Source organism: Rhizobium sp. BK661, from assembly GCF_024808825.1.
GTDB lineage: Bacteria > Pseudomonadota > Alphaproteobacteria > Rhizobiales > Rhizobiaceae > Rhizobium.
The window spans coordinates 1,012,754-1,236,376 of the sequence record NZ_JANTYT010000001.1; the positions used below are offsets into that span (position 1 = coordinate 1,012,754).

The following is a 223,623-nucleotide window of genomic DNA, read 5'->3' on the forward strand; positions in this document are numbered from 1 at the left end:
GCGTCAGTATTTCCGCTTGCCGATCTCAAGGCCTCCGCAAAGCCGGGCTCCTGGATCGACACGATCATCAAGGGCGATTGCGTTGCTGCCCTTGAAGCCCTGCCGAACCACTCCGTAGACGTTATTTTCGCCGATCCGCCATACAATCTGCAGTTGGGCGGTACGCTGCATCGCCCCGACCAGTCGCTGGTCGACGCCGTCGATGACGAGTGGGATCAGTTCGCCTCCTTCGAAGCCTACGATGCCTTCACCCGCGCCTGGCTGCTCGCCTGCCGCCGCGTTCTGAAGCCGACCGGCACGATCTGGGTCATCGGCTCCTATCACAACATCTTCCGCGTTGGTGCGACGCTGCAGGATCTCAATTTCTGGATCCTCAACGACATCGTCTGGCGCAAGACCAACCCGATGCCGAACTTCAAGGGCCGCCGCTTCCAGAACGCGCATGAGACGATGATCTGGGCGAGCCCGAACGCCAAGGCCAAGGGCTATACCTTCAACTACGATGCCATGAAGGCGGCAAACGACGACGTGCAGATGCGGTCCGACTGGCTGTTCCCGATCTGCAGCGGCGGCGAACGCCTGAAGGGCGACGACGGCAAGAAGGTGCATCCGACGCAGAAGCCGGAAGCGTTGCTTGCCCGTGTCATCATGGCGTCCTCGAAGCCAGGCGACATCATCCTCGATCCATTCTTCGGCTCCGGCACGACGGGTGCCGTCGCCAAGCGCCTCGGCCGCCACTTCGTCGGCATCGAGCGCGAGCAGGACTACATCGATGCGGCCTCCGCTCGCATCGAAGCGGTCGAGCCGCTCGGCAAGGCTGAACTCACCGTCATGACCGGCAAGAAGCAGGAAGTCCGCGTGGCTTTCAACGTGCTGGTCGAAAGCGGTCTGATCAAGCCCGGCCAGGTGCTTACCGATGCCCGCCGCCGCTACAGCGCGATCGTTCGCGCCGACGGCACGGTGGCTTCCGGTGGCGAGGCCGGTTCCATTCATCGCCTTGGGGCAAAGGTCCAGGGCCTTGATGCATGCAACGGATGGACATTCTGGCATTTCGACGACGGGCAGTCCCTGCGCCCGATCGACGAATTGCGGTCCGTGATCCGCAGTGATCTGGCAAAGGCGGAATGACGCGCGCCTCGACCTGATCGAGACTTCCTTCTTCCGGTGTTTTGTACCTCCAGTTACGGAAGAAGGCCTGGCGCCCGGGGATCAACACCCCGGGCGCTCTTCATTTTGGCTCGCGCGGCCGTGCAATTCCGTGTCATGTATCGGCTGCTGATGATCCGAAACAGGCAAGGAATGCCATGTATCTTGCGGTCATATTGTTGCTGATGCTTGTTTTGCCGTTGGGCTCGGTTGTCGCCGAAGTGCATTGGAATGCGGATGCCAATCTCGTCTTCCTTATCGGAAAATGGTTCGTCTTTTGGGGCGTCGGCTTGCGATTGCTTATGGCCAGTCTGAAACAGATCATCAATCCGGCGTTCACGGCGGAAACGATCTTTGGTGTGACCGATCATAAGGCCCAGTCGTTGGTGCAGGAGATCGGCTTCGGCAACCTGTCAATCGGTATGCTTGGCGTGCTCAGCCTTTTCGCGCCGCAGTGGATCGTCCCTGCCGCGATCATCGGTTCCCTGTTCTTCGGTCTTGCCGGTCTCAAGCATCTGCTGGAGCGAGCAAGAAACAGGTCGAGAACCATCGCGATGGTTTCCGACCTGTGGCTCTTTTTCGTGCTCGCCTTTTATCTCTCGGCGACGTTCTTTCAGAATGCTCGGTAATCCGTCACTTCGACGTGGGTGACGCGACCGTCTTCGTTGAAGGTGATCGTCTCTTCGCCTTCCCGCACTAAGGGCTTGCCCGTCTTGCTGTGCGTCGCGCGAACCGACCAAACGGCACGGCCGGCATAGGGGCTGACCTTCTCGACCAGCGTGTTGATTGCTGTCTGGTCTGGGTAGTCGTCAAAATACTTGCGGAAGGCGACCATGATCTCGGCTCGCCCGGACAAGCTGCCCACGCCATTCGAGACATAGGTCGCGTCATCCGCGAAATAGTCCTCGATCATATCGAAATCGAGCGCGTTGATCGCGCCATGGAAGCGTTTGATTTCCTCAACCGGATCGAATGCCATGGTCAGAGCCTCACGCCGCGCGCTGTAAGATCGGCGCGCAGCTTGTCGGCGCCGGTGAAGAGAACCGCATCCCAGCCGGCCGCTTTCGCGCCTTCGACGTTGGGGGCGGAGTCGTCAATGAAGATCGTCGCCGCCGGATTGAGGCCGAAGCTCCTGGCGTGTGTTTCGTAGATCGCAATATCGGGCTTGATGAGACCGACGTCGCCGGAGACCGTTACCCCGCGCGGCTTGGTCAGGAACGGGAAGCGGACTTGCGCCTCGCGGAAGGTGTCGGACGCGAAGTTCGTCAGCATCGTCACGTCCTGGCCATCGTCAATCAGGCCTTCCATGATGGCGACGCTGTCATCGTAGGCGTGCGAGACCATTTCGTGCCAGTGCTTGCGGAAGGCGCGGATGTGCTCCTCGCGGTCCGGATGAACCTCGATCAGCAAGGCTTCGGCATCGGTCCAGGTGCGGCCACGGTCCTGCTCGACGTTCCAGTCGTGGGTGCAGACATTGTCGAAAAACCACTTGCGTTCAGTCTCGTCGGGGATGAGGCGGCTGAACGGGATACTCGGATCGTAATGGATGAGTACTTTTCCAATGTCGAAAACAATATGCTCGATGGCCATCGATTAATCCTTGGCATGTTTGAACGCGAGCGGAATAGCCGCGGTGATTGCTTTTTTCATGACGGTCGGCAGCGCCTGCGAGTCAAGATTTGTAACCGGCTCCCACCAACCGTTATCCGTTTGAATTCGCGAAGGGATCGCGACGCGGTAGATGGAAAGCCTGAGCTCGAAATGGGTGAAGACGTGGGTCACGGTCCCGCAAGGCTCCCACGCCGCCGGAAACGGTGCCGCGTCAGCCGATGTCTCGCCGTCCTGCCGCGCCGTCCAGTGGGTCGTCGGCACCTCGGTCATGCCGCCAAGAAGGCCGCTCTCGATGCGACGCCGCAGCAGAATTTCGCCATCCCCCGTGACCGCGATAAAGGCCGCGCCCTGGCGGATCGGCTTTTCCTTCTTGGCTGCCTTGACTGGAAACTGTTCGGGATCGTGCAGGCGCAGCGCCTCGCAGGATCCCCTGAAGGGACAGAGCGAACAGGCCGGTCGCTTCGGCGTGCAGATCGTCGCGCCGAGATCCATCATCGCCTGCGCGAAGTCGCCCGGCCGATCATTTGGGGTGAGAAGAGCCACCTTCTGCTTCATGTCAGGTTTGGCTGCGGGCAGAGGCGTGGCGATGGCGTAGAGCCGCGAGATCACCCGTTCGACGTTGCCGTCCATCACGGCCGCCTGCCGGTTGAAGGCGATCGCCGCCACCGCTGCAGCCGTATAGTCGCCGATGCCGGGAAGCGATTTCAGTCCGTCCTCGCTGTCAGGAAAGATGCCGCCGTGGTCGCGCGTTACTGCCTCGGCGCATTTCTTCAGGTTGCGGGCGCGCGCGTAGTAGCCAAGCCCTGCCCAGGCAGCCATGACGTCTTCGCTGGGAGCATCGGCAAGGTCGCGCACGGTCGGCCAGCGCGCCAGGAAATTGGCGAAGTAGGGCTTCACCGCCGGCACCGTGGTTTGCTGCAGCATCACCTCGGAGAGCCAGACATGGTAGGGATCGGCCTTGATGCCGCGCGCCGCCATCGGCGGCGAGATGCGCCATGGCAGGTCTCGATGGTGCCGGTCATACCAGTCGAGAAGGGGCTTGGCGGCGGGCGCGTCCAGTGTCGTCGATGTCATCATTTGCCGTCGTGAGGGGAAGTGCCCTATACTTGGCGAAGCAATGCCGCGCGATCAAGGCAGTGGTGCCCGAACGCAGCGCGATCTGAAGGTTTCAATGAGTTATCCACGCAAAGGTGAAAAGCAGATCTCCGAATTGACCAATGGGTTGATCGATCCGGTGCTCGCAAAGCGCGCCGGCATCAACACCGCGCTGCTCGGCTCGTGGGACGAGATCGCCGGCGAGGAGTTCGCCGATTGCACGCGGCCGGAAAAGATCGCCTGGGCGAGGGGTAACGATGACGGCGGTTTCCGCCCCGGCGTGCTCACCATCGCCTGCGAGGGCGCTCGCGCCCTGTTTCTGACGCATGCGCAGGGCGAACTGATCCAGCGGGTCAACAGCTTCTTCGGCTTCGCCGCCGTTCACCAGATCCGCATCGTCCAGAAACCTGTCTATCAAGCGATCAAGCGCTCCCGTACGCCACCGCCGCTAAAGGGTGCGGCAGCCGCAAAACTGGACGAGATGATGGAAGGGATCGAAGGCGACAAGCTGCGCGAAGCGGTAAAGCGTCTTGGAACGGCCGTGTTGGGAAAGCGCGGGCGCTAGCGCTTCCAAGTATTGCTCCTGCAATTCTGTCCGCAATTTAATCTGGCGGTCCAACCAAGGTCACAATTCTTTGAAGAAAGTTGGCGAAGCGTGCCTTGTTCGGGGCATCGAGCCGTTATATCGCACTGTCAGCCACTACTCTCATTTATGGGGAACTTCATGCCGATTTCCGAAATGCAACTGACGAAACGCCAGCTTCTGGGCGGCGTGGCTGCCGCGACTGCGACGCTTGCGGTTTTCAGCACCGCACAGGCCGCTGTCGAAGTGCCTAAGCCCGATGGCGACGTCGACATGGCTGCCGTGCTGAAGCCAGGCGAACTGCCGGAAATGGCGCTCGGCAAGGAAGACGCCCCGGTCACGATCGTCGAATATATGTCGATGACCTGCCCGCACTGCGCCCACTTCCACACGACGACCTTCGACGAAATCAAGAAGAAGTACGTCGATACCGGCAAGGTGCGTTTCATCATCCGCGAATTCCCGTTCGATCCGCGTGCGGCTGCCGCCTTCATGCTGGCGCGCTGCAATCCTTCCAAGCCGGAAGAATTGAGCACGGCCGAACAGTATTTCCCGATGGTTGCCATGCTGTTCAAGCAGCAGCAGACCTGGGCGGCTGCAGATGATGGCCGCGGTGCACTGCTTCAGATGTCCAAACTTGCTGGATTTACTGAGGATAGCTTCACGAAGTGCTTGACGAACCAGAAGCTGTTGGATCAAGTGAACGCAACGCGGGAAAGGGGTTCCAAGGAGTTTGGCGTCAATGCCACGCCGACGTTCCTCATCAACGGCAAGCGCTATTCTGGAGACATGACGGTTGACACCATGTCGGCCCTTATCGACAGCCTGCTCTAATCTGAACCGTATCCGATCGACGGGCGACGGCCGAAGCCGTGCGCCCGTCTTTTGCTATATCAGGCGCGGGGATACGGCATGAAGTTCAACAAGCTTCGTGTCGTCGGCTTCAAGTCCTTCGTCGAACCCACCGAATTCATCATCGAGCGCGGCTTGACCGGTATCGTCGGCCCGAACGGCTGCGGCAAGTCGAACCTCGTCGAAGCACTTCGCTGGGTGATGGGTGAAAACTCGTACAAGAACATGCGGGCGTCCGGCATGGACGACGTCATCTTCTCCGGCTCCGGCAACCGTCCCGCTCGCAACACCGCCGAAGTCGCGCTTTATCTCGACAATGCCGCGCGCACCGCGCCTGCCGCCTTCAACGACAGCGACGAGATCCAGGTTACGCGCCGCATCGAGCGTGAGCAGGGATCGATCTATCGCATCAACGGCAAGGAAAGCCGTGCCAAGGACGTGCAGCTTCTCTTTGCCGACGCCTCCACCGGTGCCCGTTCGCCGTCCATGGTCGGGCAGGGGCGGATCGGCGAGTTGATTTCGGCCAAGCCGCAGGCCCGCCGCCAATTGCTCGAAGAGGCAGCCGGCATATCAGGCCTGCATTCGCGCCGCCACGAAGCCGAGCTTCGCCTGCGTGCTGCCGAAAGCAATCTCGAACGCCTTGACGACGTAACCTCTCAACTCGAGAGCCAGATCGAGAGCCTGAAGCGTCAGGCCCGTCAGGCAAGCCGCTTCAAGTCACTGTCGGCGGATATCCGCGCCCGCGAGGCGCTGCTCCTGCATATCCGCTGGGTGCAGGCCAAGGAGGCGGAAGCCGATGCCGACAGCGCGCTCAATCAGGCCACCGTGGTCGTCGCCGAAAAGGCGCAGATGCAGATGGAGGCCGCCAAGGTTCAGGGCATTGCAAGCCTCAAGCTGCCTGAGTTGCGCGATGGCGAAGCGCGCGCCGCCGCCGCATTGCAGCGCCTGCAGATCGCCAAGACGCAGTTGGAGGAGGACGCCAATCGCATCCTGCGCCGCCGCGACGAACTGACCCGCCGCCTTGCGCAGCTCGGCGAGGACATCCGCCGCGAGGAGCGGCTGGTTGCCGACAACGCCGAGATCCTGGCGCGGCTGGACGCCGAAGAGGGCGAGATAACCGAGATCCTTGCCGATTCCGACCGTTTTGCCGAGGAAACCCGCGAGGCCTTCGAAGAGGCTTCGGCCAAGCTCGCAGACAGCGAGCGCGTCTTCGCGAGCCTGACCGCCGAGCGCGCCGAGGCCGCTGCCGGGCGCAACCAGCTCGAGCGTGCCATTCGCGATCTGGCCGATCGCAAGATGCGTCTTGAACGGCAGATGGACGAGGCCAACCGCGAGCTGTCGGCCATCGGCGAGAAGATTTCCGGCCTGCCCGATCCGGACGAGAAGCGGGCCGTGGTCGAGGCGGGCGAGCAGGCGCTTGCCGAGGTGGAGGCCGCGATCCAGGGCGTCGAGCAGGCCTTGGCCGCTGCTCGCCAGACCGAGGCTCTTTCCCGATCGCCGGTCGATGAGGCACGCGCAAAGCTGAATGCCATCGAAACGGAAGCCCGGACGATTTCGCGTATGCTGGCGGCCGGCGCCGCCGCAGGCGAATTTGCGCCGGTTGCCGATGAGCTTCGCGTCGATCGCGGCTTCGAAACGGCGCTCGGTGCGGCGCTTGGCGACGACATCGAATCGCCGCTTGATCCCAAGGCGCCGGTTCATTGGTCCGGCAATGGTGACGGCGCTGCGGATCCGGCATTGCCATCAGGGGCGACGCCGCTGACCAACCATGTTCGTGCGCCGGCGGTACTGATGCGCCGCCTGAAGCAGATCGGCCTGGTCTCCGGTTCGGATGCTGCGGCGCTGATGAAGGATCTAAAGCCTGGCCAGCGTTTGGTGACCAGAGAGGGCGCCGTCTATCGCTGGGACGGCCATGTCACCGGTGCGGATGCGCCGAGTGCGGCTGCACTCCGGCTGGCGCAGAAGAACCGGCTCGCCGAACTCGAAAGCGAAACGGCACTTGCCCGCGACATGCTTGATGAAGCAGAGGAACGGCTGGCGGGTGCCGCTGATGCCATTCGCCTTCAGGAGCAGCGCCTGGCGGAGGCTCGCGAGAAGAGCCGGATCTCGGCGCGGCAACTCGCTGAGGCGCGCGAAGCGCTGGCAGCAGCCGAGCGGGCCTCTGGCGATCTCATTCGACGTCGCGATGTCATTGCAGAAGCCGTCAGCCAGCTTCAGATCCAGCTCGAGGATCTCTCGATTCAGGAAGAAAACGTCAGGATCGAGCTGGAAGATGCACCTGATCTGACGGCGATCGACGAACGGCTTCGAGCGCAGCAGGCAGAAGTCGGGACCGATCGTGGCGCACTCGCCGAAGCACGGGCGCGCCATGAAAGCCTGAACCGCGAAAACGAAGCCCGCCAACGCCGCATCATTGCCATTGGGCAGGAGCGCGTGACCTGGCGCCAGCGTGCTGCCAGCGCCGAGGACCATATCGCAACCCTTCGCGATCGCGAGGAGGAAGCGCGGGAGGAAGCGGCCGAGCTCGAAATGGCGCCCGATGAGTTCGACGACAAGCGCCGTGCGCTGTTGACCGAACTCCAGAAGGCCGAGGAAGCGCGTCGCCATGCGGCCGATGCGCTTGCTGAAGCGGAGGTCGTGCAGCGTGACGCCGACCACAAGGCCGCGACGGCGCTATCCGAACTCGCCGAAAGCCGCGAGCGCCGCGGCCGCGCCGAAGAGCGGCTGGTCTCGGCGCGGGAAAAGCGGCAGGAAACCGAGGCGCGAATTCGCGAGGCACTGAATGTCGCGCCACACGAGGCCCTTCGACTTGCCGGACTAGAGTCGCTGCAAGCGGCACCCGACCTTCGCGAGGTCGAGCGCGAACTCGAACGCCTGAAGATGGAGCGCGAGCGCCTTGGCGCGGTCAACCTCCGTGCCGAGGAAGAGCAGAAGGAATTGAGCGGCAAGCTCGCGGCGCTGATCAAGGAACGCGACGACGTGATCGATGCGATTCGCAAGTTGCGTGGCGCGATCCAGAGCCTCAATCGCGAGGGTCGCGAGCGCCTGCTCGCCGCCTTCGACGTTGTCAACGGCCAGTTCCAGCGTCTCTTCACCCATCTTTTCGGTGGAGGCACGGCCGAACTGCAACTGATCGAGTCCGATGATCCGCTCGAAGCCGGCCTGGAAATTCTCGCCCGCCCGCCCGGCAAGAAGCCGCAGACGATGACGCTCCTTTCGGGCGGGGAGCAGGCGCTGACGGCAATGGCACTGATCTTTGCCGTCTTCCTGACCAATCCGGCGCCGATCTGCGTGCTGGACGAAGTGGACGCCCCGCTCGACGACCACAATGTCGAGCGCTATTGCAACCTGATGGACGAAATGGCCGCCTCCACCGAAACGCGTTTCGTCATCATCACCCACAATCCGATCACCATGGCGCGCATGAACAGGCTGTTCGGCGTGACGATGGCGGAGCAGGGCGTATCGCAGCTCGTGTCGGTCGATCTGCAGACGGCTGAACAACTGCGTGAGATCGCCTAAACAAGCCGCTGACAAAAAGCCCAAAAAAAGTCGAGCCGAATTGGCACATCTTCACCGTTGGGTGATGTTTTTCTACTGATCTTGTATTAGAGATTGCTTCATGTCGCTGCCGAATTGCCGCGAAGCGGTATCGGCTGCAGAGTTTTCTGTGCGACGCGATCGGAGCAGGCCTTTGGCGCTCTGACTGTCCGCATGGACGAGACCCCCCGTCCGGTTTTTCCTGGCTGGACGGACAGAAGGCTTTGCGGGACTTTGTTGCAGTCCCGCAAAGCTTTTTCTCCCTTCAATCGCTTCAGTCTGCCGCAGTTGTTGTGCGACGCAACATTTCGGCCGCATTTGTCGATTTTCATTTCAACACCAACGGATTAAGTTGATCCGGATATGGTGTTGGGGGGAATATGACCAAGTGGGTCTATACATTTGGCAACGGTCAAGCAGAGGGCAGTGCCCTCGACGTTGAGCGTTTGGGCGGCAAAGGCGCAAACCTCGCGGAGATGTGCAATCTTGGCCTTCCCGTTCCTCCGGGTCTGACGATCATCGCTGACGCTTGTTCCGCCTACTACAAGAACGGGCGACAGGTTGCCGAGGATCTGAAAGCGCAGGTCCGGACCGGCATCGAACGCATCGAGGAAGCGACCGGCCGGCGGTTTGGCGCGGGTGATCGACCGCTGCTGCTGTCGGTGCGCTCTGGTGCGCGTGTTTCGATGCCGGGAATGATGGACACTGTCCTCAATCTCGGCCTCAACGATGAAACCGTGCAGGCGCTCGGCCACGATGCCGGCGACGCCCGTTTCGCCTGGGACAGCTACCGCCGCTTCATCCAGATGTATGCCGACGTCGTCATGCGCCTGGACCATGAAGTGTTCGAGGAAATCCTCGAGGATGAGAAGGCCAGGCTCGGCTATGAATTCGACACGGAACTGACCGCCAGCGAATGGCAGCATGTGGTCTCGCTCTACAAGGGCATTATCGAGGAGGAACTGGGCGAGGAGTTTCCCCAGGATCCGGAAGTGCAGCTATGGGGCGCTGTCGGCGCCGTTTTCTCGAGCTGGATGAGCGCCCGCGCCGTCACCTATCGCCAGCTTCACAATATTCCTGAAGTCTGGGGAACGGCCGTCAATATCCAGGCGATGGTCTTCGGCAACCACGGCAATTCGTCTGCGACCGGCGTCGCCTTCACGCGCAATCCGTCCACGGGTGACAAGTCGCTCTACGGCGAATTTCTCGTCAATGCACAGGGCGAGGACGTCGTCGCCGGTATCCGCACGCCGCAGAGCATCACCGAGGAGGGTCGTATCAGCTCCGGTTCCGAACGACCGTCGATGGAAAAGTTGATGCCTGATGCCTTCAAAGAGTTGTCGCGCATCTGCGCCGAACTCGAGGCGCACTATCGCGACATGCAGGACATCGAATTCACCATCGAGCGCGGAAAGCTGTGGATGCTGCAGACCCGCTCAGGCAAGCGTTCGACGCGCGCGGCGATGAAAATCGCCGTCGACATGGTCGATGAGAAAGTAATTACCGAAGAGGAAGCGGTACTTCGCATAGAACCCTCATCACTGGACCAGCTTCTGCATCCGACGATCGACCCGCGTGTGTCGCGCGAGATCATCGGCACTGGCCTTCCGGCATCGCCGGGTGCCGCGACCGGCGAGATCGTGTTTACGGCCGAAGAGGCGGTCATAGCCTCGGAGGAGGGGCGCAAAGTCATCCTGCTGCGCGTCGAGACAAGCCCGGAAGACATTCACGGGATGCACGCGGCCGAGGGCATTCTGACGACACGTGGCGGCATGACCAGCCATGCCGCCGTTGTCGCCCGCGGCATGGGCATCCCCTGCGTGGTCGGCGCCGGGAGCATGCGCATCGACGTACGCAACGAGCGGCTGATCGGCGTCGGCGTCACACTGAAGAAGGGCGACGTCATCACCATCGACGGCTCGGCGGGACAGGTGCTGAAGGGCGACGTGCAAATGATCCAGCCGGAGCTTTCGGGCGATTTCGGGCGCATCATGCAATGGGCCGACCGGGCACGGCGGATGACGGTGCGCACTAACGCCGATACGCCGGCGGATGCGCGCGCGGCTCGTTCCTTCGGCGCTGAAGGCATCGGCCTTTGCCGCACCGAGCACATGTTCTTCGAGGGCGATCGCATTCAGCTAATGCGCGAGATGATCCTGGCGGAGGATGAAACCGGCCGGCGCACCGCGTTGGACAGCTTGTTGCCGGTGCAACGGCACGATTTCACCAGCCTCTTCAATGTCATGCATGGGCTGCCGGTGACGATTCGTCTGCTCGACCCGCCGCTGCACGAGTTCCTGCCGAAGACGGACGAGGAGATCGCCGACGTTGCCGCCGCCATGGGCATGGATCCGGCGTTGCTGCGTCAGCGCGTTGATGCCCTACACGAATTCAATCCGATGCTCGGGCATCGTGGCTGCCGGCTGGCGATTTCCTATCCCGAGATCGTCGAGATGCAGGCACGCGCGATTTTCGAGGCGGCGGTCGCGGCGGCCCATGAAACCGGCGCTGCCGTCGTGCCTGAGATCATGGTGCCGCTCGTCGGGTTGCGCGCGGAACTGGATTACGTCAAGGAGCGCATCGACGCCATTGCCGGCGACGTTATGGCGGAGGCCGGCATGCGGATCGACTATCTGGTCGGCACGATGATCGAGCTGCCGCGCGCAGCCCTCAGGGCCCATATTATTGCGGAAGCGGCGGAGTTCTTCTCTTTCGGTACCAACGACTTGACGCAGACGACCTTCGGCATCTCGCGCGACGATGCGTCCGCTTTCATACCGACCTATCAGCGCAAGGGGATCATCGAGCACGATCCCTTCATTTCACTGGACTTCGATGGTGTCGGCGAGTTGATCCGCATCGCCGCAGAACGCGGTCGACGTACGCGTAACGATATGAAGCTTGGAATCTGCGGCGAACACGGCGGCGATCCCGCATCCATCCATTTCTGCGAGGAAATCGGATTGGACTACGTGTCCTGTTCACCCTTCCGCGTGCCGATCGCCCGCCTCGCCGCCGCGCAGGCCGTCATTAGTAGCGATACTGCCGCCAGTATGGGCGCCCGTAGTAGGACGGGTCCAGCTCGAACGCCATCCCCATCATGAGCCTGTCGCTATCATAGCGATACTGCGCGCGGCGGTAGAGATCGATGCGCTGCAGGCAGGCGGCAAAACCGTTGGTCCTAGGTTTGAAGCCATAGCGTAGGCACTGGTCTTCGTCAGCGGCGCGCTGCTGCTCAGGCGACAGCGACTGGCACGCTGACAGGCTTGCGGCGGCTGCGATGAGCGCGAGGGATAAAGCGAGGATACGCATCGGTGTTTCTTTGCAACGAAAATTTCCCGCAATGAGATGACGCCAATCACGGGTTACAGTCAACTAAAAGAATGGCTTAGGGTTACGAGCCGGTTCTGCGATCGCTGCGTGTCGACCGATCCGGGCGCGCGAACGGCTTTCGCCCGCCCGGGATCGCCTGTAAGAAGGCGGCTTGCACGATACTGGAAGGCAAGCATGGCACTGCGCGATCGATTCTCGAAGAAACTGACCTGCCCGCAATGCGGCAATACGGGTTTTGCCGAAGCCTCCGAAATCGATGATCCGAAGCGCAAGCATCCGGGTTTCAGCGTCGACCACTTGCCGCGCGGCTTCTTCATCCAGCGCCCCTCCAATCATCAGGAAACCTGCATGATCATATGCGAATGCGGCCGCAAATTCCCGTTTCGCAGTGTGGCCGAGGCAGCCGTGGCGCGCGATTAGCCCTGAAAGAGCTCGAGGTCAGAACCGTTCGAGGACCTTGATGAAGGCATCGGCGAATCGGACGAGGTGGGCTGTCGCGGGGTCCGGTGCTTCCATCCGGATTTCGGTGCCGCTGTGATCGAGTACAGCGAGAACGACACGCATCTTCTCGTTGGAGGAGGGGATGCGGAGCACGGCGATCCGTTTGCAGTCGTCCATCAATCCCTCGGCGGGAAGGTCGAAAAGGAATTCGCCGCCGGCCTTGGCCGAAGCCACGCGCACCGTCTCGCAGAAGTCGGATTTGCCGTCATATCCATCGAGGGACAATTCCAGTTCCAGAAGCTCTATCGGCAGAAGCGGATCTGCATGATCGGTTGTCGCCCCCAGCGTCGGCGCCTGGGTTCCCGATGCGAGCTCCGGTGCAATCATTGCCCTTCTCCTGTTGGTCGGTTGCAGCGCGAACCACACAACTGCAAATCAACGAATATCAGAAAATGCTCACGCACGCCATTGTCGTCTTCTCCGTGGATTGCGTGCCTCGGATCGACACAACAGTTTCAATTTAGGCGAATCTTGCACTAAACAAGTCGAGGGCGATTTTGCGCGTTCATGCGGGACGCGCCGCTTGCGAGTAACCGGTAAGTTTGATGGCAATCCGTTTCGACCGCCCCGTTTCAAGTGCCGCCCGCTTCTCGCGGCGCTTCGGGGCATTTGCGCTGGTTCTTTGCCTTGCCGCTCTGGTCGGTCACCGCTTCGCCGGCCTTGCCACGCCATACCTGGTGCTGGTGCTGATTGTCTCTGCGGGCTTCGCACTGCTGGCAGCGCTGCTTGCCTTCGCCGGCCTCCGCAGCCTTTGGCTGACAGGGGCCGAAGGTGGGCTGGATGCCTTGAAAGCCTTGATTTTTGTTGCTCTTCCGCTGGCGCTCGGCGCAATTGCTGCCGAACGATATTTCATGCTGCCGGCAATCTACGACGTCTCGACCGATCTCGTCTCCGCCCCGGATTGGCTGAAGACGCCGAATGCCGACCAGATCTGGCTGAAGCGCCCGCCAGCTGCGACGCCGGAAGACCGTGAAAAGCAACTCGAGGCCTATCCGGAGCTGACCGGCCGTCGCTACGACGGTGCGATAGACCGCGTGCTCCAGGCCGTGAAGAAGGTCGCCAAGCAGAGCGGCATTCGGATCACTCGCGCCGATGGCGACGACGAGCCAAGCGATATCGACGATCGGCCGGTCAAGCCGCAGCCGGATGATGGCGCGGTTGCCGAGGCACCGGAAGCCGTGCCGATCCCGACGCCGCGGCCTTATGATGACGATGTCGCGCAGCTGATTCGCCGGGCCAATGGCGTCACGCTCCAGGGCGAAACCCGCACCTTGGTCCTCGGCTTGCGTTTCGACATCGTCATCCGTTTGCGCGAAGAAGCCGAAACCACCCTTGTCGATGTCAGGGTCGCCTCACGCTACGGCCCTCACGACCTTGGCCTCAGCGCCGATGTTGCCGAGGACTACCTGAAGGCTCTGGATTCCGAATTGCTCGGCATCGCCGGCAGCTAGTCGCGTTTCGGTTTAGCCGTCGGAACCAGTCGTCCCCGATTGATTACCCTAGGAATCGGCGCCTCTGATCCGGGCTAGGCACGAAGCAGGTGGTTCGCCTGCCGGCAATGCGCAGACGGTTTCGCGCCACGAATTCGTAGAGCCTGTCGGCAAGCCCCCGCGGGAGCAGTCGAAGGACGCCTACAAGTGACCAGGGAAAGCCAAGCGCTTCGATCATACGGATCGTCCCTCTCGACTTGAAGTGCGCGCGTCCGTCTTCGATCAGGATATTGGTTTCGTAGTCGCGTCCATCGAGCCCGTAGTGGCGATAGAGCGCTTCCCCGAGTGGCGATTGCGCCGCAAGAAAGCGATAGCGCTCAGCCTTGTCGCGCCTCAGCACGAACTGGACCCACGCCGAGCAGAACACGCATTCTCCATCGAAGACGATGAGAGGCTTGTCATCCGCGAATTCGGGCACGCCGGCATCGGCGCGATAGCTGTAGGCCTCGCGCACGGACTATCTCCGCTTTGCCGGCCGGTATGACCCGAGCAGGGCAGGCGGCCCGTCGGTTTCGATCTCACCGCGCTCCAGCAGATCCTCGATATGGGCAAGCACCGAGAGGGCGGCGGCGCCGTGCAGGCGTGGATCCGTTTCGCGATAGATGACCTTTACCATTTCGGGAATGTTGCGATCGCCGGCTCGGATGCGGCCGAGCACAGCCCGTTCGCGCATTCGTCGATGGGTTTTCAGCGCCCGCATGAACGAGATCGGCTTGTGCACGGGGCCCCCATGTCCCGGAAGCAGAATGCGGTCATGCCGCGCAATCAGCTTGTCGAGGGAGGCCAGGTAATCCGACATGGAGCCGTCTGGCGGTGCGACGATGGAAGTTGCCCACGCCATGACATGATCGGCGGAAAACAGGATCCCCGTCCCCTCGAGCGCGAAGGCCGCATGGTTGGCGGTGTGTCCCGGCGTCAGGACGCCGGTCAGGCTCCAACCGTCGCCCGCGATCGTTTCACCATCGCGAATTGTGATGTCGGGTCTGAAATCCAGGTCCGAGCTCTCGGCAAAAGGGTTGATCTCGCCTTGGTACAGCGGGCGGGCGGCGCGGTGCGGTCCCTCGGCCACGATCCGTGCCCCGGTCGCCGCCTGCAGGCGCCGCGACAGCGGCGAGTGGTCGCGATGTGTGTGGCTGACGAAGATGTGGGTGACCTCGCGTCCGTCGAGCGCTGCCAACAAGGCATGGAAATGTGCCTCGTCTTCAGGGCCGGGATCGATGACGGCCGTGGATTGATCCCCAATGATGTAACTGTTGGTACCGTAGAAGGTGAAGGCGCTCGGGTTGTTGACCGTGATGCGCTGTACGCCCGAGGCAACTGGCACGGCTTGGCCATATGCGGGCTCGAAAGCCAGATTGAATTCGGGACTTGCCATTTATTTGTATTCGATCTCGATGAAGGACATCGGCTGATCGCCGGCATTGACGACATTGTGCTCGGTGCCGGCATCGCGCCGGTAGGCGGCGCCCTTGGCAATGTCGACCCTGCGGCTGCCGTCCTTCTCCTCCAGCAGGAACTGGCAATCGGTCATCGGCACGACGACGTAGCCCATTCCATGCGTATGGACGCCCGTATCGGCGCCCGGCTCGAAGTCCCAGCGCGTGATCCGAACCACGGCGTCGTCGAGCAGCAGCGTTGCGAGGGCAGGCGGTCGGGCACGGTATTGGCTCATCGTCACTCCATCGTCCGGGACGGCTGAGGCGAGACCTAGCATGGTGACGCAGAAAGCGCACAGAAATATGCCACGGCCCGAAACTTAATGATTGTGACGGCAGGCGAGCTTTGCTAAGCAGGCGTCGATTTGGCAAGCGGTCTCCGCTTTCAAGCTCTGGTGGGGCGTCGCCAAGCGGTAAGGCACCGGTTTTTGGTACCGGCATTCCCAGGTTCGAATCCTGGCGCCCCAGCCACTGAACTCCAGCAATGATAAACACTCGCTTGCGCAGATGTCAGCTGCGACCGAAGCCGCGTGGCGACACGCGATGAGTGGCACCCACTCGATACAAAAAAAGGCGACCCGTCGTAGGGCCGCCTTCCAAAGCCACTTGCTGTGCCGGTTCTTACTACGCGGGCTGTGCCGGTGCCAGGAACTCGGCACAATAGGACGGGCCGCTGACGCCCGGGATGTCGCCGACGACGCGGATGCTGCGGATCGTGTAGTCGGAGCTGGTGACGATTTCGGCCTGGCAGCGCAGGTACTGCGTGCGGGCCGCCGCGATCTGCTTGCCGCGCTTGCCGTCCGCACCGTCCGCATATTTTGCCGGAACGCGCACGGTCTTGTAGCCACCCTTCCAGGTGTAGGTGACGCCAGAGCCGTTTTCGACGTCGTTGATCGGCGGGCCGAAGGCGGCGAAGAACTTTCCGGCGGACTGGCCAACCCAGCGGCTGGAAATCGGATCGGCAGAGGTCTGAATCGTCGTGCAGCCGGCAAGCGCAATGGCAAGCCCAGCCGCGGCAAAGGTGCGGAGTTTCATTCTTTCGTCCCTGAAATGTTGTCGCGCATTCGACGGCGGGAACTGCTGGTCTGCAGCGGTTTCCGCTTGTCCCGCCGAGCGCTTTAGCGCGGAACCCGGCAAAAGAAAATCGGCCGACCTTCGCAATCGCAAAATTTGCCGCAAGTGTGTCTTTTTGTTCCACTTACGCGGCCGAGATGGGGGCTGGCCGCGTCTGTAAAAAATGCGCCGGCTTTTGAATTTTGGTGCTTGCGCAACAGGATGGGCCGGTCTATAGAGGCGCCGCTGGTCACGGAGTGTAGCGCAGTCTGGTAGCGCACCACGTTCGGGACGTGGGGGTCGAGTGTTCGAATCACTCCACTCCGACCAGCCGAAAAGCCCGCGAAAGCGGGCTTTTTTCTTTGCTTGCCGCCCAGGTCATGGCGCGGCAGCACCGGCCCTTTGTTCTCACCGCTTTGCCGAAAGGCCTGCTTCGTCGGCGTCGCAAACAGACGCCTAATTGTCGCTTTTCGGTATTCATAAATATAAGCGAGGACTAAAGTACCGTCCTTCACACAAAATATATCAGACAAGCGCGCGTCGAGCGGGCGAGGAACAGTGCATGAAGGCCTCGGAGTACAGAGCTGCGGTTGCCGTCACGGGACTGGGCGCCGCGGGTGTCGAAAGGCTGTTTGCTGTCGACCAGATCACGTCGCGTCGCTGGGCTTCAGGCGAAGCCGAAGTGCCGCGCGCGGTCGGCCTATGCCTGCTGTTGATGGCGTCGGCGAACGTTTCGGTGGCGCAGGCTGAGATACTGGCCGACGACACCGATACTGGACTTGCCAAGATCGCCTGAGTGTCCGTCCGCTCATCGCGAAATCGGAGTGCAAGACCGGTCTGGCTCGACGTATCCGCGTCGCCCTACCTTGCGGACAGGCGGCGAGATTGTCCGGTTTTGACGTATATCCTTACACCCCAAGAATGGCATCGATCTCGGCAATCAGGGCGGCATAGCTCTCGATATGTCGATAATACTCGTTGCGGATCTGTTCGGTGATGTCGGAGAGCGGGCCGGATCCCTCGGCACGGAAGTGCTTCACATCATTCTCCGTCATGGATTTGAGGTTGCCCTCGTACTCCTTGACCTTCTCAGCATAGTCTTCCCGAAGTTTTTCCAGACTCATGGCATCTCTCCTCAGGCGGCCAGGCGCTGTGGACATTCTGCCGCGTGGTGGCGGCAATCTAAAGGTTGCCTAGAATAGATGCGGCGCTTAAAGCAGATTGACAATCCCGGCCCGTGAAAAGTGAATCAATGAGCAAAGCAAACTTTTATTCCAACATGGGCGGCCTGCCGCCGCAGACCGAACTCCTGTCCAGCAAGGCCGTGTTCACGACAGCCTATGCGGTCATCCCCCGCAGCGTGATGACGGACATCGTCACCAGCTATTTCCCGCACTGGGAAGGCACGCGCGCCTGGGTGATTTCCCGCCCGCTGACCGGTTTTTCCGAGACGTTTTCGCAGTACATCATGGAAGTGCAGCCGGGTGGCGGCAGCGACCGGCCAGAACCTGAGAAGCGCGCCGAAGGCGTGCTCTTCGTGGTCGACGGCGAGATGACCGTCGAGTTCGAGGGCGCCTCGCATGCAATGCGCCCTGGTTCCTTCGCCTTCCTGCCTGCCGGCTCCCGCTGGACGCTGTGGAACAAGAGCGCGGCGCCCGTGAAGTTCCACTGGATCCGCAAGGCGTTCCAGGAGGTCGAAGGGCAGGATCCGCCGCCGGCGATCTTCACGCATGAGGAAAATCATCCGCCGCAGCCGATGCCCGACACCGACGATGCCTGGGCAACGACCCGCTTCATCGATCCGGCCGATCTTCGTTACGACATGCACGTCACCATCGTCACGTTCGAGCCGGGCGGCGTCATTCCGTTCATGGAAACGCATGTGATGGAGCACGGCCTCTACGTCCTCGAGGGCAGGGCGGTCTATCGCCTCAACAGGGATTGGGTAGAGGTGGAAGCCGGCGACTTCATGTGGCTGCGCGCCTTCTGCCCGCAGGCCTGCTATGCCGGCGGTCCGGGCCGCTTCCGCTACCTGCTCTATAAGGATGTCAACCGCCACATGCCGCTGTGGTAGGCGCGCTGGCGAGGCCGACAAGCCGGGACCGTCAGGCAGGACGCCGGCATATGATCTGACATACCCGGTGCTGGTTTTGCATTCTGGCGACGCCAGCGCCGACTGTTGCGCGCAGATGACATCTCGCGCCTTTCGCCAGCTGCGATATTGAGAAGACCGCTCTTGTCTGCGATGCTTGGGTCTCAATTCCTGCAGCTTCGGGAGACCAACATGAAAACGATCCTGTCCAACCAGAAAGGAAACATCGACCACAAGGACATGACGCTTCATGATTTCTCGGTTCTCGCGCGCAAGGAAAAGCACGCCACGCCATAAATCCTCTCTTTGGGTCTTCCGGACCCGGCAGATCGATGCCGACCGTGAACGCCGGCCTTCGCGCTGGCGCAAATTTCTCTCCTACTATCGGCCGCATCTGCCTTTGCTGCTGGCGGACCTGTTTTGTGCAATCCTCGTTGCCGGCACGGCGATCGCGCTGCCGCTCTGCGCCAACTACGTCACGCGCTATCTTCTGACGCTGAGCGATACGCCGCAGGCCTTCGGGGAGATTCTGGTTATCGGGGCCGCCATGCTCGCGATCCTCGTGCTCCAGAGCGTCGCCATCTTCTTTGTCGACTATCAGGGCCATGTGATGGGTGCCCGGATCGAGGCGGCGGTTCGCCAAGAGCTCTTCGAGCACTGCCAGAAGCTCTCGTTCAGCTTCCACGACACGCAGCGCACCGGTCAGCTGATGAGCCGCATCACCAATGATTCACTGTGGTTGGGTGAGCTTTTCCACCATGGTCCCGAAGACCTCTCCATCGCCGTGCTCAAATATGGCGGGGCAATGGTTGTCCTGTTCTACATCGATCCGCCGTTGGCCGGCATCATCCTTCTGCTTACACCGCTGGCCATCGCCTATGCGTTGCATTTCAATCGACGCATGAACCGCGCGCTCGACGCCAGCAAGCAACAGATCGCCGCCGTCAACGAGCGCGTCGAAGATGCCTTGGCGGGCATTCGTGTCGTCCAGTCCTTCGCCAACGAGGCCAGGGAGAAGGAGCGCTTCGCCGATCTCAATCAGGGCTTTCTCCGCAGCCGTGCTGACGGCTACCGCAGCGAGGCCTGGTTCTCCGTTGGGACGGAGACCTTCGCGCAGCTCATCACCATCCTTGTCATCATCGTCGGGGCTATCCGCATCCTGACGGCGGAGCTCACCGTCGCCGATCTCCTGACGTTCCTGCTTTGCGTGGCGGTGCTGGTCGACCCAGTCAGGCGGTTGGCCAACTTCGTACGGCTTTGGCAGGAGGGCTACACCGGTTTCGTCAGGGCCATGGAGATACTGGAGATCGCACCTGACATCACGGACCAGCCCGGAGCCCGGCCTTTGTCGGTTCCTCACGGGGAAATCACCTTCTCCGAGGTCACGTTCGGCTATGCTGACGAGGGCGCCAGCGTGCTCGACAACGTTTCCCTGACCATCGCGCCGGGCGAGTTCGTGGCTTTGGTGGGGCCTTCAGGCGTGGGCAAGAGTACGCTTTGCGCACTCATCCCACGCTTCTACGACATCCAGTCCGGGGCAATCCGCATTGATGGTGCCGACCTTCGCGACGTGACGTTGGCGTCGCTGCGCCGCCATATCGGCATCGTACAGCAGGATGTGTATCTGTTCGCCGGCACGATAGCGGAAAACCTGCGCTACGGACGGCCGGACGCGACGGATGCCGAAGTGGTGGCCGCCGCTCGTGCCGCGAACGCGCATGATTTCATCATGGCGTTACCCGACGGCTACGACACAGATATCGGGCAACGCGGGGTCAAGCTCTCGGGCGGCCAGCGCCAGCGTCTCACGATCGCTCGCGTTTTCCTCAAGGACCCGGCGATCCTGATCTTCGATGAGGCGACGAGCGCGTTGGACAACGAGAGTGAACGCGCGGTGCAGCGTGCGCTGCTGAGTTTGGCGAAGGGGAGAACAACGCTGGTGATCGCCCACCGTCTGTCGACCGTTCGCCACGCCGACCGCATTCTGGTTCTCACGGGCGATGGCATCGTCGAGCATGGAACCCATGAGGATCTCATGGCCCATGACGGGGTCTATGCCAACTTGCATCGGGTGCAGGCGAGCATGTAGAATTCGTGGCCCGCTCGATTGGAGCGGGCCACGGCAAACATTCGTCAGATGTCGCTGGCCGCGTTCGACCAGAGGTCGGATGCTTCAGCGGCCGTCATGCGCCGCACCTCCGCCTCGTGGCGGCGGTTGGCGAAAAGCTCGCTGGCCATGATCTGGTCGGCGAGATCGGCCGGCAGAGACAGGATCACGCGGGCGTCGCCGCCGTGGATGCCGCCGAGTTCGCTCCGCTTTCCTGATATCATGCCGCCGGCCACCGTGTTGTTGGTGTCGGGATCGATCAGGATGAAGGAGCCGGATGCGCGGTTTTGTTCGTAGGGATCGAAGATCGCCTGTTCGTCGAAGGCGAGGCGTACCTTGCCGATCGCATTCATGTAGAGCGTGTCCACTGGAGCCCAGGCACCCGTCTTCAGCTCAAGCTGTGCCACCGGCTGTACCTGAACGCGCTGGCGACGGCTACCGCTCTTCAGCCAGTAGCGCTTGCCGGCTTCTATGCCCTCAGGCTGCAACGCCACGATCTGCGCATCGAAAGAGAGGCCTACCTGCGGCTGGCTGTCGATCGAGACGATCATATCGCCGCGGGCAACGTCCACCTGTCGGTCGAGGACTAGCGTGATCGCGTCGCCGGCAACGGCGGCGTTGCGCACCAGATCGAAGGTGACGATCTTGGTGACGTTGGCGACCATGCCCGACGGCAGGATCATGACGCTGTCGCCCGGCTTGACGGAACCGCCAGCAACCGTGCCCTGGTAGCCACGGAAGCTTTCGCCCGGGCGCGATACGCGCTGCACCGAGAAGCGGAAGCCGGTCGCCTGCGACGAGCGGACGGTGGCAAGCTCGAGCGTCTCGACCAGCGTCGGGCCGGCATACCACGGCATCGCTGCTTCGCCGGAGTAGACGACGTTCTCGCCCTTCAAGGCCGACATCGGGATCGCGGTGATCTGCTTCACGCCGAGCGACAGGGCGAATTCGCGGAACTCGTGCGTGATCTTGTCGAAGCCGGCGCGGTCGTAGTTCGTCAGGTCGATCTTGTTGACTGCAAGTACGAACTGCTTGATGCCGAGCAGCGAAGCAATCGTCGCGTGACGGCGCGTCTGCTCGAGAATGCCGGCGCGTGCATCGACCAGCAGAACGGCGAGATCGGCGGTGGATGCGCCGGTCGCCATGTTGCGGGTGTACTGCTCGTGGCCGGGCGTATCGGCGACGATGAAGGAGCGCTTGTCGGTCGAGAAATAGCGATAGGCGACATCGATGGTGATGCCCTGTTCGCGCTCGGCCTGCAGGCCGTCGAGCAGGAGTGCAAAGTCTGGCAGGCCGAGATCGTTCTGCTTGCCGGTGGAATCGCGCTGCAGCGTGGCGGCCTGGTCTTCCTTGACTGCCTTGGTGTCCCAAAGCAGGCGGCCGATCAGGGTGGACTTGCCATCATCGACGCTCCCGCAGGTGATGAGGCGCAGCGGTCGCGAGTCGCGGGTCGCCGTCGCGGGTTCTGCGGCGGGCACGGCGAGGGCGTGTGCGGCGGTTACGGCTGCGGTCATCTCAGAAATATCCTTCACGCTTCTTCTTTTCCATGGAGCCGGACTGGTCGCGGTCGATGGCGCGGCCCTGTCGTTCGGAAACCGTGGCGATTTCCAGCTCCGCGATGATGTCTTCAAGGGTGGTGGCGGTAGAGCGGATCGCGCCCGTCAGCGGGAAGCAGCCGAGCGTACGGAAGCGGATGGAATCTTCCTGCTTGGTTTCGCCGGGCAGCAGTTCAAGCCGCGGATCGGAGGCAGCGATCATCATGCCGTCGCGCTCCACATAGGGGCGCTTTGCCGCGAAATAGAGCGGCACGATCGGAATGTTTTCCGCCTGGATGTAGCGCCAGATGTCGACTTCGGTCCAGTTCGACAGCGGGAAGACGCGAACGCTTTCGCCCTTGCGGATCTGGCCGTTGTAGACGTTCCAGAGTTCCGGGCGCTGGTTGCGCGGATCCCAGCGATGGTCAGGCGTGCGGAAGGAGTAGATACGCTCCTTGGCGCGGCTCGCTTCCTCGTCGCGGCGGGCGCCGCCAAAGGCTGCGTCGAACTTTCCGGCGTCGAGCGCATTGCGCAGCGCTTCGGTCTTCATGATGTCGGTGTAGCGCGCCGAACCGTAGGTGAACGGCGTGATGTTTTCGGCGGCACCGCGCGGATTGATGTGCTCGATCAGGTCGAGATCGTACTTCTTTACGATCTCGTCGCGGAAGGTAATCATCTCCGCGAACTTCCAGCCGGTGTTCACGTGCAGCAGCGGGAAGGGGACGCGGCCGGGGTAGAAGGCCTTGCGTGCAAGATGCAGCAGGACCGACGAGTCCTTGCCGATCGAGTACAGCATCACCGGCTTTTCGAATTCGGCGGCGACTTCGCGGAAGATATGGATCGCTTCGTTTTCAAGCGCCTTCAAATGCGGGTCGAGCGGCGGCTTGGCGCTCTGGGGATTGCTGAGTTCCGTATCCGGACGGCTATCGGGCATTTCTAACTCCAGACTTCGATCATTCCAGAAAGGGAGGCATCCGGAACGAGGTGCATTTCAGACTTCGAGGAGCGCAGGCGGGAAGCCGCGCTCCGATCCCGAAGTCGACGGGTTACTGTTGCGCGGCAATCGCCGAGGCTTCTTCAGCCACGTGCAGGCCGCATTCGCGCTTTTCGTCCTGCTCCCACCACCAGCGGCCGGCACGCTCCGGCTCGCCGGGCTTGATCGCCCGCGTGCAGGGTTCGCATCCGATCGAGGGGTAGCCACGGGCATGCAGTGGATTGACCGGCACACCGTTGTCGGCGACGTACGCCTTGATGACGTCGATGTCCCAATCGGCGAGCGGGTTGACCTTCAACAGGTGGCGCTCGGCGTCATACTCGGCAAACGGCGTTTCCGCGCGGTTGGCCGACTGGCCGCGGCGCAGACCGGTGATCCAGATGGTTGCCCCATCGAGTGCGCGCGCAAGCGGCTTCAGCTTGCGCACGCCACAACAGGCATGTCTGGCTTCGACGCTTTCGTAGAAGCCGTTCAGGCCGTATTTTGCGGCATAGGCGTCGATATCGGCCTGCTCCGGTTCGTAGCGGCTGATGTGGATGTCGTATTGCTTCTCGGTCTCGTCGATCAGCGCCAGCGTTTCCGGAAACAGACGTCCCGTCTGCAGCGTCGCGACGTCGATCGGCAGGCGGTGATTGCCGATTTCGGCAGTGATGACCTGGTCTTCGATGCCGAGGGACGTAGTAAAGACGACGCGGCCACCGAGACCGGCGACGAACGACAGACGCCCGGCAAGGTCAAGGCCTGAGAGTTTCGCGTTCAGCGTTTCCGCTTCAGCGTTTGGATTGGCAGCAACAGTCATGGGGATCCTGTCCTTGATGTTGGCCGGAGTATCGCAGGTCAGGCTTGGATCGGACAGAAAAACGGATTTCGAAAGCGGCGGCGATAGGAGCAAATATCTCTCCCCGGCCGCTGCAATGCGGAAAAGCAGCCGCGCCAGCAATGGTTCGCAGCGGTCAAACTAATTGTCTATTGATTTAGTAGGGTAACACATTGCCTGTCAATCGGAAATGTGAAGTGATGACATCTAGGGTGCATTTTGGCGTAAATTTCGACTATTGGCCGAGGGTGAAAAAACAAGGCCAAAAACCTTGTCTCTCAAGGGTTTCGCCGGCTTGTTCAAATTCCGTTCATGCGGCGCATGCCATAGAGGCAGGACAGAGCTTGCGGTGGGTTCCTGATTCCGCCCGCCATGTGTGTGTCGACGGTCAAAGATGATTACGCAGAAGGCAAAATATGCGCTAAGGGCGCTGACAGTATTGGCGGCAGCCGATGACGGCGAGCCGGTGATGATTTCCGACATTGCGGCGCAGCAGAAGATACCGAAGAAATTCCTCGAACAGATTTTGCTCGACCTGAAACATCAAGGTATCGTCGTCAGCCGTCGTGGCAAGCAGGGCGGCTATCTCCTGCTGAAGCCGGCCGACATGATCACCTTCGGCGAGGTATTACGCATCATCGATGGCCCGATCGCACCGCTTCCATGCCTGTCGATCACTGCCTATCGCAAGTGCGACGACTGCGATGGTGAGCAGAACTGCGAGATCCGCCACGTTTTCGCCAAGGTGGCCGACGCGACCCGCAAGGTCCTGTTCTCAACCACGATTGCTGATGCCGTTGCTCCGGCAAAGGTCGCGCAAGTGACCCGCATGCTCGCCTAGGGCTAGGTCCCATCGACCGTTGGCCGCTCCACTTGGCATTGTGCTCCTGCCTCAAGATTCGGTGAGATAGCTTTCCGTCGCCCGACGCTGCGCCAATTCGCTCCTTTGCAGAGGTAGGGAGAAACGAACATGCACGTCATGGACACGAAACGAATGATAGTCGGTGCAATCCTCGTAGTCACCTTGGCGACGGGAGCCGCCGCGCATCACGGCTGGTCGTGGGCCGAGGGTGAGCAGACGGAATTGCGGGGTACCATCGAGAAGATAACGATGGGAGGCCCGCATCCGACCCTCGATGTTGCGACCGCCGACGACGGCGTCTGGCTTGTCGAACTTGGCAACCCCAGGCAGACCGAACGCTCGGGCTTTGTCGAAGGATCGGCCAAGAAAGGCGATTCGATCGTCGTGCTTGGAAACCGCTCGCAGAAGCCCGACGAAAAGCGGATGAAGGCGGTACGGATCACGGTCGCCGACAAGCGTTTCGACATCTATCCGGAACGGATTCAGACGAACTGAGCGATGGCGATCGAGCTCCTGGAATGGCTCGCCGCAACCCCGTTGTCGTCAGGGCTGCGGCGCTCGGCGCTTGTCTACATGGCAGTCAATGCCGCCCATATCCTTTCGATCGGGCTGCTGATCGGGGCGATCCTGCCACTGGATCTGCGGCTGATGGGCTTGTTCGGCTCGCTGCCGCTGGCGGTGCTTGGCCCGTTCCTGTCACGGGCCGCGGCCGTCGGGCTTGTGGGAGCTGTTCTCACTGGCTTTGCTCTTTTCAGCGTCAAGCCGATCGAATACGCCGAAAATCCGGCCTTCCTGGCGAAGCTGGGGGTGTTGGTCCTCGGCATTTTGAACGCGGCCGTCGTCCATGCGCAAGCAGCCTGGCGACGGGCCGTGTCGGGCTCTTCGCCCGCCTTCAGCTTGCGCCTTCAGGCGGGCCTCTCCGCAGCGGTGTGGACGTCCGCGTTGCTTGCCGGTCGCTGGATCGGCTTCGTCTGATAGCGGTCGGCAGTTCTACCGATCGCTCGTTTCCCAGCGCGGGTTGATCCAGGGCTCCTGGTTGGAGCGCGGCAGAGGCTGCTTGCCGAGGATGTGGTCGGCTGCCTTCTCCCCCGTCATGATCGACGGGCCGTTCAGGTTGCCGTAGGTCACATGCGGGAAGATCGACGAGTCGGCGACGCACAGACCGTCGACGCCGATGACGCGCGTCTCAGGATCGACGACGGCCATCGGATCGGTCTTCGCGCCCATCTTGCAGGTGCCGCAGGGGTGATAGGCGCTTTCGAGATGCTCGCGCAGGAAGGCGTCGATCTCCTCGTCGGTCTGCACTTTCTCGCCCGGCTGGATCTCCGGTCCGCGATACTGGTCGAAAGCCTTCTGGCCGAAGAGCTCGCGGGTGAGCCGCACGCAATGGCGGAATTTCTCCCAGTCCTCAGGATGGCTCATATAGTTAAACCGAATGACGGGGTCCGCCTTCGGGTCCGACGAAGCCAGCGTGACGTTGCCGCGCGACTTCGACAGATTGTAGCCGACATGCACCTGGAAACCGTGGCTCTTGGCTGCCGCCTTGCCGTCATAGCTGATCGCCACCGGCAGGAAATGGTATTGGATGTCGGGCTGCTTGACGCCGGGCGCCGAGCGCAGGAAGGCGCACGCCTCAAACTGGTTCGAGGTGCCAAGGCCAGATTTGGTGAACATCCATTGCGCGCCGGCGACCCCCTGCCAGAACCACGGCAGCCATGAATAGAGCGAAACCGGCTTGGTGCTGACCTGCTGGAAATAGAATTCCATGTGGTCCTGCAGGTTTGCGCCGACGCCTGGCCGGTTGGCTTTTACCTCGATCCCCATGTCCTGCAGGTGCGCCCCGGGCCCGATACCCGACAGCATCAAGAGCTTCGGCGAATTGAACGACGAAGCCGAGACGATCACTTCGCGGGTGGCCTTGATGACCTCGATCTTACCGCCGCGCTCGATCTCGACACCGACTGCCCGGCCGTTCTCGATCACCACCTTCTGGGCGTGGCCATAGACGACCTCGACGTTCGGGCGTTTCAGCGCTGGCTTCAGATAGGCTGAGGCCGCCGACCAGCGACGGCCGCCGAAGATCGTCTGCTCCATCAGCCCGAAGCCTTCCTGCTTCGAGCCGTTGTAATCCTCTGTCGTCTCGAAGCCTGCCTGCTTGCCGGCTTCGACGAAGGCGCGGAACAGTGGGTTGCGGAAGACGCCGCGCTGGACGTGCAGCGGCCCATTGGTGCCGCGCCAGCCTTCCTCGCCGCCGTGGCTGTGCTCCATCCGCTTGAAGTAGGGGAGAACGTCGGCATAGGCCCAGCCCTGCGCGCCGAGTTCTTCCCAGCGATTGTAGTCCTCGGCGTGGCCGCGCACATAGACCATGCCATTGATCGAGGAGGAGCCGCCGATCACCTTGCCGCGCGGCGCAGTGATGCGCCGGTTGTTTAGGTTCGGTTCGGGCTCTGAGAGATAGCCCCAGTTGTAGCGCTTCATGCTCATCGGCCAGGCAAGCGCCGCCGGCATCTGGATGAACGGCCCGAAATCCGAACCGCCCGCCTCGATGACGATGACGGTATTCTTGCCGTCTTCCGAAAGCCGGTAGGCCAGTGCGGAGCCCGCCGATCCGGAGCCGATGATGACGAAATCTGCCTGCTGCATGATGTGCTTCTTTTCCGATTCCCCGCCTCATCCTCGGATTGGCCGCAGAGCCGATCGGGACGAGGCGAAATTGAATGCTACCTGCCCGGATGGGGCGCTTGCCGCCTCAATACGGCGCCTGCACCGGCCCCATGCCGACATAAACCGTCTTCAGTTCCGAATAGTATTCCAGCGCGGCCAGCGAATTCTCGCGTCCGAAGCCTGACTGTTTGGAGCCGCCGAACGGGATTTCGACAGGGCAGAGATTGTAGGTGTTGATCCACAGCGTGCCGGCCTCGAGCTGGTCGACGACGCGATGGCCGCGCGCCAGGTCTGATGTGAAGACGCCGGCGGAGAGGCCGAATTCGGTCGCGTTGCCGCGGGCGACCACCTCGGCCTCGTCGTCGAAATCAAGCACGCACATGACAGGTCCGAAGATCTCCTCGCGAGCAATCGTCATCTCGTCGGTGACGTCGGCAAACACGGTCGGCTGCACGTAGTAGCCTTCGCCGGAGACGTTGTTCGGGATGCCGCCGCCGGTCACGAGCGTCGCACCCTCGGCCTTGCCCTTCGCGATGTAGGAGAGAACCTTGTCGCGCTGCGCCCAAGATACCATTGGCCCGAGTTGCGTCGCCTCGTCCATCGGATCGCCGATCAGGATGGCTTCGGTGCGGGCCTTCAGCCGCTTCAGGAACTCAGCCTTGATCTTGCGCTGCACGAAGACGCGCGTGCCGTTCGAGCAGACCTGGCCGGTCGAATAGAAGTTGCCGAGCATGGCGCCGCCGACGGCGCTGTCGATATCCGCGTCGTCGAAAATGATCAGCGGCGACTTGCCGCCGAGCTCCATGGTGACGTGCTTGAGGCTGCCGGCAGCCGCCGCCGCGACCTTGCGGCCGGTCGGCACCGAGCCCGTCAGCGACACCTTCGCGACATCAGGGTGGTTGACCAACAGCGGTCCCGTTTCGCGGTCGCCCTGGATGACGTTGTAAAGTCCCTTCGGGAGGCCCGCTTCGTGCAGGATTTCGGCAATGGCAAGCGCGCCGAGCGGCGTGTTTTCCGATGGCTTGAAGACCATGGCGTTGCCGGCGGCAAGCGCCGGTGCGCCCTTCCAGCAGGCAATCTGCTGCGGATAGTTCCAGGCGCCGATGCCGACGCAGACACCAAGCGGCACGCGCTTGGTGTAAGCGAAATCGCCGCCGAGCGGGATGTAGGAGCCGTTGAGGCCGGCAGCTGCGATGCCGCCGAAGAACTCGAAGCTGTCGGCCCCCGATGTCGGGTCGGCGACGATCGTTTCCTGGATCGGTTTGCCGGTATCGAGCGTTTCCAGTTCCGACAGCTCGCGGTTGCGCTCGCGAATGAGGTCGGCGGCTCGCTTCAGGATGCGGCCGCGCGCCGTGGGGCTCATCGCCGCCCATTCCGGCTGGGCGCGCTTGGCCGATGCGATTGCCTTTTCGACGATGGCGGGCGTTGCCGCGTGCAGCCGGGCGATGACCTCGCCGGTCGCCGGATAGATGCTTTCGATGACGCTGCCGACTTCATCCTCGACGTATTCGCCGTCGATGAAATGGGAGGCTTTCGGCTGGGCTCTGAGGGTCACTGGATCTGTCCTTTCGCAAGGGCGGCAAGCTGTGAATTGATGTAGTCTTCGGTAAGCGAGATCGATGCCTCGATGCTGACAGGCGCAGACCTCAGACTTTGGCGGATATAGAGCCCGTCGATCATCGCAGCCGCGCCTTCGGCAATGCGTTCTGCGGCATCGCCGGGGCAGAGCGCTTTCAGGTTGGCGACGAGGTTCGACCGCAGACGGCGAGCGTAAATGACGAGGAAGCGCCGCGTCTCTTCGGAGCGCTGAGCCTCGGCATAAAAGGCGAGCCAGGCGGCAATCGTTGCCGGCGCGAACTGGTCGGCCTGGAAGCTGACACGGATGACAGCGGAAATCTTCGCACGCGGCGCATCCGCCGCTTTCAATGCCGTCACCGCGTCGTCGCGCAGTTGCTTTAGGAGAGAGCGGACGGTTTCGATCAGCAGCTGTTCCTTGCTGCCGAAGTAATGATGCGCCAGTGCCGGCGATACACCGGCCTGTCGGGCAATTTCCGACATGGTGACGGTCAGCGAGCCGTGATCGCCGATCACGCGCAGCGCGGCGTCGACGAGCGCCTTTCGGCGAACCGGCTCCATTCCGACCTTGGGCATCGCATCACTCCATGAAGATGCCTCATCATAATTTTGATTGACTGATCAATCAATAAAAATCTGAAAGGGCTTGAAAAGGCTAACCCCTTCCAATTCCGTGTTTTTGCGGCATACTCGGTTACCAACCAGGAGGTGTGCCATGGCAGATATGTCTGATCGACTGAGCTTTTCGTCGCTGCAATCGAAGTGGGGCTGGTTCGTCGCGCTGGGCGTGCTTCTGATCGCCTGCGGCATCATCGCATTGGCAAATGTCATGCTCGCGACCGTTGTGTCCGTCTATTATGTCGGCGTGCTGATGCTGATCGGTGGGATCGTCTATCTGGTCCATGCGTTTCAGGTGAGGACCTGGGGACAGGTGCTGGTTTGGGCGCTGAGCGGCGTTCTCTATGTACTGGCCGGGTTTTTTGCCTTCGAGAATCCCCTTCTGGCATCGGCGGTGTTGACGCTGTTTCTTGCGATCGCCTTGCTGATCGCCGGGGTGTTCCGTACCTGGGTCGGCTTGCGCATGCGTCCGGTCAAGGGTTGGGGCTGGGTTCTTGTCAGCGGGATCATTACTGCGCTGGCCGGGGTTGTGATTGCCACCGGATGGCCCGTCAACAGCCTCTGGATCCTGGGCCTTTTCCTCGCCTGCGACCTTCTCATTCAGGGCTGGTCCATGCTTGCTTTCGGTCTTGCCGTCCGCAGCTGAATTATGCCCGCAATTCACAGGCTCCCATCACGGACTGTTTCTTTTTTTGACAAGTATGTGAGGGAGGACTAAAATTTCCCCATCAAGAGGCGGCCCGAGGCGGCGGCGCGCGTCGGTAATGCCGTGGACGGGACAACCGTCCCCCGACCGGGCATACGTGCCCACGAGGTAAAGGGAGGAATCTCATGCCGATGGTCACCGTATCCATCTCACCGTTGCAGGCTGCCGATATCCGGGCCGCCGTTGACGACGGCAGCTACGCATCGAGCAGCGAAGTCGTGCGCGAGGCCCTTCGCATGTGGGACGCCGCTCGCAAACTCGGCGGATACCACGAAGAGATGTTCGATCAGAGTAGGGCTCCCCGTGGCGGCCGGTGTGTGGCCGACATGTTTGCCGATCACGAGGCCGAGCACCGGCGCACTGCCTGAGCAAGTCGTTGATTGATCGATAAAATTCGATCTAAGACGGCCGGCTTTCACAAAAGTTTCACATTCGGGAAAGGGTTCGTTGATCCTTCTCCGCCAGTGTCCCTGCGCAAAACAATAAGACACAGTGGAGATTGGCATGTCTTTGGCTGCCACCGTCGATCCGGCGCTTGTTCGTCGTTACGCCAGCGATCAGATCGTGACCCTTGCGAAACTCGTTATCGAGAATGCATTCCAGCCCATCGTGGAGGCAGGGACGGGTGTCGTATTTGGCTATGAATCCCTGATGCGAGGACAGGAGCGCATTGGTTTCAACTCTCCGGTCGAAATCCTCGACGAGGCGCATAAGAACCAGCAGCTTCTGCAACTCGAGCAGATGGTGGCCAGTCGTGCGCTTGCGAAGTTCGCCACGCTCCCGCACTTCTCCAGTTCGACGCTGTTCCTCAATCTCGATGTCCGGCTGATCCCGCATGGCGAGCGGTTGGTGGAAGGCTTGCTGCAGCATCTGAAGCTCGCCAATATTCCGCCGTCCTCGATCTGTTTCGAGTTCTCCGAGCGCTTCGACAATACCAGCGTGCCCGAGTTTGCAGCGCTCGTATCGCTGTTGCGCAGGGCCGGCTTCAAGCTCGCGATCGACGATTTCGGCGTCGGCCACGGCGAGATGAAGCTGCTCTGCGACCATCCGGTCGACTACTTGAAGATCGACCGGCATTTCATCGCCGACATCGACAGCAGCCCGCGCAAGCGCCACCTTCTGAAGAACATCGTCCACATTGCCCACGTCCTTGGCACCCGGGTCATCGCCGAGGGTATCGAGACCGAGGCGGAGTTCGTCGCATGCCGCGAGTTCGGCGTTGACCTTGTCCAGGGCTGGTTCGTCTCCCGCCCGACCACCCATGTCACTGAATTGCAGCCCGCGTTTCCGCACCTTCTGGAGCTCGGCAAGAGCAAGCGAAATCCGCAATCGCTCGACGAGATCCTGATCCGCAAGCAGATCGAGATGCTGCCGACGGTCTACGAGAACGACACGATCGACAGCGTCTTCGAGCTTTTCCGTCGCAATCCCCAACAGGCGTTTTTCCCGGTGCTGAACGCGAACGGCGAGCCGCGCGGCATCCTGCACGAACGTCATTTGAAGGAATACATCTACCAGCCTTTCGGGCGTGACCTCCTGAAGAACAAGGTCTACGAGCGGACCATCTCTCACTTCGTCGAGATGGCGCCGATCGTCGGCCTTGATTCCGATACCGAGCAGCTGATGGCGATCTTCGCCAACATGGAGGGCACGAACTGCCTGCTCTTGACCGACAACATGCGCTATGCGGGCGTCGTCTCGGCCGCCTCGCTCATCAAGGTCATGAACGAGAAGAAGCTGAAGACCGCTCAGGACCAGAACCCGCTGACCGGGTTGCCGGGCAACAGGGCGATCCGCGACTTCATGCGCGAAGCGAGCCTCGACGGCGACGAGAAGCGTCACTTCTGCTATTGCGACTTCGACAATTTCAAGCCGTTCAACGATGCCTATGGCTTCCACCTCGGCGACCACGCGATTTCGCTCTTTGCAGCGCTGATGCGCCGCTATTTCTTCGCCGAGCGTCATTTCCTCGGGCATGTCGGCGGTGACGATTTCTTCATCGGCGTCCGCGGCTGGACCAAGGACGAGCTGACCGAGATTCTCGACCGGCTGATCAGCGATTTTCACGACGATGTGCTCGGCCTCTACTCCGACACCGATCGCGCCGCTGGCCGCATTCGCGGCCATGACCGCGCCGGTGTTGAGGCGCTGTTCCCGCTGATGCGTTGCTCGATCGGTGTGCTCGAATTGCCGGAAGGTCTGGTCATCGACGACATCAATCGCGTCAGCGCCGAAATCGCCCACATCAAGGCCGAGGCGAAGGAAAGCGACGAGGGGCTCGTCTTCCATCTTCTGGGCGAGACGAATTGACGCCACCCGCTCTTCCTGCCTTCTCAAGTCCGAAGCGCTGAACTATCTCACTGCTTTCGGAACGAGGAGACCGGACCATGTCTTTGCCCACGCAGATGCGCTTCATCGACCTGCCGAGCTTCGGCGCGCCTGAAGTGATGCGGATTGCCTCCGGACCATTGCCGATCCCGTCGGAGGGGCAGCTTCTTGTCCGCACCGCGGCGATCGGCGTCAACCGGCCCGACGTCGCTCAGCGTCAGGGCATTTATCCGCCGCCAAAGGATGCCAGCCCCATTCTGGGACTTGAGTTGGCAGGCGAGATCGTCGCCATCGGTGCTGGTGTCAGGGATTTTGCCGTCGGCGACAAAGTCTGCGGCCTGGCCAACGGCGGCGCCTATGCCGAATATTGCCTGCTGCCCGCCGGCCAGGCGCTGCGCTTCCCGAAAGGTTACGATGCCATCAAGGCGGCCGCTCTTCCGGAAAACTACTTCACGGTCTGGGCCAATATGTTCCAGATGGCCGGGCTCACGGAAGGAGAAAAGGTTCTCGTGCATGGCGGCTCGAGCGGTATCGGGACGACCGCCATCCAGCTCGCGCGGGCCTTCGGCGCCGAGGTCTACGCAACGGCCGGTTCGCAGGAAAAATGCGATGCCTGCGTCAAGCTCGGCGCAAAGCGGGCCATCAACTACAAGACCGAGGATTTTGCGGAGGTCATCAAGGCCGAGACCGGTCATGGGGTCGATATCATCCTCGACATGATCGGCGCTGCCTACTTTGAACGGAACGTGGCGTCGCTTGCGAAGGACGGCTGCCTCTCGATCATCGCCTTTCTCGGTGGCGCTGTCGCGGAAAAGGTCAATCTGGCGCCGATCATGGTCAAACGGCTGACGATCACCGGCTCGACGCTGCGCCCGCGCACGCCTGAGGAAAAGCGCGCGATCCGCGACGATCTCCTTTCCCAGGTCTGGCCGCTTCTCGATCAAGGCAAGCTTGCGCCCGTTATCGATACCGTCCTTGCTTTCGAAGACGTCGCCGACGCGCATAGGCTGATGGAAACGAGCGGTCACATCGGCAAGATCATGCTGCGTTTGTGACCGCTCGCACGTTGCTCACCGGGCCTGCCGTTCGGTGGGCGACGAGAGGGTTAAAGACGTGGCGACGGCGATCAGGCCGGGGAGGGCCATCAGGACATAGAGCCAATGGGCAGCCGAGACGCTGCCGGCGACCCCGCCGGGGTTCACCAGTCCGGTGCTGTTGACGATCACGCCGGCAACCGCAGCGCCGAAGGCGCTGCCGAGAGACTGCACTGTCGAAATCGCGGCTGAGGCCTTGTCCTGTTCGGAGTTGTCGACAAGACTCAGGATCTTGGTCACCAGGTGCGCCCAGCCAAGGCCTACACCAAAGCCCATCAGGAACATGCCGATGACGGCAGGGCCGAGAATGGCAAGGTTGCCGGATTGGTTGTCCGCAGCGAGGAAAAGGGTCAGGGACGCGACCGCAACCATCTCGATCACGCAACCGGCGACGATGGCGGTGTTGGCCCGGCGTCCCGAGAGTGTTCCGCTGAAGAAGGCCGCAAAGGTCCAACCGAGGGCGACAAGCGCAGTCAAATAGCCCGACACCAGCGGCGTTACGGCGTGCAGCACCTGCAGGAAATACGGAATATAGATGTCGCTTGTCAGCACCAGCAGCAGCACGAACATCGTCAGATAGACGCGCGCCACCGGCTTTGCGAGCGTTACGGCGCCTGTCGGCAGCAGACGGTTCCTGCCGCGCCGCTCGACAGTCAGCATCGAAACGATCATGACGATTGACGCTGCAATCAGCAACGCCTTGAAGTTGGTTTCGTCGATCGTTCCGGCGATGCTGACCACCAGTACGGCCGCAAGCAGCAAGGCAATCTGTAGGATCGGCGTCTTGCCGTGGGCGCGATCGTCCTCTGCGCGCGGCAGCAACCACGGTGCAAGCGACGCCATCAGCACGCAGAGCGGAACGAGCAGCATGAAGGCGTGGCGCCACGCGCTGCCCTCGGAAAACAGGCCTCCCAGACTGGGACCGAGCAAGGTCGAAACGCCCCAGATGGCGGCATAGAGCGTCGACGCCTTCTGCCACAGCGGCTCGGGGTAGGCGTAGCGAATGAATGCATAGGCAAGCCCGGCAAGAATGCCGGCCGCGAAACCCTGTACTGTGCGCCCGACCAGCACCAATGGCATCGCTGGAGCGAGCGCGCAGACTAGGCTGCCGACGCCGAATATGAGTGCGCCTGAGACGTAGACGCTGCACAGCCCGATGCCTCGCGGGCGCGTTGCGACGAAGATCGATCCAAGGACCGCAGCGGCAACAAAGAGCGTCGTCATCCACGACAGCAGTTCGAGCCCGCCGATGTCGCGAACGATCGACGGCGCAATTGTCGCGGTGATGTAGGTCTCTACGGCGTAGAGGGTGACACCACCACCGAGCATCAGCGTCGCCGGCAGCAGCGGCGCGGAAAACAGATGGAAGACGGAGGGCTTGTCTGCAGAAATCTCTTCAATGTCGGTCATCAGCGTTCATGCCTTGCATGCTTCCGGGGATATGCATTATTTTTTTACAAGTTATTCTTTGGAAAAATACACCGGCATGTTATTAAAGCAAGTGTCAACTTGGAAAAATAGATGAAGCAATCGCCGGCTAACCGAATCCTGCTGCTGATCAAGACGGAAGGGCCGCAACTTGCCGCGACGGTTGGGACCAAGCTCGGCATTTCCTCGGAGGCTGCCCGCCAGCAATTGACGAAGATGGCGGAGGAGGGGTTGGTCGAAGCGGTCAGCGAAGCCACGGTCGGCAGGGGCAGGCCGCGGCAACTATGGAGCCTCACGCCCGCCGGCAACCAGACCTTTCCCGATGGTCATGCAGAACTCACCGCCACGATCCTGACCACGCTGGTTGCGCAGCTGGGGACGCCGGCCCTGGATGCCGTCATTTCCGCTCGGGAGGCCGACACCCTCAAGCGATATCGCGAGCAGGTGGATGCACCCGACATTCAATCCCGCGTGCGGCAGCTCGCTGCCATACGTACCAGCGAAGGATATATGGCCGATAGCTGGCAGGAAGCGGACGGCTCGCTGCTGCTGGTCGAAAACCATTGCCCGATCTGCGCCGCCGCAAGCGTTTGCGCCGGCTTCTGTCGCTCTGAACTGGATACGTTTAGAGCCGTGCTCGGCGCCAAGGTCGAACGCGAGGAGCACATCCTGCTTGGCGCCCGCCGCTGTGCCTATCGCATCACGCCACTCTAACCGCAGTAGCGAGCCGCAGGAGCGCCGAAAGGCAATTGCATTATCGACGCGACTCGTTATGCGTGACGCATTCGCGCTAATGATCAGGACTATGCCATGACCAATCCCGTCACAGTCGAAGTCACCCGAGGCTCGCTCGTCGAAAGCCGGCATCGCGGCGCCATCGTCGCTGTGGATGGCGATGGAAAGATCGTGTTCTCGATCGGCGACGTCGACGCGCCAACCTTCCCGCGTTCGGCCTGCAAGGCGATGCAGGCGCTGCCGCTGATGGAAAGTGGTGCGGCGGATGCCTATGGCTTCGGCGACAAGGAATTGGCGCTCGCCTGCTCCTCGCACAATGGCGAGGACGAGCATGTCGCGCTTGCCGCCTCCATGCTGGCAAAAGCCGGTCGCGATGTCGAAACGCTGGAATGCGGCGCGCATTGGTCCTCGAGCCAAAAGGTGCTGATCCACCAGGCGCGTGCCATGGAGAGACCGACGGCATTGCATAACAACTGCTCCGGCAAGCATGCCGGCTTCATCTGCGCCTGCTGCCATCAGGACATCGATCCGAAGGGATATGTCGGCTACGACCATCCGCTGCAGGCCGAAATTCGAGGTGTCATGGAAAGCCTGACGGGTGCAGCGCTCGGCCATGACAACTGCGGCACGGATGGTTGCTCCATCCCGACTTATGCGGTTCCCTTGCGCGGCCTGGCGCATGGCTTTGCCAAGATGGCAACCGGCAATGGCCTCGAGCCGCTTCGCGCCAAGGCCTCCCGGCGGCTGTTTGATGCCTGCATGGCCGAGCCCTTCTATGTGGCCGGCACCGGCCGTGCCTGCACTGCGCTGATGGAGGCCGCACCGGGCCGCATCTTCGCCAAGACGGGGGCTGAAGGTGTCTTCTGCGCAGCGATCCCCGAGCAGGGGATCGCGATCGCCATCAAGTGCGACGATGGCCATTCGCGTGCCTCAGAAGCGATGGTCGCGGCAGCGCTCAGCCGCTTCTTCGGCAAGGACGATTCGATTCGCGCGAATTTGGCCGCGATGGCGACGGTCCAGATGCACAATTGGAACGGTATTCACGTTGGCGACATTCGCGCGGCGGCTGCGCTGACCGCTTAAGCCGTTCCGGAACGGAACAGTCGCGCCGCAAGAATAGAATTCGCTAATGTATGTGAAACTACAGCCCACGAGAACGGATGCGGTTTTTGAGGGGTGAGTTACCCTTTGCCCAGTACATCGAACGCCATGAGGGCAGGATATGTTTGCGGGCCGCTATCTTTGGTGGATGTTGATCGCCATCGCGATCTTCCTCTTTTTCACAATGTGTTTCGACTACGTCACCTGGCTGACGGTCGTTTCCTCGGGCTGCGCCCATGTCGCTGGCTCCTGTGGCCCGATCATCGTCACAATGACCGGATCGATGAAGCCGTCGGGCGTCTATCTCGCGGGTGCCATCATCCTCGTCGTTACGCTTGCCCGCGTCCACTATCTGTCGATGAACTGGGCCTGGGGCGTCGTCGTCGCAATCTGGTTCGTGGCATCGGCGCCGTTCCCGCTGCTGCTCGCCAGTGGCTGGACTGGCCAGTTGAAACCGGAGACCGTGTTGGACGGGCTGCCCGTGGCGTTCCTGTTCCTCGTCGTCTTCTGCGCCTATATCGGCTGGGCGTTCGAAGACAGCGGCGCGCGGCCGCTCGGAGCATGGCGGGCGCTGCGAATGATCATTCGCTTCTCGGCGGTCTACGGCGCCTTGCTTGCGCTGTCGGAGGCGCCAGCCTTTGCCACCATCCCCGACCGACTCTTGGGCGACATGCGGCTCTCGGCATCGATTGCGGCGCTGCAGCCCGGACTGAACGATCTCCTGACACTCGGACGCGGGCGCGATACCTTCGCCTATGTCGTCTTTGCAGTCTTCGTCGTCGGTCTTGCCGCTAGCCTGTTGCCGCAGAACCTGGCGGAACTGAAGGCGCGTTTTGCCCAACCGTTCACGCTTCGAGGATCTCGGCAGTGAGGTTGCGATAGGGCTCGATGGCAGCCGCGGCGCTGTCGGCTGTAACGATCAGCCCCGAGACGCCGGCGATCGGCAGGATGAGGCAAGGCGAGACGCGGTCCAATTTCTCGTCCGTCAGTGGCACGTACGTCGCTGCGGCACAGGAGGCGATGTGACGCTTGATGGCCGCTTCTTCAAAATCACCGGTCGATAGCCCCTGCACCGGATGGGCTGCCGTCACCCCGAGAAAGAAGATGTCCGGCCGAAGCTGCGAAATCGCGGTCATGGCAGCGGACCCGACGGATACCATCGAGTGCTTGTAGAGCTTGCCGCCGATGAGGATCACACTCGCCGTCGGGTGATGTTCCAGTTCGGCGGCGATGGTCGGGCTGTGCGTTGCTACCGTAAAGGCAAATTCGCGCGGCAGCTGCCGGGCGATTTCCGCCGTCGTCGTGCCACCATCGAGAAAGATCAACTGGCCGGATCGCACGAGCGAGGCCGACTTTTTCCCGAGCCTCTCCTTGATCTCAGATGAAACGCCCTTGCGCGTCGAGAAGTCGGGAAGTTGCGGTGCAACAGGCATTGCCCCGCCGTGCACCCGTTTTAGCAAACCTTCCGCCGCCATCTCCCGGAGGTCGCGGCGGATCGTGTCCTCCGACAGCGAAAAGTCTTCGGCGACGCGCTTGGCGACAACCTGGCCGTCCCGCCGAAGAACGTCGAGGATCAATGATTTGCGCTGACTGGTGAACATGGCCTCGATCCTACAGTTGCACGAATTAGCATGAAATTGCACGAAATGATTCGACATTCAAGAAGTATCGTGCAGTTGTCTGCCGTCTCGTGCATGAGGCCGAGGAAAATGGAGCTTGATCATGTTGATTTTGATTGCTGGGCCCTACAGGTCCGGAACCGGCGACGACCCTGTGAAAATGGCCGCCAATTTGCAGCGCCTGGAGCAGCCATCGCATAGGCTGTTCAAGGCCGGTCACGTACCGATGATCGGAGAATGGGTGGCGCTCCCAGTATGGAACGCCGCCGGCGGCAAAGCTGTCGGCGATGATCTCTACGAAGAGATCTTTCACCCCGTCGCTGGCCGTCTGCTGCAGCTTTGCGACGGCGTGCTTCGGCTCGAAGGAGAATCGAAGGGCGCCGACAACGATGTCCGCATTGCGCGCGAACGCGGCATTCCTGTCTGGTACCGGCTCGAGGATGTGCCGGGTTGCGCTTAAGGCGGGTTGGTTTAAGGGGCCGGCTTGCCGGCCTCGATCTGTGCGTTTGCAGGCGGCCGCGCTATAAGGTCAGGATCGAAGGGAGTCGATCATGCTGACACTGTACTTTGCCCCGCACACCTGCGCGCTCGCAAGCCTGATTGCGCTGGAAGAGTCCGGCCTGCCGTTCAAGACGAAAAAGCTGAATTTTGCAGAAGCGGAGCAGCGCTCGCCTGAGTACCTTGAGATCAATCCGAAGGGGCGCGTTCCGGCACTTGTGACCGATCATGGCATTCTCACCGAAACGCCGGCAATCCTCGCATTTATCGCGCAGGTCGCACCGGCAGCCCAGTTGGCGCCGCTTGATCCGTTTGAGTTCGCGCGCATGCAGGCCTTTAACAACTACATTTGCTCGACGGTGCATGTGAACCACGCACACGCCCGACGCGGTAGTCGATGGGCGGATGATCCGACTGCTCATGAGGCGATGAAGGCAAAGGTCCCGCAGACCATGACCGAATGCTTTGACCTCATCGACGCGCGGATGCTGGAAGGGCCGTGGGTGATGGGTGAATATTACTCGGTCGCGGATCCCTACCTCTTCGTCATGACCGGCTGGCTGCGATCCGATGGCGTCGATCCGGCCCGCTTCCGGAAAGCGACGGCGCATTATGCTCAGATGATGGAGCGGCCGGCCGTTCAGCGGGCACTGGAGCGCGAGCAGGCCTAACAGGCGTCCGGATCGCGGAGCAGCGCCGGAGGCAATCAGCAGACGGTGCGCTCAGCCCTGAAAGCTCGCGGCAAGCTTCTTTGGCGCACGGAACCGCCATGCGCCGATCAGCCGTTCCTTCAGTTCGGCATCGCTGATCATGGCTGCGTGCAAGGGCATATAGGGCCAGCCGATATAGTGAGGTGTTTGATAATAGATCTCGGGCGCCATCTCGATCAGCCGTTCCTTGTCGTCGATCGAGATGCAGAGCACAATGGTCTCGTTGTTCTTGACCGCAGCAAAGGATTTGCCGCCAACCTTCAGTGCCGGGTTGCCATAGGACGTGCTCTCCTCGACGCCAGGAAGGTTGGCCTCATCAGAGAGACGCTTGAGGCGCGCAAAAATCGTGTCGACACTGTCGGTCATTGGGCTTGCTCGGACTGAAGCTCCCACAGACTAACAGATCTCTCATTCTTAAGCGCACCTTGCAAGCTGCGGCCTTTGGGGTTGCGGCTTACGGGGTTCCGGACCGAGCGGCAGATCGGCGAGCGCCCTCAACGACATGCGCGTGAGATCCGGGTGGTTCAACGGATCTTGTCTGGTATCCGCGCTGTAGGGAGGATCGAGCGTTTCGACGCTCAAGAAAAACTTCAGGAATTGCATGGCGTGCCTCGCTTCCTTGTACGGAGCTGAACGGAGCATCTCATCAACACGGAGGGATTATCGCGGTCGGTCAGGCAGGTTTCAATTGAGATTACCAATGTCTGAGTATAGAAAAACTATATGAGAAACCTGAACTCGGTTCACTTGAATGGATTACGCGCGCTCGAGGCTGTGGGGCGGCTTGGCTCGTTGCAGGCAGCTGCAGAGGAACTGGGCGTTTCGATCGGCGCGGTCAGCCAGCAGGTCATCAAGGCAGAGGCGCAGCTCGATCACCTGATCTTCGAGCGCACGCCCAAGGGCATGGTCGCGACGGAGGCCGGCGCGCGCCTGCTGGCCGGCCTGACCGAGGGGTTCAACGCGCTGTCACAGGCCGTCGCGGCGACACGGCAACGCGACGAAAGCATACTGACGATCTCGGTGGCGCCGGTCTTCGCCGCGCGCTGGCTCGTCTATCGGCTGGATCGTTTTGCCGAAAGGCACCCTGAAATCAGCCTGCGAATGGATGCGACGACGCGGCTCGTCAATCCGGCGCTCTGCGATGTCGATGTCGGCATCCGGGTCGGCAACGGTCAGTGGCCGGACGTGAAGGCAGAACTGCTGCTGCAGCAGGAGGTCTTCCCGGTCTGTTCACCTGCGATGGCGGCGCGTCTGCACGAGCTCGCCGACATCCTGTCGGTGCCGGCGGTGATCGATGGCCGCGCCATGTTCAGCTGGAAAGTATGGATGCATGAGGCCGGGTTGTCGGGCGCAACGCTTGAGACGCGGCACGTCTTCAACGACGCGTCGCTCTGCCTCGATGCGGCTATCGCAGGGCAGGGCGTCATGCTCGCCTGGCAGACGCTTGCGGGCTTTGCCCTGCAGCAGGGGCAGTTGGTCGCGCCCTTCGGCATTCGCGCGAAAACCGGTTTCGGTCACTATTTCGTAACCGCCACAGGCTCGCGAGAACCCAAGAAGGTGAAGGATTTCAAGGCCTGGATCCGTGAGGAAATGGCCGAGACCCTCAAGCTCTTTCCCTGATCAGATAGGTTCCTGCGATCGCGTCGCCTGCATCGCGATATAGGCCGGCCGCGACTGGCAGCGCTTGATCCAGGCGCTGATATGGGGATGGGCCTCGAACAGCGCCTGTTCCGTCTGGGCGTAGCGAAGCACTTCCGCAATATTGAGATCTGCTGCCGTGAAGCGGTTGCCGACGACGTATTCGTTGGTTGCCAGATGCTTCTCCAGCGTCGCGAACGCCTTCTTCAGCGAACGCACAGCAACACTGATCGTCGCCTTGCCCTCGTCGCTGTTCTGCTTCTCGTCGTCGTAGACATAGACGATCTTCACCGTATGCGGCTCAACCTCGGTTGCCGCCCAGATGGTCCACATCGTCATCAAACCGTCTTCCGCGACGGTTTGAGCGGCCAGTGGTCCGCCGTGCTTGCGCGCAAGGTAAAGGGTAATGGCAAGCGACTCATGCATCACAAGGTCGCCATCCCTGATGCTCGGGATCAGCGCCATTGGATTGACCGCCAGGAAATCCGGCGACAGCGTATTGATAGGTGCATCGGCGGCAAGCGGGTTGGCAAGGCGCCGCGCCTGAATGACACGCACGGACTCGAATTCCAGCCCTAGCTCCCCGGCCATCCAGTAAACGCGCGAGGCGCGCGAGCGATAAACCCCATAGATCGTCAGCATGTCGATGTTCCCCATGTTCTGTTGCTGCAGGGTAGGAGCCGAAGCGTCCCAGCGGAAGCGGCCAAGCCTTATGAATCGATGAAAGCTTTTGATGCTTCTCAGGAGATGCGGTTGCGCTCGACGGTCAGTTGCGCAAAGCGCGAGGACCCGGTGGTCGCCAGTTCTCCCGACACCTTCCTGTCCCATTCGAAACCGAGGACGGCGCCGCCGGGTGTTTGCTGAAACACGTTGTCGGTGATAACGGCGGTTCCGGCGCCCTCCGCTACCGAGACAGCACAACCGACCGGCGCATTGCGGGTAATGTTTCCGGTCACGACGAGGTTGCGAAGATACGGTCCCCAGCCGAGCTGCATCCCCCAGCGTGGAGCACCTTCTATGATGTTACCGGAGACCAGTGTGTCTGCCTCGGCCGCAATGCCGATGCCGAACCCGACCTCGTGCTGATAGGGGCCTTTGAGCGTCAGGTTGCGCACGACGTTGCCGGTCACGCTCGCCAGCCTGCCGCCATGGTCGAAATTGGCAATCGAGATGCCGTTTGCCGCGCCGTCCACCATGTTGTTGGACACCACAGCGCCGACAAACTCGAATTCGACATAGATCGCCGTCTCACCGGAACGCTGGCACTGGTTGCCGGTGATCTGGATGTCGGAGGCCGAGTTGGCGCGGATGGCTGTAAAGGCGCAGTCGGACACGTGGTTGTTTGCAACCATCACGTTGTCGGCGCGGAAGATATTGATGCCGTTGCCGTTCTGGCCGGTGCCGCCGTCATTGGCCCTGATCCGGTAGATGCGGTTGCCGTTGACGACGCTGTTGTCAGCCGCCTTCGTCCAGCGATGCACCAGAATGCCGCCATTGCCGCAGTCGAAAACCTCGTTCCCGGTGATCGAAAGCCCGTCGGATTCGACGGCGTAGATGCCGGATTGACCGGCGCCCTGTACGCGGCTGCGCTCGATCCGGCCGCCACATCGCTCCAGCCGAACGGCATGTTTGCGGCTGCCGGTGATCTCGCAATTGTCGATCGCTACCTCGGCGACGCCGGTGAATTGCAGCAGCCCTCCGGCATCGTCGCCGAGCGAGCGATTCTGCCCGTCGAAAATGATGTTCGAGAGTTCGACGTGCTTGACGTTGTCGGCGCTGAAGAGCTTGCCACCGCCGGTGTAGACGATGCGCGATGCGCCGGGAACACCGGTGATGCGCGTATTGTCGCGCAGCACCAGATTCGAAGCTGCGTAGGTGCCGGGTGGCAGGAAAACCGGCACATTCTCCGCCGCGGCCTGATCGATCATCTTCTGCAGGCTGGCGCTCTTGCGGTCAGCGGCATCAGGTATCGTCTTGTAACGGACTGCGTCGATCGCGCCGCGCAGGTCGCCGTCGCGCGTCGTCGCGAAGCTGCGCGATGCCACCAGCGCAAAGGCGGATGCTCCGGCAAGGCGGAACAGGTCACGACGGGAGGTTAACGGACTTTGCTTCATTTCCGCCGTGCTGCAGGAAACGTGCCAGCGCGCCTGTTTCATTTTGGTACGGATCCGCATCTTCCTGTCGCCCACTGGCCCTTCCGTTCTTTCCCGCTATCTTTGCAGGCATGAGATCTGATGCCTTGCTCTATCCCGCCCCCGAAGGGCTCTATTGTCCCGAGGGAGGATTCTATGTGGATCCCGTGCGGCCGGTCGAGCGAGCCCTGATCACCCACGGCCATTCCGATCACGCGCGGCCCGGCCACGTAAACGTACTGGCGACACGCCAGACGCTCGACATCATGCAGATCCGCTATGGCGACGGCTTTTGCGCAAGCGAGCAGGCTGCGGCCTTCGGCGAGGAGATCCTGATCAACGGCGTGAAGGTCAGCTTTCATCCGGCCGGGCATGTGCTCGGCTCGGCCCAGATCGCCATCGAGAAGAACGGCACCCGCATTGTCGTCTCGGGCGACTACAAGCGGCGGGCGGACCCCACCTGCGCTGCCTACGTGCCGGTCCCCTGCGATGTCTTCATCACCGAGGCGACCTTCGGACTGCCGGTTTTCCATCATCCCGATCCCGTCGATGAAATGGGCAAACTGTACGCCTCGCTGCGGCAATTTCCGGAGCGGACGCATCTGATCGGCGCCTATGCACTCGGCAAGGCGCAGCGCGTCATCCGCCTGCTGCGCGATACCGGCTACGACCAGCCGATCTATATCCACGGCGCGATGGAAAGGCTCTGCGACTACTACATGGAGCAGGGCATCGAGCTTGGTGAGCTGCGCCCGGCGACCATTGAGAGCCGCGACAAGTCTGCCTTCAAGGGAGCCATTGTCGTCGGCCCGTCCTCCGCCTTTGCCGACCGTTGGGCGCGACGCTTCAATGAGCCTTTGCCGGCATTTGCGTCGGGCTGGATGATGGTGCGGCAGCGCGCCAAGCAGCAGGGCGTCGAACTGCCACTGGTCATCTCCGATCATTGCGACTGGCCGGAGCTGACCGAGACGATCAGCGACCTGCGGCCCGAGGAAGTGTGGGTGACGCATGGCCGCGAAGAGGCGCTGGTTCGCTGGTGCCAGTTGCAGGGCATCAAGGCCCGACCGCTCCACCTCGTCGGCTACGAAGACGAGGCTGATTGATGAAAGCGTTCGCCGATCTGCTTGACCGCCTCGTGCTCACCCCCAGCCGTAACGGCAAGCTGAAACTGCTCTCCGACTACTTCCGAAACACCCCGGATCCGGATCGCGGCTACGGCCTTGCCGCCATCGCCGGCACCCTTGAAGTGCGCAACGTGAAGCCGGCCATGCTGCGCGAGCTGGTGCTGGAGCGGATGGACGAGGTGCTCTTCCGCTATTCCTACGATTATGTCGGCGACCTCGCGGAAACGATCTCGCTCGTCTGGGACGCCGAGAAGGACATCGAGCGGTCGGCACTTGCCCAGCCGCGACTTGGAGATGTCGTCAGGCAAATGAACGCGCTCGGGCGCACCGAAGTCCGCAGTTTCGTGCGCGACCTGCTCGATCAGCTGGACACGTCAGGGCGCTTCGCCTTCATCAAGCTCGCGACCGGGGCGCTTCGCATCGGTGTGTCCTCGCGATTGGCGAAACAGGCGCTTGCCGACATGGGCGGCCAAGACGTGACCGAAATCGAGACGCTGTGGCATGGCCTGCAGCCGCCCTACGAGCCGTTGTTTCGCTGGCTGGAAGGGCATGGCGACAAGCCGGTGCTGGCAACGCCGGCAATCTTCCATTCCGTGATGCTCGCCAATCCGGTCGAGGAGGGGGATCTCGATCAGCTCGATCCCGCCGACTATGCCGCCGAGTGGAAGTGGGACGGCATTCGCGTGCAGCTGTCGCGCTCCGGCGATACGCGCAAGATCTATTCGCGTTCCGGCGACGATATATCGGGCGCGTTCCCGGATATCGTCGAATCGATCAGCTTTGACGGTGTGATGGACGGCGAGCTGCTAGTTGGTGGGACCACCCGTTCGAACAGTCCGACGCGCACCTTCTCCGATCTGCAGCAGCGGCTAAACCGCAAGACGGTGACGACGAAGATGCTCGACGAATATCCGGCCTTCATCCGTGCCTACGATCTCTTGTTCGATCGGGAGGAGGACGTGCGCGGCCAATCCTATGTCGATCGCCGTGCGCGTCTTGCGGAGGTCATCGACCGAGCCCCACACGACCGCTTCGATCTCTCCCCGCTGGTCGAGTTCTCTTCGTGGGACGAATTGGATGGCTTGCGGTCGTCACCGCCGGATCCTGTCATCGAAGGGGTGATGATCAAGCGGCGCGACAGCGTCTATCAGGCCGGGCGGTTGAAGGGACCGTGGTTCAAATGGAAGCGCAATCCCTACAATGTCGATGCCGTGCTGATGTATGCGCAGCGCGGCCACGGCAAGCGCTCGAGCTATTATTCGGATTTCACCTTCGGCGTCTGGACCGAGACGCCGGAGGGAGAACAGCTGGTGCCAGTCGGCAAGGCCTATTTCGGCTTCACCGATGCCGAGCTGGAACTGCTGGACAAGTTCGTGCGCAACAACACGACCGAGCGCTTCGGTCCGGTGCGCGCCGTCAGGGCGGACAGGGATTTCGGCTTCGTCGTGGAAGTCGCCTTCGAAGGCATCAATCGCTCCACCCGCCACAAGTCGGGGGTGGCGATGCGCTTTCCGCGGATTTCCCGGCTGCGCCCCGACAAACCGTCCTATGAGGCGGATCGCCTCCAGACGCTGGTCGCCATGATCGATGCGAAGGGAGAACGGTAGGTTTTTCTGGCGCAAAACGCCGCAGGGCCACCGTTTTCAACACAACGTGTGTTGGCGGCCGCACGCTTCCGGTGCAATTCTCGAATCGCCGGGTACCATGGAAGTGTGAAATGACGTCAGACGAAGGTAATTCTTTTCTCCGCCAGCGCCGCACGGTTCTTGCAGGCCTGGCCGGGGCCCTCCTGCTCCCGCGCATGGCAAGCGCATTCGAGGTTCCGGAGGTGCCGCGGCTGATCGATCACGATTATGCCAAGGCCCGCAAGCGCTTCCATACCAGGCTCCTGCAGAAGGGACCGGCTCCCGACAAGTATGAACCGCTCGACGCTCCGCCGGAAGGGGACAAGATTTTTTATCGCTCGGGTTACGGCGGCGAATTGGAGCTGGTCGCCTGGGTTTCCAAGTACAAGCGTGGCAGCAAGCCGAAGCCGGGCGTTCTGTTTTTGCACGGCGGAAACGCCATGGGGCTTGGCCACTGGGTTCTGCTCAAGGCCTATGTCGACGCTGGCTTCGTGGTCATGATGCCGTCTTTGCGCGGCGAGAACGGCCAGATGGGCAACTTCTCGGGCTTTTACGACGAGGTCGACGATGTACTTTCGGCCGCCGACCGGCTGCAGCATCTTCCGGGCGTCGATGGCGACCGCCTGTTCGTCGCCGGCCACAGCATCGGTGGTACGCTGACGATGCTGGCGGCAATGAGCACCCACAAGTTCCGCGCTGCAGCGCCGATATCAGGCAATCCGGACGCATTCCGTTTCTTCAATCGCTACCCGCAGGACATTCGTTTCGACGACAGCAATGCCCACGAATTCGAGGTCCGTAGCGCGCTCTGCTATGCCAAGAGCTTCAAATGCCCCGTCCGCGTCGTCCACGGCACCGAAGAGGCGCATTTCAACGACCGCGCCGGGCTGCTTGCAAGCCGCGCACGCTCAGGCGGAGTCCGCATCGAAACGGATACGGTGACCGGCAACCACACCTCGGCGCTGCCGGCGGAGATCGAGCAGAGCATAAAGTTCTTCCACGGCGTCGCGGCCTGATCGCGGTCCGGCGTCCGGTAAATATTAGGCTGGCTCGGTGACCAGCCTCGCGCCAGCCGCAAGTGCCATCCTTGCCGCAGCTATACGTCTCGCTGTTGTCGATGAGGGTGTTTTATGACTGTTCTCAGCCGGGTGTCGCCATTTGCCGGGCTTGCGGCCGCTGCTCTTTGCCTGAGCGGCTGCAATATCCTCATCCCGGATACCGGTGCCACCGATCCCGCCCGCTTCGTGCAGGAAACATCGCCCGTCTTCTATAACCCGCCCGGTGTCGATCCCATGCGGGTCAAGCCGATCGATACGCCGGTCCCGCAGCGGCCGGGTGTGCCGCCGACGATCTATAACCAGACCTATGGTATTCCGGGCGCGAACTTTAGCCGGACCTACGGCCTGCCGGTCACCAATCCGGTGAACAGCGCCATGTACGGCCAGGTCCGCGACACGGATTTCACTTTGCCGGCCATACCGGTCAGCCGCATCGACCCGCAATATCTGCGGCAGGAGGTCGATTATCCGAGCAACGAAAAGCCCGGTACGATCGTCGTCGATACGAAGACCAAGCACCTCTACTTCATTGAACCGGGCGGCAAGGCAATGCGCTACGGTGTCGGCATCGGCCGTGAAGGCTATGCATGGTCTGGCCGCGGCGTCATTCAGTGGAAGCAGAAGTGGCCGCGCTGGACGCCGCCCGACGAAATGGTCGCGCGCCAGCCGGATGTTCGGGCCTTCTCCGCGGAAAACGGCGGCATGAATCCCGGCCTCGGAAACCCGCTCGGCGCGCGTGCGCTTTATATCTTCAAGGACGGGCAGGATACGCTCTACCGCATCCACGGAACGCCGGACTGGCAGTCGGTCGGAAAGTCCACATCGTCGGGCTGCGTCCGCATGCTGAATCAGGATGTGGTCGACCTTTATGACCGCGTTCCGGCAAAGACCGAAATCGTCGTGATGTAGTCGCGCAACAGCACTGGTGATATCGTCGCGCGGTAGGCGGACACGACTTCGTGAGGTGGTGGTTTATTTAACGTATGGCGATAGATTTCTTGTCTTGTCACCGGCGTTGAGCCACCTTCCGCGAAGGGCGTTCGTCCTTCCAGCGCAACAGGAAACCAGACCCGCGTATGAGCTTCGAAAAACCCCTTTCCCGCCGCAGCTTCCTTTCCTTTTCGGCAATGACCGCAGCTTCGGCGCTGACCGGGTGTGCATCCACGGCTGGACCGCCGCCTTATTCCACGGCTCAGCCGGTCGTCATGCGCAGTCCAGTCCAGGCGCCGCAGACGCCGGGTGACGCCGAATTGGCGGTCATGTACGGCCCGATCGAGGATGGTGGCTTCCTCATTCCCGCAGTGCCGTATCAGCAGATCGATCCGCGCTTCTATCGTCAGCAGGTCGTCGATCCGACCGGCCAGGCGCCCGGCACGATCGTCGTCGATACGCCCTCGCGTTTCCTCTATCTCGTCCAGCCCGGCGGCACGGCGATGCGCTACGGCGTTGGTATCGGCCGCGAAGGCTTCGCTTGGCAGGGCTCCGGCGTTATCCAATGGCGTCAAAGGTGGCCGCGCTGGAAGCCGCCGAACGAGATGGTCGCGCGCCAGCCCGAACTCGCCAAGTATTCGATCGAAAACGGCGGCATGGAGCCGGGTCTGAAGAACCCACTCGGCGCACGTGCGCTCTACATTTTCTCGAATGGCGAAGATACGCTCTACCGGCTGCACGGCAATCCGGATTGGCGTTCGATCGGCAAGGCAGTGTCGTCAGGCTGCGTGCGCCTGCTGAACCAGGACATCATCGACCTCTATGACCGTGTGCCGAACAAGGCGCCGGTCGTCGTTCTGCAGTGATCGATTTGCGTTTCGCTGTCTCCCTTCACTGGGAGACAGCATCTTTCCACGGGAATAGCGTCGCCCCGGGGGAGACAGCGCTGTCTCTCCGCCCCATATTTGGCCGGCCGAAATTTAACGCCATGAATAGCTGTGGGACACGATCGGGTCAGGATCGGAGCCTCTCGCGGACTCATGCCAACCGGCAAACTCGTCGTGTCTGACGATGCCGATATCGGCCAACTGCTCGTCGTCAAGCTGATCCAGCGCCCGGCACGCAGCGTGATCTGTTGGCGAATGGTGTTCCCCATGCGGGATCAGATGCGCGAGCGCGTGCCATGTTCCCGAAAACGCGGCTGTCGGCGAAAAACTGCGCACGCCATGTAGGTGCAGGAACGTCATGGTGGCCCCCCAAGTTGCAGTTGCACCGGCAAAGCCTCCCATTTACCCGTGTGGTTGTCGTGAAGTCCCGCTGAAGCGCTTTTGAAATTTCTCTGAAATTCTTTCGTTTCGATGTCGCGTTTGGATACGGTTCGTTGTCGTGGTGGGAAGCGTTTGCTAGATTGCGCGCCAACATTCGGAGCATCCAATGTCGATGTTCGAATTCGCGGGACACCAACTCGATATGCAACAGGGCCGGCTGCGCAAGGGCGGGCAGGATGTCCGTTTGCGCCCCAAATCATTGGCGTTGCTGACTTATCTGCTTGAAAATTCGGGACGCGTCGTCACTAAGGATGAATTGGTTTCAGCCGTCTGGCCCAATGTGGCCGTCACGGACGGCTCGCTCAGCCAGTGCGTGACGGACATCCGCCGGACCTTGGGTGAGGGCGCAGCAAAGCTCATCCGCACTGTTCCATGCCGCGGCTATGCGTTGGACGAGAAGCTGGTGCGGCGCAGCGAGGCTCTGCTGGCGCCAGCAGCGTTTGGTCCGTCGGGGCGGCTCTCGATCGCGGTGCTTCCGTTCACCGTCGCGGTGCCTGGGGGGCGGCACACATGGATCGCCGACGGCATTGTCGAAGACATCATCACTGCCTTGGCGAAGATTCCCGCTCTCTTTGTCACGTCGAAGAGTTTGAGCTTCGCCTATCGCGACAAGGCCGGCCGCCTGCCGGATGTGGTCAGGGCGCTGGGTGTGCACTACGTCCTCAGCGGAAGTGTTCGCGTGAGCGGCCATGAATTGCGTCTGACGACCGAGCTTGTCGATGCGCAAACCGGTGGGATTGTCTGGGCGGACCGCTTCGATCGTCATTTCGGGCAGATCTTCGCGGTTCAGGACGAAATAACAGCGGCGGTTGTCGAGCGGCTGAAGAGCGAGCTTCTGCCGCAAAACCGCGCCGCTGCCGTCATCGAAAACCAAAGAGAATTCGACCTGCCGCGCAACCACGCCGACCAAGCTGCGCTATGGGATCGGTAAGGTGCTGGCGATCCCATTGCCGGGCCGCAACCGCTATACCGCGGCCGTAAGGTTTGAGCGCAGGCCTCGCAACAGGCCCCGGATCGTCTTCATTTCTTCGAGTGTGCAGCCCGCCGCCTGGCCGATCGCGGTCATGATCGTGTCGATCTCGCTCCGCATCGCCAGACCTTTGTCGGTCAGTGAAACGATGACCTGGCGTTCGTCGCGGGAATCTCGGGTGCGTTTGATCAGGCCATTTTGTTCGAGCCGTTTGAGCAACGGCGACAATGTGCCCGAATCGAGATCGAGCTGTTCGCCGATCGCCTTGACCGCCTGCTCGGATTTTTCCCACAGCGCCAGCATGACGAGATATTGCGGGTAGGTGAGGCCGACCTTGTCGAGAATCGGCTTGTAGGCGCGGGTGAAGGCGTGGGCTGTCGAGTACACCGCAAAACAAAGCTGGTTCTCCAGCCGCTTTTCCTCTTCCGGAATTTCCATCGTCTTTGCCAGATGCGCTTTCATCGTCTTCCTTTCCAAGGGGCAATTCTCCTCTTTTCGAATTCTAAATGCAATTTGCAAAATTCACTTGCGTACAATTTAATTGCGCGATATACAAAATCCAACCCCAACGCAAAGGAGACTGACATGCCCATCCTCTACACGACCAAGGCTTCCGCCACCGGTGGCCGCGCAGGCCGCGCCGTTTCCGACAACGGCGTCCTCGATGTGACGCTGACCGTTCCGAAGGAACTCGGCGGCGACGGCGCGACCGGCACCAACCCTGAGCAGCTGTTTGCTGCGGGCTATTCGGCCTGCTTCCTCGGCGCTTTGAAATTTGTCGCCGGCAAGGAAAACGTCAAGATTCCGGAAGACACCACGGTCAGCGCCAAGGTCGGCATCGGCCCGCGCGAGGATGGCACCGGCTTCGGCATCGAAGTCGCCCTGACGGTCAGCATACCTGGCCTCGACAAGCCGACCGCTGAGAAGCTGGCTGCTGCGGCCCATATCGTGTGCCCCTATAGCCACGCGATGCGCACGTCGACCGAAGTTCCGGTTACCGTTGCCTGATCAAGGACGAAAAAGAGCGCCGTGCCTTGCGGCGCTCTTTTCATGTGAAAATAAAATGCTATATTCTTTCCAGTGAAAGGAATATGGCATGGCTATAGCACAGACCATCCCCGGTATTAGGTCTCCGGAGGCTGCCGTCATCACCAAAGCGGCCGTCAACGCAGCCAACCATCTCGGCCTCAACGCCCGAACCCTTTCGGCGGTGCTTGGTGTGTCCGAGGCGACCATCTCGCGCATGAAACGGCAGGACTATCTGCTCGAGCGCGGCTCAAAGTCTTTTGAACTCGCTATCCTGCTCGTTCGTTTGTTTCGCTCGCTCGACGCGATTGTTGGCGGCGATGAAGTCGTTGCCCGGCAATGGCTGCGCAACGCCAACGCGGCGCTCGGCGCGACGCCACTCGAAAAGATCGTCAGCATTTCCGGATTGACCGATGTCATTGCTTACCTGGACGCCCGCCGCGCTCTCGTCTGAGGCGCAGCCGATCTCGGGCAGGTTCTGGCGCCTGGTCGAGGCGCAGCACCAGATTTCGACGCTGAAGCTCGTCGACACGCTCGACGAGCAGGCGTTGCTCGAAACCTTGCTCGAGGAAAGCAAACCGGCGCTGCCGCCGGAATGCATCGGCCTCGACTACCTACTTGCAACGCCCTTCCGTTATGGTGCCGTCTACCCGCATGGATCGCGTTTCCGCCGGGCAGGGCGCACGGCTGGTGTCTTCTATGCGTCCGAGCGGGTGGAAACCGCGCTTGCGGAAATGGCCTTCTATCGGCTGCTGTTCTATTCTGAATCGCCGGCGACGCAGTTTCCCGCCAATGCCGCCGAATACACTGCCTTTGCCGCCGCGATAGCCACGCCATCCGCCATCGACCTCATGCGGCCGCCGCTCGACGCCGATCGTTCGATATGGACGGATCCTCATAATTATGGCCCGTGCCAGGCTCTCGCCGACGCTGCGCGCGAGGCCGGTTGCCAGGCAATTCTCTATGAATCCGTGCGCGACCCGCAGCGCGGCCGCAACATCGCGCTTCTGACGGCAGCGGCATTTGTCGCTCGCGAGCCGGTCGAGCGCCAGACATGGAGGATCCGGCTTTCGGGTATTGGCGTCCAGGCGCTTTGTGATTTCCCGAAAGTCAGAGTTGGATTCTCGGTGGAGGATTTCGCCGGCGATCCGCGAATGGCGCGCGACTGACGCCAACTATTTCTTCAAGCCAGCGCCTGCAAGTCGCGTCGCAGCCGCCCCATGTCGCCATCCGGGAGCGCATCTTCAAGGCTCGCATGAGTGCTTTCCCAGATCGGCACTGCGGCCGCAAGCACCGCCTTTCCCTCCGGCGTCAGGCTTAACAGGCGTCGGCGCTTGTCTTTCGCATTCTGGGTTACATTTACCCAACCACGGCGCTGCAATGGCTTGAGTGCCGCCGTCAATGTCGTCTGATCCATTGCGAGCAGGGTCGCGACCGCTCCCATCGGCGGTGGCTCCGGGCGGTTCAGCGACATCATCAGCGAGAACTGGCCGTTGGTGAGCCCGACAGGGCGAAGGGCATCGTCGAATAGCCGCGCCAGTGCGCGCGCTGCCCGTTGCACATGCAGGCAGAGGCACGTGTCGCGCACCAGAAGCGTCGTTGAAAAAGGAATCTCTACCGCGTTTGACATGCCTAATGTCTATTGATATCAATGTATTTAGTCAAGGAAAAGGAGCATAGAACGCAACTTCCGATCGCGCCGGAGGAGGGCGCACGTGATGCAGAACCAAGTCGTTTCCCGTGAAGAATGGCTGGAAGCCCGCCGCTCGCTGCTTCTCAAGGAGAAGGAAGCGACGCATCTGAGGGATAAGGTCAATGCCGAACGCATGGCCTTGCCCTGGGTCAAGGTTGATAAAAATTACGTCTTCGATACGCTGCAGGGTAAGAAAAGCCTTGCCGAACTCTTCGATGGCCGCAGCCAGCTTTTAATCTATCATTTCATGCTTGGCCCGGATTGGCAGGCCGGCTGCCCTGGATGCTCGTTCCTATCCGATCATGTCGATGGAACACTGCCGCATCTGAACAACCACGATGTCACTTGGGTCGCGGTTTCGCGGGCGCCGCTTGCCAAGATAGAGGCTTACAAGAAGCGCATGGGGTGGAAATTCCCCTGGGTTTCATCTTTCGAAAACAGCTTCAACTTTGACTACCACGTCTCCTTCAGCCCGGAAGATCTGGCGAAGGACAAGGTTTTCTACAATTTCGAGGCAATCGATCCGGCCAACGCCCATGACGAGCTGCCCGGTCTCAGCGCGTTCTACAAAAGCGAAAGCGGTGAGATCTTCCATACGTATTCCACCTATGCCCGTGGTCTCGAAGAAGCAGTCGGCACCTTGATGATCCTCGATCGCGCGCCGAAAGGCCGCAACGAAGACAGCACGATGGATTTCGTCAAGCGTCACGACGAATACGAACCGGCGAAGACCGCGCCATCCAGCTGTCACTGAGATCTGCAACCATCCTCCAAGGGAGAAGGACGATGCAGCAAGCGAAAGTTCTGAAGGAGCACGAGCTCCTGGAAGACCTCGTCGGTGTCTGGGAGGTGACGGCGCCCGAGATGACGGGGCAGGAGCCGTGGACCGAGATCGTGCGCTCGCTTCACGGCATTTGGTTCGTCGCCGAGGGCGCCGGCCAGATGCCCGGCGGTGGCGCGGCAACGACGGTGCTCACCCTGGGCTATAGCGCCGAGAAGGGAAAATACGTTGGCACCTGGATCGGCACTATGATGGACCACATGTGGGTTTACGAGGGTGAGGTCTCCGACGACGGCAAGATCCTGAACCTCTACACGACGGGTCCCGATTTCACGGACGCAAACAAGCTCGCCGATTACCGCGAGCAGATCATCTTCCATGATCGCGACCACCGCACGTTCAACTCCGCCGCTAGGCAGCCAGACGGCTCCTGGAAGCAATTCATGGAAGCGCACTATACCCGCAAGCCTTAGTTGCGGGTGGATCGAACGGCATGGTTTGATACGAGGCCGTTCGCAACCGAACGGAAGCATCGCAAATGGAGAACCCGATGTCCGACACCCATGGAAAATTCATCTGGTGCGAATTGATGACGCCGGATCCCAAGGCGGCCGCCGACTTCTACGGCAAGGTCGTCGGCTGGACGACAAACGACATGAAGATCGAGAACCTGCCGCCTTATACAGTCTTCGAAGCCAACGGCGCTGGCGTTGCCGGCCTCATGGATTTTCCGGCAGAGTTGGAAGGCAAGGGTATTCCGCCGAATTGGACAGGCTATGTCGCGGTCGACGACGTCGACAAGTCCGCCAAGGACTTTGCCGCCAATGGTGGCTCGATCCGTCGTGAACCGGAGGATATTCCGACGGTCGGACGGTTTGCGGTCGTCGCCGATCCGCATGGCGCGGTGATCTGCATCATGACGCCGCTGCCGATGGACAATCAGCCTCCACCGGCACCGATGGGCACACCCGGCCATATCGGCTGGCACGAACTCTATGCCGGCAACGGTGCGGAAGCCTTCGCCTTCTATTCGAAGCTGTTCGGCTGGACGAAAGACCACGACATGGATATGGGCGAAATGGGCGCCTACACCATCTTCGCTGAACGCGGCACGCCGATCGGCGGAATGATGACCAAGCCGCCGAATGTCCCCATGCCGGCATGGGCGTATTACTTTAACGTGCCGGCCATCGATGCGGCCATAGAGCGCGTCAAGGCAGGTGGGGGAACGGTGGTGAACGGCCCGATGGAAGTACCCGGCGACAGCTGGATCATCCAGGCGATTGATCCGCAGGGCGCATTCTTCTGCCTCGTTGCGCCCGCCCGATAGGCGCGTTCAATGCCGCTTTTGATCTCAGGGCGAGCCGACCGACATCGGCTCGCCCTGAGCCGCATTTGGTGTCTCCAAGTACGCTGCCGGAAGGTGACGGAGGCAGATAAGGCGTCGAATCGAAGGCTGGAACATTCTGCGTTAGCGCCGACCGGGCGTTTGTATTTCATTAATTTTATTAGAATTTTAGCGGTTCCAGCGATATTCGGGGCTCGACCGTTAACTCTTCCTAAAACATTTTTGGGTGGATGCATAACCGGCTATGTCTTAAGCGGCTGCAAGTATTGATTTTGGCTCTTCTGCGTAATTGATTGGCCCCAGTTTCTCATTGGGGTTGTTTTGTTATGTCTATCGAAGATCCGCGCATTTCCGCTACTGCAAGCGAAAACGTCTCGCACGACTTCCGTCAGGACATTCATGAAGACGCAAGTATTGACGTTTCTGCTGCACAGGGTGTCGAAGTTGCACAGGTCGACAATAGCCAACAGCCCGAGAAGACCGACCGCGTGCCGGCGGCTCCGCAGACGATAGCCGCCAACGCTCATCCAGCCGAAATCGTCCCGGATCAGAACAACGTCGCTCACCTGCCGGCCGATGTGTCGATCGACGACATCCGCGTCGAAGGCAACAACCTGGTGCTTGTCCAGGCCGATGGCACGGAGATTGTGATCGTCAACGGCGCCCTGCATGTGCCGACCTTCCTGCTCGGCGAAGTCGAGCTGCCGCAGCAGGCCGTGATTGCCGCTCTCGAGCAGAACAACATCAACGTCGCCGCGGGTCCCGACGGCTCCTATTCGGCAAGTGCCTCCGCACCAAGCTCCGGCGCCGATTTCCAGGACACCATCCAGCAGGATCCGAACGATCCGACCCAGCTCGCGCAGTTGCTGGCGGACACGCAGCAGCCCGATCCGGGTCTCGGCGACCGCCGGGAACTGTTCGACGACCAGCCAACCATTTCCGCTGACCGGACGACAAACCTCAGCCTGACGGAAACAGAAGGCACAGAAGGCGGCTTCGAGACGCAAACCGTCAACGGCATATTCGGCTTCGATGGTGGCGCGGACGTCGGGGAGATCACCGAGGTCAGGCTTGCCGATTCGCTCAACATGGTCGAGGGCACGCAGAACGGGACGCACATTGACCTGATGTCCGACGGCAAGCCGGTCGTCATTACCGTCGATGGCCTGACGATCACCGGCAGCGTCGATGGCCAGCCGGTCTTCGTCCTGACCGTTACGAACGCGGCAAGCGGTGCCTTCACCTTTACGCAATTCGCTCCGCTCGATCACCCGGACAGGGGCGAGGCAGGCGTCAATGATATCCTGCGCCTTCAGTTCAGCTACACCGTCACCGACAAGGACGGCGACCAGGCCACCGGCGTCGCTTCGATCGACATCAACGACGATGGTCCGAGCACCGGCGACGGTGTTGGCCCGAGCGCGATCAACGAGTCCGATCTGCTGTCCGGCGAAGGAAACAACGCAGGCGTTCACGACGTCTCGCTCGGCATTCACTGGGGCGCCGACGCCGGCGCGCATCGCGATCTGACGTTCTCGACAGCGCAGGACCAGCTCGGCGGTCTGAAGTCCGATGGCCAGACGATTCAGTTCGCGATCTCCTCCGACGGCCACACGCTGACCGGCTTCATCGGCGAAGGCGAGGGCCGCACCGAAGTCTTCGTCGTCAAGCTTGATCCGACGGCGCCGAACGGCGCCTACAGCTTCACGCTGCTGCAGCCCCTCGATCATCCGCAGAACTCTGAGATCGGCAACACGCAGCTCGACCTGCATTTCAATTTCGTGGCGAGCGACGCCGACGGCGACACCGCGAGCGGTTCCTTCGTCGTCGATATCCACGACGACGTGCCGACGATCAATGGAGCCGTCCAGGCGGTCAACCTGCTCGCCAACGGCAATTTTGCGGCCGGCACTTGGGAGCAGCACAGCGATTGGGGTGGTCCTCTTGGCGGAGCGGCCAACGCCGATATCGGCTGGAAGGTCGACGGTACCGGCAGCGTGCAGCTTGAACGCGTTGGCAGCGGCTATCTGGGCATGACGACATCCAACGGCGCGCCGATGGTGGACATGGGATCGTCGCCGGGCAACACAACGATTTCCCAGGATATATCGGGGCTTGCCGAGGGGCAGACCTACAAGCTGAGCTTCCAGGCAGGATCGCCGAGTCCTGTATCCTCGGGGCTGGAAGTCTATTGGAACAACAAGCTGGTCTACACCTACTCGCCGACCTCCTCGATGAAGTCGATCGATCTCGACCTTACGGCGATCGGCGGTACCAATACGCTGACATTCAAGGAAGTCGGCAATAGCTCGGACAACACCGGCACCTACCTCGCAAATGTCAGCCTGACAGGGAGCACGACCGCTGCCGTCTTCACAGGTGCGGCAGGCGAAGACGACGTGATGTCCTTCAAGCTGGCGGCCGGCGAGCAGTTCAACTTCGGCGCGGACGGCGCTGGCAAGGTGGTGCTGGGAACCGCAACCGTTGCGTCGGCGGCAGGCATCGCCCTGACGCTCCATGCCGAGGACTACTTCTATCAGAATGGCGCAATCGTCATCAAAGCTGGTGTCTTCGATTCGCTGAATGGCGGCGAAGTCGCCACCGTCACCGTTCCCTTCACCGTGACTGACTCCGATGGTGACAGCAAGACCGGCGTCTATCAGATCCAGATTACCGGTGTGAACGATACGGCGTCCATCTCGGGCGTTGCTGCCGGTGCCGTTGTCGAGGACGGTCAGCTTCAAGCCAACGGCTTGCTCTCGGTCAAGGATGTCGACCACGGCGAAAATCATTTCCAGACGCCTTCGTCGCTTGCCGGCCAGTACGGCATTTTCAGCTTCAACCCGGCAACGGGGGCATGGAACTACACGCTCAACAATGGGCTCGCTCAGTCGCTTGGTCAGGGAGCGCATTTCAACGAGACGCTGACGGTGACCTCCGCTGACGGCACCGCGACGCAGACGATTACGGTGACCGTCAACGGCACCAACGACGCGCCGCAGCTCTCCGCGATTACCGGCTGGACCTTTAAGGATACGGCCGGCGACGACACGTTTGCGCCCGTGGTCGGTCAGCTGCAGTCCTCCGACGTCGATGTTGGCGATTCCGCCACCTATGGCATCAGCGGTACCGGTGTGGTCACGGGAACTTTTGCAGGTGACTATAACATCGAAAAGGTGGGGACCTACGGCACGCTCTACCTCAACAGCGCGACGGGCGCCTATTCCTACGTGCCGAATGATGGCGCGATCGAAGCACTGAAGAATGGCGCAACGGAAAGCTTCACGCTGACGGTGACCGATGGTGCTGGCGCCAGCGACAGCAAGACGCTGACGATCACGCTCGACGGCACCAACGACACTCCCGTCGCGGTCGCCGACACCAACATGGTGAAGGAAGCCGGCGTCGGGACGTTGGGCGACTGGAAGGCCGAAGGCAATGTCCTGAGCAACGACTCGGACCGTGATGCCGGCGACACAAAGGTCGTCTCGGACCTCAAGGACGCAGACATCCATGCCTTTGGCGTCTTCGTCAAGAACGGCGACTACGGCGTCCTGGAGCTCAACAGGAACGGCTCATATACCTACATCCTCAACAACTTCGACAAGGATACGAATCGTCTTGCTCAGGGTGAAACCGCCCACGAGACCTTCACTTACACGGTAAGGGACGCGTCCGGCGCCATCTCGACGACCACCCTGACGATCGAGATCAAGGGAACCAACGACGCGCCGAGCGTCGACTTCCAGTACAATACGGTCAAGGAGGGGATTTCGACCGCGGATAGCTCCGTCGCGACCGGCAACCTGCTTAACGGCGCGTCGGACGTTGATCACGGTGCGGTCCTGACGGTTGCGGGCGTCGATGGAAAGAGCAATGGTTCGACGGGCGTTGCCGGCGACTATGGCAAGCTCACCTGGGATGCGTCTACCGGCACATACAGCTACGCGCTCGACAACACGAAAGCGTCCGTACAGGCGCTGGCGGCGGGCGAAGTGCGCTATGAGATATTCTCCTTCACGATCAAGGACGAATGGGGTGCGACTGATACCAAGACGCTGACGATCAAGATCACCGGCACGAACGACGCGCCTGTGATCGCCGACAGTCATGCGACGGGCGCTGTGATCGAAATGGGCATGGACGCGACGGGAACCGCCCGCGGCGTAAACTCCGTTTCCGATACGCTTGTAAAGACCGACGTCGACTCGGACGATAAGCCCTCGAACGACAATTGGTCGGTTGTCGCCGGCAACGGACAGACATCTTCCGGTCAGATGGGCGTTGTTACCGCCTACGGCAGCTTCAAGGTCGATCAGGCGGGCAAGTGGACCTACACGCTGAACGATTCCAGTGCGGCAACGCAGGGTCTCGCGCTTGGCGAGACGCGGACCGAGACATTCACGGTCAAGGTGACCGACAGCCACAACGCGAGCGATACGCAGACCGTCACGGTAACGATTACCGGATCGAACGACGCGCCCGTGCTCACGACGGCGAACGCCGGTGCAACCCTCACCGAAGCGCCCAACACCACTGGCTCGAATTCCGAGCAGAAGGCGTCCGGTAGCCTGACGTTTACCGATGTCGACCTCAACGATGTCGGCCACACAGCCACTGTCACCGGCGTTGACGCTGCCGACACGAAGAGCGGTCTGCCCTCCAACCTGATGTCGTTCTTCAAGATCGACTCAGTGACGAAGGCACCGGGCAGCACGGCCGGCGAGATCAAGTGGACGTTCTCTGCTCCGGACAAGACATTCGACTATCTCGGCGCGAACGATCACGTCACGCTGAAATACACCGTCCTCCTCAACGACGGCGACGGCGGCAAGGTTAGCCAGGTCGTCACGATCGTCATCAACGGCACGAACGACGCGCCAGTCATTACCGGCGGCTCGACGAGCGAGTGGGTGGTCGAGCACGGTTACAACTGGCTCGGCTTGCCGCGCGGCGAGAGCACTGCCAGCGGCACTCTCACAAAGACCGACGCTGACCTCGACGACAACAGCTCGAACGACTCCTGGTCGATCACGCCTCGCGCCGGCCAGGTCGTTGACGGAGGCTCCGTCAAGGGTCTCTACGGATCGATATCGGTCGATGCCAATGGCAAATGGACCTACACGCTCGACAATACGCTGGCCTCGACGCAAGGCCTCGCCCTCGACGCGACGGCCAGCGAGAAATTCGATGTGGCGGTCACGGACACCCACGGTGCGACCGCCACCAAGACGATCACCGTCAATATCCTCGGATCGAACGACGCGCCTGTCATCGCGGATTCCCATACAACTGGCAGCGTCATCGAGGGGGGTGTCGGCACGAACGGCATTGCGACGATTTCCGATACCCTGGTGAAGTCGGATGTCGACTCCGACGACAATGCGACCAACGATTTCTGGGGTGTCGGCAACCCTTGGCTGACCACAGACAACGGCAAGTATGGTTCGCTTTCGATAGACCAGGCCGGCAAGTGGACCTACACGCTCGACAACAGCCGTTCGGATACGCAGGGCCTGTCCGCTGGCAAGGTTGTCACCGAGACCTTCCAGGTGTGGGTCACCGACAGCCATGGCGAAAGGGATGTGCAGAACGTTGTCATCACCATTACCGGCACGAACGATGCGCCAGTCATTACCGGCGGCACGACGAGCGCAACGGTCGTTGAGGCCGGCGCCGGCACCAATGGTGATGCGATCGAGAGCGGCACGCTGACCAAGACGGACGTCGACAGTGACGACAACAGCGGCAACGACAGCTGGTCGGTGGTGGCCTCCGGCAACCAGACTCAAGACGGCTCCTCGGTGAAAGGTGTCTACGGCAAGCTTTCCGTCGACCAGGCCGGCAAGTGGACCTACACGCTCGACAACGGCCTGCCGGCAACCCAGGCTCTGAAGAACGGCGACAATAAGCTTGAAACTTTCACGGTTCAGGTCACCGATAGCCACGGCGCGACCGACACCCAAACCGTCACCATCACGGTGCGCGGAACGAACGATGCTCCGGTCGCCAACGACGATACCTTCACGGCAAGCGAAGACGGCGTTTCCTCTCATGCTTCGTCGGCGAACCCGCTCGTTGTCGGCAACGTTCTCGCTAACGACACGGATGTCGACAGCGCCAGCCTGAACGTCACCGGCATTTCGAACGTGACGGTCAATACCGCGAGCGGCACTGGCCTGACGCTTTCTGTGGCGAGCGAAGGAAACGGCGTCTACAAGATCGCCACGAACTTCGGCGACGCCCACATGTCCGTCGGCTCGAATGGCGACGTCAAGATCTGGTCCGACAACGGTGAGGATCCGTTCAAGGCGCTGGGTGTCAACGAAACCGCGACCATCAAGTTCAACTATACCGTTTCCGACGGCAGCAGCAGCGATACGGCGAGCGCGACCATCACGGTCCAGGGCTCCAACGACAACCCGGTGGCTGTCGACGACACGACCCTGGGCGGCGTTGCGGCCACCTACAGCGACAACTTCAACAATTCCGGCACCGACGGCTGGACCTTCGTCAAGCTCTCGGGCAATCCCAGCTGGTCGATGAGTGGAGGCAGCCTCGTCGAGCGGACCGACTCGTCCTCCAATGACGGCAACGGCATCGCGCTCGCACCGGCAAACAGCCTGCCGGCCGGCAGCAAGTATTACACCATCGAGGTCGATGGCGATCCGAACACCGGCAATGGCAACCCCAAGTCCAACCAGGCGCTTGGCGTGGTCTTCGGCTATCAGGACTCGACCCACTACTACCGCGTCTACTGGAAGGATTTCGGCACCGACTACGCCAACCAGGGCACCCACCGCGATCTCGTTCTCGAGCGCGTGGATGGCAACCAGGTCACGGTTCTGGACATGGTCGACAAGGCCAACCTTGGTCCCAACACGATCCACTTCAAGGTCGAAGTGGATGGCGACGGCATCAATGTCACGGTGCAAGGCAACGGGCAGCCTGTGGTGCTCCATAGCTCCGAAATTCCGGCTCTCGGCGGGTACGGCGTCTATACTGATGATAACGACGACGGCATTGCCTACGACAACTTCACCGCATCGACCGGCGGCGGCCCGATCACGACCGCCGAGGACACCGCGCTGACGATCAAGGCTGCCGACCTGCTGGCGAATGACAGCGATGTCGACGGCGACACGCTGAACCTCGTCAGCGTCAGCGGCACCTCCGCGCACGGCGGTACGGTAACGTTGAACAACGGTGTCGTCACCTACAACCCTGCCGCCAACTACAACGGCAAGGATACGTTTACCTACACCGTCAACGACGGCCACGGCGGCACCGCGACGACAACAGTCACCGTCAACGTCACGCCGGTCAACGACGCCCCGACGGCGGTCACCCTGACGGGCGCCATTTCCTCCATCGACGAAAATACGGTCATCGGAACCGGCATCAAGGTCGCGACGCTCGGTATTGTCGACGACGAGCAGGGCACCAACAACTACTCGCTTTCGGGCGCCGACGCGGCTTCCTTCGCGATCAAGAACGGCAACCTCTACTATGTCGGTGCGTCGCCGAACTTCGAGGCGAAGTCGTCCTACAGCGTCACGGTCAACGTCGACGATCCCACTGTCGGTGGTTCGGTCGACGCTTCGGCGAACTTCACGCTCAACGTCAACGATGTCAACGAAGCGCCGACGGCGGTGACCTTCTCGAATGTCGTCGCATCGATCAACGAGAACACGGCAGTCGGTCCCGACGGTATCAAGGTTGCGACGCTCGGCGTGGTCGACGATGCGCTCGGCACCAATGGCTACTCGCTTTCGGGCGCCGACGCGGCGTCCTTCGCGATAAAGAACGGCGCTCTCTATTACGTGGGCACCTCGCCGAACTTCGAGGCGAAGTCGTCTTACGACGTCACGGTCAATGTGGACGATCCGGCCGTCGGCGGTTCGGTCGATGCGTCGAAGAACTTCACGCTTGTTATCAACAACGTCAACGAGGCGCCTGTCGGCGTCAATGACGAAAACGCGGTGTTGGAGAACAAGACCGTCGTTTCGAGCCAGAGCGTGCTTGCCAACGATACAGACCCGGATGCCGGCGATACCGGTCACCTGGCGGTCGGCGCCATAAAGGGCTTCAATGACGGCGTTGCCGCGTCCGTCACGGCAGCCGGCACTGTCAGCCATGGCAAGTATGGTGATCTGGTCATCAAGGCTGACGGCACCTACCAATACACGGCGAACGCTCTCGCCGCCGAGGTGCTTCCGAAGGGTGCTCAGGTCGACGATACCTTCACCTACACGGTCAAGGATCCGTCCGGACTGACGTCCACGGCAACCCTGACCATTCACGTCACGGGCGATAACAATATTCCGCTTGTCGGGGTCATCTCGCCTGGGAACGACGTCAATGAGCTGCCGGATGCCCATGCCCAGGCTGTCAATGTTGAAGGACAGCTGCTGGTTGCCGATTTCGATGTCGGCGATACCGAAACGCCCTCCGTGACCGGCGCTACGGCAACATGGACCGGCGGTGTCCTGACGCCGGAGCTTGCGGCCGCCCTTACCAACACAGCTGCCCTGACCTTCGGATCGTCGCCGATCTCGAACGGCAGCGTCTCGCTCATCAACTGGAGCTACCATCCGGGCGCACAGAACCTCGACTTCCTGGGCGCTGGCCAGACGATTACGATCAAGTACGACATCCAGGTCAGCGACGGCACGACCGCGACCCCATCCTCGATTACCGTTGTCATCCATGGCACCAACGACGCGGCGGTCATCGGTGGCACGACCTCGGTCAACCTGACGGAAACCGACGCGCCGCTGAGCACATCAGGACAGCTAACGATCACTGATGTCGACAGCCCGGCCACCTTCGTGGCGCAGACGGACGTTGCCGGCACGAACGGCTACGGCAAGTTCACGATCACCGCGAACGGCGCCTGGACCTATGTCGCCAACACGGCGCACAACGAGTTCGTCGCCGGCCAGCACTACACCGACAGCGTGACGGTGACCTCTGCCGACGGCACGACGACGACGGTGACGGTCGACATTCTCGGCACCAACGACGCGGCGGTCATCGGCGGCACGACCTCCGTCAACCTGACGGAAACCGACGCGCCGTTGAGCACGTCTGGTCAGCTGACGATCACCGACGTCGACAGTGCTGCGACCTTCGTGCCGCAGACGGACGTTGCCGGCACGAACGGCTACGGCAAGTTCACGATCACCGCGAACGGCGCCTGGACCTATGTCGCCAACACGGCGCACAACGAGTTCGTCGCCGGCCAGCACTACACCGACAGCGTGACGGTGACCTCTGCCGACGGCACGACGACGACGGTGACGGTCGACATTCTCGGCACCAACGACGCGGCGGTCATCGGCGGCACGACCTCCGTCAACCTGACGGAAACCGACGCGCCGTTGAGCACATCAGGACAGCTGACGATCACCGACGTCGACAGTGCTGCGACCTTCGTGCCGCAGACGGACGTTGCCGGCACGAACGGCTACGGCAAGTTCACGATCACCGCGAACGGCGCCTGGACCTATGTGGCCAACACAGCCCACAACGAGTTCGTCGCCGGCCAGCACTATACCGACAGCGTGACGGTGACGTCCGCCGACGGCACGACAACGACGGTGACGGTCGATATTCTCGGCACCAACGACGCGGCGGTCCTGACACCGGTCGTTGCCAATCTGACGGAGGGTGACACTGCGGCCGTGATTAGCGCATCCGGACAGCTGACGATCACCGACGCGGACAGTCCGGCCAGCTTCGTGGCACAGAGCGACGTCTCTAACCCCGGCGGCTACGGCAAGTTCTCGATCGATACGAACGGCAACTGGACCTATACGGCCAATTCCGCGCATGACGAGTTCAAGGCGGGCCACACCTATCAGGAGGTCTTCACGGTCTCCTCGGCAGATGGCACAACGACGACGGTGACGGTCAGCATCGGCGGAACCAATGATGCGCCGGAAACCAACGCGGCATCGGGCAGCGGCAACGAGGATGCATCCTCGATCTCTGTCGCTCTGTCGGGAGGTGACATCGACGGCACGGTCGCATCCTACAAGATCAGCGACCTGCCGGCGAACGGCAAGCTCTACAGCGATGCCGGTCTGACGACTGAACTTCATGCTGGAGACACGGTAAGCGGCTCGACGGTCTATTTTGTGCCGGCCGCGAACTACAACGGCACGACAAGCTTCCATTACGCAGCAGTCGACGACAACGGCCTGGCCGACAGCACGCCGGCGACGGCGACGATCGCGGTGGCCTCGGTCAACGACGCGCCGGTCATCACCTCCAACGGCGGTGGCGATACCGCGGCCATTACGATCGACGAGAACACAAGCGCCGTCACGACTGTGACAGCAACGGACGTGGACAGTTCGCAAGCGAACCTGACCTATTCGATCGTTGGCGGAGACGACCAGAACCTCTTTAAGATCGACGGCTCCGGTAACCTGAGCTTCAAGGACGCGCCGGACTTCGAGCATCCGCTCGATAATGGCGCGAACAACATCTATAACGTCATCGTTCAGGTTTCCGACGGCAACAAGACCGACACCCAGACGCTCAATGTCACGGTCAAGGATCTCCAGGAAAACGTTGCGCCGGTCCTGACTCTGTCGAATAGCGCTTATGTCCTCGATCAGTTCAACCAGCAGGCCTATAACGGCAACGACGGTACCGCGAACTGGAAGACGGACTGGATCGAGTACGGCGAGAACGAAGGCAATGCTGCTACGACCGGCGATGTCCGGGTGAGCAATGGCGCCTTGCTTCTTACCGATACGGATGCAGAGATCGACACCTTCGGCGATTTTGTCCAGCGCACAGTTGACCTTACGGGCGCGACCCAGGCGACGCTGACCTTCGATTATAAGCGGGTCAGCATGGAGTCTAGCGATGCCATCCATGTGCAGGTGCTGAACAGCAACGGTAACTGGGTGGAGGTGGCGACCGTCAGCGGTAATGGTCAGGATGACGCAGGCTTCACGACTGTAACCGTCAATCTTTCGGCCTACATCTCGTCCGCGACCACGATCCGCTTCTACTCAAATGACGATATCGATGACGGCGACAAGGTCTTCATCGACAACGTCAAGATCGAATACACGACGACGCCGACGTTCATCGAAGGCGGTTCGGCTGTTGCGGTCGTTACCAACGCCGTGATTGCCGATGCCGACGCCAACATGAGCTCGGCCACCGTCAAGCTGACCAACGGCCAGGCAGGCGACGTGCTTTCGATCGCCGGCCAGGCAACCACGACCGGCACGATCGGCGGCATCGCCTACAGCATCAGCGGCAACACCGTTACCTTCACCGGTTCTGCCACCAAGGCTGCTTACGAAGCTGCGATCGAAGCCGTCCGCTTTGCGAACAGCTCGGAAAACCCGAACGGCGCTGACCGTACCTTCCAGGTCGTCGTCAACGACGGCCTCAACTCCAACACCGCGACGACGATCGTCCACGTGACGGGTGTCAACGATGCGCCGGTGGTCTCGAACCTCGTCGTCACCGAGAGCGGCATCAAGTTCACGCTCGCGGATCCGGACAGCTCCGGCTTCACGCTTGCTTCGCCGTTTGCCACCGCATTCGGCAGCAACCCCGGCCTCCATGTCGGCGACAACACCCTGACGCCGACGGCACAGGCCAGCGTCGTCAGCGGCACGCTGACTGTCAGCGATGGGGCTTTGTCTGATAGCGTCGTCAACGTCATCCTCGGCACCAACGGTACCAACTCGTCGCTAACCGCCTCTGGCTCGACCCCCACAGCCATCTATGGTTTCGGCGGAAACGATACCCTGACGGGCGGCTCCGGTGCGGACTGGCTGTTTGGCGGTGATGGCAACGATACGCTCGACGGTAACGGCGGCGCGGATACGCTCTCTGGCGGCGTGGGCAATGATAACTTCCTGTTGGCCAATAACGATTGGGTTGCTGGCGAGACGATCGACGGTGGAGTTGATAGCGATACAATTACGCTTGTCGGCGCCACGACTGTCGACTTCACGACCGGCACGATCAGCAATGTCGAAACGCTGACTGGCAGCTCAAGCAGTGATACGGTTACGATGTCGGCCGAGCAGCTTACCGGCTTCACCTCCATCAACCTCGGCAGCGGCAACAGCGACTCGCTGACCGTAAGCGTAAACGGAACAGCCGATATCTCCTCCTCCGCGCCGACGATCTCGAACGTAGAAACGTTGAAGATCACCGGTTCGACCGGTAACGACAACCTGACCATCAGTGCCCAGCAGTATGCGGCCTTCGACAGCATCGATCTCAAGGGCGGCAACGACACGTTGACGGTCAACGTCGCCGGGACGACCGATCTTTCGGCTATCAGCGCGACGCTTGTCGGTATCGAAACCTCCAAGGTAACTGGGTCGACCGGTGCTGATACGGTCACAGTCAGCAATTCGCTTTCCGGCTTCACTTCGATTGACCTAGGTGACGGCGCTGATACGCTGAAGATCGCCGGCGGCTTTACTGACAGCAACGACGCTCAGCTCGCTCGCATAGAAAACGTGGTGATGGCGAGTTCGGGTACCCTCAACCTCTCGCACCAGTCCGAAGGGCTCACGATCACCGGCTTTAGCGGCAATGACGTGATCACCGGCGGTTCTGGAGAAGACAGGATCAACGGGGGTGCTGGCGCCGATGTCCTTACGGGTGGTGCCGGTAGAGATACATTCGTGATCGCCTCAGGTGAATCCACGCCTATCGCCGCTGCAGGTAGCACCGGCAACACTGCGACAAGGAATGAAAACGGCACGATCAGCGGATACGACAAGATCACGGATTGGGGAGCGGGCGGCACTGCCGACAAGCTGGATTTCTCCGTAGCCCCGGTAAAGGCCTTCGCTTCTGTGAACGGTTCAGACTCTGCGCTGACTATTGGCGGCGACACTGTCGAGTCCCACAGTGTCAATACCACTACTGGAATGACCACTTTCTATGGTAACGACAACTTCACTCAATCCTTGTCGGTGACGTCGACTTCGGGCTTGGCCGCGGTCGTCCAGTACCTCATGGCGAGTGATATTGGCGATGCGGGCGCAACGCTTGCATTCACGGGGATGGGCAACACCTACGTGTACCAGCAGACTGGCGCCACTGCCGGCGGCACGCTGGTCGAACTTTCTGGCGTCACCCTTGCCAACGTGTATGCGAGCATGGGGTCCGCGGCCACGTTCGCCATCGACCCGATCATCCTCGACCTCGACCACAATGGCGTCGCCCTGACCACGCTCGATCACGGCGTCCAGTTCGACATCAATGCCGACGGCCACAAGGATCAGATCGCCTGGACAGCCGGCAGTGATGGCATCCTGGCCTTCGACGTCGACGGCAACGGCAAGATCGACAATGGCAGCGAGATCTTCTCGCCGCACTTCGCCGGCGGCAGCTACGTCGATGGCCTGGCGGCGCTAGCGACTCTCGACAGCAACCATGACGGCAAGATCGATGCGGCCGACGAAGCCTTCTCGAAGCTCACCGTCTGGCAGGACCTGAACCACAACGGCATCACCGACAGCGGCGAACTCTCGAGCCTCTCGGATCATTCGATCAGCAGCATCTCGCTTGATGCGAACGCTTCAAACTCGGAGATCAACGGCCAGTCGATCCTTGCCGACGGCAGCTATACGTTGACGGACGGCTCGACCGGTCACTTTGTCGAGGTTGCCTTCGACACCACGCTTGGCGGCAGCAATGCCTACTCGCTGATCGGCAGCGACGGCGACGACATCCTGTCGGGCGCCGGAGGCATGTACACGCTGACCGGCGGGGCAGGGGCTGATACCTTTGTTCTCGACGCCGATGCCCTTGCTGACGTCAAGCTCGCCGACGTGATCACCGACTACAAGGCCAGCGAAGGCGATACGCTCGATGTGTCGAAGCTTCTCGACAGCCTGCTCGGTCATCAGGCCACCGAAGCCGAGGCGCTCGCCAGCGTCAAGACGACGGTATCAGGTGCGGATACCGTGGTCAGCGTCAACGCCAATGGCGGCTGGCACGATGTGGCTGTTCTCCAGAACACCACCGAAGCGGTCAAGATCCTGTACGACGACAAGCACGATACGACGACGGCCCCGCACGTCGGCTGATGCTTGTATGAACCAGCGAGGGAAAAGGCGCCGCTTGGCGCCTTTTCTGCATTCTGGGCTTATCCGTCAGCGGTCCACGGCCGAGTACGCCTTCTCAGCTCTTGAAGCAGAGAAAGTCGCTTCGGCTCTTCCCTCGAGTGGCTGCCGTCATGAGTTGATATCCGCGACCGCGACACCGGAATCGCTCGCTAGGCTGCTTGGCTACTCATCCTCGATGTGCGCGTGTGCCTGAAGTCGGTGGGTTCGTTGCCACGGCGGTCTGCCGTCGCGGGCATTACTCTACCTAGAGAAACTGCGATGGGCCGGCGGATGTGGTCGAGAACCGGTGTCTTGAACGGTAGCTTATGGGCGACAGCCGGCATTCGTTGATTCCGAAGCCGGCAACAAAAAGGCGTCCTTTCGGCACCCCACGCTGCTGACAGCCTCTTGTTGTTTGACACCCTTGCTTCTCTGTCATTCCGGCCTTAAGCCGGATTCCAGCTGTCGTGCGTCTGCGCGGCTAAAGAGCCCTTCGCGATCAAGGGCTTGGTCACGCTGGACACCGGCACCAGGCCGGTATGACGGCAATGACTAACTCCGGAAATCAATCGAGCTGACGGCTCTGTCAGCAGTCCGGCGCGCCCTGTCGGCGCCCCGGACTGTTGGCCGTGGACCGATCAGCTCAAGCGGCCGGCAGTCGTGACATCGGAATCGCCTCGTCGCTGTCGCCGCCGCGCTGCATGGCCATTTCGTCGGCGAGCTGGCGGATGTGGTTGAAATCCGTCGGCCCCTCGAAGACCGCGCCGCCGAGACGGATGCCGATGCTCATTGGGGTGCCTTCGTCAGAGAAGGACGCTTCCGCCACCCGCCGGCGGATACGGGTGCCGACATCCTGGGCGTTCTCGACGGTAGCGCCCGGCAGGAACACCCCGAGTTCGTTGGTGGCAAGACGGGCCACAAGGTCGCCCTTTCTGACCGAGGACTGGATGATGGCGGCCAGCGACTGCATGACCGTATCGGCCCATTGCGGGCCGTAGCGCCGGCTGATCTCGTCCAGCGTATCGACGACCACGGCGATCATCACGCCGCCGGCGTCGGTGGCGATTCGCTTGCGTCGGTCGATGTAGTGTTCGACGGCCGCGGCAAAGGCCGTTCCGTTCAGCGTCTTCGTTACGGCGTCGTGGCGCGCAGTATAGTTAACGGTTTCCTGTAGTTTTTTGAGTTCGGCGACCTTGAACTGCAAGATCAAGAGCAGCGGAAATGCAACAAAAAGCGAAATTACGCTTGCGCCGACAAATCCCACCAAAATTGGTCGATCCGGCACGAGAAGGTTTAAGATAAGTAAAACGCCGACGGATCCGGCCGCGAAGCAGACAGCGCCGAGGGTGGCGATCCGAAGAGCTGAAACGATTGTGGCTGAAGAGTAACGCTGGCCTAGATTCATCGCGGTCATGTCCGTTTGAAAGTAGTACCAGATAAACAGGTCCGGGCAAAACCCCCGTTAAAAAATCCTGTAAAATTCTTGCTTTAGGCAGTTGTCCACCGCGATTAACTGTTTTGGGACGAATGCTCGCGGTCGTAATTGGAATGTGGAAAGATTGGTGTTACTTATTTGCCGAAGAACAGTCTTTGGTATACGGGTACGCCGTGTGAATCTTTGATGTTGAGGGGCATCGATCTTGTTTAAGGCCAAAAGAATTTTTGCAGCATTGTCTGCGACGGTTGCTTTAAGTTTTTCGTTTTATGCTGATGCCAATGCAATGTCTCTGCAGCAGGCCATCGAAAAGACGATGAAAACGAACCCGCAGATCTTGCAGGCTGCGAAGGATCGTGAAGCTGTCGAGTTTGAACTGCGCCAGGCGCGTGGTCTATACTTGCCTTCCGTAGATCTGGAGAGCGGGATCGGGCGACGTCGCTTGTCGAACGCCAGCTCCGGGTCGCTGCGAGATGATAGTGACTATCTGTCTCCGGGCGATGTTGGTCTGACGATCTCGCAGACACTATACGATGGTGGCAGCCGTCGCGCTCAGGTGCAGCAGCAGGCCTCGCGCGTCGATGGCGCTTCCTTTCGGGTCCTCGAACGCTCTGAGTCGCTCGCCCTCGAAGTGACGCAGGACTACCTGGAATACGTGCTCCAGAACCAGATCGTTGCAGCTGCAAAGCAGAACGTTGCCTTCCACTCGCAGATGGTCGGCGATATCGACGAGAGCATCAAGGGCGGCGCCCTGACGGATGCCGACCGCCTCCAGGGCAGCGAGCGTCTGCAGGCCGCCAAGGCGCGCCTGCGCGAAGCGCTGGAAGAGCTGGAGCAGACGAAGATCCGCTTCCTCCAGGTCGTCGGCGAGCCGATCACCAATACGCAGACGCCGCCATCGGTCGCCAAGTACGTTCCGAAGACACTGAACGATGCGGTGTTCGTCGCCGCCAAGAACAGTCCGCGCATCTATTCGGCCAATGCTGATGTCGATGCGGCCGATGCCGGCGTTCGCGGCGCGCGCGCCAACTACATGCCGAAGGTCAACCTCGAAGGCACTGCCCGCGTCGGCAACGATATCGACGGCGACGAAGGCAACACCAACGACTATCAGGTTCGCGTCGTTGCCCGTTGGAACCTTTATCGCGGCGGCATCGATGTTGCTCGCGAGCAGGAGCAGATTCGCCGTGCCGGCGAGCAGCGTTACAATCTCGCCCAGGTGCAGCGCGAAGTCGAAGAGTCGGTCCGCTCTGCCTGGAATGAGCGCGTCAGCCGTGGCGAGCTCTCCGGTATCCTCAACAAGCAGGCCTCGATCAACAACCAGCTTGTCGGTTCCTATCGCGAGCAGTTCAAGGTCGGCCAGCGTTCGCTGCTCGACGTGCTCGATGCGCAGAACACCCGCTTCAACACACAGGTTCTCGCCGATACCGCGCGCGTCGCGTCGCAGTTTGCCGAGTACAAGATCCTGGCGGCCTCGGGCAATCTGCTTCAGACGATGAAGCTGAAGCCGGTCGAGCAGTCCAAACCTTATGCGCGGGAAGAGTTTGTTGTCCCCGCGGGCGTCGCGAATCCCGGATACGTCGAGCTTGATTCTCATCAGAAAGCCGGCATGCCCCTGGACCTCCTAGCGCCAATTCGACAGCAGTAGTCGACATGGCCATGGAACAATGCTGAACGTAGCGCTCGAGACCTCCAGCAGCACACCGCTGCAGACATTCAAAGCCGCATTCAAGTCCGTGGCTGCGTTCTATGGCCGACCAAGCTCCGACACGGTCCTCTTCTCCGGTCTTCCGGATGAGGTGACCGAGTCGCTTGAGCTGGATGATGTCGAGCGCATGGCCGAGCGCATCGGCTTGCAGGTGATCAAGCATCAGGAGCGTGAATGCCGCCAGGGCAATTTCGATTGCCCGGCGATCGTCGCCTTTGCGGATGGCAGCGTGCTGCCGCTGCTTGAGATCGCCGAGGACGGCTCCTATGTCACGGATATCGTTCCGATTGCCGGCAACGCGATCCGCCTGACGCGGGAAGAATTTCTGGCGCTGAAGCCGCAACTGGCCTTTGCCTTTACGCTCTACTATCAGAACGCCTCGGAAGAGGCGCTCGTCGGCAATGCCGTCGAGATCGAGAAGCGGCATTGGCTGGCGACGACGCTTGCGCCGTACTGGCGCACCTATGTCCGCGTCATGGTCGCGGCGCTGTTCATCAACCTGATCGCGCTCGGATCGCCGCTCTTTACCATGAACGTCTACGATCGGGTGCTGCCGAACAAGGCGATCCCGACGCTTTGGGTGTTGGCCGCTGGCATCTCGCTCGCCTATATCTTTGACTTCCTGCTGAAAACCGCACGCTCCTCGTTGATCGATTATGCGGGACGCAAGGCGGACCTGCGCCTCTCGCAGCTGCTCTTCGACAAGGTGCTCAATTCGACGCTCGCTTCGCGGCCGATGTCGACGGGCGAATATGCCAACCGCGTGACGCAATATGAGTTCGTCCGCGAGTTCTTCACGTCGAATACCATCGGCGTGCTGATCGACAGCCTGTTCGTCTTCATCTTTCTCGGCGTCATTTATCTGATCGCCGGCTGGCTTGTGGTTATCCCGGCCGTGGCGTTCGTCTTGTCGGTTGTCATCGGCCTCTATGCGCAAGCAGCGATTGGCAAGCGCATGGCGACCGCCGCCAACGAGGCATCGCGCCGCCAGTCGCTGTTGGTGGAGACGATTTCGACGATCGAGACGCTGAAGAGCCTGCGCGCCGAAGCGACGATGCTACGCCGTTGGCAGGAGCTCACCAAGTATTCGAGCCGCACCAGCGAGGATATCAAGCATATCTCGACGAATGCGATCAACCTGACGATGTTCATCCAGCAGATGGTGAGCGTCCTGATCGTGATTGCCGGCACCTACGAGTTTTCGGAGGGGCGGATTGCCATGGGCGCGATCGTCGCGACGGTCATGCTGGCGAGCCGCGCCGGCGCGCCGCTCGGCCAGATCGCCATGACGCTGGCGCGCTTCCGCCAGGCTACGATGTCACTGCGCATCCTCGACAAGATCATGGAGCAGCCCGACGACCGCCCGTCGACTGTCGGCTTCGTCAACCGGGAGATCACCCGCGGCGCCTTCAGTTTCCAGGACGTGTCGTTCCAGTATCCGGGCTCGGACTATCCGGTCATCAACAAGCTGTCCTTTACCGTGAAGCCCGGCGAGCGGATCGGCATCATCGGCCGCATCGGCTCGGGCAAGACCACTCTCGGTCGCTTGCTCGACGGGCTGTTTTGCCCTTCGGGCGGTCGCGTGCTGATCGACGGCGTCGACATCCGTCAGTATCACATGGCCGAGGTTCGCTCGGCGGTCGCCGTGGCTGGCCAGTCTTCCGATCTCTTTTCTGGAACGGTGAAGGAAAACCTCCTTATCGGGCGTGCCGACGCAACCGACGAGGAACTCCTCGAGGTCGCTCGCATGACCGGCGTCGACGAGTTTGTCGGCAACCATCCCCGCGGCTTCGATATGCCGGTCGGCGAACGCGGCACGAACCTGTCGAGCGGCCAGAAGCAGGCGCTGACGATCGCTCGTCTGCTGCTCACGAAACCGAAGATCGTGTTTCTCGACGAGCCGTCCGGCGCCATGGATCTGGCCACCGAGCGCAACCTGATTGCGCGCCTGTCGCAGGCGATCAGCCGCGACACCACACTTCTGATTGCCACCCATCGCTACAGCATGCTTGAGCTTGTCGATCGCCTGATCGTCGTCGACAAGGGCCGGATAATCGCCGACGGGCCGAAGAATACGGTCATCGAAGCCATGCAGCGTAAGCCAGCGGGGGCGCAGCCATGAGCCTCGCAAGCAATCGCCACGACAATCCTCCGCTTCTCGCCCGCGGCATTCTGGCATTGGTGGCTCTCGTCATTGCGAGCTTCATCGCTTGGGCGGCAATCGCTGACATCAACGAGATCGCCCGCGGTGAGGGCAAGGTCATTCCGGTGTCCAAGACCCAGATCATCCAGTCCTCGGAGCCCGGCGTCGTCCAGCAGATCGCCGTCGTCCTCGGTCAGGTGGTTCGCAAAGGCCAGCTGCTCGTTCAACTCGACAACACCACAACGACATCCACGCTTGGCGAGTCCGTTGCCAAGGCGCGGGCTCTGGGTGCCAAGGTTGCACGGCTGAAGCTCGAGGAGGCCGGCCAATACGACGCCGCGTTCGTCTGCCCCGAAGAAATCATGTCGGTCGCCAAGGACGTCTGCAGCAACGAGGAGAAGCTCTTCGCCGCTGATCGCGCGAGTTACCAGAACAAGCTCGGGGTGTTGCAGGAACGCGTCCGCCAGCGCGAGAACGAACTGAGCGAAGCGCACGCCAATATCGATCGGCTGGAGCAGAATATCGAAGGAGCGCAGCGCCAATACGACCTCATTCATCCGTTGGCCCAGAAAAAGCTGGTCGCCCAGACGGAAGTGCTGAAGACCGAGCGCGATCTCACCGATCAGCAAGGCCAGCTCAAGGTCTACCAGGAAAGCATAGACCGCCTGCAGGCCGCGGTGCAGGAAGCCAAGCTGCAGCTCGGCGATCTTGCCCTCGAACTGCGCCAGCAGGCGCTGACGGACAAGGCGCAGGCGCTGGCCGAACTCTCCGTCGTCGACGAGACGATCCGCGGCGCGTCCGACCGCGTCAAGCGCACCGATATCCGCTCGCCGGTCGACGGCATTGTCAACACGCTCGAGGTCAATACCATCGGCGCCTACGTCGATCCGGGCCGCGTCATCGCTGGCATCGTGCCGACCGCTGATACGCTGCTCGTTGAAGCGAAGATTTCGCCGCGCGATGTCGCCTTCGTGCGCCGCGGCCAGCCGGCCGTCGTCAAGATCACCGCCTATGACTTCTCGATCTTCGGCGGCCTCGAGGGCATCGTCGAGAACATCTCTGCCGATAGTCTTGTGGAGAAGGAAAAGGGCGAGACCTACTATCTGGTGCAGGTCAAGACCGACAAGTCCGCCCTGGAGCGCAACGGCAAGTCCTACCCGATCATCCCCGGCATGGTCGCATCGGTCGAGATCATGACCGGCAACAAGACGGTGCTGAGCTACCTGATGAAACCGATCAACAAGGCGCGCAGCGAAGCGCTGACGGAGCGATAGATGTTGATCGTCAAGCCAAGCAGCAATGCCCTCTCCAAACTCGAGCCGATTGAAGAGCCATTGCCTGCCATCGCCGCCGACGAGATCGAGCCGCGCTTCCGGGCGGTCGTCGGTCGGGGCGGCGAGCGTCGCGGCATCCGTCTCGAGGGGATCTACTGGGATGGCCTCGGCCGCATGTCGTCGGCGGGCAAGATGAGCACTGCCGACCTCGTGCACTACACCGCCTCGCAGATGCCGGAGTCCGGAAACCTTGCGTCGCTGCTGCGTGTGCTCAGCTTCAAATGGGCGCTGCGTCGGCTGGATACAGTCGAGGACGCCTCATCGATGGCTAACGTCAACGCCATCATTCAGGCGTCGCCGTCGCCGACAATCCTGCTGACCCAGGAAAAGAAGATCCAGCTCTTCAACGATCCCTTCCTGACCATGCTCCGCCAGCGCCTGCCGCTTGGCGATGCGGCGCAGTTGACGAAGACCTTGCGGTTCTCGATCGATACACAGATCGACGAGGCGATCGCCACGCTTTATCGCAACAGAGGCAGGACACTGAACACCGGCTTCACGATTGCCGTCGGAGCGGCCTCGATGAAAGGCCAGATCAATCTGGCTCTCGCACCGACGCACGAGAAGCCGATGCTGATTGGCTACGTCTCGCGCTACTGATCGCTAAATGCGGACATGGAAAAGGCGGCTGAAATTCAGCCGCCTTTCCGGTGCCCCAGCCATGGTTACTTCAGAACGCCATGCCTTCGCCCGGAGCGATCTTTTCCAACGGCATGGCCGAAGCCACTTGCTTGGCGCCGGTGCGCGTTCCGTGGAGGTAGCCCTTGCCGTCCGCGATCGAATAGAGCGGAACGTAGTCAGGCAGTTTCGTGTCCGGCAGCACCTCGTCACGCATGTTGTCGAGGATGAAGCGGTTGTCGTTGACCGCGACGGAAAGTACCGCGTGGTAGAAGTGACGCCTCTGATCAAAAAGGACGACAACGGACATGTCCTTGAGGTCGACGCCTTCGGCATGCAGAGCAGCCATCTTCAGGATCGCAAAGTCTTCGCAATCGCCCTGCTGGCGCGAGAGGGTTTCGGCCGGCGTCGCCCAGTAATCGGCCACCTTGTAGGTGTCGATGTCGCGGCTGTAGCGGATCGTGTGGTTGATGGTGACGTTGACCGCGTTCAACTTGTCGCGGATAGAGGACTGCGACGTCTTGGCAAAGGCAACCTTGATCGCCGTCGTCGTTTCGGAGCATTGAGCCGCGTTGCAGTCGATGGCGGTCCCATCAGTCATTTCCGACAGCGAAGGTGCGAATTTCTTTAATGCGGCGAGCCGCTTGAAAGGGATGGCGACGGTTCCGAACGCGGCAGTGCCGGTTGGCGCGGCAATCGTCGCGCGCGCGACCGGCTGTTCCGGCGCGACGCTCTCCTTGACCCAGCGGGCTGGCTCGGGCTGCAGCGTTCGGGTCAGTGCGGCCACATCGATGGCGGCGATGGTCTTTGCGATATCGTTCGTCGCCAGGCTGACGAGGCTGGCAACACTGCCAAAGGTCAGCGCGCGCGCCGCATCGGCCGCGAAATCGGCGGTGTACATCGCGCCCGAAATCTGTGGCGAAGGCAGGACCGACGCGCCGGAAAGACTCGGTGCAACACTGGCCGCAAATGCAGCCAGAGTAAAAGCGGCAATGTTGTTTGTTTTTATACTGCGCTTCATGAAGTCGTCGCCTCTTCTTGGGTGAGGACAACGTACAAAACAGCTATAAAAATCAGGTATTTAAGCGTAGATAAGGTTGGGATAAATTATCCGTTCAAAAGAACATAAAAGTTTAGTGTGTCCATCAACCAAGTTTGGGCGAAGGGTTTGCTTTCGCGGGTCGCTTGTGCAGATATGAACCCCTGCCAAAAGGCCGGAAAAGGCCGTGATTGAGAGAGTGGGGAAACGGTGAAGGTGCATTCGATCGAGCAGGCGCAACGCGCGCATGGTTTACGCGCGGCACGGCGAGCGCCGCCTCAGGAAGGCGCCGGCCCCTTGAAACTGATCAAATCCGTCCTCGCGGTGTCGATCGTCGTCGCCTGCGGTGCGCTCTTGGGATGCCAGTCCGACGTCGATGGCATCGCCAAGAACGTCAAGACTAATGACATCAAGGCACCTTCGAGCGAGGTTGATGAGAGCTTTGGCGAAACCGGAGCGGAAATCACGCTGCTGCTGCCGAGGGGCACGGCGGGTATTTATGAGGGCACTGCGCGTGACGTGCGTGACGGCGCCGGCCTCGGCGTCGGCGAACTCGGCGGCAACCAGGTCTTTGTGAAGGTCGTCGACGTAGCCTCCGGCGCGCCTGCCGCCGCGACGGCCGTGAGCGCCGCCAAGGCGCGTGGTTCTGTGCTTCTCGTTAGCTATGCATCGCCGGCCGTCACCGCGGCTGTCGCCGCGATCCCTGCCGATCAGCGGCCGCCTTTGCTCAACCTCGGCGCGCCCGTGCCGCCAACATCGGGAAATGTCTACAACTTCATTTCCGATGAGATCGACAGCGCCATCGAGGGTGTGCGGGCAGCCGCTGTCAGCGGCCACAAGAAGGTGGTGGTTTTTGCGCAGACTGATTTTCCGGCTGCAGGCGAGGAACGTCTGGCAAGCGCCATCCGCGCCGGCGGCGGCACATATCTGGGGCTCACCCGTTACGATCTGACCGATGCTGCGGCTGCGGACGCCGTCAAAAGGAGCGCTGCCAACCTCCAGAATGCCGACACCGTGCTCGTCCTGGGCAAGACGGTCATCACGACGACCATTGCCGGCGCCGTAAAGGCGAGTGGCAAGACGAACGTGACCTTCGTCGGCACCAATGCCTGGCCGCCGCAGACACACTCGAATCCCTCCGTCGCCGGCACCGTGATCGCCATGGTCGAGCCCGAGGGCGCGACGATGATCGCCGAGCGCTATCAGCGTCACTACAAGCGGACGCTCTCCACCGATGCGGCTTACGGCTATGACGCCGTGGCGGTCGCCTCGGGCATCGTCCGGACAAAGGGGCCGGAAGGGGTGAACGCGCAGAACCTGACCAGCAAAGTCGGATTCCGCGGCGTGACCGGTCTCTTCCGACTGATGCCAACCGGCACCGTGGAGCGGAAGATGAGCCTCTATTCCCTCAGCGGCGGCAAGCTCACCTTGCTCGGCGCCACGCCGGCCTCGTTCTGATAGCCGCATTCCTGGGTCATCAATCCAAGGATAAATCCGCTATCATCCGGCGTCCGCGCATCGAGAATAGGCCGGCAGGTGCGTATCCTTTGCCCGGCATAACGGTAGGCTTTCGCACGCCAGCCCCTCCTGAGAGGCGGCCGATCGCCCGAGAATCCAGCCCTCACGGAGATTCCCGCCACCGTCACCTATCAAATAGGAGTCAGGGCACGAATTCACGTCTAACGGCCAGACTTGCGTTTGCTCTCACTTGGCGGCCTCGTCGGCGCCAAGCAGGTAGCCTCCGTCCCAGTGATAGATTTGCTTGTCGTCGACGGTCACCTTGACGACCGCCTGGAAACCGGCGAGCGTTCCGCTACCGGCATGAAACGCACAGGTTCCCTGCATCGGGCTGGCGGTGTCGTAGGTGACGCAGTACCCGACCGCCGTGTCTCCGTTTCCGACGGCAATAACCGCCGTGCTACTGCCGAAAAGAGGGCTACCGGTCACCGGCCCATAGTACAAGATCTTGGTGCCCGCCGGGATCGCCGCGAGGTTCGATTCCGTAATCGTGCAGAAGCTCGGCGTCTGGCCGGTGTACTGGCTACATTCCTTGGAAATCTTCAGCGGTTGCATAGCCGGTGCGGCGGACGCCACGGAAGCCAGTGCCAGGATGGCGCCAGCCGACAGGATCAACAGTCTGCTCATTGCCTTGTCCCCCAGTCGAATGACTGTCGAAAATTGTACTCTCTATCGCCTCTCCTCGCAATTCGCCGCTGGGCGAGGGTTGCCATGCCTCGCCACCGCCTTCTTGCAACGAGCCTGTACGCTAAGGCCGTGCAGCCGCAAAGAAGGGCTCCGGGCTTTCCACTTCGATCAGCCGTCGGCGTTCGATCTGCCAGAACCGGTTGCCGATGGCGCGCACGAAGCTGCGGTCGTGGGAAACCACGAGGCAGCTCGCCTGATGGGCCATCAGTTCGCCCTCCAGCGCTTCCTGTCCGTCGATGTCGAGATGGTTGGTAGGCTCGTCGAGCAGATAGAAGTTCGGCTCCGCCAACCGCAGGACCAGCATGCCGAGCCGCGCCTTCTGGCCGCCCGAAAGCCGCCCGACCGGACGCGCCTGCATGTCGATGCTCATACCGGCGCCCGCCAGCAACCCGCGAGCCCGCTGGTCGCCGACATCGAAGCGGCGAATGATCGTCTCCATCGGCGTATCGCTGTCTTTCAAGTCGGCAAGCGCCTGGTCGCTATAGCCGAGCACCAATGAAGGGGTGGCCTTGATGCCGTCCTGTGCCGTCTCTGCGTTGGCGATCGCTTTCCGAAGCATCGCGATCAGCCGCGATTTGCCGGCGTCGTTCTCTCCAAGCAGGACGATCCGGTCGCCCTGGCAGATGAACTGCTTGCCGGTGCGGAAGAGCGCAATGCCATCCGGGGTACGGACCTCCGCGTCGTCGAGTGTCACAAGCACCTTGGCATGCGTGCCGCGGTTGGCGAGCCTGATTGCACCCGCCGATCGCTCGAGGTGAGCGGGCTTGGCCGCATCCTCCAGCTTATCGGCGCGCTGCTTCAACTGCTTGGTCTTGACAACCAGCAGGTCGCTGCCGGAGTTGATGCCGATATTGTTGAGCTTCGCCGCCTGCTTGCGCAGTTGCTCGGCCGTCTTCATGTCGCGCTCGTAGCGCCTCCGGTCGGCCGCATCCACTTCGTCCAATGCGGCCCGCGCCCGGCTGTAGGGCAGGGAGAAGACCTGCGACTGCTCCGGCCGCAGGAACAGCGTACGATTGGTGACGGCATCGAGAAAGGCGCGGTCGTGACTGGAGATGATCACAGGCACATCGCGGGGCAGGGCATTCAGCCAATCCTCAAGGGCGGCAATCTTGGCGAGATCGAGGTGGTTCGTCGGTTCGTCGAGCAGCAGCGCATCCGGCTCCATCACCCAAGTCCGCGCCAGCATCGCCAGTCGCTGCCAGCCGCCGCTAAGCTGCCCGACCGGCTGGCTGCGCAAGGCTTCCGGGACATCGAGAGAATCGAGCACGATGTCGACGCGCCAGCTTTCGTTCGCCTGCTGATCTGCCGGCAGCGCCTGCAGGACAGCATCGTGGAAAGCTACATCAAGCAGCTTGGCCGGCACGTCCTGCTCGACATAGCCGATCGTCAGCCCGCGCGAGCGCGTGATGTCGCCTTGGGTTGCCTCCAGTGCCCCCGAGATGCAGCGGAGCAGGGTAGACTTGCCGCGGCCGTTGGCAGCGACGAGTCCGAGACGGTCGCCGGGATTGATGACGAGGTCGAGTTTGGCGAAAAGCGGTGCGCTAAGTGTGACGCCGAGATTGCGGATATTGATAAGGGTCATGATCTTGCTCTGGTCTTGCCGAACGATCACACGAGCGAGGGCGTGCAGCCGTCATCGCGTGCGTGTGCTCAAGCTCGGTGGATGAGGAATTGCAGACGAGCCGAATGCCCGAACTGCTGCCACGAGAGGCAGACCAGGAAGAAAGTTTGTGAGAAACGGTCTCTGGTCAGCCCTGCAAACGCATTTGCAGGGCGTTGACGGGGCCACGTTGCCGGTTGAACCGGAAATAGTAATTTTGCACGCGACCCTCCTTTCTCTTTGAGTGCATAGGCGAAATACCATCCGGCAGGAAAAAATGCAATCGAGGCGGTTGTATCCGGGCCTTCAGTAGGCGGACGCAGGCCAACTTGCGCAAGGCGGCTTGGTTGTTGTAAGCGGCCCCGACAGGTAAAATTCTGAACTCCAGGAGAAGCGCCATGGCAGGCGGTGACGACGAATACGTCTATGACGAAGTGACGGGTGAATGGCGTCCGGCTTCCGAATTGGCCGCCGCAGGGCAGGGAAATACCGAGGTCCGGGACGCTTCCGGAAACGTCCTTAGGGGTGGCGACTCCGTTACCCTCATCAAGGATCTCAAGGTGAAGGGCGCCAATCAGACCCTGAAGCAGGGCACGGTCATCAAGTCGATCAGGCTGACGGACAATCCTGAAGAGATCGATTGCCGCCACGACGCCATCAAGGGCCTTGTGCTGCGCACGGAATTTGTCCGCAAGCGCTAGGTGGTGTGCCCGTCGTCGGGCGGAAGGGCGATAACGCCCTTTCCCTCAGCGCTTCAAGCTGCCGAGAATACCGCGCACCAGCGCCCGACCGACCTGTGTCGCCACCGTCCGGGCAACGCTTTTCATCGCGGCTTCCACGACCGTTTCACGCTGATAGCCGGAGGAGCGGGCGCGACCCTGGCTCTTGGCCTGCGGCTCGTTGTCGTCGTCACCGAAGCCCGGCAGGGTCCAGCGACCCGAGGCGCTGCCCTCGGTCGGCTCTGTCGGCTGCACCTGCTTGGCGGCATCGGAGTCCGACGCCTTCTTCGCGCGTGCCGCCAGAATCTCGAAGGCGGACTCGCGATCGAGGTCTTCATCATAGACGCCGAGCACCGGGCTCCTGTCCATGACCTGCTGACGCTCCGCATCAGTCAGCGGACCGACACGTCCGGACGGCGGGCGGACCAGGGTCCGCTCGACGATCGAGGGCGAGCCCTTTGCCTCCAGCGTCGACACCAGCGCCTCTCCGGTGCCGAGCGTGGTGATGACGGTGGCGCAGTCGAAGGCAGGGTTGGGGCGGAAAGTATCGGCAGCGGTCTTCACCGCCTTCTGCTCGCGCGGCGAATAGGCGCGCAACGCGTGCTGCACCCGGTTGCCAAGCTGCGCGAGCACCGTTTCCGGCACATCGAGCGGATTCTGCGTCACGAAATAGACGCCGACGCCCTTCGAACGAATGAGGCGAACGACCTGCTCGACACGCTCCAGCAGCACCTTCGGCGCGTCGTTGAAGAGCAAGTGTGCCTCGTCAAAAAAGAAGACGAGGTTCGGCTTCTCGGGATCGCCCACTTCAGGCAACTCCTCGAAGAGTTCGGAAAGCAGCCACAGCAGGAAGGTCGCGTAGAGCCGTGGGTTCATCATCAGCTTGTCGGCTGCAAGCACTGAGATCTGGCCGTAGCCGCGGTTGTTGGTCCGCATGATGTCGGTGATCTTCAGCGCCGGCTCTCCAAAGAAATGCTCGGCGCCCTGTTGCTCCAGCACCAGCATCGCGCGCTGGATCGAGGCGACCGACGCCTTCGAGATCAGGCCGAACTTGCTGGAGAGTTCCGTCGCGTTCTCTGCCATGTAGTTGAGTAGCGAGGAGAAGTCCTTGAGGTCGAGCAGCGGCAGGCCGCCCTGGTCGGCGATCTTGAACGCAATGTTGATGACGCCTTCCTGCGGCTCGGAGGCATCCATCAGCCGGGCGAGCAGCAGCGGTCCCATCTCGGCGATGGTGGTGCGGACACGGTGGCCCTTCTCGCCGAACAGGTCCCAGAAGATGACCGGGAACTGGTCGAACTCGTAGTCGTCGAAGCCGATCTGCTCGGCGCGCTTGGTCAGAAAATCCTTCGGCTCGCCCTTGGCGGCGATACCGGAAAGGTCGCCCTTGATGTCGGCGCAGAAGACCGGCACGCCGGCCCTCGAGAACCCCTCGGCAAGCACCTGCAGCGTCACCGTCTTGCCGGTGCCGGTCGCGCCCGTCACCAAGCCGTGGCGGTTCCCGAACTTCAGGTCGAGATATTCCGGCTTGTTGATGCTGTCATCGGGATTGCGGCTGACGCCGACGAAAATCTTGCCATCCTCGAGCATTTCGAAAATTCTCCCTGCGGCTGTCGGCGCCGATTGCGTCAAAATGCGGAGCAACGTTTCCGCACGGTCATTGTAATATCGTTTGCCTGTTATAAGCAGGGAGCCCGGTGCGGACAACTGTCTGCATTAAAAGGAAAACTAGGATAAAGCCCGCTTTCGTGGCAGGCGTCTTGAGTTGCCCCGAAAGTTCGATTAACGTTGACGTTAACGTCAAAAATAGGAGGCTGACAATGAATGAAATCGTAGACCAGATCGCCGCGCGTGTGGGCATCCCCTCAGAGGTGGCCGAAAAGGCGCTCGGCATGATGCTCGGCTTCCTGCAGCGCGAAGCGGCGGACGGTCCGGTCGCCAAGATGATCGAAGCCATTCCGGGCGCCTCCGACCTCGTTGCCAAATACAACGGCGAGGGCGCGACTGGCGGCGGCGGCATCCTCGGCAGCATCATGGGCGCTCTCGGCGGTGGCGGCATCATGGCGCTCGGCCAGCAGCTGATGTCGGAAGGCCTCGGCATGGGCGAGATCACCACGCTTGCCAAGGAAACCATCGCGATTGCCGAGCAGCATGCCGGCAAGGAAGTGGTTGACGAGGTTGTCGGCTCGGTTCCCGGTCTCAGCCAGTTCGTCTAAGCGGACGAGTCAAGCTTTCAGCGGGCGGGCCTGGCCCGCCCGCTTGCTTTTGTGGCTACGGCGTTATGCCGAGCAAGGTGAGCCAGTTTCGAGACTGGTCACTGGCGGCAGCGCGTCCGGTCGCGTCAAGCACATGAGGGCCGCAATAGCGCTCGACATTGCGCCGATCGGCATCGGTGATCTGAGGGTTGCGAGAGGCTGCGATGACCTCGCGCCAGGCGCAGCCAAGGACGGGCTCGACCACGATGCCGCGGTCGCAGCCGGTGCTCAGGCAAAGGGAGACTTTCCGTTGGCTTTCGATGCGGCCGCCGATCGCATCGGCGTAGAGGCCGGTCCAGTCGGCGCGGATCTGTTCGCAGCGCGCGGCCGCCCCGCTTTGACGGCAACTAACCTTCGGCACATAGCTGTCCGCTGGCGCCCAGTCGGCAACCTCGGCGAGGCTGACGCATCCACAGGCAAAAAGAGCTGCGGCAATGAACTGCAACATAGGGCCCCTTTGCTTGGCGCAAGCGCAAACGAATCACACGAGACAAGCTCAAGGATTTCTTTACTTGCTAAAGGAGCACTTCTGAAGCGCCATTGTATCGGGATCGGCGAGGCAAGCGGATCAATGCTTGCTCTTCGTTTCTCTCGCCAGCTTGAGGATCACGTCGTCAGCCGCGTCGGCCAGCGCCATTGCGATTTCTGCTGCCTTCCAACCCCGTTTCTCGCCATTGCGAATGAGCTCGAAGAGGAGCGGTTCGAACTCCGACCTGCAGGTTTCCATACGCTGATCGGAAGTCGAACGATTCTTAGCCAATTGAGTATCTACCATGTCAATACCCCAAAACCCTGAGGATAGATTTAGCAAGGCCGCATAAGAGCGCAAGTAAATATATTAATCGAGCTTTAACAATTTCGACTAATATATGCTTTATTCGCCAAATGCTAGAAAAACATAAGAAGGGCCCGTCGGGGTTGGACGAGCCCCGCCTTCTTTGTCGCCGGAAAAAGCAACGCGGTCAGCAAAGGAATCTTCGTTGTGCCAGGTGAAGGGGTCAATTCATCCATATTTTGTATAGCGTACCATAAATATGTTGTCGGCGATCGCGTCTAAACATCTCTGAATCGATATTTATGCTCGCTATGCGAGAGTGGCATAGAAATGCCATTTGGTTTTACTTTAGTTGGGCGGGTATTTCTTAAGTTACTTTTGGCCTTGGTTGTGCGGCGCTTCGCCCAGCTGATGCCACTCCCGGCCATCGCGTCGGATGAGCTCGTCAGCACAGGATGGGCCGCTGCTTCCGGGCGCGTAAGCCTCCGGCGTTTCGCTGCTCTTTGCCCACATATCCAGGAAGGGTTGGACCGCCGCCCAGCCGGCTTCGATGCCGTCAGCGCGCTGGAACAGCGTCTGGTCACCGATGAAAAGGTCGTAGAGAAGCGACTCGTATCCGGTCATCTTGCCGATATCGAACTCGTCAGCATAGCGGAAGTCGAGCGAGACCGGGACGGTATCGACGGAAAGACCGGGCGACTTGATGGAGATCTCGACGCTCAACCCCTCATCCGGCTGCACCTGGATGACCATCTTGTTCGCTGGCAAATGGCGGTTGACGTCCTTCTTCCGGAACTGCGCGAACGGCACCTGCTTGAAGGTGATCACGACCTCCGTATCACGCGCCTTCAAGGCTTTGCCCGTTCTGAGGTAGAACGGCACCCCGGCCCAGCGCCAGGTGTCGACATAGAGCTTCAACGCGACATAGGTCTCGGTGTTGCTGTCCGGCGAGACATCCTTGGTCTCGCGGAATGCGGTAATGTCGCGTCCGTCGAGCGTGCCGGCCGCATAGGCGCCGCGAACCGCGTGCGAGACAGCCTCTTCCGGTGTATAGATGCGCAGGGCGCTCAGCGCCTTGCTCTTTTCGGTGCGGATTGCTTCGGCGCCGAAGCCGTTCGGGGCCTCCATCGCGATCATCGCCAGCAACTGGAACAGGTGGTTGGGAATCATGTCGCGCAGGGCGCCGGTCGCGTCATAGAATTTGCCGCGTGTTTCGACGTCGACGATCTCCGCCGCAGAAATCTGCACGTGATCGATGTAATTGTTGTTCCAGAGGGATTCGATCATCATGTTGGCGAAGCGGGCCGTCAGAATGTTCTGCACCGTTTCCTTCCCCAGGAAGTGATCGAGACGATAGACTTGGTTCTCGGAGATGTTGCTGAGGATATGCGCGTTCAACGCACGGGCGGAGGCTAGGTCGGTGCCGAAAGGTTTCTCGATCGCAATGCGCCGGAAGCATCCCTCGGCCTCGCTGGTCAGCCCATGCGCATGCAGCTTTTCGACCAGCGGTCCGAAAAACTGCGGCGGCACCGCAAAGTAGAAGGCTGCGTTGCAGCTCGTCAGGTGCTTCTTGATCTCGACGAATATGGGGTCCTGCGTGAAATCGCCTGAGATATACGAAATGCGTTGGCGCAGCCGACGCCATGCATCGTCGGTCTCCGGCCGGATCGGTTCGCTCAGGGTGGCGAGAAAGCTGTCCAGCCGTGCCACCAAAGAGGCGTCATCGCCTGGTTCGATGCCGACGCCGAGAATCTTCAGGTCGTCGCCGACCAGCCCGCTCCGCGTCAGATTGATGATTGCCGGGATCAGCAGGCGCCGCGTCAGGTCGCCCGTGGCGCCAAAGATAACAAGGGTGGCTGGCGGAATGGGGGCGGCGTCCATAAAGCTCTCTCCTCGCTGTTTGTCACGACTATAGTGCGCGCTGGTTCGGCGGCAAGCAGGATGCCGACCGACCATTGCAAGGCGATGTCAGAGGGATCAGGCCGTACCGCCCCCAAAGATGGACGCGCCGTTGTCAGCCCTTGACGGCAACCATGAAGATCCGCGGAAAACGCAGCAAGACGCGACCGTCCGACATCTTGGGGTAGGCCTTTTCGACGCGGCCGAGATAATCTGCCAGGAATTCGTCGCGATGATCTTCGCCTGCGTGATCGAGATAAGGTCTGAGGCCCGTACCCTTCACCCATTCGACGATCGCGGCAGCATCCGCCATTGGATGATTGTAGGCGGTATGCCAGATGTCGACCCGCGCCGCCGTGGCGATCAGCCGGCTGTAGTAGGTTGAGGCCGGCGGCAGTGGCTTGCGGCGAACGCTCTTCGCCTCGAAGGCCGCCTTCCACGGGCCGGAATGAGCGGTTTCTTCCATCAGCAGATGGGTCGGCTCGGTCAGATTGTCAGGCATCTGCACGGCAAGCACGCCACCCGGCGCCAGCCCGTCCATCAGGCGATCGAAAATGTCGAGATGGTTCGGCAGCCATTGGAACACGGCGTTTGCAAAAAGAAGGTCTGCCGGTTCGCTCGGGTGCCAGGTGGCAAGATCTGCCTCGACAAAGGCCGTGCCGGGCATCCGCTTGCGCGCGGCCTCCAGCATGTTGAGATCGCTGTCCAGGCCGGAAACGCCCTCAGCGCCGAAGCGTTCGACGATCAGTTCGGTCGAATTGCCGGGACCGCAGCCGAGGTCGATGGCATGGCGCACGCGCTCGAGCGGCACTTGCGCGAGCAGATCACGCGCGGGACGCGTGCGCTCATCTTCGAATTTGACATATTGGCTGGCAGACCATGCCATGAAACGTCTCCTTGATTACGCATTCCTCGATACGCTCGACGCCGCGCGTTGTCGATGTTGCGGCGACCCCGCCTGGCGAGCTCAAGGGCAAATTTTTGCCCACGGATAGCCGGCGAAGGCGAGCGCCGAATACAGTCGAGGAAACGCGACGGGCGCAGGGGTAACGCCCGAAACCGCCATACCGTCCTCATATGACAGCAATTTTTAAGACAGGAGAGATCGCCCGAACAAGCAGCTCGGGCGTCGAGGTCATGCCGCCAGGATGGTGATGCCGTGCGCATTGGCCGCAGCCTTCATGCGTTCCATTGTCTCGGTGGAAGGTGTCGCCTTTGGCGGCTCCTGCGAACCGGCAGCTTCCAGGAAGTCCGCCATGTCGCTATCGACGATCGCCGAGAACACGGCGGCGTCAGGACCGGGATTGGAATAGGCGTGCGGCTGGTTCGCTTCGATGCGGACGATATCGCCCGCTGTCGCCTGAAATTCCTCGATGCCGTTCTCGGTCGCGCGCCGGATTGTCAGCCGGCCCTCGATGATCCGGAAGACCTCCGGGCTCGCGTGTCGGTGAAGCGGCGTCCGGCTACCCGCCGGCACGGTAATGTCGAAGATATTGAGCCAGGCTCCCTGCAGACGAGCCCGTCGCTCGATCCGATCGCCCAGCACGAAGAACACCTTCGCGCTCGCCGGGGCAGGCGCTTTCACAAATGAGTTGGACATCATGTCTCGCTTTTCTTGTTCTTGGCGGCGAGCCCGTTAGACCTTTCCGAGGTCATTGGCAACCCGCTCAAGTTCGTCGATTGGCGCTTGCAGCGCCGACCGGCATTTGGGTGGTGATCCTGTCGGTATCAAGGTGGCGCGTCGTACCGCCGCATCGCGGACCTTCCCGTCCGAGGACCCGGCGTTCACCCGGCTTTGGCCGTGTGCTATCGTGAATACAATCAGCAAGCGAGGGCGGCCATGTCCGGTTTTCGAAGTGCAGTTGTCTCTTTGCCGGGGCGCGAGCGCGTCGCTCGGACGCCCTTCGGCGCCAGGATCGTGATCCACGCCACGGCCGCCGAGACCGGTGGCGCATTCGGAATGTGGGAAACCTTCACGCCGCCCGGACAAGGCCCGGCGCCCCACACGCACACGCGCGAAACTGAAGTCTTCCGCGTCATCCGTGGCTTATACCGCATTCGATGCGGGGACGATGAGTTCGATGCTCCGCCTGGAACGGTGGTCGTTCTGCCGCCGCATGTTCAGCACAGCTGGCGGAATATCAGCGACGAGCCGGGCCAGATGTTCGGGACAGTTACGCCGGGAGGCTGCGAGCAGCTCTTTATAGACATCGAGGCGCTGAATGCCGATACGCCCGAAAAAATTGCAGTCATCGAGGCCCGCCTCGGAATTGTCAACGATGCGACGTTGGCTCTGGGTCTGGCGATTGCAAAGCGCGAATAGGCTGCGGGCGTAGACGTGGGGGCCACCCTTCAAGCGGCGGCGCTGACTTTTGCGTTGGTCTGCACGGCGCCTGGCGATCTCGTCGCGGGCGCCCCTCCACGCAGGTTCATCCGGCCGCAGAGAGCAGGGTGTACAACCAAATCAGAACTGCGTAATCACGCTGATCCCGACCCCCTCCGCACGGTCCAGCGTCATCAGGCCCGGTATCGCCTCCTCAAGTGTGATGCGCCGACCGATCAGCTTTTGCGGCGCGATCTTGCCCGACGTCAGCATCGCCAGCATCGCATCGTAGCGCCAGGCTTGCATCCCATGACTGCCGTAGATCTCCAACTCGTGGCCGATCACCTGCGCCATAGGGATCTTGGGTGTCGCATATTCGCCGAGCATCAGGCCGATCTGCACGTGCCGCCCGCGCCGGCGCAGGTTCTTGATTGAGTTGAAGCAGGTGACGGGATGGCCGAGCGCGTCGATGGAGACATGCGCGCCGCCCTTGGTGATTTCGCGCACGGCTTCCGCCACATCGACCACGTTGCTGGCATTGATCGTCGCCACGGCTCCGCATTCGCGCGCAAAAGCAAGCTTCTGATCGGAAAGATCGATGCCGATCGCGTTGGCTCCCAGCGCGCTGGCGATCATGATGGCCGAAAGCCCGACGCCGCCGCAGCCATGCACGGCAATCCATTCGCCGGGGCCGGTGCGTGCCTGGTCGGCGACCGCCCGAAATGATGTCGCGAAGCGGCAGCCGAGGCTTGCTGCGGTCGCGTCGTCGACGCTGTCAGGCAGATGCACGAGGTTGGTATCGGCGTAGTCAATCGCCACGTATTCCGCGAACGAACCCCAATGCGTGAAGCCCGGCTGGAACTGGTTGGGGCAGACCTGCTGATTGCCGGAATGGCATTCGCTGCAATGACCGCAGCCGGAAACGAAGGGGACCGTCACGCGATCGCCGACCTTGAAGCGCATGACGCCCTTGCCTGTCGCAACCACCTTGCCTGCCAACTCGTGGCCCGGCACGTGTGGGAGCCTGATATCGGGATCGTGGCCCATCCAGCCATGCCAGTCACTGCGGCAAAGCCCGGACGCTCCGACGGCGATGACGACGCCGTCCTCGCTGGGCGTCGGGTCGGGGAGGGCGCGAATTTCCGGAGCCTTCTCGAAGGCGTCGTAGAACATGGCTTTCATCGCTATCACTCCCCGTCGGTCGCAGCGTTCGCGGCGCATGATGGCACGGCGCCTGCGTTGCTTCCAATCGCGCAATCCATGATTTTCAGTGATAGACCCATCGATGGCGTTCAACAGGTCGCGCACGAATATTACTCCCTGCAAACGCTCTTCGCCATTTTCTTGCGTAGGGTTCCGGGGCGCGGATTTCTCCTTGACCGCCTCTCTGCAGGGGGATTTTGCTCTTCTGACTTTTCAAGGAGAACGCAATGGCCGTCGATACATCGCCCCGTTCAACCACCTGGACCTACGTTGACGGAGAGTGGCTTCCCGGCAATCCGCCGCTGATCGGTCCAACCTCGCACGCGATGTGGCTTGCCTCGACGGTCTTTGACGGCGCCCGGTGGTTCGATGGCATCGCGCCTGATCTCGACCTGCATTGCCAGCGCGTCAATCGCTCCGCGATCAACATGGGCCTGAAGCCGGTCAAGACAGCAGAGGAAATCGAGGCGCTGGCCTGGGAAGGCATCAAGAAGTTCGACGGCAAGACGCCGATCTACATCAAGCCGATGTACTGGGGCGAGCATGGCTCGGCCGGCAGTGTGGTCACGGTTGACGGTGAATCGACCCGCTTCGCACTTTGCCTCTTCGAAGCGCCGCTCGGCAATCATGCGCCGAATTCGCTCACCGTTTCGCCCTACCGCCGTCCATCACCGGAAACGGCGATGACGGATGCCAAGACAGGTTCGCTCTATCCGAACAGCGGTCGCGCCATTGCCGAAGCCAAGAGCCGCGGCTTCGACAACGCGTTGATGCGCGACATGAGCGGCAACGTCGCCGAAACGGCATCCTCCAACATCTTCATGGTCAGGGACGGCATCGTCTCGACCCCGATCGCCAACCGCACCTTCCTGGCCGGCGTCACCCGCGCCCGGGTCATCGGCCTCCTGCGCAAGGCGGGCTTTGAGGTCCGAGAAATGACGCTCTCCGTCGAGGATTTCATGAACGCCGACGAGATCTTCACGACCGGCAACTACTCCAAGGTCGTCGGCATCAGCCGCCTCGACGGCCGCGACTTCCAGCCGGGGCCGGTCACCCGCAAGGCGTTCGAGCTCTACATGGACTGGGCTTTCGGTCGCAGTGAAAGCGACAGCTAAGTCTGTTGTCTCGGATCTGAATGGAATGGTCGCGCTTGCCGCGGCCATTCGGTCGGCTGTAGGGAGGAAGGGCCGAGATTTCATCAATCGAACGACCGAGAAGCCCGCGTCATGATCGTGCGCCCCCGTCCCCGCCTGCTTCAGCTCTTCTTCATTCTCCGCGGCTCGATCATCAAGCAGGTCTTTCCGCAGATTCTGCTGACCGGCTTCATCTCCTCGATCGTGGTCCTTGTCCACACCGTCTGGCCCGGGGTTCTGCCGGTCTTCAACGGCGCTCCCTTCGCGCTGCTCGGTATCGCAATCTCCATCTTCCTCGGCTTCCGCAACAACGCCTGCTATGACCGCTGGTGGGAGGCGCGCAAGCAGTGGGGGCAACTGATCTTTTCGGCGCGCCACTTCGCACGGCAGACGCTGATCCTCGAAACGGGGCAGGGCGAAGCCGGTGCCGAAGCGCGCAAACGCCTCGTCACACTCGTCATCGCCTTCATTCAGTCGCTGGTGCCGCACTTACGCGCCGGCAGCGGCCGCGAAAAGGTCGAGCGCCTGCTGCCGCCCGAACTGAAAGCGCGCTATCACGCTAGCCGCACGCCGCCGGAGGCGATTTCGCTGGAAATCTCGCGAGAGCTTGCCGATCTGCGCGCCAATAGCATGCTGTCAGACATCTCCTATCAGATACTGGATAAGACGCTTGGCGAGCTGACGCTGGCGCAGGCCTCCTGTGAGCGTATCCGCTGGACGCCGGTGCCATTTGGCTACACGCTGCTGCTGCACCGCACGGCGCACCTCTTCTGCCTGCTGTTGCCGTTCGGCTTCGATGATGTTCTCGGCTGGTTCATGCCGTTTGCCACCGCGCTGGTCGCCTACACCTTCTTCGGCCTAGACGCATTGGGCGACGAACTGGAAGCCCCCTTCGGCAATCAGCCGAACGCGCTGCCGATTGGCGCTCTTGCCGACACGATCGAGATCAATCTGCGCGAAGCGCTGGGAGAGACGGATCTGCCGCCTCTCCCGGTGCCGGTGGACTACCTGTTGATGTAAGCTCTGCGGCGCTTCCTCGCGTCGACAGAAGTCAGGGCAGGACAGGCGTGCCGGTCCGGTTGGCCGCGGTAAGGTAGACCTCCGGGGCAAAAAAGACGCCGTCCTGTTCGAAGGCCAGCAGCTGCTCGGCCTGTAGCGCCTCTTTCACCCTTGGCCGCTCGGCAACCCGCTTCATGAAAGCGGAAAGCATGGGCCATTGTCTGAGGTCGATAGCGATCCATGGCGACCAGTTCAGGCAGACGAAGAGATAGGCATCGGCCACGGTGAAATTTTCGCCGGTCAGGTAGGGCCCTTTCATATGGTTGCTCAGCCATTCCAGCCTTTTGACGAGCAGGGCGTGGATCTGGTCATGGGCGCCGGCATAGGCTGCATCGAAAAACATCACCATCGGTTTGTGCAGCTCCGATGCGATGAAGTTCAGGTAGGATTGCACCTGGTTGCGCTCGAAGGTACCGGCCGCCGGCAGCATAGATGTTCCCTCAGGCGCGCTATCGGCAAGGAACTGGGCGATGATCGGCCCCTCGGTCAACACCTTGCCATCGTCGAGAATCAGGGCCGGCACATAGCCGTTGCCGTTGATGGAAAGATAGTCGTTGCCATTCTCCGCTCGGTGGGTCGCAGGATCGACGATGATCAGTTCCACATCGATCCCGAGTTCACGGCAAACGATATGCGGCGAAAGCGAACAGGCGGCAGCACGCATGTAAAGTTTCATTGGATTTCCTCCTCCGCAGACCGGCATTGGCGTGCCGGCATCAATTCATTGGACATTTGTACTGTTTCGCATAAAAATATGCTCGTCAAGAATTTAATGCGAAGCGGTACAAAAATATGATGGATGAGAAAAAGCGCGGCCGTCCGCGCGCGTTCGATGCGAGCGCCGCGATCGGCAAGGCGCGTGAGGTTTTCTGGGACCGGGGATTTTCCGCGGCGTCGCTGGACAATCTGAGCGCCGCCACCAGCCTCAACCGGCCAAGCCTCTACAATGCCTTCGGCGACAAGGAGGATCTTTATCTGGACGCGCTGGAGGGCTACCGGGCCGACAGCATGGTTGCGCTCGAGGACGCGCTGGATCCGTCCTTGCCGGTCCGAGAGAATCTAGCCCGGATGTATGATCGCGCCCTTGCCACCTACCTTCATGGCGATACAGCTGCGCGTGGCTGCCTGTTGATCAGCACCGCGACCGTCGAAGCCGTCCGGCACGAGCGGGTGCGCGAGGTGCTGGGCCGCAGCCTTGCTGATTTCGACCGCGCGATAGAAGATCGCCTCGCCCTGGCGATCGAACGCGGAGAACTGCCGGAGAAGACCGATCCGAAGGCATTGGCCCGGTTGGCCTCGACCATCATGCACTCGCTGGCAGTGCGGGCGCGGGCCGGGGAAACCCGTGAGGCGCTGGAAGCGCTGGCGCGCTCCGCCGTCGATCTTATCTGCGGCGTGCCGTGACGGCGCGCGGTCGCACGAGCCAGGCATAGGCGGAACCGGCAATCAAAAGCACACAGGTTCCAAGAAAGACCGCCCGCATGCCGATATGGCCGCCAATGAAGCCGCCGAGCACCGGGCCGGCGACCTGGCCGACATATTGCGACGATACCGAAAGCCCGAGGATGCTGCCAGCCGCACTGTCCGGTACGCTATGGCGGATGACCGCGGAAATGCAGGGCAGAAGCCCGCCGAGCGCGATCCCCATCAGGAAACGCAGGACGATCAGCTGCCAGGAACTGGTCACGAATGCCTGCGGGATCAACAGCACGCCGGCAGCGGCAAGCGCGCCCGCTATAACAGGCCAGTGACCGATCCGGTCGGCAAGCTTGCCGAGCCGCGAGGCCGACAGGATGCTGCCGAGGGCTGCGGCCGACATGACGATACCCGCGATCATCGTGACCTTGCGCGGGTCTTCCGCCAGTTGCGCGACATAGACGGTGATGATCGGCTCGATCGACATGTTGGCGAGCATCAGCAGCATACCGGTCGCGAGCATCGCGATGACGGGTCCCTTGTCCGGGATCGAGGCCCAGCCGCCGCTCGCCTTTGCGGCCTGTTTGCGGGCAGGGGACTTCTCTTCCTTGATCAGGAAGGTGGTGGCGAGAAACGCCAGGAATATCATCGCGCCGGCGGCGAGGAAGGTGTTGCGGATGCCGATCAACGGCGGCAGCGCGCCACCGATCAGCGGCCCGACAAGGTTGCCAGCCATGATGCCGGACGAGAGCATGCCGAGCGCCCAGGCGGAACGGTCCTTCGGCGTCTGCGTGGCAACCAATACCATCGAGCCGGACGAATAGCCGCCGGCAAGGCCGACGAACAGGCGCAACGCCACCAGCTGCCAGACATTGTCGGCCATGCCCATCAGCGAGATCGCGACCGTCATCCCGGCGCTGGCGCGCACCAGCATCAGCTTGCGCCCATAGATGTCGCCGAGGCGGCCCCAGAGCGGCGCCACGAATGCGGCGGCCAAAAAGGTCGCGCCATAGGCGATGCCCGACCATTGCACGATCGCCGCATGGTCGCTGACGCCCAGCTCCTCGACATAGAGCGGCAGGAAGGGGAGCAGCAGCGTCATTGCGACGATCGTCGTGAACGAGCCGAGCAGCGAAATGACCAGATTGCGCTTCCAGTATATCGAACCGCTGTCGACGACCGCGGCTTCCCATTTGGTATCGGTCATTTCATGGCCTTTGCATTGATCGTATAGGTCAGTTCAGCCGCGCGGGAGGCAAGCATGTCCCTTTGCGGCGGCAAGGAAATCGGCGCGGGTGAAGGCGTCGGGAAGCGGGAGCCGGTCGGTGTCGAGCGCATGGGCGGTTGCCCGGCAGTGGATGCGCAGATCGTTCCGGGGTGGGTACACGCCCATATAGCTCCCTCGCGGACCATCCATCAAGGCGGCTTCGAAGCCGTTTTGTCGGCGCCGTGGTGTTCCATTGGTCTCCGATGCAACCCGCCGCAGGCCGTCACCATCAGCCCTTCGCCAGCCGATTCCCGGCCGCGGTTGCGCAAGGTGGTTCCCTCTGCTATAAACTGATTGCAAATTGCAATCGGAATTAAAACGAAGGACCGGGCGATGGCAGGCGATGACACACGACGCAAGGGCATCGTTCGCAGCCTTTACGCTGCCTACATCGAGGGCCGCAAGGATGATGCCGGTGCAATGCTGACGGAGGACTTCAGCTTCTCCAGCCCACGCGACGATCGTATCGATCGGATCGAATATTTCAGCCGCTGTTGGCCAGAGCCGCCACCGTTTCGCGACATGGAGATCGAATACCTCCAGATTGCGGGCGACGAGGCCGTGGTCCGCTACCGCGCCGAAAAGCATGACGGCGGCGCGTTCCGCAACATGGAGGTTCTACGTTTCAGGGGCGACAAGGTCGCCTCCGTGGACGTTTTCTTCGGTCGCAACGTCTAGCGCTTGGAAAACAACTCGGCGAATACGCGGCCGACCCTCGAAATGCCCTAGCGCCAGCTTGGGTCGACGGGTTCTTGCGGCTGCAGCCTCGATCGGGCTCGCGCCGCAGCCGGCGTTGCAGGCCGGTCGTCAATCCGTTATACAGCCTGCGTCGGAAAAGGCAGACTTGGTTTGGTAAGCCCAAGTCCTTTTGGAAACGAAAGCTCTGGCCTCCTGCCTCGCGCATGAGATCCCCCACGACGAGCATCGGGCCGCTCAGGCGGTGCCGATTGTTCGTCCGTGTGGTTCTCGCGTCGATGAACCGCTCCGGGTCGAACACCAACAAAGGAGCAGTTCATGCACAACAGCCAATCGACCATCTATGACGTCGTGATCGCCGGCGCCGGCCCCTGTCGGCCTATTTCTCGCCTGCGAGCTGCGGCTTGTGGACCTCTCGGTCTTGGTGCTGGAGCAGGCCGAAGACCCGATTTCGCCGTTGAAGCGCCTTCCATTCGGAATGCGCGGCCTTTCGGCTCCCACCATCGAAGCCTTCTACCGTCGCGGAATGCTGGACGACATCACTGCTCCGCAACCTGCAAAGGACGACCCGGGCAACCGAAGCGCTCCGGCATCCGCGCATTGGATGCAACAGGCGCGCCGGCCGGCTGGCCATTTCGCCGGTATCCAATTTTACCAAGACAACGTTGACACCGCGAAGTGGCAGTATCGTCTGCCAAGTCCGGCCGGCACCAGCATGGTGATCGAGATGGAGCACCTCGAAGCCGTCTTGGCCGCCCGCGCAACCGCAATGGGCGTCGAGATCCGGCGCGGCTTCAGCGTCGAGGAGCTCGAGCAGTCCGGCGAAATCGTCAGCGTCCGCGCCGGTGGTGAAACCTTCGAGGGACGCTGGCTCGTCGGTTGCGATGGTGGCCGCAGCACCGTGCGCAAGGCCGCCGGCTTTGAATTCGTCGGTACCGATCCCGAGTTCACGGGCTATTCCGTCGAGGTTGAAATGGCCGATCCGGACAAGCTCCAGCTCGGCCGTCACTATACGCGGACGGGCATGTACACGTACTCCCGCCCCGGGACGATCGCGATGGTCGAGTTTGACGGGGGCGCTTTCCACCGCACGCAACCGATTACGCTCGAGCATGTGCAGGCGGTTTTGCACCGGATCTCAGATGCCAACGTGACGATAACAGCACTCCAGCTTGCCACCACCTGGACGGATCGCGCCCATCAGGCGACAGAGTACCGCAACGGCCGAGTGCTGCTCGCCGGCGACGCAGCGCACGTCCATTCCCCCCTGGGCGGCCAAGGCCTCAACCTCGGGCTTGGCGACGCGATGAACCTCGGATGGAAGCTTGCCGCCACCATCCGCGGCGATGCGGCGGACGGCCTGCTCGACACCTATGCAAGCGAGCGGCACCCTGTCGGGGCTCAGGTCCTCGACTGGTCGCGCGCCCAGGTCGCGCTCATGCGGCCGAACCGCAGTTCGCGAGCGCTCGAAGCCATCATCCGTGATCTGATCGAAACTCGAGACGGGGCGACATATTTCGCGGAGCGGGTATCGGGCGTTTCTCTCCGCCAGGATCTAGGCGGCAGCCATCCGCTGGTCGGTCGTAGCGCGCCCGACTTCGAGCTCGCCGACGGGACGAAACTCGGCGAACGCCTCAGGCGTGGGCAAGGCCTGCTGCTGGACTTTGGCCCTGGCTCTCCCCTTCAAGCCTTGGCAAACGGTTGGAGTGAACGCATGACCTACGTCGCGGGCACCGCGAAAGACCGGCTGGGTTTGAGTGCTTTGCTCGTGCGCCCGGATGGAGTCGTCGCCTGGGCCTCGGACACTGCCCCTGATCTTGAGGACGCCGCACAGGCCGCCTCGCGATGGTTCGGCGAAGCAAAGCCGGTCGCTGAATCTGCCTGAAGCCTTGTTCTCTAACGCCGCGCCCGGCAGAGCCGCAATCGCTTGCAGCCGCCCGAACTCAGCGATCGCGCGCCCTCACTGCCCATGAGGTGGTATCGTGATCGGGATGCTGGTTGTTGCTCTCCTTGATTGCTGCGGCCCAGTCGGCGCCGTTGTTCTCGGTCACACCGGCGTTTTCGATGCCCGTGATCGTATCGAACCACGCCACCATGTTTTCGGTGCACGTATTGGCAAGCGGCGGGAATGCGTGCGGATCGTCAAGCGAACCTATCATCAGGTTGGTGCGACCGTTTTTAAGGTGGTGGAAAAACAATGGCGTTCCGCAATTGGCGCAGAAGCCGCGCTCGACAAGCTCCGAGCTCTTCCAGACGCTCGGCTTGCCGCGTGTCCAGGTGAGCGCATCGTCGGGTGCGGCGACGAGCGCGGCAAAGATGCTCCCCGAAGCTTTCTGGCACATGCGGCAATGGCAGAGATGCGAATTGTCGAGCATTGCTTTTGCGTGGTAGCGCACCGTACCGCATTGGCAGCCGCCGCTCACCTCCATGTCGATGCGTTTCATTTTCTCTCCTCTTCCAAGCGGCAGGTCAGGCCCGATTTAGGTTTTCGCCGCTATCTCGACTGTTCCGGGGACTTGCCCGTTGTCCGACCGCCCGTTTGCGCTGCAAGGCTCCTGAAGCTTCGCGCTCCAGCCGATTGCACCCGTGAACATAGCGAGTGGTGCCGTGGCGTGATAGGTGTTGCACTTGGATCAAGCACAGCAGCCAACTGAACTCCTAGCAAAGGACAGATGCCATGCGAGACCAGATGCGCCCGCTCCAACCAGGGGAATACGCACCCGCCTTCGCGCTTCCGTCGGCAAATCAAGAGGGAACGGTTTCTCTTGCCAGCCTTCACGGTCACCCGTTTCTGATCGCCTTCTTCCGCGGGTTGCACTGTCCGTTCTGCCGGCGTCAGGTCGGACAACTCGGTAGTCTACAGCCTGCCCTGCACGCCGCGGGGGTGGAAACGGTTGCCGTGATCAACACGCCGGTGCAGCGCGCCCGCGTATATTTCGACCACCGGCCGACGCCGGCCGTGCTGCTATGCGACCAGGATTGCTCCACGCACCGGGCCTTTGGTGTGCCGTACGGGGAGTTCCTGCCCGAGGGCAGCTCCGAGAAACCAGTATGGCCCTATCGGGCAAGCATGGAGCAATTCGAGGCCGCTCGCATCAACCCGACGGGCGAACTGCCGGACGCGCTTCATCCGATGGCGGCCAACGCCTTACTCAACGCCCAAGACGGCTTCGAGCTTACTGAGGTTGACCATGCCATCTTCGCAAGCCACCCCACACAGCTTGTCGGACACTTCCTCATCGACGGCGATGGCATCGTTCGCTGGGTGCAAATTGAAGCGCGCGACGGGCCTGACAGCCTCTGCACCTTTCCAAACGCGGCGGAAATGCTCGCCGCCGCCAGCAGCCTCCGACGTTGAAGGCATGGCATCTCCGACATTCGTCAAGCATGTTTGAGGTCATCGGGCGGGAAGGATTTGACCGCTGATGGCGGGGTTCAGTTTGAAGTTCAATCGGATCAGACGCTCGTGCGCTTGGGCCGACAATCGACATGCCGTTTTGCGCCAAACGCAGCCAGTTGAAACTATCCGGTTATCGCTCCTTCGTTAGCCGGTCTGGCGAGCGCTGCAAATTTTGCGAGCACCCCTTTGGTGTACCTGGGATTGGGTTGTCTCCAAAGCGCGCGCCGTCGCGCGATTTCATCCTCGCCCACCTCAAGCTGAAGCAGCTTACGATGCGCGTCGATGGTAATCATGTCGCCCTCTTGAACAAGCGCGATTGTCCCTCCGACAAATGCCTCAGGTGTAACGTGGCCAACGACCATTCCCCAGGTCCCACCCGAGAACCGGCCGTCGGTGATAAGCCCCACGCTGTCGCCAAGTCCACGACCGATGATCGCAGATGTCGGAGCCAGCATTTCAGGCATGCCGGGACCGCCCTTCGGACCGAGATAGCGCAAAACCAGTATGTCGCCCGGCCGAATGTTGTCAGCCAAAATGGCATCCATAGCCGATTGCTCATCTTCGAAAACACGCGCGGGGCCGGCAATTGCAAGCTTTTTCAAACCACTGATCTTTGCGACCGCCCCATCCTCGGCCAGATTGCCTTTGAGGATTGCAAGATGGCCCTCGCTATAAAGCGGGGCATTCAAGGTTCGAATGACAGATTGGTCCGCACGAGGTTGATCTGCCAACCCCTTGAGTTCTTCGGCAATAGTACGGCCGGTGACGGTGAGACAATCCCCGTGCAACAGGCCCGCATTGAGTAGAAGTTTCAGCACCTGAGGAATGCCTCCGGCTTGATGGAGATCAACCGCCATGTATCTTCCGGACGGCTTGAGATCGCAGATGACCGGTACTTTCCTGCGTATCCGCTCGAAATCGTCGAGGGACCATTCGACTTCTGCTGCGTGTGCGATCGCGAGATAGTGGAGGACGGCATTGGTGGAGCCACCTGTAGCCATAATCAGGGCGACCGCATTTTCGATAGCGTTGCGCGTAACGATATCGCGAGGTTTGATGCCTTTTTTGACGGCCTCGACCAGCGCGCTCGCGGATAGAGAGGCGCTATCGATCTTCTCTTGGTCGGTGTTTGCCATGTTGGAAGAATAGAGTAGCGACATACCCAGCGCCTCGAACGACGAACTCATGGTGTTCGCCGTGTACATTCCACCGCACGAACCAGTTGAGGGGCAGGCGTTGCGTTCGATCCCGACAAAATCTTCCTCGCTCATGTTTCCCGCCATGAACGCGCCTACGGCCTCAAAGGAGGAAACAATGGATAGCTCTTGCCCCTTCCATCTACCCGGTTTGATCGTCCCGCCGTAAACATAAATTGCAGGAACGTTTGCTCGAAGGATGCCGATCATTCCACCCGGCATATTCTTGTCGCAACCGCCGATGACGAGGACCCCGTCCATCCATTGCCCCTGGACCGCCGTCTCGATGCAATCTGCGATCACTTCGCGGGAAACCAGTGAGTATTTCATGCCCTCAGTGCCCATGGACATACCATCAGATATCGTCGGCGTTCCGAAGACTTGAGGGTTGGCACCCGCCGCCTTGATCGATGCGATCGCCGCATCCGCCAGCGGCTGTAGTCCTGCGTTGCAGGGCGTGATCGTCGAGTGCCCGTTTGCAATGCCGATCATTGGCTTGTCGAAGTCCGCTTTCTCATAACCGAGCGCGTAATACATCGCGCGATTGGGCGAGCGTGCCACCCCCTCGGTAATATGCTTTGACCTGTCGTTAAAGGGCATCGCACTCCTCCTGCTTCGGTTTGGAGAGGGGACTAAATGAAGTCATACCATAGATCGCAGGAAGCCGTTTTCCTTTCGGCTGTCCGAAGGACTGAAATGGACAAGCTGCAGCCGATACTTCAGGGCCGCACAGAACCAAAGGCAGCCATCACGGTTCTGGTCTCTCCGCACCTCGACAGGATATCGTCGATAACGGAGGCGAGCGGCGCGGTGGCGTCAATGGCGGTCGCGTTTCTGGGAACGTCTTCTTTCGTCGCATGCAGTCGCATGATCACCTCTTGTTCGGCGGGCTTTGCGCCAAACTCGCCTTCAGGTCTGCTGGCGAGCCGCCTCTTCAAGGTGTCCAAATCGACGTCGAGGACGAAGACTTCGTCAAACAGGTCGATGAATTGATGAAAATTCCTCGAACCGCCGCAGAAGAAAGAGATCGAGTGGCTTTGATCGGCCACCATAGATTTGACTTTGTCGATGTCCCAAAGATGGTGCTTGTGGCCGAAGGCGGCATCCAGAACGCTCCGCTTTAACGCTGAGCCATCCAGTGGTTCACCCGTCTCAGGGTCGCCTTGATAGGCGAGTTCACGATCACCGTGGATGACGTGATAGCCGCGCTGCTGCAATCCGGTGGCAATTGAGGTCTTGCCAGTGCCGGACACGCCTTCGATCAAAAAGTTCCTGATACCCATTCCGTCTCGCTTGATGAACCGCGTGCCCGTGGACATCACTTAGCATGCAGAGGCACCGTTTTCGAATGGGCCGCCCAAAGCCCGTATCAGGTGAAGACGCACTCGATTTGGCCAAGTGGACCGAAGTCGGCTGCCAGGTGCTGGCCCGCCCAGACCTGGAGAATTTTCGTGCATGAGCCAGTCGCGACGATGTCGTTCGGCTCGAGCCGTCGGCCCTTTGCCGCAAGCTCTGCCGCAAGCCAGGCGACGGCGTTCAGTGGATCACCCATGACCGACGTCGCCCTTCCCGAAAAAACGGTTTGCTTGAACAGAAAGGTCGTCACCTCGATCTTGGCGACTTCGCCAGGCCAGATGCGCGGAACCGGGTCGCCGCAGATCGTTGCAACATGTAGGCCGAAGTCGGCAATCGCCGCATGGTCGCCGACGAATGTCCGGCGAGTCCGGCGGCCGACGATCCCAATGGCCGGCCGGCAGCCCAGGATGGCGTCGCTGGCAGTCTTGGTGTCGATAGGCTCGCCATCCTCCGGATAGGACCGGCGCATCGTGAACACGAACTCGCATTGGACGCCGATCGTCTCCGGCGGAAGTCTGAACTCCTTGACGCCCTCAAGCAACGAAAAGGCGGGAATCTCGGAATAGACTGGCTTGGTCAAACCCAATGTCCGCAACGACTCGTCGCTTGTCCCGATAAGCGCATAGCCCCTTCGTGCGAAGCCCAGGGCGTCCTGCGCGATCGCCTGGATGTCGTAGGCCTCTTTTTCCGAGGCAATCAGGTTCAATGGAAGATCGCAGGGGTCCTCGCGGCGCCGGCTCTTGGCGAGGATGTCGGCGGTAGCGTCCTTGAGTTCGAAATACATCTTCGTGCTCCAATTCTCAAAAATCGGCTGTGGCAAGAAGATGGCTGCAGGCGTGTTAGGGTTCCAGACGAACGCGAGCGCGCGGAAATCAAAATCTCATAGTGGCGCTGCTTCTGAACGCGACGCTTATGCGACACTTATTTTTGGCGGCTCGTCACCGTATCGATTTCATACGCCGGACCATGCGACGCTCATTCCATTGATGTGTCTGATGGAGACAGGAATGTTCGGTCGATACGGAATCCATTATCTTACTAAAGAGCGCGACATCATTGCCGGACGCTATCAGAGGCGACAGGTAGGTCCGCAATTTCGTGAGGTCCTCGTAGCCACCGGGCTGGTCTTGGTGGCGCTGCTCGGATTGATTGCCGCACGTCTTGTCGCATAGGCTGGCATTCTCGCCAGTCCGTTCGGGGGCATGACCGTTATGACAGAGCCGATGCCCGCTTTGGGGGCTTATCGCCTTCCACTGATGCGTCGCATATCGACAACGCGCCCATCGTGTTGCCGCACGGCAATCTCGAAGCGGCTACCGCCTCTCCAGGCACGATAGACGAAGAAACGACTGCGGCAGTCGATCCTCCTGACATCCCTAAAACCGCGGTTGCGGAGCAGCCTCTCGCCCTCACTGCAGGTAATTCCCCGGCCTCTATTGAGATTGGTGCCGATGTTGATGGTTATATTGGTCTGTGCACTTGCTTCGGTCGGCACGGATATTGTTGGGACGCAGAGGCCGACAGCCAGCGCTAGCGACAGGAACAACGATCTAGGCAAGGCATCCTCCCTTTACAGAGCGTGCTCCGACGCACGACACTCGCTTATCCCGGCGAACTGTACAACCGTGGCGGTCGCAGCGATAGCAGCGAAAGCGGACATCATGCGCGATTGGGTTTTCAATTTCTGCTAGACTGTCTTGGCCGCGTGTTGTTGCGGAGCAAGTTAACCGAGGGAGGAAGATCGATGGTTAGCCGCCTTCCACTTTCGTTGGTCTTCGCCACCGCCGCTTTGCCAACGCTTGGCGCCGTCGCGATCGATCCGACCACGGTGACCTGCAAGGATTATAATGCAGCCAGCCACGACGGCATGGTCGAGATTGGTTCCACGGTGCGCCAGGCGCTAAAGAACGATCCCAAGCTGGGCAAACTCAGCCAGGGCAATCTGCTCGTGGCAATCAACAACGCCTGCGAGGCCCACAAAGACGCAAAGCTGATTGACGCCCTGCATATGTGACCGTCTCGAAGACCAACCAGTCTTGGTGGATGTGGAAAAGACCATGGTGGACACGCTATTCAGTCACCGCATTGCCGCAGGTCTTCGGCTGGCGCTCGCGGGACTCGTCGTATTCGGTGGCTCCCCGTCAGCCGCGCTCGCGGGCCAGACCGACATGCGGGACGTCATTGTGCGCGAGTTCGAGGCGTTCGACCCCAACTATCGAGAGCGTCGTCAGCAATACACGGAGCGTCTCGAGGCGCTCGCCGCCGGGATCGCCGCCGAACAAGCCGCCGGCAATACGCTGCAATGCTCGGAACAGCTCTATCTCGAGGCAAAATGGCTGCTTGGCTACACGGCAAACTGGAAGGCGCTGGAGGACAAGCTGGATCGCATAGAGCGGAGCCTGAAGGATAAGGATCAGAAGTTTGCCAGCGAGCAATCGGCGGTCGATGGCTTCTGGGGGCTTTGCTACGAGCAATGGTTCATGCGACTGGGGGCGACAGCGGCGGCGATCGGCCTTCTTACAAGCCAAGGGGAGCCGCCCCACTACCGTCTGCGCCCGAGGCTCCGCACCGGCCGGGAACTCATCAATTATCTGCAGAGCCTGCTCATCTCGGACATCGAAAACACGGGTGTCGACAACCGTGGCGAACTAAGCAGCGTGATGACCAGTTATTCAACGGCAGCCTACAAACGTGATCTGCAGGATATTCTTACCGGCTACGTAGCACTCGACGAGAGCATCGCCTGGGATGAACTGCGCGAAGCTGCCTGGTTTTTCATCCACGGCGCACAGGATACCGAAACGGGCTATTGGGGCGCCTGGTACGTGATCGATGGCAAGATACGCAAGACCGCCGATCTCAGCATGACATTTCATGTCGTGCGCTACAGCAAGGGCGACGTGGAGCATTGGCCGCAGATCATCAAGACGACGCTTGCCATCAAAGACGATCCATATCCTTTCGGGTGGCGCAGCGGCGGGAAGTTTACCAACCACAACCTCTATGATGTGGCTTCGATCTTCAAGTTCGGCTGGCCGCACATGAGCGAGGAAGAGCGCGGGATGGCCCGCGAGGAAATTCGCCAGATGTTGCGCTGGTCGCTCGAGAACACTCTGAACGCAGACGGCAGCTATCGGCATGACCCCGGCTACGGGGACTCTTATGCGGACGAATATTATTTCGGCGTGTCGCTGCTCGATGTTCTAGGCTACTGGAAGCCTGCAGAAAGGTTTTGGACCGATGATCCACTTGAGCCGGCCTTGACCGGTCGCGCCGACTGCTGCCTCATCAAGCAACGCGTTATCGAATATCGCTTTGAAGGATGGGCCGGTGCCGGCGCCCTGGAGAAGCTCGAGAGGAATTGCGGCGTGTGTCCCGCTCAAGCGGCGACGCAACCCTAAGCTACCAACGTCAGTCAAGCCGTGCTGCGAGCTTTAACCAGCAATTCTCTCAGCCCCTGCTGACTTGCCGGCAGCTCCGCGCAGCTTTCCGAACTTGCCACTATTTCGTCTTCTTAGCTACCGGGGCAGTCGGCGTAACCAGCGCGAAGTCCTTCATCTCGTCGGGCGAGAGATAGTAGAGCTGGTCGGGCGGCGTTTCCATCGCGTGAATCCAGAGGCCGGGCTTGATGCCCATCTCGTCGAGATGACGGGTGACGTCAGCGGTGGTGCGCTGCGCTTCCGACATGGCACGTTCCGGCGACAGCTTTTCGCTGGTGCCATTGAAAATCTGATGCACGCCGATGACGGAGTCCTTCTCCGCCATTCGCACGACGCCGCCCGCCATGACGATCGGGCAGGAGGAGACGCAAAGTGCGCCGCCAGCAACGCTGGTTGCGATCTTGCGTTCGCGGATAACCGTGGAGATGGCGATCGCGTCGCCGATCGACCCGCCCGGTGAGTCGAGCGAAATTGTTCTGACATACTCGCCACGAGCTTTGATCTCAGCCTCGAAACGCGCGGCCGCGCCCGGTTCGATCGTGCCTTGCGCGAGCAGCACGCCGTCAGGTTGCAGTTCGAAGCGGATCGCCTTCTTGAGGAGCTCGGGGTCTGTGGTGATCTCGGCCGGTGCGCTTTGTGGCTTGCCCTCGGTGAGAGCCGGCGGAAGCATGGGGAGGGCGCCCGGCATCGCCGGATCGAAGGCTGGCGTGTCGGTGTTGCCGGCGCTGATTTCATGCCAGTCGATGACCACGAAGATTGCGGCCATCGTCAGCAGCGCGTGGAAGGCATGCCGCATCAGCCTGCCGTCATCGGCGGAGAGCACGTAGTTCTTCAACTTCTGCCCCGCCGTTTCCAGTCTCATGCGGGCGGTCCCTTGCGCGGTCCCTTGCCCGACAGGTCGAAGTTCGCGACGTTTGATTGGTCCGCCGTTTCGGTGCGCTCCGCCGCGTCAACGGCGGTCTCGATGTTAACCCCGTGGCGCTGGATTTCACGCTGCACTTCCAGCGCCTGCAGAAGCTCGGCGGCGGTGATCCGCTCGGCGAAGGGCAGGCGCTGTTCCTGGCGGCGCAGCGTCGAATGGACGATCGACAGCATGAAGATCAGCACCGCCGGCAGGATGTCGATCGATATGGCGCCGGCCCAACTCGGAATGAAATCGCCGGCATAGCGCAGCACGGCCTCCGCCGAGGAGAGCGGCACAAACCGCCGTTCAGCCACCGGCTTGCGTTCGAGGATCTGATCGGCCGCCTGCGAGAGCACCTTGGATTGCGCCGCAACGGAGGATCGGATCGTCTCCATCACTTGGTCCTGGCGTGTCGCGAGATCCGCCTCGCGCCCATCCGCAACCGGCGCGATGAAGCCGAGCGACAGGTCTTCCGCCGCGCGCTTGACCGACGGTGCGATCGAGGTTTGCTCCAGCGAGGTGATGACGCCAGAAAGCCCGACGACTTCGGCCGCGAACTGGTCGGCACGTGGGTTGATCGCACCCGGCGCCGACACCAGCGTCCGCATTGTTTCGAGATGCTTGCGACCCTCGTCAAACAGCGTCGTCACCCGCTCGCGCGAGGCGTTGATTCCGTTTTCCAGTTCGGTCAGCTGCGAGGCCATTTGTGACAGAAGCTGCACGACGCTGCCGGCGCCCGTCGTTCCCGTCAGTGCGCCGGTTTCCCGCTCCTGATCGGCTAGCCGCTGAAACCGTTCCTGCGTACGCTGGATGTCGGGCAGCAGGCTCTGGGCGGCAAGCGCGTTCTGGTGCGCCTGGTCGAGGTCGGCCGTGTAGTCTTCCAGCGTTTCGGCGAGATGCTGTTCGAGTGCTGCGGAGCCCGCCAGCGCGGCCGCGTTCAGCCAGCTCGACATGGCGATGATCATCGCGCAGCCGAGCGCCATGACGCCGAGCATCGCTGCGCGGCCGCCTGCGCTGGTTACGTGCGGATAGAAGCGGGCCATGTAGGTCCAGAAGGCATAGATCGCCACCGAAACGGCGCTGGAATAGATAAGCGCCGCGAAGAAGACAGCCGTTGCCGATCCGTCGAGGATGCTTCGGACCCCGAGGTAGGTGTAAACGCCGGAGGCAAGCGCCAGGATCGCGAACGCGAAGCGGGTCATGCTCTCGACGGCTTCGATGCCATCCTGCAAGCGATGCGACGTGCCGAGCGCCATGGTCTCCTCCTGGCCAATGCATGCCTGCCGAAAGCGAGCCGCTTCGAGGCGAGGACATGCATAAGAACAAAGACCTAAGGCAGGTCGCGCAAGTCTTTGTTCACGCGATCCGCCTTAGCTCCTTAAGAAACCAATACAATACAGGCAAAAGCAAGACTTGGCATCAGGCCGTGGCCCGACGCCGTCAAGCCTCATTCGGCGGGCGTGCCATCGGTCGACGGTGCGCGCAGTGACTTCTCGGAGATGTCGATCATTGGCGTGAAGCTTGCCGCCGGCATGCGGACGTCGTCGTGTTCATCAAGAGGGGCGGCGGGGACAAGACCACCAGCCCGTTCGCTGCGCGCGACCTCGAGCTGGCCGGTCAGAATGGCGCGCTCCGCGCGCAGCTGCCGGATCTCCGACTTGGCGATCTCAAGGCTGGTGCGCAGCTGGCCGATTTCGTAGCGATCAGAATCCATGCGTGTGTCGATGTCGCGGCGCAGTGCGTCGGCATCCCGGTCGCGGCGCACGCGCAGGCTTTCGGCTTCACGCAACTTCAGGGTCAGCTCATTTGCCTGCGTCGCGAGTTCGCGGCGGGCGGCCTCGCTTTCAGCGCCGGTCGTGCGGGCGCGCTGCAGTTCTTCGGCAAGTCGCTCGGAGCGGGAGAGGGACGTGGCGAGTTCCGATTTGACGCGCTTCAGATCGGCGCGTGCCGCCTGCAGCTCCTCGTCGGTCATCTTGTTGCGGCCGTTCGCGGTGATGAGAAGCTTTTCCACGAGTTCGGCCTTGGAACCGATCGCCTCATGCTTCGTCGTCAGGTGCGCGATCTCCAGCGCCGAGGACGCCTGCAGCGTCTCATGCTCGACCTCGAGCCTCTTGTGGCGCTCCTCGACGAGCGAAAGGTCCTGCTTCAGATTGGCAACCGTCATCTGCAGGTTGCGCACCTGGGCTTCTTGTTCGATGAGGCTGGACTTCAGATGGCTGCGTTCCTCGTTGAGCCGGGCCATTTCGCGGGTCTGGACGCCGTTTTCGCGACGTGACGTTTCGATCAGCAGCTGGTGTGCCGTCGCTTCGTTGTCGAGCTTCTCACGGGTGGCCGAGAGTTCGCGGCTGCGCTGGTCGAGCTCGGTCTGGGCGCGCTTCAGCAGCGTCGAGGCTTCGTCGAACTGGATGGCGCGATCCGTCAGCTCTCGCTCGGCGTCAAGCAGCCGATTTTCGATGATCGTGAATTCTTCGCGAGCGACCTGATGCACGCCCTGCAGCTTCGTCAGCTCGTCACGAAACGCCTCGATCTCAGAGCGAAGCTGCGTGTTGTCGGCACGAAAATCCTTGTTTTCGGCGCCGAGGCGAAGGTTGTCCTGGTCGGCCTTCTGGCGCGCGTTGCTTTCGTAGTCGAGAAGCGAGCTGATTCGCGCGCATTCGGCGCGGAGCGCGCCGGTTTCGTTCAGCGACTGGCTGTGGGTGCCGAGCAGCGAGGAAACGCGTTCCTGCAGTGATGCGAGGCTCGACATGAGATCCTCCGACGTCCGCTGGTTTTCTTCCAGCGCCGAGCCGAAGGCTGCAAAGTCGTTGACGTCGGGAATGGCGTAACGCAGCGGCTCATCGGCCGGGCGCTCATCGGTAATTGATGCGGGTCGGTATCCTGTCGTCGACAGCGATTTGCCGCCGTCTTCTGCGCGACGAAAAAAGTTCATGACCATGACTTGTGCCCCAAAAGTACTTGCCAAAAACGCCGGCGAAATATGGATTTCAGCTAATTAAGCGACCGATCGAAAATTGCCGTGAGTCCGTAAACGCATGCTCCGCGTGCATCTAGAAACGGCTATGTGTCGGTGTCAAAATACGCAACATGACAATCAACAGGTTTGACGGGCGTACCTGTGATGTTTGTGCAACAACGGCAGACGACCTTATTCGTCGGGTAGAATCCGCATCTCGTCCGTCTCAATTTCGCTGCCCAACTCGACCTCTTTCGTCTGCTTGTCATAGACACAGAAATAGCTGACGAAGCCATTCGCACCCTTCGGCTTGCCGGTCACCAGCGCGATGCCGTAGTGCTCGCTGCCGAACGGGTCGACGACGGCATGCGGAAACTCGATCGAGGCTCGCGCCGCCTGTTTGCACTTTCCTTCAACCTCGGTCGCGAACTGCTGCCAGGCGTCGCCTGGGGAGGCGCGGGCGGTCCCCGCCGCAGCGATTGCGATGGCAAACATGCAAAAGCGGATTTTATTCCTCTGCATCTGAAGAGCCCCGTCTTCCTGCTGTTGCGAAACGCGCCCATGATCAGCGATTTAGGGCTGCAAAGCCAAGTGCTTGGCGAAGGCAATTTTTCCTCTCCGTCCGTCTTTTTTGATATTTCGCCGGTTGCCTCTCCATGCTTGCGCTCCTATGTTCCGCCTCACCTGCCGATTACGCAAACTATTGCCAAAGGAGACCCGCAATGGCTTTCGAATTGCCCGAACTTCCCTATGACTATGAAGCGCTTCAGCCCTTCATGTCGAAGGAAACCCTGGAATTCCATCACGACAAGCACCACAAGGCTTATGTCGACAACGGCAACAAGCTTGCGGCAGAGGCAGGCCTTTCCGATCTCTCCCTCGAAGACGTCGTGAAGAAGTCGTTCGGCACCAATGCCGGCCTCTTCAACAATGCTGCCCAGCACTACAACCACGTCCACTTCTGGAAGTGGATGAAGAAGGGCGGCGGCGGCAACAAGCTGCCGAGCAAGCTCGAAGCTGCGGTCAATTCCGATCTCGGCGGCTACGACAAGTTCAAGGCCGACTTCATTGCGGCCGGCACGACGCAGTTCGGCTCCGGCTGGGCTTGGGTTTCCGTCAAGAACGGCAAGCTCGAAATCTCCAAGACCCCGAACGGCGAAAACCCGCTCGTGCACGGCGCAACCCCGATCCTCGGTGTCGACGTGTGGGAACACTCCTACTACATCGACTACCGCAACGCGCGTCCGAAGTACCTCGAAGCCTTCGTCGACAGCCTGATCAACTGGGACTACGTCCTGGAGCGCTACGAAGCCGCTGCCAAGTAAGCGGTTCGACAGAACAGATGTCAGCACCCGGCGCCTCGAAACGCCGGGTGTTTTCGTTTCGAGACCGTCACAGGCGTGTCATGCGGCGCGCCTAAATCGCTGTCATGACGTCCTTTTCCGATTTTCCCGTTCTCCGCTTCGGCGTCGTCGCAGATCCCCAATATGCGGCGAGGGAGCCGCATGTCGGGATGGACCGCCATTATGCAAATAGCCTCGCCAAGCTGTCGGAGGCGATCGAAGTCTTCAATGGCGAAGAGCTGAGCTTCGTCATCACACTCGGCGACATCATCGACCGGGATTTCGAGAGCTTCGACGACATCTTGCCGGTCTACGACAGGCTGAAGCACGAAAACTACTTTCTGCTTGGCAATCATGATTTTGCGGTAGCCGCCGACCGGTTGGCCGATGTCGCCAGCCGCGTCGGTCTGGCGTCATCCTATTACAGCTTCGTCAGGCAGGGCTGGCGGTTCATTGCATTGAATGGCAACGAGGTCAGCACCTTTGCGCCGCCGGAGGGGCATGCCGATCGGGAGGTTGCCGCTCGCCGGCTGGCCGAACTCCGGGCCACCGGCGCCGCCAACGCACAGGACTGGAACGCCATGCCTGGTGACGAGCAGTTCGCCTGGCTTTCCGGCCAGATCGAGGACGCCGGTGCCGCGGGCGAGCGCGTCATCGTCATGAACCACTACCCAGTCTATCCGCCGAACGAGCATGACGGCTGGGACCGCGAACGGATGATCGCGCTACTGGCTGCGCACGGCCATGTGGCCGCCTATTTCAGTGGACATAACCACGCGGGCAATTCCGGCACGCTCGACGGATGCCATTTCCTGAATTTCAAGGGCATGGTTGATACCGAGAGCCAGAATACCTTCGCCATCGTCGAAATCCGGGCGGACCATATCGAGGTTCGTGGTTTCGGACGAGAGGACAGCCGGACGCTGAAGCTCCGTCGCTAGGGGTGTCATCTCTGCGCGCCGCCACCCCGCGTGGAACCGACATGCTCCCATGAGGATTATCAAGCTCATAGGAGGCCATCATGATTCGAAAACTAAAGTCCGGCGAATATCGTCTTTACTCGCGCAAGGTCGACCCCAAGACCCACAAGCGCAAAAACCTCGGCACGTTCAAATCACGCGAAGCGGCCGAGAAACACGAGCGCGAGGTACAGTACTTCAAGCACCACTAGGCGGTACTTGAGCGTCTGAGCCTGTCGGCGGATCGATTAATCCGGGTGGGTTCACGCCTTGTTGGTGAGCCAAACCGTTGGCGCGCCCAGAACGCCGCCAGTGCGCATCGCCGCCCTTAACTCTTCCAGCTTGCCGAAGGCCTGCGCGGCCTCGACCGTGGCAAACTCATGGGTGACGGTCACGTCGTTGGGATTGTCGGCGGCTTGGTAAACGGCCTCGGCGGTAACGCCGTTTGCCTTCTGCACGGCGGCAAACGCGTCGTAGACCTTGCGCCATGCAGCGTAGTCCGAAACCTCATGCCTTACGAACATTGTCGGCATCTGATCCTCCCACTTTTGGATTTACAGGCGAGGGCGTTCGGGTCGCCACCGTATCACCGAACGCGCCCGCGCGCCCGGGAAAAAACGGCAAGGTGCGGTATGGCAACCCGCCCATTGGGTTCGCCACATGCCCAACAGTTTCGGGGGCCGCCGGACACGCGCCGCTTTTCAATCCAAGGGGAAGAGTTACTCAACCTGCTCAGCAGGATCGTTTCGATCAATCGCGCTCAGGAGACGATCCTTTGTGTCGTAGCCATCCTGGAAGAGATCGAAGAATATCGAGGCTGCCCGGCAACCTTCGATGCTGATTGGATCTTTCTTGTGCAGGTGGCACCATTCCGAGAGTGCCTCGAATACGACGTCGACGTCTGTGAAGGAGATTAAGTTTGATAGGACGGTCATTTGGTTCGATGCTCCGCTCAGGCAGAAGCACAAAACTCCCAAGCGGCCGTTGCCATTAAATGCCGACCGATGATTGATTGTACCGCCCGCGACGAAGCACGGCTATTAACTAAGACATAGCCAGTCCAACGCCTGCCGCTCTGTGCCCTACATGCGCGCCTGCGATTACAATCTTATATTCCACCGTCATTGAACTTTTGTCATCGGCGGATGCTTCCATGTGCCGTCGAGGGCTTCCGGCTTTGGCCAATAAAGCCGCATCGCAACGACGAAAGGCCCCTTCGGTGCAGGAAGCCAGTTGGGCTCCCTGTCCTTCCCAGGCGATTCGTTTTGAACATAGAACGTCAGCCCGCCGTCGGCGTCCTTCACGAACTGCGGCAACATCGGTGAATTGAGCAGGTAACGGTCAATCGAGTTGGCGACGAGCAGGCTCTGGGGGAGTTCGTACATGGTCAGGGACCAAAAGGCGTTCACCGGTGGCAGCGTGCCGGGAGCGAAGTGGACCGTGTACCTGTTGGCGCCGTCGAGTTTCTTGCCGTCGGAATCAACGGCGTAAGCCGGGTATATCGCTTCCTGCTTCGAGTTGCCGTAGATACCGAGGACGGCAGCCGTCATTCGGTAGAGGTAGTTGTTCTTCAGATATTCACGTGTGCCGAACACGTCGCCGGAGGTCACTTCGCCGGTATCGAAGCGTTTCCGCATTGTCCCCATTTCCGCCCATGCGTCGGCCGTTCCCTGCTGGAAGGCAGTCTTCATCTCAGGCGACAGCTTGTTCGCGTCGAAGGTCTTGCCTCCGCCGATGCCGATCTTGGCAAAGCGCGCCATCAGTTCGGTTTCGGATGGATTGGTCGGGCAAAATTGCAGGACGAAATTGAGAATGCTGAAAAACTCGGGTGACGTCTTCTCTTCGTCTGGCGTGAGAGGCTTGACGAAATCGATCGCGCTCGCCGCGGCCGGGGCGGGCTGGCCGAGGAATTTGGACAGGGGCTCCGCTTTGTAGGCGGCCTGGATTTTCTTCACGTTGTCCAGATCGGCCGGATTGAAGAGCTGCGTCCGGTAGGCCGCAAGCGCAAGTTCGGTCTCCGACCGCATCACCTTCTTGATGCCTTTTGGCGTCTCGCCCTTCCAGCTCGGGCCGGCGATCAGAAAGCTCCCGCCGTCGTTGCCGGTCGCGCGACTGCCAATATAGTCGAAGTTGAAGGTATAGGCGTCGATCAGCTGGATACTGAAGTACCTGTCCTTCTCGATCGGCGGCACTGTCAGCACCATCGGTTCGGCTCGGAGATCCAGGCCGAGCATTGAATACGGCGTATCGGAGTTCGGAGTCTGCACCGCCGTGTCGGCCGGCGTATAGACACGTGGGATGTTGACCAACTGGTTCCAGGGGCCTTTGTACTCAGGGTCTTTGGTGTTGACGAAATAGGCGTATTGAATGCGGTAGCTGTCGACCATCGGGAAGCCATAGATGTAGGCTTCCTTGGCAATCGCGCGTGCCTCGGTCGCGCTGATGTCAGCGGAAATGCCCTTCGCCGGATAGAGGCTCGCGAAGCCGGTTGCCAGGATCAGTCCTTTGGTGAATTCACGTTTCGTGAGTTGCATGGCTGCCCCCATTGCTTTGATCCAAGACCGTTGATCTGCAAATCCACGAAGCAGCTTTGCGCAAAAATCGGCTCGCTGGAAGCACGTTACGGTAACATTGGTGTAAATGGCAGGCGGACGGCCGCCACGGGAGAATCCGATCGCTCTTTCAAGCCTCTAACGTCGCGGAGGTTCCTTGAACTTTATCAGGCGACGTCCATTTTCCTCCGATCGATACCCATCCAAGCGTGCTTCGTCTCTTGAAGATCGCGACCTACAACATCAACGGCGTGAACGGGCGCCTGGAAAATCTTCTTCGCTGGCTGAAGGAGGACAAGCCCGACGTCGTGTGCCTGCAGGAACTGAAAACGGAGGATGCCCGGTTTCCACGCGGCGCACTCGAGCGGGTGGGCTACGGCGCGATCTGGCATGGACAGAAGAGTTGGAACGGCGTCGCGATCCTCTCAAAAGGCTCGACGCCGATCCTGACGCGGCGCGGTCTTCCCGGCGATCCCGACGACACGCACAGCCGCTACATCGAGGCCGCCATCGAGGGTATTCTCATCGGATGCCTCTATCTTCCGAACGGAAATCCCGCGCCCGGCCCGAAATTCGACTACAAGCTCCGCTGGTTCCGACGGCTCCACGACTATGCCGCCGAACTGCACGCGCTTGACATTCCGACCCTCCTGGTCGGCGATTTCAACGTCATGCCGACGGATCTTGACGTCTACAAGCCGGAGCGATGGCGGGATGACGCCCTCTTTCGGCCGGAAGTCCGCAAGGCCTATGCCAACCTCGTCGCACAGGGCTGGACCGACGCCATAAGACATCTGCATCCGAACGAGCGAATCTATACCTTTTGGAAGTACTGGCGAAACTCGTTCGAACGCGATGCCGGCCTTCGGATCGACCACTTCCTGCTCAGCCCGATGGTCGCCCCATGGCTGAGATCGGCGAGCGTGCGCAGGAAGCCGAGGAGCTGGGAACACACGAGCGACCACGCTCCCGTGATGATCGAACTCGATATCCCCCGGCGCGAGGACGATGAGCAAGGATAACGGATGGTCTGCGAAGCAGCACCGCTCGGGGATGAAACAGACAATTCGAGGTGTCCGATGAAGTTCATAACGGGTTGGCTGACCTGCAGGCGGGGAACGCGCGAGGAGTTCCTCCTCGCCATGGAACCCCATGTCGCGTCCACGCTCAACGAGCCGGGCTGCGTATTTTTCGAGTATCATCGGCATAAGGATGACGAGGATGTGGTAGTTTTGATCGAAGGCTTTCGTGATGCCGAGGCGCACGAGTTCCATCGGCGGACACCGCACATGATCGCCATGCAGGCCGACGTTCGGCGGCTTCTCGCAAAGCTGAGTATTATTGAGACGAGTTCTGATGACGTCGCCCGTTATGATCTCGACTTTATTGCAAATCCGCCGGGCCCGTATTGTCCCTAGTCATGCCAGCGGACAGAAACCCTAGCAGGAAAGCCCACAGCCTAGGCAAAATTGGAGGAGGATAGGATGAGCGATCACGTCTACAAGAAAGTGGAACTCATTGGGAGTTCGAAGGTGTCTGTCACCGAGGCGATCGAGACCGCGGTCGCGCGAGCCTCGAAAACGATGCGCAATCTCGAATGGTTCGAAGTCGATCAAATCCGAGGCCATATCAAGGACGGCGCAGTCGCGCACTATCAGGTCGTGATGAAGGTCGGATTTCGAATCGACGACACGCCGTGACAGGCTGGGGAAGAAGAGGAGGCCGCGTGCCTTGCCTCGTCTCTGTCGGCATCCGCTCAGGCAGCCGTGACCATTGGCAGCTCTTTCCGCTCCATCGCGTCGCGCTTCGGCGGCGTGCCGAACATTCGGGAATATTCGCGGCTGAACTGCGAGGCGCTTTCATACCCAACCTGATAGGCGGCCGTCGCAACGCTTGCACCGTCCGACACCATCAGTCTCCGTGCCTCCAGCAGCCGCATGTTCTTCTGATACTGCAACGGCGTCATGGCGGTCACCTGCTTGAAATGCTGGTGGAAGGAAGACGGGCTCATGTGCGCGACGGACGCAAGCTGCTCGATCCGCACGGGCGTAGCAAAGTTCTCGCGCAGCAGATGGATGGCGTCGGTCATGCGCCTGATATGACTGCCGGGTAGCGCCAGCTTGCTGACCTCCGCCGCGTTCGGTCCTGTCAGCAGCCAGTAGCAGATTTCGCGCATGATCGCTGGATAGAGCACCGGAATGGCCTTCGGCGTGTCGGCGAGGCGCACAAGCCTCAGCACGCAATCGGCCAGCACGCCGTCGAAATTCTGCACGAAAACACCGGCCGCGCTATCGCTGGCCGGTCGTGGCGGCTGTTCCATTGCCTCCATCACTTGGCGCAGGATCGCCACATCGAAATCGATGTTGAGGCCGATATACGGCTCCTCCTTGCTGGCCTTCGTGATCTGCCCTAGGGCCGGCACCTCGAAGGTGACGATCAGCGATTGCATCTCCCCATACTTGAGGACACGGTCGCCGACCATGATTTCCTTTGCCCCCTGGACGACAATGCAGATCGTCGGCCGGTAGATCATGTGGTTCGGCATGACAGGCTGGGTAACCCGTGACACCGAGAGCGCCGGCACAGGCGTCTCAAAACGCCCGTCGGCGTCGCCGGCCGTTCGGTCGATATAGGTCTGGATGACTTGCTTCAGGGTATCGAGCATCGCCAGCGTCTCCTCGTCGTTCGGCGCCAGCTCAAGATAAGCGCCGTATCGCCTAGTCTGCAAGTTGCTTGGAGGATCAGGCAAGAAATTCGAGAGTTTCGGCATTCAACTTCGGGCACCGACGGGCGTACCGTAAGGGCATAAAATCCAGCAAAGGAAGCGACCATGCCCAACGAAACACAAGCAAATTCAGCATCTAAGGTAGCCGTCGTCACCGGCGGTAGCCGTGGACTCGGCCGCAATACGGCAATCAACCTTGCCCGTCGCGGCGTGAACGTCCTCTTCACGTATCGTGCAAATCGGGCAGAAGCGGAGACCGCTGTGGTGGAGATCAGATCACTCGGCGTCGAAGCCATCGCCCTGCAGCTGGACACCGGTCGCGTCGCCGAGTTCGAGGCCTTTGCGGGCAAGGTGAGAGATGCCTTGCAGGGTCTTGGAAAAACTCGGTTCGACTACCTCGTCAACAATGCCGGCAGCAGCTATCACGCAACAATTGCCGAAACGACGGAAGAGGCATTCGACGAACTCGTCAACGTGCATCTGAAGGGCGTCTTCTTCCTGACGCAGAAGCTGCTGCCCTTGATGGCCGATGGCGGACGCATCATCAACGTCTCGAGCGGCCTTGCCCGTTTCGCCGTCCCGGGTATCTCCGCCTATGCGTCGATGAAGGGGGCGATCGAAGTGTTCACCCGTTACCTCGCCAAGGAACTCGGCCCGCGCGGCATCACGGCCAATACGGTTGCACCAGGCGCAATCGCAACCGACTTCAGCGGCGGCATGGTGCGGGACAATCCGACCTACAACAAGATGGTCGCCGATGCGACGGCGCTCGGCCGTGCCGGCGTGCCGGACGATATCGGCCCGATGATTGCCTCGCTGCTTTCCGACGACAACCGCTGGGTCAACGGCCAGCGCATCGAAGTCTCCGGCGGCACGCACCTCTGATTGACTTAACCCGCCGCGGCAACCGGCGGGTTCGTCCACCCACTCGTCCAGAGTTGTCGCAGCCGGTCGCCGTCGCCCCGGAAATATGCGTCGGCGGTCTCGCAATGCTCGACGCGGTCGCTGCGGAAATTGCGGATCGCCTGGCGCAGCTCGCACCACGCGACGATGTTTGCGGTCTGCGAATAGTAGATGAGGGCGATCGGCTGGATCCTGCGCTCGGTCGCGCGGCCGAGTTCGTCGCGATAGTCGAGCAGCAGCTTCTGTTCGTCGCGGATGGCGCGGCGAACGAGACCAAGATCGAGCCCGACCGGGGATTGAGCCACCGATCCCCAGGCGTAAAGCGCCTTTCGTTCCATCGCCTGACGCAGCGGCGCCGGGACGGCGCCTGTTATCTTCTGGTTGACGCCCTTGGCCGCCCGCTTGAGTTCCTCGTCGCCGGTCCGGTCGAGCAACGCCAGCGACAAGACGATCGCCTCCATTTCCTCGACCGAGAACATCAGTGGCGGCAGGTCGAAGCCCGGCCGCATGATGTAGCCGATGCCGCGGCCGCCCTCGATAGGGACGCGCATCGCCTGCAAGGCGGCGATGTCGCGATAGATCGAGCGCACCGTCACCTCGAGCGTTTCCGCCATACGGGCCGCCGTCATCGGCTTGCTCGCCAGCCGCAGGATCTGGATGATCTCGAAAAGCCGTGAGGCCTTGCGCATTTTTCGGCTCCTTCAGCCTATGCTCCTGACAATACACTGTCAGTTGGGCCGTCGTATAGCACTCGCTATCGAATTGAAAATCAACATGGTCTTTGAAATCGACCTTGAATTGGATAGCGGACAACTGACATGACCTACAGCGAAAATCTCTGGCTCTACTTCACGCTTCTCTTCGGCATCATCATCGTCCCTGGCATGGATATGCTATTCGTGCTGGCCAATTCGCTGACCGGCGGCAGGCGCACCGGCATCGCCGCGACCGCCGGCATCATGGCCGGCGGCGCCGTGCACTCGCTCTATGGCGCGGTCGGGGTCGGCGTGCTCGCCGTTCTCCTGCCGACCTTGTTCAATCCGCTGCTCTTTGCGGGGGCGGCCTACATGGCGTGGATCGGCTACACCCTGATCCGCAGTTCGATCACCGTCGATACGGTCGGGGCAGGCGGCTTGCATTCGGGTTGGCGGGCCTTTCGCCAGGGCGCAGCAACCTGCCTTATGAACCCAAAGGCGTACCTGTTCATGATCGCGGTTTACCCGCAATTCCTGAAGCCGATCTACGGTCCCATCTGGGCGCAGGGTCTTGTCATGGGCGTCATGACGATGGCGACGCAGGCCGCCGTCTACGGCACGCTGGCGCTGACGGCGGCGCGAAGCCGCACGCTGCTGGTGTCCAATCCGAAGGCGACGATCCTGGTCGGACGGATCGCCGGGGCGCTCCTCATCGCCGTTTCGATCCTCACCGGATGGCACGGCTGGCGCGTGCCGGCGTGAGGCGCGAATACGAAACGATTTAGGACTCTATTTTTCCTGAAATCTCACCCACTTGTTACTTTTTGGGGCGAAAAAATTTGCCATGATGCCGCCCGTCGGCGAGGCGCCGGGCTTCGCGGATCTTGTTATCAAAGAGGAGTGGAGACATGAGACTGAAAGCTATAGCCGCGGCAGTGCTTGTCGCCGGTCTGGGGGTCGTGGGCGTTGCCATTGCAGCGCAGGAGGATGGCACGCACGAAGCACGCTCTGCGCTGATGAAGAAGGTTGGCGGCGCGGCGGGTGCCATGGCGGCGATCGCCAAGGGCGAAAAGCCCTATGACGCCGAGGTAGTTAAGGCGTCGTTGATGACCATTGCGGAAACCGCCAAAGTTTTCCCTGATCAGTTCAAGCCTGGCACCGAAAAGGGTGACAAGGCGGCGAGCCCGAAGATCTGGGAAGATCATGCAGACTTCAAGGCCCGTGCGGCGAAGCTTTCGGATGACGCCGACAAGCTGCTCGCTCAGCTTCCGGCGGACCCGGCCGGTGTTGGCGCCGCCATGAAGGCGCTTGGCGCGAATTGCGGCGGCTGTCATGAGAAGTTCCGCATAAAGACCGAATAGCGATCCTGACCTTTCAGTCAAACGATCCGCGTCAGCCTTGCCGCTGGGGCGGATCGTTTTATGTTTGCAATGATGCGATTGGCACAGGAGCGGTGAATGGTCCGCAGGTTCGTCCGGTTTTTGCTCTGTCTTGTCGGAGTGTTCGTCATTGGCGGAGCGGTTTTCTATTTCATCACCGCACCGAATCCACTTCCTGAAAGTCACTGGGCCAACCTCGGCGAACCCGATCTGAAGAACGGCGAAATGGTCTTTTGGACCGGTGGCTGCGTCAGCTGTCATGCCGCTCCCGGATCGGAAGGCGACGCCAAGCTCACTCTGTCAGGCGGCTTGGCCTTGAAGAGCCCCTTCGGGACCTTCCATGTACCCAACATCTCGCCAGACGAGAAGGCGGGCATCGGCACATGGACGCTGGCGCAATTCGGCAATGCGATGAAGCGGGGCGTGGCGCCGAACGGCGAGCACCTCTACCCGTCCTTCCCCTACAACTCCTACGCCCGGATTAGCGACAAGGACGTCAACGATCTCTTCGGCTATCTGAAGACGCTGCCGAAAAGCGGCAATGTCGCCCCGCCGCACGAACTGCCGTTCCCCTTCAATATCCGGCTGGCGCTGGGCGGCTGGAAATTCCTCTATTTCAACGACGAGCCACGCGTCGCTCTTCCGGCCAATGCCGACGACAAGATCAAGCGCGGCCAATATCTGGTGGAAGGTGCTGGCCATTGCGGCGAATGCCATACGCCGCGTGATCGCCTTGGCGGATTTGAGGCAGACCAGTGGCTCGCGGGTGCGCCGAATCCGGAAGGGCAGGGCAGGATTCCCAACATCACGCCGGGCTCGAAAACCGTCGGTTCCTGGAGCCAGGAGGATATCGCCAACTATCTCGAGACCGGCTTTACGCCCGACTTCGATTCGGCCGGCGGCTCGATGGCGGAAGTGCAACGAAACCTTGCGCACCTGCCGAAGCCGGAGCTCGAGGCGATCGCTGCCTATTTGAAGGCGGTTCCCAACCGATAATATTAGCGATATCTCAAAAATGCCGCATTGCAGCACTCCACTTGACGCCGCGCACTGATAACCCTGTGGCGAACCCCGGTTCGCTTTCCGAATGACGCAACCAAAACGTCTTCCGAAAGGACAGCTGCATGCACAGCACGTCGATAGATCCTGCCGACGATCTCGAGACCGTTGCCCGCAAGGGCGGCAAATTGCGGCGCATGGCGGTGCGGATACCGACCTATATGGCTGATATCCGTGAAAACCCGGCTTGGCTGCCGATGTTCCTGTTGGCGCGAACGATACCGGCGCGCAAGGTGCATTGGCTGACCGCACGTCGCAGCAACGGCGCGATCGAGAAGTTGCCGACGCTCTTCAAGGGTGTGGATCACACAAGCGCAGTCGCGGCATTGAGGCGGGATGGGATATTTCCAGAGCTGACCCTGCCCGAAACGATCACCCGCGAAATCGCGAGCTTTGCCAGCGCCACCCCATGCTTCGGTAACTTCGATCGCAAGATCGAGTTTCAGGCGTCCGATCACCGCGCCGCCGAGCAGGAGTGGGGGAAGCCAATACTAAGCGGTCATCATTTCGAGCGAGCGCTCGATTGCCCGGCCGTTCGGACCGTCCAGCGCGACCCTGTTCTGTCGGAGATTGCCCGTTGCTATTTGGGGGCGCAGGCTCGCCTCATCACCACCCGCGTTTGGTGGAGCTTTCCGACGCGGGCGAGCGAAGCCGATCGCAGCCTTGCGTCGCTGGACAAGTTCCACTTCGATCTCGACGACTGGCGGATGCTGAAATTCTTCTTCTATCTCGTCGACGTCGACGAAGGTACCGGTCCGCATGTCTATGTCAGGGGCAGCCACAACAAGCGGCGCATCAAACATCAGCTGACCCTTCTGGTCGGCCATCCTGCCCACGAGATCCTGGATTTCTATGGCAAGGACAGCGTGACGACACTGACCGGAGCGGCAGGCTTCGGCTTCGTGGAAGATCCGTTCGGCTTTCATATGGGCACGGTTGCCACGACCAAGCCGCGCCTGATGATGGAGGTGGGCTTCGGCGTTTCCAAGCCCTCGCGCCGCCGCTTCCACGGCGAACCGGTGCTGCGATAAGCAGATGCCGCCTCAGGCCGCTTTGGGTTGATGCTCGGCGCCGAACATCAGGACGTATTGGTCCAACTCGTCGCCGGCATGCCCGAGGGCGCGGTAGATTTCCGCCGCAAAGGTCATCGGTGCCGAGCCCGGCGCGGTCACCAGCTTTCCATCACGCACGGCCTGCGGGCTGTCCTTGTAGCGTGCGTGGCCGGCATAGCCTGGCGCGCTGGCGATGAAATCGGCGGCGTTGCTGGTATGGTCGGTGGCATCAAGCACGCCGGCGCGGGCAAGCGCGAGTGTCGCCCCGCAAATTCCCGCGACGAGTTTGCCATGGGCGACGAAGTCGTCGATGACAGGCTTCAGATCGGGCGCTTTCTCCGTTTCCCAGATCGTTCCGCCGCAGAGCACGAGCCCGTCGAAGGCGTTGGCATGCAGGTTTTCCGCGGCGGTGTCGGAGGCGACGCGCATGCCGCCCATCGAGCGCACCTCAGCACCATCGGGCGTTGCGATCACCACGTCGAAGCCGAAATAGGAACGGGCAGAGGCCGTCAGTTGGGCGACCTCCCAGTCGGCGAATCCATCGGTTAGGACGATTGCAAGTCGGGTCATCCGTTTCTCCTTGCAGGCTGTCCGGGGCGGCCAATGCCGCTCATGCCAAAGCCTGCATATAGCGCATGCCGGTGACCGGGCGAGGAACGAAATCCATATTCTCGTAGAAGCGATGGGCCTGCACGTTGCCGGTGGCGGCGCTGACCGAGAGGTAGCCGCAGCCGGCATTGCGGGCGGTATCGCGGGCGCGGTTGACGAGATGCTGGCCGACGCCGTGGCCGCGATGGCCGTCACGCACGAAGAGGTGGTGCAAATCCATGCCGCGCGCGCCGTCCTGCGCCCTGTAAAGCGGCACGAGAATGGCGTAGCCGATCAGGCCCTCATCGCTTTCGGCAATCAGCGCGCTGATCCACGGCACCGGGCCGAACAGGTCGCGCTCGAGCTGCTCCGGGTTCGAGGCGGACGGATCGCCGTGATGTTTGGCGAGCAGGGCAATCATTTCGCTGAGTTCGGGGAGATCGCGCGGCTTGGCGGCGCGGATATTGATCACCGGCGGGCGGATCAATGAGAGTTCGCTATCTTCGATTTCAACCATGGTCTTCGCGTCCTTGTGTGGTGTTCTGCCGTCAGGACGCTGCCGATACAACAAAGCCGCCTGACGGCGGCTTGTTGACAATATGATCTGTCCGGCCGCCCCTTACAGGTACAGCCAAAAATACGAGCTGGTGATGTGCGCGTTCTTGATCATGTGCCGATAGATCATCCAGAACGCGCAGTTTGTCAATGGGGTTTACGCGCGGGCGCCGGGAAGCGCACAGCGTCGGCCGGTCAGCCGCCATCCCGTGCTTCGCCGTCGGTACTCGAAGCCGCTGTACCAGAAGAGGCCGCGCGTGCAGCGTCCGCCATGTCGTTCTCGACATCGAAAGCGCGAGCTGGCGGGCCGAACACGGCGAGGGGACTTTTCGCCAATGAGTTATTGATATAGGGTACCCCCCTATACTAAATGGATGAGGCCATGTCCCACACCACGCATCACAAGAAAAAGCTGATGGCTCGTGTCAGCCGTCTGAAAGGCCAACTGGAGGCCGTCGAGCGCGCCCTGGAGGCGGAGCAGCCTTGCGGAGAGATTCTGCAACTGCTGGCTTCGATCCGCGGCGCCCTCAACGGCCTGACCGGCGAGGTGCTGGACGATCATCTGCGCGAGCATGTCCTCCATGCCGCCGATGAGAAGGCCCGGGCGGAAGCAGTCGAAGAAATATCCGAAGTTCTGCGAACCTATATTCGCTGAGACAACCGACATGAGGAGCGTGCGATGAGCGCACAGACCGAAACACCTGAGCACGACCACGTTTTTCTGGGTGCCGATCATGACCGCAATGCTCGTCGCGTCTGGTTCGTCATTGCGCTGACAGCCGTCATGATGGTGGTCGAGATCGGTGCCGGAACCTACTACGGCTCGATGGCGCTGGTCGCTGATGGCTGGCACATGTCGACGCATGCGAGCGCGCTGCTGATCTCCGCCGTTGCCTATCTCTATGCCCGCCGCCAGGCACACAACCCGCGCTTCACCTTTGGCACCGGCAAGCTCGGTGACCTCGCCGGCTTCGCCAGCGCCATCATCCTGATGCTGATCGCCTTGCTGATGGCCTGGGAAAGCTTCCTGCGCATCACTCATCCGGTGCCGATCAGCTTCGCACAGGCGATCGGCGTTGCTGTCGTCGGTCTACTGGTCAACCTGGCAAGTGCCTGGCTCCTGAAGGATGACCATCATCACGGCCACAGCCACGGCCATTCTCACCATCACGACCACCATGATCACCACGACCACGGCGATCATGCCCACCATGGCGATCACGCGCATTCGGGACATTCCTCCGACAACAACATGCGCGCCGCCTATATCCACGTCATTGCCGACGCGCTGACCTCGGTGCTCGCCATCGCGGCACTGCTACTCGGCAGCCTGTATGGCTGGCTCTGGCTCGACCCGCTGATGGGCATCGTCGGCGGCCTTATAATCGCGCAGTGGTCCATTGGGCTGATGAGGTCGTCCGGTCGCGTGCTGCTCGATGTCGTGCCACGGGAGACGGACCTACAGGACGAGATCCGTTCGGCGCTGGAAACCGGCGGCGAGAGGATCACCGATCTGCACGTCTGGCAGGTCGGACCCGGCCATCATGCCGCAATCGTCGCTCTGGTGACGCCGCGGCCGGAAAGCCCCGCCTTCTATAAGGCGAAACTCGAACCGGTTGCCGGCCTCTCGCACGTCACCGTCGAGGTAACGCAGTCGGCTGCCGCCGCTTGACGCGACTCATCCGGGCCACAATCACTCTCTAGCCCTGTAGCCATTGATTTGAGGCAGAGGAATTTTCATGCGTGGCTTTTCGATCCGCCGCCGGACCCTTCTCGGTTCGGCATTGCTTTCACCTGCCCTGCTGCTGCCGCGCATGGCATGGTCGGAGGAGAGCGATGATGAAATCAACCGGCGGATGGAAGCGCTTGAGAAGGCGATCGGCGGTCGGATCGGTGTGTCGGCCATCGACACCGAGACCAACATTTCCTTCGGCTATCGCGAGACCGAGCGCTTTCCCCTCTGCAGCACGTTCAAGATCCTGGCTGCCGGCCTCGTGCTGGCGCGGGTCGACAAGGGACAGGAAACCCTCCAGCGCCGCGTCGTCTACGAACAGGACAACCTCGTCACCTATTCACCGGAAACGGAAAAGCACGTCGGTGGCGAGGGCATGAGTATTGGTGAGCTCTGCGAAGCCGCGATCACGCTCAGCGACAATACCGCCGGCAACCTGCTGCTGGAGAGCTTCGGCGGACCGGCCGAGCTGACCAAATGGCTGCGCACGCTCGGCGATCGCTCGACGCGGCTCGACCGCTGGGAAACGGCGCTCAACGAAGCCAAGGACGGCGACCCGCAGGATACCACCACGCCGGATGCAATGGTCGACACACTCGGCAACCTGACGCTGGGCTCGGCGCTGTCGGAGCCGTCGCGCGACAAGCTCGCAGCGTGGATGGTGTCGAATACGACAGGCGGCGCACGCCTGCGCGCCGGTCTGCCCGATACGTGGAAGATCGGCGACAAGACCGGCACCGGCAACAATGGCAGCGCCGCCGATATCGCCGTCCTCTGGCCGCCGGGCCATGGCGCGATCCTGGTTGCTGCTTACGTCACGCAGGCCAAAGCGCCGGTGTCGGAGATCAACCCTGTCTTCGCCGAAGTCGGGAAGATCGTGACCGATATGGTCGGATAGGTGTTTTCCGTCAAAGAGATGCGACGGAAACGTGAATCTCCGTCGCATCGATCTGAATCAGTTTGTGAAAGCCGGCATTTCGCCCATGCGGGTGATTAGATCACGAATTCCTCCGCGTATGTCTGTGGCTCGGGAACGACCGTAACCTCCACCGGAATGATCCAATTGGCCACGTAGCTCTCGCAGTCGGAACGCTGGAGGTCGGGCTGCATGCACCCCGCCCCGTCGGTCGCACGACATCGCAGTATATATTGCCCCACTTCTTCAGGGGTCCACATGTATTCCCACAAGCGCCATGCAAACGGACGGTCTGTTTCGAGGAGCCTTGCTTCGCGCCAGCCCCTGCCATCTCCGGTGCAGACCTGCACCTGCCGGATCGCAGCCTCTCCGCTCCAGGCGGCTCCAAAAATCCGGTACGGTTGGCCGACGATAAGACGCGCCCCCTGTACCGGACGCGCGATCTGCGCTTTGACCTCCATCTCCGCAAGGGGAACCAGCCTGGGTTCCCCGAGGCTGCGCTCCCAACGGAAATAGTCGCGCGCCTGCCAGTAGCCAAGGAACGGTTGCTCCACAACCGTGATATGCGTGATCCACTTGACCCAAGCCATGCCGAACCAGCCACCCACGACCGCGCGTAGCGGGTAGCCGTGATCGCGCGTCAACGGCTCCCCGTTCATCGAATAGGCAAGCATCGTGCTGTCAGCGATGGCCTTCTCAAGTGGTAAACTGCGTGCAAAAGCGATGGGGCCGGGAGAAGCCGTTTTCTTGTTCGCGTCGACGACGCCGCTGTCGGCGCCCGCGAGCAGAACCTCACACGCGGTTCGCTTGACGCCCGCCATTTCCAAAATCTCGCGCAGAAGAACACCTGTCCACGCGGCATTGCCGACGGCTCCATTCTGCCACTGCAACCCTTCCCTCGGAGGCACATAGTAGACGCGCCCGTTTCCTGCGCATTCGACGACGGCGGTGAAAGTCGTGCTCTGCATCGCCTTGATGGTATCGAGGTCAAGTTCGAGCGGCCGCTCCACCGCCCCGTCAACGCGCAATCTCCAGTCTCGCGCATCGAGGTCGGGCGACGGGAAATGGTTTCGCACGAAGAACAGCTCGGTTGGGATCAGCCAATCGGAGAGCGACGCAAACGGAAACTCGATGTTCTGTGGGGATTTCTGTCGAACTATTAGACTGGGTTGCTGTGGTGTCGGCATCGTCCTCGTCTCCTTCCAAGAGCACAACGTCGGCTCCTCGGTCGCGCGAATTGCGGTTCGATCACACTGGCCCTCGCAGTGCATGTGTCGCATTCCGTCTTCGGGCCCATTCTAGCACGCGGCACGTTCCTCGGGTCGTTCTCGAACGGCAGCAAAGGGCAGCAAACAGCAGTCCTTTTGTCATCTCTATCGCCATACTCACGCGATCACTGTCAGCAAAGAGATGCGACGGAAACGTGAAGTTCCGTCGCATCGATCTGAATCAGTTGGTGAAGCCTTTCGGGCGCAAAATGACCGGACCACGCCTTTTGCGGGCCTTTTGGAATAATGCCGGAGCGGCCCAACATGCGCAACACGGCCACGATCAATCGTCACGTTCGGCGAAATCCGACCAAGGTGCGGCGACCTAACCTAAAGTCGCCTTTAGGAACTCAATCGTGCGCGACCAGGCTAGCTTCGCTGCTTCGGCTGAGTAGTGCGCGCTGTTGCTGTCGTCATCAAAAGCGCGCTCCGTGTTCTCGTAGGTGAAAATCTCGGCCCTTACGCCAGTCTTTTTCACCACGTCGACAAACGCCGGAATCTCGGGATCTACGAAAGGGTCTTTGCCAGCCAGGTTGAGCAGGAGTGGCGTCTTGATAGGGCCCACATCGGCAACCGACGGCGGGTGCCCATAGAAGATAACCGCGCCACTGAGATCAGTCCCTTTGGTGACCAGGTCGTCTATCGCAGTCGCGCCCAATCCAAAACCGACTGCGCCAATCTTCCCGTTGCTCACGCCGTCGGATTTTAGCCAGACCAAGGCTACCTGGGTATCGGCAGCCATGTCTGATCTTGTCTCCATTCCCACCGTTTCGAGGGCAGGCCCGCCTTCGGCCGGCGTCCCACCAAAACGCGAAGCATAGTCAGGCGCCAATGCGACAAATCCCTCAAGGGCCAGGCGCCTTGTGACCTCCTCGAAATGCGGCGTCAGACCCAACTTGTCATGAACCACCACCACACCGGGGTGAAGCTTGGTGCTGTCCGGGCGGGCAAGATAGCATTCAAGTTTGCCCCAAGCCGTATCGAGAGCCACCCTTTCGGTGCGCAATCGCGGGTCGTCATTGGCGACTTGAGCCGCATTTGCATATTCGGACGCAAGGCACGCGGGCAGCGTTGCTACGGCTGCCACTCCGGCCAAGCATTCCACCGTATCAACAAGAAATACCCGACGCTTCATGTGTGCAAGGAAGTCCAACGACGTCGATCTCCGCTGGGGCAAGACATATTAGCGCAACTCTCCGAGTGCAGAAACCTGCAGCGGAGGGGTAGGGCTCGAACCTTGATCGAGCGAATTCGATTTCGCGAAATGGCCGCATAGGGACGCCGCGGTCTAAGGATTGTGCCGCCGCGGCCATCCGCGAGTTGAACTGGAGCCCGCGGTTTGGGTTCGACGAGGTGTTCACGCAACTGGATAGGCGAAGCCCGGGTGATGCCGTCGGGATCGCAGATGAACCGGAAGCCGGAATAGCCGGCCGCAGAATATCGTTAAGCGAGCCGGTTGCGTTGGTTGCGACGGGCAAGACAACAGTCTTGGCCGCTTCGCGCCAATTGCGGACAGCAGTATCTGGAACGGCCTAGTCGAGCGTCGGTTGCCGCAGCGCCTTTTGCGCGGCCCCTGTCGGAAGAGGGTTACTCGGGATTTGCGCCAACAATTCTGCCAATCGTTGCTGCCAATGCGGATTCCGCTGTCTCAGCGGCTCTAAAGCATCGCCTGGCGGGTTCTCCATTTCGCTCATCAATTCGCGCGATGTTCGAGCCTCTGTAAGACGCCCGACGGTCGCATAGCAGCAGGCCAGCGTTTCTTGGACCGGCCGCCATGCAGGGCGCACCTTTTGGGCTCTCACGGCGGCAGCTAGGGCGTTGGCTCCGTCGCCGGCAAACAAGTGGGCCAGCGCCAGAAAGTTCAGCCAAACGAAGTTCTGTGGGTCATTGGCATTCAACATGAGGCCGTGTTCCAGTGGCGCTATGGCACTGGATGCACTACCCCTAAAGAGCTCCGCCATTCCCAAGACAAGGTGGCCAAGGGCGAAACTCGGGCTGATCTCGATCGCCCTTTCGGCGGCAAGGACCGCCTGTTCGGGTGCATTCGCGTACGCGCTGCAGATCGCCAACGCGTAGTGTGTGTATGGGTTCTTTTCGTCGAGCCGAACTGCCGCCAAGGCGGCATCCAACCCTTCCCTGATGTCTTCGGAAGGACGCTCGCTCCATCCATAGGCGACGATGCCTGCGCTCACCCGACCAAGCCAGAGATGGGCTTCGGCAAGTTCGGGGTCGAGCCGGCACGCCTCCCTGAATAGCTCTCGTGCCATTAGGTGGGTCTCCTGGCCAACGCGGTGGAAATGCCAGGTCCCCTGCCGCACTATCTCCCACGCCGTCATATTTCCCGTGTGCCGCGCTGCCGCGGGAAGTGACGCCGTCTTCAGCAGTTCTGGCTCAATCGCACCCGCGATCCTCTCCGCGATGGCGTCTTGAACGGCGAATGCCTCTTCCAGTTCCACGTCATACCGTTCGGCCCAGACTTCACTGGCCGAAGTGGTCTCGACCAGTTGAGCGGAGACCCGAAGGCGACTGCCCGAGCGGCGCACACTTCCTTCGAGCACATAACCGACACCCAGTTCCTGGCCCACCTGCTTGGCGCTGACCGACTTGTCCCTGTAGACAAAACTTGAATTGCGCCCGATTACCCGAAACCATCGAAATCTCGTGAGCGCAGTGATCACATCTTCGGTGATGCCATCCACCAGATACGCCTGCTGCTTGTCATTGCTCAAATTGGCAAACGGTAGAACCACGATCGATGGTCTGCCGGGGTTCGCGGGCGAACCGGGCAACGCCGCGGGCGTATCAACGGCAGCAGGATGCAGGCTATTGACCCGGCCGGCAAAACGATACCCCACACGAGGCACGGTGGCGATCCACTCGTTCCCCTCTGGTTGGGGACCCAGCATCTTGCGTAAGGCCGAGATCTGAACCGAGAGATTGCTCTCCTCGATGATCGCGGTGGACCAGGCAGCTTCCATCAGTGCGGACTTGCTCACGACCTGCGTCGAGGCCCGCACGAGCGCGTGCAGCAGCAACAAGCCCTTATGGCCAATTGCCACCCGCCGTCCTTCGCAAGTCAGTGCGCCGCGCTGCATGTCGAGGATGAACGCCCCGAACGCGAACAGTTGCGGCACGACGCTAGCGGCCACGGTTTCTTCAGAAGAATTCGGGACTTTTTGGCCTCCCATTAAGGACTCCAGTCGGTCTTCTTGTGATGCTTTTGCCTAGGTCGCCAAGCTAGCACAGAGGAGATCAAAATGACGATTTCAAAAGAACGAACCGATGCAAGTCTGGGCTTCTCGCGGGGCAAGGCCTCGATATCCAAAGGGGACGCGGGATACCAAGCTGAACAGGGGCCTGATTACCTGCCCGGCATTAGTGCGGAGTCAGTTGGCTCAGCCGCATTGTGGCTCGGGATCGCTACGATCCCGCCTGGGAGACGCACCAAGGCGCATGTGCATGAGCGCCACGAGAGTGCTTTCTACATGTTGAGCGGTGAAGAGTTGGAGCTATGGAGTGGCGATGAACTACAGCATAGGGATCTGATGCACCCCGGAGATTATCTATACATCCCCGCCAACGTTTTGCACGTGGCCGTCAATCGGGGAGCCGAACCAGCCGTATTTGTCGGGGCGCGCAACGAACCAACTGCGCAGGAGAGCGTTGTTCTTTATCCTGAAATGGATTCCCGAGTGCCATGACAGACGGAAGACTGCTTGGGGCCGAAGGCCGACATTGGCGGACGGTGGCTAAGCGCCAAAAGCGGTCATTTGCGAAGCCTAAGGGGCAGGCACCAGTGGTACCCGCCACACCGCCTAAAGGCGGGCTATCAGGTCTTCACTGCTTCGATCTTTGGCGGTTGCCATGAACCGTCCAAAATGCCTTCCTTGCCCCAATAGGCGCGGATGTAGAGCGAGAACCTTCCGTCCGGTGCCGGGAGCCAGTTGGTTTCCTTGTCCTTGCCTGGAGACTTCGCACCAACGTGGAGCGTGAGCGAACCGTCGCTGTTTCGCTTAAGGTTCTTGTTCTTGGTGCCGAGAGAATGCCGCTTGAGATCATTTGCATGGAACAGATGCTTGTCGTTGTAGAGCGTCAGCGACCAGAAGCCATTGACCGGAGGTTCCTGTCCCTTCGCGAAGGTGACGGAATAACTGCCGTTCCCGGAGAGCTGTTTACCGGCAGCGTCATAGTCGGTGTAGAAATACTGCGTCTCGCTTGGCCGGTTGTCGAACATGTTCGACTTCGACGTTCCGGTCCTGTTGAAGTAGTCGAGACCGAATTGCGCATTGTTGGTCGAACGGTTCCATCCGTTGCCTGCCGGTCGGCCATTGTGCTTCCATTCGAAGAATGGGCCAATGACATTTTTCTCGGTCTCAACGGCTGTCTCCACGAGCAGTTTCTTTAGGTCCGCATCCTTGTCCGCTGTATCAAGCAGTAGCCGGAACTGGCCGTACATCGCCTCTTCGCCCGGAAGAGGATCGACCTTGGCAAGGACTTCGCCAAATTGATCGAAAAACTTTTCCGGAATGACCCATTTCGTCTCCCCACCACCGCCATCAGGGTCGGACGACTGCGGCACGGGAATTTCCTTGGCTGAGGCCCATTTGATCGTTTTCATCTCGCCGCTGAAGTCCTTCAGCGGATAGAATACGACCTGGTCGATTGCTGACTGGATCGCTTTCTTGTCCTCGGGCGTATCGTCCTGGAAGATACGCGGTATGGCGTTTGCCAGTGCTGTCGGGCAACGGATGATGTCAGTAATTCCATTCGGCTTCAGGCCGTTCCATCTAGGGCCGACCAGCAGATAAAATCCCGGTTTCGTTCCATATGGTTTGCCGACATGACCGAACTGGTCGGTGCGGTGGTCGTACAGGGCGTAGACCCAGAAGCGGTCTCCAAAGTCAGGTACCTGTGCGACCACCGGCTCATCGTCGAGCGAAAAGAAGCCGAGGCCATAGACGACATCCTGATTGGGGCACGTGACAAAGGTTTCGGACGGTTCGATGTAGTCGTGAAGCATGCCCACCTGTCCGCGCGGAGCGGCTGGCAGGATGCCGCCCAACAGGCCCGGATATGGAGCCTGCGTGATCTTGGCATTGCGGTTCAGCATGTTGACCATCGGCCAACCCCAGACATATGCCATCTGCGCAATGGTCTTGGCGTACCCCGGCTGCATCAGAACCCCGGTGGCTGGCATGGTGATATCGGGAGCCGCGCCAACCGACTGAGCTTGGACGCTTTCTGCTGTGGCGATGATGGGTGCTGCTGCGAAGGCCACCGGTGCTGCCACCCGCGTCCCCAGGGCAGCTAGTGCCGCCGCTCCAATACTGCTCTTCATGGCGTTTCGGCGGGTGACTTGTAGTAGGCTATCTGGTGTCCTGCTCATGATGGGCTCCGGTCAATTCGAAGGCGAACGGCAACAATGCTCGCCGACCGAGCACACCATTCCTTTCAAGCACCGGTAAGTACGTTACGGTAAATGTTACATCTGTTGCCGGCATATCGGCCCGGATTTCATGGCTCCTTTGGGCCGCCAGCTGCCCCTCTTCGCTCGACCGCCCTTGCGCCAGACGCGGACAAATACGAAGTGACTAGGCGCGCCCAAACGATACAATCATGATTTGCCTGCCTATATAATCGTGCGCAGCTGAACCGGTGGAAAAGGGCCCTGTATGTCTCCGCAGATCAAGACCGACGCGCGCGACGATGCTTTTGCGGTGCGACGCGCTGTCTTTATGGACGAGCAGGGCTATGAGAATGAGTTCGACGGCATCGACGACAGCCCCGCCTGCGTGCACGTGACGCTCTATATCGATGGCGAGCTTGCCGGCTGCTCACGCCTGTTCCCCGAGCAAGTGGAGCGAGCACTTGCGCCCGAGAGCCCGCAGTCGCCCACATGCATCCTCGACGAGGGCGTGACAGCAGGGGAGACGTACCTGCTGGGCCGCGTAGCCGTGATGCCGGCGTTTCGCCGCCGGGGCTTGGCGAGTGTCATCGTCGCTGCGAGCGACGAGGCGGCGCGCAAGGTCGGCGCCAAACTGGTGAAGCTGCATGCCCAGGAGTACGCGCACGATCTGTACGCCAAGCAGGGCTATACGCGGATCAGCGATGTCGATTACCAGGACGAGGGCCAGCCGCACCTTTGGATGGCCAAGCGGCTGTGATCGCGGACAGTTCCCTCAGCAGCGGTGCAGACATTCCGTGTCCCTCGTCCCCCCCGCGTCAACGTAAGGCACCTTGAATAGAGGGGATCCGGCGCCCAGATGGGCTTTGGGCTCGAAGTTGCAAGGCAACGTCTGCATCGGGCCAATGCCGCCTTCACGGCATGTGCCATCTGTGTTTTCGACAAGGCCGAAGCGATCGGCACAGGGAACTCGAAGCTACGTCCGAGTCGATCGCCTCTCGACCCTGAACGGTCTAGGCGCTGACAATTGTATCGGCGCTCGGCTTGTCCTTGCTGTCATCGCCGGTCAGCTGCCGCTTCAGCTCATCGGCAATCTGCTTTTCGATGGCCTCGCGCTGTTCCGGCGGCATTGACGCCAGCTCATCTTCGGTGATCCCAAGACTCTTGAGAATGCTGTCGCGGATCCGCTCCGCCGGAGTCTTGTTGGCGAGATCGGTAAACTCGGAGACAACAGCGTCATGGCGTGCCTTCGCGGGATCTTCCGTGCCGTCCATGGTCACGGTGCCGCTTGCCTGCAGCGCCCACATCGTGCTGGAGATCGAGGTCGGCGTGCTGCTTGGCTGCAGCGCCGCGCCGCTTTGGCGAACGCTGACCTCGGTATCACTGGTCTGTTGCTTGTTGCGCTGGCCCGACTGGGAAAAGAGGTTGCTCAGTCCGTAGGTGCTGGAAATGCTGCTGCCGATCTTCATGAAAATTTCTCCTTTAAACAATGCGCAGGAGAATGGCGCAGCAGTCCTGCCTGGAGCTTGCGGAAGCGGGACTGGGATGGCCGTCGTCAACGGCGGCCATCCGGCAGGGCTTCAGGGAAGCGCGTAGCCGATCACATAGCAGCGGCGCCGAGGAAGGCGACGCCGCCCTTGGTCAGCATCGGGCCGCCGATGCCGGGCACGCCGACCTTGAAGGGCAGCGGCAGCGGCGTCATGTCATGCACCGTGCCGTTCTTCAGCTTGTAGACCGTCTTGCTGGTGAGGAGATCGACGCCGGCGACATAGCCCCAAGGCGGTGCCTGGCAGGGGATCTTCAGCGGTCCGAGGAACGGTCCCATGAACACGCCGTAGGGAGCGCCGTCGTTGCGGTTGAGGCCCTGTTCGCTGCCCTTCTCATCCTTGCTCTTCGGCGGGGTACGGCCGGAACCAGTCGCGAGGCGAAGGCGAGATAGGTCTGCATGCCGAACATGATCTGCCGCTCGGGATCGACCACGAGGCTGCCCCAGTTGAAGGTGCCGAAATTACCGGGATATATGATCGACCCCACCAGTGACGGCGGCGTGTAGCAGCCCTCGTACTTGTATCGATGGAAATCGATGCGGCAGGCGAGCTGGTCGAGCAGCGTCAGCCCCACATGTCCTTCTCCTGCAGCGGCGGTGGCGAGAAAGTGAGGTCGGAGATCGGCTGCGTCGGTGCCGTGCGATCCTCGGGGATTGCGCCCGATGGTGCCGGGAAAACGCTGCTAATCAGCGAGATAGAGCGACCGCAGTCAGCGTCAACTGCGACCATAGGTGTCAGGCTTGGGAGGGTTTCACCCGATCACGTGCCGCAGAAGGTCTGCAGCACACGTTCCTCCGGCTTCGGCGGCTCCATGTACGCCGCAAATGCGGGCTGGTCCTCATAGGGCTTGGCGAGAACCGCAAGGAGTGCCTCGAAGAGCGAAAAATCCGCTTCCTCGACGGCCGCGCTGATCGCCTGCTCGATGCGATGGTTGCGTGGAACGAAGGCGGGATTGACCGCGCGCATCGCCGCTCTACGGTCGGGTTCGGTCCGGCCCTCATCGCGGGTCAGGCGGTCGCGCCAGCGGCCAAGCCATTCGCGCGCGCCATCCGGTTCGCGGAAGGCCGAGAGGAACAAAGCCTCGCCATCACCGGCAATGACAGCGTCGGAAAGACGGCGGAAGGCGAGGGTGAAGTCGGCCTGTTGCGCCTGCATCGCGGCAAGCAGCGACTGGATGAGCTCCAGATCGCCATCCTCGACGGTCGCGAGGCCGATCTTCTCGCGCATGCCGCGCAGCCAATGGATCTGGAAACGCTCGCCATACTGCTGGATCACCGCGTTGGCGAGTTCGAGCGCCTTTTCGGCATCCGTATCGAACAGCGGCAGCAGCGTTTCGCCGAGCCGCGCCAGGTTCCATTGGCCGATGCCGGGCTGATTGGCATAGGCATAGCGGCCACCCTGGTCGATCGAGGAAAAGACGGTGCCGGGATGGTATTCATCAATGAAGGCGCAGGGGCCGAAATCGATCGTCTCGCCCGAAATGGTCATGTTGTCGGTGTTCATGACGCCGTGGATGAAGCCGATGTGCAGCCACCTGGCGATCAACGCCGCCTGTCGCTCGCAGACGGCCTCGTAGAGCGCGAGGTAGGGATTGTCTCTGTCCCTAAGTTCCGGATAGTGCCGGTTGATCACATAGTCGGCTAGTGCCCGCACGCCGTCGGTATCACCGCGCGCAGCAAAGAACTGGAAGGTGCCGACACGGATATGGCTTGCGGCAACACGGGTAAACACAGCGCCGGGCAGAATGTTTTCGCGATAGACGGGTTGCCCGGTCGAAACCGCAGCAAGCGCCCGGGTCGCCGGGATGCCGAGCGCATACATTGCCTCGCTGACGATATACTCCCGAAGCACCGGACCAAGCGCGGCGCGGCCGTCGCCGCGGCGGGAATAGGCCGTCTGGCCGGCACCCTTTAACTGGATGTCGCGACGCTGGCCGTTGCGATCGATCACCTCGCCGAGCAGGATCGCCCGCCCGTCGCCGAGCAACGGCACGAAGGAGCCGAACTGGTGCCCGGCATAGGCCATCGCCAAGGGATCGGCGCCTTCAGGCACGAGGTTGCCCGAGAAGATCGCCGCGCCGTCACGCTTCATCGCCTCGACATCAAGGCCGAGTTCTTCCGCAAGCGGCTCGTTCAGCTTGATCAGCCACGGCTCGGCGGCCTGCGAGGGAGCCTGGCGCGTAAAGAACTGTTGCGGCAGCCGCGCATAGCTGTTGTCGAAGGAGAAGGGCCGGGAGCTGGAGGCGTTCGAAGCTAAGGTCATAAGCTTTAGGTAGGGCTCGGGCGCGCATGACGCAAGCTGAGGCCGCTTGCCCGTGAGCCTTTCGGCTGGTCGTGTGGCGCTCCAGTACCGCAGCCATTCCCTGGCGGCACGGCTGCCCTGCCATATCAGCATAACGACGCCACATTTGCGGGCGTATACAAAGATCTCTAATCCCCTTTTGGCATTACGCCATACCATACCGCGGCCATCGCTTCCGCGCCGGCCACGCCACTGCGAGTGATCCCTGACGATGTCGGATCAGATCTACCAGGCGGCTGCCATCGGGCGCGCCAAGCCGAACTTCCGCGTGATAGCGATGATCGTCGCGAGCGCCATGTTCATGGAGCAACTCGACGCCACCGTCCTGGCAACGGCGCTGCCGACCATGGCGCGGGATTTCGGCGTCAGCGCCCCGTCGATGAGTATCACGCTGACTTCGTATCTCCTCAGTCTCGCGATCTTCATTCCCGCAAGCGGCCTGATTGCCGATCGCTTCGGCTCGCGCACCGTCTTCCGCTCGGCGATCGCTGTCTTCGTCACGGGTTCCATCTTCTGCGCGCTGTCACCGAACCTCCTCTGTCTCGTGCTGGCGCGACTGCTGCAGGGGCTAGGCGGCGCGATGATGCTGCCGGTCGGGCGCCTCGTGCTGCTCCGCAGCGTCTCCCGCAAGGACATGGTCAACGCCATGTCGTGGCTGCTGGTGCCGGCGCTGATCGGCCCGATCCTTGGCCCTCCGGTCGGCGGTCTGATCGTCACCTATCTCGACTGGCGCTGGATCTTCTACATCAACGTACCGATCGGCATCATCGGCTTCACGCTGGTCTCGATCTTCATCGAAGACTTCAAAGGCGAGGCGAAGCGCCGGTTTGATACGATTGGTTTCATCCTCTCCGGTATTGCGCTCGGCTCCCTGCTGTTCGGTTTCGAAAGCTCCAGCCGACCGGGCGAGGGCGCGTTCTCGCTGTTCCTGATCGCCGTCGGTCTGCTCTTCGGCGTCGCCTATCTCAGGCACGCCCGTCGCCATCCGTCGCCGATCATGGATTTCTCGCTGATGAAGGTGCCGAGCTTCGGCACATCGGTCATCGCCGGTTCGCTGACCCGCATCACACAGGGCGCGCAGCCCTTCCTGCTGCCGCTCTATTTCCAGCTTGGCTTCGGCCTGTCCGCGGCCAAGGCCGGTCAGCTCGTCACCGCCGCAGCCCTCGGCTCGATGGCGATGAAAGCCGTAGCGCCCCGGGTGCTGCGCCGCTTCGGCTTCCGCAGCAGCTTGGTCGCGAACGGCATCATCGCCACCTTCGGCTATGCCCTCTGTGCCGCCTTCCGGCCCGACTGGCCGCTCGGCCTGATCTTCGCGATCCTCGTCATGTGCGGCTTCTTCATGTCGTTCCAGTTCACGGCCTACAACACCGTCGCCTACGACGAGATCGACCGCGACCGCATGAGCTCGGCCACCAGCTTCTACACGACGTTCCAACAGCTGATGCTGTCGCTCGGCATCTGCGTCGGTGCGCTGGCGCTGCACACGTCGATGACGCTCAACGGCAGCGAGACGCCACAGCTGCGCGATTTCTCCGCCGCCTTCCTCTTTGTCACCGCGATCTCGATCACCGCGACGTTCTGGAACCTGCGCTTCTCCAGAAGCGCCGGCGCCGATATCAGCGGCCATGATGCCGGCAAGGCCGCGCACGCTTCCGAGCACTGACCGTCAGGCGGCACTCGGAAGTGCCGGCAGGCAGGCGTCGCAGATCGCGGCCACATGCCGATGATCGGTGCCGCAGCAGCCGCCGACGATCCTGATCTGCGGCATCTTGCACATCAGCTGCCGGTAGCGTTGTCCGAGATCGACGGGATCGCCCGCATCCAGTGTCTCGCTCTCGTCGAGCTCTGCATGGCTCATGCTTGAGGCATTCGCGCGTAGTCCATGGATGCGTTTCGTCCACTCGGCGTGGTGATCGAGCGCCTCGGCAAAGTGCGTCGGATGCGCGCAATTGATCATGTAATAAGCCACCGAGCCGCCGGTCGCCGCATCCGTCGTCTCGATCGCCTCCTGCATGCTGCGGCCGGTCACCAGCTTGCCGTCGGTCTCGACAGTGAAGGAGATCGCGCAGGGCATATCCCGGGCAGCGGCGGCCCGCGCGACGCCGATGGCCTCGTCGATGTTGTTCAGCGTGACGGCGGATATCATGTCCGCATCGCTCTCGGCAAAGCTGCCGATCTGGACGCTGTGATAGTCCTCGGCCTCAGTCGCATTCATCCGGCCGGCCTTGTACCCATCGCCGCGTGGCCCCATGGCGCCGCTGAGCACGATCGGCCGCCCCGGCTCCTCGTGCCGCTCGCGCAGGCCTGCAAGCAGGGCAATGCTTTGAACGTTTGCGTCATGCAGCGCCTCCGGCGTGTAGCCGAGCTTTTCCGCCCAATCCGGGCTCGCCCGCCATGTCGGGCTGTCGAGAATGAAGCCGGCGCCATGCTTGCGGGCAATGTCGAGGTAGCGGCGGTAGTAGGCGCGCAGCCGGTCGCGGCCCTCTTCGGACGCCATCATCACGAAGGACGCGAAATGCTGAAGCTGCAGTCCGTCGTGAAAGATGAAGGTCGTTTCCATGCCGCCGTCGGTGACGAATGTGCCGCCCTTGAGCTGCGGCAGGCTATGTCTGTACTTGGCCATGACGATCCCCCTGTTTCGGGGCCCTCTATTTGCGAGCAATTCTCATGAACAAGTTCTCCGCTTCCGGGCTGCGAAACTAGCCGACTTGCGGTATAGTTCGGCATCGCATGATGTTTGCCTTTGTTTTCAACCGCTTCCGTGGAGCGGTTGATGAGACGGCCTCCATCGAGATCAGAGCGGGCGGACGAAAACCGTACTGGCGGTACAGGGGATCTAATGCGCAAGGGAGAGGAGACAAGAACCCGCATCCTGGATGTGGCCGAAGCCGCCGTCCTGCAGAAGGGCTTCGGCGGCACCTCGATCGAAGAGCTGATCGCCGAGACAGGCATCACCAAGAGCGGCTTCTTCTACCATTTCCGGGACAAGAACGCGCTCGCCAAGGCGCTGCTCGAGCGCTACATCGAAAACGACGAACGCATCTACGACGAGATCTTCAGCCGCGCCCACCAACTCGCCGACGATCCGCTGCAATCCTTCCTGCTCGGCCTGAAGCTGCTCGCAGAACTGTTGTCAGACCTTCCGAACGGCCACCCCGGCTGCCTCGTCGCCACCGTCTGCTACTATGAGCGCCTGTTCGACCGCGACATCCAGGAAACCAACAAGCAGGCAGTGCTCGCCTGGCGCCGGCGCTTCCGCGGCATGTTCGAGGAGATCATGGTGGTCTACGCTCCGCGCGAACCGATCGAGATCGACCAGCTGGCCGACATGGTCTCGACGGTGCTGGAAGGCGGCATCGTGCTATCCAAGGCGCTGAAGGAACCGCAGGGGCTCGCCGATCAGGTCCTTGTGCTGCGCAGCTTTGTGAAGCTCCTGTTTCAGCCGCCGATCGTCCGCCAGTGATCAGCCGCTAGCCCCCATCCTCCATTGCTCCAGCCATTTCGGCGAGCTTGCGCACCGTGTTGAGGTTGCGCGTCGTTCCCGGCTTCAAAGCCGGCAGCTTGAGCTTAGATTTGCCGGAACCGATAGGGAAGTGGACGTAGATTTCGCGCCCGGCGACAACCGCCTCTTCGCCATCGGGCGCGACCATCCTGTCCAGAGCGTCATCGGGCGCTGCTTCCGGCAGGAAGCTTACGAGGAGATAGTTGGGCTTTGCGTCAGGGAAGGGCGCGTTGGCGGCGATCGCTTCCAGTTCCTTGCGGCTGCGCAGCATCACGCCGGGTTCCTTGCCGAGCAACTTTCCGAGTGCGTCGTCCAGCTTTTGCTCGACGTCGGCTTCCGCTTCGTCGGCGCGAAACAGCACGTTGCCGCTCTGGATGTAGGTCTTCACATCGCTGAAGCCGAGCCCTTCGCAGACCGCCTTCAGCTCCGCCATGGGCAGCTTGCCCGTGCCGCCGACATTGATCGCCCTCAGGAGCGCCACATAGACCGTCACGGGCTCCTCCCAACCGTTACATCTTGCCCGCGACCTTGATCGCGAAGGCATATTCGAAGGCGATCTCCTCGAGACGCTGGAAGCGTCCCGAGGCGCCGCCGTGGCCGGCATCCATGTTGGTCTTCAACAGGATCGGCGCGGAGCCCGTCGTCTTTTCGCGCAGCCGTGCAACCCACTTTGCCGGCTCCCAATAGGTGACGCGCGGATCGGTGAGGCCACCGAGCGCCAGGATCGGCGGATAGGCTTTCGCGCCGACATTGTCGTAAGGCGAATAGGCGGCGATGTGGTCGTAGTCTTCCTTGCTCTCGATCGGGTTGCCCCATTCCGGCCATTCCGGCGGAGTCAGCGGCAGCGTGTCGTCGAGCATGGTGTTCAGCACATCCACGAAAGGAACGGCGGCGATCAGGCCGGCGAATTTTTCTGGCGCCATGTTGGCAACGGCGCCCATCAGCATGCCGCCTGCCGAGCCGCCCTCTGCGATGATGTTGGCATAGGAGGTGAACTTCTGCTGATTCAGATAGTCAGCGGCTGATATGAAGTCCTTGAAGGTGTTGGTCTTCTTTTCCATCTTGCCGTCTTCGTACCAGGCAAAGCCCTTGTCCTTGCCGCCGCGGATATGGGCGATGGCATAGACGAAGCCGCGATCGGCAAGCGACAAGCAGTTGGTGTTGAAGCCGGCCGGAATGGTGATGCCGTAGGCGCCATAGCCGTAGAGCAAGCAGGGCGCGGAACCGTCGAGCGGCGTGTCCTTGCGATAGAGCAGGGTCACCGGCACCTCAACGCCGTCCCAGCCGGGCGCGAAGACGCGGCGGGTGACGTAGTCATCCGGATTGTGGCCGGAAGGCACTTCCTGGGTCTTCAACAGCGTGCGCTCGCGCGTCACCATGTTGTAGTCATAAAGCTGGCTCGGTGTCGTCATCGAGGAGTAGGAGAAGCGGATGATGTCGCTCTCGTATTCCGCGGCACCCTGCAGGCCGAGCGAATAGGCTTCCTCGGCAAAGGCGATCGCGTGTTCCTCGCCGGTCTTGCGGTCGCGGATCATGATCTGCGGCAGGCCGTCCTTGCGCTCCAGCCACAGCAGGTGGCGGGCATAGGCCATGTGGCTGATGATGAGTGTGCCCGGCTTGTGCGGCACGACCTCGCGCCAGTACGCCTTGCCCGGGTTTTCAACCGGCGCTTCCATGATCTTGAAATCCTTGGCGTCGCCGTCGTTCGTCAGGATGTAGAAGACGTCGCCGCCTTCCGTCATCGAGTATTCGATGCCTTCCTCGCGCTCGGCCACCAGTTTGGGCTCGGCCGTCAGGTCCTTGGTAGAGAGCAGGCGGTATTCCGAGGTCTCGTGATCGTGGATGTCGATGTAGATGAAGTCGTCGAGCAGCGAACCCCCGACGCCCATGAAGAAGCCCGCATCCTTCTCCTCATAGACCAACCGGTCTTGCCCTTGCGGCGTGCCGAGAATGTGGTGGAACACCTTCGAGGGGCGGTGGTTCTCGTCGAGCGCCGAGTAGAAGAAGCTCTTGCCGTCGGGCGCCCAGACACCGCCACCGCCGGTGTTCTCGATCACGTCGGCCATATCCTCGCTGGTCGCCAGATCGCGCACGCGCAGCGTATAGAACTCGGAGCCCTTGTCGTCGTAGCCCCAGATGCCGCGGCTGTGGTCGGTCGAGTGGTCGAGGCCGGCAAGCCGGAAATAGGCCTTGCCGGCGGCCTCCTTGTCGCCGTCGAGCAGGACGGTGCGGATCGTCTCGTCCTTGACGTCGCCATTGCGCGGAATGCGGAAATAACGAGGCTGTTCGCCTCCGGTGACGAAGAAGGTGCCGTAGGCGTAATCGCCGTCCTTCATCGGCACGGAGCTGTCGTCTTCCTTGATGCGCCCACGCATCTCCGAAAACAGCGTCTTCTGCAGCGCCTTGGTGTCTTCCATCGCCGCGTTCATGTAGACGTTTTCGGCTTCCAGATGTTGCCGGATCGCGGGGTCGAGGATCGACGGATCCTTGAACATCGCCTGCCAGTTGTCGGCGCGCAGCCAGGCGTAGTCATCGGTGCGCGTGATGCCGTGGCGCGTATCCGAGATCGGCTTCTTGGCGGCGACGGGCGGGTTCGGCAGGTTCTTGAAGACGGTCAAGGAAGGCTCCGGAAACGTGATGTCAGGTCGGCAAGAGATAGAGGCGCGCATGCGCCGGATCAAGCGCCGAAGACAGCTCTGCGGCAAAACCGAAGGAATACTCACGTTGCCTTGATGTCACCATATTGTTTAAGAAAGTCCGCTACGTCGCCCGGAATTTGCACCTTGTTCGACCGTCAAAACCTCGGTTCTTCACAGGTGATTCCGGAATGAGAATGCAAAGGAATCCCACCGTAATGCCAAAACGTCTCGTGTTGCTTCTGTCCGCATTTAGCCTTGCTGTTCCGGCCTTCGCAGTTGATCCCGCCATTAAGAAGCAACTCGAAAAGCTCGATCCCGCGACCCGTCTCGAACAGAGCTGCGACACCGAGGCGATGAGCCGAATCAACAAGGACGCGACCGGTTACAAGCCCGACAAAGTCATTGCCTACACGTTCAAGGATCCGGTTCCCAGCGATGACAAGCTGGAGGCGCCAGGCGCGGTGTTCCGCAGCAAGGGCGACTGGTATCACCTTTCCTATACCTGCATTACCGGTCCGCAGCACATGAATGTCCGCGAGCTTTCCTACAAGATCGGCGACAAGGTCCCGCGTGAAAAGTGGGAAAAATACTATCTCTATGATTGATCCGAGGCCAAGCCGGCAGGGGTTGCAGGCGTTGCCTTTGTGAGGCCTTAGTCCTCGGGCATCAGCTCTGTGGGTGAAGCCGACGGCGAATCGCAGAAGCGGCCGCAAGCGGCATCAAACCACATGGCGTCCGAACGCCACGTGCATTATGCAGCGCTTGAACCACGAACGGCTTCTCTTTGGTATGAATCGTCTTTTTCTCGTTCCGGCGTTGCTGATCGCCTCTGCCTCTCTAGCCGCAGCTGCGGCGCTTCCGCTTGAGGATGCTCCGGCCACCACGCCCTCGAAGGTTGTGCAGGCACCAGGGACGGCGGCCGGACCGAGGCTGGTGGAGCCGCATCTGCGCATCGCCAGTTCGGGCCTCAAGGGTCATCCACGCGTGGCGCTGACCTTCGATGCCTGCATGGGCAAGGCCGACGACCGCATTCTCTCGGTGCTGGTGCGCGAGCGGATTCCGGCGACGATCTTCGTTACCGCCCGCTGGTTGAAGCACAATCCGCAGGCACTGCAGGTCTTCCTGCAGAATCCCGATCTCTTCGAACTCGAGAACCACGGCCAGAACCATGTTCCCGCGGTCGATAAGCCGGTATCGATTTACGGCATTCCGTCAGCCGGCTCGCCGGAGGCCGTTCGCCAGGAAGTGCAGGGCGGCGCCGACGCAATGGTCGCGGCCGGCATTGCTCCACCGCATTGGTTCCGCGGCTCGACAGCCAAATACGACCGTTCCTCGATCGTGCAGATTCGGGAAATGGGATACCGCATAGCCGGCTACTCGGTGAACGGCGACGGTGGCTCGCTACTCGGCGCTAACGTCACGGAAAAGCGGATAGCGTCGGCCAAGGACGGCGACGTGGTCATCTCCCACATCAACCAGCCGACCCACGCGGCCGGCGAGGGCGTCGCCAAGGCGATCCTCGACCTGAAGGCCAAGGGCGTCGAATTCGTCCGGCTGCAGGATGTCGAGGACATGGGCGACGACCAGACAACGCAGTAAGTCGGGCGGGACAAAGCTCCGGCGAGGGCTTGCGGGACAGAACGAATTAATTCACGGCACTTTGCCGGCGCTCGTCGGTCTTGATCGGACGTTCAAGGAACGCCGGTGCGTCGCGATCGAGGGCGAAATCATCGAACCAGTCGCGGTATACGCCGCCGATCATTGCACCGATGACCTGGGCTGCAAGATAGGAGAAGGTGATACCGTTGCCGCCGTAGCCATAGGCGGCATAGACCTGCGGCATGGAGGGAACCGGACCGATCAGCGGCAGTCCGTCCGACGTCTCGCCGAAGGTGCCGCACCATGCCGTCGCAACGCTCGTATCGGCCCTCGACCAGAGCCGTTTCATCTTTTCCCGGATCGTCATGACCTTTGCGGCAAGCTTGGCGTCGCGGGTGGCTGGATCGACGGTGTCGTCATCCTCGCCGCCGGCGATGATCCGCCCATCAGGCGTCGTCCGCATGTAGAGATAGGGGTGGCTGTCTTCCCAGATCAGCACTTGGTCGCGCCAGAGTGCTGCCGGATCTTGTGGGATCGTCGCCAGAGCCCAGCTCGACGTCGTCCGGTGCAGTTTCGGCATGTCGATGCCCGGCATGGCGTAGCCGGTGGCAAGCACTGCCGTTTCCGCTTCGATGACGAACGGGCCTTTGGTCTCGGCCGTCACATGCCCGCCTTCGCAATGGAGCTTAGTCGCCGAGGCTCCGATGAGACGTGCGCCCTGCTTCACGGCAATGTCCAGCAACCCCCAGGTCAGGAGCAGCGGATCGGCCTCCGCGGAGCCGCGCGACAGGATGCCCGCATCGCGATCGAGCTCGAACTCGGTGAAGAGATCGCAGTGCTCCAGATATCGGCTTGGCAGGCCCGCCCGGCGACGAAGCTCGACTTCCCGGAGCAGATCACCAGCGCCTTCTTGGTTGCTGGTCAGAAACAGCGATTGCCGCGGCAGCAAATTGCAGGCGATTCGGTTGGCGACGATCAGTTTGGAGAGACCGGCGACCGAGGCGGCACTGCGCCTGTAGATACCGACGGCGCGCTCGAAGCCATAGAAGTGCTCGAGTTCGCCCAGCGTCCGGTCGGTTTCCCATTGCAGCATGGCCGTGCTCGCAACCGTACTGCCGAGACCGGGCGTCTCGCGGTCGACGATGACCACGGACAGGCCGCGTTCCGAAAGGAGCTGGCCCATCAACGCACCGGTAATCCCGCCGCCGATCACCATGGCGTCGACTTTGAGATTGTCCTGAAGTGGTTGGTAGGTGGGTTTCGGCCCGGCGTGGCTCCAAGGGGGGATGCCGCTCTTCAGCCGGTTCTGGCGGGACTCTGCAAGATCGATTTCTGCCATCTGACGCGTCTTACCTCAATTATTTCGGCAATTGCGGTTGCAGTCTCTCTTCGATGAAAAGTTCATCGATGATGGTCATGACAATCAGCGATAGTGGTAGCGCCAGCATAGCACCAACCGCGCCCCACATCCAAGTCCAGAACAGAATTGCGAGGAACACGACGAAGGGATTGATTTCCAATCGTTTTCCCATCACCGCCGGGAAAATCAGGTTTTCCATGACGAGGTGCACGATAAAGAAGGCCGCAGCCGGCATCAGGCCAAATACAAGGCTGTCGTGTGTGATGATGCCGGCGATCGCGACGGCCAGCGTCATCATCGTGATGCCGAGATAGGGGACAAAACTGGACAGGAAGGCGAAGAAGCCCCAAAGCACGGGAGCCGACAGGCCCCCCACGTATGCGATGATCATCATCGTGATGCCAAGGCAGGCGTAGATCAACGATGCCGTCGCAAAGTAGAAGCCGAGCACCTGTTCCACGCCGTTGATCACGCGGATGGCCGCCAGTCGCTGCGACCGCGACCGGAATACCATGATGATCGATTTGCGCAGGGTGATGCGCCCGGCCAGAAAGAGCAGAAGCGCGGCAAAAAAGATCAGCGCTTGTACAAGCGCGGGGGTCAGATTGGCGCTGACCAGGTGCAGCACGTTGCCGGTATTCTCCAGGAGTTTGTCGGTCGACATCGGCCCGCTCTGGAAGGTTTCGGGCGTGATGTGCAGCCATTTGATCCGCTCGAGGTACGGCATCAGGCGACTGAAGGTCTTTTCGACGAAGGCCGGCCCTTCGTTGACGAGCGTCGCTACCGGCCCGGAAAGTGAATTGGCAACGAGGGCGATGACGAGCGCGACACCGGTAGACAGGATCACCGCGTTGGTGACGCGCGGCACGCCGAGCTTGCTGAGCTTTTCCGCGAGCAGGCCGAGGATCATGCCGACGACGATGGCAAGCGTTACCGGAATGAGGATCAGCGACATCATGTAAATGGCCGAAAAGGCGAGCACGCCGAAGATGCCGATCACGGCCCAGGCCATGCTGATATCAAGACCGTCCTTTTCGAGGCGGCGGACCGGCGCTTGCGGTGGCAGCTCTTCTGTCGCCTGCGTCAGTTTCTCGGCCCAAGCGCTGACATGGCGCTCGCCCATTGCGATCTTGCTTGCCTTCTTGCGGATGCCGTTGGCAATTCCCATGGAAATACGATCCCCCGGAAGCCCTGATGCTTCGCGCAAACAACGCACAAGAGGCGATTGAGGTTCCGTAGGGCAGCCCTTGGCCTTGCCCCGATATCGCCGCATCTTTTTTGCATCTTGGGGGATGTTCGGCGGGGAGGCAGGGCCGCTTCTCGGATCGCTTGCGGCGGGCTCCGTTGCGGCCCTGTCGGTCGGCTTAATTCCAGCTGCTGTTCGCGCGTCAGGCTGACAGTGTCAGACCGATGCCCCAGGGATCGTGCAGGAAGGTCCCGCCATTGCGCTTCTCGCTCTTGATCTCGAGTTCGTCGAGCTTTGCGACGGCCTTGTCGAGCGAGGCTTTGTCGTTGAAGCGAAGCGTATAGTCCGAAAGCCCGGTCATGCGGTCGGCGCGCGTTCCGGCGCCGCGGCTGTTCCAGATGTTGGCAGCGACGTGGTGGTGATAGTCGCCCGTCGCAAAGAAGCTGGCGCCGGGATAACGCGCCATCAGCTTCAGCCCGAGCACATCCCGGTAGAAGGCGTCCGCTTCCGGAATGTCGCCGACCTGCAGGTGGATGTGGCCGATTGCGGTGCCGTCAGCCATGCCGTTCCAGGCATCATCGGGCGCGCTGTTGTAAAGCGCCTGCAAATCCAGTCGATGCGTCGCCATTTCCACTTGGCCATCCGGGTGGAACTTCCACTCGTCGTGCGGTCGGTCGGCATAGATCTCGATGCCGTTGCCCTCGGGGTCGGAGAGGTAGATTGCCTCGCTGACGAGGTGATCGGATGCACCTTCCAGGACGACGTTGTGGTGTGCAGCGTGGCGTAGCCAGCGTGCAAGCTCGGTGCGGCTGGGCATCAGGAAGGCCGTATGGAAGAGGCCCGCGGCATTGCGGGGCGCGACGCGGACACCCTTGCCCGTCGTCAGCGTCAGAAGCGGCGTGCCATCGACGCCGAGGACTTCGCCGCTGGCACTCTTCTCGATGACATCAAGGCCGAGCATGGACTGATAGAAGCTGGAAACCAGCGGCAGGTCGGTGACGACGAGATGCGACTGGTCGACATAGGCAGGGCGTGTCAGGGCGTAGGACGTTTCGGTGGTCATGTGTCTATCTCCTGCCGTGGATGGGCGAGGCGTACCGGCGGTGGCGGCAAGAGCGCCGCCCGTAGCGAAACCAAGGAATTTGCGCCGGTCCATTTTCCTCAGAAGTCCCCCCGGTCGCTGTACTTGAATTCTATATGGCGGATTCCAATTGTTCACAGAAGTCCTTATTTTGGCGATTCAGCGTTCGACGATTGTTGACGAAATCCGCGGCGATCTTGATCTTGATCAAAGTGCCTTATTTATCTCCTGAGAGGATGTGGCCGTTGAAAACGGTTATGCTGGAGGGCCTGAATGTACAAGAAAATCATCGTTCCGATCGAAATAGGCGCGTTGGACAGTGGCGAGCGGGCTTTCCGCAAGGCATCCACGCTCCTTGATACGGGCGGCGAGATCGTTTTGCTCAACGTCGTCGAGGACGTTCCCACCTATGTTGCGATCGATTTGCCCGCTGAACTGATCCAGAACGCGATCGATGATGCCGAGGAAAAGCTTGGCATGTTGATCCGCACCAGCGGCATACCTGCATCCATCGAAATCGGTCATGGCCGCCCGGCGCACAGCATCCTCGCCGCCGCAGAAGCGCATGATGCGGATCTCATCATCGTCGCTTCGCATATCCCCGACTTCAGCAACTACTTCATCGGCGCCACCGCCGACCGTGTCGTCAGGCATGCCAAATGCTCTGTGCTGGTCGACAGGCAGCGCTAAGGAGAAAGATGGCACAGGACCGATGGAGGAATTTCCATGACTGACACGCAGACCTACGAGACGATCCTACGCGACCGCCAGCGCGAGCTTGAATCGCGGCTGACCCGCATCGACGTCGATCTCGGACGCACCAAGGAGCAGGACAGCGACGACCGCGCGACCGAGAGCGAGAACGACGAAGTGCTGGAAGGGCTTGGGCAGGCCGGCCAGGAAGAGCTGCGCGCCATCGGCGCCGCCCTCGATCGGATCGCGAAAGGCACGTATGGCATCTGCGTTCGCTGCGGCGAGCCGATTTCCAAACAGCGTCTCGGCGCGGTGCCGTACGCCCCTCTTTGCGAGGATTGCATGAGCTGATTTGTCTGCCACGTCGTCAAGGGATGGCCGTCTTTGGGACTACCTTTTTCCTTCGCGTCTGTATATCTCCGCATTGAAACCGGAAGGCGTCGGAAGCTCACGAAGATTTAACGGCGTGCCATCGCTGTTGTGTTGCCCGGAGACCGGTTCAGTGCGACGATCTGGTGGAGAGGTGAGGGGTTCCCGGCATGGCAGAGTTCAACGGCATCCGCTGGGCTTACGACAAGTACGAACTGATCGCCGACGGCGTCGTTCACGGTGTCGGCTTGGCGTTCGCGCTTATCGGTGCAACCGTTCTGATCTTTTGCGCCACGGTCTGGAGTTCCCATGGCGAACTCGCCGCCGCGTGGATCTACAGCGTCGGACTTGTTCTGACCATCGGTATCTCCTTCTCCTACAATGCTTGGCCTGTTTCACGCACCAAGTGGTACCTTCGCCGCCTCGATCATTCGTCGATTTTCATCCTGATTGCCGCCACCTACACTCCTTTCCTGGAGCGCGGCGCCGATAGTCCGCTTCTGTTCGGGATGCTGATCGGGATCTGGGTGACCGCGGCGCTTGGCATCCTCCTGAAATGCGCCTTTCCCGGTCGTTTCGACAAGCTTACCATCCTGCTTTATCTCGGGATGGGGTGGAGCGGCATCTTCGTGGCCGGACCGGTGGCCGAGCGTATCCCGTTCGTATCGATGCTGCTGATCGTCGTTGGTGGTGTTATCTACTCTCTCGGCGTTATCTTTCACGTCTGGGAAAAGCTGCGCTTCCAGAACGCCATCTGGCACGGTTTCGTGGTGGCCGCGGCGGCCGTGCACTATTCGGCCGTGCTTACCTGCTTCAGCATGGCGAACGCCGGGCTCTGAGCCAATATCAACGGGTTTCCCCTGACAGCGGCGCCTCACTCCGGTCGGGAGGGATGGTTTCGGTCGCACGATTTCGTCGGTTTACAACGCCGATTGCGGGGCGTATGCCGCTTGGCGGAACCGAACTGAAACTGGACCTGATATGACCGACGCCGTTCTCGTGCGCGACGCCACCGAAGCCGATCTCCCTGTCATCCGCGATATCTACAATCACGCCGTCGAGCACACGACGGCGATCTGGAACGAGATGCTGGTTGACCTTGACAACCGCGTCGAGTGGTTCAAGGCGCGAAAGGCAAGAGGCTTTCCGGTCATCGTAGCGGAGAGGGATGGCAAGGTCGCAGGCTATGCCTCCTATGGCGATTGGCGGACCTTCGACGGCTACCGCCACACGGTCGAGCACTCGGTCTACGTCGACAAGGATTGCCGCGGTGCCGGCATCGGCGAAATGCTGATGCGGGGGCTGATCGAGCGGGCGGCCGGGGCCAACATCCACGTGATGATCGCCGGCATCGAGGCTGAGAACGCCGCTTCCATCAAGCTGCATGAAAAGCTGGGATTCCGCGTTGCCGGAACCTTTTTGGAGGTGGGCACGAAGTTCGGCCGCTGGCTGGATCTGACCTGCATGGAGCTTAGGGTCACGAAGTGAGCCTCATCGTTCTCACAGGCGCTTCCGGATCGGGCAAAACGGCGATCTCCAAGGCGGTCGCCGACCGGGGTGAGATCGACGTCTACCATTTTGATGACATCGGCGTCCCCCCGCTCTCCCGGATGACGGCCGACTACGGCTCGCCGGCGGGCTGGCAGCGGGCCATGACCTTCAAGTGGTTTGAGAGCCTCGCGGAGGCACAGCACGCCGGCCGCAATCAACTGCTCGAAGGCCAGATGCGCCTTGCATTTCTGGAAGAGGCGGCGACGGCAACGGGCATTGCCTATTTGCCCCTGCTTATCGATTGCGATGACGAAACAAGAACGCATCGCCTGTCAGTCGAGCGCCGGCAGCCGGAGCTTGCCAACGCCGAAATGATGATCTGGGCGACCTTCCTCCGCCGCGAGGCCTTGGCGAAAAAATGCGCGATATTGGATACATCGCGCCTGTCGCTAGATGAAAGCGTCCGCGCGGTCGTCGAACGCTTCTAGGAGGATCAGTGGAGGCAGACCCTCGGGCCTGCGCCTTATTTGTCCGGCTCGAACACCATCGCGTGGCCGTTGATGCAGTACCGCAGGCCGGTCGGCGGCGGGCCGTCGGGAAATACGTGGCCCAGATGGGCATCGCAGGTGCCGCAGCGGATTTCCGTGCGGACCATCCCGTAGGTCGTGTCGCGATGTTCGGTTACAGCGTCGGGCGAGACCGCCTCGAAATAGCTTGGCCAGCCGCAACCGGCGTCAAATTTCGTATCGGAGCGGAACAGCGGTGAATTGCAACCAACGCAGCGATAGAGCCCGGTTTCGAACGAATCCCAATAGGGCCCGGTGAAGGCACGTTCGGTACCGTGCTGCCGGGTGATCCGGTATTGCTCGGGCGTCAGCTGTTCCTTCCACTCCGCGTCGGTCTTGTGAACTTTGGCGATTGTCGTATCGGCCATGGTTTGATCCTTTCGCGCCTGGGGGACGGCATGTTTTTTCGCCAGCAATGTGGTGCGGAATGCCGGCTGGATCAAGGGGATGCGGATCACGGTAAAGCGGCACCCGGCCTAGCGAAACGGCAATCCCTTTGTTGCTTTTAAGAGGGCCGGTCGTGCGCGAAGGCCTAAAGCGTCCTGTGCCGCCCAGCGTGAAATCGCTTCAAGAAATGCCTCGAGGACGCTGCAAGCGATGTCTATGGACACGGATGAGCGGTTCCCTGTGAGTATCCACCGCTGGTGGCGGCTCTCGGTCGAACAAGACTTGTGACCGCGCCGCTGTTCTCGTACACCTGACGGGACTTCCGGCGTTTGCCGGCTCCACGAAGCGTTGCCAGCAGGGGAGGGCACATGGCCGGTGTCACGGCTTTGACATTTGCGGCCTTGTGTCTGCCACTTCTCGGCGCCGTCCTCGCTCCCTTTGCCGTCCGCGCCTTTGGTGCAAACGCCGCCTGGCCATTGGCGCTTGCGCCGTTGCTCGCCTTTGCGCACTTCGCCAGCCTGTTGCCGGTCATCGCGGGCGGCGAGGTGATAACAGGCGGCTATGCCTGGGTGCCAAGCTTTGACCTCCGCTTTTCCTGGCTGCTCGACGGTCTTTCGCTGACTTTCGCGCTGCTGATCACCGGGATCGGCACGCTCATCGTCCTTTACGCCGGCGGATACCTCAAGGGGCACCCGGATCAGGGGCGTTTCTTCTCGTTTATCTTCCTGTTCATGGGCGCCATGCTCGGCCTCGTCGTCTCGGACAGCCTGCTGATGCTCTTCATCTTCTGGGAACTGACGTCGATCACGTCGTTCCTCTTGATCGGGTTCGACCATGAGCGCGAGGCCGCCCGTCGTGCCGCCCTGCAGGCGCTCGTCGTCACCGGCGGTGGCGGCCTTCTGCTGCTGGCCGGCCTGCTCCTGATCTGGAGCACGACAAACGCGACCGACCTGTCGACGCTGCTGCAGTCCGGCGATCTCTTGCGCGCCAATCCATACTATCTGGCGATCCTGATCCTTGTTCTCGGCGGCGCGTTCACCAAATCGGCGCAGTTTCCGTTTCATTTCTGGCTGCCGAACGCGATGGAGGCGCCGACGCCGGTCTCCGCCTACCTGCATTCGGCAACGATGGTGAAGGCGGGCGTCTATCTTCTGATGCGGCTCAATCCCGTCATGGGCGGGACATCGGCCTGGGAGACCTTGCTGCCGCTCTTCGGCGGCGTGACCTTGATCGTCGGTACGCTGCTTGCGATCCGCCAGACCGATCTCAAGCTGCAACTTGCCTATACCACCGTTTCCTCGCTCGGGCTGCTTGTGCTGCTGACCGGCTTCGGAGCGCCCTATGCCGTCGAGGCCGCAGCGCTCTACCTCGTGGCGCATTCGCTCTTCAAGGGCGCGCTGTTCATGGTTGCTGGCATCATCGACCATGAAACCGGCACGCGCGACATCACAAAGCTGCGCGGCTTGCGGACGGCGATGCCGCTGACCTTTGCGGCCGCACTTGCCGCGGCGATCTCCATGGGCGGTCTGCCGCCGTTCTTCGGCTTCCTCGCCAAGGAGGAAATCTATGCCGCCCTGGCACATACGGACCCACGGTCGATCGTCTTTACAGTGGTTGCGGTAAGCGGCAATACGCTGATGTTTGCGATCGGCTTCGCCGTGGCGCTGAAGCCGTTCCTCGGGCCGGTCCTTGCAACGCCCAAACATCCGCACGAGGCACCGCCGTTGCTGTGGGTCGGCCCAGTCGTGCTGGCGCTGTTGGGACTGATGGCCGCGGTGTTCTCCGCGACTGCGCATCACTACATCTCGTCTCCGACGGCATCCGCCGTTCGCGGAACGGCGAGCGTGATCGAGATTTCCCTGATCCCGCATGTCGGTGTGCCGTTGCTTCTGTCGGTTCTAACGATCGCGCTCGGCACTCTTGTCTATTGCCGGATAGACCAGGCGCGTCTGCTCATGGCGAGTGTACTGCGCAAGCTCGGACCGGGACCGGATCGTGGGTTTGACGCCTTTATCACCGGCCTGACCAGATTGGCGGTTCGCGTAACGCGGTTCATCCAGCCGGGCCGGCTTGAACTCTACATCACCTGCACCTTCCTCTGCCTCGCCGCGATCCTGCTCGTTCCGCTCTGGCTCTACGGCGAAATGCCGGCGTTGCCTGTCTGGCCACGTGAGGTCCAGATCCACGAAGGGGCGATCTTCCTGCTCGCCGTCCTTGGTCTGTTAAGCGTCGTTGTCGCGCGCGACCGGCTGACGGCGATCGTCTCGCTCGGCATCCAGGGCTTCTCCGTCGCCATTATATTCCTGCTGTTTGGCGCGCCCGACCTGTCTTTCACGCAGTTCATGGTGGAGACGCTATCGGTCGTCATCCTGGCGCTGGTCATGACCCGCCTTCAATTGTCGCCGACCGACCGGAGACCGCTTGGCCAGAAGATATTCGACGGCTGCATCGCGATTGCCTGCGGCTCCGGCTTCGCGCTGCTCCTGATGAAAGCCACGCAGACACCGTTCAACAATGCGCTGACCGAGTTCTTCAACACCTACTCGAAGACCATCGCTCACGGCGCCAACGTCGTGAACGTCATCATCGTCGATTTCCGCGGTACCGACACGCTGGGCGAGATCGCCGTTGTTGCCATCACCGGCCTTGCGATCCTCGCCCTCATTCGCATCCGCGCGCAGACCGAGCGCAAGCTTGCCGAAAACGATCCTGATGCTCCTGAGGCTCTCGGAGTCGAGCGCCCATGAACACGCTGATCTTCCGTACGATCGCGCCGGTGCTGACGGCCCTGATGCTGCTGTTTTCCGTCTTCGTCCTGCTGCGCGGCCACAACGAGCCGGGCGGCGGCTTCATCGGCGGGCTGATTGCCGCCTCGGCGCTGGCGATCTTCGGCATTGCCCGCGGTGTCGGCGCCGTGCGCCGCGCCATCGTCTTCCATCCGCTGTCGATATCGGGCGCCGGTCTTCTTATGGCGACTTGCGCCGGCCTGCTGTCGATCGTCTTTGCAGTGCCGTTCATGACCGGGCTTTGGATCTATCCTGAAATAGCAGGTGTCGAAGTACCGCTCTCGACCGTCATGCTGTTTGATATCGGGGTCTATCTGGTCGTCGTCGGCGCCATCACGTCGATCGCATTGGCGCTTGAGGAAAGGGAGGTCGAGTGATGGAGCCGCTGTTTGCAATTCTCGTCGGCCTGTTCTTCGCTGCCGCGATCTATCTGATGCTGTCGAAATTCTCGATCCGGATCATGCTCGGCATCGCCGTCCTCGGCAACGCCGTGAATCTCTTGCTGTTTACGGCTGGGCGGTTGACGCGAGAGGTGCCGCCGATCATCCCGGCAAACCTCGATACGCTCCCGGACGGCGCCGCCAACCCACTGCCGCAGGCCCTGATCCTGACGGCGATCGTCATCTCGTTTTCCTTCCTCGCCTTCCTGCTGGTGCTGACCTATCGCGCCTATCAGGACATCGGCACCGACAACACCGACGAAATGCGTGTCGCCGAACCCGTCGATCCACCGCTGCCGCCGATGGGGTACTAGATGGCGGCTCCGTCAAGCATGATCACCGATCTCTCGGCTGCGATGGTCACGGCACCATTGCCGCTCGCCAGCTGGCTCGTCATTGCACCCGTGGCGCTCTGTATTACACTCGGCGCCGCGCTGCTGATGATGCGCGGTTCGCTGCGGCTGCAGGCGCAGGTCGCCATTCCGGGCCTCGCCGTTCTGGTCCTGCTGGATGCCGCGCTGTTGGCAGAGGTCGTCGCGCATGGTCCGCTGACCATGGTCATGGGGCGTTGGCTTCCGCCGTTCGGCATCGCCTTCACGGTCGATCTCTTTGGCGCTTTGATGGCCCTGGCCGCTGCCATCGCCGCGCTTGCCGGCGGCCTCTTCGCACTGAAGGACGTGACCGAAAGCGGCCGCCGATACGGTTTCTTTCCCTTCCTTTTGCTTCTGATGGCAGGCGTTTCCGGTGCGTTCCTGACAGGCGACGTCTTCAACCTCTATGTCTGGTTCGAGGTGCTTCTCATTTCGTCCTTCGGCATGTTGATCCTCGGCTCCGAGCGCGGGCAGATCGATGGAGCCATGAAATATGCGGTGCTGAACCTGATCGGCACGACGCTGTTCCTGATCTCGGTCGGCATCGTCTACGCTGTCTTCGGCACGCTCAACATGGCCGATATCGCTGGCAAGGTGGAGAGTGTGCGCGACACCGCGCCGCTGATGACCCTGTCGGCCCTCTTGCTGCTGGCCTTTGCCATGAAGGCCGCTGCCTTTCCTGTCAATTTCTGGCTGCCGGCCTCCTATCATACCCCGCGCATCGTCGTGTCGGCACTGTTTGCCGGTCTGCTGACCAAGGTCGGCGTCTACGCCCTCATTCGCGTCATGGTCATGCTGCTGCCGATCGAGCGCGAACAATTGAGCCTTCTGATTGCGGCAACCGGGGCAGCGACCATTGTCGTCGGCGCACTTGGGGCGCTGGCGCAGGACGATATCCGCAAGCTCCTCGGCTACGTCGTGATCTCGGGCATCGGCAACATGCTGGTCGGGATAGCGCTCGGCACGCCGGGCGGCCTGTCCGGCGCAATCTTCTACGCGCTGCATTCGATGGTCCTGATGACGGCGTTATACCTTCTGGCTGGACAGGCGGCCGCCCTTGCCGGCGGTTTCTCGCTGGCCGGGCTCGGCGGCCTCTACCGTCGCAGTAGCGGTTTTGCGGCGATCTCTTTCATCCTCTTCGTCGCCGCGTGCGGATTGCCGCCCTTTTCCGGCTTCTGGCCGAAGGTGATTTTGGTCAGAGCATCGATCGACGTCGGCGCCTGGTGGCTGGCCGCCGCGATCCTCATCGGCGGCTTCCTGCTGACCGTCGTATTCGGACGCGTCTTCCTGCTCGCCTACTGGCGACCGGCAACGGCACCGCCGGCTGCAGCCTCCATCCGCTGGCAAACGGGACTGCCGCTCATCATCCTGACCGCTCTTGTCGTCGCTTTCGGCATTTTGCCCGAGCAGTTGTTGGAGATGGCACAGGCCGCAGCGACCGGCCTCATTGACCCGACGTCCTATCTGCAATCGGTCTTCCCGGACGGAGGGATGCCATGATTGCCCTGCTGTTGAACGTCCTTTTGGCCATCGCCTGGGCTACCGTCACCGGCAGTGCCTCGCCGCACAATCTCCTGTTCGGATTTGTTGTGGCCGCCTTGTGCCTGTCTGTCGTTCGCGAACCCTACGGCAGCCGGGGGTATCTTCGCCGCTCACGGTCGATCATGCTCCTCGGCCTGCTGTTTCTGAAGGAACTGGCGATCTCGGCGTTGAAGGTCGCCGCTACGGTGCTGACGCCCACTATGCGGCTGCAGCCTGGCATTTTTGCCTTTCCGCTCACCGTCGACCGCGATTTCGAGATCACGCTTCTCGCCAACATGATTACGCTGACGCCGGGTACGCTGTCCGTCGATGTGTCAGACGACCGCAAGACGCTATACGTCCACGCGCTGGACTGCTCAGATCCGGAGGGAACCAAGCGCGACATCGCCAACGGCTTTGAGCGGCGGATCCTGGAGGCGTTCCGATGATTTCCCCTGTTGCCATCGTTTCTACCGCCGCCGCGATCGCCCTCATCATCCTCGGCGTCGCCTTTCTGCTGGCGGGCTGGCGGGTCGTTGCCGGCCCGACACTGCCCGATCGGATCCTGGCTCTCGACACGCTCTCGGGCACGGCGATCGGCTTCATCGCTGTATTGGCGGTCAAGACCGGCTTCAGCCTCTACATCGACATCGCCATCTCGCTAGGTCTGGTCGGCTTTCTGGCGACGGTCGCCTTTGCGCGTTTCGTGATGTCTCGCGGCACTGTTGCAGGACGGCACAGCGAAAAAACGGTACGTGCCCCGAAAAAGCCCCAAGTGGCAGCCAAACGCAGCCGCGCGAACGGAAGAAAGGGTAGGGCATGATGGACTATGCGGTAGCACTTGCCGTCACATTCCTGCTGCTTGCCGGCTCCTCTTTCGCACTTGTCGCCGCTCTCGGCATCGTGCGCCTGCCCGACCTCTATACGCGGATGCATGCCGCTTCCAAGGCGGGAACGGTCGGTTCCGGCATGCTGCTCGTTGCTGCGGGGATCGCCTCGGGCGAGGTTGCAGTCTTTGCGCGAGCGCTGGCCGGTTTCGTCTTTTTTCTGTTAACGGCACCGGTCGCCGCACATCTTCTGGCGAAGGCAGCACATCAAACAGGGTACCGTCTCGGGCCTCAATCGGTGCGTGATGATCTAGTTGAAAGATGAGAGCGCTTCCGATTCAGTATTTTAAGTTGATTTTTGCACCCTTTTGCAGATTTCTTAATGGTTAATGTTTGGGTCTTGTGCAGACAATTCTTGCGAGTTGGGCATTTTTCGGTAGATATATACGAAATAATAATTGGCGTTTTCGCAAAACGGTGATATTTGGATGTCCAAGTAGAGTTCTGATATTGAATTAGAATCACGTTGCTTATTTCCTCGTTGGCTTTGCATTTCACTGTTTAATTGAGGAAGTAGCCTGCGTGACAACGTACTAATTCGAAATCGGGCAGTATAAGAAACGGGTTTCGGCCTCAGGAATCTAGGGGTGGATTTCAGTTTTTCGAAACAGGTAGCCGTAGCCTGAGTTTTTTGCTGTTGGCTCTACGATGACGGTCTTGGCTGACGAGGCTTGGACCTTTGGAGCATTGAAACAGGAGAAACGTATTATGACGGATACTGCAGCCGGTAGCGGGCCGGAATTGCTGGTGGAGCTTACCGCAGATATTGTTGCCGCCTATGTCAGCAATCATGTGGTCCCAGTTGGCGATCTGGCTAACCTGATCTCGGATGTGCATTCAGCACTGAGCAATACGTCGGCGCCAACACCTGCAACGGCCATTGTCGAAAAGCAGAAGCCGGCGGTATCGGTGCGTAAGTCTGTTCAGGATGAGCAGATCACCTGCCTGGAATGCGGCGGCAACTTCAAGTCGCTGAAGCGTCACCTGATGACCCACCATAGCCTGTCGCCCGAAGAGTACCGCGAAAAGTGGGAACTTCCTGTCGATTACCCGATGGTAGCTCCAGCTTATGCTGAAGCGCGTTCGCGCCTCGCAAAGGAAATGGGGCTCGGCCAGCGCCGCAAGCGCGGCCGCGTCTGATCGTTGCCAAGGATTGATTTAATCCTGTAGAGCCGGGCGGAAGCCCGGCTTTTGTGCTTTTGGGATGGGAATGAATGTGGAAAATAATCCTATTTATTCCGCCCCTTAAGGAAATCGACGAGGAAGATCAACAGAAAGTTGCGCGATAACGCTTTTGTTCGTTCTCGTTGCCGTGTAAGGTGTATGAATTAATTCCTATTTTATGGGAGTATTCATATGCCGATTGCCAATTTCACTTTGCCGGGCGCTTCTGCGCCGTCCTTCCCCGAGGCGATAACAAGTCAAAGCGCTTCCGGTTTCGTTCCCCCTCCCGCAACGGTGCCGGTCCGTATTGTCTGCCGCATCTGCGCACAGATCACCACCGAGATGGTCATGCTTGCCAGCCATCGCATCCAGATGCGTCGGGATCGCCGCCGCACGCTATGCCATATCAGGCAGATCGCCATGTATGTTTGCCACGTCGCCCTTCAGATCCCCCTTTGCGAGATCGCCAAAGCCTTCGGACGCGACCGCACGACGGTCGGTCATGCCTGCCACGTGGTCGAGGATCGTCGTGATGATCCGGCGTTCGATGAATTCGTCGCTGTCGTCGAACGGACGGTCGTTTCTGTTTTCCGATCGAATGGAGTGTTTGGAAATGAGTGATGCGCATAAGGCCATGGTGAAGCTTTTGAGGTTCCTTGCGCGTGGCGAGGCCCGTGAGCAGGCATGCGAGGGCTCGGCCCTGTCGCTGCATTTGGGCGATGGCGCGCTTCACATCGTGTCTCAATCCCTGTTGGCTGCGGCGGTGTCGGCAGGGCTCGTTAGCCGGACGGGCGGTTGGATTTGCCTCGCCCCCGCCGCGCGCTCTTATCTTAGGCGGGCCGCGTCCCTGAGAGAGGAAGCCTTCATCGAACAACACGGCGCAATCGACCATGCCGTGGCCGAGGTCGGCGACGGACGGCGGCAGCCAGTACGGATCAATCGGGAGGAATCGCCGCTATCGGGCCTTGCGCGGTTGAAGGAAAAGACCGGCGGGCCTTTCCTGTCGGCGGCGGCACTCGCCGCCGGCGAGCGGCTGCTTGCGGATTTTACGCGCGGTCAGTTGCAGCCGCGGGTCACCGCTTCCTGGGAACCGCACCACGCAAGCCGCGCGAAAGGAGAGCGTGGCGGCATGGCTGATCTGACCGACAGTGCAATTGCCGCGCGGGTCGCGGTCAATCGTGCGCTCGAGGCCATGGGACCGGAGCTTGCCGGAGTGGCACTCGATGTCTGCTGCTTCATGAAGGGGTTGGAGACTGTGGAGCGAGAGCGTCAGTGGCCGGCACGCTCCGCCAAACTGATGCTGCGCACCGCGCTGATGGTGCTCTCACGGCACTACAATCCGCCCATGCCCGCACGCCGGGCCCGCGTGGAGCATTGGGGTGCCGAGGGATATCGACCCGAACTCTATTCGTGATGAGGAGGTCGCAGCTAAAGCGCGTCGCGATCTTTCGGATTCGCTCATGCGCTTCAGCCAGTTGTTTCTCGCATGTCTTATCCCGAAACCGGTGACCACTTTCGGGAGGCATGCTTTAAGCCACCGCGCGCACGCGCGCTTCCTCGCGGATGCGGTTGACCATCGAGCGCAGGCCGTTGGCGCGCTGCGAGGAAAGGTGCTCGACAAGGCCGATCTTCGAGAACACGTCGAAAGCGTCGAGCGCGGCGATCTCGGAGGCGGTTTTGCCGGAATAGGTCGCCAGCACGATCGCCACCAGCCCGCGCACGATATGCGCGTCGGAATCTCCCTCGAAGGTCATGAGGGGATTATCAGGGTCCCCATCGGTGTGCGTAACGAGCCAGACTTGGCTGGCGCAGCCCATCACCTTGTTGGCCGACGTCTTTTTGTCGTCGGGAAGGTCGGGAAGCGCCTTGCCGAGCTCGATCACATAGCGATAGCGGTCTTCCCAATCGTCGAGGAAGGAGAAATCTTCGAGGATCTGCTCGAGGGACGTCATGCATTCTGGCCTTTCGTTATCAGGATTTCATATAGGTGAAACGCAGCCAGATTTGAACCATTAAAAAGAAACGCCGCGAAGGATGGGCATCCTCGCGGCGCAGCAAAAGCTGAAAATAAACAGGGCAGGCACGTCAGGCACGGGACTTTCCGCAGCTTCGCGGATCGCCGGTGCAAGCTTGGTTGCGGGAAAGCCCGCGAAATTCTCAGGTGGCCGGGCGCGGTGTCGGCAGCGGAATCGTGCCTGTCGTCACGGTGTCGGAAAGGCCTTCATCGGCATCGTCAAGCGGCGGGCGGTAAGGCATCGGCTGGTTCAGCGCTGCCGTCCGTTCCTGCACCTGCGATTCCGTATGCGACGGCGCCAGTGCCACGACAGGAGCGACCGGGGCGTTCGCAGCGACAGCAGCCTTGGAGGTCGTGTCGTCGCCAAAGCGGCTGTCGAGGAGTTCGTAGGCAACACGGGCGCCTTCACGGGCCCGCTGACCGAGCGCGGCCATTGTCTCAGCACCCTTGACGCAGACCTCCGGCTTCTCGCCGCACATGCCGGTCACGTAGTCATAGGCGCCAGTCGCAGCGACAAAGGCGTCGGAAAACTGCAATTTCGGTTGCGAGCTGGTCGGGCTTTCGCCGCTGAAGAACGACAAGAGCACGAGCACAAGTCCGAACCAGAATGATCCTTTGATCAGAAACCACATCGTCGTTGCCCATCCTGTTTTCCCGTTCGGTCTTGCTGCCGAATCGGTCCGGCCTTCCGGTGTGCTTTGACCTTAGAGCAGAGTTGCGAATGCCAGTTTTCGAAACTCGTCGGCATTTGCGGCAAATTTAGCTCGAATTTTAATGAACGGGATTTGCGCCGCATTTCAGTCAAATTGTAGCGACCCTCGTTAAGCATGTAACGGGCCACCTCCTGTAATTGCAGGCAAACCTTGCGGCGAAGCTGCCACAAAGGTTAACGACGAGCTGAAATATGAGCGAAATCCGTCGCTTACCGCCCGTTAACCGTAAAAATCAAAGCCGCCTCCAGATGCTCGAAAACGGGACATTTCGCCCTTTTGAGGTGTGGAGGCGGCTTTTCCCTTATCCTTTCCTTAAGCGCCCAAGGCCTATTGTCCGCCTTGGTAAAGAGCCTTTTTTGGGCGGGTATTGCGTGCGTGTAATGAGTAAGATCGCAGAGCGGGCGGCAGCCCTCGTGGACCGGGCGGCTGGAAGCTGGCTCTCCCGGACGGGAGGCGGTGCAGCCGCGCGCCAGCGCGAACTGATGATCCTGCGCCGATTGGCGTTGCTCTCGTCGGCCGCTCTCGTTGCGGCGCCCTTTGGACTCTCCTTCGTTACCAGTCCCGCGATCGCGCTGCCTGTCGGCGTCACGACGGTTTGCGCAGCCTTCCTGTTCTCCGCTGTGGGCAGCATTGCCCTGTCGCGCCAGAGCACCGCAACGGCGGCAGCCGCCGCGCCCGTTGCCGAAGAATTCTTCATGGAGGCAATCGCCGGTCTTGCCTTCTTCATGGATCCGCAGGGCAACGTCACCACTGTTGGCGGTCGCGACAAGCGGGAGTATCTCGCCTGGATGCGCGATCCGATCGGCAAGGGCTTTGTCGATCAGATCCATGTCTCCGACCGCATCCTCTTTCTGCAGGCGCTGGACCAGCTCCGCCAGGGCGAGGAGGCTGCGACCGTCGACGTGCGCCTCGAACGGCCATCCGTTTCGCGCGACAACAGACAGTTTGCCTACCTGCGTATCGACCTGACAGCGCGTCAGGATAGTGACGGCGTGCTCTTCAGCGTGATTGCCCAGCTGCGCGATGTCTCGTTGGAGCAGCAGTTGCGGCAGGAGGCGCAGAACCGCGCCGCCGACGCCCGCTCGGCCAACGATGCAAAATCGCGGTTTCTTGCCGCCGTCAGCCACGAACTGCGCACGCCGCTCAATGCCATCCTCGGCTTCTCCGACATCCTGCTCGGCGAGTATTTCGGCAAGTTCGAGAACGAACGTCAGCGGGAGTATGTCGGCCTTGTCCGGGATTCTGGCGCGCATCTGCTCTCGGTCGTCAACACCATGCTGGATATGAGCAAGATCGAAGCCGGTCGCTACGAACTCTGCCTCGAACCGTTCGACATTGCGTCGGTCGTTCGTTCCTGCGAGGCGATGCTGGCGCTGCAGGCGAAAACCAAGGGCGTATCGCTGACGAGCCGCGTCCAGCGCGGTCTTGACGAGGTGATCGCGGACCAGCGCGCGATCCAGCAGATCCTCATCAATCTCGTCGGCAACGCCGTGAAATTCACCGATGCGGGCGGTGCGATCTCGATCGATGCGTCGATGCGCGACGGCGTTCTGAACCTCTGCGTCAGCGACACCGGCATCGGCATTCCGGGCGACAAGCTGGAAATGCTCGGCCAACCTTTTGTCCAGATCCAGAACGACTATAGCCGCAGATTCGAAGGGACGGGGCTCGGTCTGTCGCTGGTGAAGGGCTTGGTGGCGCTGCATGGCGGCGACTTCGCAATCGCCAGCACGCCGGGCGCCGGCACCATCATCACGATTTCGATTGCAGCGGACGGATCCGGCATTCCGGCTGCGGGCACGGCCCGCAACGATCTTGTCGAGTTCCCGCCGCGACTGAAGGCTGCACCGACGTCGGTCGGTGTTTTGGAAGAGGGGCTTTTCGATGGCCACGAGCAAGCGAAAATCGCCTAAGGGAAGGCGGGGCCGGCAAAAACGGCCGGGCCTGCTTCTCACCGGGGCGTCCGTCGTTGGCGGATTGGGGCTGCAGGGCGCAAGCGCGCTTGGCGGCGTGATTGGCCGCAACCCGTCGGTCGCCGGCGGCACCGCAGCCTTCCTGGTCATCTTCAGTTTCGTTGCTGCCAACGCCCTCTGGTATCAGCCGGGCGCGCACCCACACCCCTTTCTGCGCACACGCGATCCGCTGTTCCCGAACGTGCTCGGCGCGCGTCCGGCCGTTGAGGAGCACAGCGGCAACGTCACCACCTTCAAGATCGAACGACAGGACGAGGCCGACGCCACGCAGACGAACGCGACGCCGGTAGCGCCTGGTGGTCAGCAACCGAGCCAGATCGTCATGGACATCCAGACTGAGCTGGTGCGGCGAGGACTCTACAACGGCACGCCGGATGGGGTCATCGGTCCACGCACCAGCGCGGCGATCCTGTTCTTCGAGGAAACCGTCGGCATGCCGCAAACGGGCGATGCGACGCCCGTGGTGCTGGCAGCGCTCAGGACCGACTCGGTCGGGCCCTCTGCGGTGCCGCTGGAAAAGCCGCCCGCGGACGTCACGTCGAAAGCGTCGGCCGAGGATCCGGTCGCCGCTGCCATCCGCAGCGCCGAGAAGACCATCAAGACCGCTCCGACACCGGCGAAGAAAATGGCGCAGTCGGCCGAGCTGTCGACCGTCGATCTCGTGCTGAAGATCCAGAAGGGTCTGAGCAACATGGCCTACGCCAACGTCGGGGTAGACGGCGTGCCCGGCGAACAGACCCGCACCGCCATCCGGCATTTCCAGAAGCACTACAACCTGCCGGAGAATGGCGAGCCAAGCGAGGCCGTTCTGAAGAAGCTCAAGGAAATCGGAGCACTCTGAAGGGCCGTCGCAGCATTGCGGCCGGCGGTTTGTCTGCTATAGCTCGCGAATGAGATTGCGCACCGACATCTTCGTTTCCGCCCTCGTGCGTCGTGTGTTCGGCAAGGGCGACTTCGCCGCTGTCGAGGCAAAGGGCGCCGACGAGGCAGGCGCCGTTTTTATCCGCCAGCATTTTCGCGATGGACTCGAAACGCTTTATGGCCCGGCGCCGCAAAGCGTCTTCGACGACGAAACGAGCGGTGAGCGACTGTTCGAGCAGCGCTTGATGCGGGCTGAGCCTGATAAGGTGAGGGAGATGCTTGAGCGGGAACGGAAGTTCGACCCGGATCTCTGGATTGTCGAGCTTGAAGCCGAAGACCTCGGAGATATCGTCCCACTCGCCGGCGGGCGCGAGAACCCGCTATAGCCAAGATCAGCGGGTGCGGCCGATAACGCGCCGGTCGCGGGTGGGAGGAACCTCGTGGCCCGAGCGGGCCGTTTCTGCCTCGTCCGGCAGGTAGGTATAGCTGTCTGCGCGGCGCCACGCTTCGACGCGGGCATTGCACTCTTCCGGATCGAGTCCGTCCAGCACCATCCAGGCCCGCGTTACACCATGCTGCGGTTCGGCGAGGTGCGGATACAGCTTCTCGAGAACGAAGACGGCGTCGAGGAAATCCATGCCGAGACTGATAAGCGTGGTCGCAAGCTGCTGTCCCGAGATATCGAGCAAGATGCGCTCGGCTAGCCAGCGGCTGGCGGAAAGCCCATCGGCGAGCGCCTTGGCGAAAAGCGTTGCCTCCCGGTTGCGGGCAAAGCGGACGAGGAGGGCAGCCTGGATTGGGGAGAGGTGCCGCAGTCCGAGCCGATCGCCTTCAGGGCTGGCGACGTGACGAGCGAGCTCCCGGATCCGGTTGCGCATTTCCTCTTCGCTGGCGCGGCGGGCGGCAGCTTCGATATCCTCGAGCGAGGTCGCAGCCGGTGGTTCCGGCGCCACACTGGGTGGTTCGGCTTCCGGCGGGGCCGCCAGCCGCTGTTCGGCTTGCCGCAGCCCGACCAGGGCATCGATGACCCGCGGGGAGAGAGCCTCTCTGCTGACGATGGCCTTCATGTGCGCGCTGCCCTGCGTGCGCGCAATCGTGATCAGGGTTTCGTCGTCAATCGCCGGCGAGGAGGTGAGGAAAGGCGCGGCGATATCGATCGCCTGGCAGCCAACGAAGAGCGCAACGGCTGCCGGAATCTGCGGGCATTGCGAAAGGGCGGCCACTGCCTGCCGCCGCGCCTCGTCGGAGGAAGCCTGAAACAGTGGCGTGAAGAGTTCGGCGAATTGGCGCAGTTCCGAACGGGTGGGCGGCTGCAAGCCCTCGAAGCTGCTGACTGTCGCCATGAGCACCACGTCCTTCTTCCGGCTGGCGGAGGGGGTCTCTAGGTCTCTGAACCGGTCACGCACAAGAACACACCCTGGAAACGCAAAAAGGGATGTCGCAGGACTGGACGCGGAGGGACGCCCCTTACCCCACATAGGTTATGAACAAATCCTACACGGGCAGGGTTAATGGTTACTGAAGACTTTATTAAAATTGTGCCAGAAGGTGCCACGTCGTCCGGCGCGCGACAGTGGCCTTCATTAGGTTCGATATCTGAGGGAAACTACAATCCCTTATGCCCGCGAAGCGCCGCCAGAAGTCTTTCGGCGCTGTTATTTCCGGACTGATAGAGGTCCAGTGCCGCGGATGCTGCCAACTGGGCTTCGGCGCTCTTGATGTCGATCCGCTTCTCCAGGCACCAGGCATCGAGTGCATGGCGAAGCACATCCAGGTCCTCGGGGGAAAATGTCGAACCGATAAGCAAAGACATTTCAGCCCCTTCCTTGTTCGCTGTGAATGGAACAGTGCCCAGCCGGCCGGCTCAGATTTGCCGACGATGCCACAACCATACCGGTATTGCCGGCGACCGCAATTGATATTTTCGTGACACGAATCCGTCGACGGAGGTCGAACCGGCCTTGCCGGCACAACCTGCGTTAAGTATATGAATTAATGCTAATATCATTGCGCCGTTGTGGACCGAATCTTCTTGTGCGACGTTTGAAACCAAAACACGGCACAGCGCGTTTATATCGTGTCGTAGAAGAAGCTAATGTTCACGCATGAAATTAACCATCTGTTAACCGTCATATGTCTCAATTCGGAAATGAACACGGCGGTCGAGTGCTTCGGTCGTCGAGTTTCACATCACGGTATTTCGAACAGTGCCGTGAGAAAGGCGCGGATGCCTCGGGGGCCTGATCGGGCTTTATAGGACGCGCTGGCTCGCATAGGCGGGCAGGGTGAGATTTCGCAGTTCATCCGTCTCGGGCCGTGCATGGAGACGAGAATGGCAATAGTCGTCGCATTGGCGGACCGTCTGTCCCAGACGCGCCGCCGCAAGGGCAGAAAACCAGTCGAGGCGCAGATCCTGCTTTTCACCGGCGTTCGCTACGAGCGCCTGACCGAGAGTTCGAAGCGCGCGTCCGGAGATCGGGTTTCGCGAGTCAAGAAATAGCTAGATTGCTTCAGTTCGAGGAGCCGGCATATTCGTCGCAGCCGGCCTCCGCGAGGAAGTTGCGCGCGGCTGCATCGAAGCTCGTCTGGGGCGCCAACGTCCTCAACACCGCATAGCCCTCTGAGCGAGGGCTTTCCACGAGAATGGTCTTTTGCAGATCCGGCGGCAAAGCCTTGCGAAGCTCGGTCAGCTGGATCGGCGTTCCGATCAGAATATCGAGCGCGCCTCCCACCGACGTCCTGTCATTCATACTGAAGACCTCGTTCGACGCGCCATCATAGAGTGCGATCGACCAGAACGGCACGTTGCCTCTGGCGGTCAGCCGAACCGGCGCCTCCTCGATGTCGAACGAGCAGACGGCGGTGCGGACAAAGGGATCGTCGTTGGAAAGGCCCGCGGCGTCATCGGTGGCGCCAAGCAGGTAGAACTTGTCGAGGTCGCCCTCGGAGGCGACGCGGGTCGCGGCGTCCTTGCCGGTAAAGTGCGGCAGTGACAGGATGATCACCAGGTGCAGCAGCGCCGCCCCGAAAAGTCCCGCAAGGATGGCGAACAAGATCCTAAGCATTACCGCACCCGGTCTTCTCTAGCTTGGGCATCGCAAGGTCGATGACACCGGAGCTGCCGGCGGTCGGGGTATCGAACAGGGTCAGGACGAGTTGGAAGGTGCCCGCGGCCGGCAGCGCCAGCCAGTTTCCAGGGCGCGCATGCGCTGATATCTCGACCGTAAAGCTGCTGTCGGCCTGCCGCAGTACCGTCCAGGAATTCATCGCACCCGGAAGCCCAGGTCGCAGCGACGCCGGGTTGCCGCTGTTGTCGGCAGTAAACAGCGTCCAGATACGGGCGGGCGGCGTCTGTCCCGTAATGCGGTAGCTGCAGGCGGCGTTCAGCCGGTCGCCGTTATCGTCGACCTTGGCGGTGAACATCAGGCCTTCGGCATTTCCATAAAGCAGGCGCCCGGCACGCGCCCGGTGCGACTTCGCATAGGGGTCGGCGCTTTCTGTTTGCAGTTCGGGAAAAGCCTCCCAGGCGCCGAGCTTGATCGCGCCGAAACCGGCCGTCGCGTTCAGCGCGTAGAGCGAAATCATGATCCCGCCACCAAAGGCGATAATCAGCGTCATCGCTATGAAGAGAGGAAACCGAAACACTATGCGCCCTTGAGAAACAAATCAGTTGAAAGGGTTACCACTGATTCTAGCTATGCGGAATGCCGCAGGCGGAACGGGGCGGCATATCCCAGCCAAAACGAACTGGCGGGCTGCCCTTGCGCGGCGTGGCTGAATGGTCCCTTGAGGTTGTTGCGTCGAATTTACCGTAACGTACTTCCAATTCCCTTATCTCGGTGGAAGGCTTGCTCCGAGTGAAGAACCAATGGAGGAACTGACATATGGGGCAGCAGGCAGTCATCACGGCGTTGCTTTTGGTGCTGGGCACCAACGGCGTTCTCGCGCAGGCCGCTACCAAGGACGCCGTTCCGGTGACGCCCGACAACTTCCCGCGGGCTGAATCTGATCTCTATTTCGGGAACATCGTCAAGGACGACGGTTTCGCAAAGTTCAAGCATCATCGCGAACTCAGTCCGATCGATCATCAGCTCGTCATCCGGACAAACCGCGACACGCTCTATTCGGCCGCTGTCTTCGATCTCGGTGCCGGGCCAGTAACGGTAACACTTCCGGGCGCCGGCAAGCGCTTCATGTCGATGCAGGTCATCGATGAAGATCAGTACACGCATGATGTCATTTACGAACCGGGGAGTTACACCCTCGTCAAGGACAAGATCGGAACGCGATATGTGGTTGTCGCCGTTCGGACGCTTGTAAATCCGCATGACGCCGAAGACGTAAAACAGGCGCATGCCCTCCAGGACGCGATCAAGGTGGAACAGAAGTCACCTGGCAGTTTCGAGGTTCCCCATTGGGATCAGGCAAGCCAGACGAAAGTGAGAAAGGCGCTGCTGGAACTGGCTGCCACGCTGCCTGACACAAACCGGATGTTTGGGACGAAGGAAGACGTTGACCCGGTTCGACGCCTTATCGGCGCAGCTTCGGCCTGGGGCGGAAATCCACAGAAGGATGCGACCTATCTCAATGTCACGCCCGAGAAGAACGACGGCAAAACCATCTACAAGCTCGAGGTCAAGGATGTGCCAGTTGAAGGATTCTGGTCCATCAGCGTCTACAACGAGAAAGGCTATTACCAGCCGAACAAGCTGAACGCCTACACGCTCAACAATGTCACCGCCAAGAAGGACGATGACGGCTCCGTGCATGTTCAGTTCGGCGGATGTGACGGAAAGACCGCCAACTGCCTGCCGATAACAGAAGGCTGGAACTACATGGTTCGCCTGTATCGGCCGAGCGCCGATATCCTGGACGGAAAGTGGCAGTTCCCAAAGGCAATGCAATAGCTGATCGGGTCGTCACGACCGCGCGGGGATAGATGGCAACATCCGTCACCCGCAACATGTGCTGGAGGAATGACGCCATGAGATTCGTCGCGTTGCTGTGCCTGTTGCTGCTTGGGGTTCCTGCCATTGCAGCGGACCGAACCACGCAGCAGGTGTTCGACAGGGAGATCGAGCGAAAGGCCGTGCAGGCGGTCGTCTGGGGTATGCCTGTGGTCAACTATGACCTGATGCGCCAGGAAATGCTGGCCAAGACACCGGGGAAGGTGGGCCAGGTCATCTACTGGGGTCGCCCGCTGGATTGGCGGAACCAGACCCTGACCCCCAATCCGGACGCGCTCTACTTCATGGTGTTCTTCACCACCAAGGATGGCCCGGTGGTTCTGGATCTGCCGCCTGCGGAGGCCAAAGCATCCTTCAACGCCAACATCGTTACGGCATGGCAGTTGCCTTTGGAGGATGCCGGCCTGCTCGGCATCGACAAGGGCAAGGGCGGGAAGTTCGTGGTGCTGCCGCCGGGCTACAAGGAAAAGCTTCCGGACGGGTTCATTCCGCTTCAGTCTGAGGTGGACGGCGGCTACATGCTGCTTCGCTCCAACCTTCCGAGCCACGCCGATGCGGATGTTCAGGCTTCAATCGAATATGGCAAGAAGCTGAAAATCTATCCGCTGTCGGCCTCCGGCAATCCGCCGGAAACGGTCTTCAGCGACGTAAAGGATGTTCTGTTCGATTCCACGATCAAATGGGATACGAGCTTCTTCGAGAACCTCAACCGCGTCGTTCAGGAAGAACCATGGATCGTGCGCGATCGCGTGATGATCGACCAGCTGAAATCCCTCGGTATCGAGAAGGGCAAACCGTTCGAACCGGATCAGCATATGAAATCGCTGCTGAGCAAGGGCATGAAGGACGCGCAGTTGCTGCTCGAAGCAAAGTATGATGCCGGATTTCCACCGTTCTTCAGCGACAAGAGCCGCTGGACCTTTCCAACCTATCCGGACCTGATCCAGGCGGGCGGACGTGGCTTCGACGAGGAAAATGCCTATCCGGTCGATCATCGCGGCGTCGCCTACAGCTACGCCTATATCGGTCTCAAACGGCTTGGCGCGGGGCAATTCTATTCGATCTCGATCCGCGACAAGGATGGCCGCGAGTTCGACGGTCGCGCCACCTATCGGCTGAACGTCCCGCCGCATGTCCCTGTTCAGCAGTACTGGTCGGTGACGGCCTATGACCGGCAGACGCACGCCTTGATCAAGAACGTGTCGCGTGCCAGCCGCTCGTCGCAAATTCCCGAGCTTGCCAAGAACGGCAACGGTTCCATCGATCTCTATTTTGGTCCCAAGGCGCCGAAAGGCAAAGAGGCGAACTGGGTCCCGACGGATCCGAAAAGGAGGTTCGAGCTGATGTTCCGCGCCTATGGCCCGACCAAGGAGTTCTTTGACAAGAAATGGGTACTGGCGGATGTCGTCCGCGTGGACAAATAGTGTCGTTCAAGGCATGCGGATGGCTCACCTCGCTTGGAGGATGGATGCATGACCAATGGATTCAGGTTCGCAAAATGGGGACTTGGTCTCTTCATCTCCTGTGCGCGGGTCTAACACAGACGGGGCCGCCCGACCGTGGCGGTGAGTGTCGGGCCCTCTTCGAACGGTCTGGCGTGGGCGCGGTTGCCCTGGCGCACCAAATGTCATGGCTGGGGAGCGGTTAATTCTCCGCGGTTGCAGGCGTGTGTAGAGTGCTATGATCGCCATTGTATGTGCCTATGGGGGGAGAATGCAGCATGTCCGATTTCAACCTCGGCTTCGTGATCTTTCCCGGGATTACGCAGCTTGACTTCACCGGGCCGTTCGAGGTCTTGAGCAGGCTCGGAACTCCGCCCTCGCTTTCAGTCCCAAGCAAATTCCCTGACGTTAAGGCCCACGTTGTCGCAAAGACCTTGCAGCCGATTTCGAGTGATCGCGGTCTTGCTTTCTTGCCGACCGACACATTTGAGACTTGCCCCGCGCTCGACTTGCTTTGCGTGCCGGGTGGCTCCGGCGTCATGGAGGCGCTTGCGGATTCCGAACTGGTCGATTTCGTTGGGCGGCAGGGGAGGCAGGCAACCTACGTAACGTCGGTCTGCACCGGCGCCTTTCTGCTCGGCGCAGCCGGATTGCTGGAGGGGCGGCGGGCGACGACGCATTGGGCCTATGTCGACCTGCTTCCACTGGTCGGCGCGATCCACGAAGAAGGGCGTATTGTGCGCGATGGCAACGTTGTCACCTCAGGCGGTGTCACGGCGGGGATCGATTTCGCTTTCAGTGTCGTTGCGGAAGTCGCCGGGCCCGAGGTCGCCCAGGCCATTCAGCTGGGGATCGAATATGATCCTTCACCCCCGTTTGACGCGGGCCATCCCGACAAGGCAAGCGCAGCGGCAACGTCGCTGATGGTGCAGCGAAATGAGAGCAGCCATACGGCGATCAGAAAGGCACTGGAGAAGCGGGCAGCGACGGGCGTTCCCTGAGGCGGCGCCCTTTCCGCCGAAGTTTTGCCAACGCCTGCCGGATGCTTTGCGGTAATGCATGCGCAGACCCAAGAGCGCTGACGGGCGGCCCGTTCGGGCCACCTGTTGTCACCGTTCCGGCAGGCCGGCCCTTCGGAAGCCGTCGACAAAGTGGTCTCGTACAGATGCATCGCGTAGCGGCTGGGAGTTGAGCCAATGGCTGATCGTGAAATGAGGGTGGGCGATCAGGAACAATTCTGCTTCTCGTCGCGCCTCTTCACGGTGGCCCAACTGCGCAAGCGTCGCAGCCAGGAATTTGCGTGAGTTGGTACGATACGTGTCTTCCCTGCGGAGTGTAGCGGCTGCCGCCTCATAGTCACGCGCGGCGTATTGCGCCTGCCCGAGATGACAGAGATACCAGCAGGTTGGATGGGGATTGAGCCGCAGAGCTTTTTCGATCTGCGCTAGTCCGTCGGCAACCCTGCCGTCCAGCACGGACACGTCCGACATGGCGGCCCAGGTGTCGGCGTGGTTGGGGTCCAGCTCCAGGGCCTTGGCGAAGGCGGCCTCCGATTCTTCCCATCGCTGCTCATAAGCCAAAATGGTCCCCAGAACGTAACGGCAGCCGGCATCGTTGGGATCTAGTTCGACCGCCTCCTGTGCGAACGTCGCCGCCATCCGACGGTTAGGATCTTCGGGCTCGCCGAAATGAGTCCAGGCAAGCCAACGGTTATAGGCGAGCAGGCCGAGGGCCTCAGCATATGATGGCTCGAGCTCAACCGCGCGTTGGAGCAGCATATAGGCCTCACGCTCGGTTTGCGGCGATTCTTCCGTCAGGCGGCGGGCGCGCACGCATAGATCGTAGGCCTCAAAGTTCTTCGGCCGATTACGCTGCGCCGGGATGGTCAGCCGGCCGACGAGGGCTTCAACAATCTTGGCGTTAACTTCATCCTGTAGTTCGAAAACATCTTCCACCGTCCTGTCAAACCGGTCGGCCCACAATTGCTGGCCGCCAAGCGCGTCGATCAATTTGGCATTGATACGGACACGGCCCATTGCACGTCTGGCGCTCCCCTCAAGGATGTAGCGGACGCCGAGCTCCTGGGCGACCAACCGTACATCAACCGGCTTGCCCTTGTAGCCGTTCACGGAATTGCGCGCGATGACGAACAGGCCAGCCGTACGGGAAAGGTCGATGATGAGGTCTTCGGTCAAGCCGTCGACGAAAGGCGCGTCCGCTTCATCCCCACTCGTATTCGTGAAAGGCAATACAGCGATCGAGGGACACTCGGGCAGCGGCAACATGCTCTGCAGCGCATCCGGCCAATGCCACACGTGGACCGGGCGGGTCAGGTTCTTCAGGTAGCGTTCGCCTCCATCAAAGAACCGATCGCCGATCTTGCCGACAATCTCGCCGTGAACGTTGGCTGAAATGCAGATACCTCCCGGTGCGGCCTGCGTCTCGAGGCGCGCCGCGACATTGACGCCGTCGCCGAGGACGTCTGAACCGTCGTCAACGACATCTCCCAGATTGACGCCTACACGCAAAAGCAAGCGCCGGTCACCGGAAACAGCAGAGGTGGCCCGCTGCATTTCCAATGCTGCAGCGACCGCGTGCACCGCGCTACTGAATTCGATTAGGAATCCGTCGCCCATGACCTTGAAGATGCGACCGTTGTTACGCATCACCGCCGGCTCGATGACGCCAGAACGAAGTTCCTTGAGGCTCGCCAGCGTTGCGACTTCATCAGCCTCCATCAGGCGTGAAAATCCCACCACATCGGCAACGACGATGGCGGCAAGGCGACGCTGAAGAGATTGATCCGTCATGTGAGGACAAGCCTAACGACTGAGTTAGCAAATTATTGTTCAACTGCGGGTGAGTCAACAAGTGGTAAGTGGCGATCTCCACCTCCATCGAGCCCTCATCCTTCTTGTGAACGACGGCGTCGAGGTGGACGACACGGACATGACTGTCCACGGAAAGCGGACGGTTCCATCGATCTCTATTTTGGTCCCTAGGCGCGCCGAAAGGCAAAGAGGCCAACTGGGTCCCGACTGATCCGAAAAGGAAGTTCGAGCTGATGTTCCGCGCCTGTGGCCCGACCAAGGAATTCCTTGACAAGAAATGGGTGCTCGCGGATGCCGTCCGGTCTGCTCGGATACAGACGGGTAGCCTGATTGGGGCCACCCGTCCTTTTGAGCAGGGTCGATCAGTTGCCCGGCTTGTTTTTGATCGCAGCGTCGATCTGCCGCTTTACAGCATCCAGATTGAACGAGGCCGGATCCTGCATCGGGGGATAGTCGACCGCCGTGAGAGCAAGCTTGGCGACTTCCTGCTGAACGCTGACGAACCGCCAGAACTCGCGCGCAAAGAAGTCGTTCATGTAGCCTCCACCTTGATCATTGAGGCTTTGCTGACCAATCGATGGTGTCCGCTCGAACGGATCCTGACGGATGTTGACCATGGTGGGCATGTCAGTCGTTACCTTGCCGCCGGGCCAGCCCTGCGGCTGTTGGAAGAACTGGAACTTGAAGTTATCGAGGCGAACTGCCCCCAGGGCAGGGCCACCGAAGTAGAAGAATTCATGTCGTGCGGAGGGTGATTTGCCCAGCAACAAGTCCAACTGATTGTAGCCATCAAGATGGTTCTTGTAGGTCTTGTCGCCGAGCTTCACACCCTTGAGCAACTGGTCGGTGATCTCGGTATTGCCGGCTGCTGCCGCTAGCGTCGGAAACCAATCCAGGGCCGAGAAAATGCCGTTCTCGACTGATCCCGGCTTGACCTTCCCCGTCCAGCGGATGATGGCCGGCGCGCGGAAGCCTCCCTCCATGACTGTGCCTTTGGTGCCCTTGAATGGCGTCATGCCACCGTCCGGCCAGGTAAAGACCTCCGCCCCATTGTCGGTCGTGAAAACGACGATGGTGTTATCGGCTTGGCCTGCGTCTTCGACACATTTCATGAGGGCGCCGACACTGTCGTCGAGCTGCGCCACGCCGGCTTCCTCAAGACCATAGTTGGTGTCGCTGTTCATGAGGGCCTGGTACTTGGGCGACAGATAGGTCCAGACATGCATGCGCGTCGTGTTGTGCCAGACAAAAAACGGCTTTCCGTCGGTCTTGGCCTTGTCCATGAAGTCGCACGAAGCCTTGACCAGCACTTCGTCGAATGTGCCCATGTCGTACTTGGCCTTGGGTACTATGTCATGCATGTTCGGGACGTTGGACATGTCGGGATATGGTGCGAGGGGACCCTCGTCTATGATCCGCTGCTTGCCGACCTTGCCCCAACGGGGCAGCTCGCTTGTATCGTCAGTGTCCGTTGCAAAGCTGTGGACCAAATTGCGCGGCCCGAATTTATCTCGGTACGATTGGTCATTAGGAAACGAATACCAATAGGGGTCTGACATCGCATCGAGGTGATAGAGGTAGCCAAAGAATTCATCGAAGCCATGCAGCGTCGGCAGATACTTGTTCAGATCGCCAAGATGGTTCTTTCCAAATTGGCCGGTAGCGTATCCTTCGGCCTTCAGCACGGTGGCCAGGGTGGCAGCTTTGTCGGGCATGCCGACATCGGCGCCCGCCTGGCCGACGGTCGTCAGGCCGGTCCGCAAAGGAATTTCCCCGGTGATGAAGCTCGCCCGGCCGGCAGTGCAACTCGCCTCCGCATAATAGTCGGTGAACATCATGCCCTCAGACGCCAGCTTGTCGAGGTTAGGGGTCTTTCCGGACATGATTCCGCGGTGATAGGCGCCTAGGTTGAACCAGCCGACATCGTCACCCATGATGACGACAATGTTCGGCTTTGGCTGCTGTTGCTGCGCAACTGCTGGCGGGGCCAGCGCGGTCGCCAACGCGGAAGCCAGCAGACCAAAGCAAAGGTTTCTCGTGCTACTCATGATTGATGCCCTCCGTTTCACTGATCTAATCGCGATTGTTTTCTCACAGCAAAAGGGTGCCCTCATGCCTGTGACGATCTGAGTTTGTGAAACTGCGCGGCACGACGCCGCCACAGCGGGATATGCTGAGTTGTGTGAATGCAGCTCTGATTGCTCGCCATAGGGTGACGAGAGGCCCACCCGCCATCGAAACGTCAATGGCTAGCGATGAAATGCTCGCTCTGGCGTTTGCCTGAGTGTTGGCAACCGTCCCGGGCGCGAATATCGCATATCTTCACTTTCGCCGCCAGATTGAAGTGCGACGCCGACACTAGGCCCCAATGCGCAAGACGCGTGTTCCGGATTGTCCGGCGGCGGCTAAGGTCAAGCCAGTGGATCTCAGTCGGCGCTCGCCACCTTCTGCGCCGCCAGCGGCGGGGCCGTCTTCAGCGCTTGCCCAAGATCCTTGATAATGCGGGTTGACTCGACCGAGAGCATCCGCGGACGAACGAGGGGAGCCGGGCTGCCTTCCTCCGGCTTGGCTGCGGCAACGGTCTTGGCGTTCTTGTCGGGCGGCAGCGGCTGCGTGCCGGGGATCTGCCGAAGCGTGATGCCCTGATGGGCATAATCCATGGCGCGCTTGAAGGTCATGGCGGGCAGCGAGCCGCCGGTCATCTTGTTGGTCGAGGTGTAGTCGTCGTTGCCGAACCAGACGGCGGCCGTGTAGTTGCCGGTATAGCCGATGAACCAGGCGTCACGATAAGCCTGCGTCGTGCCGGTCTTGCCGGCGGTGAGGATGCCGTTGTCGAGCGCGGCCTTTCGCGCCGTGCCGACATAGGGCACCCGCGACAGCATCTGGTTCATGTAGGTATCGGCCTTTTCGGAGAGCACCCGCTTGGCGGGCGGCTCGTCACGGTCGAAGTCGTAGAGAACGTCGCCGCCGTAGTCGAGGACCTGGGTGATGCCGTGGCGGCGAGACTGGTAGCCGCCTGCCGGGAAGACGGCATAGGCGGTCGCCTGGTCGAGCACGGTCACCTCGGAGGTGCCGATCGGGATGGTCACGTCGTCACGCACCGGCGATTCCACGCCGAGGTTCTTCGCCATGGCGCGGATCGGCTGGATTCCGAGCTTCTCCTTGGCAAGCCGCACCGGAATGGTGTTGATCGACTGGGCGATGGCGGTCGCGATGGTGACGCGGCCGGCATATTTGTTGGCGTAGTTGTGCGGGCTCCAGTTGCCCCAGTAGATCGGCGCATCGACGACGATGGTATCCGGCGTCATGCCGCTCTCCATCGCCACCGAATAGGTATAGACCTTGAACGACGAGCCCGGCTGGCGCAGCGCCTTGGTGGCGCGATTGAACTGGCTCTCGCCATAATCACGGCCGCCGACCATGGCGCGCACAGCGCCACCGTTCTCGAGCACGACCATCGCGCCCTGCTTGGCGTGGTAGCTCTCGCCATATTCACGCAGCGACGTCTCGACGGAATCTTCGGCCGCGCTCTGCAGGCCCATGTCGATCGTGGTCCGAACGACGAGCGAATGCTGGTGGAAGCGCGGCGATAGTCGCATCACCTCGTCGAAGGCCCAGTCGAGGAAGAAGTCGGGCGATTCCACCTGGTTGCGGTCGACGACTGTCGCCGGGTTGCGTCGGGCGGCGATCACCTGGCCCTCGGTCATCAACCCGCTTTGCACGAGGTTGGTCAGCACCTCGTTGGCGCGGCCGCGCGCTGCCGGCAGGTTGACGTGCGGCGCGTATTTGGCCGGCGCCTTGAACAGGCCGGCGAGCATGGCGGATTCGGCCAGATTGACGTCGGTGATGCTCTTGCCAAAATAGAACTGCGCCGCCGCCGCCGCACCGAACGTGCCGCCACCCATATAGGCGCGGTCGAGATAGGTGGAGAGGATCTCCTTCTTGGAAAGGTTGGCTTCGAGCCACAGCGCCAGGAAGGCTTCGGTGATCTTTCGGTCGATCGAGCGTTCGTTGGAAAGGAACAGGTTCTTGGCGAGTTGCTGCGTGAGCGTCGAACCGCCCTGCACGACTTCGCCGGCCTGGGCGTTGGTCACAACCGCACGGAAGAGGCCGATGACGTCGATGCCGAAATGGTCGAAGAAGCGCCGGTCCTCGGTTGCAAGCACCGATTTGATCAGCGCGTCAGGCAACTCGTCGATCGGCACGGAATTCTGGTGGATGACGCCGCGATGGCCGATGACGTTGCCATAGCGATCGAGGAAGGTAACGGCGTAGTCGCCGCGATTGCGCCAATCTTCCTTGGTAGCCTCGAAGGCAGGCTGGGCAAGGGCAAGCATCAGCACGGCGCCGACGGAGCCCCATGTCAGACCTTCGCCGGCCAGTTCGAAGACGATGCGCTTCCAGCCGCGAACGCGGAAGCGGCGGAAGAAGATGGTGATGTCTTCCCAGATCTCGGCGGAGCGGAAACCGGCGTTCCAGATGGTCGAATCGATCCACGAGTCGATCTTCAAAAGCAGGTGGCGTTGCTTGCGCGGCCGTTTTTCTGGATTGTCCGGATCCGTCACGTCTTATATTCCCGCCCGATCAGTTCGACGCCGGACGAACCTGACGCCGGACTATGGCAAATCTGCCGACAGTGCCCCGGAGTAACCGGAGCTTGGTGAATCATTGGTTGATTTGCCTGACAAGAACAAGAGAAATGGAAGCTCTCACGCGATTTTGCGCGGAGCTGTTGCAAGAACGGAATGATGGACGAAATACCCTTCTGGAAGACGAAGACGCTCGCCGAGATGACGATGGCCGAATGGGAGAGCGTATGTGACGGCTGTGGCCTCTGTTGTCTCAACAAACTCGAGGAGTGGGATAGCGGCGATATCTACTTCACCTCGATCCGCTGCAAGCTGCTCGACGATCAAAGCTGTCGCTGTTCGTCCTACGAGAACCGGTGGGACTTCGTGCCCGATTGCGTCCAGCTCACCAAGGAAAACGTCGACGAGATCGCCTGGCTGCCGCCGACCTGCGGTTACCGGCTGATCAACGAGGGCCGCGATCTCTACTGGTGGCATCCGCTGGTGTCGGGCGATCCCGAGACCGTGCATGCCGCCGGTATTTCGGCGCGAGGCCGGACGATCAGCGAAACCGAGGTCAAGGTCGACGACTTCGAGGATTACGTGGTGGATTGGCCGCTGACGGTGGGCGACGAAGTGCAAGCGCAGGCGCCGGAGACTGCCAAGTAGCACCGAGCTAGGTGAGCGAGCTAAGAAATCGCCTTAGCTCGCCGCGCACATAGTCCTCGATCGAGCCCTGTGGCTCGAAACCCCACCAGAGCAGGCAGCCCTGCCATTGGGAGAGCATCAGCCGTCCAACACGAGTTTTACCTTGGGCGCCGAGGCATCGGTCGAGCGCTGTGGCCAGTGTCTTTCCCCAGGCCGCGCCGCGGGCGCGCAACGCGGGATCGCGCAGATCCTCCCTAAGGACGAGCAGGCCTTCCGCGTAAGATGCGGCATCCTCGCCGTAATCCTTGGAAAGTCCGGCGAGCAGGTCGATGGCGCCCTCGGGCGTTTGGGGAACAGACTGGACCAGCCGGGCCGTTTCCATGTCCAGCCGGTCCCAGGCACGCAACAGGCAGGCCCGCAGCATTGCTGCCTTGGTGCCGAAGCGCTGCACCAACGTCGAGCCCGAGAGACCGCTGATCTTCGCCACCGCGCCGAAGCTTGCCGCATCGGGGCCTTCCGCATGGACGAGCCCGAGCACCATGTCGAGAAGCTGTTCGTCCGAAAGCGTGCGGGGGCGCGGCATGAAGTTTCCTCTTGCGTTCACGATGAATATGAACGAACGTTCGTTTATATTCAAGCTGAATGGTGAAAATCCAGTGGCGTGCTCTGGTGTGGAGGACAAGCAATGGCAGTGCTTTCAGGAAAGATTGCCCTCGTGGCCGGCGGCACGCGCGGTGCCGGTCGCGGCATTGCCGTGGAACTCGGCGCCGCCGGCGCCACCGTCTACGTTACCGGCCGCACGACGCGGGCACAGCAGTCGGAATATGGCCGCCCGGAGACGATCGAGGAGACGGCGGAGATGGTGACCGCTGCGGGCGGGGAGGGGATCGCCGTTCGCGTCGATCATACCGTGCCGGCCGAGGTCGAGATGCTGGTCGAGCGCATCCGCCGCGAACAGGGTTGGCTCGATATCCTGGTCAACGATATCTGGGGCGGCGAGCACCTGACGGAATGGAACAAGCCGGTCTGGGAGCACTCGCTGGACAAGGGGCTGCACATGCTGCGGCTGGCGATCGACACGCATCTGATCACCGCGCATTTTGCGCTGGCGCTGATGATCGAGCGTCCCGGAGGGGTGCTGGTCGAACTGACCGACGGCACCGCCGAATACAACGCGACCCACTACCGCCTCTGCCCCTATTACGATCTCGTCAAGACGGGCGTGATCCGCATGGCCTGGGCGCACGCCAAGGATCTCGCCCCGCATGGCGCAACCGCGGTGGCGTTGACGCCCGGCTGGATGCGTTCGGAAATGATGCTCGATATCTTCAGCGTCACCGAGGAGAACTGGCGCGACGCGACATCAGTGCAGCCGCATTTCGTCATCTCCGAGACGCCGCGCTTCACTGGCCGGGCGGTGGCAGCCCTTGCCGCCGATCCGGAACGCGCGCGTTGGAACGGCCAGTCGCTGTCGAGCGGCGGGCTTGCGAAGGTCTACGGCTTTGACGACCTGGACGGCTCCAGACCGGACTGCTGGCGCTACATGGAAGAGGTGATGGAGGCGGGCAAACCCGCCGACGCCACCGGCTACCGTTGAATCAGTTTAGCCGGAGGGGATGATAACGAACTGTCTTTGCAGCGTTTTCGGCGCCGCGTTCTGCCACGACCTGCGTACCAGATCCTGCACCAGTTCGTCGCTCGCCTTGCCGTAGAAGAGCCGGGTCGAGCCGCGCTGCCCCCAGCCGCCCGGGACGGCGGCCGTATCGTCGGGCGCCACCGCTAACGTCATATGCTGCTGGTCCGGCGTCAGGCGGACGACACAGTAGTCCTGCTCCGGCATCGTCAGGAATATCTTGCTGCGCACGCGGAAATCGCGGGTGCCATGATGCGTGCTCTCCACCGCCTCCGGCAGGCTGAGCGCAAAGGAAATGAGCTCTTCCTGGTTCATGACGTTAAAATTAGCACATGCTGATGGAGGCAGACCAATCAGAAAAACTCAAGCAGCCGGTACTTTCGGAAAATTTTCAGCAGATAGGAAAATAATCCTTGACGGCGTGACGGTCGCTTGATAGGGTTATGGCATAGTCGGAAAGTTGCGGGCGCGGCGAAGTGCTGGCCCCAAGCTTTCCGGATCTGCAAGCCGGGCGTTCGACCCGGCTTTTGTATTTCTGGCCGCCAGGCAGCCGTCAGCGAGGGTCCCGATGATCGATATCGAGAGTTTCGAACCAGAGCTTTACGGCTTCTGGCCGCAGAGACGTGCTTATGGCGATCTGCTGCATCATGAAGCGGATGACGCCCAGGCGAGGGCGGCGGCTGAGGCCTATTTCCTTGAGATCAAGTCCGGTCCGGCCTCACCTGCCGAGGAGCTGCGGGTCCTGCTCAACGAGATGACGGCGGAGATGCGCGACCAGTTCATCGCTTTCCGCGAATTGCGACGGGCTGCGGAAGCGACTTGCTCAGGCGGCGACGAGGCAGCGGCAAAGCTTGCGCGGGCCGATCTGAAGGCGGCGACCGATGCGATGTCGCTGATCGTGCGCACGCTGGAGAAGGTCGATCAGCTGCAGCGGCAGACCGCGCGCGACCGCGAGCTGGCCGCGGAAGAGAATGACGCTGCGATGGGGCTTGAAGATGCGAAGAAGCGGTTTCTTGAGCGCATCGACGAGCTGGCGGAACAGCGGGCGCGGCAACTGCTTGCCGAGTGGCAGGTTACCGGTCCTCCCGGTCAAGGTGACGCCGCTGCCGGCGACGCTCGCCAAGCCGATACCGGCTAAGGGTCAAGTGTCGCGGTCTCTCCGGCGCCGGCTTGAGAAAACCATGGCACGGCATGGCAAGGAGATGACCTTCATCGCAGCGGAACGGACAACGGTTCGGACGGTCGTGGCGGCCGGTGTGCAGCAGGGCGCGACCCTGGCGACGGAGATGAGCCCAGCGGCGATGCCGCTCGCAACCTCCGGGCCCTCGTGTCCGACCGAGGTTGATCGGCTGGACGGGGCTGCGGGACCGGCGGAGCGGATGCCCATGGATGACCCCCTGGTTCGCTTTGCCGACGAGCGTGGGCTCTGGAACCCGCTCGACGGTCTCTGGAGTTTTTCCGGCCGTCTCGAACAGCAGCCGCCGGCGGGCGACTGGCGCACCTGGCTGATCCTCGGTGGGCGCGGCTCCGGCAAGACGCGGGCAGGGGCCGAATGGATTCATGCGCTGGCGAGCGCGGAACGGCGTTCCGATCTGCGCATCGCCTTGATTGCCGAAACGCTCGGCGACGCGCGCGAGGTGATGATCGATGGTGTCTCCGGTATCTGCCGAATCGCGCGGCGGGGATGCCCGGAGTTCGAGATTTCCCGGCGCAGGCTCGTCTGGCCGAATGGCGCGGTGGCACAGATCTTCTCGTCCGAGGATCCGGAAAGTCTGCGCGGCCCGCAGTTTCATTTTGCCTGGTGCGACGAGCTGGCGAAATGGAAGCATGGGCAGGAGACATGGGACATGCTGCAGTTCGGCCTGCGCCTCGGCAGTTTTCCGCGCCAGCTGGTGACGACGACGCCGAGGCCGGTGCCGCTGCTGAAGGAATTGATCGCTGATGCAGGCACGCGGCTGACACGGATCAGCACGCTTGCCAATGCGGCCAATCTGGCGCCGGGTTTTATCGATGCGCTGGCGCACCGCTACGGCGGCACGCGGCTCGGGCGTCAGGAACTCGACGGTGAACTGATTGAGGATCGCGAAGACGCGCTGTGGCGGCGCGAGATGATCGAGGCTGCCACGATCCGCTTCACTGGAGAGTTGAGACGTGTCGTGGTGGCGGTCGATCCGCCGGCGGCGGCCGGCGCGCAGTCCTGCTGCGGCATTGTCGTGGCGGGGCTGGAGGCGTCGGGGCGTGCGGTGGTGCTTGCCGATTGTTCGGTTCAGGGCGCAAGCCCGGCCGGTTGGGCGAGCGCGGTGGTCCGCGCCTACAGGCGCTTTTCGGCGGACCGGGTCGTGGCCGAAATCAACCAGGGCGGTGACATGGTGGCATCGATGCTAAGGAGTATCGACGAGAGCCTGCCGGTCTCGACCGTGCGCGCGACGCGCGGTAAATACTTGAGGGCTGAACCAGTCGCGGCACTCTACGAGCAGGGGCGGGTTGCCCATGCCGGGAGGTTTGTCGCGCTGGAAGACCAGATGTGCGACTTTGGTCCGGACGGGCTTTCGTCGGGCCGTTCGCCAGACCGGCTGGACGCGCTGGTCTGGGCGTTGACGGCACTGATGCTGGAGGGACATGGAGAGCCCCGGGTGAGGGGCGTCTGAAGGACTAGCGTTGAGGTTGCTGTTGTGCCGGGCGCGGCGCTTGCTGCTCCGGGCGAACCTGACGCCATTCGTTTTCGAGCTGGTCGACGACATGCTGGGGAATGGTCGGCTGATTGCTGTTGGCCGGCTGCTGCATGCTCTCCTCCAAGGGCTTGATTTAACGGTGAGTTAATCACTGGCACGGCTTAAACTGCGTGTAAATCAGGCGCTTAAACACTTTAAACGATTGAATTAATTTTAATCGATTGAGGCGTACAACGCCGTACCACTTTTTGAGGCGGTTACTATGGTTATCCACATCGACAGGCCCTTCTTCTTCGACACGGTGCGCGACGCGCTGTTCAAGGGAACGCTTAATCAGCCTCAGGTGGAGGGGATGACGGCGATTCTCGATTTCTGGGAATCGCGGATGCCGGATGCCGATCCGCGTTGGCTCGCCTACATCCTGGCGACGGCCTACCACGAGACGGCCTTTACGATGCAGCCGGTGCGCGAGACACTGGCGGCTACCGACGCCCGGGCGATCGAGATCCTGGAGAACGCCTATGCGTCAGGCAAGCTCTCCTGGGTGAAGACGCCTTACTGGCGCCCTGACGAGGACGGCAAGAGCTGGCTTGGCCGCGGCCTGGTGCAGCTCACTCACAAGCGGAATTACGAGGCCATGAGCAAACTGACAGGCATCGACCTGGTCGCGGAGCCGGACCGGGCGATGGAGATGGATGCCGCCGTTTCGATCCTGATCGAAGGCATGGTGCGGGGCTCCTTTGCCAATCACAAGCTCGCCGACCACCTGAACGAGACGACGGATGATTGGGTTAATGCCCGCCGCATCGTCAATGGCACCGATAGGGCGGAAAAGCTCGCCGGCTACGGCAAGACGTTCCTTGCTGCCATCCGCCACGAACAGCCGGCGGGATGGCTTGCGCGGTTGAAGGGCTGGCTCCCGCGTGCTATCGCGCGGGTCTTCGGCTAGACCCTGACAGGAGTTCCGCGTGATCCGCCACATCGTCTTCTTCACAGCGCCCGCGGAGCAACTGGAAAAGGTGCGCGCCGGCCTGTCGATCCTGACGGCGATCCCGCATGCGCGGCTGCTGGAGATCGGAACCAACATCAAGACCGACCAGCTCGGCACTGACGTCGACCTCGTGGTCTACGGCGAATTCGACGATGAAGCCGCGCTTGCAGCCTACAAGGCGCATCCAGACTACCAGCGCTCCATCGACCTCGTGCGCCCGATCCGCGAAATGCGGATGGCGGCGGATTACGAGAGCGACGCGGCGGTGAAGCGGCCGCTGCGGTAATGCCGCTGCGGCCTGCTCTTCACGTTACAGAGGCGGAAGGCAACAAACGAGCCTAGCCAAGAGCACTCTGCTCGGCGCAAATCCTGTCGATCAGAACATCGAGTTCACCCTTCGGCGGGCGATTTTGGGCGAGGCGCTGCTTCAGGTGCATGATCGGTTCCGCAAGGATCTCATCCAGACTTTCGGCACAGGTGAAGTCACCCGCCACCTTCTTGACCTTGGAGTTGTCGAAGATCGCAGTCCAGGCCTTGTCGCCGATCAGGGGACCTTCCCAGGCCGGATTATACTTGATCAGGGTCTCGGTCGGTACGTGAACGATCTTGGCCTCGACGCCGAGCAGTCTGCCGATCGCCCTTTGGATATCGTTCCAGATGTGCGCACGGTCGGACGTAATGTGGAAGATCTCGCGAAGTGCGGCCTGCTTGCCGAAAAGTCCGACGAAAGGTACCGCGAAATCGACAGAGCGGGTCAGCGTCCAGGGCGTGTGGCCATCGCCGGCGACAATGGTGGGGTCGCCGTCCAGCATGCGTCTTGCCATGACGTCGCTATCGCCCATCATGATCGGCAGTCCGGTGCGGACGGTGTGGCTGGGGCGAACGATCGTCCAGGCGAGGTTCTCGGATTGCTTGAGCAATTCCTCACAGGCGATCTTGGCCTGGCTGTAGGGCCAGTACGGATTGATCGCCGGCGTCTTCTCGGTGATCACGTAATGACGAGCCGGCTTCTCGTAGACCGAGGCCGAGGAGATGAAAATGTACTGGCCGCAATGGCCTGAAAACACTTCGATATCGCGCGCAATCTGGTCGGGCGTGAAGGCGATGAACTGGCACACGACATCGTAGTTGGCCTTGGCGAGCTCCGCGTATTCCGGCGACCCAAGTTCGCCGACGATCGAGGTCACGCCTGCAGGCAAGGGGTCTTGTCTCAGGCCGCGGTTGAAGATGCTGACATGATGACCCTCGGCAACGGCGCGCTCGACGCACGGGTAAGAGATTTGGCCGGTGCCGCCAATGAAAAGAACATTCAAAGCCATGTGGGGACCTCAGTAGGTGACGGGCGGGATCAGGGTCACCTTCATAGCGCGAAAGGGCGTGGGCGTCTTGCGCAAATCTGGCGAGGCTATGGCGTCCCGGACGGCAAGCAGGCAGGCCTGCCTCTCCCGTCCCACTCTGACAAGCCATCGATATTGTGATGGGGAAAGCGGTATTGAATTTCTTCACGAATGTATGAGACGCATGCTATCTCAGCTGGGCTAGGAGCGATGCTGCATGGTGGTTGTGAGGGCTTTCGGGACATCGTCCTTGGACGCGAAAAAGCGGGAAATCGAGCGTCTCGCGGCGCTGGAGCAGCTTGACCTCCTCGATACCCCGAAGGACGAAGGCTTCGAGCGCATCGTGCGCCTGATAAAGGAGATCTTCGCGGTCGACATCGGCCTGGTGTCTCTCATCGACGCGCATCGGCAATGGTACAAGGCGTGTTCCGGTCTGGCGGCGGACGAGGTTCCGCTTGAAGATACCTTCTGCCGCTACGTGGTCGACCGCGAGGAGCCGATTGTCGTGCAGGACGCTACGCGCGATCCGCGGTTCGCGCACAATCCGGCCGTAACGGGAGAAAGCCACGTTCGGTTTTACGCTGGCGTGCCTTTGAAAACCAAGGGTGGCCACGTTATCGGAACGGTATGTGCGATCGATCGCCGCCCCAGATCATTCAGTTCCAGGGACCTTTTTGTTCTCCACGAACTGGCGGGCGTCGCGATGGACCGGATCGAGCTGCTGCAGTCGGCAGCAACCGACAGCCTCACGGGCACGCTTACCCGCCGCGCCTTCCGGCAGGAGGCCGATCAACTTCTGTCGCTTGCCTTGAGACATCAGCATGACCTGTCCTGCATTGTTCTGGACATCGACCGCTTCAAGAGCGTCAACGACACCCATGGCCACGCCGTGGGGGATCAGGTGCTTCATGCGGTCACTGAAACGTGCAAGGCGAACCTGCGGGTGGGAGATCTGTTCGGCCGGCTCGGGGGCGAGGAGTTTGCCATTCTCCTTCCGCATATCAATCGCGAAGGGGCAGTCGCCGTCGCCGAAAAGGTAAGGATGGCGATCGCGTGCCTGCCGATCCGAGGAGCTTTCGGCGAATTGAACGTGACGGCAAGTTTCGGCGTTTCGGCGCTTTCGATCATCACCAGGGATATCGAGACGCTGTTGGCTCAGGCCGATGCCGCGATGTACCACGCCAAGCACAACGGTCGAAACCGATGCGTGTCGTGGAACTCCATCGGTGCTGATGGTCCGACCGGCTCTCGCCGTCGCGTTCTGAAAGCAGGGTCCATCATGTTCAATGACCGCCGCTCGACGATCGATTGCACCATAAGGTCGCTCGGCACCGACAGCGCGGGGCTCTCCGTCTCCAGTTCCGCTGGCATACCTCCGGAATTCGTCCTGATGATCAAGGGCGAGGGTTTCGAGACCAAATGCCGGATCGTGGCGCAGGACCGGCAAACCATAGAAGTCGCCTTCAAGGCCTGATCGGGCTTCACCTGCGATTGGCTGTCATCACGCCACAGGCTCGAGAGTCCGCCTAACTCCAGGATACCAACCATGAGATTGAGATCATTGCTGCCGTGGGGCTCCGCGGCGGGTCGCAAAGCCGTGCCTGAGACGAAGACCGCGGGCGGCTTCATGTCGTTGACCGCGGAAGGGCGGGCGAGCTGGACTGGCCGCTCATACGCCGCCCTGTCGCGCGAGGGCTTCATGAAGAACCCGGTCGCGCATCGCAGCGTCCGGCTGATTGCTGAAGCCGCCGCCTCGGTGCCGTGGCTGCTCTACGAGGGCGATCGCGAGCGACCGGATCATGCGGTGCAGTCGCTGCTTGGGCAGCCGAACGGGCGCATGAGTGGGCCTGATTTCTTCGAGGCGCTCTACGGACATCTGCTTCTGTCAGGCAACGCCTATGTCGAGCCGCTGCTGGTCGGCGGCAGCCTGCGCGAACTGCATCTGCTGCGGCCTGATCGCATCGGCATCGTCGAAGGCAGGGACGGGTGGCCCGAGGCCTATGATTATCGTGCCGGCGGTTCCGTGCGCCGATTTCCGGCCGAGACGGAAGGGCTGGGTCTGCTGCACCTGAAGCTCTTCCATCCGCTCGACGATCATCTCGGTTTCCCGCCGCTGGCAGCGGCTCAGGTGGCGCTCGATCTCTCCAATGCAGCCGCGACATGGAACAAGGCGCTGCTCGATAATTCGGCCCGCCCGTCAGGCGCGCTGGTCTACCAGCCGAAGGAGGGCGGCAATCTCTCGCCCGACCAGTACGAGCGGCTGAAACAGGAACTCGACGAGGGCTATTCCGGCCCGATGCGCGCCGGACGTCCGCTGCTTTTGGAAGGCGGGCTCGACTGGAAGTCGATGGGGTTGTCACCGAAGGACATGGATTTCGTCGAGGCGCGCAATGGCGCCGCCCGCGACATCGCACTCGCCTTCGGCGTGCCGCCAATGCTGCTCGGCATTCCCGGCGACAACACCTACGCCAATTATCAGGAAGCGAACCGCGCCTTCTACCGGCTGACAGTGCTGCCGATGCTGACGCGCACCGCCGCCTCGCTCTCGGCCTGGCTCTCCGGCCACTACGAGGATCGTCTGCGGCTGGAGCCCGATCTCGACAAGGTCGCCGGGCTGGCGGCCGAGCGCGATCAGCTGTGGACGCGGGTGGGAAGCGCAGCCTTCCTGACCGACGAGGAGAAGCGGCAGGCAGTGGGGTACTGAACGCCTGCGCCGGCGCATGAATCAAACTCTGAGCGCCTGGACTCAATATTCAAACAAACCCACCCAAGCGGTTCAAAAGATTCGCTGAAATGCGGGGACGACACGCTGAAATCGGCGGCGCCAAGTCGCGACTGCGGCTGATTTTTCCTGCCTTCAACCAAGGATCCCTGCGATGACAGACCTTTCCAACGATGCCGGGCTCTGGGCGACCAGGGCGCTCGGTGCGTCGGCGGGGGCGGCGGTGTCGCTCGTCTACCTCCTGCCGAAAAGCCGGCGGGAGGCCGCCAGCCGCTTCTTCACCGGCCTTGCCTGCGGCACGATCTTCGGCGGGCCGACCGGTATCTGGATTGCCGAAAGGCTGGCGCTGGCGGATCGCCTCTCGGCCTCCGAGATCGTGCTGTCTGGATCAGCGGCGGCAAGCCTCTGCGCCTGGTGGGGTCTCGGCATCCTGTCGCGCATCGCCGGGCGATACGGTGCCCGCGGGCGCTAGCCCGCAAGCCCATTCCAACAAACGAGGAGAGCATCATGACCGCAAGCCGCGCGCTGGCGCGATCACCCATGGGCGCGGATACGCGCAAGTTCGCCAATCTGGAGCTCAGGGGGCTGAAGCGCGACGGCAGCTTTTCCGGCTATGCCAGCGTCTTCGGCGAAGTCGATCTCGGCAAGGATGCGATCGAGCGCGGCGCCTTTCGCAAGTCCTTGGCCGAGCGCGGTGCGGGCGGGGTGCGTATGCTCTTCCAGCATGACCCGGCCGAACCGATCGGCGCGTGGAAGACGATCCGCGAGGACAGCCGCGGCCTCTATGTCGAGGGCATGCTCGCCGAGGGTGTCTCCCGGGCACGCGAGGTGCATCAGCTCCTGAAGAACGGCGCGCTCGACGGGCTTTCGATCGGTTTCCGCACCGTGCGCGCCAAGACCGATGCGAAGTCGGGCGTGCGCCGCATCCTCGAAGCCGACCTCTGGGAGATCTCTGTTGTGACTTTCCCGATGCTGCCTTCGGCGCGCGTCCAGAACATCAAGAATGCGCGGTGGTTCCGCGACAAGGAGACCGAGCTTGTCCGCGCCATGCGCCGGGCCGCCCGGATGATGCTGACAGAAACCTTCAGATAGGAAAACGGGACATGACCGACATGCATGAGACAGGTTCGCGGATCGCGCCGGAGATCAAGGCGGCGCCTGAGATGACGGCTGCCTTCGACGAGTTCATGGAGGCGTTCGAAGCCTTCAAGGATACCAATGACCGCCGCCTCGGTGAGATCGAGGAAAAGCTGACGGCCGATGTCGTCACCCGCGACAAGATGGACCGCATCACGAGGGCGATGGACGAGCAGAAGAAGGTGCTCGACCAGCTGGCGCTGAAGAAGGCGCGGCCGCCGCTCGGGCGTGGCAGCGCAAACGGCGTCGAGGCCAACGAGCACAAGGCGGCGTTCGAGCAGTATATCCGCCGCGGCGACGAGGCCGGCTTGCGCGAGCTCGAGGCCAAGGCGATGTCGGCGGGATCAGGGAGCGACGGCGGCTATTTCGTGCCGCCCGAGACGGACACCGAGATCGGCCGTCGCCTCTCCGTCGTCTCGCCGATCCGCTCGCTTGCGACCGTCCGCCAGGTCTCCTGCTCGGTTCTGAAGAAGCCGTTCGCGACCTCGGGCATGGCGGCCGGCTGGGTGGCCGAAGCGGCGGCCCGCCCGCAGACATCAAGCGCGCAGCTTGCCGAACTCTCCTTCCCGACCATGGAACTGTACGCCATGCCGGCGGCAACGCAGGCGCTGCTCGACGATGTCGCCGTCGATATCGAGGCCTGGATCTCGAGCGAGGTCGATACCGTCTTTGCCGAGCAGGAGGGCACGGCCTTCGTCAATGGCGACGGCACCAACAAGCCGAAGGGCTTCCTCGCCTATACCGCGGTCGCCGACAGCGCCTGGAGCTGGGGCAATCTCGGCTATATCGCGACGGGTGCCGCGGGCGCCTTCAAGACGACGGGTGCCTCCGACACCCTGATCGATACGATCTACTCGCTGAAGGCCGGACATCGCCAGAACGCCAACTTCGTCATGAACCGCAAGACGCAGGCCGAAGTCCGCAAGCTGAAGGATGGCGACGGCCGCTATCTCTGGCAGCCGCCGGCAACGGCGGGCGAGGCGGCTTCGCTCGTTGGCTTCCCTGTTGTCGAGGCCGAGGACATGCCCGATATCGCAGCCAATGCGCTGTCGATCGCCTTCGGCGACTTCCGCGCCGGCTATCTCGTCGTCGACCGCACCGGCGTTCGCGTGCTGCGCGATCCCTATTCCGCCAAGCCCTATGTGCTCTTCTACACGACCAAGCGTGTCGGTGGTGGGGTGCAGAACTTCGAGGCGATCAAGCTCATCAAGTTCGCCGTGAGCTGATCCTAGGCAAGGCGGGTGCGGCTGCCCGCATCCGCCTGCCGAAAATGCCTGCGCCACACCAATCCAGGATCGTCAATGACCTATGCACTGATTACCCCGCCTGACGCGGAAGCGCTGACGCTTGCCGAAGTGAAGGCCCATCTGCGGCTCGACGACGGCAGCGAAGACGCGCTGCTGGCCTCGCTGATCCGCGTCGCCCGCGAGCATCTGGAGCGCACGACGGGCCTCTGCCTGATCACGCAGGTCTGGCGGCTCCATCTTGAATCGATACATGAAGATCGTGTGATTCAGATTGCCAAGGGGCCTGTGCAAGCCATTGAAAGCCTGAATGTTTACGATGAAGCGGGCGAGGAAGTGGTCTTGCCCGCGACCGGCCATGTGCTCGACGGCAATGCCCGGCCGGCGCGTCTGGTGCTTGATCGGAATGTGGATTCTGCCATCGCCGCGAACGGCATCGAGATCGATTTTTCCGCCGGCTTCGGCGAGAGCGGTGCCGAGGTGCCTGATACGCTGAAGCGGGCGATGCTGATGCATGTCGCCCAGATGTTCGCCTTCAGGGGTGCCGTGGCAGTCGAGGATCAGCCGGCGGACATTCCTGTCGGTTATGACCGGCTGGTCGCACCGTTCTTGATCCGGAGGCTCTGATGCGATCCGTCTTCTTCGATCCGGGGCAGATGACGGCTCGGCTTGAACTGGAGGCACCGGAAGAAGCGCCGGACGGACAGGGCGGTGCCAACGTTGCCTTTACCGCTGTTGCCTCGGTGTGGGCGCGGATCGAGCCGCTGGCCGAAGTACGGGAAGAGCGGGCCGGTTCAGATGTCTTCACGCTGACACATCGCATCTGGCTACGGTTCCGCACCGACATAAGGGCCGGGATGCGACTGCGCAAGGGCGACCGGCTGTTCGCCATAGGCACCTGGCGCGACCCTGATGAAACCGGCCGCTATCTCTGCTGCCTCTGCGAGGAGGAAGGACGATGAACACCGCCATGGCGATCACACTCCGCGATTTGGCGGAGATCCTGGCGCGGCTGTCGCGAGGGGGGTGCCGCAAGGCCGCGGGCAAAGAGAGGTGGGAGCGATGAGCGCAGCCAATGAACTGCTGACGGCGATCCATGCACGCCTGACCGGCGATGCCGAGCTTCTCGGCATGATCGGTGAGGACGGTATCCGCGATCGGCTGGTGACCGGACGAAAGCTTCCTTGCGTGCTGATTGGAGAACTCGTCAGCAACGACTATTCGACCTCGACCGAGAGAGGCGAGGAGCATCTGTTGTCGCTCGAAATCTGGGTCGACGTGGGTGGGCGAAGGCAGGCGCAGCTGGTGGCCTCGCGTCTCCACGCCCTGCTGCAGGATGCGGCGCTCGATCCTGGCGAGCACCACCTCGTCAGCCTGTTGCATGTCAGGACACAGAGCCGGCGGGAACCGAAGACGAAGCTGTATGTTGCCGAACTGCGCTTTCGGGCTGTCACGGAGCCGATTGCCGCCGTTACGGCGTAGCGGGCTACTCCTCGAAACGGCTCGTGGCGTCGCGATCGCGTTCGTAATGTCTCGACAACGGAAAAGGTGGCAGCCACGACTCGCGGCGGATGGTCCAGAGTTCGTAAGTTGGCTGCAACTGGTCGGGAGCATCGAGCGATCCGAGGTTCACCTCGACTTCATCTCCGGAGCGCCCGAAAACCGGGGAGCCGCAGTGGGGGCAGAAGAACCGCCCGTCGTACGCACCTGTTTCGCCTTCGATCGTCACCGCATCTTGGGGAAAGATCGCCGATGCATGGAAAAGCGCGCCGTGATGCTTGCGGCAGTCGAGACAATGGCAAATGCCGACCCGATAGGGGCGTCCGGTTGCGACAAGGCGGACATTGCCGCAGCGGCAGCCGCCGGTGAAACGGTCCATGTTGCTTCTCCTCCACGATCAGGCGGTGGACCGCCTTGCAATGAAGATGGAGTGGCGGCTGCAAATGTCCCGTCCATTGCGGCAGCTGCCTTCATCACTCAGGCCGGTTGGTACACCCTGGTCGCCGCTTTGACCTGTGCAGCCAGCATCAGCACGAAGCCCAGCGAGATGACGGCGAGCGCGGCGCAGGTGGCGATTGCGGTTCCGGCACCGGCGCGATCGAGGATCGCCGTGAAAACGACGGGCGCGATGGCGTTGGCGAGGTTCTGCGGCAGCGACAGGCGGGCCGATTGCAGCCCGAATTCGCGCGGCGAGAACAGCGCGAGCGGCAGCAGCGCGCGGGCGACGGTCATGACACCGGAGCCGAAGCCGTAGAGCAGGATGAAGCTGATCAGAAGCGGCGTCGAGGGCGGTATCACCAGCATCATCAGGAAGCTCGATACCATCAGGCTCACGCCCATCGCGGCGCTGAGGATCGGATTGCCGCGACGCCCGAGGAGCATGTCCAGAAAGCGGGCCGAGACGCCGATCACGCCGCGCGCCGAACCGAGCTGCAGCGCCAGCGCCGGTGAGGCGCCGGACTGGCGCAGTATTTCAAGCAGCGATGGCGATACGCCGAAAGTCACGAAAGTCGATATCGTCGTTGCGGCGGCAATCAGCAGGAAGGCCTTGCGTTGTCCCGCTGGCGAAAGCGGCACCGGCGTTTCCTGTGCGGCGGCGCCGTCGGCGGTGAAGGCGATCGGCTTCGGCAGGGCGAAAACATGCAGCGGCAGGCAGACAAAGAGCTGCAGAGCCGCGCAGATGAGAAACGTCATGCGCCAACCGGCGGTCGCGTTGAGCTGGCTGAGGATCGGCCAGAAGATCGCGCTCGAAAGGCCGGTGAACAGCATCAGGATGGCAATCACCCGTTTGCTGTCGGGGCCGGCGCGCTCGACGACGGCGGTATAGGCCGGAGCGGAAAGGCCGAAGGCGCCACCGGCGCCGATGGCGATCCAGGCAAGCCCATAGAGGACGATGCCGTGCGCGGCTGACAACAGCAACAGGCCGATCGTGAAGGTAATCGAGGCGGCGGCGAGCACGCGCGCGGCTCCATGTCGGACGAGCAGGCGGCCGGTCGTCGGGCCGGCGAGGGCACTGACAACCATCATGATGCTGAGCCCACCGAAGACCACCTCGTTCGGCAAGCCGAGATCCGGCGCGATGACGCGCCCCATGACACCGAGCATGTCGAAGGTGGTGCCCCAGCCAATCAGCTGCGTGACGGCAAGCACGGCAATCGTCTGCACCGAGCGCAGGGGGATGGATCGAGACATGAGGCGGGCTTTGACGCGAATGGGGTAGGGGCGGGCAAGGTCGTAGCAGCTTCGCCGACTGGTTGAAAGTGACAAGTGGATGACACCTACGGGCGCCGGCTGCGCCTGTTTTCTCTGTCGGAGCTGCCGCTCAGGAGGGAACCGATCGCAGCGTCGAGCACAATCGACCATTGTGGTTGCGTGGCGGTACTATTGGCGTAAGTTGTGTTGGATTGCGATTCAACAAAGCGAGTGGGCGGTGAAAATCTTCTTCGATGTCGACGGTGTGCTGATCGATGGATGGCACGCCAATCCGGAACTGCGCAAGCCTTGGGATATGACAATCGAAGACGATCTGGGTGTGGATCGCGATGCGTTCCAACAGCTCTTTTTCGGAACGCCTGGCGATCGCTCCCAAAGCCGGATGTTTGCATGCGTGACTGGGCAAAGCGATTTGAAGACAGCGCTTGCCGAAGTGCTTCCGCAGGTTGGCTATGCCGGCAGCGTGAGCTCTTTCATGCCGTATTGGTTTGAAAAAGATTCAAATCTCAATGCATCGGTTATTGAGCTGGTGTCCGAGCTGCGCCGGGCAGCCGATATGAAGCTGTATCTGGCAACCGGCCAGGAACATTTCCGCGCACGATATTTGTGGAACGACCTTGGCCTTTCCAGGCTCTTCGACGGCATTTTCTACAGCGCCGAGATCGGTCATCCCAAAAAGGATATCCGTTTCTTCGAGGCTATCAACGCCGCATTGGGGATTTCCGGCGATGAGCGCCCGCTGTTTTTCGACGATCAGCCCGAGATTGTAGCGCTGGCGGCGCAGGCGGGATGGGACGGCACGGCCTACTGCAGTGAGCAGGACATCCGGCGCCATCCGCGCCTGCGCGAATGGTGGCTGTAAGGGACAACACACCGGAGCGAGGCTCCCATTTGGAACTGCACGACGGCGCCTTCGGGCGCCATGTCGAAAGGATCGGACGATGGTGGCGCAGAAGGGCAAGGACCTGCTCCTGAAGATATTCAACGGCACGGCTTACGAAACGGTAGCAGGGCTGCGGTCGAAACGGCTGGCATTCAACGCTGAAACCGTCGACGTCACCGACGCCGAGAGCGCCGGGCGCTGGCGTGAGCTGCTGGGTGGCGCCGGCGTGCAGCGCGCGTCGGTCTCGGGCGCCGGCATCTTCAAGGATGCAGCCTCCGATGGCCTGGTGCGGAATGCCTTCTTCAACGCGTCGATCCTGAGCTGGCAGATCATCGTCCCCGGTTTCGGCATGGTGACGGGACCGTTCCAGGCGAGCGCGCTCGAATATTCCGGCCAGTATAACGGCGAGGTGATGTTCGAGCTGGCGCTGGAGTCGGCCGGCGCCATCAGCTTCGAGGCGCTCTGACGCGGGCGGCGGGTGCAAGGGCGAACCGGCGCCGCGGCGAGATCGAGGCTGTCATCGATGGTGAACAGCGGATCCTTTGCCTGACGCTCGGCGCGTTGGCGGAACTGGAGACAGCGTTTTCCGCGGACAATCTCGTGGGTCTGGCCGAGCGCTTCTCGCGCGGACAGCTGAAGGCAGCCGACATGATCCGCATCATCGGCGCCGGCCTTCGCGGCGGCGGCAATCTCTATTCCGATCAGGAAGTGGCGGAGGCCAGCATCGATGGCGGCATTGCCGGTTGCGCTGTTGTCGTCGGCAACCTGCTTGCCGCGACATTCATCGGGGAGAGCGCGGAGATTGCCGCGCGCCCCCTTTAGCCGCAGCAGATATCGAGGCCGATCGCGCGACGCCTTTCCCCTGGGCGCGCGTCCTCCACGTCGGCCTCTGTCTGCTGCGGCTGCCTCCCGCAATCTTCTGGACAATGACACCCGTCGAATTTCACGCCGTTGCCGGTGGATTGGCGCCGCGCAGCGCCGTCGCCCGGGCCGATCTCGGCGCGCTGATGGCGCAATTTCCGGACGGCCTGACACCCTCGAAACGAAGGAACGATCATGGAGACTGACGACGCCGACCTCTCCGCCATGGCCGTGCAGGCCGAAACCCTGCAACGTACGCTCGATGGCCTAGAGACCCGCTCGCGCTCGTTCGGCTCGGCGCTGTCGAGCGCGCTGCGCAGTGCTGCCGATGGCGGCAAGGGCCTCGATGATGTGCTGCGCAGCCTCGGCAATCGGCTCGCCGATATCGCGCTGTCGGCCGGATTGAAGCCGCTGGAGACGATGATCTCGGGCGCTGCGTCGAACCTTCTCGGCGGTTTCGGCAAGCTCCTGCCTTTCGCCGATGGCGGCGTGGTTTCGCAGCCGACCTACTTCCCGATGGGCGGCAACATGGGCCTGATGGGCGAGGCTGGCAGCGAGGCGATCCTGCCGCTGAAACGGGGCGCCGATGGTGCGCTCGGCGTTGCTGCGTCAGGCGGATCGGCCGGCCCGCAGATCGTCTTCAACGTCACGACTTCGGATGCGCAGAGCTTTCAGAAGAGCGAAGCGCAGATCTCTGCGATGCTGGCGCGCACGGCGATGCGCGGCCAGCGCAACCTTTGAGGCAATCATGGCAAACGGCTTCCACGAGGTGCGCTTTCCGCTGCGCCTGTCGCTCTCGACGAGCGGCGGCCCTGTCAGGCGCACCGACATCGTCAACCTTTCCAACGGCCGCGAAAGCCGCAACAGCCGCTGGCGCGATGCGCGGCGCAGCTACGATGCGGGCTCTGGGCTGCGCTCTTTCACCGATCTCTATGAGGTCCTGGAGTTTTTCGAGGCGCGCAGCGGTGAACTCTATGGGTTTCGCTTTCGCGATCCGGTCGATTGGACGACTGGGCGACCGGATGTGCCGGTGACGGCATTCGATCAGCTTATCGGCACCGGAGACGGCACGACGGCGAGCTTTCAGCTTGCCAAGACCTACGGAGACGCGGCCGCGAGCACCGTTCGAACCATCCGCAAGCCGGCGGCAGACTCGGTGATCGTTGCCGTGGATGGCGTCGAGCAAGGCCCTTCCGCCTTTGCCTGCGATGCCGCGACTGGCCTCGTCAGCTTTGCTGCCGGTCATATTCCTGCTGCGGGTGCTGCCATTACCGCAGGCTTCGAATTCGATGTGCCGGTTCGCTTCGCGACGGGTCGGATCGACGTCAATCTGTCGGCCTTCAACACCGGACGGATCCCGACAATTCCGCTGACGGAGATTGTACCGTGAGAACCATCGACCCATCTCTGGCGATGCATCTCGATTGCGACGCGACGACACTTTGCCATGCCTGGCGAGTGATGAGGCGAGATGGCGTCGTCCTCGGTTTTACCGAGCATGACCACGACCTCGCCTTCGCCGATACCAGCTTCACCGCTGCCAGTGGCTTCTCTGCAAGTGCGACCGAGGAGGAGGCCGGTCTCCCGGAGGCGACCAGCGACGTTGCGGGCGGCTTCTCCAGCGATGCGATCACCGAGGACGACCTTCAACGCGGCGCCTATGACGGCGCCCGCGTGGAGGTTTTCCTCGTCAACTGGTCGGTGCCCGCGCAGCACTTGCTGATCAAGGTGCAGGAAATCGGCGAGGTCGTTCGCGATGCCGGTCAGTTTCGTGCCGAGCTTCGAAGCTTTGCCCATCGCCTGAACCAGCCGCAGGGGCGCGTCTACGGCAGGCGTTGTGATGCGGCGCTTGGGGACGGCAGGTGCGGTGTCGATCTGGCCCAGCCGCAGTTTCGCGCTGAAGGCATCGTGGTGCTGGTGCGTGATGAAAGCCATATCCAGGTTTCCGGTATCGGCAGCTTGGGCGACGGCTTCTTCCGTTTCGGGGAACTGGCTTTTCTTGATGGCGTAGCCGAGGGGCAAGGCGGGATCGCCGAGTCGTATTCTGAGACGGAAGGCGAGGTGACATTGTGGCTGCCGCTGACCGTCCTGCCTGAGATCGGCGACCGGGTCCGGTTGACGGCCGGATGCGACAAGGCTTTTGCCACCTGCCGAACAAAGTTTTCCAACCAACTGAATTTTCAAGGGTTTCCGCACATACCAGGTGCAGACTTCGCGTACACCTACGCCGATGACGAGACCGTTCACGACGGGAGCGCGCTGTTCAAATGAGACCCTTTGCAGAGAAGGTGCTGAACGCTGCCGAGAGCTGGATCGGAACGCCCTATCGCCACCAGGCGTCGACCAAAAGCGTCGGGTGCGATTGTCTCGGCTTGATCCGTGGCGTGTGGCGGGACGTCTATGGCGACGAACCGGAACTCCCGCCGCCCTATGCGCCTGACTGGGCCGAGCGCAGCGGCACGGACCGCCTGATGGCTGCGGCGCTGAAACACTTCGGAACGCCGCTGCCGCTGACGCAAGCGCAGCCGGGCGATGTGCTGCTGTTCCGCTGGCGGCCGGATATGGCGGCGAAGCATGCCGGCATTCTCGCCGGCGAACGGCAATTCATCCATGCCTATGAGCAGGCTTCGGTCGTCTGTTCGCCGCTGGTGCCGAGTTGGCGCAGGCGGATTGTGGCTGTGTTTCGCTTTCCCGAACGTTGCTCCGTTTCCGGCTGAAGCCGGCAATTCCTCTTCATTTTCCGGTGGTTCATGGCAACACTTCTCTTTCAAGCGGCCGGCGCTGCTCTCGGCAGTGTCTTCGGCCCGGTTGGCGCTGTCATCGGCCGCGCAGCCGGCGCGCTCGCCGGAAGCGTCGTCGATCACGCCTTGCTTTCCCGCAGCTCGACGGTTCGCGGGGCGCACCTTTCGACGGCGCGCATCCCCGGCGCAGACGAAGGGACGGCGATCAACAGGGTTTACGGAACGGCACGCGTGGGCGGAACGCTGATCTGGGCGACACGCTTCGAGGAGCAGGTGACGAGCGAGCGCAGGGGCGGAAAGTCGTCGAGTGGCGCGCGGGTCGAGACATTCCGCTACTTTGCCAATCTGGCGATCGGGCTTAGCGAGGGACCTGTCGCCTGTGTTCGCCGGGTCTGGGCTGATGGCAAGGAGCTCGACCTGACGCAGATCGAGATGCGGTTCTATCCCGGGGATCGTGATCAGCAGCCGGATCCCTTGATCGAGGCGAAGCAGGGAGCGGGCATGGCGCCCGCCTATCGCGGGCTTGCCTATGTCGTCTTCGAGCGGTTGCCGTTGGATTCCTATGGTAACCGCATTCCTTTGCTGCAGTTCGAGGTGATCCGCCCGATCGGCACGCTGGAAAACCAGATCAAGGCTGTCTGCATCATTCCCGGCGCGACCGAGCATGGTTATCGCACGGTCGCCGTCTCCGAAAGCACCGGGGCAGGCAGCGCGCGAGTCCTGAACCGCAACAGCCTGCAGGGGCTGACCGACTGGGAGGTCTCGATCGACGAGCTGACGGCGCTCTGCCCAAATCTCGAGCGTGTTGCGCTTGTCGTCTCATGGTTCGGGACCGACCTGCGCGCGGGCGAATGTCAGATCCTGCCGGGCGTGGAAGTGTCGGCGCGCAACGAAAGCAGCCCATGGTCGGTCTCCGGCTACTTGCGCGGAACCGCTCACCTTGTCAGCAGGAGCGGCGGCGGTCCCGCCTATGGCGGCACGCCCGACGACGCGAGTGTTGTCTCGGCAATTGCCGATCTCAAGGCGCGTGGGTTGGCGGTCTACCTCTATCCCTTCGTGATGATGGATATTCCAGCCGGCAACAGCCTCCCGGATCCCTATGGGGCTTCGGCTCAGCCTTCCTATCCCTGGCGAGGGCGGATCACCTGCTATCCGGCGATTGGCCAGGTGGAAACCGTGGACCGGACCGCAGAGGCTGCAGGCCAACTGTCCGCCTTCACCGGGGCGGCGCAGGCAACCGATTTTTTCGTTGACGGGCAGCGTGTGACCTATGTCGGCGGCGAGGCCAGTTGCCGCCGCTTCATCCTGCACTACGCGCAACTGGCAAAGGCGGCGGGTGGTGTCGACGGGTTCATTGTCGGATCGGAATTGCGCGGGCTGACGCAGGTGCGCGATGGAGCCAACAGCTTTCCATTCGTCGCGGCGCTGACGGCTCTCGCAGCCGATGTGAAGTCGCTCCTGCCGGCGACGAAACTGACTTACGGTGCCGATTGGAGCGAATACTTCGGCTACCATCCGCAGGATGGAAGCGGCGACGTCTATTTCAACCTCGATCCGCTCTGGTCGTCGCCGGCGATCGATGCCATCGGCATCGACAACTACATGCCACTGGCGGACTGGCGGGACGACGATCTCGCGAACGCCAATCCTGATGGTTTCCGGACCGGCGATGACTTCCGGGCGTTGACCACCGCGATCACTGCAGGCGAGGGTTTCGATTGGTATTACGCGAGCGATGCGGCTCGCCGGGCGAGGCAGCGTAGTCCGATTTCGGACGAGCTTGTCGGAAAGCCTTGGGTTTTCCGCTACAAGGATATCGCGGGTTGGTGGTCCGATCAGCATCATGAGCGGATCGGCGGCGTGGAAATCCCGACGCCGACATCGTGGCTTCCGCGCAGCAAGCCTGTCTGGTTCACCGAACTAGGCTGCGGTGCCATCGACAAGGGCGCAAACCAACCGAACATCTTTGCCGATCCCAAGTCCGCGGAAAGTGCTGTTCCCTACTTTTCCAACCGTACGCGCGCCGACACCATGCAGCGGCGTTTTCTGGAGGCCCATCACACGTGGTGGGGCGGTGGCGGTCCTCTGGCCGGAATGGTCGATCCGGCGCACCTTTTCGTCTGGTCGTGGGACGCGCGGCCCTTTCCTGCCTTTCCGCAGAATACCTCGACATGGAACGACGGTGCCAACTGGCGTATCGGACATTGGCTGAACGGCAGGCTCGGCAGCGGCACGCTGGCTGAGGTGGTGGCTGCTCTGCTGCGAGATCACGGCTTTGACAATTTCGACGTGTCTGAGGTGAGCGGCGATCTGTTGGGATATGTGCAGGGGGATATCGCATCCGCGCGCAGGCTGATCGAGCCGCTCCTGGAAGCGTTTCAGATCGATGCGATCGAGGATGCGGGGCGTCTGCGCTTCCGGTCGCGCATGTGGGCGAGCCTGCCGGCGCTGCCGGTCGACATTCTTGTGGACCGCGAAGACGAGCCGCTATGGCAGGAAACGCGTGGTCATGACAGTGATTTTGCGGCTGAAGCCCTGCTGAGCTTCTACAATCCCGACCTCGATTACGAGCAGGCAAGCGCTCGCTCCCATCGCGTGTCGCAATCGACAAATCGGATCATTGAGCAGGACCTCAATGCCGTCATGCCCGAGGAGACGGCGCTTGCCGCCGCCGAGGCATTGCTGCGCGACAATCGCGTTGCCCGGCGGTCCATCCGGTTCTCGCTTCCGCCGAATGAGGTGCGTATCCAGACTGGCGACGTAATTGCGCTGCCCGGACCACCGGGCCGGTTCCTGATCAGCCGCGTCGAGGATGGTGAGGCACGCCGGGTGGAGGCGCGCGAATTCGCCTCGTCTGTCGGCAGTACGGCGGGGACGATTGCCGCCGGAAAGCCGAGCGGCGAGGGCGGCTCGAACCTGTTTTCCCCGATCGTCCACTTGATTGACCTGCCGCGGTTCGATGGCAACGATCCGTCGAGCTATGCCCGGGGCGCAGTCTTTGCAAAACCGTGGACGACGGTCGGGCTGTCGTCGTCTCCCACGAGCGAAGGTTACAAGGGTAGGGTGCTGCTCGATCGGCCGGCGCGGATCGGCACGTTGACAAGTGCGCTTGCGGCAGGGGTTATCGGCCGCTTCGACTGGTCGCGACCGCTTGAACTCGATCTGTCCTATGGCGGCCTCGCCTCGGCACCTGCGACTTCAGTCCTGAACGGCGCCAACCTTCTGGCGGTCTTGTCGGTCCGCAATGTCTGGGAAGTCCTGGCGTTCCGAGAGGCCGAGGAGATATCGCGCGGGCGTTGGGCGCTGCGCGGCTTGCTGCGGGGGCTTGCCGGCACGGAGGATGCGATGTTTTCGGGGGCAGCAGTCGGATCGGCCGTTGTGCTGCTCGACGAGGCGGTGAAACCGCTTGGCCTCGGCAGCGACGAAATGGGCCTGCGATTGAATTGGATTGCCGAAACGGCCTCATCGACGGGGAAGACAGGTCCCTTCGCCTTCGAGGGCGGGTTGCGGGCGCAGACGCCGCTTGCCCCCGTCCACATCCGATGCGCACGCGGCGACAACGGCGTGAAGATCACCTGGATCAGGCGCGGGCGCGACAGCGCCGACAGTTGGCTCGCAGCCGATATTCCCCTCGACGAGCCGTTCGAGCGGTATCGTGTCGAAATTCTGGATGGCGACGTCGTTCTGAGAGCGAACGAATCCGACAGAGCGCAGTGGATCTATCCGTCCGCCGACGAACTTGCCGATTTCGGACAACCGCAAAACAGTCTCAGCCTGCGTATTCGGCAACTGGGCGAACGCGTGCCGCTCGGCATTCCTGCACGCGTGACATGTGCTTTCTAAATTTCATCGTGAAGGAGAGAAGATGATAGATCTGAAGGATTGGTACAGTTCGAAGACCATTTGGGGCGCGCTGATCTCGATCGTCGCATCCGTGTTGCATTTTGCCGGTATCGACCTTGCTGCGGCAGACAAGAGCCAGTTGGTCGACTCGGTCGTCAACATAGCCGGCGCGCTGGGTGGCCTACTTGCCATTTACGGGCGTGTCACTGCCAAGGCGGCGATCAAATCCGCCCCTTAAAGCCGGCGCGGCGAGCGGAAGACATCGTTCGCCGACCCACAGTTTTGAACACGCGTGGCGCGAATTCAAAACTGTTCTAAACATCAGGGATTACAAGGCATTCATTTGCCATTCAGGTGGCTTGAGTACATAGTCTGGGCCAAGTTGGTATCCATTGAAAGCATTGCACATGGCCTCTCCCTTGAGCGTCGCAGCGCTAGCCGCAGGGCTGGCGGTAACGTCGCCCTCACCGGATAATCCGCGTACCCTGACGGTGCGCGTTGCAGGCGATTGCAGCGAGGCCGCACGCGAGGTTGTGGAAAAAACGGGAGGGCAGCTCCTTTCCGTCCAGCCTCTGGGCGATAGCTGCATTATCACCGTCCTCGTCCAAGGTAACGGACAGCGCCCGCGCAAAGTAACCGTCAAGGTTCCGATGTAGGCAGAATCGCCCTATCTAGACGCCGAAGAAATCAAGCGGAGCAAAGCGGACCGATGCGCATTCTGGTAGTCGAAGACGATGTCAACCTGAACCGGCAGCTCAGCGACACGTTGAAGGAAGCCGGTTACGTCGTCGATCAGGCCTTTGATGGCGAGGAGGGCCACTTCCTTGGCGATACCGAGCCTTATGACGCGATCATTCTCGATATCGGCCTGCCGGAACTGGACGGCGTGACGGTGCTCGAGAAGTGGCGCGGCGCAGGGCGCGGCATGCCGGTATTGATTCTCACCGCGCGCGACCGCTGGAGCGACAAGGTCGCGGGCATCGACGCCGGTGCCGACGATTACGTCACCAAACCTTTCCACGTCGAGGAAGTGCTGGCGCGCATCCGTGCCTTGATCCGCCGTGCGGCGGGGCATTCGTCCTCCGAGATCATTTGTGGCCCGGTGCGCCTCGACATCAAGAGCTCGAAGGCGACAGTCAATGGCGTCGCGTTGAAACTCACCTCGCACGAATACCGGCTGCTTTCCTATCTCATGCACCATATGGGCGAAGTGGTTTCGCGCACCGAGCTGGTCGAGCACATGTACGACCAGGATTTCGATCGCGATTCCAATACGATCGAGGTTTTCGTCGGGCGCCTTCGAAAGAAGATGGGCGTTGATTTGATCGAAACGGTGCGCGGGCTTGGCTACCGCATCCAAGCGCCGAAAAATGCGAATTAAGTCGCTTACTGCACGCGTTCTACTGCTGACCACGATCTGGTCGACCGTCGCGCTTGTCGTCATCGGGTTGTTGATCTCGACGCTTTACCGGAAAAGCGCTGAGCGCGGCTTTCAAGACCTGCTGCGCGCCCAGCTCTATAATGTTGTCAATTCGGTGACGATCGGCGACCAAGGGGCGTTGAACGGCAGTCCGCAGCTCGGCGACCTGCGCTTCGCGCAGCCAAAGACCGGCTGGTATTGGCTCGTAGAGCCGCTCGGCACTTATACCGCGCAACCGCTGGTCTCACCCTCGCTTGGTTCGGCTTCGATCCCTGTTCCGTCCGTTCTCGAAGCGCCCTTCGACAAGAACTATGAGCGCTACTATCAGGTGACTGATGCCTCGGGGAACCGGATCCAGGTTGCTGAAACCGAGGTTGTGCTGGATACCGACGGTCGTGCCGCGCGCTTCCGCGTCAGCGGCAACGTCGACGTGGTCGAGGATGACGTCCGCAATTTCTCCCACAGTCTCTATCTGGCGTTGGCTGGCTTCGGCGTCGGCAGTCTGATCGTCAACGCCTTGGCCATTCTCTATGGCTTGAAGCCGCTCGACAAGGCGCGCGCGGCGCTTGAGCGCATTCGCGCCGGTGAGAGCGAGGCTTTGAAAGGCGATTTTCCGCGCGAAATCCTGCCGCTCGCCAACGAAGTCAATGCTCTGATCGACAGCAACCGCCGTATCGTCGAGCGGGCGCGCATGCAGGTCGGCAATCTCGCGCATTCTCTGAAGACACCGATCGCGGTGCTGCTCAACGAGGCACGCGTGCTGGAACGTTCGCACGGCGATCTCGTGCGCAACCAGGCTGAGGCGATGCAGGGGCAGGTGCAATCATATTTGAACCGCGCCCGCATTGCCGCGCAGCGCGAATCCGTGCTCGCCCGCACCGATGCCGAGCCCGCTCTCGAACGGCTCGTGCGCGTTATGCGGCGTTTGAACGTCGACAAGGAATTCGAACTGACCGTGACACCGCCGCACCTCGCGGTCGCGATGGAACAGCAGGACCTTGAAGAGGTCGTCGGCAACCTGCTTGAGAACGCCGCTCGTTTTGCTGCCACCAAGGTTCGCCTCTCCGTTTCAGAGGCGCCCGATGAGGTGAAGGGCGCGGAAGGCAGCGGGCGTCGCCATTGGGTCGAGCTCGTCGTCGAGGACGACGGACCGGGGCTGGAGCCCGATCAGATTCGCGAGGCGCTGAAGCGCGGCAAGCGGCTGGATGAAAGCAAGCCCGGCACGGGGCTCGGACTCTCGATCGTGACGGAGATTTCCAATGAATACCAAGGGCGGCTCGAATTGTCCCGCGGCGAATGGCAGGGACTGAAGGCCCGCCTTATTTTGCCAGGCATCACAAAGGATGTTGCGTGAGCAACTGCTTGATGTCACATAGACCCAGGCGTTTGCATAGCATGCTTTGCCTTGTTGCCGACACGGCGTGGTGCGTGTGTGGCTGCGTTGATTGACACCTGATTCTGGTTCGGCTGAATGATGCTACGTTCGCAAGGCATGATCGTTTCCTCGCTTCTCGTCGCCATGACGCTTTCCGGGTGCCAATCGACGAAAAGCAGCTCGGGCGGTCTTTTCTCGAGGAAGCCGCCAGCTTCGGCTACATACATTGCTGCTTTGCAGGGCGGTATCATCGGTCGCAGCGGTGTGGAACTCAGCAGTAGCGACCGTCAGCGTGCACTTGAGGCGGAATATCGTGCTCTGGAAGGTGCCGCTGTGGGGCAGCCGGTTGTCTGGAGCGGACGCAACGTCAGCGGCAGAGTGGTGGCGGCTGCGCCCTACCAGGTAGGCTCGCAGAATTGCCGTCAGTATACCCACAGCGTCACGATCGACGGCAAGGAGACGGTGGCGCGCGGTTCCGCCTGCCGAAACGACAATGGCAGTTGGTCGCCCCTCGGCTAAGCTGCGTAGAATTGACCGCCGGCGAAATGTTGCGGCCAAACGCCTCAAATAATCGTCATTGCGGCTTTGCTTGTTGGAATAGACGTTTGCTTCGAGTATTTGGCGGCTATGCTTTTCTGGATTCTTGTGGCCGTTCTGACGGCGGCAATTGCCGCCATTCTGCTTTACCCGCTTTTGCGTGGCGCAAGAGCGGTTGATGACACGCGCGCCGGGGAGTCCGCGGTCTATCGCGATCAATTGCGAGAACTCGATCGCGACCTCGCCGGCGGGCTGATTTCCGCCGACGAAGCGGATTATGCGCGGGCCGAAATCGGCCGGCGCCTGATTACAGTCTCCACCGCGCCTGTCGCCGATCGGAAGGTTTCCAAGCACCACCGTCTGTCCGAAGCCTTCGTGCTGCTGCTCCTGCCGATCTTGGGGCTCTGTCTTTACATTCTGGTAGGGCGGCCGGATTTGCCGTCACAGCCGCTGCAAGCTCGACTTGAGAACCCCGGCAACGATATGGCGATCCTCGTCGCCAAGGCCGAGCGCCACTTGGCGCAGAATCCTGAGGACGGCAAGGGCTGGGACGTCCTGGCGCCGATCTACTTCAACACCATGCGCGTTGACGACGCAGAGAACGCGTATCGGAATGCGATCCGGCTGCTTGGCCCGAGCGCCGCACGCCTCGATGGGCTCGCCGAGACGCTGATGGCGACCTCGAACGGTGTCGTCACCGAGGATGTGCGCAAAGTGCTGGAGCAGTCGCTTCAGTTGCAGGCGGACAATCCAAAGGCAAGCTTCTATCTGGCGCTCGGCTTGGAGCAGGCCGGTCGGACTGCTGATGCCAAGGCGGCCTTCGAGACGCTCGCCAAGCAGTCGCCGGCCGATGCACCATGGCTGCCGCTGGTCGCCGAGCACGTTGCCAAGAATGGCGGCGCGGCACCGAACGCACTAGGCAACCCAACTGCGGCGGACGTTGCGGCTGCCGAGGGCATGAACGCCGGCGATCAGCAACAAATGATAAAGGGCATGGTCGAAAGCCTTGATGCCAAGCTTACCGAAGACCCGAACAATCTCGAGGGCTGGTTGCGGCTCGTTCGCTCTTATGCCGTATTGAGGGACAAGGATCGTGCGGTTGGAGCTCTGAAACGCGGATTGGCAGCGTTTCCCGCAAGCAGCGAGCAAGGCAAGAAGCTGCTGGCGGTGGCGCGAGAGCTCGACATCGCGACAGAAGGAATGACGGAATGACGCGCAAGCAGAAGCGCTTGGCAATCATCGCTGGCGGCATGAGTTTCATCATTGCCGCCGTGCTGCTCGTCATGTTCGCCTTCAGCCAGTCCGTGGCCTATTTCTATATGCCGGCAGATATAGCCAAGAACCCGGTGCCGCCGGGAACCCGGATTCGGCTCGGCGGTCTAGTCGGTGAGGGCAGCATCATCCGCGGCGCCGGATCGACGGTGCAGTTTGCCGTGACCGACGCGACCGGCGATCTCGTCCGGGTGCGATATACCGGCATTCTCCCGGATCTTTTTCGCGAGGGGCAGGGAGTGGTAACCGAGGGCCGCTTCGAAACCGGCAGCGACGTATTCACGGCCGATACGGTCCTCGCCAAGCATGACGAGAAATACATGCCGAAGGAAGTCGCCGACAAGCTGAAGGCGCAAGGCCTTTGGAAAGAAGGGGAAGCAGTGCAATGATCATCGAGATCGGCCACTACGCGCTCATCCTGGCGCTTGCGACAGCACTTGTCGTTTCCGTCGTTCCGATTATCGGTGCAAGGCGCCTTGACCGCGCGATGATGGATGTGGCCTCCGTCGGCTCCCTGGCAATGTTCGCGCTGGTGGCCTTCTCCTTCGCCGTGTTGACCTACGCTCACGTCGTCTCCGACTTTTCGGTGGCGAACGTCTGGGAAAATTCGCACTCGCTGGTGCCGTTGCTTTTCAAGTTTTCCGGGGTTTGGGGCAATCACGAAGGCTCGATGATGCTCTGGCTGCTGATCCTGGTGCTCTTCAGCGCTTTGGTGGCTGCCTTTGGGCGCAACCTGCCCGACACGCTGCGGGCGAATGTGCTTTCTGTGCAGGCGTGGATTTCGGTGGCCTTCATTCTCTTCATCCTCCTAACCTCCAACCCGTTCATGCGTCTGGATCCTGCACCGGCCGAGGGGAAGGATCTGAACCCTGTCCTGCAGGATGTCGGTCTCGCGATCCATCCGCCGCTGCTTTATCTCGGCTATGTCGGCTTCTCGGTTTGCTTCTCCTTTGCTGTGGCAGCTCTCCTCGAAGGCCGCATCGATGCCGCCTGGGCGCGTTGGGTGCGACCCTGGACGCTGGCCGCGTGGACGTTCCTGACGCTAGGCATCGCCATGGGTTCGTACTGGGCTTACTACGAACTCGGTTGGGGCGGCTGGTGGTTTTGGGATCCGGTCGAGAACGCATCGTTCATGCCTTGGCTTGCCGGGACGGCGCTGTTGCATTCGGCGCTTGTCATGGAAAAGCGCGAGGCCCTGAAGATCTGGACGGTCCTGCTCGCGATCCTGACGTTCTCGCTGTCCCTGATGGGCACCTTTCTTGTGCGATCGGGCGTTTTGACCTCGGTGCACGCCTTTGCCAGCGATCCTTCGCGTGGCGTCTTCATCCTGTGCATCCTGTTGATCTTCATCGGCGGGGCGTTGTCACTGTTCGCGTTCCGCGCGCCGCTGCTCTCGGCGGGCGGCCTGTTTGCGCCGATCTCTCGCGAAGGGGCGCTTGTCCTGAACAATCTCATTCTGACGGTCGCTTGCGGCACCGTCCTGACCGGCACGCTCTATCCGCTGCTGCTGGAGACGCTGACCGGCGATAAGATCTCGGTTGGACCGCCTTTCTTCAATATGACCTTCGGCTTGCTGATGGCACCGTTGCTGGTCATCGTTCCTTTCGGCCCGCTCATGGCATGGAAGCGCGGTGATTTGCTCGCTGTTCTGCAGCGGCTCTATCTGGTCGCGATCCTGGCCTTCATTGCGGCAGTCGCGTTCTTCTATGTCGAGCACGGCGGCCCTGTGCTTGCCGTGGTTGGGCTGGCCGCAGGGTTATTCCTGGTCTTCGGGGCGATTGCTGATCTTTGGTATCGGGCTGGCGTGGGCAAGGTCGCTGCGTCCGTTGCCTGGAAACGCCTGGCCGGCCTGCCGCGCTCGGCGTTCGGGACGGCGCTCGCTCATGCCGGGCTCGGCGTTGCGGTCCTCGGCATCGTCGCGGTCACCACCTTCGAAACCGAACATGTCATCGAGATGAAGCCCGGCCAGGGCGTCGAGGCGGGTGGTTACTTCGTGCGCTTCGACGGTATGAAGCCAGCCACAGGACCAAACTACAGTGAAGAGCGGGGCCACTTCACCATCAGCCGCGGCGGTGTCGAGGTTGCTGATGTCTGGTCGTCGAAGCGCGTCTACACGGCGCGCCAGATGCCGACGACCGAGGCCGGGATCCTAACTTTTGGGCTCAGCCAACTCTACATGTCCCTCGGCGATGTGACGAACGATGGCGGCATCGTGGTGCGCATCTGGTGGAAGCCTTTCATTCTCTGCATTTGGGGCGGCGCGGTGATCATGGCGACCGGCGGGTTCGTTTCGCTGAGCGATCGGCGACTGCGCGTCGGCGCGCCGAGCCGAAGAGCAAAGCCCGCGCGTCCGGCGATGGAGCCGGCAGAATGATCCGGGCTATCCTCCTCGTGCTGGCAGTGCTTCTTTCCTCCGTTCCTGCGTTTGCCGTCAATCCGGATGAGGTTCTTGCCGATCCGAAGCTGGAGGCGCGGGCGCGCGCGATTTCGGCGGAACTGCGCTGCATGGTCTGCCAGAACCAGTCGATCGACGACTCCAATGCCGAGCTTGCCAAGGATTTGCGCCTGCTGGTGCGTGAGCGGCTGACCGGTGGTGATACCGACGAGCAGGTCGTGAACTACATCGTCTCGCGATACGGCGAGTTCGTGCTGTTGAAGCCGCGCTTTGAAACGAAAACGATCCTGCTTTGGGGCGCGCCGATCCTGCTTGTTGTCGCAGGCGGCATCTCGCTGATCGTCTTCGCGCGGAAGAGGGCAGGCAGACCGACAGGTTCCAAGCTGACCGCCGAAGAGCAGGCCCGCTTGAGTCAATTGCTCGACGAATGACCTAGAGCCGTCCCCGGAGTCGGTTGCGCACTACGGACGCAACAAGCACTGCGGTAAACATCAGAACCACGCAGCCGGCCGCGATTGGCCCGGCCGACGGGGAGTATAGATCCATCACCGCGCCGACGGACGATGAGCCCGCAGCGCTACCGACGGCATAGGCAAGGGCGAAGGCCGCACTTCCCGCGACAAGCGTATCGCCGGCGTAGCGCTCGCCAAGGATCGTCAAGGCGCAGGTATAGAGCGAAAAGCTCGCCGCGCCCATGATGCCGAACATCACCAAAATCGCTGCCTGCGACTGAAGAAACGGGATCGCGATGAAGGTTAACCCCGCCAGCAAGCCGGAGCAGATGGCGACGCCGAAGCGCGAGGTCTTGTCGAGAAACCAGCCGACGACCGGTTGGGCAAGGGCGGTCGGCAGCGCAAGCACGGTCACGCTGATTGCGGCGAACGCCTCGGAATAGCCGAGGCGGACGAAATAGACGGGCATAGCCGCGATTGCGGCAATATCGGCGAATGCGAATGCGACCACCATGCAGATGAGCATTGGCGCGGTTCTGACAAAGGTGAAGAGCGCCCCCGATGCGGCCTGCTCGGGAAGCGTCCGGGCTCTCCGAGTGAGGATGATGGTCAGGAAGGCGACACAGGCGACGTAAACGGCAAGCAGCGCGAAGGCAAAACCCTGTTCCGTCCCGAAGATGGGGATCACGAGCGGGCCGGCTGCAAAACCGCCGCACATGCCCGCGCCATAGAGACCGGAAACGCGCCCGCGCAGGCGATCTGGGCAGGCGGTGTTCAGCCAGGCTTCGCTCAACATGAAAATCAGGCTGACGAAGAAGCCGAGACAAAAGCGGGCGATGCACCACACCCAGAAAATATCGAAAGTCGCGAAGGTGGCGAGGCTGATGGCACAGCCGATCAGTCCTGCGACGATCAGGCGATCGCCGCGCACCTTTCGCGACAGCCACGTCACCGCGAAAGTTGCAACTGCAAGGCCCGCCGCGAAACAACCGGCGTTGAAACCGATAAGGCTCGGCGAAACATTGCGATGCTCAAGGACAAGGGAAATCAAGGGATAAGTCAGGCCCTGCGCAACGGCAAACGCAGTGACCCCGAAGATAACGGCGGCAAGCGCGGCGGTATCCGGCGCAAAATCTTCCACCGTGACCACATGGGCCATTGTCTCGTCCTCCCCGGTTGTGGGAAGGAGGATTATCGGCTTCCCGCGCATTAGTCGAGGGCGAGAATGCTGCTGCCGATTGCAGCGCCTCTGTTGCACATTACGAATTTTTCATCGCTCGGACAGTTCGCAGTAAGGTGTGTCGTCCTATATCTTTGGTCATCAACCGATCCGATCACTAACGATCCTGTAGATGTTGAAGTCAAAGAAGGTGCCACTCATGTTCAAGAATATCAAAGCTCCGTCGCTCAATACCGCGCTGAAGGCTTCGACCGTCGCGGGTCTTGCCGCTGCGGTGCTTGCGACCGGTATTCCCCTCGAAATCACACGTTCTTATGCAGAGGCCGTAAAGGTTCAGGCGCCGTCCGTTCCGAGCTTCGCGAATGTTGTCGATGCCGTTTCGCCGGCAGTCGTTTCCGTGCGTGTCGAAAACCGTGTGAACCCGGTGTCCGATGACGACGCCAATGGCTTCGCGTTCGATTTCAACGGCCGCGGCTTGGATGATCTTCCGGATGCCCTGAAGCCGTTCTTCCGCCAGTTCGGTGAGCAGGGCCAGCAGGGCCGCCGCGGTCCGCAGGGCCATCATGGCCCGCAGGACGGCAAGGGTCGCCTGCGTCCGGTTGCCCAGGGCTCCGGCTTCTTCATTTCTGAAGATGGCTACATCGTCACCAACAACCACGTCGTATCTGACGGCGCGGCATTCGTTGCCGTCATGAATGATGGCACCGAACTCGATGCCAAGCTGATCGGCAAGGATCCCCGTACGGATCTCGCCGTCCTCAAGGTCGATGGGAAGGGCCGCAAGTTCACCTACGTCAACTGGGCTAATGACGACGGCGTTCGCGTCGGCGACTGGGTTGTCGCGGTCGGTAACCCGTTCGGTCTCGGTGGTACGGTGACCGCTGGTATCGTTTCGGCCCGTGGTCGCGACATCGGCTCTGGCCCGTATGACGATTATCTGCAGGTTGACGCTGCGGTGAACCGCGGTAACTCCGGTGGCCCGACCTTCAATCTCAATGGCGAAGTCGTCGGCATCAACACCGCGATCTTCTCGCCGTCCGGTGGCAGTGTGGGTATTGCGTTTGCCATCCCGGCGTCTACGGCCAAGGATGTTGTTGCTGACCTGATGAAGGACGGCCAGGTATCCCGCGGTTACCTCGGCGTCCAGATCCAGCCGGTAACCAAGGACATCGCTGACTCGCTCGGCCTTTCCGAGGCAAACGGCGCGCTCGTGGTTTCCGCTCAGGCTGGCACGCCGGGTGAGAAGGCCGGCATGAAGGCAGGCGACGTCGTGACGGCAGTCAACGGCGAAACCATCAAGGATGCCCGTGATCTCAGCCGCCGTATCGGTGCGATGACGCCAGGCAAGAAGGTCGAACTGTCCGTCTGGCGATCCGGCAAGGCCCAGTCTTTGACGGTCGAACTCGGAACTCTGCCTGCTGAACAGAAGGATGCTTCCGCTGATGACGGCGATCAGGCACCGGAAAGCCAGGCTCCTGCTTCGGAAAAGGCACTTGCTGATCTCGGCTTGACGGTCGGTCCTTCCGACGATGGCAAGGGCCTGCAGATCACCGGTATCGATCCGGACTCCGACGCTGCCGATAAGGGCATCAAGGAAGGCGAGAAGATCACCTCGGTCAACAACCAGGAAGTCTCGAATGCCGACGACGTCGTCAAGGTCCTGAACCAGGCGAAGAAGGATGGCCGCACGCGGGCACTCTTCCAGATCCAGTCGAAGGACGGCAGCCGTTTCGTTGCTCTCCCGATCAACGGCCAGGGTTAATCCTCCCAACCCTGACAGAGTGGGAGCCGCGCCTTCTGGGCGCGGCTCTTTTCGCCAATATCCCTGGGATGATTGCAATGACCTCTGTACAACAGGAAGAAGCTTTGAGCCTTGCCGAAACGCAACCGGCAGGTAATGTCGGCCGCATGAAGATTCTGATCATAGAAGACGACCTGGAAGCAGCGGTCTATCTCACCAAGGCGTTTCGTGAGGCTGGCATCGTGGCCGATCACGCAAGCGATGGCGAAAGCGGGCTCTTCATGGGCTCGGAAAACACCTACGATGTGATCGTCATCGATCGCATGCTGCCGCGTCGGGATGGTCTCTCCGTCATCAGCGAATTGCGCCGTAAGGGCATCCATACGCCCGTTCTCATTCTCTCTGCCCTCGGTCAGGTCGATGACCGTGTGACTGGCCTGAGAGCTGGTGGTGATGACTATCTTCCAAAGCCCTACGCGTTCAGTGAGCTTCTCGCCCGGGTCGAGGTGCTCGGTCGCCGCAAGGGCACACCGGACCAGGACGTTATCTATCGTGTGGGTGACCTTGAGCTCGACAGGCTTGCGCATGAGGTTCGCCGCGGCGGCAAGGAAATACCGCTGCAGCCGCGCGAGTTTCGTCTTCTCGAATATCTGATGAAGAACGCCGGCCAGGTCGTCACTCGCACGATGCTTCTCGAGAACGTGTGGGACTACCACTTCGATCCGCAGACCAACGTCATCGACGTCCACGTTTCGCGGTTGCGGTCCAAGATCGAGAAGGATTTCAGCCAGCCGCTTCTCAAGACCATTCGCGGCGCGGGGTATATGATCAAGGACGAGGGATGAACCGTTTCTGGTTTCTCTTCAAGTCCACGGCAGTCCGCCTTTCGGCACTCTACATCCTGCTTTTCGCCATCTGCGCCGCGACGCTGGTCTTCTATGTCACGGCAATGTCCGAGCGGCTTCTGACGAATCAGATCCGCGAAGCAGTTCAGCAGGAAGTCGATCAGGTGAAGCGGGCCTATGACGCCGGCGGTATGAACCTCCTCCTGCGCACGATGGAACGTCGGGCCCGTCAGCCGGGCGCCAATCTCTACATCATCGCCGGCCCTTCCGGAGATATCCTCGCCGGCAACGTCGCATCCGTGCAGCCTGGCGTGCTGGATGAGGAGGGGTGGACATCCTTGCCCTTCATGTACCAGCGCTACGCCGAGAGCGGTCTTAGCCGACGACACATGGCAGTCGCCAACATCTTCGTGCTGGACAATGGACTGCGATTGCTGATCGGCCGCGACCTCGGCGAGCCGGAAGCCTTCCGCGGGTTGGTGCGGCAAGCACTGATGATCGCGCTGGCGATCATGGGTCTCGGCGCTATCATCATCTGGTTCGGCATCGGTCGAAACGCCCTGAAGCGGATCGACCGCATGTCCGATGCGAGCAAGAAGATCATGGCCGGTGATCTCTCGCAGCGTCTTCCCGTCGGCGGCTCCGGCGACGAGTTCGATCGCCTGTCGGCCTCACTCAACGCGATGCTTGGGCGGATAGAGAAGCTGAACGAAGGCCTGCGGCAGGTATCCGACAATATTGCGCATGACCTGAAGACGCCGCTGACCCGGCTGCGCAACAAGGCCGCCGACGCTCTGGACACCACGGACGGCGAGGTTCGACGTGTCGCGCTTGAGGGGATCATCTCCGAGTCCGATCAGTTGATCCGCACCTTCAATGCCCTGCTGATGATTTCGCGCGTCGAAGCCGGTTCTGTCGCCGCTGAAATGTCGGCTGTTGACTTGTCGGCCATCGTTTCAGATAGCGCCGAACTTTACGAACCCGTCGCCGACGAGGCGGGGCTGGCACTGACGTCATCGATCGAGGCCGATATCGAGGTAAAGGGTAACCGCGAACTGATCGGACAAGCGATCTTCAATCTGATCGACAATGCCATCAAGTATTCCTCGGATCCGGACGGCCACGGCGATATCACGCTGAAGCTACTCCGCCGTGCCGACGGCATCTGCCTTTCCGTCGCGGATCGTGGCTCAGGCATTCCCGCGGAGAAACGGGAAGATGTGCTGAAGCGCTTCGTGCGGCTGGATGAAAGTCGCTCCAAGCCCGGCACTGGTCTCGGCCTCTCCCTGGTCGAAGCCGTTATGGAATTGCATGGCGGGAAGCTGGAACTCTCCGATACCGATCCGCAAAATCAGGAGAGGCGAGGTCTCACGGTTAGCATGATCTTTCCAGCGAAGTAACATCACCGGAGCACGACCGCTGCGGATCGAATTCGGTGTTGGCCATCGCCTCCGCAGGCCCTACCTTAGATCGTAATTGCCGGAAGTTGCTGTGATTCTCCCCGGCGTTTTTCCGATCTGGTCGCCAGGAGGGTGCATGCTGACGAGTTCCAGGCATAGCCTCGTTGATGTCGCCGAAGGGCTCTTGAAGCCGCTGAACAAGAGCGAACTTAAGCTCGCGCAGGCTGATCTCCAGCGGATCAGCAAAAGCGAGCCTAGCGTGGCCGAGATCCTTAAAGCGGACGGCGCCCTTCGCGACTTCATCACAGCCGCGCTCACCCTGTCTCCCTATCTGCGTGACATTGCGAATATCGACACCGCGATCCTTTCCGCCGCGATTTCGGAACCTCTGGAACCCGAGATCGAAGCGCTGATCGCTGAAGCGAGGGCCTGCTGGAAGCCGGGAGCAACTGGTGAGTTGCCGACCGAAGCCGACGTGATGAGCCGTTTGCGGATCATCAAGCGCAAGGTCGCGTTTCTTGTCGCCCTCGCGGATCTCGCCCGGATATTCGACGGTCGGGTGACCACCGCGTGGCTGAGCCGGCTTGCGGAGGCGTCAGTTGCTGCGGCGATCGACCACCTCCTGCTCGCGGCTCACGAAAGCCGCAAGGTCACGCTCAAGGATGTCGCCGCTCCGAGTGAGGGGTCAGGGGTAATCGTCCTTGGCATGGGCAAGCTTGGAGCCTCTGAGCTCAACTATTCCTCCGATATCGATCTGGTCGTGTTCTTCGACGAACAGGCAGGGATCGTCCCGGATCCCGACGACGCGATCGAGATCTTCCCGCGATTGATGCGACGGCTGGTAAGGATCATGCAGGAGCGCACAGCGGATGGATACGTCTTCCGCACCGACCTGCGACTGCGGCCTGATCCAGGCTCAACGCCGCTTGCAATCCCAGTCGACGCGGCGATGATCTATTACGAGGGCAGGGGGCAGAACTGGGAACGCGCCGCCTTCATCAAGGCGCGCGCCGTGGCTGGCGATATCCAGGCGGGCGAGCAGTTTCTACGCGGGCTCGTTCCGTTCGTCTTTCGCAAATATCTCGACTACGCGGCAATCGCCGACATTCACTCCATCAAGCGGCAGATTCATGCTCACAAGGGGCATGGCGCTATCGCGGTGAAGGGGCACAACGTCAAGCTCGGTCGCGGTGGAATCCGAGAGATCGAGTTTTTCGCGCAGACGCAACAGCTGATCGCCGGTGGCCGGATGGTGGCGCTGCGTTGCCGTGGCACCGAAGAGACGCTGGCTGAGCTGACAAAGGCTAAATGGATCGATGAGGACACGCGCGACGAACTGACCGAGGCCTATTGGTTCCTTCGTGACGTTGAGCATCGGATTCAGATGGTGCACGACGAACAAACGCATCTCCTCCCTGAGAGCGAGACTGATCTGAAGCGCATCGCCTTCATGATGGGGTTCGACGATACGTCGAGTTTCGCCGCCCGCTTGGTTGAGGTCTTCAAGACGGTCGAGCGGCGTTATGCGCGCTTGTTCGAACAGGAGACCAAGCTTTCCACGGAAACCGGCAATCTGGTTTTCACCGGCCAGGGTGATGATCCCGATACGCTGAAGACACTACGCAATCTAGGCTTCGAACGACCGTCCGACATCTCCCGGGTTATCCGCACATGGCACTATGGTCGCTACAAGGCGACGCAGTCCGTTGAGGCGCGTGAGCGGTTGACGGAACTAACGCCGCAATTGCTCCGCGTATTCGGCGAAAGTAAACGCGCCGATGAGGCGATCCTGCGCTTCGACAGCTTTCTCTCGGGCCTACCCGCAGGCATTCAGCTGTTTTCCCTCCTTGGCAGCAACCCGGCGCTGTTGTCGCTCATCGTCAACATCATGTCCTCGGCTCCGAAGCTAGCGGAAGTGATTGCCGCCAAGCCACATGTCTTCGACGGCATGCTCGATCCCGGTCTGATGGCGGAACTGCCGACGCGCGCCTACCTTGCCGAACGCATCCGCAGCTTCCTCGCGCCCGCGCGATACTATGAAGAGGTGCTCGATCGGCTGCGCATCTTCGCCGACGAACAGCGTTTTCTCATAGGCATCCGGCTGCTAACCGGTGCGATCCGCGGCGCCATGGCTGGCCGCGCCTTCACGCATCTCGCCGATCTCGTCGTCGAAGCGGCGCTCGATGCCGTCATGAGGGAGATCAGGACGGCTCACGGCGACTTTCCGGGTGGCCGCGTGGCGGTCGTCGGCATGGGCAAACTCGGCAGCTTCGAGCTGACCGCCGGTTCTGACATCGATATCATCCTGCTCTATGACTACGACGATGAGGCGGCCGAATCCACAGGCCCCAAGCCGCTCGATGCAACCCGCTATTTTACGCGTGTGACCCAACGGTTGATCTCGGCACTGTCTGCACCGATGGCCGAGGGTGTACTCTATGAGGTCGACATGCGCCTCAGGCCGTCGGGAAACAAGGGGCCCGTTGCTACCCGCATCAAGTCGTTCGAAAAATATCAACGGGAAGAGGCGTGGACCTGGGAACACATGGCGCTGACCCGGGCCCGCCTCGTGTGCGGTGACAGGGAACTCATCAGCGAAGCCGAACGGATTATCGCTGACGTGCTGCTTTCCAAGACCGACGCGCAGAAAATCGCCAAGGACGTATCCGAAATGCGGGCCTTAATCGAGCAGGAAAAGCCGCCGGCGAGTATCTGGGATCTGAAGCTTATTCCGGGGGGGCTGATCGATATCGAATTCATCGCGCAATATCTGCGGCTGGTGGCCTCCACGAGCGGCATCGCTATTGAGGACGATGATTTCAATACGGCGGGACAAGTGAAGCTCATCGGCGCTGAGCTGATGGACCGCGATGACATGGAACTCTGCCTCGCGGCGCTTTCGCTCTACACGGATATTTCGCAGCTCATCCGGCTCTGCATCGACGGCCTGTTCGACCCGAAGGAGGCACCGGCCGGCCTCACTGATCTTGTCGCCCGGGCAGGCGATTGCCCTGATATCAAGACGCTGGAGGGAGAGATCAAACGGCTCTCGAAAGCCGTCAGGAAGATATTCCAGACGGTAGTGAAGTCTTAGCGGCCGTCATTCGGGATGTGCAGGGAAATGACGGTGCCGATCGCTTCGCGCGACCGAATTTTCATCTTGCCCCCGTGCAGCGTCGTCAGCGACCGCGAGATCGCAAGGCCGAGGCCAGAGCCGCCTTTGCTCTTCGCGTACTGGTTTTGCACCTGCTCGAAAGGCTGGCCGATCTTGCCAAGCGCGGCGCGGGGGATGCCGATGCCGGTGTCTGCGATGGTCAGCATGACACCGCTGTTGGTGCGGCGCGTCCGCACGGCGATGCGACCGCCTTCGTTGGTGAACTTCACTGCATTGGAAAGCAGGTTAAGCAGGATCTGCTTCATGGCCCGGCGATCGGCGGTCAGGCGCATGCCATCACAAATGCGTTGTTCGACGAAGATGTTCTTCTGTGCGGCAGGGATTGCCGTGAAACGAAGGCTTTCCTCGATCAGCGGCGCAAGATCGATCGTTTCACACTCGAGCTTCATATGACCGGCTTCGATCTTCGACATGTCAAGAATGTCGCTGATGACGTTGAGAAGATGTTTGCCGCTGTCGTGGATGTCGCGGGCATATTCATTGTACTTCGATGAGCCGAGCGGGCCGAACATTTGGTCTTGAAGTATCTCCGAGAAGCCGAGGATGGCGTTGAGCGGCGTGCGAAGCTCGTGGGACATGTTTGCCAGGAACTCGCTTTTTGCGCGGTTGGCCGCTTCGGCGCGTTCCTTCTCGACCAGATAGTTGGAGTTCGCGACAGAGAGCGCGGCTTTCTGGCTTTCCAGAGTCTGGCGGGACGAGGAGAGGTCACCGATCGTTGCCATGAGCCGGCGCTCGGAATCGCGCAGGCGTTCCTGGTTGCGCTTCAATAGCGTGATATCGGTGCCGACCGAAACCATGCCGCCGTCGCGCGTGCGGCGCTCGTTGATCTGCAGCCAGCGTTCGTCGGCAAGCTGCACTTCGGTCGTCCGCGAGTAGCCCGAGCCATCCGCATCGGCGATGCGGCGTTCGATCACCGGACGCGCGGCGGCGGCGTTGACGACGCTGCGCTCGGTGCCGGGAACCAGGACGCTATCGGGGAGGCCATATGCCTGCTGGAAGTGCGCGTTGCACATGACAAGGCGGTCGTTCTTGTCCCAGAGAACGAAAGCTTCCGATGTGCACTCGATGGCGTCCGCCAGCCGCTGATCGGCCTCGGCATAACGCTGCGCGAGACGATGCTGCTCGGTCACGTCCATCGCAATGCCGATCATGTGGACGCGGCCAGAATTGGTGCGGATCACTTGGGCGCGGGCGCGCATCCAGACGTAATGACCGCCGGCGTGCCGCATGCGGAAGATCTGGTCGACCTGACCGGCATCGCCGCGAGCAATCGACCGGGCAATTTCGTAAACGCCGCCGTCATCCGGATGCATCAGGCGGGCTGCGTCGCTGAAGCACATCGTTCGGTCCGAGCCGGGAAGGCCAAGCATCTCGTACATCGAGCGCGACCAGTAGAATTCGCGGCGGTCGAAATCGAAGTCCCAGAGGCCACAGCGGCCACGCGACAGTGCCGTCTCGACGCGGAGATTCGACTCCAGAAAGATGTCGTCGGCGTCGCGGGCACGCTTCACCTGCATGTAGTAGGCGTAGAGAATGACGAGCAGAATCGACGAGATGCCGGCAAAGAGCGTTACATTGAGCGTAACCTCATCTCTCCAAAGCTGGCTGATCCGTTCAAGGGACGTCGCCGCGATGACATATCCGCCGGAGTTTCCGATGAGGGTGATTTCCGCATAGTGCGGAAGCCCGCTGATCGTTGTCTCGATGACGCCGGCGCGATCGCCAAACCGGCGAACTGCCGAGACTTCGGAGAAGAAATCACCGACGCTGGCACCGAGGTAAGCCGAGCCGGCGGCGGTTGCCGCAAACACCTTGCCGCTTGGCTGAACCAGCAGCACGAAGGCATCATCGTCCAGCCGGTCCTGCGGCAGGAAACGTGCTAGGCGCGCCTGCGCCTGCATCACATCCGCAGTTTCGAATATCTGGTTGGCGTCGGCGAAAGCCGCAGCAGCGGTTGCGGCGGCAAGCGCTGTGGAATGGCGGGCGGCGGCTTCCGTGCGCCCGTATTCGGAAACCATTCCGAAGAAGTGCGATGCCGCTACAACCGTAAGGAAGGCTACGATCAGGATCGGAATAATTCGCTTCAGGACGATTTCGACCTGCGATAGGTTGCGCGAGGACGAGGAGGAAACGGTGGAGCGTCGAGCTGAAAAGCTGTCCCGCCAGGCCAGGAGGCCGTCGAAATCGACACGCAGCCGTCCCTCGGCTGCGGTTGCCCGCCGCACGTTCATCATCTCTTCAGCCTTGATCCCTCGTGTGATTCGCAGCGCCGCTCGCTGGAACTAACTCAATGAATCACTGGTGATTCGCCTTGTCCAGAGGAAAAGGTAAAAATTTGTTAACTGATTCAAGATGCTGAATTTTCTATAGCGGCCAGATTGCCGCTGAGAGCGTCGCAGCGGCAGCCGACGGCAAATCATCCCTTTAGGGTGCGCTCGACGATGTCGCGAACGTCGGTCGAGAGCTCCGCGGTCCGTTCAATTTCCAACAGGGAGGCGCGGGCGTGATCCTGTCGAACTGGCTCCAGAGAGCGCCAGGAACGCATCGATGTCAGGATGCGGGCCGCCAACTGAGGGTTGCGCCGGTCGATGTCGAGGATCTCACGGGCTAGGAATGCGTAGCCTTCGCCGTCGGCCCGGCCAAAGCCGGTTGGATTGGCAAAGGCAAAGGTGCCGATCAGCGAGCGGACGCGGTTGGGATTGGTCCTCTTGAACAGCGGGTTCTCCGTCAGCTTTTGCACTCGGTCGAGCGTGTCGGCACCCGGTATGGTGGCCTGGACGGAAAACCATTTGTCGACCACCAGTGCGTTCTCTGAAAAGCGATCCTTGAAGGCCGACAGCGCTTCGGCAGCTTCCGGGCTGTCCGGGAAGCGATGCGCAAGAAGCGTCAATGCATGCAACAGATCCGTCATGTTGTTAGCAGCATCGAAAGCAGTCTTCGCGCGTGCCGGTGAGCTTTCTGCATATGACAGGTAGGTCAGCGCGGCGTTGCGCAAAGCGCGGCGACCGGCACTGGTCGCGTCTGGGCTGAAGGCACCCGGCGTTGTCATGGAGTCATAGAGCGCGAGGAACGTATCACGTCCGGCGTCAGCGACTTGCTTCATCACCGCCTGGCGCCCGGCATGGATCGCATCCGGATCGTTGTTGCCTCCAAGCTCGCGGGCGATATCGGCTTCGCTCGGCAGGGCCAGGGCTTGGGCGCGGAAGGCCGGCTCAAGGCTTTCGTCGGCGGCGGCGGCGACGAGCGTGTCGATGAAGGTTGTTTCGGAACTGACTGACTTTCCTTCTCGGGTATCACGTGCGGCGTTGAGCAGGTTCGGAAGCGCAAGACCAGTCAGGGCCTGCCAGCGCGCGAAATGGTCCGTCTCGTAGCGGGCAAGCAGCGCCAAATCGGCAGGCGACTGATCGAAATGGAGATTGATAGGCGCCGAGAAGCTGCGATTGATCGAGACTACAGGCCGCGTCTGGATGTCGTGGAATACTGACGTTTGCGTACGCTCTGTGAGATGCAGGACGCTGCTAGTATATTCCGCACCGTCGACGGAAGTCGGCGTGATCGCCGCTCCGTCCTCAGCGAAGAGCTGCAAGCTCAACGGTATGTGCATCGGCTTCTTGTCGGACTGACCGGGCGTCGCCGGGATCATCTGCTCCAACGAAAGGCTGAAAGTCTTCGCGACCGCATCATAGGCGCCCGATACCGTGACGAGCGGCGTGCCGGCCTGATGGTACCAGAGCGAGAACTGTGTGAGGTCGCGCCCGCTGGCGTTCTCGAAGCATTTGACGAAGTCCTCGATCGTCACGGCTTGGCCGTCGTGCCGGTCGAAATAGAGGTCCATACCCTGCTTGAAGGTGTCCCTGCCTAGCAGCGTCGCGATCATGCGCGTGACTTCGCTGCCCTTCTCGTAAACAGTGGTAGTGTAGAAGTTGTTGATCTCGCGATACTTCGTGGGCCGCACCGGATGAGCGAGCGGACCCGCATCCTCCGGGAACTGCTCGGATTTCAGGTGGCGGACCTCCGCGATGCGCTTGACGGGGCGTGAGCGCTGGTCGGCCGAGAATTCGTGATCGCGATAGACGGTCAGGCCTTCCTTCAGGCATAGCTGGAACCAGTCACGGCAGGTGATTCGGTTGCCGGTCCAGTTGTGGAAATATTCGTGGGCGATGATCGCTTCGATGTTGGCATAGTCCCCGTCGGTGGCCGTTTCCGGATCGGCCAGGACGTACTTGTCGTTGAAGACGTTGAGACCTTTGTTCTCCATGGCGCCCATGTTGAAATCGGAGACGGCGACGATCATGAAGATGTCGAGATCATATTCGCGTCCGAAGACCTCCTCGTCCCACTTCATCGAGCGCTTCAATGCGTCCATTGCGTAGGCGGCGCGCGGCTCCTTGCCGTGCTCGACATAGATTTTCAGGGCTACCTCGCGGCCGGACATCGTCGTGAATGTGTCTTCGATGACGCCGAGATCGCCAGCGACCAGTGCGAATAGATAGCTTGGCTTGGGGTGCGGATCGAACCAGGCGGCAAAGTGCTTACCTTCGCCATAGCCGGCGCCACCGAGGAAATTGCCGTTCGACAGCAGCAGCGGATTGGCGGCCTTGTCGGCAATGATGTTGACGGTGAACGGCGCGAGCACATCGGGGCGGTCGGGAAAATAGGTGATGCGCCGGAACCCTTCGGCTTCGCACTGGGTGCAATAGATACCGCCGGTGCGATAGAGACCCATCAGTTGGGTATTGGCCTCGGGGTTGATGATCGTGGTGATCGTCAGTTCAAAGGGCTCGGATGCCGGCAGGGCGCGGACGGTCAGCCTTTCAGGCGTGACAGTGTATTGATCTGCCGGCATTTCCATCTGGTCGAACAGCAGCCCGGAGAGCGTCAACTCATCACCGTCGAGTACCAGCGGCGCCTTGGGATCGACGCCTTCTCGGCGATGGAAAATCAGTCGCGCCTCAACCTTGGTTTCAGTGGGATCGAGTTCGAAGGTAAGATCCACGCGTTCCAGAACGAAGTCGGTGGGCTGGTAGTCTGCCAGATTGATGACCTGGCCGGTATCTGTACGCATGGTGTTCCCTGAAGGCCTTGAGCGGGTGAGTGCTTCGTATGCAGAGTAAGTACTCCGCCACAAATTTTGACGGGCATGATTACATTAAAGTCTGAACCAAACTTAAAGCGAAATCGCGGCAAAGGAAGATTTGAAGGCGCTGGAACCGGCTAAATTTGGGCGAATCGACAAACGGGATTTTGAGGTCACTACGGGCGCGAGCGCGGCGTCGCAGGGCATTGGCTTCATGGGAGGTTCGCAAGTTTTCCAATTTTCTGTCTGTTCATTCAATGCGACGGCTGTCACAGTCTCGGTGCGTCGAGTCTGGCGCGTCCTCCTGCATCAAACTAGCAATCCAAGAGTTCAAGACATGCGATCGGCTATCGGAAACCCGATGAGGGGCATTGCGTTCAAGGTCGGTTCGGTCATCGTCTTCCTGGCAATGCAGACCTTCATCAAGCTTGCCGGCAGCGACATCCAACCGGGGCAGGTGACCTTCTGCCGTTCGTTTTTCGC

Annotated in this window: 216 protein-coding genes, 2 tRNA genes and 3 pseudogenes (2 of these 221 only partly in view); 136 read left to right on the forward strand and 85 right to left on the reverse strand. The window is 61.3% G+C overall.

Features of this window, described 5'->3' with window-relative positions; translation table 11 throughout:
* Together FHX16_RS04935 and FHX16_RS04940 are read left to right on the forward strand one after the other, a co-directional pair.
* Positions 1-1,128, forward strand: partial view of a site-specific DNA-methyltransferase gene (locus FHX16_RS04935; protein WP_183859860.1) — the 3' portion only. 3 nt of this gene lie to the left of the window's left edge; 1,128 of the gene's 1,131 nt are visible here — the last part of the coding sequence; the start codon falls outside the window, past its left edge; it ends in the stop codon at positions 1,126-1,128.
* Between the two features lie 176 nt (positions 1,129-1,304).
* Positions 1,305-1,775, forward strand: coding sequence for a DUF6790 family protein (locus FHX16_RS04940; protein WP_183859858.1), 471 nt, complete (start codon positions 1,305-1,307; stop codon positions 1,773-1,775).
* Here the strand turns inward: FHX16_RS04940 and FHX16_RS04945 are convergent.
* From FHX16_RS04945 to mutY, 3 genes are read right to left on the reverse strand one after another with little or no spacing between them, the layout of a single operon-like run.
* Positions 1,760-2,125 carry a nuclear transport factor 2 family protein gene (locus FHX16_RS04945; RefSeq protein WP_259126690.1) on the reverse strand — a complete coding sequence of 122 codons (366 nt, stop codon included), beginning with the start codon at positions 2,123-2,125 and terminating at the stop codon, positions 1,760-1,762. The two genes, FHX16_RS04940 and FHX16_RS04945, sit on opposite strands and share 16 nt — an antisense overlap.
* 2 nt (positions 2,126-2,127) lie before the next feature.
* Entirely contained in the window at positions 2,128-2,736 is a 609-nt protein-coding gene (locus tag FHX16_RS04950) for an HAD family phosphatase (RefSeq protein WP_259126691.1), read from the reverse strand.
* Between the two features lie 3 nt (positions 2,737-2,739).
* On the reverse strand, positions 2,740-3,831 hold the full coding sequence (gene mutY / locus FHX16_RS04955; RefSeq protein WP_183860735.1) for an A/G-specific adenine glycosylase: 1,092 nt from the start codon (positions 3,829-3,831) through the stop codon (positions 2,740-2,742).
* Between the two features lie 97 nt (positions 3,832-3,928).
* Here mutY and FHX16_RS04960 point away from each other — a divergent pair, with 97 nt between their 5' ends.
* From FHX16_RS04960 to ppdK, 4 genes are all read left to right on the forward strand, one after another.
* Positions 3,929-4,417, forward strand: coding sequence for a DUF721 domain-containing protein (locus FHX16_RS04960; protein ID WP_016553043.1), 489 nt, complete (start codon positions 3,929-3,931; stop codon positions 4,415-4,417).
* Between the two features lie 159 nt (positions 4,418-4,576).
* Positions 4,577-5,269, forward strand: a complete 693-nt coding sequence (locus FHX16_RS04965) for a DsbA family protein (protein ID WP_183859852.1) — start codon at positions 4,577-4,579, stop codon at positions 5,267-5,269.
* A 78-nt stretch (positions 5,270-5,347) separates the two neighbouring features.
* Positions 5,348-8,809 carry a chromosome segregation SMC family protein gene (locus FHX16_RS04970; protein WP_259126692.1) on the forward strand — a complete coding sequence of 1,154 codons (3,462 nt, stop codon included), beginning with the start codon at positions 5,348-5,350 and terminating at the stop codon, positions 8,807-8,809.
* Positions 8,810-9,207: 398 nt separating this feature from the next.
* Complete coding sequence (gene ppdK, locus FHX16_RS04975) at positions 9,208-11,931, forward strand: pyruvate, phosphate dikinase (protein ID WP_183859848.1); 2,724 nt, start codon at positions 9,208-9,210, stop codon at positions 11,929-11,931.
* Here the strand turns inward: ppdK and FHX16_RS04980 are convergent.
* Positions 11,858-12,139, reverse strand: a complete 282-nt coding sequence (locus tag FHX16_RS04980; RefSeq protein WP_183859846.1) for a hypothetical protein — start codon at positions 12,137-12,139, stop codon at positions 11,858-11,860. The genes ppdK and FHX16_RS04980 overlap by 74 nt on opposite strands.
* 195 nt (positions 12,140-12,334) lie before the next feature.
* Between FHX16_RS04980 and FHX16_RS04985 the strand changes: the two genes are divergently transcribed.
* Positions 12,335-12,580, forward strand: a complete 246-nt coding sequence (locus FHX16_RS04985; RefSeq protein ID WP_259126693.1) for a hypothetical protein — start codon at positions 12,335-12,337, stop codon at positions 12,578-12,580.
* Positions 12,581-12,598: 18 nt separating this feature from the next.
* Here the strand turns inward: FHX16_RS04985 and FHX16_RS04990 are convergent, their stop codons facing one another.
* The gene (locus tag FHX16_RS04990; RefSeq protein WP_183859843.1) at positions 12,599-12,988 is read right to left on the reverse strand and encodes a hypothetical protein; all 390 of its coding nucleotides are present in this window, start codon (positions 12,986-12,988) and stop codon (positions 12,599-12,601) included.
* A 218-nt stretch (positions 12,989-13,206) separates the two neighbouring features.
* On the opposite strand from FHX16_RS04990, the gene FHX16_RS04995 reads away from it, so the two are divergent.
* Complete coding sequence (locus FHX16_RS04995) at positions 13,207-14,112, forward strand: DUF1499 domain-containing protein (protein WP_183752192.1); 906 nt, start codon at positions 13,207-13,209, stop codon at positions 14,110-14,112.
* Between the two features lie 43 nt (positions 14,113-14,155).
* On the opposite strand, the gene FHX16_RS05000 is transcribed toward FHX16_RS04995, so the two are convergent.
* From FHX16_RS05000 to FHX16_RS05010, 3 genes are read right to left on the reverse strand one after another with little or no spacing between them, the layout of a single operon-like run.
* Positions 14,156-14,605 (reverse strand): thiol-disulfide oxidoreductase DCC family protein, encoded by a 450-nt coding sequence (locus FHX16_RS05000; protein WP_183859841.1) that lies wholly within the window; start codon positions 14,603-14,605, stop codon positions 14,156-14,158.
* Positions 14,606-14,608: 3 nt separating this feature from the next.
* Positions 14,609-15,526 (reverse strand): MBL fold metallo-hydrolase, encoded by a 918-nt coding sequence (locus FHX16_RS05005; protein ID WP_183859839.1) that lies wholly within the window; start codon positions 15,524-15,526, stop codon positions 14,609-14,611.
* Positions 15,527-15,823: a cupin domain-containing protein gene (locus FHX16_RS05010; protein ID WP_112661495.1), complete on the reverse strand. Its 297-nt coding sequence runs from the start codon at positions 15,821-15,823 to the stop codon at positions 15,527-15,529.
* A 160-nt stretch (positions 15,824-15,983) separates the two neighbouring features.
* Between FHX16_RS05010 and FHX16_RS05015 the strand changes: the two genes are divergently transcribed.
* Positions 15,984-16,058: transfer RNA gene (locus FHX16_RS05015), tRNA-Gln, on the forward strand.
* Between the two features lie 153 nt (positions 16,059-16,211).
* Here FHX16_RS05015 and FHX16_RS05020 read toward each other — a convergent pair.
* On the reverse strand, positions 16,212-16,622 hold the full coding sequence (locus FHX16_RS05020) for a hypothetical protein (protein WP_183859837.1): 411 nt from the start codon (positions 16,620-16,622) through the stop codon (positions 16,212-16,214).
* Between the two features lie 271 nt (positions 16,623-16,893).
* On the opposite strand from FHX16_RS05020, the gene FHX16_RS05025 reads away from it, so the two are divergent.
* Together FHX16_RS05025 and FHX16_RS05030 are read left to right on the forward strand one after the other, a co-directional pair.
* A tRNA-Pro gene (locus FHX16_RS05025) sits at positions 16,894-16,970 on the forward strand.
* A gap of 232 nt (positions 16,971-17,202) precedes the next feature.
* A complete protein-coding gene (locus tag FHX16_RS05030) occupies positions 17,203-17,436 on the forward strand; it encodes a hypothetical protein (protein WP_183859835.1) in 234 nt (77 codons plus the stop codon).
* Positions 17,437-17,548: 112 nt separating this feature from the next.
* Here the strand turns inward: FHX16_RS05030 and FHX16_RS05035 are convergent, their stop codons facing one another.
* Complete coding sequence (locus tag FHX16_RS05035) at positions 17,549-17,764, reverse strand: hypothetical protein (RefSeq protein WP_016553119.1); 216 nt, start codon at positions 17,762-17,764, stop codon at positions 17,549-17,551.
* Positions 17,765-17,892: 128 nt separating this feature from the next.
* On the opposite strand from FHX16_RS05035, the gene FHX16_RS05040 reads away from it, so the two are divergent.
* On the forward strand, positions 17,893-18,714 hold the full coding sequence (locus FHX16_RS05040) for a bifunctional allantoicase/(S)-ureidoglycine aminohydrolase (protein ID WP_183859833.1): 822 nt from the start codon (positions 17,893-17,895) through the stop codon (positions 18,712-18,714).
* A gap of 268 nt (positions 18,715-18,982) precedes the next feature.
* A complete protein-coding gene (locus tag FHX16_RS05045) occupies positions 18,983-20,821 on the forward strand; it encodes an ABC transporter ATP-binding protein (protein WP_183859831.1) in 1,839 nt (612 codons plus the stop codon).
* A 44-nt stretch (positions 20,822-20,865) separates the two neighbouring features.
* Here FHX16_RS05045 and cysN read toward each other — a convergent pair whose 3' ends face one another.
* From cysN to FHX16_RS05060, 3 genes are all read right to left on the reverse strand, one after another.
* Positions 20,866-22,353 (reverse strand): sulfate adenylyltransferase subunit CysN, encoded by a 1,488-nt coding sequence (cysN, locus tag FHX16_RS05050; protein WP_183752103.1) that lies wholly within the window; start codon positions 22,351-22,353, stop codon positions 20,866-20,868.
* 1 nt (position 22,354) lies between these two features.
* Complete coding sequence (gene cysD, locus FHX16_RS05055; RefSeq protein WP_183859829.1) at positions 22,355-23,308, reverse strand: sulfate adenylyltransferase subunit CysD; 954 nt, start codon at positions 23,306-23,308, stop codon at positions 22,355-22,357.
* A gap of 112 nt (positions 23,309-23,420) precedes the next feature.
* Positions 23,421-24,167 (reverse strand): phosphoadenylyl-sulfate reductase, encoded by a 747-nt coding sequence (locus tag FHX16_RS05060; protein ID WP_183859827.1) that lies wholly within the window; start codon positions 24,165-24,167, stop codon positions 23,421-23,423.
* A gap of 412 nt (positions 24,168-24,579) precedes the next feature.
* On the opposite strand from FHX16_RS05060, the gene FHX16_RS05065 reads away from it, so the two are divergent.
* From FHX16_RS05065 to FHX16_RS05075, 3 genes are all read left to right on the forward strand, one after another.
* Positions 24,580-25,026 (forward strand): Rrf2 family transcriptional regulator, encoded by a 447-nt coding sequence (locus FHX16_RS05065; protein WP_183752097.1) that lies wholly within the window; start codon positions 24,580-24,582, stop codon positions 25,024-25,026.
* 129 nt (positions 25,027-25,155) lie between these two features.
* Positions 25,156-25,542, forward strand: coding sequence for a DUF6152 family protein (locus FHX16_RS05070; protein ID WP_183859826.1), 387 nt, complete (start codon positions 25,156-25,158; stop codon positions 25,540-25,542).
* Positions 25,543-25,545: 3 nt separating this feature from the next.
* Entirely contained in the window at positions 25,546-26,022 is a 477-nt protein-coding gene (locus FHX16_RS05075) for a DUF6644 family protein (protein WP_183752093.1), read from the forward strand.
* 15 nt (positions 26,023-26,037) lie between these two features.
* On the opposite strand, the gene betA is transcribed toward FHX16_RS05075, so the two are convergent.
* From betA to betI, 3 genes are all read right to left on the reverse strand, one after another.
* Positions 26,038-27,690 (reverse strand): choline dehydrogenase, encoded by a 1,653-nt coding sequence (betA, locus tag FHX16_RS05080; protein ID WP_259126695.1) that lies wholly within the window; start codon positions 27,688-27,690, stop codon positions 26,038-26,040.
* Positions 27,691-27,796: 106 nt separating this feature from the next.
* Complete coding sequence (betB, locus tag FHX16_RS05085) at positions 27,797-29,266, reverse strand: betaine-aldehyde dehydrogenase (RefSeq protein ID WP_259126696.1); 1,470 nt, start codon at positions 29,264-29,266, stop codon at positions 27,797-27,799.
* Positions 29,263-29,862 (reverse strand): transcriptional regulator BetI, encoded by a 600-nt coding sequence (betI, locus tag FHX16_RS05090; protein ID WP_183859820.1) that lies wholly within the window; start codon positions 29,860-29,862, stop codon positions 29,263-29,265. The genes betB and betI overlap by 4 nt, the downstream gene beginning before the upstream one ends.
* Before the next feature lie 139 nt (positions 29,863-30,001).
* On the opposite strand from betI, the gene FHX16_RS05095 reads away from it, so the two are divergent.
* From FHX16_RS05095 to FHX16_RS05110, 4 genes are all read left to right on the forward strand, one after another.
* Positions 30,002-30,550, forward strand: coding sequence for an HdeD family acid-resistance protein (locus FHX16_RS05095; protein ID WP_114711892.1), 549 nt, complete (start codon positions 30,002-30,004; stop codon positions 30,548-30,550).
* A gap of 185 nt (positions 30,551-30,735) precedes the next feature.
* Positions 30,736-30,978, forward strand: coding sequence for a type II toxin-antitoxin system ParD family antitoxin (locus FHX16_RS05100; RefSeq protein WP_183752084.1), 243 nt, complete (start codon positions 30,736-30,738; stop codon positions 30,976-30,978).
* Between the two features lie 136 nt (positions 30,979-31,114).
* The gene (locus FHX16_RS05105) at positions 31,115-32,920 is read left to right on the forward strand and encodes a bifunctional diguanylate cyclase/phosphodiesterase (RefSeq protein ID WP_259126698.1); all 1,806 of its coding nucleotides are present in this window, start codon (positions 31,115-31,117) and stop codon (positions 32,918-32,920) included.
* Positions 32,921-32,997: 77 nt separating this feature from the next.
* A complete protein-coding gene (locus tag FHX16_RS05110; protein WP_259126700.1) occupies positions 32,998-33,993 on the forward strand; it encodes an NAD(P)H-quinone oxidoreductase in 996 nt (331 codons plus the stop codon).
* A 15-nt stretch (positions 33,994-34,008) separates the two neighbouring features.
* Here FHX16_RS05110 and FHX16_RS05115 read toward each other — a convergent pair whose 3' ends face one another.
* On the reverse strand, positions 34,009-35,442 hold the full coding sequence (locus FHX16_RS05115) for an MFS transporter (protein ID WP_259126701.1): 1,434 nt from the start codon (positions 35,440-35,442) through the stop codon (positions 34,009-34,011).
* Positions 35,443-35,553: 111 nt separating this feature from the next.
* Between FHX16_RS05115 and FHX16_RS05120 the strand changes: the two genes are divergently transcribed.
* The 3 genes from FHX16_RS05120 to FHX16_RS05130 all read left to right on the forward strand — a co-directional run bounded on the left by FHX16_RS05120 (position 35,554) and on the right by FHX16_RS05130 (position 38,167).
* A complete protein-coding gene (locus FHX16_RS05120; RefSeq protein WP_259126703.1) occupies positions 35,554-36,174 on the forward strand; it encodes a metalloregulator ArsR/SmtB family transcription factor in 621 nt (206 codons plus the stop codon).
* Positions 36,175-36,270: 96 nt separating this feature from the next.
* Positions 36,271-37,278: an asparaginase gene (locus FHX16_RS05125; RefSeq protein WP_183859811.1), complete on the forward strand. Its 1,008-nt coding sequence runs from the start codon at positions 36,271-36,273 to the stop codon at positions 37,276-37,278.
* A 139-nt stretch (positions 37,279-37,417) separates the two neighbouring features.
* Complete coding sequence (locus FHX16_RS05130; RefSeq protein WP_183859809.1) at positions 37,418-38,167, forward strand: hypothetical protein; 750 nt, start codon at positions 37,418-37,420, stop codon at positions 38,165-38,167.
* On the opposite strand, the gene FHX16_RS05135 is transcribed toward FHX16_RS05130, so the two are convergent.
* On the reverse strand, positions 38,142-38,897 hold the full coding sequence (locus FHX16_RS05135) for a DeoR/GlpR family DNA-binding transcription regulator (RefSeq protein ID WP_259126704.1): 756 nt from the start codon (positions 38,895-38,897) through the stop codon (positions 38,142-38,144). The genes FHX16_RS05130 and FHX16_RS05135 overlap by 26 nt on opposite strands.
* Positions 38,898-39,018: 121 nt before the next feature.
* Here FHX16_RS05135 and FHX16_RS05140 point away from each other — a divergent pair, with 121 nt between their 5' ends.
* Both FHX16_RS05140 and FHX16_RS05145 read left to right on the forward strand, forming a co-directional pair.
* Complete coding sequence (locus FHX16_RS05140; protein WP_114712486.1) at positions 39,019-39,375, forward strand: DUF4406 domain-containing protein; 357 nt, start codon at positions 39,019-39,021, stop codon at positions 39,373-39,375.
* A 91-nt stretch (positions 39,376-39,466) separates the two neighbouring features.
* On the forward strand, positions 39,467-40,084 hold the full coding sequence (locus FHX16_RS05145) for a glutathione S-transferase family protein (protein WP_183859805.1): 618 nt from the start codon (positions 39,467-39,469) through the stop codon (positions 40,082-40,084).
* 51 nt (positions 40,085-40,135) lie between these two features.
* Here FHX16_RS05145 and FHX16_RS05150 read toward each other — a convergent pair whose 3' ends face one another.
* Positions 40,136-40,489, reverse strand: a complete 354-nt coding sequence (locus tag FHX16_RS05150; RefSeq protein ID WP_183859804.1) for an MmcQ/YjbR family DNA-binding protein — start codon at positions 40,487-40,489, stop codon at positions 40,136-40,138.
* 357 nt (positions 40,490-40,846) lie between these two features.
* Between FHX16_RS05150 and FHX16_RS05155 the strand changes: the two genes are divergently transcribed.
* On the forward strand, positions 40,847-41,743 hold the full coding sequence (locus FHX16_RS05155; protein WP_259126706.1) for a LysR substrate-binding domain-containing protein: 897 nt from the start codon (positions 40,847-40,849) through the stop codon (positions 41,741-41,743).
* Here FHX16_RS05155 and FHX16_RS05160 read toward each other — a convergent pair whose 3' ends face one another.
* Positions 41,744-42,403 carry a glutathione S-transferase family protein gene (locus FHX16_RS05160; protein WP_183752061.1) on the reverse strand — a complete coding sequence of 220 codons (660 nt, stop codon included), beginning with the start codon at positions 42,401-42,403 and terminating at the stop codon, positions 41,744-41,746. It abuts the gene before it with no gap.
* 98 nt (positions 42,404-42,501) lie between these two features.
* Entirely contained in the window at positions 42,502-43,875 is a 1,374-nt protein-coding gene (locus FHX16_RS05165) for a TIGR03808 family TAT-translocated repetitive protein (RefSeq protein WP_183860733.1), read from the reverse strand.
* Between the two features lie 110 nt (positions 43,876-43,985).
* On the opposite strand from FHX16_RS05165, the gene FHX16_RS05170 reads away from it, so the two are divergent.
* From FHX16_RS05170 to FHX16_RS05190, 5 genes are all read left to right on the forward strand, one after another.
* Complete coding sequence (locus FHX16_RS05170; protein WP_183859800.1) at positions 43,986-44,996, forward strand: ligase-associated DNA damage response exonuclease; 1,011 nt, start codon at positions 43,986-43,988, stop codon at positions 44,994-44,996.
* The gene (locus FHX16_RS05175; protein WP_183859798.1) at positions 44,996-46,624 is read left to right on the forward strand and encodes a cisplatin damage response ATP-dependent DNA ligase; all 1,629 of its coding nucleotides are present in this window, start codon (positions 44,996-44,998) and stop codon (positions 46,622-46,624) included. Before FHX16_RS05170 ends, FHX16_RS05175 begins: the two co-directional genes overlap by 1 nt.
* 110 nt (positions 46,625-46,734) lie before the next feature.
* Positions 46,735-47,658 carry a S9 family peptidase gene (locus FHX16_RS05180; RefSeq protein WP_183859796.1) on the forward strand — a complete coding sequence of 308 codons (924 nt, stop codon included), beginning with the start codon at positions 46,735-46,737 and terminating at the stop codon, positions 47,656-47,658.
* Positions 47,659-47,772: 114 nt separating this feature from the next.
* Positions 47,773-48,609 (forward strand): L,D-transpeptidase, encoded by an 837-nt coding sequence (locus tag FHX16_RS05185; RefSeq protein ID WP_183859794.1) that lies wholly within the window; start codon positions 47,773-47,775, stop codon positions 48,607-48,609.
* Positions 48,610-48,776: 167 nt separating this feature from the next.
* Positions 48,777-49,496 (forward strand): L,D-transpeptidase, encoded by a 720-nt coding sequence (locus FHX16_RS05190; RefSeq protein WP_114711925.1) that lies wholly within the window; start codon positions 48,777-48,779, stop codon positions 49,494-49,496.
* Between the two features lie 114 nt (positions 49,497-49,610).
* Here the strand turns inward: FHX16_RS05190 and FHX16_RS05195 are convergent, their stop codons facing one another.
* Entirely contained in the window at positions 49,611-49,877 is a 267-nt protein-coding gene (locus FHX16_RS05195) for a DUF1127 domain-containing protein (protein ID WP_183752052.1), read from the reverse strand.
* A 187-nt stretch (positions 49,878-50,064) separates the two neighbouring features.
* Between FHX16_RS05195 and FHX16_RS05200 the strand changes: the two genes are divergently transcribed.
* Positions 50,065-50,889, forward strand: coding sequence for a winged helix-turn-helix domain-containing protein (locus FHX16_RS05200; RefSeq protein ID WP_183752050.1), 825 nt, complete (start codon positions 50,065-50,067; stop codon positions 50,887-50,889).
* Positions 50,890-50,922: 33 nt separating this feature from the next.
* On the opposite strand, the gene FHX16_RS05205 is transcribed toward FHX16_RS05200, so the two are convergent.
* Positions 50,923-51,390 (reverse strand): MarR family winged helix-turn-helix transcriptional regulator, encoded by a 468-nt coding sequence (locus tag FHX16_RS05205; protein WP_183860731.1) that lies wholly within the window; start codon positions 51,388-51,390, stop codon positions 50,923-50,925.
* A 123-nt stretch (positions 51,391-51,513) separates the two neighbouring features.
* On the opposite strand from FHX16_RS05205, the gene FHX16_RS05210 reads away from it, so the two are divergent.
* The 3 genes from FHX16_RS05210 to FHX16_RS05220 all read left to right on the forward strand — a co-directional run bounded on the left by FHX16_RS05210 (position 51,514) and on the right by FHX16_RS05220 (position 53,123).
* Entirely contained in the window at positions 51,514-51,936 is a 423-nt protein-coding gene (locus tag FHX16_RS05210; protein WP_183859792.1) for an organic hydroperoxide resistance protein, read from the forward strand.
* An 88-nt stretch (positions 51,937-52,024) separates the two neighbouring features.
* Positions 52,025-52,408 carry an antitoxin Xre/MbcA/ParS toxin-binding domain-containing protein gene (locus FHX16_RS05215; protein WP_183859790.1) on the forward strand — a complete coding sequence of 128 codons (384 nt, stop codon included), beginning with the start codon at positions 52,025-52,027 and terminating at the stop codon, positions 52,406-52,408.
* Entirely contained in the window at positions 52,368-53,123 is a 756-nt protein-coding gene (locus FHX16_RS05220) for an RES family NAD+ phosphorylase (RefSeq protein WP_183859788.1), read from the forward strand. Before FHX16_RS05215 ends, FHX16_RS05220 begins: the two co-directional genes overlap by 41 nt.
* A gap of 14 nt (positions 53,124-53,137) precedes the next feature.
* Here FHX16_RS05220 and FHX16_RS05225 read toward each other — a convergent pair whose 3' ends face one another.
* Positions 53,138-53,584 carry a MarR family winged helix-turn-helix transcriptional regulator gene (locus FHX16_RS05225; protein ID WP_183859786.1) on the reverse strand — a complete coding sequence of 149 codons (447 nt, stop codon included), beginning with the start codon at positions 53,582-53,584 and terminating at the stop codon, positions 53,138-53,140.
* A gap of 88 nt (positions 53,585-53,672) precedes the next feature.
* Between FHX16_RS05225 and FHX16_RS05230 the strand changes: the two genes are divergently transcribed.
* From FHX16_RS05230 to FHX16_RS05245, 4 genes are all read left to right on the forward strand, one after another.
* Entirely contained in the window at positions 53,673-54,401 is a 729-nt protein-coding gene (locus tag FHX16_RS05230) for a thioredoxin family protein (RefSeq protein WP_183753837.1), read from the forward strand.
* Between the two features lie 32 nt (positions 54,402-54,433).
* Positions 54,434-54,901, forward strand: coding sequence for a DUF1579 domain-containing protein (locus tag FHX16_RS05235; protein ID WP_183859784.1), 468 nt, complete (start codon positions 54,434-54,436; stop codon positions 54,899-54,901).
* A gap of 77 nt (positions 54,902-54,978) precedes the next feature.
* Entirely contained in the window at positions 54,979-55,758 is a 780-nt protein-coding gene (locus FHX16_RS05240) for a VOC family protein (RefSeq protein WP_183859782.1), read from the forward strand.
* 344 nt (positions 55,759-56,102) lie between these two features.
* On the forward strand, positions 56,103-69,866 hold the full coding sequence (locus tag FHX16_RS05245) for a VCBS domain-containing protein (protein WP_259126712.1): 13,764 nt from the start codon (positions 56,103-56,105) through the stop codon (positions 69,864-69,866).
* A 661-nt stretch (positions 69,867-70,527) separates the two neighbouring features.
* Here FHX16_RS05245 and FHX16_RS05250 read toward each other — a convergent pair.
* On the reverse strand, positions 70,528-71,088 hold the full coding sequence (locus tag FHX16_RS05250; RefSeq protein WP_246712546.1) for a GGDEF domain-containing protein: 561 nt from the start codon (positions 71,086-71,088) through the stop codon (positions 70,528-70,530).
* Between the two features lie 517 nt (positions 71,089-71,605).
* On the opposite strand from FHX16_RS05250, the gene FHX16_RS05255 reads away from it, so the two are divergent.
* From FHX16_RS05255 to FHX16_RS05270, 4 genes are read left to right on the forward strand one after another with little or no spacing between them, the layout of a single operon-like run.
* Positions 71,606-72,967 (forward strand): TolC family outer membrane protein, encoded by a 1,362-nt coding sequence (locus tag FHX16_RS05255; RefSeq protein ID WP_183859777.1) that lies wholly within the window; start codon positions 71,606-71,608, stop codon positions 72,965-72,967.
* 19 nt (positions 72,968-72,986) lie between these two features.
* Positions 72,987-75,149 (forward strand): type I secretion system permease/ATPase, encoded by a 2,163-nt coding sequence (locus FHX16_RS05260; RefSeq protein WP_259126714.1) that lies wholly within the window; start codon positions 72,987-72,989, stop codon positions 75,147-75,149.
* Positions 75,146-76,444, forward strand: a complete 1,299-nt coding sequence (locus FHX16_RS05265) for an HlyD family type I secretion periplasmic adaptor subunit (protein ID WP_259126715.1) — start codon at positions 75,146-75,148, stop codon at positions 76,442-76,444. Before FHX16_RS05260 ends, FHX16_RS05265 begins: the two co-directional genes overlap by 4 nt.
* Positions 76,445-77,104 (forward strand): ribbon-helix-helix domain-containing protein, encoded by a 660-nt coding sequence (locus tag FHX16_RS05270; protein ID WP_183859771.1) that lies wholly within the window; start codon positions 76,445-76,447, stop codon positions 77,102-77,104.
* 70 nt (positions 77,105-77,174) lie between these two features.
* Here the strand turns inward: FHX16_RS05270 and FHX16_RS05275 are convergent, their stop codons facing one another.
* On the reverse strand, positions 77,175-78,143 hold the full coding sequence (locus FHX16_RS05275; protein WP_183859769.1) for a transglutaminase-like cysteine peptidase: 969 nt from the start codon (positions 78,141-78,143) through the stop codon (positions 77,175-77,177).
* A 315-nt stretch (positions 78,144-78,458) separates the two neighbouring features.
* On the opposite strand from FHX16_RS05275, the gene FHX16_RS05280 reads away from it, so the two are divergent.
* Positions 78,459-79,619, forward strand: coding sequence for a hypothetical protein (locus FHX16_RS05280; protein ID WP_210296586.1), 1,161 nt, complete (start codon positions 78,459-78,461; stop codon positions 79,617-79,619).
* Positions 79,620-79,865: 246 nt separating this feature from the next.
* Here the strand turns inward: FHX16_RS05280 and FHX16_RS05285 are convergent, their stop codons facing one another.
* Positions 79,866-80,306: a hypothetical protein gene (locus FHX16_RS05285; RefSeq protein ID WP_183859765.1), complete on the reverse strand. Its 441-nt coding sequence runs from the start codon at positions 80,304-80,306 to the stop codon at positions 79,866-79,868.
* A 121-nt stretch (positions 80,307-80,427) separates the two neighbouring features.
* Positions 80,428-81,948, reverse strand: a complete 1,521-nt coding sequence (locus FHX16_RS05290; RefSeq protein ID WP_259126717.1) for an ABC-F family ATP-binding cassette domain-containing protein — start codon at positions 81,946-81,948, stop codon at positions 80,428-80,430.
* A 416-nt stretch (positions 81,949-82,364) separates the two neighbouring features.
* On the opposite strand from FHX16_RS05290, the gene FHX16_RS05295 reads away from it, so the two are divergent.
* Positions 82,365-82,667, forward strand: coding sequence for an alkylphosphonate utilization protein (locus FHX16_RS05295; RefSeq protein ID WP_259126719.1), 303 nt, complete (start codon positions 82,365-82,367; stop codon positions 82,665-82,667).
* Positions 82,668-82,712: 45 nt separating this feature from the next.
* On the opposite strand, the gene FHX16_RS05300 is transcribed toward FHX16_RS05295, so the two are convergent.
* Positions 82,713-84,272, reverse strand: coding sequence for a helicase HerA-like C-terminal domain-containing protein (locus FHX16_RS05300; protein WP_183752015.1), 1,560 nt, complete (start codon positions 84,270-84,272; stop codon positions 82,713-82,715).
* 230 nt (positions 84,273-84,502) lie between these two features.
* Between FHX16_RS05300 and FHX16_RS05305 the strand changes: the two genes are divergently transcribed.
* Entirely contained in the window at positions 84,503-84,898 is a 396-nt protein-coding gene (locus tag FHX16_RS05305) for a hypothetical protein (protein WP_259126721.1), read from the forward strand.
* Positions 84,899-84,953: 55 nt separating this feature from the next.
* Here FHX16_RS05305 and FHX16_RS05310 read toward each other — a convergent pair whose 3' ends face one another.
* The 5 genes from FHX16_RS05310 to FHX16_RS05330 all read right to left on the reverse strand — a co-directional run bounded on the left by FHX16_RS05310 (position 84,954) and on the right by FHX16_RS05330 (position 89,214).
* Entirely contained in the window at positions 84,954-85,385 is a 432-nt protein-coding gene (locus tag FHX16_RS05310) for a hypothetical protein (RefSeq protein WP_259126723.1), read from the reverse strand.
* A 120-nt stretch (positions 85,386-85,505) separates the two neighbouring features.
* Positions 85,506-85,712, reverse strand: a complete 207-nt coding sequence (locus FHX16_RS05315) for a hypothetical protein (RefSeq protein ID WP_040674033.1) — start codon at positions 85,710-85,712, stop codon at positions 85,506-85,508.
* A 372-nt stretch (positions 85,713-86,084) separates the two neighbouring features.
* The gene (zwf, locus tag FHX16_RS05320; RefSeq protein WP_259126725.1) at positions 86,085-87,593 is read right to left on the reverse strand and encodes a glucose-6-phosphate dehydrogenase; all 1,509 of its coding nucleotides are present in this window, start codon (positions 87,591-87,593) and stop codon (positions 86,085-86,087) included.
* A gap of 133 nt (positions 87,594-87,726) precedes the next feature.
* Positions 87,727-88,497: a trans-aconitate 2-methyltransferase gene (gene tam / locus FHX16_RS05325; RefSeq protein ID WP_259126726.1), complete on the reverse strand. Its 771-nt coding sequence runs from the start codon at positions 88,495-88,497 to the stop codon at positions 87,727-87,729.
* A 249-nt stretch (positions 88,498-88,746) separates the two neighbouring features.
* Positions 88,747-89,214 carry a cupin domain-containing protein gene (locus tag FHX16_RS05330; protein ID WP_183752007.1) on the reverse strand — a complete coding sequence of 156 codons (468 nt, stop codon included), beginning with the start codon at positions 89,212-89,214 and terminating at the stop codon, positions 88,747-88,749.
* 237 nt (positions 89,215-89,451) lie between these two features.
* Between FHX16_RS05330 and FHX16_RS05335 the strand changes: the two genes are divergently transcribed.
* The gene (locus FHX16_RS05335) at positions 89,452-89,934 is read left to right on the forward strand and encodes a cupin domain-containing protein (protein ID WP_183752005.1); all 483 of its coding nucleotides are present in this window, start codon (positions 89,452-89,454) and stop codon (positions 89,932-89,934) included.
* Positions 89,935-90,075: 141 nt separating this feature from the next.
* On the opposite strand, the gene FHX16_RS05340 is transcribed toward FHX16_RS05335, so the two are convergent.
* Positions 90,076-91,116, reverse strand: a complete 1,041-nt coding sequence (locus tag FHX16_RS05340; protein WP_259126727.1) for a zinc-dependent alcohol dehydrogenase family protein — start codon at positions 91,114-91,116, stop codon at positions 90,076-90,078.
* A 248-nt stretch (positions 91,117-91,364) separates the two neighbouring features.
* Between FHX16_RS05340 and FHX16_RS05345 the strand changes: the two genes are divergently transcribed.
* A complete protein-coding gene (locus tag FHX16_RS05345) occupies positions 91,365-92,252 on the forward strand; it encodes a branched-chain amino acid aminotransferase (RefSeq protein ID WP_183752001.1) in 888 nt (295 codons plus the stop codon).
* A gap of 111 nt (positions 92,253-92,363) precedes the next feature.
* The gene (locus FHX16_RS05350; RefSeq protein WP_259126728.1) at positions 92,364-93,290 is read left to right on the forward strand and encodes a bestrophin family protein; all 927 of its coding nucleotides are present in this window, start codon (positions 92,364-92,366) and stop codon (positions 93,288-93,290) included.
* Between the two features lie 31 nt (positions 93,291-93,321).
* Here the strand turns inward: FHX16_RS05350 and FHX16_RS05355 are convergent, their stop codons facing one another.
* The gene (locus FHX16_RS05355) at positions 93,322-94,005 is read right to left on the reverse strand and encodes a glutathione S-transferase family protein (RefSeq protein ID WP_259126729.1); all 684 of its coding nucleotides are present in this window, start codon (positions 94,003-94,005) and stop codon (positions 93,322-93,324) included.
* A gap of 116 nt (positions 94,006-94,121) precedes the next feature.
* Here FHX16_RS05355 and FHX16_RS05360 point away from each other — a divergent pair, with 116 nt between their 5' ends.
* Positions 94,122-94,733 carry a TetR/AcrR family transcriptional regulator gene (locus FHX16_RS05360; RefSeq protein ID WP_183859746.1) on the forward strand — a complete coding sequence of 204 codons (612 nt, stop codon included), beginning with the start codon at positions 94,122-94,124 and terminating at the stop codon, positions 94,731-94,733.
* Here FHX16_RS05360 and FHX16_RS05365 read toward each other — a convergent pair.
* Together FHX16_RS05365 and FHX16_RS05370 are read right to left on the reverse strand one after the other, a co-directional pair.
* Positions 94,714-95,952, reverse strand: coding sequence for a multidrug efflux MFS transporter (locus FHX16_RS05365; RefSeq protein WP_183859744.1), 1,239 nt, complete (start codon positions 95,950-95,952; stop codon positions 94,714-94,716). The genes FHX16_RS05360 and FHX16_RS05365 overlap by 20 nt on opposite strands.
* 33 nt (positions 95,953-95,985) lie before the next feature.
* Positions 95,986-96,132, reverse strand: a complete 147-nt coding sequence (locus tag FHX16_RS05370; RefSeq protein ID WP_246712545.1) for a hypothetical protein — start codon at positions 96,130-96,132, stop codon at positions 95,986-95,988.
* Positions 96,133-96,345: 213 nt separating this feature from the next.
* Between FHX16_RS05370 and FHX16_RS05375 the strand changes: the two genes are divergently transcribed.
* A complete protein-coding gene (locus tag FHX16_RS05375) occupies positions 96,346-96,690 on the forward strand; it encodes a nuclear transport factor 2 family protein (protein WP_183859742.1) in 345 nt (114 codons plus the stop codon).
* A 336-nt stretch (positions 96,691-97,026) separates the two neighbouring features.
* Positions 97,027-98,593 (forward strand): annotated as a pseudogene (locus FHX16_RS05380) (FAD-dependent monooxygenase).
* 58 nt (positions 98,594-98,651) lie between these two features.
* On the opposite strand, the gene FHX16_RS05385 reads toward FHX16_RS05380, so the two are convergent.
* Positions 98,652-99,152 (reverse strand): GFA family protein, encoded by a 501-nt coding sequence (locus FHX16_RS05385; RefSeq protein WP_183859740.1) that lies wholly within the window; start codon positions 99,150-99,152, stop codon positions 98,652-98,654.
* Between the two features lie 233 nt (positions 99,153-99,385).
* Between FHX16_RS05385 and FHX16_RS05390 the strand changes: the two genes are divergently transcribed.
* Positions 99,386-100,066: a redoxin domain-containing protein gene (locus FHX16_RS05390; RefSeq protein WP_183859738.1), complete on the forward strand. Its 681-nt coding sequence runs from the start codon at positions 99,386-99,388 to the stop codon at positions 100,064-100,066.
* Between the two features lie 164 nt (positions 100,067-100,230).
* Here the strand turns inward: FHX16_RS05390 and ilvD are convergent, their stop codons facing one another.
* From ilvD to FHX16_RS05405, 3 genes are all read right to left on the reverse strand, one after another.
* The gene (gene ilvD, locus FHX16_RS05395; RefSeq protein ID WP_183859735.1) at positions 100,231-101,904 is read right to left on the reverse strand and encodes a dihydroxy-acid dehydratase; all 1,674 of its coding nucleotides are present in this window, start codon (positions 101,902-101,904) and stop codon (positions 100,231-100,233) included.
* Between the two features lie 119 nt (positions 101,905-102,023).
* The gene (locus FHX16_RS05400; protein ID WP_183859734.1) at positions 102,024-102,587 is read right to left on the reverse strand and encodes an AAA family ATPase; all 564 of its coding nucleotides are present in this window, start codon (positions 102,585-102,587) and stop codon (positions 102,024-102,026) included.
* A gap of 86 nt (positions 102,588-102,673) precedes the next feature.
* A complete protein-coding gene (locus FHX16_RS05405; protein WP_183859732.1) occupies positions 102,674-103,444 on the reverse strand; it encodes a 2-keto-4-pentenoate hydratase in 771 nt (256 codons plus the stop codon).
* On the opposite strand from FHX16_RS05405, the gene FHX16_RS05410 reads away from it, so the two are divergent.
* The 3 genes from FHX16_RS05410 (at position 103,428) to FHX16_RS05420 (ending at position 106,061) form a co-directional block, all read left to right on the forward strand.
* Positions 103,428-103,832 (forward strand): hypothetical protein, encoded by a 405-nt coding sequence (locus FHX16_RS05410; protein ID WP_183859730.1) that lies wholly within the window; start codon positions 103,428-103,430, stop codon positions 103,830-103,832. The two genes, FHX16_RS05405 and FHX16_RS05410, sit on opposite strands and share 17 nt — an antisense overlap.
* 572 nt (positions 103,833-104,404) lie before the next feature.
* On the forward strand, positions 104,405-104,674 hold the full coding sequence (locus tag FHX16_RS05415) for a hypothetical protein (RefSeq protein WP_183751975.1): 270 nt from the start codon (positions 104,405-104,407) through the stop codon (positions 104,672-104,674).
* A gap of 43 nt (positions 104,675-104,717) precedes the next feature.
* Positions 104,718-106,061 (forward strand): hypothetical protein, encoded by a 1,344-nt coding sequence (locus FHX16_RS05420; RefSeq protein WP_183859728.1) that lies wholly within the window; start codon positions 104,718-104,720, stop codon positions 106,059-106,061.
* Positions 106,062-106,161: 100 nt separating this feature from the next.
* On the opposite strand, the gene FHX16_RS05425 is transcribed toward FHX16_RS05420, so the two are convergent.
* The 4 genes from FHX16_RS05425 to FHX16_RS05440 form a co-directional block, all read right to left on the reverse strand.
* Positions 106,162-106,962 (reverse strand): ATP-dependent Clp protease proteolytic subunit, encoded by an 801-nt coding sequence (locus tag FHX16_RS05425; protein ID WP_183859726.1) that lies wholly within the window; start codon positions 106,960-106,962, stop codon positions 106,162-106,164.
* Positions 106,959-108,260 (reverse strand): hypothetical protein, encoded by a 1,302-nt coding sequence (locus tag FHX16_RS05430; protein ID WP_183859724.1) that lies wholly within the window; start codon positions 108,258-108,260, stop codon positions 106,959-106,961. The genes FHX16_RS05425 and FHX16_RS05430 overlap by 4 nt, the downstream gene beginning before the upstream one ends.
* Positions 108,261-108,451: 191 nt before the next feature.
* Positions 108,452-109,939: a hypothetical protein gene (locus FHX16_RS05435; RefSeq protein ID WP_259126736.1), complete on the reverse strand. Its 1,488-nt coding sequence runs from the start codon at positions 109,937-109,939 to the stop codon at positions 108,452-108,454.
* A 210-nt stretch (positions 109,940-110,149) separates the two neighbouring features.
* A complete protein-coding gene (locus FHX16_RS05440) occupies positions 110,150-110,479 on the reverse strand; it encodes a hypothetical protein (RefSeq protein ID WP_183859720.1) in 330 nt (109 codons plus the stop codon).
* Between the two features lie 200 nt (positions 110,480-110,679).
* Between FHX16_RS05440 and FHX16_RS05445 the strand changes: the two genes are divergently transcribed.
* The 3 genes from FHX16_RS05445 to FHX16_RS05455 all read left to right on the forward strand — a co-directional run bounded on the left by FHX16_RS05445 (position 110,680) and on the right by FHX16_RS05455 (position 112,471).
* The gene (locus FHX16_RS05445) at positions 110,680-111,282 is read left to right on the forward strand and encodes a superoxide dismutase (RefSeq protein WP_016553204.1); all 603 of its coding nucleotides are present in this window, start codon (positions 110,680-110,682) and stop codon (positions 111,280-111,282) included.
* Positions 111,283-111,386: 104 nt separating this feature from the next.
* The gene (locus FHX16_RS05450) at positions 111,387-112,241 is read left to right on the forward strand and encodes a metallophosphoesterase (RefSeq protein WP_183859718.1); all 855 of its coding nucleotides are present in this window, start codon (positions 111,387-111,389) and stop codon (positions 112,239-112,241) included.
* A gap of 80 nt (positions 112,242-112,321) precedes the next feature.
* On the forward strand, positions 112,322-112,471 hold the full coding sequence (locus tag FHX16_RS05455; protein ID WP_016553206.1) for a hypothetical protein: 150 nt from the start codon (positions 112,322-112,324) through the stop codon (positions 112,469-112,471).
* Positions 112,472-112,522: 51 nt separating this feature from the next.
* On the opposite strand, the gene FHX16_RS05460 is transcribed toward FHX16_RS05455, so the two are convergent.
* The 3 genes from FHX16_RS05460 to FHX16_RS05470 all read right to left on the reverse strand — a co-directional run bounded on the left by FHX16_RS05460 (position 112,523) and on the right by FHX16_RS05470 (position 114,805).
* Positions 112,523-112,792, reverse strand: coding sequence for a cyclase (locus FHX16_RS05460; RefSeq protein ID WP_183751961.1), 270 nt, complete (start codon positions 112,790-112,792; stop codon positions 112,523-112,525).
* A gap of 186 nt (positions 112,793-112,978) precedes the next feature.
* Entirely contained in the window at positions 112,979-113,194 is a 216-nt protein-coding gene (locus FHX16_RS05465) for a hypothetical protein (RefSeq protein ID WP_259126739.1), read from the reverse strand.
* Positions 113,195-113,380: 186 nt separating this feature from the next.
* Positions 113,381-114,805 (reverse strand): DUF1254 domain-containing protein, encoded by a 1,425-nt coding sequence (locus FHX16_RS05470; protein WP_310503126.1) that lies wholly within the window; start codon positions 114,803-114,805, stop codon positions 113,381-113,383.
* A gap of 227 nt (positions 114,806-115,032) precedes the next feature.
* On the opposite strand from FHX16_RS05470, the gene xth reads away from it, so the two are divergent.
* From xth to FHX16_RS05485, 3 genes are all read left to right on the forward strand, one after another.
* On the forward strand, positions 115,033-115,833 hold the full coding sequence (gene xth / locus FHX16_RS05475; RefSeq protein WP_183860729.1) for an exodeoxyribonuclease III: 801 nt from the start codon (positions 115,033-115,035) through the stop codon (positions 115,831-115,833).
* A gap of 57 nt (positions 115,834-115,890) precedes the next feature.
* Positions 115,891-116,229, forward strand: a complete 339-nt coding sequence (locus FHX16_RS05480; RefSeq protein ID WP_183859712.1) for a putative quinol monooxygenase — start codon at positions 115,891-115,893, stop codon at positions 116,227-116,229.
* 66 nt (positions 116,230-116,295) lie between these two features.
* Complete coding sequence (locus FHX16_RS05485) at positions 116,296-116,511, forward strand: dodecin (RefSeq protein WP_016553212.1); 216 nt, start codon at positions 116,296-116,298, stop codon at positions 116,509-116,511.
* 56 nt (positions 116,512-116,567) lie between these two features.
* Here the strand turns inward: FHX16_RS05485 and FHX16_RS05490 are convergent, their stop codons facing one another.
* On the reverse strand, positions 116,568-117,476 hold the full coding sequence (locus FHX16_RS05490; protein ID WP_183859710.1) for an AraC family transcriptional regulator: 909 nt from the start codon (positions 117,474-117,476) through the stop codon (positions 116,568-116,570).
* 165 nt (positions 117,477-117,641) lie between these two features.
* Between FHX16_RS05490 and FHX16_RS05495 the strand changes: the two genes are divergently transcribed.
* Positions 117,642-118,421, forward strand: coding sequence for an SDR family NAD(P)-dependent oxidoreductase (locus FHX16_RS05495; protein WP_259126742.1), 780 nt, complete (start codon positions 117,642-117,644; stop codon positions 118,419-118,421).
* A gap of 5 nt (positions 118,422-118,426) precedes the next feature.
* Here the strand turns inward: FHX16_RS05495 and FHX16_RS05500 are convergent, their stop codons facing one another.
* Positions 118,427-119,128, reverse strand: coding sequence for a YafY family protein (locus FHX16_RS05500; protein ID WP_183859708.1), 702 nt, complete (start codon positions 119,126-119,128; stop codon positions 118,427-118,429).
* A 129-nt stretch (positions 119,129-119,257) separates the two neighbouring features.
* Between FHX16_RS05500 and FHX16_RS05505 the strand changes: the two genes are divergently transcribed.
* The 4 genes from FHX16_RS05505 (at position 119,258) to FHX16_RS05520 (ending at position 122,603) form a co-directional block, all read left to right on the forward strand.
* Positions 119,258-119,896: a LysE family translocator gene (locus tag FHX16_RS05505; RefSeq protein WP_259126744.1), complete on the forward strand. Its 639-nt coding sequence runs from the start codon at positions 119,258-119,260 to the stop codon at positions 119,894-119,896.
* A 146-nt stretch (positions 119,897-120,042) separates the two neighbouring features.
* Positions 120,043-120,495, forward strand: a complete 453-nt coding sequence (locus FHX16_RS05510; protein WP_183751944.1) for a cytochrome c — start codon at positions 120,043-120,045, stop codon at positions 120,493-120,495.
* 96 nt (positions 120,496-120,591) lie between these two features.
* Positions 120,592-121,509 (forward strand): cytochrome c, encoded by a 918-nt coding sequence (locus FHX16_RS05515; protein ID WP_183859704.1) that lies wholly within the window; start codon positions 120,592-120,594, stop codon positions 121,507-121,509.
* Positions 121,510-121,637: 128 nt separating this feature from the next.
* Complete coding sequence (locus FHX16_RS05520; protein ID WP_259126747.1) at positions 121,638-122,603, forward strand: hypothetical protein; 966 nt, start codon at positions 121,638-121,640, stop codon at positions 122,601-122,603.
* A gap of 12 nt (positions 122,604-122,615) precedes the next feature.
* On the opposite strand, the gene FHX16_RS05525 is transcribed toward FHX16_RS05520, so the two are convergent.
* A complete protein-coding gene (locus FHX16_RS05525) occupies positions 122,616-123,194 on the reverse strand; it encodes a type 1 glutamine amidotransferase family protein (protein ID WP_183751938.1) in 579 nt (192 codons plus the stop codon).
* Positions 123,195-123,234: 40 nt separating this feature from the next.
* Positions 123,235-123,729, reverse strand: coding sequence for a GNAT family N-acetyltransferase (locus tag FHX16_RS05530; RefSeq protein WP_183751935.1), 495 nt, complete (start codon positions 123,727-123,729; stop codon positions 123,235-123,237).
* A 420-nt stretch (positions 123,730-124,149) separates the two neighbouring features.
* Here FHX16_RS05530 and dmeR point away from each other — a divergent pair, with 420 nt between their 5' ends.
* The 3 genes from dmeR to bla all read left to right on the forward strand — a co-directional run bounded on the left by dmeR (position 124,150) and on the right by bla (position 126,397).
* Positions 124,150-124,422: a Ni(II)/Co(II)-sensing transcriptional repressor DmeR gene (dmeR, locus tag FHX16_RS05535; RefSeq protein ID WP_183859700.1), complete on the forward strand. Its 273-nt coding sequence runs from the start codon at positions 124,150-124,152 to the stop codon at positions 124,420-124,422.
* A gap of 24 nt (positions 124,423-124,446) precedes the next feature.
* Entirely contained in the window at positions 124,447-125,439 is a 993-nt protein-coding gene (dmeF, locus tag FHX16_RS05540; protein WP_183859698.1) for a CDF family Co(II)/Ni(II) efflux transporter DmeF, read from the forward strand.
* 67 nt (positions 125,440-125,506) lie between these two features.
* Positions 125,507-126,397, forward strand: a complete 891-nt coding sequence (bla, locus tag FHX16_RS05545) for a class A beta-lactamase (RefSeq protein WP_183859696.1) — start codon at positions 125,507-125,509, stop codon at positions 126,395-126,397.
* A gap of 95 nt (positions 126,398-126,492) precedes the next feature.
* On the opposite strand, the gene FHX16_RS05550 is transcribed toward bla, so the two are convergent.
* The 3 genes from FHX16_RS05550 to FHX16_RS05560 form a co-directional block, all read right to left on the reverse strand.
* Positions 126,493-127,602 (reverse strand): sulfite oxidase, encoded by a 1,110-nt coding sequence (locus tag FHX16_RS05550; protein WP_183859694.1) that lies wholly within the window; start codon positions 127,600-127,602, stop codon positions 126,493-126,495.
* A gap of 406 nt (positions 127,603-128,008) precedes the next feature.
* Entirely contained in the window at positions 128,009-128,836 is an 828-nt protein-coding gene (locus tag FHX16_RS05555; protein ID WP_246712544.1) for a dienelactone hydrolase family protein, read from the reverse strand.
* Between the two features lie 379 nt (positions 128,837-129,215).
* The gene (locus FHX16_RS05560; protein WP_183859692.1) at positions 129,216-130,871 is read right to left on the reverse strand and encodes a winged helix-turn-helix domain-containing protein; all 1,656 of its coding nucleotides are present in this window, start codon (positions 130,869-130,871) and stop codon (positions 129,216-129,218) included.
* Positions 130,872-130,940: 69 nt separating this feature from the next.
* On the opposite strand from FHX16_RS05560, the gene FHX16_RS05565 reads away from it, so the two are divergent.
* Positions 130,941-131,384, forward strand: a complete 444-nt coding sequence (locus tag FHX16_RS05565; protein WP_183751925.1) for a cupin domain-containing protein — start codon at positions 130,941-130,943, stop codon at positions 131,382-131,384.
* A gap of 128 nt (positions 131,385-131,512) precedes the next feature.
* Here FHX16_RS05565 and FHX16_RS05570 read toward each other — a convergent pair whose 3' ends face one another.
* Complete coding sequence (locus FHX16_RS05570) at positions 131,513-133,069, reverse strand: DUF1254 domain-containing protein (RefSeq protein WP_259126749.1); 1,557 nt, start codon at positions 133,067-133,069, stop codon at positions 131,513-131,515.
* Between the two features lie 286 nt (positions 133,070-133,355).
* On the opposite strand from FHX16_RS05570, the gene FHX16_RS05575 reads away from it, so the two are divergent.
* Positions 133,356-133,847 (forward strand): GNAT family N-acetyltransferase, encoded by a 492-nt coding sequence (locus tag FHX16_RS05575; RefSeq protein WP_183859688.1) that lies wholly within the window; start codon positions 133,356-133,358, stop codon positions 133,845-133,847.
* Between the two features lie 253 nt (positions 133,848-134,100).
* Here FHX16_RS05575 and FHX16_RS05580 read toward each other — a convergent pair whose 3' ends face one another.
* The 3 genes and pseudogenes from FHX16_RS05580 to FHX16_RS05590 all read right to left on the reverse strand — a co-directional run bounded on the left by FHX16_RS05580 (position 134,101) and on the right by FHX16_RS05590 (position 136,896).
* On the reverse strand, positions 134,101-134,556 hold the full coding sequence (locus FHX16_RS05580; RefSeq protein ID WP_183859686.1) for a hypothetical protein: 456 nt from the start codon (positions 134,554-134,556) through the stop codon (positions 134,101-134,103).
* A 140-nt stretch (positions 134,557-134,696) separates the two neighbouring features.
* Positions 134,697-135,306, reverse strand: a pseudogene (locus FHX16_RS05585) (membrane-bound PQQ-dependent dehydrogenase, glucose/quinate/shikimate family); the annotation flags it as partial.
* Between the two features lie 87 nt (positions 135,307-135,393).
* The gene (locus FHX16_RS05590) at positions 135,394-136,896 is read right to left on the reverse strand and encodes a YdiU family protein (protein ID WP_259126750.1); all 1,503 of its coding nucleotides are present in this window, start codon (positions 136,894-136,896) and stop codon (positions 135,394-135,396) included.
* Positions 136,897-137,146: 250 nt separating this feature from the next.
* On the opposite strand from FHX16_RS05590, the gene FHX16_RS05595 reads away from it, so the two are divergent.
* Entirely contained in the window at positions 137,147-138,598 is a 1,452-nt protein-coding gene (locus tag FHX16_RS05595; protein WP_183859682.1) for a DHA2 family efflux MFS transporter permease subunit, read from the forward strand.
* A gap of 3 nt (positions 138,599-138,601) precedes the next feature.
* Here the strand turns inward: FHX16_RS05595 and FHX16_RS05600 are convergent, their stop codons facing one another.
* Entirely contained in the window at positions 138,602-139,558 is a 957-nt protein-coding gene (locus tag FHX16_RS05600; protein ID WP_259126752.1) for a homocysteine S-methyltransferase family protein, read from the reverse strand.
* A 216-nt stretch (positions 139,559-139,774) separates the two neighbouring features.
* Here FHX16_RS05600 and FHX16_RS05605 point away from each other — a divergent pair, with 216 nt between their 5' ends.
* Complete coding sequence (locus tag FHX16_RS05605; RefSeq protein WP_183860725.1) at positions 139,775-140,398, forward strand: TetR/AcrR family transcriptional regulator; 624 nt, start codon at positions 139,775-139,777, stop codon at positions 140,396-140,398.
* A 7-nt stretch (positions 140,399-140,405) separates the two neighbouring features.
* On the opposite strand, the gene FHX16_RS05610 is transcribed toward FHX16_RS05605, so the two are convergent.
* Both FHX16_RS05610 and FHX16_RS05615 read right to left on the reverse strand, forming a co-directional pair.
* Entirely contained in the window at positions 140,406-140,930 is a 525-nt protein-coding gene (locus FHX16_RS05610) for a DUF1697 domain-containing protein (protein WP_183859678.1), read from the reverse strand.
* Between the two features lie 16 nt (positions 140,931-140,946).
* A complete protein-coding gene (locus FHX16_RS05615; RefSeq protein WP_259126754.1) occupies positions 140,947-143,055 on the reverse strand; it encodes a S9 family peptidase in 2,109 nt (702 codons plus the stop codon).
* A gap of 236 nt (positions 143,056-143,291) precedes the next feature.
* Here FHX16_RS05615 and FHX16_RS05620 point away from each other — a divergent pair, with 236 nt between their 5' ends.
* Together FHX16_RS05620 and FHX16_RS05625 are read left to right on the forward strand one after the other, a co-directional pair.
* Complete coding sequence (locus tag FHX16_RS05620; RefSeq protein WP_183751907.1) at positions 143,292-143,681, forward strand: DUF930 domain-containing protein; 390 nt, start codon at positions 143,292-143,294, stop codon at positions 143,679-143,681.
* Positions 143,682-143,865: 184 nt separating this feature from the next.
* Positions 143,866-144,675, forward strand: coding sequence for a polysaccharide deacetylase family protein (locus FHX16_RS05625; RefSeq protein ID WP_183859674.1), 810 nt, complete (start codon positions 143,866-143,868; stop codon positions 144,673-144,675).
* A 46-nt stretch (positions 144,676-144,721) separates the two neighbouring features.
* Here FHX16_RS05625 and FHX16_RS05630 read toward each other — a convergent pair whose 3' ends face one another.
* The 3 genes from FHX16_RS05630 to FHX16_RS05640 all read right to left on the reverse strand — a co-directional run bounded on the left by FHX16_RS05630 (position 144,722) and on the right by FHX16_RS05640 (position 148,284).
* A complete protein-coding gene (locus FHX16_RS05630) occupies positions 144,722-146,014 on the reverse strand; it encodes an FAD-binding oxidoreductase (RefSeq protein WP_183859672.1) in 1,293 nt (430 codons plus the stop codon).
* Between the two features lie 19 nt (positions 146,015-146,033).
* The gene (locus FHX16_RS05635; protein WP_183859670.1) at positions 146,034-147,203 is read right to left on the reverse strand and encodes an AI-2E family transporter; all 1,170 of its coding nucleotides are present in this window, start codon (positions 147,201-147,203) and stop codon (positions 146,034-146,036) included.
* A 220-nt stretch (positions 147,204-147,423) separates the two neighbouring features.
* Entirely contained in the window at positions 147,424-148,284 is an 861-nt protein-coding gene (locus tag FHX16_RS05640) for a VOC family protein (protein ID WP_183859668.1), read from the reverse strand.
* Between the two features lie 291 nt (positions 148,285-148,575).
* Between FHX16_RS05640 and FHX16_RS05645 the strand changes: the two genes are divergently transcribed.
* The 5 genes from FHX16_RS05645 (at position 148,576) to FHX16_RS05665 (ending at position 151,343) form a co-directional block, all read left to right on the forward strand.
* A complete protein-coding gene (locus FHX16_RS05645; protein WP_183751897.1) occupies positions 148,576-148,992 on the forward strand; it encodes a universal stress protein in 417 nt (138 codons plus the stop codon).
* A gap of 36 nt (positions 148,993-149,028) precedes the next feature.
* Positions 149,029-149,346 carry a TraR/DksA family transcriptional regulator gene (locus tag FHX16_RS05650; protein WP_016553248.1) on the forward strand — a complete coding sequence of 106 codons (318 nt, stop codon included), beginning with the start codon at positions 149,029-149,031 and terminating at the stop codon, positions 149,344-149,346.
* Positions 149,347-149,534: 188 nt separating this feature from the next.
* Positions 149,535-150,203, forward strand: a complete 669-nt coding sequence (locus tag FHX16_RS05655) for a hemolysin III family protein (protein ID WP_259126756.1) — start codon at positions 149,535-149,537, stop codon at positions 150,201-150,203.
* A gap of 142 nt (positions 150,204-150,345) precedes the next feature.
* Complete coding sequence (locus FHX16_RS05660; RefSeq protein ID WP_183859666.1) at positions 150,346-150,852, forward strand: GNAT family N-acetyltransferase; 507 nt, start codon at positions 150,346-150,348, stop codon at positions 150,850-150,852.
* Positions 150,849-151,343 (forward strand): AAA family ATPase, encoded by a 495-nt coding sequence (locus tag FHX16_RS05665; protein WP_183751891.1) that lies wholly within the window; start codon positions 150,849-150,851, stop codon positions 151,341-151,343. Before FHX16_RS05660 ends, FHX16_RS05665 begins: the two co-directional genes overlap by 4 nt.
* A 35-nt stretch (positions 151,344-151,378) precedes the next feature.
* On the opposite strand, the gene msrB is transcribed toward FHX16_RS05665, so the two are convergent.
* A complete protein-coding gene (gene msrB, locus FHX16_RS05670) occupies positions 151,379-151,789 on the reverse strand; it encodes a peptide-methionine (R)-S-oxide reductase MsrB (RefSeq protein WP_183753827.1) in 411 nt (136 codons plus the stop codon).
* A 387-nt stretch (positions 151,790-152,176) separates the two neighbouring features.
* Between msrB and FHX16_RS05675 the strand changes: the two genes are divergently transcribed.
* From FHX16_RS05675 to FHX16_RS05720, 10 genes are all read left to right on the forward strand, one after another.
* Positions 152,177-154,555 (forward strand): putative monovalent cation/H+ antiporter subunit A, encoded by a 2,379-nt coding sequence (locus tag FHX16_RS05675; RefSeq protein WP_183859664.1) that lies wholly within the window; start codon positions 152,177-152,179, stop codon positions 154,553-154,555.
* Positions 154,552-154,971, forward strand: coding sequence for a Na+/H+ antiporter subunit B (locus FHX16_RS05680; RefSeq protein ID WP_113574883.1), 420 nt, complete (start codon positions 154,552-154,554; stop codon positions 154,969-154,971). The genes FHX16_RS05675 and FHX16_RS05680 overlap by 4 nt, the downstream gene beginning before the upstream one ends.
* Positions 154,971-155,348 (forward strand): Na+/H+ antiporter subunit C, encoded by a 378-nt coding sequence (locus FHX16_RS05685; protein ID WP_112660994.1) that lies wholly within the window; start codon positions 154,971-154,973, stop codon positions 155,346-155,348. The genes FHX16_RS05680 and FHX16_RS05685 overlap by 1 nt, the downstream gene beginning before the upstream one ends.
* Complete coding sequence (locus FHX16_RS05690; protein WP_259126761.1) at positions 155,349-156,905, forward strand: Na+/H+ antiporter subunit D; 1,557 nt, start codon at positions 155,349-155,351, stop codon at positions 156,903-156,905.
* On the forward strand, positions 156,902-157,375 hold the full coding sequence (locus FHX16_RS05695; RefSeq protein ID WP_183859660.1) for a Na+/H+ antiporter subunit E: 474 nt from the start codon (positions 156,902-156,904) through the stop codon (positions 157,373-157,375). Before FHX16_RS05690 ends, FHX16_RS05695 begins: the two co-directional genes overlap by 4 nt.
* Positions 157,372-157,749, forward strand: coding sequence for a cation:proton antiporter (locus FHX16_RS05700; protein WP_183859658.1), 378 nt, complete (start codon positions 157,372-157,374; stop codon positions 157,747-157,749). The genes FHX16_RS05695 and FHX16_RS05700 overlap by 4 nt, the downstream gene beginning before the upstream one ends.
* Positions 157,746-158,078, forward strand: a complete 333-nt coding sequence (gene mnhG / locus FHX16_RS05705) for a monovalent cation/H(+) antiporter subunit G (protein WP_016553259.1) — start codon at positions 157,746-157,748, stop codon at positions 158,076-158,078. Before FHX16_RS05700 ends, mnhG begins: the two co-directional genes overlap by 4 nt.
* Positions 158,079-158,521: 443 nt before the next feature.
* Complete coding sequence (locus FHX16_RS05710; protein ID WP_016553260.1) at positions 158,522-158,953, forward strand: MucR family transcriptional regulator; 432 nt, start codon at positions 158,522-158,524, stop codon at positions 158,951-158,953.
* Positions 158,954-159,169: 216 nt separating this feature from the next.
* The gene (locus FHX16_RS05715; protein ID WP_183859656.1) at positions 159,170-159,598 is read left to right on the forward strand and encodes a helix-turn-helix domain-containing protein; all 429 of its coding nucleotides are present in this window, start codon (positions 159,170-159,172) and stop codon (positions 159,596-159,598) included.
* Positions 159,591-160,391, forward strand: coding sequence for a DUF6456 domain-containing protein (locus FHX16_RS05720; RefSeq protein ID WP_183859654.1), 801 nt, complete (start codon positions 159,591-159,593; stop codon positions 160,389-160,391). The genes FHX16_RS05715 and FHX16_RS05720 overlap by 8 nt, the downstream gene beginning before the upstream one ends.
* A 115-nt stretch (positions 160,392-160,506) precedes the next feature.
* Here FHX16_RS05720 and FHX16_RS05725 read toward each other — a convergent pair whose 3' ends face one another.
* On the reverse strand, positions 160,507-160,929 hold the full coding sequence (locus FHX16_RS05725) for a SufE family protein (RefSeq protein ID WP_183751876.1): 423 nt from the start codon (positions 160,927-160,929) through the stop codon (positions 160,507-160,509).
* A gap of 205 nt (positions 160,930-161,134) precedes the next feature.
* Positions 161,135-161,623: a DUF5330 domain-containing protein gene (locus tag FHX16_RS05730; RefSeq protein WP_183859652.1), complete on the reverse strand. Its 489-nt coding sequence runs from the start codon at positions 161,621-161,623 to the stop codon at positions 161,135-161,137.
* A gap of 461 nt (positions 161,624-162,084) precedes the next feature.
* Here FHX16_RS05730 and FHX16_RS05735 point away from each other — a divergent pair, with 461 nt between their 5' ends.
* Genes FHX16_RS05735 through FHX16_RS05745 form a run of 3 tightly spaced genes read left to right on the forward strand, consistent with a single transcriptional unit; the run spans position 162,085 to position 164,924 of the window.
* Complete coding sequence (locus tag FHX16_RS05735; RefSeq protein ID WP_183859650.1) at positions 162,085-163,617, forward strand: HAMP domain-containing sensor histidine kinase; 1,533 nt, start codon at positions 162,085-162,087, stop codon at positions 163,615-163,617.
* On the forward strand, positions 163,589-164,518 hold the full coding sequence (locus FHX16_RS05740) for a peptidoglycan-binding domain-containing protein (protein ID WP_183859648.1): 930 nt from the start codon (positions 163,589-163,591) through the stop codon (positions 164,516-164,518). Before FHX16_RS05735 ends, FHX16_RS05740 begins: the two co-directional genes overlap by 29 nt.
* A gap of 49 nt (positions 164,519-164,567) precedes the next feature.
* Positions 164,568-164,924: a DUF1491 family protein gene (locus FHX16_RS05745; protein ID WP_183859646.1), complete on the forward strand. Its 357-nt coding sequence runs from the start codon at positions 164,568-164,570 to the stop codon at positions 164,922-164,924.
* A gap of 6 nt (positions 164,925-164,930) precedes the next feature.
* Here FHX16_RS05745 and FHX16_RS05750 read toward each other — a convergent pair whose 3' ends face one another.
* Positions 164,931-165,944 carry a DUF2336 domain-containing protein gene (locus FHX16_RS05750; RefSeq protein ID WP_183859644.1) on the reverse strand — a complete coding sequence of 338 codons (1,014 nt, stop codon included), beginning with the start codon at positions 165,942-165,944 and terminating at the stop codon, positions 164,931-164,933.
* Between the two features lie 200 nt (positions 165,945-166,144).
* Positions 166,145-166,351 carry a hypothetical protein gene (locus FHX16_RS05755; RefSeq protein ID WP_016553269.1) on the reverse strand — a complete coding sequence of 69 codons (207 nt, stop codon included), beginning with the start codon at positions 166,349-166,351 and terminating at the stop codon, positions 166,145-166,147.
* Positions 166,352-166,870: 519 nt separating this feature from the next.
* Between FHX16_RS05755 and FHX16_RS05760 the strand changes: the two genes are divergently transcribed.
* Complete coding sequence (locus FHX16_RS05760; protein WP_016553270.1) at positions 166,871-167,038, forward strand: hypothetical protein; 168 nt, start codon at positions 166,871-166,873, stop codon at positions 167,036-167,038.
* 10 nt (positions 167,039-167,048) lie between these two features.
* Here FHX16_RS05760 and FHX16_RS05765 read toward each other — a convergent pair whose 3' ends face one another.
* Positions 167,049-167,603: a DUF1254 domain-containing protein gene (locus FHX16_RS05765; protein ID WP_016553271.1), complete on the reverse strand. Its 555-nt coding sequence runs from the start codon at positions 167,601-167,603 to the stop codon at positions 167,049-167,051.
* Complete coding sequence (locus FHX16_RS05770; protein WP_183751860.1) at positions 167,596-168,183, reverse strand: DUF1214 domain-containing protein; 588 nt, start codon at positions 168,181-168,183, stop codon at positions 167,596-167,598. The genes FHX16_RS05765 and FHX16_RS05770 overlap by 8 nt, the downstream gene beginning before the upstream one ends.
* 239 nt (positions 168,184-168,422) lie before the next feature.
* On the opposite strand from FHX16_RS05770, the gene FHX16_RS05775 reads away from it, so the two are divergent.
* The 3 genes from FHX16_RS05775 to FHX16_RS05785 all read left to right on the forward strand — a co-directional run bounded on the left by FHX16_RS05775 (position 168,423) and on the right by FHX16_RS05785 (position 171,948).
* On the forward strand, positions 168,423-169,445 hold the full coding sequence (locus FHX16_RS05775) for a DUF1254 domain-containing protein (protein WP_259126768.1): 1,023 nt from the start codon (positions 168,423-168,425) through the stop codon (positions 169,443-169,445).
* Positions 169,446-169,522: 77 nt separating this feature from the next.
* Positions 169,523-170,929: a DUF1254 domain-containing protein gene (locus FHX16_RS05780; protein ID WP_183859640.1), complete on the forward strand. Its 1,407-nt coding sequence runs from the start codon at positions 169,523-169,525 to the stop codon at positions 170,927-170,929.
* 296 nt (positions 170,930-171,225) lie between these two features.
* Complete coding sequence (locus tag FHX16_RS05785; RefSeq protein ID WP_183859638.1) at positions 171,226-171,948, forward strand: DJ-1/PfpI family protein; 723 nt, start codon at positions 171,226-171,228, stop codon at positions 171,946-171,948.
* A 108-nt stretch (positions 171,949-172,056) separates the two neighbouring features.
* On the opposite strand, the gene FHX16_RS05790 is transcribed toward FHX16_RS05785, so the two are convergent.
* Positions 172,057-173,757, reverse strand: coding sequence for an adenylate/guanylate cyclase domain-containing protein (locus FHX16_RS05790; RefSeq protein ID WP_183859636.1), 1,701 nt, complete (start codon positions 173,755-173,757; stop codon positions 172,057-172,059).
* 150 nt (positions 173,758-173,907) lie between these two features.
* Between FHX16_RS05790 and FHX16_RS05795 the strand changes: the two are divergent.
* Positions 173,908-174,083: pseudogene (locus tag FHX16_RS05795) on the forward strand (DUF1214 domain-containing protein); the annotation flags it as partial.
* Positions 174,084-174,140: 57 nt separating this feature from the next.
* Here the strand turns inward: FHX16_RS05795 and FHX16_RS05800 are convergent.
* Entirely contained in the window at positions 174,141-175,826 is a 1,686-nt protein-coding gene (locus FHX16_RS05800) for an arylsulfatase (RefSeq protein ID WP_183859634.1), read from the reverse strand.
* A gap of 378 nt (positions 175,827-176,204) precedes the next feature.
* Entirely contained in the window at positions 176,205-178,343 is a 2,139-nt protein-coding gene (locus tag FHX16_RS05805; protein ID WP_183859632.1) for a transglycosylase domain-containing protein, read from the reverse strand.
* Between the two features lie 183 nt (positions 178,344-178,526).
* Between FHX16_RS05805 and FHX16_RS05810 the strand changes: the two genes are divergently transcribed.
* Positions 178,527-179,015, forward strand: coding sequence for a YcgN family cysteine cluster protein (locus FHX16_RS05810; protein ID WP_183860723.1), 489 nt, complete (start codon positions 178,527-178,529; stop codon positions 179,013-179,015).
* Positions 179,016-179,022: 7 nt separating this feature from the next.
* On the opposite strand, the gene FHX16_RS05815 is transcribed toward FHX16_RS05810, so the two are convergent.
* Positions 179,023-179,577, reverse strand: a complete 555-nt coding sequence (locus FHX16_RS05815; RefSeq protein WP_183859630.1) for a TetR family transcriptional regulator — start codon at positions 179,575-179,577, stop codon at positions 179,023-179,025.
* A 102-nt stretch (positions 179,578-179,679) separates the two neighbouring features.
* On the opposite strand from FHX16_RS05815, the gene FHX16_RS05820 reads away from it, so the two are divergent.
* Entirely contained in the window at positions 179,680-180,591 is a 912-nt protein-coding gene (locus FHX16_RS05820; protein WP_259126772.1) for an SDR family oxidoreductase, read from the forward strand.
* A 6-nt stretch (positions 180,592-180,597) separates the two neighbouring features.
* Here the strand turns inward: FHX16_RS05820 and FHX16_RS05825 are convergent, their stop codons facing one another.
* On the reverse strand, positions 180,598-180,942 hold the full coding sequence (locus FHX16_RS05825) for an MmcQ/YjbR family DNA-binding protein (protein WP_183859610.1): 345 nt from the start codon (positions 180,940-180,942) through the stop codon (positions 180,598-180,600).
* A gap of 253 nt (positions 180,943-181,195) precedes the next feature.
* On the opposite strand from FHX16_RS05825, the gene FHX16_RS05830 reads away from it, so the two are divergent.
* Positions 181,196-181,765: a hypothetical protein gene (locus FHX16_RS05830; RefSeq protein ID WP_183859608.1), complete on the forward strand. Its 570-nt coding sequence runs from the start codon at positions 181,196-181,198 to the stop codon at positions 181,763-181,765.
* A gap of 43 nt (positions 181,766-181,808) precedes the next feature.
* Positions 181,809-183,275: a DNA-packaging protein gene (locus FHX16_RS05835; protein ID WP_183859606.1), complete on the forward strand. Its 1,467-nt coding sequence runs from the start codon at positions 181,809-181,811 to the stop codon at positions 183,273-183,275.
* Between the two features lie 4 nt (positions 183,276-183,279).
* Here FHX16_RS05835 and FHX16_RS05840 read toward each other — a convergent pair whose 3' ends face one another.
* Positions 183,280-183,411 carry a hypothetical protein gene (locus tag FHX16_RS05840; RefSeq protein ID WP_259126774.1) on the reverse strand — a complete coding sequence of 44 codons (132 nt, stop codon included), beginning with the start codon at positions 183,409-183,411 and terminating at the stop codon, positions 183,280-183,282.
* A 150-nt stretch (positions 183,412-183,561) separates the two neighbouring features.
* Between FHX16_RS05840 and FHX16_RS05845 the strand changes: the two genes are divergently transcribed.
* Positions 183,562-184,248: a glycoside hydrolase family 19 protein gene (locus FHX16_RS05845; protein ID WP_183859604.1), complete on the forward strand. Its 687-nt coding sequence runs from the start codon at positions 183,562-183,564 to the stop codon at positions 184,246-184,248.
* A 19-nt stretch (positions 184,249-184,267) separates the two neighbouring features.
* Positions 184,268-184,576, forward strand: a complete 309-nt coding sequence (locus tag FHX16_RS05850; protein ID WP_183859602.1) for a Dabb family protein — start codon at positions 184,268-184,270, stop codon at positions 184,574-184,576.
* Positions 184,577-184,628: 52 nt separating this feature from the next.
* On the opposite strand, the gene FHX16_RS05855 is transcribed toward FHX16_RS05850, so the two are convergent.
* Positions 184,629-185,609 carry an SDR family oxidoreductase gene (locus tag FHX16_RS05855; RefSeq protein WP_259126775.1) on the reverse strand — a complete coding sequence of 327 codons (981 nt, stop codon included), beginning with the start codon at positions 185,607-185,609 and terminating at the stop codon, positions 184,629-184,631.
* A gap of 235 nt (positions 185,610-185,844) precedes the next feature.
* Between FHX16_RS05855 and FHX16_RS05860 the strand changes: the two genes are divergently transcribed.
* The 8 genes from FHX16_RS05860 (at position 185,845) to FHX16_RS05895 (ending at position 192,212) form a co-directional block, all read left to right on the forward strand.
* Complete coding sequence (locus FHX16_RS05860) at positions 185,845-187,101, forward strand: sensor domain-containing diguanylate cyclase (RefSeq protein ID WP_183859598.1); 1,257 nt, start codon at positions 185,845-185,847, stop codon at positions 187,099-187,101.
* 72 nt (positions 187,102-187,173) lie between these two features.
* A complete protein-coding gene (locus FHX16_RS05865) occupies positions 187,174-188,331 on the forward strand; it encodes a phage portal protein (RefSeq protein WP_183859596.1) in 1,158 nt (385 codons plus the stop codon).
* 172 nt (positions 188,332-188,503) lie between these two features.
* The gene (locus FHX16_RS05870; protein ID WP_259126776.1) at positions 188,504-188,821 is read left to right on the forward strand and encodes a DUF6107 family protein; all 318 of its coding nucleotides are present in this window, start codon (positions 188,504-188,506) and stop codon (positions 188,819-188,821) included.
* A 35-nt stretch (positions 188,822-188,856) separates the two neighbouring features.
* Complete coding sequence (locus FHX16_RS05875) at positions 188,857-189,441, forward strand: HK97 family phage prohead protease (RefSeq protein ID WP_183859592.1); 585 nt, start codon at positions 188,857-188,859, stop codon at positions 189,439-189,441.
* A gap of 11 nt (positions 189,442-189,452) precedes the next feature.
* The gene (locus FHX16_RS05880; RefSeq protein ID WP_259126777.1) at positions 189,453-190,712 is read left to right on the forward strand and encodes a phage major capsid protein; all 1,260 of its coding nucleotides are present in this window, start codon (positions 189,453-189,455) and stop codon (positions 190,710-190,712) included.
* 75 nt (positions 190,713-190,787) lie between these two features.
* On the forward strand, positions 190,788-191,357 hold the full coding sequence (locus FHX16_RS05885) for a head-tail connector protein (protein ID WP_259126778.1): 570 nt from the start codon (positions 190,788-190,790) through the stop codon (positions 191,355-191,357).
* Entirely contained in the window at positions 191,357-191,692 is a 336-nt protein-coding gene (locus tag FHX16_RS05890; RefSeq protein ID WP_259126780.1) for a phage head closure protein, read from the forward strand. Before FHX16_RS05885 ends, FHX16_RS05890 begins: the two co-directional genes overlap by 1 nt.
* Positions 191,693-191,792: 100 nt before the next feature.
* Positions 191,793-192,212 carry a DUF3168 domain-containing protein gene (locus tag FHX16_RS05895; protein WP_259126782.1) on the forward strand — a complete coding sequence of 140 codons (420 nt, stop codon included), beginning with the start codon at positions 191,793-191,795 and terminating at the stop codon, positions 192,210-192,212.
* Positions 192,213-192,216: 4 nt separating this feature from the next.
* Here FHX16_RS05895 and FHX16_RS05900 read toward each other — a convergent pair whose 3' ends face one another.
* Positions 192,217-192,609, reverse strand: coding sequence for a GFA family protein (locus FHX16_RS05900; protein WP_259126783.1), 393 nt, complete (start codon positions 192,607-192,609; stop codon positions 192,217-192,219).
* Positions 192,610-192,707: 98 nt separating this feature from the next.
* Positions 192,708-193,922, reverse strand: a complete 1,215-nt coding sequence (locus tag FHX16_RS05905; protein ID WP_259126824.1) for an MFS transporter — start codon at positions 193,920-193,922, stop codon at positions 192,708-192,710.
* Positions 193,923-194,160: 238 nt separating this feature from the next.
* Here FHX16_RS05905 and FHX16_RS05910 point away from each other — a divergent pair, with 238 nt between their 5' ends.
* The 18 genes from FHX16_RS05910 (at position 194,161) to FHX16_RS05995 (ending at position 209,701) form a co-directional block, all read left to right on the forward strand.
* Entirely contained in the window at positions 194,161-194,805 is a 645-nt protein-coding gene (locus FHX16_RS05910) for an HAD family hydrolase (RefSeq protein WP_259126785.1), read from the forward strand.
* A gap of 79 nt (positions 194,806-194,884) precedes the next feature.
* Positions 194,885-195,292 carry a phage major tail protein, TP901-1 family gene (locus FHX16_RS05915; RefSeq protein WP_259126786.1) on the forward strand — a complete coding sequence of 136 codons (408 nt, stop codon included), beginning with the start codon at positions 194,885-194,887 and terminating at the stop codon, positions 195,290-195,292.
* A complete protein-coding gene (locus tag FHX16_RS05920; RefSeq protein ID WP_259126826.1) occupies positions 195,289-195,648 on the forward strand; it encodes a gene transfer agent family protein in 360 nt (119 codons plus the stop codon). Before FHX16_RS05915 ends, FHX16_RS05920 begins: the two co-directional genes overlap by 4 nt.
* Positions 195,570-195,893: a rcc01693 family protein gene (locus tag FHX16_RS05925; RefSeq protein ID WP_210296583.1), complete on the forward strand. Its 324-nt coding sequence runs from the start codon at positions 195,570-195,572 to the stop codon at positions 195,891-195,893. The genes FHX16_RS05920 and FHX16_RS05925 overlap by 79 nt, the downstream gene beginning before the upstream one ends.
* Positions 195,883-196,428 carry a phage tail tape measure protein gene (locus FHX16_RS05930; protein WP_183859575.1) on the forward strand — a complete coding sequence of 182 codons (546 nt, stop codon included), beginning with the start codon at positions 195,883-195,885 and terminating at the stop codon, positions 196,426-196,428. The genes FHX16_RS05925 and FHX16_RS05930 overlap by 11 nt, the downstream gene beginning before the upstream one ends.
* A gap of 7 nt (positions 196,429-196,435) precedes the next feature.
* Positions 196,436-197,077 (forward strand): TIGR02217 family protein, encoded by a 642-nt coding sequence (locus FHX16_RS05935; protein WP_183859573.1) that lies wholly within the window; start codon positions 196,436-196,438, stop codon positions 197,075-197,077.
* On the forward strand, positions 197,074-197,958 hold the full coding sequence (locus FHX16_RS05940) for a DUF2163 domain-containing protein (protein WP_183859571.1): 885 nt from the start codon (positions 197,074-197,076) through the stop codon (positions 197,956-197,958). Before FHX16_RS05935 ends, FHX16_RS05940 begins: the two co-directional genes overlap by 4 nt.
* On the forward strand, positions 197,955-198,404 hold the full coding sequence (locus FHX16_RS05945) for an NlpC/P60 family protein (protein ID WP_183751800.1): 450 nt from the start codon (positions 197,955-197,957) through the stop codon (positions 198,402-198,404). The genes FHX16_RS05940 and FHX16_RS05945 overlap by 4 nt, the downstream gene beginning before the upstream one ends.
* Before the next feature lie 33 nt (positions 198,405-198,437).
* Positions 198,438-202,271 carry a glycoside hydrolase/phage tail family protein gene (locus tag FHX16_RS05950; RefSeq protein WP_259126788.1) on the forward strand — a complete coding sequence of 1,278 codons (3,834 nt, stop codon included), beginning with the start codon at positions 198,438-198,440 and terminating at the stop codon, positions 202,269-202,271.
* A gap of 22 nt (positions 202,272-202,293) precedes the next feature.
* A complete protein-coding gene (locus FHX16_RS05955; RefSeq protein WP_114712099.1) occupies positions 202,294-202,509 on the forward strand; it encodes a hypothetical protein in 216 nt (71 codons plus the stop codon).
* A gap of 169 nt (positions 202,510-202,678) precedes the next feature.
* Entirely contained in the window at positions 202,679-202,927 is a 249-nt protein-coding gene (locus FHX16_RS05960; RefSeq protein WP_016553306.1) for a hypothetical protein, read from the forward strand.
* 53 nt (positions 202,928-202,980) lie between these two features.
* Positions 202,981-203,652: a response regulator transcription factor gene (locus FHX16_RS05965; RefSeq protein WP_183859567.1), complete on the forward strand. Its 672-nt coding sequence runs from the start codon at positions 202,981-202,983 to the stop codon at positions 203,650-203,652.
* Positions 203,642-205,045 carry a HAMP domain-containing sensor histidine kinase gene (locus FHX16_RS05970; protein WP_183859565.1) on the forward strand — a complete coding sequence of 468 codons (1,404 nt, stop codon included), beginning with the start codon at positions 203,642-203,644 and terminating at the stop codon, positions 205,043-205,045. Before FHX16_RS05965 ends, FHX16_RS05970 begins: the two co-directional genes overlap by 11 nt.
* A 117-nt stretch (positions 205,046-205,162) precedes the next feature.
* Positions 205,163-205,585 (forward strand): hypothetical protein, encoded by a 423-nt coding sequence (locus tag FHX16_RS05975; RefSeq protein ID WP_183751792.1) that lies wholly within the window; start codon positions 205,163-205,165, stop codon positions 205,583-205,585.
* Between the two features lie 108 nt (positions 205,586-205,693).
* A complete protein-coding gene (gene ccmI / locus FHX16_RS05980; protein ID WP_183751790.1) occupies positions 205,694-206,815 on the forward strand; it encodes a c-type cytochrome biogenesis protein CcmI in 1,122 nt (373 codons plus the stop codon).
* The gene (ccmE, locus tag FHX16_RS05985) at positions 206,812-207,264 is read left to right on the forward strand and encodes a cytochrome c maturation protein CcmE (protein ID WP_183751788.1); all 453 of its coding nucleotides are present in this window, start codon (positions 206,812-206,814) and stop codon (positions 207,262-207,264) included. Before ccmI ends, ccmE begins: the two co-directional genes overlap by 4 nt.
* Positions 207,261-209,249, forward strand: coding sequence for a heme lyase CcmF/NrfE family subunit (locus FHX16_RS05990; protein ID WP_183859564.1), 1,989 nt, complete (start codon positions 207,261-207,263; stop codon positions 209,247-209,249). The genes ccmE and FHX16_RS05990 overlap by 4 nt, the downstream gene beginning before the upstream one ends.
* Complete coding sequence (locus tag FHX16_RS05995) at positions 209,246-209,701, forward strand: cytochrome c-type biogenesis protein (protein ID WP_183859562.1); 456 nt, start codon at positions 209,246-209,248, stop codon at positions 209,699-209,701. The genes FHX16_RS05990 and FHX16_RS05995 overlap by 4 nt, the downstream gene beginning before the upstream one ends.
* 1 nt (position 209,702) lies before the next feature.
* Here the strand turns inward: FHX16_RS05995 and FHX16_RS06000 are convergent, their stop codons facing one another.
* Entirely contained in the window at positions 209,703-210,881 is a 1,179-nt protein-coding gene (locus FHX16_RS06000; protein WP_183859560.1) for an MFS transporter, read from the reverse strand.
* Positions 210,882-211,101: 220 nt separating this feature from the next.
* Between FHX16_RS06000 and FHX16_RS06005 the strand changes: the two genes are divergently transcribed.
* From FHX16_RS06005 to FHX16_RS06020, 4 genes are all read left to right on the forward strand, one after another.
* Complete coding sequence (locus FHX16_RS06005; protein WP_183859558.1) at positions 211,102-212,664, forward strand: Do family serine endopeptidase; 1,563 nt, start codon at positions 211,102-211,104, stop codon at positions 212,662-212,664.
* A gap of 68 nt (positions 212,665-212,732) precedes the next feature.
* Complete coding sequence (locus tag FHX16_RS06010; RefSeq protein ID WP_405049258.1) at positions 212,733-213,488, forward strand: response regulator transcription factor; 756 nt, start codon at positions 212,733-212,735, stop codon at positions 213,486-213,488.
* On the forward strand, positions 213,485-214,888 hold the full coding sequence (locus FHX16_RS06015; RefSeq protein ID WP_183859556.1) for a HAMP domain-containing sensor histidine kinase: 1,404 nt from the start codon (positions 213,485-213,487) through the stop codon (positions 214,886-214,888). The genes FHX16_RS06010 and FHX16_RS06015 overlap by 4 nt, the downstream gene beginning before the upstream one ends.
* Positions 214,889-215,024: 136 nt before the next feature.
* A complete protein-coding gene (locus tag FHX16_RS06020; protein WP_183859554.1) occupies positions 215,025-217,982 on the forward strand; it encodes a bifunctional [glutamine synthetase] adenylyltransferase/[glutamine synthetase]-adenylyl-L-tyrosine phosphorylase in 2,958 nt (985 codons plus the stop codon).
* Here FHX16_RS06020 and FHX16_RS06025 read toward each other — a convergent pair.
* Together FHX16_RS06025 and pepN are read right to left on the reverse strand one after the other, a co-directional pair.
* Positions 217,979-220,297: a PAS domain-containing sensor histidine kinase gene (locus FHX16_RS06025; protein ID WP_259126790.1), complete on the reverse strand. Its 2,319-nt coding sequence runs from the start codon at positions 220,295-220,297 to the stop codon at positions 217,979-217,981. The genes FHX16_RS06020 and FHX16_RS06025 overlap by 4 nt on opposite strands.
* A gap of 182 nt (positions 220,298-220,479) precedes the next feature.
* Positions 220,480-223,128 (reverse strand): aminopeptidase N, encoded by a 2,649-nt coding sequence (gene pepN / locus FHX16_RS06030; RefSeq protein WP_183859550.1) that lies wholly within the window; start codon positions 223,126-223,128, stop codon positions 220,480-220,482.
* A gap of 349 nt (positions 223,129-223,477) precedes the next feature.
* Here pepN and FHX16_RS06035 point away from each other — a divergent pair, with 349 nt between their 5' ends.
* Positions 223,478-223,623: the 5' end (the start) of a DMT family transporter gene (locus tag FHX16_RS06035; protein WP_183751768.1), read on the forward strand. The gene runs 784 nt beyond the window's last position; only the first 146 of its 930 coding nucleotides appear in the window; the start codon lies at positions 223,478-223,480; its stop codon lies beyond the right edge, outside the window.

What these genes read in the sequence shown, in the direction of transcription:
- ilvD (WP_183859735.1), bottom strand. Translation starts at nt 101,904, where the DNA reads ATGCCCTTTAACGACAGGTCAAAGCATATTACCGAGGGGGTGGCACGC.
- FHX16_RS05040 (WP_183859833.1), top strand. Translation starts at nt 17,893, where the DNA reads ATGAGCAAAGCAAACTTTTATTCCAACATGGGCGGCCTGCCGCCGCAG.
- FHX16_RS05135 (WP_259126704.1), bottom strand. Translation starts at nt 38,897, where the DNA reads ATGTTCACCAGTCAGCGCAAATCATTGATCCTCGACGTTCTTCGGCGG.
- FHX16_RS05165 (WP_183860733.1), bottom strand. Translation starts at nt 43,875, where the DNA reads ATGAAGCAAAGTCCGTTAACCTCCCGTCGTGACCTGTTCCGCCTTGCC.
- FHX16_RS05875 (WP_183859592.1), top strand. Translation starts at nt 188,857, where the DNA reads ATGACCGCAAGCCGCGCGCTGGCGCGATCACCCATGGGCGCGGATACG.
- FHX16_RS05310 (WP_259126723.1), bottom strand. Translation starts at nt 85,385, where the DNA reads ATGTTGCAGTTCATTGCCGCAGCTCTTTTTGCCTGTGGATGCGTCAGC.
- FHX16_RS05375 (WP_183859742.1), top strand. Translation starts at nt 96,346, where the DNA reads ATGGCAGGCGATGACACACGACGCAAGGGCATCGTTCGCAGCCTTTAC.
- cysD (WP_183859829.1), bottom strand. Translation starts at nt 23,308, where the DNA reads ATGCCCGATAGCCGTCCGGATACGGAACTCAGCAATCCCCAGAGCGCC.
- FHX16_RS05260 (WP_259126714.1), top strand. Translation starts at nt 72,987, where the DNA reads ATGCTGAACGTAGCGCTCGAGACCTCCAGCAGCACACCGCTGCAGACA.
- FHX16_RS05270 (WP_183859771.1), top strand. Translation starts at nt 76,445, where the DNA reads ATGTTGATCGTCAAGCCAAGCAGCAATGCCCTCTCCAAACTCGAGCCG.
- FHX16_RS05220 (WP_183859788.1), top strand. Translation starts at nt 52,368, where the DNA reads ATGTCATTGCTTACCTGGACGCCCGCCGCGCTCTCGTCTGAGGCGCAG.
- FHX16_RS05100 (WP_183752084.1), top strand. Translation starts at nt 30,736, where the DNA reads ATGCCGATGGTCACCGTATCCATCTCACCGTTGCAGGCTGCCGATATC.
- FHX16_RS05215 (WP_183859790.1), top strand. Translation starts at nt 52,025, where the DNA reads ATGGCTATAGCACAGACCATCCCCGGTATTAGGTCTCCGGAGGCTGCC.
- FHX16_RS04970 (WP_259126692.1), top strand. Translation starts at nt 5,348, where the DNA reads ATGAAGTTCAACAAGCTTCGTGTCGTCGGCTTCAAGTCCTTCGTCGAA.
- FHX16_RS05335 (WP_183752005.1), top strand. Translation starts at nt 89,452, where the DNA reads ATGTCCGGTTTTCGAAGTGCAGTTGTCTCTTTGCCGGGGCGCGAGCGC.
- FHX16_RS05570 (WP_259126749.1), bottom strand. Translation starts at nt 133,069, where the DNA reads ATGAGCAGGACACCAGATAGCCTACTACAAGTCACCCGCCGAAACGCC.
- FHX16_RS05285 (WP_183859765.1), bottom strand. Translation starts at nt 80,306, where the DNA reads ATGAGCAGACTGTTGATCCTGTCGGCTGGCGCCATCCTGGCACTGGCT.
- FHX16_RS05845 (WP_183859604.1), top strand. Translation starts at nt 183,562, where the DNA reads ATGGTTATCCACATCGACAGGCCCTTCTTCTTCGACACGGTGCGCGAC.
- mutY (WP_183860735.1), bottom strand. Translation starts at nt 3,831, where the DNA reads ATGACATCGACGACACTGGACGCGCCCGCCGCCAAGCCCCTTCTCGAC.
- mnhG (WP_016553259.1), top strand. Translation starts at nt 157,746, where the DNA reads ATGATGGACTATGCGGTAGCACTTGCCGTCACATTCCTGCTGCTTGCC.
- FHX16_RS05465 (WP_259126739.1), bottom strand. Translation starts at nt 113,194, where the DNA reads ATGACCGTCCTATCAAACTTAATCTCCTTCACAGACGTCGACGTCGTA.
- FHX16_RS05890 (WP_259126780.1), top strand. Translation starts at nt 191,357, where the DNA reads ATGCGATCCGTCTTCTTCGATCCGGGGCAGATGACGGCTCGGCTTGAA.
- FHX16_RS05175 (WP_183859798.1), top strand. Translation starts at nt 44,996, where the DNA reads ATGAAAGCGTTCGCCGATCTGCTTGACCGCCTCGTGCTCACCCCCAGC.
- FHX16_RS05295 (WP_259126719.1), top strand. Translation starts at nt 82,365, where the DNA reads ATGGCAGGCGGTGACGACGAATACGTCTATGACGAAGTGACGGGTGAA.
- FHX16_RS05520 (WP_259126747.1), top strand. Translation starts at nt 121,638, where the DNA reads ATGCACAGCACGTCGATAGATCCTGCCGACGATCTCGAGACCGTTGCC.
- FHX16_RS05150 (WP_183859804.1), bottom strand. Translation starts at nt 40,489, where the DNA reads ATGACCGACAGTGTCGACACGATTTTTGCGCGCCTCAAGCGTCTCTCT.
- FHX16_RS05435 (WP_259126736.1), bottom strand. Translation starts at nt 109,939, where the DNA reads ATGGTCATGAACTTTTTTCGTCGCGCAGAAGACGGCGGCAAATCGCTG.
- FHX16_RS05045 (WP_183859831.1), top strand. Translation starts at nt 18,983, where the DNA reads ATGATTTCTCGGTTCTCGCGCGCAAGGAAAAGCACGCCACGCCATAAA.
- FHX16_RS05405 (WP_183859732.1), bottom strand. Translation starts at nt 103,444, where the DNA reads ATGTATTTCGAACTCAAGGACGCTACCGCCGACATCCTCGCCAAGAGC.
- FHX16_RS05145 (WP_183859805.1), top strand. Translation starts at nt 39,467, where the DNA reads ATGCTGACACTGTACTTTGCCCCGCACACCTGCGCGCTCGCAAGCCTG.
- FHX16_RS05480 (WP_183859712.1), top strand. Translation starts at nt 115,891, where the DNA reads ATGAAGTTCATAACGGGTTGGCTGACCTGCAGGCGGGGAACGCGCGAG.
- FHX16_RS05095 (WP_114711892.1), top strand. Translation starts at nt 30,002, where the DNA reads ATGGCAGATATGTCTGATCGACTGAGCTTTTCGTCGCTGCAATCGAAG.
- FHX16_RS05965 (WP_183859567.1), top strand. Translation starts at nt 202,981, where the DNA reads ATGCGCATTCTGGTAGTCGAAGACGATGTCAACCTGAACCGGCAGCTC.
- FHX16_RS05240 (WP_183859782.1), top strand. Translation starts at nt 54,979, where the DNA reads ATGTCCGACACCCATGGAAAATTCATCTGGTGCGAATTGATGACGCCG.
- FHX16_RS05130 (WP_183859809.1), top strand. Translation starts at nt 37,418, where the DNA reads ATGTTTGCGGGCCGCTATCTTTGGTGGATGTTGATCGCCATCGCGATC.
- FHX16_RS05180 (WP_183859796.1), top strand. Translation starts at nt 46,735, where the DNA reads ATGACGTCAGACGAAGGTAATTCTTTTCTCCGCCAGCGCCGCACGGTT.
- FHX16_RS05185 (WP_183859794.1), top strand. Translation starts at nt 47,773, where the DNA reads ATGACTGTTCTCAGCCGGGTGTCGCCATTTGCCGGGCTTGCGGCCGCT.
- FHX16_RS05330 (WP_183752007.1), bottom strand. Translation starts at nt 89,214, where the DNA reads ATGATGTCCAACTCATTTGTGAAAGCGCCTGCCCCGGCGAGCGCGAAG.
- FHX16_RS06005 (WP_183859558.1), top strand. Translation starts at nt 211,102, where the DNA reads ATGTTCAAGAATATCAAAGCTCCGTCGCTCAATACCGCGCTGAAGGCT.
- FHX16_RS05105 (WP_259126698.1), top strand. Translation starts at nt 31,115, where the DNA reads ATGTCTTTGGCTGCCACCGTCGATCCGGCGCTTGTTCGTCGTTACGCC.
- FHX16_RS05995 (WP_183859562.1), top strand. Translation starts at nt 209,246, where the DNA reads ATGATCCGGGCTATCCTCCTCGTGCTGGCAGTGCTTCTTTCCTCCGTT.
- FHX16_RS05505 (WP_259126744.1), top strand. Translation starts at nt 119,258, where the DNA reads ATGACCTACAGCGAAAATCTCTGGCTCTACTTCACGCTTCTCTTCGGC.
- FHX16_RS05255 (WP_183859777.1), top strand. Translation starts at nt 71,606, where the DNA reads ATGTCTCTGCAGCAGGCCATCGAAAAGACGATGAAAACGAACCCGCAG.
- FHX16_RS05690 (WP_259126761.1), top strand. Translation starts at nt 155,349, where the DNA reads ATGGCGGCTCCGTCAAGCATGATCACCGATCTCTCGGCTGCGATGGTC.
- FHX16_RS05290 (WP_259126717.1), bottom strand. Translation starts at nt 81,948, where the DNA reads ATGACCCTTATCAATATCCGCAATCTCGGCGTCACACTTAGCGCACCG.
- FHX16_RS05780 (WP_183859640.1), top strand. Translation starts at nt 169,523, where the DNA reads ATGAGATTCGTCGCGTTGCTGTGCCTGTTGCTGCTTGGGGTTCCTGCC.
- FHX16_RS05360 (WP_183859746.1), top strand. Translation starts at nt 94,122, where the DNA reads ATGATGGATGAGAAAAAGCGCGGCCGTCCGCGCGCGTTCGATGCGAGC.
- FHX16_RS05815 (WP_183859630.1), bottom strand. Translation starts at nt 179,577, where the DNA reads ATGCCGCGCCCCCGCACGCTTTCGGACGAACAGCTTCTCGACATGGTG.
- FHX16_RS05975 (WP_183751792.1), top strand. Translation starts at nt 205,163, where the DNA reads ATGATGCTACGTTCGCAAGGCATGATCGTTTCCTCGCTTCTCGTCGCC.
- FHX16_RS05950 (WP_259126788.1), top strand. Translation starts at nt 198,438, where the DNA reads ATGGCAACACTTCTCTTTCAAGCGGCCGGCGCTGCTCTCGGCAGTGTC.
- FHX16_RS05820 (WP_259126772.1), top strand. Translation starts at nt 179,680, where the DNA reads ATGGCAGTGCTTTCAGGAAAGATTGCCCTCGTGGCCGGCGGCACGCGC.
- FHX16_RS05125 (WP_183859811.1), top strand. Translation starts at nt 36,271, where the DNA reads ATGACCAATCCCGTCACAGTCGAAGTCACCCGAGGCTCGCTCGTCGAA.
- FHX16_RS05560 (WP_183859692.1), bottom strand. Translation starts at nt 130,871, where the DNA reads ATGGGAGGCCAAAAAGTCCCGAATTCTTCTGAAGAAACCGTGGCCGCT.
- FHX16_RS05830 (WP_183859608.1), top strand. Translation starts at nt 181,196, where the DNA reads ATGATCGATATCGAGAGTTTCGAACCAGAGCTTTACGGCTTCTGGCCG.
- FHX16_RS05070 (WP_183859826.1), top strand. Translation starts at nt 25,156, where the DNA reads ATGCACGTCATGGACACGAAACGAATGATAGTCGGTGCAATCCTCGTA.
- FHX16_RS05905 (WP_259126824.1), bottom strand. Translation starts at nt 193,922, where the DNA reads ATGTCTCGATCCATCCCCCTGCGCTCGGTGCAGACGATTGCCGTGCTT.
- FHX16_RS05960 (WP_016553306.1), top strand. Translation starts at nt 202,679, where the DNA reads ATGGCCTCTCCCTTGAGCGTCGCAGCGCTAGCCGCAGGGCTGGCGGTA.
- FHX16_RS05835 (WP_183859606.1), top strand. Translation starts at nt 181,809, where the DNA reads ATGGCACGGCATGGCAAGGAGATGACCTTCATCGCAGCGGAACGGACA.
- FHX16_RS05655 (WP_259126756.1), top strand. Translation starts at nt 149,535, where the DNA reads ATGGCAGAGTTCAACGGCATCCGCTGGGCTTACGACAAGTACGAACTG.
- FHX16_RS05895 (WP_259126782.1), top strand. Translation starts at nt 191,793, where the DNA reads ATGAGCGCAGCCAATGAACTGCTGACGGCGATCCATGCACGCCTGACC.
- FHX16_RS04990 (WP_183859843.1), bottom strand. Translation starts at nt 12,988, where the DNA reads ATGATTGCACCGGAGCTCGCATCGGGAACCCAGGCGCCGACGCTGGGG.
- FHX16_RS05425 (WP_183859726.1), bottom strand. Translation starts at nt 106,962, where the DNA reads ATGAGACTGGAAACGGCGGGGCAGAAGTTGAAGAACTACGTGCTCTCC.
- FHX16_RS05140 (WP_114712486.1), top strand. Translation starts at nt 39,019, where the DNA reads ATGTTGATTTTGATTGCTGGGCCCTACAGGTCCGGAACCGGCGACGAC.
- FHX16_RS05625 (WP_183859674.1), top strand. Translation starts at nt 143,866, where the DNA reads ATGAATCGTCTTTTTCTCGTTCCGGCGTTGCTGATCGCCTCTGCCTCT.
- FHX16_RS05810 (WP_183860723.1), top strand. Translation starts at nt 178,527, where the DNA reads ATGGACGAAATACCCTTCTGGAAGACGAAGACGCTCGCCGAGATGACG.
- FHX16_RS05700 (WP_183859658.1), top strand. Translation starts at nt 157,372, where the DNA reads ATGATTTCCCCTGTTGCCATCGTTTCTACCGCCGCCGCGATCGCCCTC.
- FHX16_RS06000 (WP_183859560.1), bottom strand. Translation starts at nt 210,881, where the DNA reads ATGGCCCATGTGGTCACGGTGGAAGATTTTGCGCCGGATACCGCCGCG.
- FHX16_RS05010 (WP_112661495.1), bottom strand. Translation starts at nt 15,823, where the DNA reads ATGAGCCAATACCGTGCCCGACCGCCTGCCCTCGCAACGCTGCTGCTC.
- FHX16_RS05430 (WP_183859724.1), bottom strand. Translation starts at nt 108,260, where the DNA reads ATGGCGCTCGGCACGTCGCATCGCTTGCAGGATGGCATCGAAGCCGTC.
- ppdK (WP_183859848.1), top strand. Translation starts at nt 9,208, where the DNA reads ATGACCAAGTGGGTCTATACATTTGGCAACGGTCAAGCAGAGGGCAGT.
- FHX16_RS05900 (WP_259126783.1), bottom strand. Translation starts at nt 192,609, where the DNA reads ATGGACCGTTTCACCGGCGGCTGCCGCTGCGGCAATGTCCGCCTTGTC.
- FHX16_RS05880 (WP_259126777.1), top strand. Translation starts at nt 189,453, where the DNA reads ATGACCGACATGCATGAGACAGGTTCGCGGATCGCGCCGGAGATCAAG.
- FHX16_RS05685 (WP_112660994.1), top strand. Translation starts at nt 154,971, where the DNA reads ATGGAGCCGCTGTTTGCAATTCTCGTCGGCCTGTTCTTCGCTGCCGCG.
- FHX16_RS05485 (WP_016553212.1), top strand. Translation starts at nt 116,296, where the DNA reads ATGAGCGATCACGTCTACAAGAAAGTGGAACTCATTGGGAGTTCGAAG.
- FHX16_RS05565 (WP_183751925.1), top strand. Translation starts at nt 130,941, where the DNA reads ATGACGATTTCAAAAGAACGAACCGATGCAAGTCTGGGCTTCTCGCGG.
- FHX16_RS05205 (WP_183860731.1), bottom strand. Translation starts at nt 51,390, where the DNA reads ATGAAAGCGCATCTGGCAAAGACGATGGAAATTCCGGAAGAGGAAAAG.
- pepN (WP_183859550.1), bottom strand. Translation starts at nt 223,128, where the DNA reads ATGCGTACAGATACCGGCCAGGTCATCAATCTGGCAGACTACCAGCCC.
- FHX16_RS05715 (WP_183859656.1), top strand. Translation starts at nt 159,170, where the DNA reads ATGCCGATTGCCAATTTCACTTTGCCGGGCGCTTCTGCGCCGTCCTTC.
- FHX16_RS05525 (WP_183751938.1), bottom strand. Translation starts at nt 123,194, where the DNA reads ATGACCCGACTTGCAATCGTCCTAACCGATGGATTCGCCGACTGGGAG.
- FHX16_RS05390 (WP_183859738.1), top strand. Translation starts at nt 99,386, where the DNA reads ATGCGAGACCAGATGCGCCCGCTCCAACCAGGGGAATACGCACCCGCC.
- FHX16_RS05470 (WP_310503126.1), bottom strand. Translation starts at nt 114,805, where the DNA reads ATGGGGGCAGCCATGCAACTCACGAAACGTGAATTCACCAAAGGACTG.
- FHX16_RS05030 (WP_183859835.1), top strand. Translation starts at nt 17,203, where the DNA reads ATGAAGGCCTCGGAGTACAGAGCTGCGGTTGCCGTCACGGGACTGGGC.
- FHX16_RS05695 (WP_183859660.1), top strand. Translation starts at nt 156,902, where the DNA reads ATGATTGCCCTGCTGTTGAACGTCCTTTTGGCCATCGCCTGGGCTACC.
- FHX16_RS05660 (WP_183859666.1), top strand. Translation starts at nt 150,346, where the DNA reads ATGACCGACGCCGTTCTCGTGCGCGACGCCACCGAAGCCGATCTCCCT.
- FHX16_RS04985 (WP_259126693.1), top strand. Translation starts at nt 12,335, where the DNA reads ATGGCACTGCGCGATCGATTCTCGAAGAAACTGACCTGCCCGCAATGC.
- FHX16_RS05200 (WP_183752050.1), top strand. Translation starts at nt 50,065, where the DNA reads ATGTCGATGTTCGAATTCGCGGGACACCAACTCGATATGCAACAGGGC.
- FHX16_RS05305 (WP_259126721.1), top strand. Translation starts at nt 84,503, where the DNA reads ATGAATGAAATCGTAGACCAGATCGCCGCGCGTGTGGGCATCCCCTCA.
- FHX16_RS05385 (WP_183859740.1), bottom strand. Translation starts at nt 99,152, where the DNA reads ATGAAACGCATCGACATGGAGGTGAGCGGCGGCTGCCAATGCGGTACG.
- FHX16_RS05315 (WP_040674033.1), bottom strand. Translation starts at nt 85,712, where the DNA reads ATGGTAGATACTCAATTGGCTAAGAATCGTTCGACTTCCGATCAGCGT.
- FHX16_RS05035 (WP_016553119.1), bottom strand. Translation starts at nt 17,764, where the DNA reads ATGAGTCTGGAAAAACTTCGGGAAGACTATGCTGAGAAGGTCAAGGAG.
- FHX16_RS05230 (WP_183753837.1), top strand. Translation starts at nt 53,673, where the DNA reads ATGCAGAACCAAGTCGTTTCCCGTGAAGAATGGCTGGAAGCCCGCCGC.
- FHX16_RS05955 (WP_114712099.1), top strand. Translation starts at nt 202,294, where the DNA reads ATGATAGATCTGAAGGATTGGTACAGTTCGAAGACCATTTGGGGCGCG.
- FHX16_RS05740 (WP_183859648.1), top strand. Translation starts at nt 163,589, where the DNA reads ATGGCCACGAGCAAGCGAAAATCGCCTAAGGGAAGGCGGGGCCGGCAA.
- FHX16_RS04995 (WP_183752192.1), top strand. Translation starts at nt 13,207, where the DNA reads ATGGCAATCCGTTTCGACCGCCCCGTTTCAAGTGCCGCCCGCTTCTCG.
- FHX16_RS05275 (WP_183859769.1), bottom strand. Translation starts at nt 78,143, where the DNA reads ATGAAGCGCAGTATAAAAACAAACAACATTGCCGCTTTTACTCTGGCT.
- FHX16_RS05970 (WP_183859565.1), top strand. Translation starts at nt 203,642, where the DNA reads ATGCGAATTAAGTCGCTTACTGCACGCGTTCTACTGCTGACCACGATC.
- FHX16_RS05235 (WP_183859784.1), top strand. Translation starts at nt 54,434, where the DNA reads ATGCAGCAAGCGAAAGTTCTGAAGGAGCACGAGCTCCTGGAAGACCTC.
- FHX16_RS05605 (WP_183860725.1), top strand. Translation starts at nt 139,775, where the DNA reads ATGCGCAAGGGAGAGGAGACAAGAACCCGCATCCTGGATGTGGCCGAA.
- zwf (WP_259126725.1), bottom strand. Translation starts at nt 87,593, where the DNA reads ATGGACGCCGCCCCCATTCCGCCAGCCACCCTTGTTATCTTTGGCGCC.
- FHX16_RS05515 (WP_183859704.1), top strand. Translation starts at nt 120,592, where the DNA reads ATGGTCCGCAGGTTCGTCCGGTTTTTGCTCTGTCTTGTCGGAGTGTTC.
- FHX16_RS05725 (WP_183751876.1), bottom strand. Translation starts at nt 160,929, where the DNA reads ATGACGTCCCTCGAGCAGATCCTCGAAGATTTCTCCTTCCTCGACGAT.
- FHX16_RS05575 (WP_183859688.1), top strand. Translation starts at nt 133,356, where the DNA reads ATGTCTCCGCAGATCAAGACCGACGCGCGCGACGATGCTTTTGCGGTG.
- FHX16_RS05350 (WP_259126728.1), top strand. Translation starts at nt 92,364, where the DNA reads ATGATCGTGCGCCCCCGTCCCCGCCTGCTTCAGCTCTTCTTCATTCTC.
- FHX16_RS06015 (WP_183859556.1), top strand. Translation starts at nt 213,485, where the DNA reads ATGAACCGTTTCTGGTTTCTCTTCAAGTCCACGGCAGTCCGCCTTTCG.
- FHX16_RS05630 (WP_183859672.1), bottom strand. Translation starts at nt 146,014, where the DNA reads ATGGCAGAAATCGATCTTGCAGAGTCCCGCCAGAACCGGCTGAAGAGC.
- FHX16_RS05195 (WP_183752052.1), bottom strand. Translation starts at nt 49,877, where the DNA reads ATGACGTTCCTGCACCTACATGGCGTGCGCAGTTTTTCGCCGACAGCC.
- FHX16_RS05075 (WP_183752093.1), top strand. Translation starts at nt 25,546, where the DNA reads ATGGCGATCGAGCTCCTGGAATGGCTCGCCGCAACCCCGTTGTCGTCA.
- FHX16_RS05640 (WP_183859668.1), bottom strand. Translation starts at nt 148,284, where the DNA reads ATGACCACCGAAACGTCCTACGCCCTGACACGCCCTGCCTATGTCGAC.
- FHX16_RS05680 (WP_113574883.1), top strand. Translation starts at nt 154,552, where the DNA reads ATGAACACGCTGATCTTCCGTACGATCGCGCCGGTGCTGACGGCCCTG.
- FHX16_RS05865 (WP_183859596.1), top strand. Translation starts at nt 187,174, where the DNA reads ATGAGATTGAGATCATTGCTGCCGTGGGGCTCCGCGGCGGGTCGCAAA.
- FHX16_RS05530 (WP_183751935.1), bottom strand. Translation starts at nt 123,729, where the DNA reads ATGGTTGAAATCGAAGATAGCGAACTCTCATTGATCCGCCCGCCGGTG.
- FHX16_RS05400 (WP_183859734.1), bottom strand. Translation starts at nt 102,587, where the DNA reads ATGGGTATCAGGAACTTTTTGATCGAAGGCGTGTCCGGCACTGGCAAG.
- FHX16_RS05365 (WP_183859744.1), bottom strand. Translation starts at nt 95,952, where the DNA reads ATGACCGATACCAAATGGGAAGCCGCGGTCGTCGACAGCGGTTCGATA.
- FHX16_RS05265 (WP_259126715.1), top strand. Translation starts at nt 75,146, where the DNA reads ATGAGCCTCGCAAGCAATCGCCACGACAATCCTCCGCTTCTCGCCCGC.
- FHX16_RS05440 (WP_183859720.1), bottom strand. Translation starts at nt 110,479, where the DNA reads ATGCAGAGGAATAAAATCCGCTTTTGCATGTTTGCCATCGCAATCGCT.
- FHX16_RS05005 (WP_183859839.1), bottom strand. Translation starts at nt 15,526, where the DNA reads ATGGCAAGTCCCGAATTCAATCTGGCTTTCGAGCCCGCATATGGCCAA.
- cysN (WP_183752103.1), bottom strand. Translation starts at nt 22,353, where the DNA reads ATGACCGCAGCCGTAACCGCCGCACACGCCCTCGCCGTGCCCGCCGCA.
- FHX16_RS05460 (WP_183751961.1), bottom strand. Translation starts at nt 112,792, where the DNA reads ATGCCGACAATGTTCGTAAGGCATGAGGTTTCGGACTACGCTGCATGG.
- FHX16_RS05765 (WP_016553271.1), bottom strand. Translation starts at nt 167,603, where the DNA reads ATGCTTAGGATCTTGTTCGCCATCCTTGCGGGACTTTTCGGGGCGGCG.
- FHX16_RS05620 (WP_183751907.1), top strand. Translation starts at nt 143,292, where the DNA reads ATGCCAAAACGTCTCGTGTTGCTTCTGTCCGCATTTAGCCTTGCTGTT.
- FHX16_RS05710 (WP_016553260.1), top strand. Translation starts at nt 158,522, where the DNA reads ATGACGGATACTGCAGCCGGTAGCGGGCCGGAATTGCTGGTGGAGCTT.
- FHX16_RS05020 (WP_183859837.1), bottom strand. Translation starts at nt 16,622, where the DNA reads ATGAAACTCCGCACCTTTGCCGCGGCTGGGCTTGCCATTGCGCTTGCC.
- bla (WP_183859696.1), top strand. Translation starts at nt 125,507, where the DNA reads ATGCGTGGCTTTTCGATCCGCCGCCGGACCCTTCTCGGTTCGGCATTG.
- FHX16_RS05735 (WP_183859650.1), top strand. Translation starts at nt 162,085, where the DNA reads ATGAGTAAGATCGCAGAGCGGGCGGCAGCCCTCGTGGACCGGGCGGCT.
- FHX16_RS05355 (WP_259126729.1), bottom strand. Translation starts at nt 94,005, where the DNA reads ATGAAACTTTACATGCGTGCTGCCGCCTGTTCGCTTTCGCCGCATATC.
- FHX16_RS05870 (WP_259126776.1), top strand. Translation starts at nt 188,504, where the DNA reads ATGACAGACCTTTCCAACGATGCCGGGCTCTGGGCGACCAGGGCGCTC.
- FHX16_RS05245 (WP_259126712.1), top strand. Translation starts at nt 56,103, where the DNA reads ATGTCTATCGAAGATCCGCGCATTTCCGCTACTGCAAGCGAAAACGTC.
- FHX16_RS04950 (WP_259126691.1), bottom strand. Translation starts at nt 2,736, where the DNA reads ATGGCCATCGAGCATATTGTTTTCGACATTGGAAAAGTACTCATCCAT.
- FHX16_RS05345 (WP_183752001.1), top strand. Translation starts at nt 91,365, where the DNA reads ATGGCCGTCGATACATCGCCCCGTTCAACCACCTGGACCTACGTTGAC.
- FHX16_RS04980 (WP_183859846.1), bottom strand. Translation starts at nt 12,139, where the DNA reads ATGCGTATCCTCGCTTTATCCCTCGCGCTCATCGCAGCCGCCGCAAGC.
- FHX16_RS05645 (WP_183751897.1), top strand. Translation starts at nt 148,576, where the DNA reads ATGTACAAGAAAATCATCGTTCCGATCGAAATAGGCGCGTTGGACAGT.
- FHX16_RS06020 (WP_183859554.1), top strand. Translation starts at nt 215,025, where the DNA reads ATGCTGACGAGTTCCAGGCATAGCCTCGTTGATGTCGCCGAAGGGCTC.
- FHX16_RS05510 (WP_183751944.1), top strand. Translation starts at nt 120,043, where the DNA reads ATGAGACTGAAAGCTATAGCCGCGGCAGTGCTTGTCGCCGGTCTGGGG.
- FHX16_RS05210 (WP_183859792.1), top strand. Translation starts at nt 51,514, where the DNA reads ATGCCCATCCTCTACACGACCAAGGCTTCCGCCACCGGTGGCCGCGCA.
- FHX16_RS04960 (WP_016553043.1), top strand. Translation starts at nt 3,929, where the DNA reads ATGAGTTATCCACGCAAAGGTGAAAAGCAGATCTCCGAATTGACCAAT.
- FHX16_RS05590 (WP_259126750.1), bottom strand. Translation starts at nt 136,896, where the DNA reads ATGACCTTAGCTTCGAACGCCTCCAGCTCCCGGCCCTTCTCCTTCGAC.
- FHX16_RS05120 (WP_259126703.1), top strand. Translation starts at nt 35,554, where the DNA reads ATGAAGCAATCGCCGGCTAACCGAATCCTGCTGCTGATCAAGACGGAA.
- FHX16_RS05720 (WP_183859654.1), top strand. Translation starts at nt 159,591, where the DNA reads ATGAGTGATGCGCATAAGGCCATGGTGAAGCTTTTGAGGTTCCTTGCG.
- betA (WP_259126695.1), bottom strand. Translation starts at nt 27,690, where the DNA reads ATGCAGCAGGCAGATTTCGTCATCATCGGCTCCGGATCGGCGGGCTCC.
- FHX16_RS05860 (WP_183859598.1), top strand. Translation starts at nt 185,845, where the DNA reads ATGGTGGTTGTGAGGGCTTTCGGGACATCGTCCTTGGACGCGAAAAAG.
- FHX16_RS05495 (WP_259126742.1), top strand. Translation starts at nt 117,642, where the DNA reads ATGCCCAACGAAACACAAGCAAATTCAGCATCTAAGGTAGCCGTCGTC.
- FHX16_RS05455 (WP_016553206.1), top strand. Translation starts at nt 112,322, where the DNA reads ATGATTCGAAAACTAAAGTCCGGCGAATATCGTCTTTACTCGCGCAAG.
- FHX16_RS05675 (WP_183859664.1), top strand. Translation starts at nt 152,177, where the DNA reads ATGGCCGGTGTCACGGCTTTGACATTTGCGGCCTTGTGTCTGCCACTT.
- FHX16_RS05420 (WP_183859728.1), top strand. Translation starts at nt 104,718, where the DNA reads ATGGTGGACACGCTATTCAGTCACCGCATTGCCGCAGGTCTTCGGCTG.
- dmeF (WP_183859698.1), top strand. Translation starts at nt 124,447, where the DNA reads ATGAGCGCACAGACCGAAACACCTGAGCACGACCACGTTTTTCTGGGT.
- FHX16_RS04945 (WP_259126690.1), bottom strand. Translation starts at nt 2,125, where the DNA reads ATGGCATTCGATCCGGTTGAGGAAATCAAACGCTTCCATGGCGCGATC.
- dmeR (WP_183859700.1), top strand. Translation starts at nt 124,150, where the DNA reads ATGTCCCACACCACGCATCACAAGAAAAAGCTGATGGCTCGTGTCAGC.
- ccmE (WP_183751788.1), top strand. Translation starts at nt 206,812, where the DNA reads ATGACGCGCAAGCAGAAGCGCTTGGCAATCATCGCTGGCGGCATGAGT.
- FHX16_RS05800 (WP_183859634.1), bottom strand. Translation starts at nt 175,826, where the DNA reads ATGAGTAGCACGAGAAACCTTTGCTTTGGTCTGCTGGCTTCCGCGTTG.
- FHX16_RS05990 (WP_183859564.1), top strand. Translation starts at nt 207,261, where the DNA reads ATGATCATCGAGATCGGCCACTACGCGCTCATCCTGGCGCTTGCGACA.
- FHX16_RS05155 (WP_259126706.1), top strand. Translation starts at nt 40,847, where the DNA reads ATGAGAAACCTGAACTCGGTTCACTTGAATGGATTACGCGCGCTCGAG.
- FHX16_RS04940 (WP_183859858.1), top strand. Translation starts at nt 1,305, where the DNA reads ATGTATCTTGCGGTCATATTGTTGCTGATGCTTGTTTTGCCGTTGGGC.
- FHX16_RS05060 (WP_183859827.1), bottom strand. Translation starts at nt 24,167, where the DNA reads ATGACTGTTGCTGCCAATCCAAACGCTGAAGCGGAAACGCTGAACGCG.
- FHX16_RS05935 (WP_183859573.1), top strand. Translation starts at nt 196,436, where the DNA reads ATGGCAAACGGCTTCCACGAGGTGCGCTTTCCGCTGCGCCTGTCGCTC.
- FHX16_RS05945 (WP_183751800.1), top strand. Translation starts at nt 197,955, where the DNA reads ATGAGACCCTTTGCAGAGAAGGTGCTGAACGCTGCCGAGAGCTGGATC.
- FHX16_RS05600 (WP_259126752.1), bottom strand. Translation starts at nt 139,558, where the DNA reads ATGGCCAAGTACAGACATAGCCTGCCGCAGCTCAAGGGCGGCACATTC.
- FHX16_RS05160 (WP_183752061.1), bottom strand. Translation starts at nt 42,403, where the DNA reads ATGCTGACGATCTATGGGGTTTATCGCTCGCGCGCCTCGCGCGTTTAC.
- FHX16_RS05170 (WP_183859800.1), top strand. Translation starts at nt 43,986, where the DNA reads ATGAGATCTGATGCCTTGCTCTATCCCGCCCCCGAAGGGCTCTATTGT.
- FHX16_RS05755 (WP_016553269.1), bottom strand. Translation starts at nt 166,351, where the DNA reads ATGTCTTTGCTTATCGGTTCGACATTTTCCCCCGAGGACCTGGATGTG.
- FHX16_RS05760 (WP_016553270.1), top strand. Translation starts at nt 166,871, where the DNA reads ATGGCAATAGTCGTCGCATTGGCGGACCGTCTGTCCCAGACGCGCCGC.
- FHX16_RS06025 (WP_259126790.1), bottom strand. Translation starts at nt 220,297, where the DNA reads ATGATGAACGTGCGGCGGGCAACCGCAGCCGAGGGACGGCTGCGTGTC.
- FHX16_RS05415 (WP_183751975.1), top strand. Translation starts at nt 104,405, where the DNA reads ATGGTTAGCCGCCTTCCACTTTCGTTGGTCTTCGCCACCGCCGCTTTG.
- betI (WP_183859820.1), bottom strand. Translation starts at nt 29,862, where the DNA reads ATGCCCAAGGTCGGAATGGAGCCGGTTCGCCGAAAGGCGCTCGTCGAC.
- FHX16_RS05300 (WP_183752015.1), bottom strand. Translation starts at nt 84,272, where the DNA reads ATGCTCGAGGATGGCAAGATTTTCGTCGGCGTCAGCCGCAATCCCGAT.
- msrB (WP_183753827.1), bottom strand. Translation starts at nt 151,789, where the DNA reads ATGGCCGATACGACAATCGCCAAAGTTCACAAGACCGACGCGGAGTGG.
- FHX16_RS05110 (WP_259126700.1), top strand. Translation starts at nt 32,998, where the DNA reads ATGTCTTTGCCCACGCAGATGCGCTTCATCGACCTGCCGAGCTTCGGC.
- FHX16_RS05885 (WP_259126778.1), top strand. Translation starts at nt 190,788, where the DNA reads ATGACCTATGCACTGATTACCCCGCCTGACGCGGAAGCGCTGACGCTT.
- FHX16_RS05450 (WP_183859718.1), top strand. Translation starts at nt 111,387, where the DNA reads ATGACGTCCTTTTCCGATTTTCCCGTTCTCCGCTTCGGCGTCGTCGCA.
- FHX16_RS06010 (WP_405049258.1), top strand. Translation starts at nt 212,733, where the DNA reads ATGATTGCAATGACCTCTGTACAACAGGAAGAAGCTTTGAGCCTTGCC.
- FHX16_RS05650 (WP_016553248.1), top strand. Translation starts at nt 149,029, where the DNA reads ATGACTGACACGCAGACCTACGAGACGATCCTACGCGACCGCCAGCGC.
- FHX16_RS05445 (WP_016553204.1), top strand. Translation starts at nt 110,680, where the DNA reads ATGGCTTTCGAATTGCCCGAACTTCCCTATGACTATGAAGCGCTTCAG.
- FHX16_RS05635 (WP_183859670.1), bottom strand. Translation starts at nt 147,203, where the DNA reads ATGGGAATTGCCAACGGCATCCGCAAGAAGGCAAGCAAGATCGCAATG.
- FHX16_RS05930 (WP_183859575.1), top strand. Translation starts at nt 195,883, where the DNA reads ATGGAGACTGACGACGCCGACCTCTCCGCCATGGCCGTGCAGGCCGAA.
- ccmI (WP_183751790.1), top strand. Translation starts at nt 205,694, where the DNA reads ATGCTTTTCTGGATTCTTGTGGCCGTTCTGACGGCGGCAATTGCCGCC.
- FHX16_RS05225 (WP_183859786.1), bottom strand. Translation starts at nt 53,584, where the DNA reads ATGTCAAACGCGGTAGAGATTCCTTTTTCAACGACGCTTCTGGTGCGC.
- FHX16_RS04965 (WP_183859852.1), top strand. Translation starts at nt 4,577, where the DNA reads ATGCCGATTTCCGAAATGCAACTGACGAAACGCCAGCTTCTGGGCGGC.
- FHX16_RS05825 (WP_183859610.1), bottom strand. Translation starts at nt 180,942, where the DNA reads ATGAACCAGGAAGAGCTCATTTCCTTTGCGCTCAGCCTGCCGGAGGCG.
- FHX16_RS05840 (WP_259126774.1), bottom strand. Translation starts at nt 183,411, where the DNA reads ATGCAGCAGCCGGCCAACAGCAATCAGCCGACCATTCCCCAGCATGTC.
- FHX16_RS05490 (WP_183859710.1), bottom strand. Translation starts at nt 117,476, where the DNA reads ATGCTCGATACCCTGAAGCAAGTCATCCAGACCTATATCGACCGAACG.
- FHX16_RS05595 (WP_183859682.1), top strand. Translation starts at nt 137,147, where the DNA reads ATGTCGGATCAGATCTACCAGGCGGCTGCCATCGGGCGCGCCAAGCCG.
- FHX16_RS05580 (WP_183859686.1), bottom strand. Translation starts at nt 134,556, where the DNA reads ATGAAGATCGGCAGCAGCATTTCCAGCACCTACGGACTGAGCAACCTC.
- FHX16_RS05500 (WP_183859708.1), bottom strand. Translation starts at nt 119,128, where the DNA reads ATGCGCAAGGCCTCACGGCTTTTCGAGATCATCCAGATCCTGCGGCTG.
- FHX16_RS05340 (WP_259126727.1), bottom strand. Translation starts at nt 91,116, where the DNA reads ATGAAAGCCATGTTCTACGACGCCTTCGAGAAGGCTCCGGAAATTCGC.
- FHX16_RS05190 (WP_114711925.1), top strand. Translation starts at nt 48,777, where the DNA reads ATGAGCTTCGAAAAACCCCTTTCCCGCCGCAGCTTCCTTTCCTTTTCG.
- FHX16_RS05730 (WP_183859652.1), bottom strand. Translation starts at nt 161,623, where the DNA reads ATGTGGTTTCTGATCAAAGGATCATTCTGGTTCGGACTTGTGCTCGTG.
- FHX16_RS05745 (WP_183859646.1), top strand. Translation starts at nt 164,568, where the DNA reads ATGAGATTGCGCACCGACATCTTCGTTTCCGCCCTCGTGCGTCGTGTG.
- FHX16_RS05915 (WP_259126786.1), top strand. Translation starts at nt 194,885, where the DNA reads ATGGTGGCGCAGAAGGGCAAGGACCTGCTCCTGAAGATATTCAACGGC.
- FHX16_RS05855 (WP_259126775.1), bottom strand. Translation starts at nt 185,609, where the DNA reads ATGGCTTTGAATGTTCTTTTCATTGGCGGCACCGGCCAAATCTCTTAC.
- tam (WP_259126726.1), bottom strand. Translation starts at nt 88,497, where the DNA reads ATGGCATGGTCTGCCAGCCAATATGTCAAATTCGAAGATGAGCGCACG.
- FHX16_RS05065 (WP_183752097.1), top strand. Translation starts at nt 24,580, where the DNA reads ATGATTACGCAGAAGGCAAAATATGCGCTAAGGGCGCTGACAGTATTG.
- FHX16_RS05775 (WP_259126768.1), top strand. Translation starts at nt 168,423, where the DNA reads ATGGGGCAGCAGGCAGTCATCACGGCGTTGCTTTTGGTGCTGGGCACC.
- FHX16_RS05115 (WP_259126701.1), bottom strand. Translation starts at nt 35,442, where the DNA reads ATGACCGACATTGAAGAGATTTCTGCAGACAAGCCCTCCGTCTTCCAT.
- FHX16_RS05790 (WP_183859636.1), bottom strand. Translation starts at nt 173,757, where the DNA reads ATGACGGATCAATCTCTTCAGCGTCGCCTTGCCGCCATCGTCGTTGCC.
- FHX16_RS05785 (WP_183859638.1), top strand. Translation starts at nt 171,226, where the DNA reads ATGTCCGATTTCAACCTCGGCTTCGTGATCTTTCCCGGGATTACGCAG.
- FHX16_RS05550 (WP_183859694.1), bottom strand. Translation starts at nt 127,602, where the DNA reads ATGCCGACACCACAGCAACCCAGTCTAATAGTTCGACAGAAATCCCCA.